Source organism: Lewinella sp. IMCC34183, assembly GCF_003390915.1.
In the GTDB taxonomy this organism is placed as follows: Bacteria; Bacteroidota; Bacteroidia; order Chitinophagales; family Saprospiraceae; genus Neolewinella.
Window position 1 is genome coordinate 173,015 of the sequence record NZ_QMEM01000002.1, and the last position, 230,686, is coordinate 403,700.

General features: G+C 63.5%; 175 protein-coding genes and 2 tRNA genes (1 of these 177 only partly in view). 76 read left to right on the forward strand and 101 right to left on the reverse strand.

Annotation, left to right across the window (positions count from 1 at the left end):
* Both DQG19_RS06010 and DQG19_RS06015 read right to left on the reverse strand, forming a co-directional pair.
* A protein-coding gene (locus tag DQG19_RS06010; RefSeq protein WP_157974354.1) for a PKD domain-containing protein crosses the window boundary here: on the reverse strand, positions 1-9,591 show its 5' portion. It extends 5,913 nt beyond the left edge of the window; only the first 9,591 of its 15,504 coding nucleotides appear in the window; it begins with the start codon at positions 9,589-9,591; its stop codon lies off the left edge, out of view.
* 47 nt (positions 9,592-9,638) lie between these two features.
* Positions 9,639-10,841, reverse strand: coding sequence for a PorP/SprF family type IX secretion system membrane protein (locus tag DQG19_RS06015; RefSeq protein WP_116125337.1), 1,203 nt, complete (start codon positions 10,839-10,841; stop codon positions 9,639-9,641).
* 493 nt (positions 10,842-11,334) lie between these two features.
* Here DQG19_RS06015 and DQG19_RS06020 point away from each other — a divergent pair, with 493 nt between their 5' ends.
* Entirely contained in the window at positions 11,335-12,015 is a 681-nt protein-coding gene (locus tag DQG19_RS06020) for a hypothetical protein (protein WP_116125338.1), read from the forward strand.
* 22 nt (positions 12,016-12,037) lie between these two features.
* Here the strand turns inward: DQG19_RS06020 and mfd are convergent, their stop codons facing one another.
* The 13 genes from mfd to DQG19_RS06085 form a co-directional block, all read right to left on the reverse strand.
* Complete coding sequence (gene mfd, locus DQG19_RS06025) at positions 12,038-15,445, reverse strand: transcription-repair coupling factor (protein ID WP_116125339.1); 3,408 nt, start codon at positions 15,443-15,445, stop codon at positions 12,038-12,040.
* A gap of 184 nt (positions 15,446-15,629) precedes the next feature.
* Complete coding sequence (gene gldN, locus DQG19_RS06030) at positions 15,630-16,565, reverse strand: gliding motility protein GldN (RefSeq protein WP_232826450.1); 936 nt, start codon at positions 16,563-16,565, stop codon at positions 15,630-15,632.
* A 120-nt stretch (positions 16,566-16,685) separates the two neighbouring features.
* Positions 16,686-18,353, reverse strand: a complete 1,668-nt coding sequence (locus DQG19_RS06035; protein ID WP_116125341.1) for a GldM family protein — start codon at positions 18,351-18,353, stop codon at positions 16,686-16,688.
* Positions 18,354-18,418: 65 nt separating this feature from the next.
* Positions 18,419-19,030, reverse strand: a complete 612-nt coding sequence (locus DQG19_RS06040) for a GldL-related protein (protein ID WP_116125342.1) — start codon at positions 19,028-19,030, stop codon at positions 18,419-18,421.
* A 104-nt stretch (positions 19,031-19,134) separates the two neighbouring features.
* The gene (locus tag DQG19_RS06045) at positions 19,135-19,635 is read right to left on the reverse strand and encodes a peptide-methionine (S)-S-oxide reductase (protein WP_116125343.1); all 501 of its coding nucleotides are present in this window, start codon (positions 19,633-19,635) and stop codon (positions 19,135-19,137) included.
* 33 nt (positions 19,636-19,668) lie between these two features.
* Positions 19,669-20,385, reverse strand: a complete 717-nt coding sequence (locus DQG19_RS06050) for a hypothetical protein (protein ID WP_157974355.1) — start codon at positions 20,383-20,385, stop codon at positions 19,669-19,671.
* Between the two features lie 372 nt (positions 20,386-20,757).
* Positions 20,758-21,264 carry a pyridoxamine 5'-phosphate oxidase family protein gene (locus DQG19_RS06055; RefSeq protein ID WP_116125345.1) on the reverse strand — a complete coding sequence of 169 codons (507 nt, stop codon included), beginning with the start codon at positions 21,262-21,264 and terminating at the stop codon, positions 20,758-20,760.
* Positions 21,265-21,403: 139 nt separating this feature from the next.
* Positions 21,404-22,396, reverse strand: a complete 993-nt coding sequence (locus DQG19_RS06060; protein ID WP_157974356.1) for a DUF3089 domain-containing protein — start codon at positions 22,394-22,396, stop codon at positions 21,404-21,406.
* 150 nt (positions 22,397-22,546) lie between these two features.
* Positions 22,547-23,785: a kynureninase gene (gene kynU / locus DQG19_RS06065; RefSeq protein ID WP_116125347.1), complete on the reverse strand. Its 1,239-nt coding sequence runs from the start codon at positions 23,783-23,785 to the stop codon at positions 22,547-22,549.
* A 2-nt stretch (positions 23,786-23,787) separates the two neighbouring features.
* Positions 23,788-25,023, reverse strand: a complete 1,236-nt coding sequence (locus DQG19_RS06070; RefSeq protein ID WP_116125348.1) for an FAD-dependent oxidoreductase — start codon at positions 25,021-25,023, stop codon at positions 23,788-23,790.
* Between the two features lie 51 nt (positions 25,024-25,074).
* Positions 25,075-25,842 carry a glycosyltransferase family 2 protein gene (locus DQG19_RS06075; RefSeq protein WP_116125349.1) on the reverse strand — a complete coding sequence of 256 codons (768 nt, stop codon included), beginning with the start codon at positions 25,840-25,842 and terminating at the stop codon, positions 25,075-25,077.
* Positions 25,842-26,633: a 3'(2'),5'-bisphosphate nucleotidase CysQ gene (cysQ, locus tag DQG19_RS06080; RefSeq protein WP_116125350.1), complete on the reverse strand. Its 792-nt coding sequence runs from the start codon at positions 26,631-26,633 to the stop codon at positions 25,842-25,844. The genes DQG19_RS06075 and cysQ overlap by 1 nt, the downstream gene beginning before the upstream one ends.
* A 56-nt stretch (positions 26,634-26,689) precedes the next feature.
* Positions 26,690-27,532: an alpha/beta hydrolase gene (locus DQG19_RS06085; RefSeq protein WP_116125351.1), complete on the reverse strand. Its 843-nt coding sequence runs from the start codon at positions 27,530-27,532 to the stop codon at positions 26,690-26,692.
* Between the two features lie 60 nt (positions 27,533-27,592).
* Here DQG19_RS06085 and DQG19_RS06090 point away from each other — a divergent pair, with 60 nt between their 5' ends.
* Positions 27,593-28,294, forward strand: coding sequence for an alpha/beta hydrolase-fold protein (locus tag DQG19_RS06090; RefSeq protein WP_116125352.1), 702 nt, complete (start codon positions 27,593-27,595; stop codon positions 28,292-28,294).
* Positions 28,295-28,371: 77 nt separating this feature from the next.
* Here DQG19_RS06090 and DQG19_RS06095 read toward each other — a convergent pair whose 3' ends face one another.
* The gene (locus DQG19_RS06095) at positions 28,372-29,160 is read right to left on the reverse strand and encodes an S-adenosyl-l-methionine hydroxide adenosyltransferase family protein (RefSeq protein ID WP_157974357.1); all 789 of its coding nucleotides are present in this window, start codon (positions 29,158-29,160) and stop codon (positions 28,372-28,374) included.
* A 135-nt stretch (positions 29,161-29,295) separates the two neighbouring features.
* On the opposite strand from DQG19_RS06095, the gene DQG19_RS06100 reads away from it, so the two are divergent.
* Positions 29,296-30,348, forward strand: coding sequence for a hypothetical protein (locus DQG19_RS06100; RefSeq protein ID WP_116125354.1), 1,053 nt, complete (start codon positions 29,296-29,298; stop codon positions 30,346-30,348).
* A gap of 59 nt (positions 30,349-30,407) precedes the next feature.
* Here the strand turns inward: DQG19_RS06100 and DQG19_RS06105 are convergent, their stop codons facing one another.
* Positions 30,408-32,087, reverse strand: a complete 1,680-nt coding sequence (locus DQG19_RS06105) for a T9SS type A sorting domain-containing protein (RefSeq protein WP_116125355.1) — start codon at positions 32,085-32,087, stop codon at positions 30,408-30,410.
* 31 nt (positions 32,088-32,118) lie between these two features.
* On the reverse strand, positions 32,119-34,908 hold the full coding sequence (locus DQG19_RS06110; RefSeq protein ID WP_116125356.1) for a TonB-dependent receptor domain-containing protein: 2,790 nt from the start codon (positions 34,906-34,908) through the stop codon (positions 32,119-32,121).
* A gap of 226 nt (positions 34,909-35,134) precedes the next feature.
* On the opposite strand from DQG19_RS06110, the gene DQG19_RS06115 reads away from it, so the two are divergent.
* Together DQG19_RS06115 and bamA are read left to right on the forward strand one after the other, a co-directional pair.
* Complete coding sequence (locus DQG19_RS06115; protein ID WP_116125357.1) at positions 35,135-35,893, forward strand: isoprenyl transferase; 759 nt, start codon at positions 35,135-35,137, stop codon at positions 35,891-35,893.
* Positions 35,894-35,951: 58 nt separating this feature from the next.
* Positions 35,952-38,504 (forward strand): outer membrane protein assembly factor BamA, encoded by a 2,553-nt coding sequence (gene bamA, locus DQG19_RS06120; RefSeq protein ID WP_116125358.1) that lies wholly within the window; start codon positions 35,952-35,954, stop codon positions 38,502-38,504.
* A gap of 240 nt (positions 38,505-38,744) precedes the next feature.
* Here the strand turns inward: bamA and hppD are convergent, their stop codons facing one another.
* On the reverse strand, positions 38,745-39,872 hold the full coding sequence (gene hppD, locus DQG19_RS06125; RefSeq protein WP_116125359.1) for a 4-hydroxyphenylpyruvate dioxygenase: 1,128 nt from the start codon (positions 39,870-39,872) through the stop codon (positions 38,745-38,747).
* A 216-nt stretch (positions 39,873-40,088) separates the two neighbouring features.
* Between hppD and recO the strand changes: the two genes are divergently transcribed.
* Genes recO through DQG19_RS06140 form a run of 3 tightly spaced genes read left to right on the forward strand, consistent with a single transcriptional unit; the run spans position 40,089 to position 44,352 of the window.
* A complete protein-coding gene (gene recO / locus DQG19_RS06130; RefSeq protein ID WP_116125360.1) occupies positions 40,089-40,823 on the forward strand; it encodes a DNA repair protein RecO in 735 nt (244 codons plus the stop codon).
* Between the two features lie 16 nt (positions 40,824-40,839).
* The gene (gene lnt, locus DQG19_RS06135) at positions 40,840-42,591 is read left to right on the forward strand and encodes an apolipoprotein N-acyltransferase (RefSeq protein ID WP_116125361.1); all 1,752 of its coding nucleotides are present in this window, start codon (positions 40,840-40,842) and stop codon (positions 42,589-42,591) included.
* A 9-nt stretch (positions 42,592-42,600) separates the two neighbouring features.
* Positions 42,601-44,352: a hypothetical protein gene (locus DQG19_RS06140; RefSeq protein WP_116125362.1), complete on the forward strand. Its 1,752-nt coding sequence runs from the start codon at positions 42,601-42,603 to the stop codon at positions 44,350-44,352.
* 8 nt (positions 44,353-44,360) lie between these two features.
* Here DQG19_RS06140 and DQG19_RS06145 read toward each other — a convergent pair whose 3' ends face one another.
* Together DQG19_RS06145 and sppA are read right to left on the reverse strand one after the other, a co-directional pair.
* A complete protein-coding gene (locus DQG19_RS06145) occupies positions 44,361-45,719 on the reverse strand; it encodes a Gfo/Idh/MocA family protein (protein WP_116125363.1) in 1,359 nt (452 codons plus the stop codon).
* A gap of 178 nt (positions 45,720-45,897) precedes the next feature.
* The gene (gene sppA, locus DQG19_RS06150) at positions 45,898-47,679 is read right to left on the reverse strand and encodes a signal peptide peptidase SppA (RefSeq protein ID WP_116125364.1); all 1,782 of its coding nucleotides are present in this window, start codon (positions 47,677-47,679) and stop codon (positions 45,898-45,900) included.
* Positions 47,680-47,807: 128 nt separating this feature from the next.
* On the opposite strand from sppA, the gene DQG19_RS06155 reads away from it, so the two are divergent.
* The gene (locus DQG19_RS06155) at positions 47,808-49,046 is read left to right on the forward strand and encodes an S-adenosylmethionine:tRNA ribosyltransferase-isomerase (protein ID WP_116125365.1); all 1,239 of its coding nucleotides are present in this window, start codon (positions 47,808-47,810) and stop codon (positions 49,044-49,046) included.
* On the opposite strand, the gene DQG19_RS06160 is transcribed toward DQG19_RS06155, so the two are convergent.
* Together DQG19_RS06160 and nhaD are read right to left on the reverse strand one after the other, a co-directional pair.
* A complete protein-coding gene (locus DQG19_RS06160; protein ID WP_116125366.1) occupies positions 49,014-49,400 on the reverse strand; it encodes a lipocalin family protein in 387 nt (128 codons plus the stop codon). The genes DQG19_RS06155 and DQG19_RS06160 overlap by 33 nt on opposite strands.
* Before the next feature lie 9 nt (positions 49,401-49,409).
* The gene (gene nhaD, locus DQG19_RS06165; RefSeq protein ID WP_116125367.1) at positions 49,410-50,846 is read right to left on the reverse strand and encodes a sodium:proton antiporter NhaD; all 1,437 of its coding nucleotides are present in this window, start codon (positions 50,844-50,846) and stop codon (positions 49,410-49,412) included.
* An 87-nt stretch (positions 50,847-50,933) separates the two neighbouring features.
* On the opposite strand from nhaD, the gene DQG19_RS06170 reads away from it, so the two are divergent.
* From DQG19_RS06170 to DQG19_RS06180, 3 genes are all read left to right on the forward strand, one after another.
* The gene (locus tag DQG19_RS06170; RefSeq protein ID WP_116125368.1) at positions 50,934-51,656 is read left to right on the forward strand and encodes a hypothetical protein; all 723 of its coding nucleotides are present in this window, start codon (positions 50,934-50,936) and stop codon (positions 51,654-51,656) included.
* Positions 51,657-51,770: 114 nt separating this feature from the next.
* Positions 51,771-51,842, forward strand: a tRNA-Glu gene (locus DQG19_RS06175).
* A gap of 39 nt (positions 51,843-51,881) precedes the next feature.
* Positions 51,882-51,956, forward strand: a tRNA-Glu gene (locus DQG19_RS06180).
* A 58-nt stretch (positions 51,957-52,014) separates the two neighbouring features.
* On the opposite strand, the gene DQG19_RS06185 is transcribed toward DQG19_RS06180, so the two are convergent.
* On the reverse strand, positions 52,015-52,866 hold the full coding sequence (locus DQG19_RS06185; RefSeq protein WP_157974358.1) for a histidinol-phosphatase: 852 nt from the start codon (positions 52,864-52,866) through the stop codon (positions 52,015-52,017).
* Positions 52,867-53,057: 191 nt separating this feature from the next.
* Between DQG19_RS06185 and DQG19_RS06190 the strand changes: the two genes are divergently transcribed.
* Positions 53,058-54,704: a M43 family zinc metalloprotease gene (locus DQG19_RS06190; RefSeq protein ID WP_157974359.1), complete on the forward strand. Its 1,647-nt coding sequence runs from the start codon at positions 53,058-53,060 to the stop codon at positions 54,702-54,704.
* Positions 54,705-54,785: 81 nt separating this feature from the next.
* Here the strand turns inward: DQG19_RS06190 and DQG19_RS06195 are convergent, their stop codons facing one another.
* Positions 54,786-56,981: a xanthine dehydrogenase family protein molybdopterin-binding subunit gene (locus DQG19_RS06195; protein WP_116125371.1), complete on the reverse strand. Its 2,196-nt coding sequence runs from the start codon at positions 56,979-56,981 to the stop codon at positions 54,786-54,788.
* Between the two features lies 1 nt (position 56,982).
* A complete protein-coding gene (locus DQG19_RS06200; RefSeq protein WP_116125372.1) occupies positions 56,983-57,444 on the reverse strand; it encodes a (2Fe-2S)-binding protein in 462 nt (153 codons plus the stop codon).
* A 105-nt stretch (positions 57,445-57,549) separates the two neighbouring features.
* Between DQG19_RS06200 and DQG19_RS06205 the strand changes: the two genes are divergently transcribed.
* Positions 57,550-58,704, forward strand: coding sequence for a peptidoglycan DD-metalloendopeptidase family protein (locus tag DQG19_RS06205; RefSeq protein ID WP_116125373.1), 1,155 nt, complete (start codon positions 57,550-57,552; stop codon positions 58,702-58,704).
* Positions 58,705-58,863: 159 nt separating this feature from the next.
* Here DQG19_RS06205 and DQG19_RS06210 read toward each other — a convergent pair whose 3' ends face one another.
* The 4 genes from DQG19_RS06210 to DQG19_RS06225 are packed head-to-tail and all read right to left on the reverse strand — an operon-like array spanning position 58,864 to position 64,401.
* Positions 58,864-59,442, reverse strand: a complete 579-nt coding sequence (locus tag DQG19_RS06210) for a Crp/Fnr family transcriptional regulator (protein WP_116125374.1) — start codon at positions 59,440-59,442, stop codon at positions 58,864-58,866.
* A gap of 52 nt (positions 59,443-59,494) precedes the next feature.
* Positions 59,495-60,919, reverse strand: a complete 1,425-nt coding sequence (gene rlmD, locus DQG19_RS06215) for a 23S rRNA (uracil(1939)-C(5))-methyltransferase RlmD (protein ID WP_116125375.1) — start codon at positions 60,917-60,919, stop codon at positions 59,495-59,497.
* 57 nt (positions 60,920-60,976) lie between these two features.
* On the reverse strand, positions 60,977-61,891 hold the full coding sequence (locus DQG19_RS06220; protein ID WP_116125376.1) for a sugar phosphate isomerase/epimerase family protein: 915 nt from the start codon (positions 61,889-61,891) through the stop codon (positions 60,977-60,979).
* 2 nt (positions 61,892-61,893) lie between these two features.
* Positions 61,894-64,401 carry a PIG-L family deacetylase gene (locus DQG19_RS06225; protein WP_116125377.1) on the reverse strand — a complete coding sequence of 836 codons (2,508 nt, stop codon included), beginning with the start codon at positions 64,399-64,401 and terminating at the stop codon, positions 61,894-61,896.
* Positions 64,402-64,459: 58 nt separating this feature from the next.
* On the opposite strand from DQG19_RS06225, the gene DQG19_RS06230 reads away from it, so the two are divergent.
* A complete protein-coding gene (locus tag DQG19_RS06230; RefSeq protein WP_116125378.1) occupies positions 64,460-65,299 on the forward strand; it encodes an alpha/beta hydrolase in 840 nt (279 codons plus the stop codon).
* Here the strand turns inward: DQG19_RS06230 and DQG19_RS06235 are convergent.
* Entirely contained in the window at positions 65,247-66,254 is a 1,008-nt protein-coding gene (locus DQG19_RS06235) for a tetratricopeptide repeat protein (protein WP_198661668.1), read from the reverse strand. The two genes, DQG19_RS06230 and DQG19_RS06235, sit on opposite strands and share 53 nt — an antisense overlap.
* 45 nt (positions 66,255-66,299) lie before the next feature.
* Here DQG19_RS06235 and ftcD point away from each other — a divergent pair, with 45 nt between their 5' ends.
* Positions 66,300-67,307, forward strand: a complete 1,008-nt coding sequence (gene ftcD / locus DQG19_RS06240; RefSeq protein WP_116125380.1) for a glutamate formimidoyltransferase — start codon at positions 66,300-66,302, stop codon at positions 67,305-67,307.
* On the opposite strand, the gene DQG19_RS06245 is transcribed toward ftcD, so the two are convergent.
* Together DQG19_RS06245 and DQG19_RS06250 are read right to left on the reverse strand one after the other, a co-directional pair.
* The gene (locus tag DQG19_RS06245; RefSeq protein ID WP_116125381.1) at positions 67,240-67,734 is read right to left on the reverse strand and encodes a hypothetical protein; all 495 of its coding nucleotides are present in this window, start codon (positions 67,732-67,734) and stop codon (positions 67,240-67,242) included. The two genes, ftcD and DQG19_RS06245, sit on opposite strands and share 68 nt — an antisense overlap.
* An 81-nt stretch (positions 67,735-67,815) precedes the next feature.
* On the reverse strand, positions 67,816-69,243 hold the full coding sequence (locus DQG19_RS06250; protein ID WP_116125382.1) for a T9SS type A sorting domain-containing protein: 1,428 nt from the start codon (positions 69,241-69,243) through the stop codon (positions 67,816-67,818).
* A 158-nt stretch (positions 69,244-69,401) separates the two neighbouring features.
* Here DQG19_RS06250 and DQG19_RS06255 point away from each other — a divergent pair, with 158 nt between their 5' ends.
* A complete protein-coding gene (locus DQG19_RS06255; RefSeq protein WP_116125383.1) occupies positions 69,402-70,544 on the forward strand; it encodes a glycoside hydrolase family 130 protein in 1,143 nt (380 codons plus the stop codon).
* Here DQG19_RS06255 and DQG19_RS06260 read toward each other — a convergent pair.
* Positions 70,541-70,810 (reverse strand): KTSC domain-containing protein, encoded by a 270-nt coding sequence (locus DQG19_RS06260; RefSeq protein ID WP_116125384.1) that lies wholly within the window; start codon positions 70,808-70,810, stop codon positions 70,541-70,543. The genes DQG19_RS06255 and DQG19_RS06260 overlap by 4 nt on opposite strands.
* Positions 70,811-71,082: 272 nt before the next feature.
* Here DQG19_RS06260 and DQG19_RS06265 point away from each other — a divergent pair, with 272 nt between their 5' ends.
* Positions 71,083-71,793 (forward strand): hypothetical protein, encoded by a 711-nt coding sequence (locus DQG19_RS06265; protein ID WP_116125385.1) that lies wholly within the window; start codon positions 71,083-71,085, stop codon positions 71,791-71,793.
* Here the strand turns inward: DQG19_RS06265 and DQG19_RS06270 are convergent.
* The 8 genes from DQG19_RS06270 to DQG19_RS06305 all read right to left on the reverse strand — a co-directional run bounded on the left by DQG19_RS06270 (position 71,780) and on the right by DQG19_RS06305 (position 79,333).
* Complete coding sequence (locus DQG19_RS06270; RefSeq protein WP_116125386.1) at positions 71,780-72,601, reverse strand: DUF4440 domain-containing protein; 822 nt, start codon at positions 72,599-72,601, stop codon at positions 71,780-71,782. The genes DQG19_RS06265 and DQG19_RS06270 overlap by 14 nt on opposite strands.
* Positions 72,602-72,705: 104 nt before the next feature.
* Positions 72,706-73,845, reverse strand: a complete 1,140-nt coding sequence (locus DQG19_RS06275) for a DegT/DnrJ/EryC1/StrS family aminotransferase (RefSeq protein WP_198661669.1) — start codon at positions 73,843-73,845, stop codon at positions 72,706-72,708.
* Between the two features lie 112 nt (positions 73,846-73,957).
* The gene (locus DQG19_RS06280) at positions 73,958-74,857 is read right to left on the reverse strand and encodes a DUF4412 domain-containing protein (protein WP_157974360.1); all 900 of its coding nucleotides are present in this window, start codon (positions 74,855-74,857) and stop codon (positions 73,958-73,960) included.
* A 303-nt stretch (positions 74,858-75,160) separates the two neighbouring features.
* Positions 75,161-76,069 carry a site-specific tyrosine recombinase XerD gene (gene xerD / locus DQG19_RS06285; RefSeq protein WP_116125388.1) on the reverse strand — a complete coding sequence of 303 codons (909 nt, stop codon included), beginning with the start codon at positions 76,067-76,069 and terminating at the stop codon, positions 75,161-75,163.
* An 18-nt stretch (positions 76,070-76,087) separates the two neighbouring features.
* Positions 76,088-76,774 (reverse strand): HAD family hydrolase, encoded by a 687-nt coding sequence (locus DQG19_RS06290; RefSeq protein WP_116125389.1) that lies wholly within the window; start codon positions 76,772-76,774, stop codon positions 76,088-76,090.
* A 270-nt stretch (positions 76,775-77,044) separates the two neighbouring features.
* Complete coding sequence (locus DQG19_RS06295; RefSeq protein ID WP_116125390.1) at positions 77,045-77,800, reverse strand: glycosyltransferase family 2 protein; 756 nt, start codon at positions 77,798-77,800, stop codon at positions 77,045-77,047.
* Between the two features lie 98 nt (positions 77,801-77,898).
* A complete protein-coding gene (locus DQG19_RS06300) occupies positions 77,899-78,642 on the reverse strand; it encodes an SDR family oxidoreductase (protein ID WP_116125391.1) in 744 nt (247 codons plus the stop codon).
* 97 nt (positions 78,643-78,739) lie between these two features.
* Positions 78,740-79,333, reverse strand: coding sequence for a hypothetical protein (locus DQG19_RS06305; RefSeq protein WP_157974361.1), 594 nt, complete (start codon positions 79,331-79,333; stop codon positions 78,740-78,742).
* Positions 79,334-79,410: 77 nt separating this feature from the next.
* On the opposite strand from DQG19_RS06305, the gene mtaB reads away from it, so the two are divergent.
* Together mtaB and DQG19_RS06315 are read left to right on the forward strand one after the other, a co-directional pair.
* Positions 79,411-80,763, forward strand: a complete 1,353-nt coding sequence (mtaB, locus tag DQG19_RS06310; RefSeq protein ID WP_116125393.1) for a tRNA (N(6)-L-threonylcarbamoyladenosine(37)-C(2))-methylthiotransferase MtaB — start codon at positions 79,411-79,413, stop codon at positions 80,761-80,763.
* An 87-nt stretch (positions 80,764-80,850) separates the two neighbouring features.
* Positions 80,851-81,597: a DUF6503 family protein gene (locus DQG19_RS06315; RefSeq protein ID WP_116125394.1), complete on the forward strand. Its 747-nt coding sequence runs from the start codon at positions 80,851-80,853 to the stop codon at positions 81,595-81,597.
* A 1-nt stretch (position 81,598) separates the two neighbouring features.
* On the opposite strand, the gene DQG19_RS06320 is transcribed toward DQG19_RS06315, so the two are convergent.
* The 3 genes from DQG19_RS06320 to DQG19_RS06330 form a co-directional block, all read right to left on the reverse strand.
* On the reverse strand, positions 81,599-82,141 hold the full coding sequence (locus DQG19_RS06320) for a hypothetical protein (RefSeq protein ID WP_116125395.1): 543 nt from the start codon (positions 82,139-82,141) through the stop codon (positions 81,599-81,601).
* 208 nt (positions 82,142-82,349) lie between these two features.
* Complete coding sequence (locus tag DQG19_RS06325; RefSeq protein WP_116125396.1) at positions 82,350-84,617, reverse strand: aconitate hydratase; 2,268 nt, start codon at positions 84,615-84,617, stop codon at positions 82,350-82,352.
* 256 nt (positions 84,618-84,873) lie between these two features.
* A complete protein-coding gene (locus DQG19_RS06330) occupies positions 84,874-85,539 on the reverse strand; it encodes a 4'-phosphopantetheinyl transferase family protein (protein ID WP_116125397.1) in 666 nt (221 codons plus the stop codon).
* Between the two features lie 36 nt (positions 85,540-85,575).
* Here DQG19_RS06330 and DQG19_RS06335 point away from each other — a divergent pair, with 36 nt between their 5' ends.
* Positions 85,576-86,520, forward strand: a complete 945-nt coding sequence (locus tag DQG19_RS06335; RefSeq protein ID WP_116125398.1) for a sulfotransferase — start codon at positions 85,576-85,578, stop codon at positions 86,518-86,520.
* Here the strand turns inward: DQG19_RS06335 and DQG19_RS06340 are convergent.
* Genes DQG19_RS06340 through DQG19_RS06355 form a run of 4 tightly spaced genes read right to left on the reverse strand, consistent with a single transcriptional unit; the run spans position 86,505 to position 96,010 of the window.
* A complete protein-coding gene (locus DQG19_RS06340; protein WP_116125399.1) occupies positions 86,505-87,812 on the reverse strand; it encodes a glycosyltransferase in 1,308 nt (435 codons plus the stop codon). The genes DQG19_RS06335 and DQG19_RS06340 overlap by 16 nt on opposite strands.
* Positions 87,809-90,166: a condensation domain-containing protein gene (locus DQG19_RS06345; protein ID WP_116125400.1), complete on the reverse strand. Its 2,358-nt coding sequence runs from the start codon at positions 90,164-90,166 to the stop codon at positions 87,809-87,811. The genes DQG19_RS06340 and DQG19_RS06345 overlap by 4 nt, the downstream gene beginning before the upstream one ends.
* A 22-nt stretch (positions 90,167-90,188) precedes the next feature.
* Positions 90,189-94,694 carry a non-ribosomal peptide synthetase gene (locus tag DQG19_RS06350; RefSeq protein WP_116125401.1) on the reverse strand — a complete coding sequence of 1,502 codons (4,506 nt, stop codon included), beginning with the start codon at positions 94,692-94,694 and terminating at the stop codon, positions 90,189-90,191.
* 14 nt (positions 94,695-94,708) lie between these two features.
* Positions 94,709-96,010, reverse strand: coding sequence for a HupE/UreJ family protein (locus tag DQG19_RS06355; RefSeq protein WP_116125402.1), 1,302 nt, complete (start codon positions 96,008-96,010; stop codon positions 94,709-94,711).
* Positions 96,011-96,315: 305 nt separating this feature from the next.
* On the opposite strand from DQG19_RS06355, the gene DQG19_RS06360 reads away from it, so the two are divergent.
* The 8 genes from DQG19_RS06360 to DQG19_RS06395 are packed head-to-tail and all read left to right on the forward strand — an operon-like array spanning position 96,316 to position 108,461.
* Complete coding sequence (locus tag DQG19_RS06360) at positions 96,316-97,416, forward strand: ornithine cyclodeaminase family protein (RefSeq protein WP_116125403.1); 1,101 nt, start codon at positions 96,316-96,318, stop codon at positions 97,414-97,416.
* Positions 97,413-98,594 carry an acyl-CoA dehydrogenase family protein gene (locus tag DQG19_RS06365; RefSeq protein ID WP_116125404.1) on the forward strand — a complete coding sequence of 394 codons (1,182 nt, stop codon included), beginning with the start codon at positions 97,413-97,415 and terminating at the stop codon, positions 98,592-98,594. The genes DQG19_RS06360 and DQG19_RS06365 overlap by 4 nt, the downstream gene beginning before the upstream one ends.
* A complete protein-coding gene (locus tag DQG19_RS06370; protein WP_116125405.1) occupies positions 98,591-100,159 on the forward strand; it encodes an amino acid adenylation domain-containing protein in 1,569 nt (522 codons plus the stop codon). The genes DQG19_RS06365 and DQG19_RS06370 overlap by 4 nt, the downstream gene beginning before the upstream one ends.
* A gap of 2 nt (positions 100,160-100,161) precedes the next feature.
* Positions 100,162-100,407, forward strand: coding sequence for an acyl carrier protein (locus DQG19_RS06375; protein WP_116125406.1), 246 nt, complete (start codon positions 100,162-100,164; stop codon positions 100,405-100,407).
* Positions 100,404-104,537 carry a non-ribosomal peptide synthetase gene (locus tag DQG19_RS06380; RefSeq protein ID WP_116125407.1) on the forward strand — a complete coding sequence of 1,378 codons (4,134 nt, stop codon included), beginning with the start codon at positions 100,404-100,406 and terminating at the stop codon, positions 104,535-104,537. Before DQG19_RS06375 ends, DQG19_RS06380 begins: the two co-directional genes overlap by 4 nt.
* Positions 104,538-104,553: 16 nt before the next feature.
* Positions 104,554-106,773 (forward strand): TonB-dependent receptor, encoded by a 2,220-nt coding sequence (locus DQG19_RS06385; protein WP_116125408.1) that lies wholly within the window; start codon positions 104,554-104,556, stop codon positions 106,771-106,773.
* Positions 106,774-106,784: 11 nt separating this feature from the next.
* The gene (locus DQG19_RS06390; RefSeq protein WP_116125409.1) at positions 106,785-107,414 is read left to right on the forward strand and encodes a hypothetical protein; all 630 of its coding nucleotides are present in this window, start codon (positions 106,785-106,787) and stop codon (positions 107,412-107,414) included.
* A 30-nt stretch (positions 107,415-107,444) separates the two neighbouring features.
* A complete protein-coding gene (locus tag DQG19_RS06395) occupies positions 107,445-108,461 on the forward strand; it encodes a glycosyltransferase (RefSeq protein WP_116125410.1) in 1,017 nt (338 codons plus the stop codon).
* A 2-nt stretch (positions 108,462-108,463) separates the two neighbouring features.
* Here DQG19_RS06395 and DQG19_RS06400 read toward each other — a convergent pair whose 3' ends face one another.
* From DQG19_RS06400 to DQG19_RS06410, 3 genes are read right to left on the reverse strand one after another with little or no spacing between them, the layout of a single operon-like run.
* On the reverse strand, positions 108,464-109,936 hold the full coding sequence (locus tag DQG19_RS06400; protein WP_116125411.1) for a helix-turn-helix domain-containing protein: 1,473 nt from the start codon (positions 109,934-109,936) through the stop codon (positions 108,464-108,466).
* 59 nt (positions 109,937-109,995) lie between these two features.
* Positions 109,996-110,592: a hypothetical protein gene (locus DQG19_RS06405; protein ID WP_116125412.1), complete on the reverse strand. Its 597-nt coding sequence runs from the start codon at positions 110,590-110,592 to the stop codon at positions 109,996-109,998.
* A gap of 48 nt (positions 110,593-110,640) precedes the next feature.
* Complete coding sequence (locus tag DQG19_RS06410) at positions 110,641-111,015, reverse strand: hypothetical protein (RefSeq protein WP_116125413.1); 375 nt, start codon at positions 111,013-111,015, stop codon at positions 110,641-110,643.
* Positions 111,016-111,187: 172 nt separating this feature from the next.
* Here DQG19_RS06410 and DQG19_RS06415 point away from each other — a divergent pair, with 172 nt between their 5' ends.
* The 4 genes from DQG19_RS06415 to DQG19_RS06430 all read left to right on the forward strand — a co-directional run bounded on the left by DQG19_RS06415 (position 111,188) and on the right by DQG19_RS06430 (position 114,933).
* Positions 111,188-111,397 carry a hypothetical protein gene (locus DQG19_RS06415; RefSeq protein WP_116125414.1) on the forward strand — a complete coding sequence of 70 codons (210 nt, stop codon included), beginning with the start codon at positions 111,188-111,190 and terminating at the stop codon, positions 111,395-111,397.
* Positions 111,394-111,738 carry a type II toxin-antitoxin system PemK/MazF family toxin gene (locus DQG19_RS06420; RefSeq protein WP_116125415.1) on the forward strand — a complete coding sequence of 115 codons (345 nt, stop codon included), beginning with the start codon at positions 111,394-111,396 and terminating at the stop codon, positions 111,736-111,738. The genes DQG19_RS06415 and DQG19_RS06420 overlap by 4 nt, the downstream gene beginning before the upstream one ends.
* Before the next feature lie 47 nt (positions 111,739-111,785).
* Positions 111,786-113,198, forward strand: coding sequence for a sensor histidine kinase (locus tag DQG19_RS21540; protein ID WP_116125416.1), 1,413 nt, complete (start codon positions 111,786-111,788; stop codon positions 113,196-113,198).
* Positions 113,199-113,259: 61 nt separating this feature from the next.
* Positions 113,260-114,933 (forward strand): FAD-dependent oxidoreductase, encoded by a 1,674-nt coding sequence (locus DQG19_RS06430; RefSeq protein ID WP_116125417.1) that lies wholly within the window; start codon positions 113,260-113,262, stop codon positions 114,931-114,933.
* 4 nt (positions 114,934-114,937) lie between these two features.
* On the opposite strand, the gene DQG19_RS06435 is transcribed toward DQG19_RS06430, so the two are convergent.
* Positions 114,938-115,210, reverse strand: coding sequence for a hypothetical protein (locus DQG19_RS06435; RefSeq protein ID WP_116125418.1), 273 nt, complete (start codon positions 115,208-115,210; stop codon positions 114,938-114,940).
* 94 nt (positions 115,211-115,304) lie between these two features.
* Between DQG19_RS06435 and DQG19_RS06440 the strand changes: the two genes are divergently transcribed.
* Positions 115,305-116,513 (forward strand): bifunctional alpha/beta hydrolase/OsmC family protein, encoded by a 1,209-nt coding sequence (locus DQG19_RS06440; RefSeq protein WP_116125419.1) that lies wholly within the window; start codon positions 115,305-115,307, stop codon positions 116,511-116,513.
* A gap of 3 nt (positions 116,514-116,516) precedes the next feature.
* On the opposite strand, the gene DQG19_RS06445 is transcribed toward DQG19_RS06440, so the two are convergent.
* Together DQG19_RS06445 and DQG19_RS06450 are read right to left on the reverse strand one after the other, a co-directional pair.
* The gene (locus DQG19_RS06445) at positions 116,517-118,265 is read right to left on the reverse strand and encodes a glycoside hydrolase family 9 protein (RefSeq protein ID WP_116125420.1); all 1,749 of its coding nucleotides are present in this window, start codon (positions 118,263-118,265) and stop codon (positions 116,517-116,519) included.
* Positions 118,266-118,360: 95 nt separating this feature from the next.
* Positions 118,361-122,005, reverse strand: a complete 3,645-nt coding sequence (locus DQG19_RS06450) for a T9SS type A sorting domain-containing protein (RefSeq protein ID WP_116125421.1) — start codon at positions 122,003-122,005, stop codon at positions 118,361-118,363.
* Positions 122,006-122,181: 176 nt separating this feature from the next.
* Between DQG19_RS06450 and DQG19_RS06455 the strand changes: the two genes are divergently transcribed.
* The 14 genes from DQG19_RS06455 to DQG19_RS06525 all read left to right on the forward strand — a co-directional run bounded on the left by DQG19_RS06455 (position 122,182) and on the right by DQG19_RS06525 (position 138,845).
* Positions 122,182-122,718 (forward strand): RNA polymerase sigma factor, encoded by a 537-nt coding sequence (locus DQG19_RS06455; RefSeq protein ID WP_116125639.1) that lies wholly within the window; start codon positions 122,182-122,184, stop codon positions 122,716-122,718.
* Positions 122,715-123,992: a hypothetical protein gene (locus tag DQG19_RS06460; RefSeq protein WP_116125422.1), complete on the forward strand. Its 1,278-nt coding sequence runs from the start codon at positions 122,715-122,717 to the stop codon at positions 123,990-123,992. Before DQG19_RS06455 ends, DQG19_RS06460 begins: the two co-directional genes overlap by 4 nt.
* A 242-nt stretch (positions 123,993-124,234) precedes the next feature.
* Positions 124,235-125,398 (forward strand): methylmalonyl-CoA mutase family protein, encoded by a 1,164-nt coding sequence (locus DQG19_RS06465; protein WP_116125423.1) that lies wholly within the window; start codon positions 124,235-124,237, stop codon positions 125,396-125,398.
* Between the two features lie 1,001 nt (positions 125,399-126,399).
* Positions 126,400-127,749, forward strand: coding sequence for an oxygen-independent coproporphyrinogen III oxidase (gene hemN / locus DQG19_RS06475; protein WP_116125425.1), 1,350 nt, complete (start codon positions 126,400-126,402; stop codon positions 127,747-127,749).
* Between the two features lie 3 nt (positions 127,750-127,752).
* Positions 127,753-130,152, forward strand: a complete 2,400-nt coding sequence (locus DQG19_RS06480; RefSeq protein ID WP_116125426.1) for a heavy metal translocating P-type ATPase — start codon at positions 127,753-127,755, stop codon at positions 130,150-130,152.
* Positions 130,153-130,209: 57 nt separating this feature from the next.
* Positions 130,210-130,374: a cbb3-type cytochrome oxidase assembly protein CcoS gene (ccoS, locus tag DQG19_RS06485; RefSeq protein ID WP_116125427.1), complete on the forward strand. Its 165-nt coding sequence runs from the start codon at positions 130,210-130,212 to the stop codon at positions 130,372-130,374.
* A complete protein-coding gene (gene ccoN / locus DQG19_RS06490) occupies positions 130,358-132,523 on the forward strand; it encodes a cytochrome-c oxidase, cbb3-type subunit I (protein ID WP_116125428.1) in 2,166 nt (721 codons plus the stop codon). Before ccoS ends, ccoN begins: the two co-directional genes overlap by 17 nt.
* 8 nt (positions 132,524-132,531) lie before the next feature.
* Positions 132,532-133,548, forward strand: a complete 1,017-nt coding sequence (locus DQG19_RS06495; protein WP_116125429.1) for a c-type cytochrome — start codon at positions 132,532-132,534, stop codon at positions 133,546-133,548.
* Positions 133,545-135,032, forward strand: coding sequence for a 4Fe-4S dicluster domain-containing protein (locus DQG19_RS06500; RefSeq protein ID WP_116125430.1), 1,488 nt, complete (start codon positions 133,545-133,547; stop codon positions 135,030-135,032). The genes DQG19_RS06495 and DQG19_RS06500 overlap by 4 nt, the downstream gene beginning before the upstream one ends.
* Before the next feature lie 6 nt (positions 135,033-135,038).
* Positions 135,039-135,473: a FixH family protein gene (locus DQG19_RS06505; RefSeq protein ID WP_116125431.1), complete on the forward strand. Its 435-nt coding sequence runs from the start codon at positions 135,039-135,041 to the stop codon at positions 135,471-135,473.
* A 3-nt stretch (positions 135,474-135,476) separates the two neighbouring features.
* Positions 135,477-136,163 carry a sulfite exporter TauE/SafE family protein gene (locus DQG19_RS06510; protein ID WP_116125432.1) on the forward strand — a complete coding sequence of 229 codons (687 nt, stop codon included), beginning with the start codon at positions 135,477-135,479 and terminating at the stop codon, positions 136,161-136,163.
* Positions 136,164-136,273: 110 nt separating this feature from the next.
* A complete protein-coding gene (locus tag DQG19_RS06515) occupies positions 136,274-136,504 on the forward strand; it encodes a hypothetical protein (RefSeq protein ID WP_116125433.1) in 231 nt (76 codons plus the stop codon).
* A gap of 108 nt (positions 136,505-136,612) precedes the next feature.
* On the forward strand, positions 136,613-137,803 hold the full coding sequence (locus DQG19_RS06520; RefSeq protein WP_116125434.1) for a PAS domain-containing sensor histidine kinase: 1,191 nt from the start codon (positions 136,613-136,615) through the stop codon (positions 137,801-137,803).
* Positions 137,796-138,845: a response regulator gene (locus DQG19_RS06525; protein WP_116125435.1), complete on the forward strand. Its 1,050-nt coding sequence runs from the start codon at positions 137,796-137,798 to the stop codon at positions 138,843-138,845. Before DQG19_RS06520 ends, DQG19_RS06525 begins: the two co-directional genes overlap by 8 nt.
* Before the next feature lie 13 nt (positions 138,846-138,858).
* On the opposite strand, the gene DQG19_RS06530 is transcribed toward DQG19_RS06525, so the two are convergent.
* The 3 genes from DQG19_RS06530 to DQG19_RS06540 all read right to left on the reverse strand — a co-directional run bounded on the left by DQG19_RS06530 (position 138,859) and on the right by DQG19_RS06540 (position 145,256).
* Positions 138,859-140,955, reverse strand: a complete 2,097-nt coding sequence (locus DQG19_RS06530; RefSeq protein WP_116125436.1) for a RagB/SusD family nutrient uptake outer membrane protein — start codon at positions 140,953-140,955, stop codon at positions 138,859-138,861.
* A gap of 37 nt (positions 140,956-140,992) precedes the next feature.
* Positions 140,993-144,148 (reverse strand): SusC/RagA family TonB-linked outer membrane protein, encoded by a 3,156-nt coding sequence (locus DQG19_RS06535; protein WP_198661670.1) that lies wholly within the window; start codon positions 144,146-144,148, stop codon positions 140,993-140,995.
* Positions 144,149-144,521: 373 nt separating this feature from the next.
* Positions 144,522-145,256 (reverse strand): DNA-binding response regulator, encoded by a 735-nt coding sequence (locus tag DQG19_RS06540; RefSeq protein WP_198661671.1) that lies wholly within the window; start codon positions 145,254-145,256, stop codon positions 144,522-144,524.
* A 960-nt stretch (positions 145,257-146,216) separates the two neighbouring features.
* On the opposite strand from DQG19_RS06540, the gene DQG19_RS06545 reads away from it, so the two are divergent.
* The gene (locus tag DQG19_RS06545) at positions 146,217-147,632 is read left to right on the forward strand and encodes a BNR repeat-containing protein (RefSeq protein WP_116125439.1); all 1,416 of its coding nucleotides are present in this window, start codon (positions 146,217-146,219) and stop codon (positions 147,630-147,632) included.
* A gap of 429 nt (positions 147,633-148,061) precedes the next feature.
* Positions 148,062-148,316 carry a hypothetical protein gene (locus tag DQG19_RS06550; protein ID WP_157974362.1) on the forward strand — a complete coding sequence of 85 codons (255 nt, stop codon included), beginning with the start codon at positions 148,062-148,064 and terminating at the stop codon, positions 148,314-148,316.
* On the opposite strand, the gene DQG19_RS06555 is transcribed toward DQG19_RS06550, so the two are convergent.
* On the reverse strand, positions 148,296-150,548 hold the full coding sequence (locus DQG19_RS06555; RefSeq protein WP_116125441.1) for a xanthine dehydrogenase family protein molybdopterin-binding subunit: 2,253 nt from the start codon (positions 150,546-150,548) through the stop codon (positions 148,296-148,298). The two genes, DQG19_RS06550 and DQG19_RS06555, sit on opposite strands and share 21 nt — an antisense overlap.
* Positions 150,549-150,558: 10 nt before the next feature.
* Positions 150,559-151,035 (reverse strand): (2Fe-2S)-binding protein, encoded by a 477-nt coding sequence (locus tag DQG19_RS06560; protein ID WP_116125442.1) that lies wholly within the window; start codon positions 151,033-151,035, stop codon positions 150,559-150,561.
* Positions 151,036-151,116: 81 nt separating this feature from the next.
* On the opposite strand from DQG19_RS06560, the gene DQG19_RS06565 reads away from it, so the two are divergent.
* The 3 genes from DQG19_RS06565 to DQG19_RS06570 are packed head-to-tail and all read left to right on the forward strand — an operon-like array spanning position 151,117 to position 153,089.
* The gene (locus tag DQG19_RS06565; protein WP_116125443.1) at positions 151,117-152,148 is read left to right on the forward strand and encodes an aldose epimerase family protein; all 1,032 of its coding nucleotides are present in this window, start codon (positions 151,117-151,119) and stop codon (positions 152,146-152,148) included.
* A gap of 16 nt (positions 152,149-152,164) precedes the next feature.
* The gene (locus DQG19_RS21175) at positions 152,165-152,488 is read left to right on the forward strand and encodes a hypothetical protein (RefSeq protein ID WP_198661672.1); all 324 of its coding nucleotides are present in this window, start codon (positions 152,165-152,167) and stop codon (positions 152,486-152,488) included.
* Positions 152,412-153,089, forward strand: coding sequence for a TIGR04283 family arsenosugar biosynthesis glycosyltransferase (locus DQG19_RS06570; protein WP_198661673.1), 678 nt, complete (start codon positions 152,412-152,414; stop codon positions 153,087-153,089). Before DQG19_RS21175 ends, DQG19_RS06570 begins: the two co-directional genes overlap by 77 nt.
* On the opposite strand, the gene treS is transcribed toward DQG19_RS06570, so the two are convergent.
* Together treS and DQG19_RS06580 are read right to left on the reverse strand one after the other, a co-directional pair.
* Positions 153,078-156,365, reverse strand: a complete 3,288-nt coding sequence (gene treS / locus DQG19_RS06575; protein WP_116125445.1) for a maltose alpha-D-glucosyltransferase — start codon at positions 156,363-156,365, stop codon at positions 153,078-153,080. The two genes, DQG19_RS06570 and treS, sit on opposite strands and share 12 nt — an antisense overlap.
* A gap of 95 nt (positions 156,366-156,460) precedes the next feature.
* A complete protein-coding gene (locus tag DQG19_RS06580; protein ID WP_116125446.1) occupies positions 156,461-159,412 on the reverse strand; it encodes an ELWxxDGT repeat protein in 2,952 nt (983 codons plus the stop codon).
* 144 nt (positions 159,413-159,556) lie between these two features.
* Between DQG19_RS06580 and DQG19_RS06585 the strand changes: the two genes are divergently transcribed.
* The 5 genes from DQG19_RS06585 (at position 159,557) to DQG19_RS06605 (ending at position 167,743) form a co-directional block, all read left to right on the forward strand.
* The gene (locus DQG19_RS06585; RefSeq protein ID WP_116125447.1) at positions 159,557-160,225 is read left to right on the forward strand and encodes an NAD-dependent epimerase/dehydratase family protein; all 669 of its coding nucleotides are present in this window, start codon (positions 159,557-159,559) and stop codon (positions 160,223-160,225) included.
* 222 nt (positions 160,226-160,447) lie between these two features.
* A complete protein-coding gene (locus DQG19_RS06590) occupies positions 160,448-162,817 on the forward strand; it encodes a TolC family protein (protein ID WP_198661674.1) in 2,370 nt (789 codons plus the stop codon).
* A 41-nt stretch (positions 162,818-162,858) separates the two neighbouring features.
* The gene (locus DQG19_RS06595) at positions 162,859-163,989 is read left to right on the forward strand and encodes an efflux RND transporter periplasmic adaptor subunit (protein ID WP_116125449.1); all 1,131 of its coding nucleotides are present in this window, start codon (positions 162,859-162,861) and stop codon (positions 163,987-163,989) included.
* 25 nt (positions 163,990-164,014) lie between these two features.
* Positions 164,015-167,176, forward strand: coding sequence for an efflux RND transporter permease subunit (locus tag DQG19_RS06600; RefSeq protein WP_116125450.1), 3,162 nt, complete (start codon positions 164,015-164,017; stop codon positions 167,174-167,176).
* Between the two features lie 57 nt (positions 167,177-167,233).
* Positions 167,234-167,743 carry a GbsR/MarR family transcriptional regulator gene (locus tag DQG19_RS06605; protein ID WP_116125451.1) on the forward strand — a complete coding sequence of 170 codons (510 nt, stop codon included), beginning with the start codon at positions 167,234-167,236 and terminating at the stop codon, positions 167,741-167,743.
* 12 nt (positions 167,744-167,755) lie between these two features.
* Here the strand turns inward: DQG19_RS06605 and DQG19_RS06610 are convergent, their stop codons facing one another.
* Positions 167,756-168,823, reverse strand: coding sequence for an adenylate/guanylate cyclase domain-containing protein (locus tag DQG19_RS06610; RefSeq protein WP_157974363.1), 1,068 nt, complete (start codon positions 168,821-168,823; stop codon positions 167,756-167,758).
* Positions 168,824-168,871: 48 nt separating this feature from the next.
* Positions 168,872-170,308: a polysaccharide biosynthesis C-terminal domain-containing protein gene (locus DQG19_RS06615; protein WP_116125453.1), complete on the reverse strand. Its 1,437-nt coding sequence runs from the start codon at positions 170,306-170,308 to the stop codon at positions 168,872-168,874.
* Between the two features lie 218 nt (positions 170,309-170,526).
* Between DQG19_RS06615 and aroQ the strand changes: the two genes are divergently transcribed.
* Together aroQ and DQG19_RS06625 are read left to right on the forward strand one after the other, a co-directional pair.
* On the forward strand, positions 170,527-170,949 hold the full coding sequence (aroQ, locus tag DQG19_RS06620) for a type II 3-dehydroquinate dehydratase (protein WP_116125454.1): 423 nt from the start codon (positions 170,527-170,529) through the stop codon (positions 170,947-170,949).
* Between the two features lie 53 nt (positions 170,950-171,002).
* Complete coding sequence (locus DQG19_RS06625; protein ID WP_116125455.1) at positions 171,003-171,770, forward strand: Bax inhibitor-1/YccA family protein; 768 nt, start codon at positions 171,003-171,005, stop codon at positions 171,768-171,770.
* 216 nt (positions 171,771-171,986) lie between these two features.
* Here the strand turns inward: DQG19_RS06625 and DQG19_RS06630 are convergent, their stop codons facing one another.
* The 5 genes from DQG19_RS06630 to DQG19_RS06650 form a co-directional block, all read right to left on the reverse strand.
* On the reverse strand, positions 171,987-173,057 hold the full coding sequence (locus DQG19_RS06630; RefSeq protein WP_116125456.1) for a M20/M25/M40 family metallo-hydrolase: 1,071 nt from the start codon (positions 173,055-173,057) through the stop codon (positions 171,987-171,989).
* An 82-nt stretch (positions 173,058-173,139) separates the two neighbouring features.
* Entirely contained in the window at positions 173,140-174,180 is a 1,041-nt protein-coding gene (locus DQG19_RS06635) for a hypothetical protein (protein ID WP_116125457.1), read from the reverse strand.
* Positions 174,181-174,252: 72 nt separating this feature from the next.
* On the reverse strand, positions 174,253-175,323 hold the full coding sequence (locus DQG19_RS06640) for an outer membrane beta-barrel protein (RefSeq protein WP_116125458.1): 1,071 nt from the start codon (positions 175,321-175,323) through the stop codon (positions 174,253-174,255).
* A gap of 149 nt (positions 175,324-175,472) precedes the next feature.
* On the reverse strand, positions 175,473-176,567 hold the full coding sequence (locus DQG19_RS06645; RefSeq protein WP_157974364.1) for a hypothetical protein: 1,095 nt from the start codon (positions 176,565-176,567) through the stop codon (positions 175,473-175,475).
* A 14-nt stretch (positions 176,568-176,581) separates the two neighbouring features.
* Positions 176,582-177,604 carry an outer membrane beta-barrel protein gene (locus DQG19_RS06650; protein WP_157974365.1) on the reverse strand — a complete coding sequence of 341 codons (1,023 nt, stop codon included), beginning with the start codon at positions 177,602-177,604 and terminating at the stop codon, positions 176,582-176,584.
* A 268-nt stretch (positions 177,605-177,872) separates the two neighbouring features.
* Between DQG19_RS06650 and DQG19_RS06655 the strand changes: the two genes are divergently transcribed.
* The gene (locus tag DQG19_RS06655) at positions 177,873-178,118 is read left to right on the forward strand and encodes a hypothetical protein (RefSeq protein ID WP_157974366.1); all 246 of its coding nucleotides are present in this window, start codon (positions 177,873-177,875) and stop codon (positions 178,116-178,118) included.
* A 61-nt stretch (positions 178,119-178,179) separates the two neighbouring features.
* Here DQG19_RS06655 and DQG19_RS06660 read toward each other — a convergent pair whose 3' ends face one another.
* The 5 genes from DQG19_RS06660 to DQG19_RS06680 all read right to left on the reverse strand — a co-directional run bounded on the left by DQG19_RS06660 (position 178,180) and on the right by DQG19_RS06680 (position 185,782).
* Entirely contained in the window at positions 178,180-180,024 is a 1,845-nt protein-coding gene (locus DQG19_RS06660) for a sensor histidine kinase (RefSeq protein WP_116125462.1), read from the reverse strand.
* Positions 180,025-180,035: 11 nt separating this feature from the next.
* The gene (locus DQG19_RS06665; RefSeq protein WP_116125463.1) at positions 180,036-180,776 is read right to left on the reverse strand and encodes a LytR/AlgR family response regulator transcription factor; all 741 of its coding nucleotides are present in this window, start codon (positions 180,774-180,776) and stop codon (positions 180,036-180,038) included.
* 39 nt (positions 180,777-180,815) lie between these two features.
* Positions 180,816-182,483: a DUF885 domain-containing protein gene (locus DQG19_RS06670; protein ID WP_116125464.1), complete on the reverse strand. Its 1,668-nt coding sequence runs from the start codon at positions 182,481-182,483 to the stop codon at positions 180,816-180,818.
* A 71-nt stretch (positions 182,484-182,554) separates the two neighbouring features.
* Complete coding sequence (locus tag DQG19_RS06675; RefSeq protein WP_116125465.1) at positions 182,555-184,372, reverse strand: T9SS type A sorting domain-containing protein; 1,818 nt, start codon at positions 184,370-184,372, stop codon at positions 182,555-182,557.
* A 174-nt stretch (positions 184,373-184,546) separates the two neighbouring features.
* Entirely contained in the window at positions 184,547-185,782 is a 1,236-nt protein-coding gene (locus tag DQG19_RS06680) for a hypothetical protein (protein WP_116125466.1), read from the reverse strand.
* Positions 185,783-186,000: 218 nt separating this feature from the next.
* Between DQG19_RS06680 and DQG19_RS20815 the strand changes: the two genes are divergently transcribed.
* Complete coding sequence (locus DQG19_RS20815) at positions 186,001-186,168, forward strand: hypothetical protein (RefSeq protein ID WP_157974367.1); 168 nt, start codon at positions 186,001-186,003, stop codon at positions 186,166-186,168.
* An 83-nt stretch (positions 186,169-186,251) separates the two neighbouring features.
* Here DQG19_RS20815 and araA read toward each other — a convergent pair whose 3' ends face one another.
* From araA to DQG19_RS06710, 6 genes are all read right to left on the reverse strand, one after another.
* On the reverse strand, positions 186,252-187,691 hold the full coding sequence (araA, locus tag DQG19_RS06685; protein ID WP_232826452.1) for an L-arabinose isomerase: 1,440 nt from the start codon (positions 187,689-187,691) through the stop codon (positions 186,252-186,254).
* A 90-nt stretch (positions 187,692-187,781) separates the two neighbouring features.
* Positions 187,782-188,480, reverse strand: coding sequence for an L-ribulose-5-phosphate 4-epimerase (locus DQG19_RS06690; protein ID WP_116125467.1), 699 nt, complete (start codon positions 188,478-188,480; stop codon positions 187,782-187,784).
* Positions 188,481-188,514: 34 nt separating this feature from the next.
* Entirely contained in the window at positions 188,515-190,257 is a 1,743-nt protein-coding gene (locus DQG19_RS06695) for a ribulokinase (RefSeq protein ID WP_116125468.1), read from the reverse strand.
* A 2-nt stretch (positions 190,258-190,259) separates the two neighbouring features.
* The gene (locus tag DQG19_RS06700; RefSeq protein WP_116125469.1) at positions 190,260-190,952 is read right to left on the reverse strand and encodes an NUDIX hydrolase; all 693 of its coding nucleotides are present in this window, start codon (positions 190,950-190,952) and stop codon (positions 190,260-190,262) included.
* Between the two features lie 193 nt (positions 190,953-191,145).
* Positions 191,146-192,006, reverse strand: a complete 861-nt coding sequence (locus DQG19_RS06705) for a nuclear transport factor 2 family protein (RefSeq protein WP_157974368.1) — start codon at positions 192,004-192,006, stop codon at positions 191,146-191,148.
* A gap of 68 nt (positions 192,007-192,074) precedes the next feature.
* Positions 192,075-192,485: an ester cyclase gene (locus DQG19_RS06710; RefSeq protein ID WP_116125471.1), complete on the reverse strand. Its 411-nt coding sequence runs from the start codon at positions 192,483-192,485 to the stop codon at positions 192,075-192,077.
* A 139-nt stretch (positions 192,486-192,624) separates the two neighbouring features.
* Between DQG19_RS06710 and DQG19_RS06715 the strand changes: the two genes are divergently transcribed.
* From DQG19_RS06715 to DQG19_RS06725, 3 genes are all read left to right on the forward strand, one after another.
* Positions 192,625-192,969: a hypothetical protein gene (locus tag DQG19_RS06715; RefSeq protein ID WP_116125472.1), complete on the forward strand. Its 345-nt coding sequence runs from the start codon at positions 192,625-192,627 to the stop codon at positions 192,967-192,969.
* An 18-nt stretch (positions 192,970-192,987) separates the two neighbouring features.
* Positions 192,988-194,982 carry a thiamine pyrophosphate-dependent enzyme gene (locus tag DQG19_RS06720; RefSeq protein ID WP_116125473.1) on the forward strand — a complete coding sequence of 665 codons (1,995 nt, stop codon included), beginning with the start codon at positions 192,988-192,990 and terminating at the stop codon, positions 194,980-194,982.
* A gap of 67 nt (positions 194,983-195,049) precedes the next feature.
* Positions 195,050-195,454, forward strand: coding sequence for a DUF5606 domain-containing protein (locus DQG19_RS06725; RefSeq protein ID WP_116125474.1), 405 nt, complete (start codon positions 195,050-195,052; stop codon positions 195,452-195,454).
* Positions 195,455-195,471: 17 nt separating this feature from the next.
* On the opposite strand, the gene DQG19_RS06730 is transcribed toward DQG19_RS06725, so the two are convergent.
* Positions 195,472-196,209, reverse strand: a complete 738-nt coding sequence (locus DQG19_RS06730) for a glucosaminidase domain-containing protein (protein WP_116125475.1) — start codon at positions 196,207-196,209, stop codon at positions 195,472-195,474.
* Positions 196,210-196,280: 71 nt separating this feature from the next.
* On the reverse strand, positions 196,281-197,069 hold the full coding sequence (locus DQG19_RS06735; protein WP_157974369.1) for a hypothetical protein: 789 nt from the start codon (positions 197,067-197,069) through the stop codon (positions 196,281-196,283).
* A 92-nt stretch (positions 197,070-197,161) separates the two neighbouring features.
* Between DQG19_RS06735 and DQG19_RS06740 the strand changes: the two genes are divergently transcribed.
* The 4 genes from DQG19_RS06740 to DQG19_RS06755 all read left to right on the forward strand — a co-directional run bounded on the left by DQG19_RS06740 (position 197,162) and on the right by DQG19_RS06755 (position 201,135).
* The gene (locus DQG19_RS06740) at positions 197,162-197,830 is read left to right on the forward strand and encodes a porin family protein (RefSeq protein WP_116125477.1); all 669 of its coding nucleotides are present in this window, start codon (positions 197,162-197,164) and stop codon (positions 197,828-197,830) included.
* Between the two features lie 57 nt (positions 197,831-197,887).
* Positions 197,888-198,223 (forward strand): phosphoribosylpyrophosphate synthetase, encoded by a 336-nt coding sequence (locus tag DQG19_RS06745; RefSeq protein ID WP_198661675.1) that lies wholly within the window; start codon positions 197,888-197,890, stop codon positions 198,221-198,223.
* A gap of 245 nt (positions 198,224-198,468) precedes the next feature.
* Positions 198,469-199,824, forward strand: a complete 1,356-nt coding sequence (locus tag DQG19_RS06750; protein ID WP_116125478.1) for a cryptochrome/photolyase family protein — start codon at positions 198,469-198,471, stop codon at positions 199,822-199,824.
* Between the two features lie 69 nt (positions 199,825-199,893).
* The gene (locus DQG19_RS06755; RefSeq protein ID WP_116125479.1) at positions 199,894-201,135 is read left to right on the forward strand and encodes a hypothetical protein; all 1,242 of its coding nucleotides are present in this window, start codon (positions 199,894-199,896) and stop codon (positions 201,133-201,135) included.
* A gap of 6 nt (positions 201,136-201,141) precedes the next feature.
* Here DQG19_RS06755 and DQG19_RS06760 read toward each other — a convergent pair whose 3' ends face one another.
* From DQG19_RS06760 to DQG19_RS06770, 3 genes are read right to left on the reverse strand one after another with little or no spacing between them, the layout of a single operon-like run.
* Complete coding sequence (locus tag DQG19_RS06760; protein WP_116125480.1) at positions 201,142-201,585, reverse strand: hypothetical protein; 444 nt, start codon at positions 201,583-201,585, stop codon at positions 201,142-201,144.
* Between the two features lie 59 nt (positions 201,586-201,644).
* Positions 201,645-202,250, reverse strand: coding sequence for a lipoprotein signal peptidase (locus DQG19_RS06765; protein ID WP_116125481.1), 606 nt, complete (start codon positions 202,248-202,250; stop codon positions 201,645-201,647).
* Positions 202,251-202,262: 12 nt separating this feature from the next.
* Positions 202,263-202,631: a TraR/DksA family transcriptional regulator gene (locus tag DQG19_RS06770; protein WP_116125482.1), complete on the reverse strand. Its 369-nt coding sequence runs from the start codon at positions 202,629-202,631 to the stop codon at positions 202,263-202,265.
* Between the two features lie 248 nt (positions 202,632-202,879).
* Here DQG19_RS06770 and DQG19_RS06775 point away from each other — a divergent pair, with 248 nt between their 5' ends.
* Positions 202,880-203,344 (forward strand): SRPBCC family protein, encoded by a 465-nt coding sequence (locus DQG19_RS06775; RefSeq protein WP_116125483.1) that lies wholly within the window; start codon positions 202,880-202,882, stop codon positions 203,342-203,344.
* 85 nt (positions 203,345-203,429) lie between these two features.
* Here the strand turns inward: DQG19_RS06775 and DQG19_RS06780 are convergent, their stop codons facing one another.
* Complete coding sequence (locus DQG19_RS06780; protein WP_116125484.1) at positions 203,430-203,789, reverse strand: hypothetical protein; 360 nt, start codon at positions 203,787-203,789, stop codon at positions 203,430-203,432.
* Complete coding sequence (locus DQG19_RS06785; protein ID WP_116125485.1) at positions 203,786-204,487, reverse strand: spermidine synthase; 702 nt, start codon at positions 204,485-204,487, stop codon at positions 203,786-203,788. The genes DQG19_RS06780 and DQG19_RS06785 overlap by 4 nt, the downstream gene beginning before the upstream one ends.
* A 116-nt stretch (positions 204,488-204,603) precedes the next feature.
* On the opposite strand from DQG19_RS06785, the gene odhB reads away from it, so the two are divergent.
* On the forward strand, positions 204,604-205,899 hold the full coding sequence (gene odhB, locus DQG19_RS06790; RefSeq protein WP_116125486.1) for a 2-oxoglutarate dehydrogenase complex dihydrolipoyllysine-residue succinyltransferase: 1,296 nt from the start codon (positions 204,604-204,606) through the stop codon (positions 205,897-205,899).
* Here odhB and DQG19_RS06795 read toward each other — a convergent pair.
* Genes DQG19_RS06795 through DQG19_RS06800 form a run of 3 tightly spaced genes read right to left on the reverse strand, consistent with a single transcriptional unit; the run spans position 205,896 to position 208,274 of the window.
* On the reverse strand, positions 205,896-207,029 hold the full coding sequence (locus DQG19_RS06795; protein WP_157974370.1) for a DUF4097 family beta strand repeat-containing protein: 1,134 nt from the start codon (positions 207,027-207,029) through the stop codon (positions 205,896-205,898). The genes odhB and DQG19_RS06795 overlap by 4 nt on opposite strands.
* On the reverse strand, positions 207,019-207,711 hold the full coding sequence (locus tag DQG19_RS20820) for a hypothetical protein (protein WP_157974371.1): 693 nt from the start codon (positions 207,709-207,711) through the stop codon (positions 207,019-207,021). The genes DQG19_RS06795 and DQG19_RS20820 overlap by 11 nt, the downstream gene beginning before the upstream one ends.
* Positions 207,708-208,274: an RNA polymerase sigma factor gene (locus DQG19_RS06800; protein ID WP_116125488.1), complete on the reverse strand. Its 567-nt coding sequence runs from the start codon at positions 208,272-208,274 to the stop codon at positions 207,708-207,710. Before DQG19_RS06800 ends, DQG19_RS20820 begins: the two co-directional genes overlap by 4 nt.
* Before the next feature lie 298 nt (positions 208,275-208,572).
* Between DQG19_RS06800 and DQG19_RS06805 the strand changes: the two genes are divergently transcribed.
* A complete protein-coding gene (locus tag DQG19_RS06805) occupies positions 208,573-211,377 on the forward strand; it encodes a hypothetical protein (protein ID WP_116125489.1) in 2,805 nt (934 codons plus the stop codon).
* Positions 211,378-212,241: 864 nt separating this feature from the next.
* Here DQG19_RS06805 and rodA read toward each other — a convergent pair.
* The 5 genes from rodA to DQG19_RS06830 all read right to left on the reverse strand — a co-directional run bounded on the left by rodA (position 212,242) and on the right by DQG19_RS06830 (position 219,309).
* Positions 212,242-213,660: a rod shape-determining protein RodA gene (gene rodA, locus DQG19_RS06810; protein ID WP_116125490.1), complete on the reverse strand. Its 1,419-nt coding sequence runs from the start codon at positions 213,658-213,660 to the stop codon at positions 212,242-212,244.
* 7 nt (positions 213,661-213,667) lie between these two features.
* Complete coding sequence (locus tag DQG19_RS06815; RefSeq protein WP_116125491.1) at positions 213,668-214,063, reverse strand: SPOR domain-containing protein; 396 nt, start codon at positions 214,061-214,063, stop codon at positions 213,668-213,670.
* Between the two features lie 12 nt (positions 214,064-214,075).
* Positions 214,076-214,711, reverse strand: a complete 636-nt coding sequence (deoC, locus tag DQG19_RS06820; protein WP_116125492.1) for a deoxyribose-phosphate aldolase — start codon at positions 214,709-214,711, stop codon at positions 214,076-214,078.
* Between the two features lie 90 nt (positions 214,712-214,801).
* Positions 214,802-218,119: a preprotein translocase subunit SecA gene (gene secA / locus DQG19_RS06825; RefSeq protein WP_116125493.1), complete on the reverse strand. Its 3,318-nt coding sequence runs from the start codon at positions 218,117-218,119 to the stop codon at positions 214,802-214,804.
* A 170-nt stretch (positions 218,120-218,289) separates the two neighbouring features.
* The gene (locus DQG19_RS06830) at positions 218,290-219,309 is read right to left on the reverse strand and encodes a phosphotransferase (RefSeq protein ID WP_116125494.1); all 1,020 of its coding nucleotides are present in this window, start codon (positions 219,307-219,309) and stop codon (positions 218,290-218,292) included.
* A 349-nt stretch (positions 219,310-219,658) separates the two neighbouring features.
* On the opposite strand from DQG19_RS06830, the gene DQG19_RS06835 reads away from it, so the two are divergent.
* Genes DQG19_RS06835 through DQG19_RS06845 form a run of 3 tightly spaced genes read left to right on the forward strand, consistent with a single transcriptional unit; the run spans position 219,659 to position 222,845 of the window.
* A complete protein-coding gene (locus DQG19_RS06835) occupies positions 219,659-220,453 on the forward strand; it encodes a hypothetical protein (protein ID WP_116125495.1) in 795 nt (264 codons plus the stop codon).
* On the forward strand, positions 220,450-221,598 hold the full coding sequence (locus DQG19_RS06840) for a thioredoxin family protein (protein ID WP_116125496.1): 1,149 nt from the start codon (positions 220,450-220,452) through the stop codon (positions 221,596-221,598). Before DQG19_RS06835 ends, DQG19_RS06840 begins: the two co-directional genes overlap by 4 nt.
* Positions 221,599-221,615: 17 nt before the next feature.
* Positions 221,616-222,845, forward strand: coding sequence for a T9SS type A sorting domain-containing protein (locus DQG19_RS06845; protein WP_116125497.1), 1,230 nt, complete (start codon positions 221,616-221,618; stop codon positions 222,843-222,845).
* 120 nt (positions 222,846-222,965) lie between these two features.
* On the opposite strand, the gene rny is transcribed toward DQG19_RS06845, so the two are convergent.
* From rny to pheT, 4 genes are read right to left on the reverse strand one after another with little or no spacing between them, the layout of a single operon-like run.
* On the reverse strand, positions 222,966-224,636 hold the full coding sequence (rny, locus tag DQG19_RS06850) for a ribonuclease Y (RefSeq protein ID WP_116125498.1): 1,671 nt from the start codon (positions 224,634-224,636) through the stop codon (positions 222,966-222,968).
* 30 nt (positions 224,637-224,666) lie between these two features.
* Positions 224,667-224,969, reverse strand: coding sequence for a cell division protein ZapA (locus DQG19_RS06855; protein WP_116125499.1), 303 nt, complete (start codon positions 224,967-224,969; stop codon positions 224,667-224,669).
* Between the two features lie 3 nt (positions 224,970-224,972).
* Positions 224,973-225,266 carry a hypothetical protein gene (locus DQG19_RS06860; RefSeq protein ID WP_116125500.1) on the reverse strand — a complete coding sequence of 98 codons (294 nt, stop codon included), beginning with the start codon at positions 225,264-225,266 and terminating at the stop codon, positions 224,973-224,975.
* Positions 225,267-225,294: 28 nt separating this feature from the next.
* Positions 225,295-227,724, reverse strand: coding sequence for a phenylalanine--tRNA ligase subunit beta (gene pheT / locus DQG19_RS06865; RefSeq protein WP_116125501.1), 2,430 nt, complete (start codon positions 227,722-227,724; stop codon positions 225,295-225,297).
* A 146-nt stretch (positions 227,725-227,870) separates the two neighbouring features.
* On the opposite strand from pheT, the gene DQG19_RS06870 reads away from it, so the two are divergent.
* On the forward strand, positions 227,871-228,632 hold the full coding sequence (locus DQG19_RS06870; protein ID WP_116125502.1) for a T9SS type A sorting domain-containing protein: 762 nt from the start codon (positions 227,871-227,873) through the stop codon (positions 228,630-228,632).
* Positions 228,633-228,656: 24 nt separating this feature from the next.
* On the opposite strand, the gene DQG19_RS06875 is transcribed toward DQG19_RS06870, so the two are convergent.
* Together DQG19_RS06875 and pdhA are read right to left on the reverse strand one after the other, a co-directional pair.
* Complete coding sequence (locus DQG19_RS06875) at positions 228,657-229,415, reverse strand: tetratricopeptide repeat protein (protein WP_116125503.1); 759 nt, start codon at positions 229,413-229,415, stop codon at positions 228,657-228,659.
* A gap of 138 nt (positions 229,416-229,553) precedes the next feature.
* Positions 229,554-230,612 (reverse strand): pyruvate dehydrogenase (acetyl-transferring) E1 component subunit alpha, encoded by a 1,059-nt coding sequence (pdhA, locus tag DQG19_RS06880; RefSeq protein ID WP_116125504.1) that lies wholly within the window; start codon positions 230,610-230,612, stop codon positions 229,554-229,556.
* Between the last annotated feature and the right edge of the window lie 74 nt (positions 230,613-230,686).

Genomic DNA, 230,686 nt, shown 5'->3' on the forward strand with positions numbered 1-230,686 from the left:
GGTATCGCGGGTCAGCGTGCCACACTGCGGGTTGCTGACCGACAGGCGTACCGTGTAGTCACCGATGGGCTGAGCACCGGTGAAGGTGAAACTGGCGGGCGAGGTGTTGCTCGTGAAGACGACGTTGTTGGCCGCATCGAGTACCTGGAAGGTGAAGTCGGTGACGTCACCCGCCGAAGTATTCGTAGCGGTGATGGTACCACCCTGACAAACCAGATCCGCATCCAGCGCGAGGCTGGGCTCCAGGGTCTCGAAGAGCTGGAAGGTATCGCGGCTCGTGTCGCTGCCGCAGCTGTTCAGTACCGTTGCTTCGACGGCGTAAATGCCGGCGGGCAGGTTGACCGAAGCAGGCGTGAAGGTCGAGTTGGTGTAGACCACTACCCCACTGGCGTCGGTGATGATCCAACCGATTGAGTCGATAAAGGCCACATCCGATGTGGTCGCAGACAGTTGAACCGTTCCCGGCGAACAATCGTCGGCTACCGGATCGAGTACGATAGTCGGCTCAGCACTCAGACGGATGGTCGTATCGCGGGTCAGCGTACCACACTGCGGGTTGCTGACCGACAGACGTACCGTGTAGTCACCGATGGGCTGAGCACCCGTGAAGGTGAAGCTGGCGGGCGAGGCGTTGCTCGTAAAAATGGTAGCGCCACTTCCGTCTACTACGGTGAAGGTGAAGTCCGTTACGTCACCCGCGGAGGTATTCGTGGCGGTGATGGTACCACCCTGGCATACCAGATCCGTATCCAGCGCGAGGCTGGGCTCCGGCGTCTCGAAGAGCTGGAAGGTATCGCGGCTCGTGTCGCTGCCGCAGCTGTTCAGCACGGTCGCCTCTACGGCGTAGACGCCGGCGGGCAGGTTGACCGAAGCGGGCGTGAAGGTGGAGTTGGTGTAGACGATGGTGCCGGAAGCATCCGTGATTTGCCAGCCGATGCTGTCGATAAAGGCCACATCCGATGTGGTCGCGGACAGCTGTACCGTTCCCGGGGCACAATCGTCGGCTACCGGATCGAGTACAATGGTCGGCTCGGCGCTGAGACGGATGGTGGTGTCGCGGGTCAGCGTGCCACACTGCGGGTTGCTGACCGACAGACGTACCGTGTAGTCACCGATGGGCTGAGCACCGGTGAAGGTGAAGCTGGCGGGCGAGGCGTTGCTGGTGAAAACGACGTTGCTGGTCGCATCGATTACCTGGAAGGTGAAGTCGGTGACGTCACCAGCCGAAGTATTCGTAGCGGTGATGGTACCACCCTGGCAAACCAGGTCCGTATCCAGCGCGAGGCTGGGCTCCGGGGTCTCGAAGAGCTGGAAGGTATCGCGGCTCGTGTCGCTGCCGCAGCTGTTCAGGACCGTTGCTTCGACGGCGTAAATGCCGGCGGGCAGGTTGACGGGGCCGGGCGTGAAGGTCGAGTTGGCGTAGACGATGGTGCCGGAAGCATCCGTGATCTGCCAGCCGATGCTGTCGATGAAGGCCACATCCGATGTGGTTGCGGACAGCTGCACCGTACCCGGCGCACAATTGTCGGCTGCCGGATCAAGCACGATAGTCGGCTCGGCACTCAGACGGATCGTGGTATCGCGGGTCAGCGTACCACACTGCGGGTTGCTGACCGAGAGGCGTACGGTGTAGTCGCCGATGGGCTGAGCACCCGTGAAGGTGAAGCTGGCGGGCGAGACGTTGCTGGTGAAAACGACGTTGCTGGTCGCATCGATTACCTGGAACGTGAAGTCGGTGACGTCACCAGCCGAAATATTCGTAGCGGTGATCGTACCACCCTGGCACACCAGGTCCGTATCCAGCGCCAAACTGGGCTCCGGGGTCTCGAAGAGCTGGAAGGTATCGCGGCTCGTGTCGCTGCCGCAGCTGTTCAGCACGGTGGCCTCGACGGCGTAGGTGCCGGCGGGCAGGTTGACCGAAGCGGGCGTGAAGGTCGAGTTGGTGTAGACCACTACCCCACTGGCGTCGGTAATGCTCCAACCGATCGAGTCGATAAAAGCCACATCCGATGTGGTTGCAGACAGCTGCACCGTACCCGGCGCACAATAGTCGGCTGCCGGATCAAGCACGATAGTCGGCTCGGCGCTCAGGCGGATGGTGGTGTCGCGGGTCAGCGTACCACACTGCGGGTTGCTGACCGACAGACGTACCGTGTAATCGCCGATCGGCTGGGCACCCGTGAAGGTGAGACTTGCGGGCGAGGCGTTGCTCGTGAAAACGACGTTGCTGGTCGCATCGATTACCTGGAAGGTGAAGTCGGTGACGTCACCAGCCGAAGTATTCGTAGCGGTGATGGTACCACCCTGACAAACCAGATCCGCATCCAGCGCGAGGCTGGGTTCGGGCGTCTCGAAGAGCTGGAAGGTATCGCGGCTCGTGTCGCTACCGCAGCTGTTCAGGACCGTTGCTTCGACGGCGTAAATGCCGGCGGGCAGACTAACCGAAGCGGGCGTGAAGGTCGAGTTCGTGTAGACGATGGTGCCGGAAGCATCCGTGATTTGCCAGCCGATGCTGTCGATAAAGGCCACATCCGATGTGGTCGCGGACAGCTGTACCGTTCCCGGGGCACAATCGTCGGCTACGGGATCGAGCACGATGGTAGGCTCGGCGCTCAGGCGGATGGTGGTGTCGCGGGTCAGCGTACCACACTGCGGATTGCTGACCGACAGACGTACCGTGTAGTCGCCGATGGGCTGGGCACCGGAGAAGGTGAAGCTGGCCGGCGAGGTGTTGCTCGTGAAAACGACGTTGCTGGTCGCATCGATTACCTGGAAGGTGAAGTCGGTGACGTCACCAGCCGAAGTATTCGTAGCGGTGATGGTACCACCCTGGCAAACCAGGTCCGTATCCAGCGCGAGGCTGGGCTCCGGCGTCTCGAAGAGCTGGAAGGTATCGCGGCTCGTGTCGCTGCCGCAGCTGTTCAGGACCGTTGCTTCGACGGCGTAAATGCCGGCGGGCAGGTTGACCGAAGCAGGCGTGAAGGTCGAGTTGGTGTAGACCACTACCCCACTGGCGTCGGTGATGATCCAACCGATTGAGTCGATAAAGGCCACATCCGATGTGGTCGCAGACAGTTGTACCGTTCCCGGCGAACAATCGTCGGCTACCGGATCGAGTACGATAGTCGGCTCGGCACTCAGGCGGATGGTCGTATCGCGGGTCAGCGTACCACACTGCGGGTTGCTGACCGAGAGGCGTACCGTGTAATCGCCGATCGGCTGGGCACCCGTGAAGGTGAAGCTGGCGGGCGAGGCGTTGCTCGTAAAAATGGTAGCGCCACTTCCGTCTACTACGGTGAAGGTAAAGTCCGTCACGTCACCAGCCGAAGTATTGGTAGCGGTGATGGTACCACCCTGGCACACCAGGTCCGTATCCAGCGCCAAACTAGGCTCCGGCGTCTCGAAGAGCTGGAAGGTATCGCGGCTCGTGTCGCTACCACAGCTGTTCAGTACCGTTGCTTCGACGGCGTAAATGCCGGCGGGCAGGTTGACCGAAGCAGGCGTGAAGGTCGAGTTGGTGTAGACCACTACCCCACTGGCGTCGGTAATGCTCCAACCGATCGAGTCGATAAAGGCCACATCCGATGTGGTTGCGGACAGCTGCACCGTACCCGGCGCACAATTGTCGGCTACCGGATCAAGCACGATAGTCGGCTCGGCACTCAGACGGATCGTGGTATCGCGGGTCAGCGTACCACACTGCGGGTTGCTGACCGAGAGGCGTACCGTGTAATCGCCGATCGGCTGGGCACCCGTGAAGGTGAGACTTGCGGGCGAGGCGTTGCTCGTGAAAACGACGTTGCTGGTCGCATCGATTACCTGGAAGGTGAAGTCGGTGACGTCACCAGCCGAAGTATTCGTAGCGGTGATGGTACCACCCTGGCAAACCAGGTCCGTATCCAGCGCGAGGCTGGGCTCCGGCGTCTCGAAGAGCTGGAAGGTATCGCGGCTCGTGTCGCTACCGCAGCTGTTCAGGACCGTTGCTTCGACGGCGTAAATGCCGGCGGGCAGGTTGACGGGGCCGGGCGTGAAGGTCGAGTTGGCGTAGACAATGGTGCCGGAAGCATCCGTGATCTGCCAGCCGATGCTGTCGATGAAGGCCACATCCGATGTGGTTGCAGACAGCTGCACCGTACCCGGCGCACAATTGTCGGCTGCCGGATCAAGCACGATAGTCGGCTCGGCACTCAGACGGATCGTGGTATCGCGGGTCAGCGTACCACACTGCGGGTTGCTGACCGACAGACGTACCGTGTAGTCACCGATGGGCTGAGCACCCGTGAAGGTGAAGCTGGCCGGCGAGGCGTTGCTCGTGAAGACGACGATGTTGGTCGCATCAAGTACCTCGAAGGTGAAGTCGGTGATGTCACCCGCGGAGGTGTTCTCAGCCGTGATGGCACCACCAACACATACGAAAGCCGCATCGACCGTAAAGGCAGGCTCCGGCATTTCGTACAACCGGAAAGCAGTGCGGCTGGTATCGACGCCACAGGTGTTACGGACCGCAGCCTCCGCCCGGTACGTACCGACCGGTAGATTAACCGGACCGGGCATGAAGGTGGAATTGCGGTACACCACGGTGCCCGCTGCATCCATAATGCGCCAGTCAATGCCGTCGATAAAGGCCACATCCGATGTGCGGGCCGCCAACTGTACCGTCGTGCGGCCGCAGGCGTCGGCGATCGAATCGAGAACGATCGTCGGCGGCGCGGAAAGGTGCACGATCGTGTCCGTCCGCTCCGTTCCACACTCGGGGTTGCCGACGAAAAGCTGCAGCGTATAGTCTCCGGGAATCCAGTCGTTTTCGAAGGTCAGCACGGCGGGGGAAGACCGCTCCCGCCGAACGATCACGCCGTTGGGGTCGACCAGCTGAAACACGCGGCCGGAAACATCGCCGCCACTGACATCGGTGGCCGTGATCGAGCCTCCCCGGCACACCGTGTCGGCGTTCAGCGCGATAAGGGGCTGGGGTGCCGCAAAGAGCTGAAAGGTGTCGAAGGCTTCGTCGCTACCGCAGCCGTTACGGACACCGGCGCGCACGTGGTAGGTGCCCGGCTCCAGACTGACCGGTGCCGGGTGGAAACTGTCGTGGTCGTACACCAGTACACCGGCGGCGTTGCGGATCTCCCAGCCGATCGAATCGATGAAGGCGGGGGCGGAGGTCTTGCCCGACAGGGTCACCGTGGTCCGCCCACAGGCATCGGCGATCGGGTCCAGCGTGATCGTCGGGGCAACCGTGATCCGGACGGTGGTGTCCCGGATAAGGGTACCACACTCGGGATTGCTCACCGTCATACGTAACGTATAGTCCCCCTCCGGCTGGCTGCCGTCAAACACAAAGGTCGCCGGGGAGACGGAGCGGGTGAATACCGTAGCCCCCGACGCGTCCAGTACATCGAAACTCAGGTCGGACACGTCACCTCCGGAGGTGTTGACCGCCGTGACCGAGCCGCTTTCGCAGACCAGGTCGGTGTCCAGCGTGAAGGCGGGCTCCGGGGTCTCCCACAGCCGGAAGGTGTCGCGGGCGGTGGTTGCTCCGCATTCGTTGGTCACGGTAGCCTCCACCGCGTAGCGGCCCGGCGCCAGGCTGACCGGAGCGGGGGAATAACTGTCGTGGGTGTACACTACCGTACCGGCGGCGTCGGTGATCTGCCAGCCGATCGAATCGATGAAGGCCGGAGCGGAGGTCGTCCCGGAAAGCGTCACCGTGGTCCGGCCACAGCCTTCAACCACCTGGTTAAGTATGATGGTTGGTGTCCGGTTGAAGCGGAGGGTCTGCTCCGTAGTGTCCATCCCGCAGGCAATATTGCCCGCCGCCAGCCGCACCGTATAGGTACCCGGCAATTGCGTCTCGGTAAAGGCAAAGCTGGCCGGGGAAGACGTACTAATGAAGGCTACGGCTCCACTCGGATCGATCACTTCGATCATCAGGCTGCTCACGTCGCCCGTGGAGGTGTTGGTCACCGTAAGTGGCTCCCCAGCGCAAAGCTCGGTAACGCTGAGCGCTACGTCCGCGAACGGTGGTTCAAAGAGTTGAAAGTTGTCGCGCTTGGTGTCCGTTCCGCAGTCGTTCGTGACGGTTACTTCCGCGGTATACCGGCCGGGCGGGAGGCTGACCGAAGCGGGCGAAAAGGTAGTGGCATGAAAGACCACCGTACCATCGGCTTGGGTGATCTGCCAGCCGACTGAGTCAATATCCGATGGGTCGGAAAAGCTTGCCGACAGGGCTACCGAAGTGGTACCGCAGGCATCGGATACCGGGTCGAGGGTGACGGTGGGCGGGGCGCTCAACCAGACCACGGTGTCCTTTACGGTAGGTCCGCAAGCCGGGTTCGTAGCTTCCAGGCGAACGGTATAGGAGCCCGTAGCGTAGCTGTCGTCGAACCCGACGACCACCCGGGCATCGGAGCTGCTGAGCACCTGCGTCCCCGCGGGATCCAGCACCGTTACCGTGAAGGAGGTTACGTCACCGTCAGAGGTGTTCTGGATGATCAGTTCCTCGCCCCGGCAGAGCTGCAGGTCGTTGACGTCAAAATCGGCCCGGGCGGGCGTGTAGATGCGGAAGGTGCGGCGGGCCGTCCGCCCCGTGGGTGCACAGATATTGTAGGCCGTGGCCGTAAACTCGTACAGCCCCGGTGCATCGAGGCGGAAGGGAGCGGCGGTTTCCGGTCCGCGGTAAAGCTCCGCGGCCGGTGTAGCTCCGCCGATACGCGCCAGCGTCCACCGGACCGAATCGATCTCCGCCGCGGGTACGCCGTAGGTGACAGAGGGCAGCAGGTCCAGGTCCTCGCAGGCGTCGGGGATCGTGGCGATCTGCGGCTGGGGGGCCCGGGTGATCGTCACCGTATGGCTCACCTGCTCAAACCCGCAGGTAGCGTTGCCGACCTCCAGGATCAGTACATATGCAGTTGCCGTACCCCCGAAGGTGAAGCGCGGTTCGCGCACGGTGCTGTCGCTGATGGTCACGCCGTCGGGTGAAGCCGTCCACCGGTAGGTAAGGTCCTCACCGGTACTGCTATTCACCGGAACGAGGTCGCCGCCGCGGCAGATGAGGGAATCGATACTGAATTCGGCTACCGGCGGCTCAAGAATGTCAAACCGTACGGTATCGCTGCTGCTGCCGCAGCCTCCGTACACGGTCAGGGTCACCGGCAGGCCGCGGCCGGTACGGTCGACGAATACTTCGCCTGGCTCCCGGTCGGTGGAAGTCGCGGGCGTACTGCCGGCCGGGAAGGTCCAGCGTACCGAATCGATAAAGGGGCCGAAGGTCCCGTAGTCGGCGCGGGGCGTGAAACGGTGATCGGCGCAGTTATTGTCAATGGCGGCGATGGTAGCCTTCGGCGTGGTGACTACCAGGACCGTCGTATCCCACGTGGGGGTATCTGGGCAGACGGGATTGGCTACGGTCACCGCCAAGGTGTAGTTACCCGGCGGGGTCGAAGGGGGGAACGTGAAGGTGGGCGATGCTTCCCCGGAGGTCAGCACTACCTGGCCGGCGGAATTGGTGACCTCCCAGGCATAGGTGTCGATATCACCCCCCGAACGGTCGGTCAGGGTGATGCTGTTGGCGCCGTCGGTACAGACCGTATCCCGGCTCAGGTCGAAGGCGGGATCCGGGGTTTCCAGCACGCGGAACGAGCGACGGGCGGTTTTCCGTTCGCAACGATTGACGGCCGTAAACAGTAAGGTGTAAGTACCCGGCCGGTCGATGGAGACGGGCGGCGCATGCTCCGTGGTTGACAGCAGGGTGGTCGTGGTACCGTCGCTCAGTTCCCACCGGAAGGAGTCCACGCTTTCAAAGGGGATCCCGTAGGTACCCTCCGGCGTGAAACTGGCCGTCTCGCAAAAGGGGCCCGGGTTGCGGATGGAGGGACGCGGGGGAAGCTCGACGTACACATCGATCGTCTGCCGGCTGGTTCCGCAGGCCTCGTTGGTGAGTGTTGCGGTCAGGGTGTACCAGCCTTGGGCCAGGCTATTGGTAAAGGCGATTTGCGGGGTGGCGAGCGAGGAGTCGATGAAGTGGATGGCGGTGTCGGAAGCCTCCCAGAGGTAGGTCAGGTGGGTGCCTTCGCTGTTGTCGATCGGGATGATCGTATCGCCCCGGCACACCGTGTCGGAGGGCAGCATATAATCAGCCACGGGGGGCTCCATCACCTCGAAGGTGTGGGTAAAATCACCGCCACCGCACTTGTTGGAGGTTACGACGGTCATCGTGTGGGTGCCGGGCTCGAAATAGACGGGCGGGGCGTCCGCGCCTACGTAGGTGACCGGTGGCGAGGCGGTGGGGAATTCCCAGCGCGTCGTACTCATGGAGGAATGGCAGGGCAGCTTGCTGAACCCGAAGTCCAGAAACTGCGCACCGCAGTACATGTCTTCTACCTCAATCTCGGCGGCGGGTTTACTGAACACCAGCATCGTGTCGCGGTGCTCGGTACTGCCGCAATCGCTGCTGGCGATCAGGGAGATGATGTAACTGCCCGGTTTGGTGATACGGAATACGGGCTCGCGGCTGTTGCGGTCGGTCCCCGCGGTAAAGAAGGCCTGTCCCTTCCCGTTGTTGCAGTCGCCGCCGTCGTAGCCGACGAACTCCCACAGGTAAGAAACGCCCGCACCACAGGCACCTTCCGCTGTCGTATTGATCGTGCGGAAGGTCTCGTCCTCCTGCTTACAGACGAAGCCCTGCTCGAATTCGAAGTCGGCGACGGGGGGATTATCCACGCACATCGTGGCCCGGTCCGAACTCCGGCAGCCGTACTCGTTCGTATAGGTGTAGGTAGCGGAGTAGGTGCCCGGCGCAGTGGCGGTGAAGCGGCCGTCGGGGGTGACGTTGCTACCGGACCACTGCCCGCTGCCCCCGTCCGAAGCGTCGGGACTGCCGGTAAGCTGCAATTCCAGGTTGGAACAGGCTACGTAGTCGTCACCGGCATTCACCTTCGGTGCCGGTTGCAGGGTCACCAGGATGGTTTCGGTACCCGTACACTCTCCGTTGAGTTCCTTACCGACGACGGTCACCGGGTATTGACCGGGAACGATGTGCCGGAAGATCACGGAGTCCTCCCCCGCCCGGCTCAGGTGGGGACCCGACCATTCGTAGTCCCGCCCGCCCGTGGCGCGGAGTACCAGGTTCTGACCGAGACAGGCGATGGCGGGCTCGGGAGTAATTGCGATCTCCACCGGATCCTTTACGGTGACGGTGAAGCGTTTGGACGCCGAACGGCCGCTGCGGTCGGTGACGGTGAGGGTGTAGGTGCCGGCCATGCTCGGGTCGGCGTTGAAGCGCGTCCATTCCGCGGTGCGGCTGGACCAGCCCCGCGGTCCCCGCCACGAATAGGTGAGGTCACTGGGTGCATCCTCGGTGAAGCGCGCCATTATCTGCCCCCCGTAGCAGACGGGTAAGTTGGAGTTGATCTCTATATCAGGGATGATGGGCAGGGCCGCGGTTGCCGCCCGTTCGCCGCCTGCAACGTGACGCGGTCCGGCGTCGGCGATCGCGTAGGCGCCCCCGGACCAAACGGACGGCGTCGGTGCGGATGTTTGTCCGGACACCAACGTTCCCATAAGCAGCACAACGAGCAGGGTATAGATCCGCATAAACAGGGGTTTCGGGTAGGTAGTAGTTGAAAGCGGTGCGGTAGGTATCAGAAATTCACCGGGCACTGGGCGCCCTTGTAGAGTTCGTTCTTGCGTACCCCGCTGCAGGAGCCGCCAAGCTCGGCCAGCAGGATGCGGCAGTTCATTTCCACGGTACCGAGGGAGGCGGCGGTATTCACGCCGCGGAGGGGGACGTCGTAGGAGAAGCCGAGGATCCAGCCCGTTTCCCGGTCGCGCCAGCGCCGCTTGGTGTCGAGTACCGAGCGTACGTCGATGCCCCACGACAGCACCAGGGCGGTGGAGTTGCGCCCCCCGATCGACGCCCCCGTGTTGGTGGCGGTCGGGTCAGTTCCATTGAATTGGTAAAAGACGCCCGTGTAGTGCCCCTTACCCAGTACGTAGCCCCCTATGGTGAAGAGGTTGAGGGTGCCGTCCAGCTGCCGGTCCCAGCGAAACTGCGGGGCCAAATAAATGGGCGAGTAGTGCTTGGTACCCTTCAGCGAACTCAGCCGGCGGGTCACGCCCAGGTGCAGCGTGGTGCGGCGCGGCAGGGTCACCTCGTCGTTATCGCTGTAGAATGAGATGGCCGGTTGGTTGAGGTTGGAAAGGCTGCCGCCGATGGTGAAGAGCGTATAGTCGTGGAGGCCGTGCTTGATGCTCCCGCGGACCATGGCCCCGGCATTCAGGTTGAAGTAGCGGCCGGCCCGCATGCTCAGGACGTGCGAGCCCCCGATCTGCCCGAGGGCGGGGTCCAGCTGGTAAGAGTAGATGAAGTCGCTCCCGATGATGGAGTTCTGCAGCAGGCTTCCCTGCACCCCCGCCCGCACGTCGAGGCGCGTCAGCCCGCTGTTGATACGCATGCGCGGATCGATCAGGGCGTACTCGAAGGAGCCGGCCAACCCCCCGCCGGCGGTGCGCATCGGGGCGGTACCGGTTTCGTCCTGAAAGAAGGAGGCCGCCGTTCCTAGCGTTACCCGCTCCAGCTTACGCAGACAGGGTATCCGCTGCTCGAGGGTCACGTTGGACGTACGGTAGCCTCCCTTGAGGGGGCCGCTGGAAGCGTCGGGAAGCCCGAACCACTGGTCGCGGTAGTTTATCGTAAGCTGCGTGCCGGGCTCTAGCCCCGAGTAGGCGGGGTTGAGGTACACGCGGTTGGCATAGAACTGGGAAAAGAAGGGGTCCTGGCCCGATAGCTGTATACTTATAATAAGCAGTACGGCCAGCGGAAAACAACGGTAAAGTTTGGCCATAGAAGAAATACTGGTCGCCCCACGGACGAGCCCACGGCTCCATCGCACTGGCGACGGACATACGGTGGCACCCTCCTTGAAAACGATTGAGACACGGTGAAATGGTTAGTCGAAAATCAGCGGCAAAAGCGCGGATCCCGGTAGCGAAAAATTTCGCCGTGCCCGCCCCTACGCCGTGTCGGCGCCGGTTGGGCCCGGGGGCACAAACCACCCATTTTCAGCAACTGAAACGACGTAGGTACCGACAAATTGCGTGGTCATTCTGCGGAAATCAGCTGCCCCGGATCATTGAAGTTGTTCCCTGCAACCGGTTGTAACGTTCTGAATACACGCGCAGCCTGCCCGTCGGGCGCGGGCGCGGGTGCCGGGCCGATGGGTCGGAAAGGCGGCAATACGGGCTTGCGCGGGACCTCCTTTTCCGTTACTTTAGTAGGGTTACCATAAGACACCCAGCCCCAGGGTCGCCATTCCTTTCATCCTCAATACCTGAATTATGGAATTGCGCTTCGTGCCCCTCCTGTGCTGTATACTCCTGTTCTCCTTCGCTCCCCTTTCCGCCCAGGCCGACCTGCCGCCCGGTACCGGTACCTCGCCCCGGCTGGAGTCGGGTGCGGTTCTTCGGTTTCGTTCCCTGCCGGACGGACAGACGGACGGTGGCGCAAGCACTACGTTACTGCGCGGCGAACGTGGCGATGAAGAAGGCCGCTCCATGGCGCTCTCCTTCGAGGAGCCGGATGCCGAGCCGGCCACCGACGATTCCCAGGCGGTCGACTACCTCGTCATCGACACCGGCGAACGGATCCGCCGCAACTGGCTCGAACCCGGCGTCATCTGGGGCGTCCACCACCTGGCGCTCCGCGACAGCGTGGACCGCGGAGCCTTCGAAAGCTTCATTCACCGCTACTGGGCACCTACCCGCGCGGACGCCCTGCCCGACTCCAAGTTGATCTTTCTCAAGGCCCTCACCGGACCACGCGCGGGTGAGTTCAGCTACGTATGGCTGATCGACTCGGAGGAAACCCGCGACTACTACTTCCCCAAGTCCGAAGTCCCGTCGAAGATGTACACCGAATTCGAGAAGGGCTGGTCCTGGATCAACGGCGATGAGCACCTGGGTAAGTTCCTGGCCGCCCCGGAGGACGCCGAATTCACCGACTACGTAGTGATCAAGTAAACCGCTGCCCCCTGCAGCCAGTCTACTGCGCCTTCTCCAGTTCCTTCTCGTTCTTCACCTCGTCCACGCGGTCGGATAGGGCCCGCAGGGTATCCTGTGCCTGGGTCAGGTTAAACACCCGCTCTTTGATGAGGGAAAGCCGGCGGGGGGTCTGCTTGAGGCGCAGCCCCCGCAGCTTGCCCTCCTCGGCGATGATGCCGCTCAGGGCCTTGAAGATGTCTGAATCGTAGTACAGCGACTGGGCGTCCTCCACGAAGAAGCACATCAGCTTGTCGTTCTTCAGGACGACCCGGTCGAATCCGAGTTGCCGGCAGAGCCAGCGAAGCCGGAGCCCGTCGAACAGCTCGCTTACCTCTCCGGGTATGGGTCCGAAGCGGTCCTTCAGGCCGGCCGCGTAGGCCTCCAGCCGCTCCTCGTCCTCGATGTTGTCGAGGTCCTGGTAGAGCCGCAGGCGCTCCTGGGTACTCTCCACGTAGTTGGTGGGGATGTGCATCTCGGTGTCCGTCTCGATGGTCACGTCACGGACGAAGTCACTTCCCTCCGTCATCGTATCGGCAAAGACGTCGCGGAATTCGCCCTGCTTCAGCTCGCGCACCGCTTCCTCCAGGATGCGCTGGTAGGTTTCGTAGCCGATGTCGGCGATGAATCCCGATTGCTCGCCCCCGAGCAGGTTGCCCGCCCCGCGGATGTCGAGGTCCTTCATGGCGATATTGAAGCCGCTACCCAGTTCGCTGAATTCCTCCAGCGTCCGCAGCCGCTTGCGGGCGTCGGGGGTGAGTACGCTCAGTGCCGGTGCGATCAGGTAGCAGTATGCCTTCTTGTTGGACCGCCCTACCCTACCCCGCAACTGGTGCAGGTCGCTGAGGCCGAACTGGTGGGCGTTGTTGATGATGATGGTGTTCGCGTTGGCGATGTCCAGCCCCGTTTCGATGATGTTGGTACATACCAGCACGTCGTACTTGCGGTCGATGAATTCGATCAGGGTCTGCTCGAGTTCCTTCGGGTCCATCTGTCCGTGGGCGACGGCGAACTGCACGTCCGGACTCAGCCGCCGCAGCATGGTGACCATATCCGTGAGGTTCTTCACGCGGTTGTGCACGAAGAACACCTGACCGCCCCGGTACACCTCGTTCTCGATGGCTTCCTTGATGACCTCCTCGTTGAACTGCCGCACCTCCGTATGGATCGGTTGCCGGTTGGGCGGCGGGGTCCGGATGACCGAGAGGTCGCGGGCGTTCATGAGGCTGAATTGCATGGTGCGCGGGATGGGCGTCGCCGTCAGGGTCAGCGTATCCACGTTCACCTGCATGGCGCGGAGTTTCTCCTTGGCCTTCACGCCAAACTTTTGCTCCTCGTCAATGATGAGCAGGCCGAGGTCCTTGAACTCTACCTTTTTGCTGAGGATGGCGTGGGTGCCGATCAGCACGTCAAGCTTGCCCTCCTTGACTTTCTTGAAGATCTCGGTCTTCTGCTTGGCGGAGCGGAAGCGGTTGACGTAGTCCACCTCCACGCCGAACTCCTCGAGCCGCTCCTTGAAGGTGCGGTAGTGCTGCAGGGCCAGGATAGTGGTAGGTACGAGTACGGCCACCTGCTTGCCGTCGGCGGCGGCCTTGAAGGTGGCCCGCAGGGCGATCTCGGTCTTGCCGAAGCCTACGTCGCCGCAGATCAGGCGGTCCATCGGATGGGGCTTCATCATGTCCCCCTTCACGTCGTTGGTCGCCTTCAGCTGGTCGGGGGTATCCTCGTAAATGAAACTCGCCTCCAGTTCATTCTGCAGGTAGCCGTCCGGCGGGAATGCGTGGCCGGGGGTGGCCTGCCGCTTGGCGTAAAGCTTTATCAGCTCGCCCGCCATATCCTTCATCTTCTTCTTGGTGCGCGACTTCAGGTTCTTCCAGTGGTCGCCGCCGATCTTGTCGAGGCGGGGCAGTTGCCCGTCCTTCCCGCTGTACTTCGACAGCTTGTGGAGGGAGTTGATGCCCACGTAGAGGATGTCGTTGTTCTTGTACACCAGCCGTACCGATTCCTGCACCTTACCGTTGATCTCCAGCTTTTCCAAACCGGAGAAGCGCCCCACGCCGTGGTCGATGTGTACCACCAGGTCGCCGGCGGTCAGGTCGCGCAGCAGGCGGAGGTTGAGGGCCTGGTCGCGGGTGAATCCCCGCCGGAGCTTGTAGCGGTGGAAGCGCTCGAAGATCTGGTGGTCGGTATAGCAGGCGGACTCCAGTTCGCTGTCGATGAAGCCGGCGTGGATCGACACGGGGATCGGCTCGAAGCGGACGTCGGCGTTCAGGTCGTTGAAGATCGAGTAAAAACGCTCGATCTGTTTGGGGTTATCGGTAAATATGTAGTTCGTCAGCCCGGAAGAGGTGTTCTCCAGCAAGTTCCGGATGAGCAGCTCGAAGTTCTTGTTGAAGCTGGGTTGCGGCTTGGCGCGGCAGTCGATGGCCTCGTCAATACGGACCGGTTGCTTGTAGTCGCTGAAAAAGACAATGGGCTTATCCTCCACGTCCTGCATCACCTCCCCCGGCCGGATAAAGGCGCGGTCGTCGAAGAGCCGCTTGAGTTCGGCATCGTCGATGAGGGTCAGGTTCTTCCCGAATTCTTCGGCCTTTCGGAAAGCTTCCTCGAGGCGGTCGAGCAGGAGCTGAAAATCCTTCAGCCAGATGGTCGTGTCTTCCGGCAGTACATTGAAGATGCTCGTCTTCTGGTCACGCTCGAACTTGGTGTTGATGTTCGGTACGATACTGACGTAGCTGACCGATTCCTTCGAGAGCTGGTGAAGCGGGTCGAAGGTGCGGATACTTTCCACCTCATCGTCGAAGAGCTCGATCCGGTACGGGTACTCGTTGCCGTAGCTGAAGATATCGATGATGCCCCCCCGGATACTGAACTGCCCCGGCTCGTAGACGAATTCCTCCCGCTTGAAGCCGTACTCGACCAGCACCTCGATGATGGTATCCACGTCGATGTCCTCGCCCTTCGTGATCTCGATGCGGCTGCTGGTGAGCACCTGCGGCGCGACCACCTGTTCAAAAAGGGCTTCCGGGTAGGTCACGACTACTTCTCCCTTGGACTGGCTGTGGGTAAGGTAGTTGATGGTCTCGGTCCGCATCAGCACGTTCGTCGTGTCCAGCACATCGAAGTACAGCGGCCGCCGGAAGCTGTCGGGCAGCAGGCGCACCTCCTTCTTGGGCAGCAGCGCCGCGATCGAATTCTGAATATAGGCGGCTTCCTCCTTATCGGTAGCAACCACGAGGTAGTGGCCACCGGACTTACGGTAGCACCCGGCGACCAGGATGCTTTCCAGGGCTCCGGCGAGTCCGCGGAGTTGTACCCGGGCGGCGGGGCCTTCCCGACGGGTCAGGGAGAGTAGTTTAGCTACGCGCTCACTGTCGGCGTAGTGCTGCACCAATTGCTCGGTAGGATTCAAGAGGTCTGGGGTTTGGGATAAGGAAGTAGGACTAGAGTAACCCGGTTCGTAGGTATCTGGTTCCGCACTTCGGTTTTCGCCAGCGGGTGTCCCTACGCAAACGTGGCAGACCGGATTGCTCCAATCTGCCACGCCTGTCTCGCGGATACTACCCGACTACCGTACTAACGAACTACGGTACTGATTAGTAGCTCCAGAGATCCTGTTCGTAGTTGAAAATCTCCTGCTTGATGCGCTCCGACTCGAGCAGCTGCTCACGGCCGCTGCGCTCGGGACGATCGATCCGTTCGTCGAGTACGTTGCTGGCCTTGGTGATGTAGCTGTTGAAGTAGCGGTATTCGAATACGTCCTGCCAGCTGCGGTTGGCCGCATCGTTCCCGAAAGCAAACGCTTCCTCGTTGGCGAGGAGCTGACGGGCCTCGGGGTAGTACACCCAGAACATCGGGGCTTCAACCGTGCGGGAATCCTCGGTAGGAATGATCTGCATCGGGGCGATACCCAGGATGCGCACCTTCATGGTGCTGCTTTCCTTGTCGAAAAACCACATCTCCTGGATGCGGTACCGCTTGACGGTGGTGGGATCGAAGAAACGCTCCTCCACGACGGGCACCTGCTCGTAGGTCACGGGGTCGGTAACCATGACGGTGTCGAAGCCACCGGCCAGGTTGGCCAGGGAGGGGCCGTCCATCAGCATGCTGAAATTGTCGCCACCGATCGGGTTGAAGACCCGCAGGTCACCCGATTGAGCGGCTTCGAGCAGGATGGTGATGAGGGGCCGTTGGGGGTTGATGAAGGGCAGGTTGATCTTCTCCTGTACGTCGATGACGCGCCAGATGCGCCGCTTCCACATGATATCGGCTTCGCGCAGGTTCTCGTAGGGAAGTACCCGGCGCTCGCGCAGGGTGCTGTTGTCCACGATGTCGTTGAGGGGCGGCTCGAACTCGCCGTCCTGCATCAGGGGATTGTCGTCTCCGGCGCCGGGCAGCGTGAAGGTGCTCGGCTGTTGCTCGGGGGTGGTGGGGGTCTGGGCTGAGGCTACGGCGGATACCGCAAACACAAGCAACAAAACCATCTGATACGCTGCCTTCATGGGGAAGAGGGTGGATTTGAAAATTATCATACGAACGTTCTACCAACGTTGTTCGCGACCGCTGTGGTATACCGATTCACCAAAACGGGCCGCTGACAGGTAGAACCGTCGGCGGCCCGTGCAGGTTGGTCGGTTGGCGGCCGAAAGGAGTTACCGGATCGAGAAGGCCATGGTGCCCAGGTCGCGGGCGGCGGCGTCGCCGGGACACTTGGCCCGGATATTCTTGAAGGTGTAGTTGTCACCCGGCTTGGCACGGCCAATGAGCGAGGCGGCATCTCCCGAGAAAGCTCCTCCGGCATTGGTAGCCTGCAGGACATCCTCGCGGGCGGGGATGTAGACCAGCTGGAAACCGGCGATCTCGCAGCGGGCGTCGAAGTCAAAGTTCTTCAGCTCGGCGAAGAGGCCCCGCTGGGCGCGGAAGGTCGAGTTGGGAATATCGCCGCCCTGCTGACCGCCCATGGTGGGGGTGGGGTCAGGGATAGGCTTCACCCGGAAGGGGAAGGTGCCGAGGGTTTGGCCGTTGGCGGTTACCGTCACGTTGGTCGTGTTGTTACCGGTGGGGCGGACGCCCGTCACTACGTAGCTGGTACCCGAACCGGTGCCGCGAACGGCGTCGCCGAAGCTGACGCGTACGTCGTTGGAGCTGACGCCCGCGGCGGAAACGGTAATGGGGTTTTCAACGCCCATGTAGAAGACGTTCATCTTGTCAGCGGAGACGGCGACGGAGCGCGTGCCTACCTCGTACTGGAAAGAACCTTCCTGCTCGACAACGTCGCCGGTGAGGGGGTTGGTCACCCGTACGAAGGTGTTGATAGTCTTGGGACCCGGCGCACCGCCGGCGACCAGGCTGAAGTCAGCGGTACCGTCGGCCTTGATGGGCAGGTTTTGACCGTTGACGCGGAGCGTGATGTTCTCGGGCTGGAGGGAAGACGAGTAGCTACCTACGGAAACGGTGGCGTTGAGGCGCTCACCGCCGATGACGTAGCTCTTGTCGGCCTGGAAGACGGGGAAGAACTTGTCAAAGACGATCTGCTTACCGCCAGCCATCTGCACGATGTCGTTGACCAGGTTAGCCTCGGAGACCTTGAGGTCCGAGCGGATCTGGGACATCAGGGGCAGTACGGCGGCCAGGGGCATGTGACCGAATTTGTAATCGGCCCAGCTGACCTTCTTATTGTTGGCCTCGCGCCAGGTTTCGTCGTCGATTCCGAAGGGCATGTTCTCGGCTACGCTGGCAATGCGGGCCTGCGCCTCGGTTTCCTCGATCTGCAGCACGTCACCGTGCTCGGTGAGCAGCTTAGTGTAGGCGTCGATAAGATTTTGCCGCGTCTCGATGATGCGCCGCTTCAGTTCTTCACCTTCGCCGGTACCTTCGGCTACCTGACCGTCGGGGCCCTGTACGAGAATACGGGTCGTTACGTCCTTATTCTTCTTACCCTTGGGGGCGAGGACACCGTGGCTTTCGATGTAGTCGCCCTCGATCGTCATTTCGCCGTCGTTGTTACCGGCCACGTCGATAAGGTTGTCCGAAAGCTGGGATACGTAGGTATCGAAGTTAGCGGCCTCCTGGCGGATGGTTTCGATCGTAGGCTGCAGTACACGGTACTCAGCCTTGGAATCGTCCTTCAGCAGCTCGTTGAGGCTCGCGACCGAATCGTCGATCTGCTCGTTTACCGTAGCGATACTGTTCTTATTGCCCTCGTCGAGGGTCTGGAAGGCGTCCATCACCTCGGCGGAGACGTTCAGGGCCAGCAGCGCCATCAATACCAAGTACATGATATTGATCATCAACTGCCGGGGTTCCTTAGGAATTGACATAAAATGGGTTGGTTTGGACCGCCGCGCAGTGGGGCGGTCTAGGGTTTAGAGTAGTGGGATTATTACTAGGCCGTGGGGGCACGCATGGCGCTGATCATGTTGCCGTACACGTTGTTGAGCGTGGTCAGGTTACCGTTCAGCTGCTGCATGTTCTTCTTGTACACCTTGGTCTCGTCGGTCGTAGCGGCGAGGTCGGCCATGGCTTCGTTGAGCTTGGCGTAGAAGTTACCCATCTGCTTGATCTGGGCGGAGGTACCGCTGAAGTCGGCCTCCTGCAGGGCCTTCAGGCTGCTCATGCTCTTGGACATGGTTTGCAGTTCGACCAGCATACCGCCAAGTTGCTCTTCGACAACTTCGCCATTGAGGGCCGCGACCTGCGGGGTAGCAGCTACGGGACCGCCGGGGGTCAGGGGCTGTACGTCGCCGTGGTAGCTGGACAGGCCGGGGTACAGTTTGTCCCAGTAGTAATCGGGCTCGGGACCGAGGATACCGATCAGGAGGAACAGAGCTGCCTCTACGCCTAGGCCCAGCGTGAGCAAGTCGATGGTCGCGCCACCAATGGTGGGCATTTCCCAGGACTGGATCTTATAGAGAGCTCCAAGCATTACGACGGCCGCGCCGACGCCAATGATGAAGTTCTTGATGTACTTAAACGTGGGGGATTTGAAAAAGCCCATAGGAAGAGTATGGATTAGGAATTCGGAGGAGTAATGGGTGGCGAGCCGACAGGGCCCGCTACGCCAGCGGAATTAACGGGGTTTTAACCGTGGGAACCAAGCCCTTATTGCTTATTACTAAAAAAAAGGTCCGGCCGGTCCGCCCGCAATCGTTTCACTTTCGGCGCAATGTACCGCCGGCAGAAGGGACGGTCGGGATCGCGACGGAAGTAGTCCCGGTAAGCGGGAGCGGAGGCACGGAAACCCGCGTACCGTAGTACACGCGTCACCAGGGGTTGATCATAGTCAGCGGCGAGCACGGACAACGCCGTACGGCACCGTTCGGCCTGCCGGTCGTTGAACGCGTACACCGCCGAACGGTACCGCCCCCTGAGGGAGTGGTCACTCGTGGCGGCGTGGGTTTGCAGGTGCACGGCCAGCAGTTCGGCGAGCGATACCCGCTCCGGATCGAAGTGTACGATCACGGCTTCGGAAAACGCGTCGTCGGGTGCCGGGGCGGAAATCCACCCCTGATCGACGTGCGTGACGCCCGCAAGAGATACGAATACCCCCTCCGTGCACCAGTGGCAACCGCCGCCCAAACCGATTCGCCCTTGCGCTGACACACCACTATAACACGTTCACCCCCGAAAGGATGATCAAGCTACCCTCCGCTCACGGCTTTGCCAGATCAATCTCTTACCCTCGTGTCGTACGGCAGACGCGGTACGCCCGAATAGCTGCGACAGGCGCTCTGCATCGTTGGTGTAGCACATGGCCTCGATCAGTAACGCCCGCTCCTCCCGGGTCCACGGCTCGAACGATCGCGGCACTCGCTGCCGGGCCCGCTGCATGTAGGCCGGGAGCCGCGCGGTCTCTTTCTTGAGGCCCAGGCCGGCTACCTCCCGCGCCAGTTCTGCGGCCTTCGTTTCCGTGAGGTGATCGAAGGTCTCGGTGCGGAAGAAGTCTTCGGTTTCCCAGGGCTTTTCCGCGGAGAGGTCCGGGGCGGTTTCCGCAAGCACACGGGTAACTGCCGTCAGGATTACCCGCCGCGGCAGGATGCCCCGGTACTTCCGGTACGCCGGTAATCCACGAAGGCGGGGATCCACGAGGCTGCGACTGCCGATCAGGACCCTGGCGACCTGTTGCGGCGTGGGTGAATACCCGAGGTCGCGCAGATGACGGACCAGCGAGCCCGTTTCCTCCCTGAGTAGGGCGTCCGCATCTTCATCCCGGCACAGATCCCGCAGGGCCCGTGAGAGGATGTCATGTACGGGTGCGTCCGACAGGCAGCTGGCCGCTGTGGTGGGTGATCCGGTGGGCAGTTGGCCGGAGTAAAGGCGATGAAGAAGATGGATGAGTTCAGTACGGTTCACGGTTACGTGGTTTGCGGGTGATTCAATTGCACCGGCAAACTTCCGCGGCATGAGACTGAATAGTCGTCAATTATCCGTTTACTTACGATTATATGCGTTTAGGGACGGGTATGGGGATCAATGGGGTGGCTGTTATTGGCTGGTTTGGTGATTGCCCGGATGTTGATTTGTACCCTGGTTACCGCTTACCGTTGCTTTACTTCATCGCGGTCGGAGACCGCCTTTTACCTGCGCGGTCGGAGACCGCTTTGTACTCTCGCGGTCGGAGACCGCTTTGTACTGCGAAGGGGCCAGACCTCTACGGTCTGGCCCCTTCGTTCAACTGAAGTTCCCGGCTGCAGGGCCTCAGTCTTTTTCATTTATCGGGTCCGGCTACGGGTTCACCTTGCCCTGGACACCATCGTCCATCGTCTTGCCGACTACGACGGAAGCGGCCATCTTGGCGAAGGCTACGACCTTTCCGTGCTGGGTATCCCAATAGTAGCCCTGCCGGGGCTTGAAGTGGATGAGGCTAAGGTTGGGATCCGTGGGTCCTTCCTGGAACCATACCTTGGACATGGGGGACCAAAGCTCTTCCACCTTCTGCCGGTCGTACATGACCACTGCGTCGCCGTAAAGGCTGAGGTACTCCTCTTTGTCCTGGCTGCTGTAAATGATCTGGGCTTCGGGTTTTCGCTGGAGGTCCGCGTTGCGGTCACTGTCCTTGGTGCTAAAGAACCAGATGGAGCCGTCGTCCTCTACCTTCTGGGTAGCCATCGGAGCGGTGGAGAAGGGCTGCGCGTCAAGCTTGGTGCAGAACATGCAGGTGCGGGTATGGTCGGCAATTTCCTTGATCTTGTCAATGGCCTCGCGGCTGAATAAATTTTCGGTCTTGCCCATGGGTCTTTTTCTTTAGTCGAACGTAGGCCCCCGACCACCGGTTCGGGTGGCGCGATACATTGAAAGGCCGGATGTCAACCTACTGGCCCGGCCACCGCGGGTCTGGCGGTCCGCCCGGTGCGGTAACCCAAGCCGCCGATCAACCTTCCACGAACCCCTGCACCCGCGCCCGCGCATTGTTGCGCACGTTGACCCAGAAGAGGTTGTAGTCGGCGATATGGTAGTTCTTGGTGTTGAAAAAGATGTCGCCGAAGAAGCTGGGCTTGTTGGTGAATAGCCCCGCGCCACGGATCTCGGCCCACACCAGTTCAGGTATCGGACCCGCCTTGTACTTGTACAGCACTCCGCCCTCGTTCAGGCTGGCGGGCGCGCGGCCGGTATCGGTGGTCCACGTGAGCGGATTCACCACCGCTACTTCCGGATCGTCGGCACCCGGCGGCACGTCGAAGTCCTCACGGTACGTGCGCCAGGTCACGAAACAACCCGTTTGTCCGGCGCTCTCGCAGACCGGTATGTCGGCGTATCGATCACGCCGGATTGGCATACCCACGAGGTAGGCGGCGACCAGCCGATCGCGTAGGGCCTTACCGGTAAAGCGGTCTTCCAGCAGGCGTTCGGCGTGGAGGGTACCCTGGCTGTGGCCCGCGATGATCACCGGGCGTCCGCGGTTGTAGTGGCGTAGGTAGTGGTCGAAGGCCGCCAGTACGTCGGCGTAGGCCGTATCCAGGGCCCGCTGCTTCACCGCGGCGCCGTCGTCGTTGAAGACGGCCACGTGCGCCTGACGGTAGCGCGGCGCGTAGACCTTGGCCGCGCCGTTGAAGATGCTGGCCTGGTTGAGGATGGTCGACTCGCCGACGTCGGCATTCAGCTTTTCGTCGTCCAGGCTGGCGTTCCACATCCGGTCGTCCTTGCGGGTGTCGGTATAGATCGTAGGATGGATGAAGAATACGTCAGCTTGGGCCGTGGCCTGCATATCCTGCAGGCTGTCGCCCGGCGTACGGTCGGCGTAATCGTCGGTGCTGGGTAGGGCAGCCCAGCTACGGCTGGAGCGGTAGTCGGGAGGGGGCGGAACGGGGAAGCTGCCATCAGAAGGCAGATCGGGAATGGAAGCGCAGGTTGCCAGTGAAAACACCAAATAACCCAACAGGAGGGCTACTGATGCACGCGGGTATCCTGCGAAAGGTAGACGCCAATAAGCGCCAGAATTGCCAGGAGTAGAATGGTCATGTGTCTCTTTGAATAGTTGTCTATACAACCCTGAAATTTTGCAATAGGTTCTCATTTAGTTCAAGTTTGCGCTGAGGGCTTCCTCCAGCAGAGGCACCACGCGGTCCACTTCCTCGCGTGTATTGTAGAGCGGAGCCGGGGCCAACCGGAGGACACCGCCGCCACTGCCGTCCAGGTTATCCTGCCGGTAATCACAGATGAGTCCCCTGGCGGACAAGTCCTTTTCCAGTGTAGGCCGGTGGCCCGGCAGGTAGACCGATACCTGGGCGCCACGCTGTTCGGGATCCTCCCCGGTAAGCAGGCGCACACCCTCTAGTTGCCGGAGATCGGCGTATAGGGCGGCGGTGAGTTCCCGGCTGCGTTGCCGTAGCGCGGTCATTCCGCCCGCCCGCTCAAATAGCGGCAGGCTGGCGAGCAGGGGAGCCATGCCCAGCACGGGGACGGTAGACAACTGCCAGCCCGCGGCCCCCGCGGCGGGGTGAAAGTCCGACTTCATGAGGAAGCGGTCGCTCTCGCGGTGGCCCCACCAGCCGGCAAACCGCGGCAGGTCGGGCCGCTCAGCGTACCGCTCGTGCACGAACAGTCCGCCGGGCGCTCCCGGTCCGCCGTTCAAATACTTGTAGTTGCACCAGGCGGCAAAGTCGCAGTCCCAGTCGTGCAGCGAAAGCGGCACGTTACCGGTGGCGTGCGCCAGGTCGATGCCCACCCGGGCCCCGACGGCACGCCCGGCAGCTACGATACGGCCGAGCTCGAAGAATTGCCCGGTATAGTACTGTACGCCGGACCACAGCACGAGAGCCAGTTCGTCGCCGGCGGCCTCGATAGCGGACAGGATATCCTCCGTTTCGATGGTGGCGGCACCGGGGCGGGGGGCCACCTCGATGAGGTCGCTGGCCGGATCCAGGCCATGGTAGCGGAGCTGCGACTGTACCGCATGCTGGTCGCTGGGGAAGGCGCCGCGCTCCATGATGATCTTGCGGCGTTTCCCCTCCGGGCGGAAGAAAGTCACCATCAGCAGGTGCAGGTTGACCGTCAGGGCGTTGGCGGCCACTACCTCCTCGGGGCGGGCACCTACGATGGCGGCGAGGCCGTCCTGCAGCCGCCGGTGGTAGCCGAGCCACCCGCCTTCGGCGCCTTCCCACCAGCCTTCGACCCCCCGGTCGCGCCAACTGTCGAGTTCCTGCCGCAGCCGGGCCTCGGCGGCGCGGGGTTGCAGGCCGAGACTGTTGCCGCAGAAGTAGAGGTGGGGAGTGCCGTCGGCCCCGGCCGGAAGAAAAAACTCGTCGCGAAGCATGACTAAAGACGTAGTGCCCCTTCGGCGGCCAGGCGTCCGCTACGCAGGGCGGCGTCGAGGGAGCCGTTGAGCTGTTGGTCGCCCGCCAGGAAGACCCGGTCGATCAGGCGGCTGTGGGTAGCATCGTAACGGTAGCCGACCGAATCCAGTTCAGGGAGCGCATGGGGCACGTCGTACCGGCGGATGAAGCTGAGCGCGTCGTTGGGCAGCCGGGTGTGCCGCAGGAGGTCCTGCTCGGCCTGGGCCATCGAATCCGTACCGGGACATTCCTTGAGAGAAACACTGATGAGTGACCCGCCCTGCTGGTGCAGCTTGTAGGTAGGCGCCACCTCGTCGAGTACGCAGAAGGTATTAATGGTACTGGTGGGGTCGGAAACCAGATTGATGAGGCGGTTTTCCTTGAGCCGGCGTGTACTGTAGTAGTACAGGTTGGTGGTCGACTTCCACGCCTGCCGGCCGGCCAGCTGGGGGATCAGGGCGTTCGGGGCGCAGGCCACGATCACGGCGCGGGCGTCGATCGTACTCCCGTCGGCGAGACGGACGGAGCTCCCCTCCACGGCGGCTACCTCGCAGTTCATCCGCAACTCGGTACGTTCGAGCCGCGCGACCAGCTGCCGGGGTATGGCCTCGATGCCTTCGGCCGGCAGTACCGCTTTGCCCTGGGCAAACATCTTGAGTACGAAGCGGAACATCGCCGCCGGGGTAGTGAGCTGCTGCTCCAGGAATATACCGCCGAAGAAGGGTCGGAAGAACCGCTCCACGATCTGCTCGCTGAAACCGTACTCCCACAGGTAGTCCATGGTAGGCTGCTCGTGGTGGCCCTCGAAGCACGCTTCGGGGCTGCTGCGCATCAGCCGCAGGCCGAGCTGCGCCAGCCGCACCTTGTCCTTGAGGGTACCCACCGGGGAGAGGGCGGAGCGAAACAGCTGTGCCGGCTCGCGTAGGGGGTCGGCGAAGCGAAAGTGCTGTTGCCGGGTATGCACGTGGCCGCCGGGGCGGAAGGCCTGCACGCCCAGGGCGTCAAGGTCGAGGTAGCGCTTCACCTCCGGGTACTCGGTCAGTAGCACCTGGAAGCCCCGGTCGAGCCGGAAGCCATCCACCTCGTCGGTGCGCAGCCGCCCCCCCGGGGCATCGCTTTGCTCGAGCAGGAGCGGGCTGTGGCCGGCGGCTTCGAGGGTGAGGGCGGCGGCCAGTCCGGCTACGCCCCCCCCGATGATGACGTATCTGTCTGCGTTCAATTCGGGGCGATTGGTGGTGCAAAGATGCTAAACAAGGCGGACCCTTACCAGTCACTGCCCGGATTTGCGCCGCTCCGCCATCAGGTAAGCGTAGCGCAGGAAGACGCCGTAGGCCAGTACGCCGCTGATCACCAGTCCCTCACGGCCGTCCCGAAAGCCCCCCTGGAAGAGGTAATGCTTGCAGAATCGATAGACTGGCTTGACCAGCAGGTGGTACAGCCCCACCCGGGGGGTGCGGTCGGCGTGATCCTGCGCACTCCAGCGGGCGTAGCGGCGGGTCTTGTCCAGGAAATGGTCCAGGTCCTTAAAGGTATAGTGCAGCAGCCGCCCGCGCAGCCGGCCAACCCGCAAGCCGTCGCGGACGATCTCCTCGTGCACCTGCTTGGCGTCGTAGCGGGCCCGGTCGCGGTGAAAGAACCGCACCACCTTGTCGCCGGCCCAGCCGCTGTGGTAGATGCGGCGGCCCATGAAGTGGTTGTCGCGCCCGATCCAGTAGGCGTCCGCGGCTTCCGGGGCCTCCAGCAGGCCGTCGATCTCCGCGCGCAGCGCGGGGGTCACGATCTCGTCGGCGTCCAACAGCAGCACCCAGGGATGAGCGGCCCGGGCGATGGCCCAGTTCTTCTGCTCCGCGGGGCCCCGGTACGCCCGCTGCACCAGGTGGACGCCGTCGCGCCCGGCCAGGTACTCCGCGGTACCGTCGGTACTGAAGCTGTCCACCACCGTCAGGTCGTCGCTCCACCCCGCCACGGCGTCCAGCGACCGACCGATGATGTCGATCTCGTTAAAAGTGGTGTAGATGATGGACAGCGGCCGGGACATCAGCAGCTCAGCTGCCCCTCGCTCACGTTGCCGTAGGCTACGAAGTGGGGGTTACGGAGCACCTCCTTGTTGTAGACCAGCTCCTTGCCCGTGCCGTCGTCGACCAGACGGCCACCGGCCTCCAGGAGGATGGCGTGGGCCGCGGCCGTGTCCCACTCCATCGTGGGGGCGAGGCGCGGATAGAGGTGGGCCGCGCCCCGCGCCAGTTCGATGATTTTGAGCGAACTGCCGCGGCTAACGATCTCCGGATCGTTCAGCTTGTCCATGAAGGCCTGTGTAGCGTCGTTGAGGTGGCTCCGGCTGGCCACGACCCGCAGGTTGGTGTCCTGTAGGGTAAAGCGTTGGGCGTGGATTTGCCCGGCACCCTCCTGCCAGGCCCCCTTGCCCTGGGCGGCGAAGAACAGCTCATCCTTGACGGGGACGTAAACGGCCCCGAGTACCGGGCGGCCGTTCTCGATCAGGGCGATATTGACGGTGAACTCACCGTTTCGCTTGATGAATTCCTTGGTCCCGTCGAGGGGATCTACCAGCCAGAAGCGGGTATACTGCTGCCGCTCCGCGTAGGGAACGTCTTTTCCCTCTTCAGAAACGATCGGTGCCTGCAGCGTGAGTTCACGAAGGCCGGCCACGATAACGTCGTTGGCGGCTTTGTCGGCCTTGGTCAGCGGACTAGCGTCGTCCTTCGTTTCCACCCCGAAGTCGTCGGTGTCGTAGATCTTCAGAATGGCGGCCCCGGCGCGGCGGGTTACCTGTCCCACTTCGCGGGCCAGCTTGAGGTAGTCTATTTCCATGATACAAAGCTACAGGTTTACGCCGCGATTTACCGGCTACGGACCGGGGAACCTGCCTATCCCTTCACCGCCCACTCCAGGAATTCGATCACCACCTCTCCCCACGTTTCGGGCTCGTGGCGGCCACCGGCCACTTCCACGTAGGTCATATCGTCTCCCGGGGTAAGCCCCTTCTGCTGCAGCAGGGCCATCAGTTGGAGAGTATCGTCGATGGCGTCGATCACGCCGTTGTTATTGCGGTCGGCCGATTCGTCGTCGGTCCCCGCCATGAACCAGAACCGGTTGGTGATCGATTTGCGGCGCGCCCGCGCCACGTAGTCGTGGACGATCCGGTTGGCGTCGGGCAGCTTGGGATCGTAAGCCCGCCCCCGGTACCAGAGCGAACCGCTGAAGACGCCCGCGGTACGGAAAGCCTTGGGATGCCGCCAGGCGATGTCGAAGGCACTCAGTCCCCCCAGGCTGAAACCGGCAATACTGCGGCGATCGGCGCTGTGGTACAGGTTGTTGTGACTTTCCAGCCAGGGCAGCAGCTCTTCGGTGATGAAGCTGGTGTAGGCCGCCGCCAGCTCCCCGTGTCCGGCGTGGTCGCGCCGGCCGGCCGTCCCGTATTCGCGCAGGCGGTCGTTGGCGTACACCCCGACGACCAGCGTGGGCGGAAGGCGCTTTTCGCGGTAGGCCCGCGTGAGGCGGCGCTGCATATCCATCCGCGGCAGGTCCTGCCCGTCGTTGAACACCGCCAGCGAGAGCAGGCGCCACGGCGGCACCGCGGGGCGGTACAACTCGATGCGCACCTGTCGCATGAGGTGCTTGCTGGTCAGCGTATAGCTGCGCTGCAGCAGCCGCTTGCGGCGCGACAGGACGCTGCCGGCCAACTGCCGGAGATAACTGATGGGTTTCACGGTCCAAAGGTAGCGGTATTGCCGCGAGTGAGTACCTTGACGGCCCTCACCCTTCCGTACATGCACGAGACCTACACCGAGTTCTATAGCCACCACCTGGGCCACCACGTCAAGATGCTCACCTTCGGTACGCGGGGCTACCCCGTGGTGATCTTCCCCACCACCCTCGGCAGCTACTTCGAGGCCAAGGACCGCGGCATGATCGAATCCGTCCGCTGGTTCGTCGAGCGCGGCTTCATTCAGGTCTTCTGCCCCGACAGCATCAACGACGCCAGTTGGTACGCCAATATTCACCCCCGCCACCGGCTCGAGCGCCACATCCAGTACGACAAGTTTCTTTACCACGAGTTCGTCCCCCAGATTCGCTGGAACACCGGCAGCGGCCGCATCGCCTGCGCCGGCATCAGTTTCGGGGGCTACAGCGCCACCAACTTCGCCTTCCGCCACCCCGACGTGGTCAGTCACCTCTTCAACCTGAGCGGCGCCTTCGACATCAAGCCCTTCCTGCGCGGCTACTACGACGACAACGCCTACTTCAACAACCCCAGCGACTTCATCGAGGGCGCCAACGACCCCCACCTCTGGGATATGAAGATCGTGCTGGGCACCAGCAACTGGGACATCTGCCTCGATGCCAACCTCAAGTTCTCCGAAAAACTCCGCCGCCGCGGCATCAACCACTGGCTGGACGTCCGCGGCGACATCGAGCACGACTGGCCACTATGGCGGGAGATGTTTCCGCACTACGTGAGTTTGATCTAGGACCTGGGGACTGGGGACGGAGGGATGCGCGTCGTACCATGCGGTCTCCGACCGCGACATGGTGTTGGCGCGTCCGACTAGGTCACACTGAAGAACTCGATCTGCACCATGTCCTCCACGTGGATGCCCAGCAGGGTCGCGGCGCGGCCCAGGTTGACGGCGATCTCGAGGTAGCCATCCGAATTAAAGCGGCAGAGCGGCTCGCCCTCGGGCACGTCGTGATAGCGGAAGCTCAGTCCGTCGAGGGGTGTCATCCGCTTGACGAGCAGCTGGAAGCCCCTGCCCTCCCCTACCGTTTCGAAGAGCTCGCGGGTGATGTTGGTGGTCACGTTGTCAAAGCGGTCGACGAACACCACCGCCCCCCGGATGTAGGTGGGGCCGATCACCGGCTGGAAGGCCAGGCGCTCCGTGTAGCGGGTCGTGGGCAGGCCGATCTCGTGGAAGGGCTTGCGGCGCGTCAGGTGACTGACCGCCCGCGCGTATACCGTGCTCAGGGGCGTGTCGAGGTCGTAATCGTCGAGGACGTAGGTCTGCTCCGGTATCGTTCCGAAGATGAGGGAAAAAATGCCGTTGTCGGGGGCGATGAAGTAGTGCCCCTCGTGGTTCGTCGCCAGGAAACGGCCGCGCGGCTGATAATAGTCGTAGACGCTGAGGAGGTGCACCGTGCCCACGGGAAAATGCGCCCACACCTTATTGAATATGAAGGCGGCGCGGACGATATCATAGGTAGGAATATCGTGGCTGATATCCACCAGCTGCAGGCCGGGCTGGGCGCTGAGGAGTTCCGCCTTCAGCCGGGGAAGGTGAAAGTCCTGGCGACCGAAGTCGGTGGTGAGGGTTAGCAGGGGGAGGGGTGCGGTAGCCACGTACGCGGGTTTCCCGCAAAGTAACCGTACGCGGGGGAATTGCCGGGTGGGTGCAGCCGACCGCCGAACACGCTGCACCCGGCCGGCGGTTATACCACCGGATGATCGTTAGTACCAAATCCGTTAGCTTTCCATATGCCACACCCCTCCCTTTACCTGCTCACCCTGTTCTTGCTGCTCTGCGCCGCACCCGCGTCCGCGCAGGTAGAGATCGAGCAGGGTAACCTCGAAGTGCTCACCGACGACTATCCGGTATACTCCCGCCCCGGCGTGCGCTACCGCAGCCAGAGCCGGGGCGTATCGATCCGCTACGAAACGCAGCCCCAGTTCACCTGGGACGCGGACGGGGCCATCGACGGCGGCGCCCAGACGGTCACCCACCTCGAGCAGTTCACCTTCAAGTTCAAGGTGCCGCTGATGAACAAGCCACAGACCAAGCTGCTGCTCGGCTACGAGTGGGACACCGAGAAGTACTGGTTCCGCAACCCCTACGAAGGGCACGAGCAGGAACAGACCCTCTTCCAACTACTCGACGAGCGCCGCCTCAAGGCGAACAAACTGTCGGCCTACTTCACCCACAGCTGGGACGAGCGCTTCTATTCCTCCGGCCGGGTGCGCATGTCGCTCAACGGCGACTACCAGGGGCTTATCGACTTCGGCAGCATCTACCGTACCTACAGCGCCGCCTTCGTGTACGGCAAGAAGGTGGGCCCCGACGAAGAGTGGGCCATCGGCATCACCTACAGCCACAACGCCGCCCGACAGATCGCGCTGCCCTTCTTCGTGTACAACCGTACCTTCAACGCGCACTGGGGCATCCAGACGGCGCTCCCCGGACAGGCCTACCTGCGCCGCAACGTAGGGCCCCGCCTCGTGAATACCTTCCTGCTCGGGGCCACCTTCGACAGCAAGTATTATGCCCTCAATACCGAGCCGCAGGAGGGCCGCGACTTTTCCTCCCTGGGGCAGTTCTTCCTGCGCAACAACGGGATCCGGGCGATGCTTCAGTACGAGCACAACTTCTTTCCCTGGGTGTGGGCCTTCGCGCAGGGGGGCTATTTCATCCCCTGGCAGACGCGTTTCAACCCGGCCGACGACGTGGACCTGGACCTGAACACCAAGGTGGACGCGCGGCCCTTCTTCCGCGTCGGCATCTTCCTGGCCCCACCGAAGGAACTGATCAAATAAAAAGAACCCCGTCGGCGGTGCCGACGGGGTTCTTTCCTTTGGCGGGATCGCAGGTGCAATTACCGCAGGTAGACTACGTGTGCCGTGGTTCCGGCATCGAGGCGCAGCTGGACGATGTACTCGCCCCGCGGCAGGTTACCCCGGTTCACCCGGTAGGTAGACTGGTCAATGTCGGTGTACTGGGCCACGCGGCGGCCGTGAAGGTCGAACAGGTCGATCTGCCGGATCAGCTGGGTTTCGGCGACGCGTACCGTGAAGCCTTCCGCGCTGGGGTTGGGGAAGACGTCGAGGCCGACGGCCGCATTGGTGATCACGTCCTCCGTACCGGTGCTGAGGTTACCCAGGTCGAGGCCCACGTAAGCGCGGGGGATGAAGACGGCCATCATGGTATCGATGACGCGACGGGCAGCGGCGGGGTCTACGGCATTGGGGTTGACCTGCTTCTCTCCACCAATCGCTACGTCGGCGTTCAGGTCACCGCCGGCGGCGTTGAACTGGGCGATCTCGGCCCGCGCGGCTTCTTCGTTCACCCAGTTGTAGGGGGCACCGAAGCCCTGCGACAGGAAGGGGTACATATTGTCGTGCGACAGTTCGTAGGTCGGCTCGAAGGCCGTCTGCTCGGGACAGGCGGGTGCGGGATCGAGGGTGCGGGTCTGGGATTTGTACGCCTCGTTCCGCACGTTGACGGCCTGGGCCAGCGGACCGTACATCGCGTCCAGCGAGGTACCGTTGACGGCCGCGAGCGCGTCGTTGAGTCCCAGTGTATTGGCCTTTTCGATGATCTGCTCGGTACCGGCCACGCAGCCTACGACCAGGTCGCGGGTAGTGGGGACGATCACGTCGCCGTAGGAGAAGGGTGCGAAAATATCGGCGGGACTGTGGAAGCCGAGTACCATCGGTTCATCGTCCTTGCCCTCCATCCAGTCGATGTCGCCCAGGGCTCCGTTGCTGTTGATGGACATGGCCACGGTACTGTTGTAGCCTACGTGGTTGGGGATGTTGGAGGGGGTATCGGCATCGAACTGGGCGGGCATCAGTCCCTGTGGGTCAGAGTTAACGCCGAGGCTTACGTAAGGCACGTCATTTTCGTCGTAGAAGCGGCCGTCGGCCTCCACCTCCTCGATCCGGTCGAGGAAGGCGTGGGTCATGGAAACGTAGCCGCCGGTACCGAGACCCCAGAACACGATGCGGCTGGTGTCGATCCGGTAGGGGTTGCCTTCCTCGGCTACGGTCTTGCGGAGGTAGCGGGCCAACGCGTGCGCGTCCTGGCCACCGCGGTAGGCGGCCTGTAGCAGGCTACCGGTACGGACGTCCTGGACGGGACTGGCCGGGTTCCAGCCCACGCGGTAGTCGGCGGCGATACCTACGTAGCCGCGTTCGGCTACGCGGTTAACGATCTCCACGACGGCCGAATCCTTACGGGTACCGTAGAGTCCGCGGTTTACGTAGCGGGGAAGAAAGTTGCCGGTAGGGAAGACCACCACCACGGGACGGAGGATGGATTCGTCATCATCCATGGGCTGGTAGACGTCCATTTGCAGGCTGCGGTTGGGCGTGGCATTGGGGTCGCTCGCCCCGGCGCGGAGAAGTTCGAAAACGTCGATATTCTGGCTGTAGGTGTCCATGGTCGGATCTCCTACTGAATAGATCGCATCGATGAACGGCATGTCCTGGGCCCGGAGGCCGGCGGTAGCGGCGATCAGCAGAGCCGCGGTAAACAGGGTAATTGTCTTGTGCATATGAATCGGGTTGAAACAGAGTTTACGTTAGTTAGGGGTTGACCAGGTTGTAGGTCGCGGAGATATAGGCGAGTCGGCCGATGCGCGGACCACCGTAGACCTGGAAAACCTGGTTGTCGAGCAGGTTGCTCGCTCCCACCTTGATGGTGGTTTTGATCTTAGGGAGGGTGAAGTTCACCTGTGCGTCGAGCATGCCGTAGCTCTGGATCGGGCCGGTGAACTGGGGGCTACCCTCGAATAGATAGCTGTCCACCCACTTGTAGTTGACGTTAGCTCCCAGGTCCTGCAGCGCGTAGCCGAAGACGGTGAGGGGGATGTTGCGCCCCGATATTCCAATATTGTACTTGTGCTCGGGGGTATTAAAGGCCGGAATGATGGGGTCGTCGGTTTCCGTATTCAGTACGTTCCAGCTGTAGTTGCCGTTCAGGGAGAAGTAGTCGGCGAAGTAGAAGTTGGAGCCGATACTGAAGCCCTGGGTAGTCACGATGTCCCGCGCGTTGGCCGATACGCGATACGCCTGGGCGTTGGAGATGGCGCCCTGGAAGGTCGCTACGTCAAGGCCGAGATTGTAGCCGATGAAGTCGGTATAGCGGCTGTAGTAGTAGGTCGCGTCCACGTAGAGGTGGTCGCCGATCGTCGAACGCGCGCCCACTTCGAAGGTCCGCACCTTTTCGGGCCGGATCGGGTCGATATCAAAGAAGTCAAACTGGGATACGTCCGGTCGCTGCTGGTTGATCACGTCCACGAAGCTCTCGACGGTCACCAGGTCCTGTACCCCGTTGAGATTGCCCAGGAGGATAGCCCGGCCCACGTTGTAGAACAGGTACTGGTCGTTCAGGGTCGGGTTGCGGATGGCGGAGCTGAAGGAGGCCCGCAGGGTGGTACTCTCCCGTGGCGTATAAACGATGGAGGCCGCCGGGCTGAAGAGCAGATCGAAGTTCTGGTTCTTATCCGCCCGGAGGCTGGCGCTTAGCTTGAAGCGGTTATTCAGGTTCATGGTTCCGCCTCCGTAGAGGCCGAATTCGCTGGTGTTGATGTCACGGCCCATGGTGTCCAGCAGGATCGTCCCGCGGCTGTTGGGCGTGTATTGCCGGAAATTGCCGCCGACCGTGAGGTCGAGGTAGCTCTGCTCGGCGGGTTGCCATACCTGCCGGAACTGCTTTTCCCCGTGCAGGTGGTACAGCGCACTCTTGTCGAAGAACCGCGTCCCCCCCTGCCCGAGGTAGTTGGAGGTGATGCTGTCGAACGCCTGCTGGAAGCGGGGCGTACCCGGCTCGTAGTAGTCCTCGGTACCAAAACCGGAGGCCTGCGCAACGATGTCGCGGGTCTGGTCGTGGAGTTCGGGCAGCAGGGCCTGTACCTCGGGGGTCTGGTAGAAATCCCGCTCCGCCTGCCGCCGCTCGGGTACCGAGCAGCCCGTGCAATCCGGAAAACCCTCCAGGGCCGCGACCTGGGGCTGGGCGAAGCGGATCCACGCGTTACGGTAGTCCGACTGCCACTGCCCGTCGGTCTTGTGCAGATCCTGCAGGCGCAGGGCGGTGAAGTAGGGATCGTAGGTCTGACCGGCGTCCTCGTGGGTCATGTAAGCCCGCAGGAAGAAATTATCGCGGTTGCGCAGCTCTAATTTATGCTGAAAGAACTGGATGCCCTTCAGGCTGTAGCGGTTGTCGCCCTGGTAGACGGTGGTACCGGTGCTGTAGTTGGAGCCGATCAGCAATTCGGTACTCTCCAGGCTGCGCTCCGGGTTGAGCCGGAAGTGAAAGGCTACGCCGGCCTTCAGGTTTTCCGAATCGTAGTCGACCAGGTCCAGTTCCCGGTACCCCGGACGACGGATGGTGCCGAGTCCATTGACGGTCGGGAAGCTGAAGGAGCGGTTGGCCTCGTCGCCGTAGCGGTTAACCGCGTCGTAGCCGCCGGGATTGTCGCGGGTCAGCTCCGTGCCGAATACCGGGTCGTAATTGTCGGCCACCCAGTCGTCGGCGCGAAAGCCGAAGAGGTTGAGTTTGTAGGCCATCCATTCTCGGCCGTCCTTATTGACCAGCGCATCGGCCCAGCGGATGCCGCCTTCCAGCAGGTTTCGCTCGGCGGCCTTTACCTGTACGGAGAGGCCCTGCTGCAGGAAGGGGTCCTTGGTTTCGATGGCGATCACCCCATTGAAGGCATTGGGGCCGTAGAAGGCGGAGGAGGCTCCGACGACGAGATTGACCCGGTTGACGTCGAGTTCCGAGGCCCCGAGGAAGTTGCCCAGGGAGAAGTTGAGCCCGGGGCTCTGGTTGTCCACGCCGTCGATGATCTGGAGGGAGCGGACGGGGTTGGTGCTGTTGAACCCGCGGGTGTTGACGATCTTGAATCCTAGGCTGGCGGCGGTGAGGTCCACGTCCTTGAGGCTGCCGAGGCCGTCGTAGAAGTTGGCCGCGGCCGTCTCCTTGATGGCGATGGCGTCGAGGGTTTCCACCGTGAGGGCGGCCTGTTGCTGTTTTTCACTGATCCTGCGTCCGCGCACCTCTACCACGTCGGTGGTGACGGCGTTGTCGCCGAGGCGCACCACGAGGTCCTGCTCGGGGGTGGTGACTTCGAGTTCGGTGGGGGCAAAACCGATGTAGGAGAATTGAAGAATGACCGGCAGTCCGGTGACGGTGAGTTTCCAGGTACCGTCGAGGTCGGTGACGGTACCCGTGGTGGTGCCCTTGACGAGCACGCTGGCACCGATCAGGGGATCACCGTCGGCGGCACCGATGATGCTGCCGCGCAGTGTGGTTTGTGCGGACAGTGTTCCGCAAAGCGCCACCCAGGCGGCGACGCAGAGATAGCATACCCTCATTGTTGATTGGTCAAGACGAAACTAAAGCAAAAGGGCTGATATCCCGGGGGACACAGCATGATCGAAGATTTCGGGCCGGCCATAGCCAACCCGGACGCTAATTTAGTGAAAATTCGCTAGCCCGGGTCGATTTAACAAGATCGGCACGTCTGCCGACCAACCAATCCGGTGGGGCGGGTAATCGTGGATACCTAACTAAAAACCTTACCTTTGCGCGTCTTTGACTATGCAGGAGCTCAAGCAACAGATCGATAAGGACCGTCTCCCCCACCACGTGGGCGTGATTATGGATGGCAACGGCCGCTGGGCGCAGGGGCAGGGTAAGCCCCGTGTCTTTGGTCACCACAGCGCCGTGGAGGCCGTCCGCGCCACCGTCGAAGCCTGCGCCGAACTGGGCGTGGGCTACCTGACGCTGTATGCCTTCAGTACGGAAAACTGGGACCGGCCGGAGATGGAAGTAGGTGCGCTCATGAAGTTGCTGGTGGACACCATCGGCAGCGAGATGCACATGATGCTCGACAACGGCATTCGCCTGGCGACCATCGGCGATACCGAGGGGCTGCCCGAAGCCACGCGGGACGCCCTCGCCTTCGGAATCGAGCAAACGGCCACCGGCGAAGGAATGACCCTCATCCTCGCCCTGAACTACAGCGGCAAGTGGGACATCGCCCGGGCGGCGCGTCAGCTGGCCCTGGAGGCCGCCAGTGGGCGCATGCGTGCCGACGAGGTGGACGAGGGCGTCCTGGGTGCCCGACTCAGCACCCATGCGTACCCCGATCCCGAGCTCATCATCCGCACCAGTGGCGAGCACCGGCTGAGCAACTTCTTCCTGTGGCAGGCGGCCTACGCGGAATTCTACTTCAGCCCCGTATTTTGGCCGGAGTTCCGCAAACCGGACCTCTACGCCGCCATTGTCGACTTCCAGCAGCGCGAAAGACGATTCGGCAAAACGAGCGAACAATTGAAGCGGGCAACCAACCCCTGAGCGTCAGTATCTATCCTTACCCCCGACGGCCGGCCTTCCGCCGGCAAACTTTTACAGCATGAGATTAAGCTTTATCCTCCTTTGCCTGGCCTGTTTCGGTGGTTGGTCTGCGGCAGTCGCCCAGACCACGACGGACTCGCTGGGCGTGCCGGTCTACGATTACTCCAACCCCCAGGAATACGAAATCGGGGGCATCAAGGTCGAAGGAGCCTACTACGCCGAGGAAAATGCCATCATCGGGGTGACCGGCCTGAGCGTGGGCCAGGAGGTCCGCATTCCCGGCCCCGATATTCCCCGCGCGATCAAAAACCTGTGGCGGCTGCGGCTTTTCACCAACGTATCCATCGAGGAGGAGAAAACCATCGGCGACGTCATCTTCCTGACGGTACGGGTCGAGGAACGGCCCCGTTTTCTGCGCCACAGCTTCACCGGCGCGAAGCAGAGCCGGCACGACGACCTCAATGAGGAGGTCAACAAATTTATCGTCCGCGGCGGCATAGTCACCGAGGACGCCAAGGTCAACGCCGCCGAAGCCATTCGCAATTACTACGTCGAGAAAGGCTACCTAGACGCCACCGTTTCGGTGGAGGAGATTGCCGACACGAGCCGCGCCAACTCCGTCCGCCTGCTCTTCGACGTTAACCGCAACGACCGCGTCAAGATCGCCGAGATCAACTTCGCCGGCAACGAGGAAGTGAAGGACAAGAAGCTGCGCAAGCAGATGAAGGAGACCAACCAGAAAAGCAAGCTTTTCAAAAGCTCCAAGTTTCAGCCTACCGAGTACGAGAACGACAAGGACGCCGTCGTGGCGTACTACAATACCCTCGGCTACCGCGACGCCCGCGTTATCGGCGACAGCATCTACCGCAACGACAAGGGCGACTTGGTCATCGACATCGACATCAACGAGGGCAATCAGTACTACTTCCGCAACATCACCTGGAAGGGCAACTCCATCTACGACGACGAAACCCTCTCCCGCGTGCTGGCCCTCGGCAAGGGCGATATCTACAACGAGGAGGAGCTGCAGACGCGCCTGAGCTTCAGTCAGGACAACGCCGACGTATCGTCCCTCTACATGGACAACGGCTACCTCTTCTTCAACGTCGACCCCATCGAGGTAGCCATCGAGGGCGACTCCATCGACCTGGAGATGCGCATCTTCGAGGGCCCCCAGGCGACCATCGACAAGGTGGTCATCAACGGCAACGACCGGACCCACGAGCACGTCATCCGGCGGGAAGTATTCACCCGGCCCGGACAGAAATTCAGCCGCTCCGACATCATCCGTTCCCAGCGGCAGATCATCGGCCTGGGCTACTTCAACCAGGAGACGCTCGGCATCGAAACCCCCGTTAATCCTGACCGCGGCACGGTAGACATCATCTACACCGTCGAGGAGAAGCCCAGCGACCAGCTCGAGCTCAGCGCGGGCTGGGGGGGCCGGCGGGGCGTCATTGGTACCCTCGGGGTAACCTTCAATAACTTCAGCCTCCGCAACGTCTTCAACCGCGAAGCCTGGCACCCGCTGCCCCAGGGCGACGGCCAACGCCTGAGCCTGCGGGCCCAGACCAACGGCAAGTTCTACCAGAGCTACAACGCCAGCCTCACCGAGCCCTGGCTGGGCGGCAAGCGGCCCACCTCGCTGTCGGTCTCGGCCTTCTACAACAAGTACGATTTCGGCAGCAGCACCCTGCCCAAGAAGCTGATCATCCAGCAGGCCGCCGTGAGCCTCGGCACGCGCCTGCGCTGGCCCGACGATAACTTCGTCTTCCGCACCGGCCTCAACCTGCAAACCCTGAGCCTCGACAACTGGACGGAACTTTTCGTTACCGACAACAACGAGGCCGTCACCACCGGCAACTACAACAACTTCAGCCTCCAATTCTCGCTGTCGCGCAACACCGCCACCGACCCGATCTACCCCAAGCAGGGCTCCAACATCGAGCTGTCGCTACAGGCCACCCCGCCCTACCGCAGCCTGGGCTTCCGCGACGACGCCTCCGACCTGGAGACCGTAGAGGAGCGCTTCCGCTACGTCGAATACCACAAGTGGCGCCTCAACGCCGAGTGGTACACTCCGCTGACCTCCAACAGCAAGCTGGTGCTCAAGACCCAGGCTAAGATCGGCTTCCTCGGTAGCTACGACGACGTGGTGGGCGTGAGCCCCTTCGAGCGCTTCCAGTTGGGGGGCGACGGCGTCAACAACCAGCAGTTCGCCTTCGCCGGCGTCGACATCGTCAGCCTCCGCGGCTACGAGATCGAAGACCTGCCCAATAACTTCGTCACCACCCCCATCGGTGACGACCGAAAGATCGCTACGCCCATCTTCAGCAAGTACACGGTGGAACTGCGGTACCCGCTGTCGCTCAACCCCTCGAGCACGATCTTCGTGCTGGCCTTCGCCCAGGGCGGTAACGCCTGGCGGTCGTCCCGCGACTTCAACCCCTTCGACCTCAAGCGTAGCGTCGGCCTGGGTGCCCGGGTCTTCCTGCCCATGTTCGGCACCCTCGGCTTTGACTGGGGCTACGGCTTCGATAAGGATAAGGCCCGCGCTGAAAACGGCAACCTGAGCACCTTTAATATCGTGCTTGGCTTTGAACCGGAGTAAGGTAGAGGGCTTCGGGCGGTAGAGGACTGTGTCAGTAGAGCTCGCTGCGCTCGCGGTAAAGGACTGCGTCGGTAGAGCGCTTCGCGCAGTAGATTCTTGCTGATTAGGAAACCGATACCCCTTCTACCAACGACCGCAGGGAGTGTCTACCGCGAGCCATAGGCGAGCCTCTACCGCGAGGCAAAGCCGAGCTCTACCAACGACCGCAGGGAGTGTCTACCGCAAGCCAAAGGCCAGCCTCTACAAAGTACCCCGCAGCTCCTGCTCCCGCTCGATGGCCTCGAACAGCGCCTTGAAGTTGCCCTTGCCGAAGCTGGTGGCACCCTTCCGCTGGATGATCTCGTAGAAGACCGTGGGCCGGCTGCCGATGGGGCGGGTGAAGATCTGCAGGAGGTAGCCCTCATCGTCGCGGTCGACCAAAATGCCCAGGTTGCGGAGCGGCTCAACGGACTCGTCGATCTCCCCTACCCGGTCGAGCAGGTCGTCGTAGTAGGTGTCCGGAACGCGCAGGAATTCCACGCCGCGGTCGCGCAGGGCCGTGACGGTCTCGACGATATTGTCGGTGGCCACCGCGATGTGCTGGATCCCCGCACCGCCGTGAAACTCGAGGTACTCCTCGATCTGCGACTTCTTCAGGCCGGGGGCCGGCTCGTTGATGGGGAATTTGATGCGGCCGTTGCCGTTGGACATCACCTTGCTCATCAGGGCGGTGTACTTGGTGCTGATGTCCTTGTCGTCGAAGCTGATGAGCTGCTTGAAGCCCAGTACTTCGGCGTACCAGTTGACCCAGGTATTCATCTGGCCCTCGTCGACGTTGGCGACCATATGGTCCACGTACTTAAGCCCTACGGGACCGGGCCGGTACTCGGGCTCCCAGGCCACAAAGCCGGGAAGGAAAACGCCGTCGTAGGCTTCCCGCTCCACGAATACGTGGACCACGTCGCCGTAGCTCTTCACCGCGGCCCGTACGACGTGTCCGTGGTCGTCCTTCTCTTCCCGGGGCTCGAAGTGCGGCTCGGCGCCCCGCTCCGTGGCGGTTTCGAAGGCGGCGCGGGCGTCGTCGACCCAGAGGGCGACGGTCCGCACGGTATCGCCGTGGCGATCGACGAGCTTACCGATGTCGGTATTCGGCTTGAGTGGGGTGGTGAGTACCAGGCGGATCTTGTCCTGCACCAGTACGTAGGACTCCCGGTCCTTTACGCCGGTAGAGAGCCCGGAATAGGCCAGCGGCTGAAAGCCCATGGCGGTCTGGTAGAAATGGGCGGACTGCCGGGCGTTACCAACGAGCATTTCAAAATAGTCCGTTCCGTTCATCGGGAAGGCATCGGTATTGGTAGTGGTGGCGGGGGCTGAGGCGGTCTGGTTCATGATCTATTTATTTGCTTTGACAACTATTGTTAACGCAAAGGTAGGCCTTGGGGTTGGCGTGGACAAGGTGACATTCGGGTAACGGCACGGTGCGGGGGTCCGGTTCGCGATTTTGCCGCTCCCCATCTTGCGCGTCTCGCTGGCTGCGGTGCTCGCAACGCGCTTGTACCCAGTCCGTGGTACCTTGGTGGGCGTAACCCCTTTACCGCCCCCTCCTTGCTCCTGAAGACCCGCGGCATCATCTTCCGCTCCACCAAGTACGGCGAATCCTCGCTCATCCTCGAAGTCTACACCGAGGAACGGGGCATCCGCAAGTATATCGTAAGCGGAGTCCGCAAGGCCCGCAGCTCCACGCCGGCCAGTAAGCTGCAACTGATGAACCTGGTGAACCTGATCGCCTACGAGCGGCCGGGCAAGGACCTGACCAGACTGAAAGAGGTGCAGCCCGCCCACATCTATACCCGTATCCCCTTCGAGGTCGAGCGCGGCACGGTGGGTCTCTTCATGCTGGAAGTGGCCCGCAACAGCATCCGGGAGGCGGAGGAAAACACCGCCCTGTTCCAGTTTCTCTTCGATGCCTTTGCGTTCCTGGATACCACCTCTGGTCCGATCGCCCTGGTTCACCTACACTTCCTGCTCGAGCTCACGACCTACCTGGGCTTCCTCCCCTCCGGGGATTTCAGTCTGGAGACGCCCCTCTTCGACCTGCGCGAGGGGCAGTTCATCGCGGGCTTTCCCGGCCACACCGAGTACCTCGACGAAAACCGCGCCGGCCTCATGTACCGCATCCTGCATACCGACCGCGCGGCACTGGCCGACATCAAGACCACCCGCGAGGAGCGCTCGGGCCTGCTGACCGACCTCCTCCGCTACTACCGCCACCACATCGAGGGGATGCGCGAGATCAACTCCCTCGGCATCCTGCGCGACGTGATGGCCAGCCGCAAGTAAGCCTATCTTTGCCGCCATGCGCTTCCGCACCCCCATCGCCATCGCCAGCCTGCTCGTGGCCGTCTGTACGGCGGCGTGGATGTACGTCCGGGCCGGCAACCAGGAACTCTGGGGCCACCTGCCCCTGCTGCTCTACCTCGCCACCTGGGCCGGTACCGTGCTATTCGTCAGCCGTACGGCCACCGCACCCGCGCGCCGCCGCCTGTTGCTCTCCTCCGCCAGCGGTGTGATGCTGGGCCTGGGCTTTCCGGGTTACCTGCCGGTTCCTTTCCTGCTGCTCGTGGCCTGGGTGCCCCTGCTGCTCCTGCAGCGTGAGGAACTCCGGACGCGCACGGTCTTCTGGCACGGTCTCAATGCCTTCCTGCTCTACAATATCCTGGCCACCTTCTGGGTGACGAATACCGCCTTCTTTGCCGGACTGTTTGCCGTAGTGGTCAACAGCCTGCTGATGTGCGTGCCCTGGCTGCTGTTCCACTGGACCAGCCGCGTATCGCCGAAGGCGAGCTACCTGTCCCTGATCGCCTTTTGGGTGAGCTTCGAACACCTGCACTACAACTGGTCGCTGAACTGGCCCTGGCTTACGCTGGGCAACGGCTTCGCGCAGTTCCCGAGTCTGGTCCAGTGGTACGAATTTACCGGGGTGCTGGGCGGGTCGGCGTGGATACTGGCGGTCAACTGGCTGGCGCTGCGCTGGTACCTGACGCGCCGCCGCCCGGTGTACCTGATCCTGGCCGTCGCCCTGCCGCCGGCCGCCTCCCTGGTACGGTACTTCACCTATACGCCGCCGCCCGGCGCGGTGATCACGGTCAGCGCGATCCAGCCCAATTTCGAGCCTCACTACGAGAAATTCAGCGAGACGGTGAGCCAGCAGCTGCGCGTGCTGGATGAACTCAGCACCGAGGCCCTCACCGCCGCCGACGGGCCGGTCGACTACCTGCTACTGCCGGAGACCACCTTCAGCCGCGTCGAGGAGACCGACCCGCTGTCCTCCCCCGCCCTCGCCACCTTCGTGCGCGGCCTGCCGCCCGGCCGCGTCCGCCACGTCGTCACGGGCATCGGTGCCGTTTACCGCTTCGCGCCGGGCGAGGCGGTGACCGATGCCGTGCGCTACTACCCGACATCCGACGGCAGCGAGGTGGCCCTGGAAGCCCTGAACGGCGCCGTGCAGATCGATCCCGCGAACGGGGACGTACAGACTTACCGGAAGGGGGTGTTCGTACCCGGCGCCGAGAGCTTTCCCTTCCGGCGGGTGCTGTTCTTCCTGGAGCCCCTGGTCAACAGCCTCGGCGGCAGCGTGGCCGGACTGGGTACCCAAGCCGAGCGCACGCCCTTCACCAGCGGGGAAGCCCGCGTGGCGCCCGTCATCTGCTACGAAAGTGTCTTCGGCGAGTACTTCACCGGCTACGTACGCACGGGGGCCCAGGCGGCCTTCGTGATGACCAACGACGGCTGGTGGGACAATACCGCCGGCCACCGGCAGCACCTCTATATTTCCAGCCTGCGGGCCATCGAGACGCGGCGGGCGGTGGTGCGCTCCGCCAACCTGGGGGCCTGCGCCTTCATCGACCAGCGGGGGCACATCGACAGCCGCACCTACTACGATGAGCGCGGCTTCCTCAACGGCACCCTGCGGCTCAACGACGCGGTCACCCCGTACGTCCGCTTCGGCGACATCGTCTCCCGCGTGGCGGGGCTGCTGGCCGTCATGGCCCTGCTTTCCAACCTGGCCCGTACGCTACGGAGGCGGAGCGGCGCGTTGGAACCCTAGCTCCGGCCTATGCGCACCTACCTCCTCCTACTCCTTTGTTCGCTGCCCCTCTGGGCGGGTACGCAGGTACGGGGCCGGTGGGAACTGCGCGTCCGGGGTACCGATTTCACCTTCAGCGAACGCATCCCTCCCCGCTTCGACGACAGCCTCACGGTGGTGGACTGGCTGGCCGACTGGCGGCAGGAGCAGCTCGAGGGCGCCCGCTGGGAAGCCAGCGTGGACAGCATCTACCCCAGCGGCGCGCGGCAGCTGACGGCCGTAGTCCACCGCGGTCCGGCCTACGCCTGGTCGTCTCTCACCCTGCCCGACGATCCTGAGGTGCAGCGCTGGGCCCGCCGCGCCGGCTTCCGCGACCGCCGCTTCGGCGGGGGCCGCGCCCTGTCGCCCGCCGCCTGGAGCGGCGTACGCGACACCCTCATCGCCCGGGCGGCGGCCGACGGCTACCCCTTTACTTCGGTGGGGCTGACGGACATCGCGTGGCGGGAGCCGGGCGCCCTGGCGGCCCGCGTGGACGTTCGTACCGGCCCCCGCATCCGGGTGGGTGAGGTCCGCGTACCGGAGGGCGTGCGGGTCCGGGGCGTTTTCCTGGAGCGCTACCTCGGCCTGGTACCGGGCGAGCTCTACAGCCAGCGCCGGGTGCGGCGTATGCGCAGCCGCCTTTCCCAGCTCCCCTACGTGGCGGTGGAGGGGGAGCCCACGGTCAGCTTCCGCGATACCCTGGCCTACATCGACCTGCCCCTGCAGCCCCGCCCGGCGAGCCGCTTCGATTTCGTGATCGGGGTATTGCCGAACGGCGGTACCGATGGCAAGCTGCTGCTCACGGGGGAGCTGAACGGCGAGCTGTACAACGGCTTCGGCCAGGGAGAGCGGATCGCGGCCCGCTTCGAACAGCTCCGGCCCCAGACCCAGGAGCTCCAGCTGGCCCTCGACTATCCCTTCCTGTTCGGCTTACCCTTCGGTTTCGAAGGTGAGCTGGACCTCTACCGCCGCGATTCCTCCTTTCTGAACCTGGGCTGGCACGTAGCCGGTACCTACCTGCGCGAAGGAAACGACCGGCTCTCGGCCTTCTGGGAGAACCGCCGCACCATCGTACCGGGGCTGGACAGCGCCCGCGTCGTCAACGGCCAACTGCCGGACACTCTGGGGGTGAGCCGCTCCTTTTTCGGGTTGCAGCTGCGGCGGACGCGCACGGACCGCCGGTTCAGTCCCCGGAACGGCTACGCCATCGACATCAGTGCCGCGGCCGGGTACCGGCGCCTCCGCGACGTGACCTTCACCGGTGAGGTAGCGGACAGTCTCAGGGCCCGGAGCACCCAGTACCAGCTGACGGCGGCCCTGGACTTTTACTTCGACCCCCTGGCCGGCACCGTGGTCTACTTCGGGTTTCGGGGGCAGGCGTTGCTCACCGACCGGCCCGTCCTGACCAACGAGCAGTACCGCATCGGCGGGGCACGCCTGCTGCGGGGCTTCAATGAGCAGCAGATCTTCGCTACCGACTACCAGTTGCTGACCGCCGAATTCCGGCTGCTGCTGGGAGAGCGTGCTTACTTGTTCGCCTTTGCCGACGGGGCCCGCGTCAATCCGCGCAGCGTCGCCCGTCCGGACCTGCCCATCGACTACCCCATCGGCTTCGGGGCGGGCGTGAACTTCGAGACGCGGGCGGGGCTGTTCGGGCTCAGTCTGGCCCTCGGCCGGCGCAGCGGCGAACGCTTCGATGCCGGTGCCCCCAAGGTACACCTGGGGTACATCAGTGTGTTCTAGCCGCCCCCTCAGTAGGCGTCGGTGATCCAGTTGTAGGGTTGCCGGCTGATCCAGCGGCCGCGGGTGAAGTCGGGGAACTCCTGCGGCTGCCCGTTATTGTCGATGGACATCTCCGAAAGGGGCGTCACGGCACTCCAGGCGGCGGCATCGTAGGCATCCATGGGCGGCGCCACGTCCTGCTTGGCGGACTCGACGAAGGCATTCAGCACAAAAAAGTCGATGCCCCCGTGCCCGGCCTCGCTGGCGTAGTCGCCGTATTCCTTCCAGAGCGGGTGGTCGTACTTCTCGAGCCAGGGCTTCATCTCTTCCCAGCCGTGACCGTCGGTCTGTCCTTCCACGTGGATCCGCTGGGTGTGGTAGTCGAAGTCGGCGACCCCCGCCGCCCCCTGCACGCGGAAGTCGAGGGAGTACGGCCGCGGGGTATTCACGTTGTGGGTGACCAGGATGGTCTCCCCGTTAGCCGTGTCGATCGTGGAGGTGATCACGTCGCCCTGCCGGAATTTCACTTTGGCGTTGGGGTGGTCGGCCCCGCCGGTATCCACGATGTACTGGTGCAGACCGACGCCCTTGGTGGCGTGGGAGGTCAGCGACATGAAGCGGTTGCCGCGGTTGATGTCGGCCATCACGGCGATGGGACCCAGCCCGTGGGTGGGGTATACGTCGGCGTTGCGGTGCACGGAATGCTGGGTCCGCCACCGGGCCTCCGAGATGCCGCCCTCCCCGAATTCGGCGCCCTTGCCGTAGGCGGTCTTCCCGTCGTTGAACAGCACGCCCCGCAGGTCGTGCTGGTACCCGCAGCGGAAGTGCAGCAGCTCGCCGAAGACGTTCTGCCGCACCATGTTGAGGACCGCCAGGACGTCCCGGCGGTAGTTCACGTTTTCGAGGATCATCAGGTGGCTGCCGGTTTCCTCGTGGGTGTTGACCAGGTCCCAGCATTCTTCCAAGGTATTGGCCGCGGATACCTCCAGTCCGGTGAACTTGCCCGCCCGCATGGCGTCAACGGCCATGCGCGTGTGCCAGAGCCAGGGGGTGGCGATGACGACGGCGTCGATCTCGGCCAGGTCCAGGAGGTCGCGGTAAGCGTAGTCACCGCCATCAAATACGCGGGGCGCGGGCCGTCCGGCTTCGTCGATCGTTTGCCGTGCCAGCGCGATCCGCGCGGGATCCACGTCGCAGACGGCTACCACGTTCACGTCGTCGCGACGCAGCAGGTTATCCAGGTGGTTGGTGCCGCGGAGGCCCACGCCGATCAGGCCTACGTTGAGTTTATCGGCGGCGGCGGTGGCTCCGAACGACAGGCCCGGGGCCACCAGGACGCCGGTACCCGCCAGTGCGGTGGTTCGCAAAAATTTCCTTCTGTCGGTCATACGGGAGAGGTTTGGGAGTGGCGCGCCGCTGCGGTGCGGGTAGCCGGAGGAAGGCTCGCGGTGAAATATAGGCAGTACGCCCGGAATATTCGCTAACGCACGGCGGGCGGCCGACCACTGGTGCCGCGCCGCCCGCCGGGAACCGGGCGTTGTGGCCCGGAGGAAGATGAGATTCCTATCAGAAGGTCACCACCAGGGGAAGCACCGCCTGGGGCTTCCGTGCGCGGGTGAGGTCCCGTAGCAGCTCGAAGTGCCGGTAGGACTCCTCGCCGAGCTGGTCACGGAGAACGCGGGCGGCCACGCGGTTGTCGTCGTCGCCTTCCCCGATGAGTTCCTCCAGGATCTGTTCCCAGGCCGGCTTGAGGTAAGGGTACTGGGCTACTTCGTAGTCGTCGCTCAGACCGGCAAGTCCGGCCGCGGAGGCGATGGCCTCGTCCAATCCGCCAAGTCGGTCCACCAGGCCCAGCTCGAGCGCGCGGGTACCGGAATACACGCGGCCGCCGGCGATCTCGCGCACCCGCTCGATCGGCAGGTCGCGGCCGTCGGCCACCCGCCCGAGGAAGGTATTGTAGATGGACTGCGTCCGCTGGTTGAGTACCTGCCGCTCGGGGTCACCCATCTCGCGGAAGGGGCTGAAGGCGTTGGAGGCGGCGGTGGTATTTACCGTGTCGAAGCTGATACCGATCTTATCCTCCATGAGCTCCCGCACCACGGGGAAGGTCAGAAATACCCCGATCGAACCGGTGATGGTCGTGGGCTCGGCAAAGACGCTGTCGGCCGCGGCGGAAATGTAGTAGCCCCCGCTGGCGGCGTAGTCGCCCATGCTGACCACCACCGGCTTGCCGGCGGCGCGCACCTTCTCCACGGCGTACCAGATGTTCTCCGAGCTGCTGGCGCTGCCGCCGCCGCTGTTGACCCGCAGGACCACGGCCTTGACATCGTCGTCCTCGGCGAGTTTTTCCAGTTCGTTGACGTACTTGCGGTCGCCGATGCTGCCCAGTCCGCCGTCGCCGTCGACGATGCTGCCCTCGGCGATAAGTACGGCCACCTCGTTGTCGCCGCCGCGCATGCGTTCCAGGCGGGCGGAATAGTAGGTGGACAGATCAATCAGGGTAAGGTTATCGTCGTAGTCGAGGCCCACTTTGTCGTGCAGCAGTTCGTCGATCTCGGTACGGTGGCGGATACCGTCGATCAGTCCGGCGGTCACCGCTTCCTGCTCCTTGTAGCCGGTCATGTTGCCGGCGGCGGCACGCAGGGCGGCGGGCGACACGTTGCGGGCGGCGGCGATGTCGTCGACCATTACGCCGAAGAGGTCATTTAGGAATTCCTTGGTCTGCTCCCGGTTCTCGGGGCTGATCTCGGTGCGGCGCAGGGGCTCGGTGGCGCTCTTGTAATCGCCGGCGTAGAAGATCTCGAACTTAATCCCGGCCTGGTCGAGGGCCTTCTTGAAGAAGGGGATGTCCGCGCCGAGTCCCCGGAAGTCGACCACGCCGAGCGGGCCCATGTAAACCTCGTCGGCCACGCTGCCCAGGTAGTAGGCGCTCTGGGTGTAGTAGGGCGAATAGGCGACGATGAACTTGCCGCTGGCCTTGAAAGCGAGGATAGCCTCCCGGAGGCTACGCAGCGTGGTGAAGGGTACGCCAGTCGGTTCATTTCCCAGGTAGATGCCCTTGATGTCATCATCCTCGGCGGCTTCCTCGAGCGCCCGGATGACGTCGTGCAGGCCCAGCTGCTCCTCTCCCTTGAAGGAGGCGAGCAGGTCGCCCTGCTCTACGTTGCCCGTCAGTTCCGGCAGTCCGTTCAGGTCGATGGTGAGGATGGAGTTCTGGCTGACGGAGGGCTTTTCCTGGGAGGAAGCCGCCATTCCGCCGATAACGGCCGATCCGATCAGCACCAGGGCTACCAGGGCCAGGAGGGTGCCCAGGCAGGAGCCGAGCAAAATTTTAAGAAAATTGGGCATGCCGTACTATTAGAGTTTCCGCAATATGACGCAAAGAACGCATCCTCGTCGGTAACGCCTCCCTCTTTTCGATGAACGGTCGGATTCGCGCGACGGAGATTGCCCTCCACTCCGGTTACCTTTGCGGCATGAGCCCGGACGCCCGCGACCTCCGCATCGAAGCCTACGATTATCCCCTGCCCGACGAACGCATCGCCCGCTACCCCCTGCCCGACCGGGCCCGGGCCCGCCTGCTGGTGTACAAGGCCGGGGACATTAGCGACCGGCACTTTACCGAGCTGCCCGAATTACTTCCGTCCGGCACCCTCCTCATCGGCAACCGCACGCGGGTGATCCACGCGCGGCTGCGCACCTTGCTGCCCGACGGACGCTCCCTGGAACTTTTCTGCCTCGAACCCCTCGCGCCGGGCGACTACGCGCTCTCCCTGGGCAGCCGCGCGCCGGTGACCTGGAAGTGCCTGGTCGGCGGCAACCGGCGCTGGAAATCCGGCCGGATCGAGTGGTCCGTACCGCTGAACGACGATACCGTCACGCTGACCGCGGAGCGCGGCGAGCGCCTCGAAAATGCCTTCAGCATCCGCTTTTCGTGGTCCGGCGGATATAGTTTCGGTGAGATCCTGGAGGCGGCCGGATCGATCCCCCTGCCCCCCTACCTGGGCCGCGCGGCGGAAGCCACGGACCGCGAACGTTACCAGACGGTCTTCGCGGAGCAGGAAGGTTCGGTGGCCGCACCGACCGCGGGCCTGCACTTCACGCCGGACGTGATGGACCGGCTGACCGGTCGGGACATCACCTTCCGCACGCTTACCCTGCACGTCGGGGCGGGAACCTTCAAACCGGTTACCGCGGATACCCTGGGCGGCCACATCATGCACCGCGAGTACTTCAGCGTCACGCGTGACCTGGTCGCGGCGCTTCACGAACAACTGGTTGCCGGCCGGCCGGTGGTCAGCGTGGGCACTACGAGCATGCGCTGCCTGGAGAGCCTGTTCTACTTCGGGGCACGCATCCTGGCGGGCCTGCCGCCCGGGGAAATCCTTGACCAGTGGGTAGCCACCGACGACCGCCTGACGAGAGCAGACACCGCACCTGCGCTCGCCGCCCTCCTGGAGTGGATGGATGCCGGGGGCCACGACGCCTTCACGGGGTACACCCAGTTGCTGCTCACTCCCGCGGCCCGGCCGCGGGTGGTTGACGGCCTCATCACCAATTTCCACCAGCCGCGCTCCACCCTGTTACTGTTGGTGGCGGCCCTGGTCGGAGAGGACTGGCGGCGTATCTACCGCCACGCACTGGAAACCGGCTACCGCTTTCTGAGCTACGGCGACAGCAGTCTACTGTGGCGGCGGGGCGCTGGTGCGGAGTAGGGTCACGAGACGTTCGGCCGTATCGGATCGCATCCGGAGCACCAGGCTGTCCAGCGTGAGGGCTTCCACGGCGACGACGCGCTCGGGGTTGGCGGGCTGGGTGGTGTCTTGGGCGAAGAGGTAGCCGTCGTCGTAGCGCCACGTCCCGGCCTCCTGGTAGCGCAGGGTCGAGGTGAATTTGTAGCGGTTGTCGGGGCGGAAGTCGAAGGTGATCTCGCGGGGATCGAGCCGGAGGCTGTCGCCGTCTTCGGTCACGAGACTACCCTGCCACTCCCCGACGAGCAGGTCGGGCTCCGGCTCACCACAGTGGAGCAGGCAGAGGGCAAGGGCCAGCAGGGGCAGGTAGCGCTTCAAAGGCGGGGATTAGTGGGTCACGCCGATATTAAACAGCGACTCGATGATGATAAAGGCGATGGCCCCGGCCGCGAAGCCCAGGAAGGCCAGGCCGGAAATTTTCTTGAGGTACCAGATGAAGTCGATCCGTTCCATACCCATGGCGGCTACCCCCGCGGCGGAGCCGATGATGAGCATACTGCCGCCGGTACCCGCGCTGTACGCGATGAAGTGCCAGAGGCGGGCGTCGATCGGGTAATTGGCCAGGTCGTACATACCCATGGAGGCGGCGACGAGCGGTACGTTATCGATGATGGCGGAGAGGAAGCCGAGGATGACGATGACGATATCCTCGTTGGGAATGACGGCCCGCAGGGCTTCGGCGACGGCCCGCAGGGCACCTACTCCGTCGACCACTACGGTCTCGAGGGCGGCCACGGCCATCAGGATACCGAGGAAGAAGAGAATGGAGGCCATCTCGATGCGGCTGAGGGCGCGGTGAGCGGAGTAGGCCTCCTTGCGCTCCTCGGTGAAGTCCTCCTCGGGGTGGATGTATTCGGATACCAGCCAGACGACCCCGAGGCTCAGCATCATGCCGAGGTAGGGGGGCAGGTGGGTGATGGTCTTGAAGACGGGAACGAAGACGATCATGCCCAGCCCCAGGAAGAGCATGGTCTTACTGGACAACAGGCGGCCCTTTTCGATGAGTTCCTCGTCGTCGTCCTGCATCATGGCCAGGGTGGTAATCTCGCCCTGGAACGGCTTCATGAAACTGGCCACCGCGAAGGGCAGGACGAAGCAGATGAGGGAGGGCGCGATGAGGAACTCCATCAGGCCGGCGGTACTGACGCGCTTGCCGATCCAGAGCATGGTGGTAGTGACGTCACCGATGGGCGACCAGGCGCCGCCGGCGTTGGCGGCGATGACGATAAGGCAGACATACCAGATGCGCTCCTCGCGGTCGGGGACCAGCTTACGGAGCAGGGTGACCAGCACGATGGTGGCGGTGAGGTTGTCGATGATGGCGGAGAGGATGAAGCCGAGGGCGCCCACGATCCAGAGGAGCCGGCGCTTGCTGCGGGTCTTCACCCACCCTTTCAGGATGTCGAAGCCCCGGTGGAGGTCGACGATCTCTACGATGGTCATGGCACCGATCAGGAAGATCAGGATCTCGGCGGTCTTACCCAAGTGGTGGAGCAGGGCTCCGGTAAAGCCTTCCTCGGCTGCCTCGTGGGCACCGGCGTGGCCAAACTCCATAGCGTCACCGCTGACGCTGTTGAACATATTGAAAACCTCTCCTTCGGTATTGATGATCTCGAGCGATCCGGCGTTGAAGCCCAGGCTGAGGAGTGCCCAGCAGAGCGCTCCCATCAGCAGGGCGGGAACCGTTTTGTCAAGACGAAGAGGATGCTCAAAAACGATTACGATGTAACCGATGACAAAACAGGCTACTACTGCTGCGATCATAGTGATTGGTTTTCGATAGGATGTACTCCTGCTGGCAATTATACGAATAGTACGCAACTACCGGACGTGAAAAACAGTTTGGTAGGCATGAAACCGGAACACGGAACGGACCTTACCCGTCTGCTGCTACTGGGCGGCGTGGCTTTGCTGACCCTGCTGTTGCTGCTGCGGATCTATCCGCCGGCGGCGTTCATGGGCTTCGCGATCGGGGCCACCGTAGGTTTCTTTCTTCTCGGCGAACGGCTTACCGGTTTATTCGGTAAAGGTGGTCGTACGGAGACGGACGAGTCCGATTTCGCACAGCGCGTAGCCGCCCGTCTCGAAGATTGCCGCAACCGCGAGGAAGGTTTCCGCGACGAAGGCGAGCGTATCCTTAAGAGCATCGCTACCCTGCGCGACGACCTGTCCCGCAACCCGACCGCCGCACCCGAAGCGGTCGCCAAGGCCGAAGCCATCATCAAAGAGCTCGAGGCTGAATTCAGCCTCCGGCATGCCAAGGCCAGTTTCTTCGGTGAGTGCGCCACACGCCTCCGGGAATTGCTCGAGCGTCACCGGCTGGTGGAAAGCATGGCCGCCCGCCGGCGGGAGCTGCGGGAACTGCGGCAGACGAATTTCGACGACGAATCGATCGTGGAAGAAACCCGGTTCAGTATCGAGCAGGACACCATTCAGTTGGATACTATCGTGGAACTGAGCAACAGCGCGGCCAACAGCAGCAAGGCAGAGCAGGCCGAAGCGCTCCGCGACCGCCTGGAGCGCCTGCGCAGTACCCTGGGAAAGCAGGATCGCCCCACCGGGGAACAGGCCTGAGGCAAATTTATGCCGAATCCCTTGCGTTTTTCCTCCAGCTACCTATCTTTGCAGTCGCTAACGCCGGAACGCCGGCCGTGCGCCGCAGGATTTACCCCCTGCACTTGAAATTTTGGCCCGTTCGTCTATCGGCTAGGACGCCAGGTTTTCATCCTGGTAAGAGGGGTTCGATTCCCCTACGGGCTACTAATTAGTACGGTAGTGTTGTACTACCATACTACTCCCGGCCCGTTCGTCTATCGGTTAGGACGCCAGGTTTTCATCCTGGTAAGAGGGGTTCGATTCCCCTACGGGCTACCATTTTTGAGTTTGCAGGAACGGCAGCCGCGCGATGCGCGGCTGCCGTTCCTTGTTTGTATCAGTCAAGCACGGGAAGCTCCGTTTCCCCGAAGCCCCCATCCATATATACGGTTACCGCATTCACCCCAAGCTCCCGCAGCAGGCGGTACGCTTCGGCGAACCCTCCACTGACGTGCTCGGGGCGGTGGGCGTCGGAGTTCACCTGGAGCGGGATTCCGCGGGCGTGGGCGCGGGCTACGATCCACGAACTGGGATACATGCCGTTGCCGTCGTTGAGGTAGACGCCCCGCGTGTTGACTTCCATGATGGCACCGGCCCCCTGCAGGGCGTCAAGCGTTTCTTCGACCGCCGCCCGGTACCAGGGAGCGTTCTCGTCCCAGTAGTCGCCGGTGGCGTTGCGCCGCTTGATGCGGTCGAGGTGGGCCACGATATCCGGGGGGTGGGTGACCAGCATCTCCCGGAGCAACGCGTAGTAGCGCTCGACCATCCGCCGGCTGTCTCCCCCGAAGATGGTATCGATTCCCCGGGAGAATACCGGTTCCGGTTGCTGGAAACTCCAGGGCCGACCGTCGGGCAATCGGTCGACGTAGTGTACCGCCCCAACGGTAAAATCGAGTCCGGCCGATCGGATATGGGGGCTGTTCACGTTCATGACATCCGGCAGGAAATCCACTTCCAGGCTTTTGAAGATGCGGATGCGGTCGTGGTATGCGACGCGCAGATTGTCGATCTCGTTACCGTAAGCGGCCAGGTCGGCCAGCGGCATGGAGCCTATGTCTTCCGGCGGAATGGGGGCGTGGTCGCTAAAGGTGTAGGTAGCGAACCCTTCCCGCAGCGCCTGGCGCAGGTAATCTTCGGGTTCGCCTATTCCGTCGCTGTAACGGGTATGGGCGTGGTGGTTGGTGAGCATAGGGGAAAAGGTGAAAGAAGAGAAGTGGTGCCCGCCGTCGTTTGTTTCGACAGCTCGAAATTTGCAGCCCGATAATTGGGCTTGTATTGTGCAATTTGCAATACAAACGCGCAACATAGGGATTTAACAAACACATCCTTCCTAACTTGCGGAACTGTAATCACCTTTTCCCATCCACTCAATTGCCGACTATGCAATTCAGACTTCTACTCTTTTCTTTATTCATTGCCCTTTCCAGCCTCGTTTCCGCCCAGCGCAACTGCGGATCGATGGAGTACCTCGAAGCGCAGATCCTCCAGAATCCCGCCCGCGAGTACCAGCTGCAGCAACTGGAGCGCTTCACCCAGGCTTACGAACCGGGCCTGGAGAAAGCGCTGTCGGGGGGCATACTCACCATCCCCGTGATCGTGCACGTCGTGTACGGAAACAGTACGGAAAACATCTCCGACGCACAGATCGCCAGCCAGATCGCCGTGCTGAACGAGGACTTCCGGCGCCTGAATGCGGACCGGAGCAATACCCCTGCGGACTTTACCGGCGTAGCCGCCGATACCGAAATCGAGTTTTGCCTCACACAGACCATCCGCAAGAGCACGACACGCGCCAGCTTCGGTACCAACGATGCGGTGAAGAGCGCCAGCACCGGCGGCTCGGACGCCGTGACGCCCCGGCAAGCCCTTAACGTGTGGATCTGCGAGATCGGCGGTGGTATCCTCGGTTATGCCCAGTTCCCGGGCGGCAGTGCCGCCACGGACGGTGTCGTTCTCGACTACCGCTACGTGGGTACCACGGGTACCGCTACCGCTCCCTTTAACCTCGGCCGCACGGCCACCCACGAGGTTGGCCACTGGCTGAACCTCCGCCACATTTGGGGCGACGGGGGCTGTAGCGTCGATGATTTCGTGAATGACACCCCCCTCGCCGGCGCCCCGAACTATACCGGAGGTGCCTGTACCTACCCAGGCCCCAACAGCTGTGCTCCCCGCGGCAAGAAAGGCTCCGGTGACGACCTGCCCGACATGTTCCAAAATTACATGGACTACTCGGACGATGGCTGCATGAACCTTTTCACCATCGGCCAGAAGGACCGCATGTGGGCCGCGATCAATGCCGCACGCCCGGAATTGCTATCCTCGGCCTGCGACGGCACTCCCCCGACCACGCCGCAGGAAATCTGTGATAACGGCATCGACGACGACGGCGATGGCCTTACCGACTGCGAGGATCCCGATTGCTCCGGCACCACCGCCTGTGCTCCCCCGGCCGGCGACTGCGTTGCGCCTACCGGACTGACCAGCCGCACCGGCAAGGGCGGCCGCGAACTGACGATGTCGTGGAGCGCCGCCCCCGACGCGCTGAGCTACTATGTCGAGATTCTGACCGGCGGGTCCGTATACGCCTCCGGTACGATCAGCGGAACCAGTGCATCGGTCAACGTGAGCAAAGGCGCCTCCTACACCTGGCGCGTACGCTCGAACTGTGCAAACGGGGCCGTTTCGGACTTTGCCGAGACTACGGTCACCGCCCGCCGCGTCGCTAACACGACTGCCCAGGAGCTGGGGGTATTCCCCAATCCCACCGACCGCGGTACCGTGACCGTAACCTGGGACCTCGATCCCGCCGCTTCGCTCTCCACGAGCCCGGTAGTTGCCGCCGCCGCACCCCAGCAGATCCGCGTGGAACTGCGCGACCTGACGGGCCGTGTCCTGCGCCAGCTGAATGTAGCGGATGTCGGACAGGCACCCCTCGACGTATCCGACCTCAGCGCCGGGGTGTACCTCATTCAGGTCAGCGACCAGGATGGATATACCGTGAGCACGAAGTTCGTGAAGCTCTGAGCCGGCGTTACGCGCCCCAACTAAAAAGCCCGGTGGTGCAGCTGCACCACCGGGCTTTCTGTTTCCGGAAGGATGAGCGGGCTAACCGCGCAATTCCCGTGGCTTGGCGAAAGGCTGATCGTAGACCCGCTCTCCGGTTAGCCGGTAGATCGCATTGGCCAAGCCGCCGATGACGGGGGGCAGGGAGGGCTCGCCAAGGCCGGTCGGGGCAATGTCGTTCTCTACGAAATGCGTGTGAATAGCCCGCGGCGCCTCGATATGTCGAATGAGGCGGTAATTGTCGAAGTTTTGCTGGTCGGGCTTACCGTCGGTGAAGGTCACCGCTCCGTAGAGAGCGTGTCCGACCCCGTCGATGATGCCCCCTTCCACCTGGTTGTGGGCGCCTTCGGGGTTCACGACGATGCCGCAGTCGACGGCGCAGTGCACCTCGGTGACGCGCGGCTCGCCATCGACCAGGCTGGCCTCGACTACCTGGGCGACGTAGGAATTGTGGCAGTAGTAGGCTGCCACGCCCCGGGCGTCGTCGCCGGTGCTCCAGCCCGATTTGTCGCGCACGAGTTCGAGTACACCGGCGTAGCGCTCGGCATCGTAGTCGTTGTTCTCCCCGACGGGATCCGACGCGGCGCGCGCGAAGAGTTCCAGGCGGAAATCGATCGGGTCCTTGCCGGCGGCCTCCGCTACTTCGTCGAGAAAGGATTGCTCGGCGCCGGCAATGAAGTTGGAGCGGGGGGCCCGCCAGGCGCCAGTCGATACATTCGATTCCTGGGTAAGGTTCTCGGCCAGGTAGTTGTCGACGGTACCGGCCGGGAAGCGATTGGCGAACACGGGGCTTTCCCCGGCACCGGTACCACGGACGTGGAAGCCGATGAGCTTGCCGTCCTCGTCCAGCGCGGCGCGGTAGCGGACCAGATATTCGGGGCGGTAGGTACCCTGCGTCATGTCGTCTTCGCGCGTATAGACCAGTTTCACGGGTACACCGGCGGCCCGGCTGATCAGGGCGGCCTCCACGCCGAAGTTGCCGTAGAGTCGCCGTCCGAATCCGCCGCCCATGCGGCTCATCATGATGCTGACCTTGTCCTCGGGCATGTCGAGCAGGGCGCTGACGGACTTCCGCAGGAACTCGGGCGTCTGGATCGGCCCGACCAGTTCGGCCCGATCATCGCGCACGTCGGCGAAGAAGTTCATGGGCTCCATGGTGTTGTGGGGCAGGAAAGGCGCGGAGTAGATCCGGTCGACCACGGTCGCGGCCCGGGCGAAGGCGGCCTCCGGGTCACCGTCGCGGCGAGCCTCCTCGGCCTTGCCCTCCAGGAGGAGTTCCTGCAGGCGCTCGCGCTGCATGGGCGATGATTCGGGGGCGCTGTCCTCTTCCCACTCGAGGGCGAGTTTTGTCTTGGCCTGGAAGACCTGCCAGGTGTCGTCGCCGACTACGGCAACCAGGTTGGGGAAAGCGTTGACGTCGGACCACTGGAGCTCTACGCCCTCGGGAGCGGCGTTGATGGTATACACGCCCTGGATACCGGGCATCCCGCGAACGGCGCTGTCGTCGACCGACTTAAGCTTGAGCCCGAAGGCGGGCGGGTGCACGATGGCGGCGTACTTCATCCCCTCACGCTGGATGTCGAGGCCGTACAGTGGCCGGCCGGTGACGATCTTGGTGGCGTCCACGTTCTTCGTAGCGACGCCTACAATGCTGAAGTCGGCATTCTGCTTGAGCGTCACTTCTTCGGGTAGGGGGAGCGTAGCGGCCAGGGAGGCGACCTCACCGTATCCGAGGGAGCGGTCGCTGCCGTCGTGGTAGATCATCCCACGTTCGGTGCGGAGCTCCGCGGGATCCACTTCGAGCTGTTGCGCCGCGGCCTGCAGGAGCAGGTAGCGGGCGGTGGCCCCCGTCTTGCGCAGGGGTTCCCAGCCGTGGCGGATGGACTGGCTGCCGCCGGCGATCTGCCGTTCGAAGTTATCGGTATCGAGGCCGGCCTGCTCCACGATGACGTTGTTCCAGTCCACGTCGAGCTCCTCGGCCACGATCATGGGCATGGCGGTTTTGACGTTCTGTCCGATCTCGGGGTTGGGCGACATGATGGTCACTACGCCGTTTTCGCCGATCTTCAGAAAGGCGTTGACGGCGACCCACTCTTCGGGCATGACGAGTTCGGGGCGTGCCTTGCGGGCCTTATCGCTTTCGCAGGAGGTCAGCCAGCTGAAGCCTAGCAGCAGGCCGCCGCCCGTAGCGGCCGATACCTTGAGGAAAGAACGGCGGGAAGTAGTTTGCTGGGACATGCTAGCTTAGTTTTTCGGCGGCGCTCTTTACGGCGGCGTGGATACGGGTATAGGTTCCGCAGCGGCAGATGTTGCCGCTCATACCGGAGCGGATCTCGTCGTCGCCCGGATTCGGGATACCGTTGAGGAGGGAGGCGGCGCTCATGATCTGACCGGCTTGGCAGTAGCCGCATTGCGGCACGTCGTGTTCGAGCCAGGCGAGCTGGACGGGGTGGTCGCCATCGGCGCTGAGGCCTTCGATGGTCGTGATGGGCTCGTCGCGCAGCTTGCCGACCGGCAGGGAACAGGAGCGGACAGCGGCGCCGTCGAGGTGGACGGTACAGGCACCGCAGGCGCCGATGCCGCAGCCGTACTTGGTACCTACCAGTCCCAGTTTGTCCCGGAGGATCCAGAGCAGCGGCATGTCGGGATCGGCCTCTACGGTGCGGGACTGACCATTAACGGTCAGGGTATAAGTTGCCATGTTTAACACGTTGATTTCACTAAAGATAAGAAAATTGCCTCCCCGTCGGGCTGTTAACACGCCAAGGTAATCCCGGGGCAGGCCCGACGCGTTTTTTTGTCACCTATGTCACCCCGTAAACACCAAACCCGTTCCCTCTGGCGGCTGCTGATTCCCCTGCTCGTCATCGGCCTTTACGTGGGCGGTGGCTGCTCGGAACTGCGCGATCGCCTGCGTGCCTGGGTGGACCAGACCTTCGGGGAAGTGACGCCGCGGCAGGCCTACCGCTGGCACAGCCCCTTCGGCGAGAACGTGATGGCACGGTGGGATACCTCGTACGCACGGGCGCTACGGGACACCCTGACCGTCTCGCTTCCGCACCGCGAGGAGTTCGGTACCGACACGGCGGTGCAGTTTTCCGCCCAGTCACTGCACCTGCGCCTCCCGCCCGGCAGGGAACTGGTCGTGCAGTCGCTCGACACTACCGGTCCGCGACCCTTCGGCGAACTCTACCACCTGGGCGAGGGGCCGCCCGATCGGCTGGGCGCCTGGGATACGCTGACGGGGGTACTGGTCTACGAAGCTCACGAAGCCGGGGGAGAGGATTTGCTTTTCCTGCTCCAGCGGCGGCCGCTTGACTCGTTGCCGTATTCGGTGGCCCTATACACGCGACCGCTACTGGCGTTTCCGGTGGCCGGCGGTGACGCGGGCAGTATCCGCAGTTTCTGGGGCGACCGCCGCGACGGTGGCCGCCGCCGGCACGAGGGCAACGACATCTTCGCCCCGCGGGGCACGCCGCTGGTGGCCGTTACCGACGGACGGGTCGGACGCGTGCGCAACGGTGGCCTGGGGGGCAAAACAATCTGGTTGCGCGATGACGAACGACGACTGAATTATTACTACGCTCACCTCGACAGTCAGCTCGTACGGTCGGGGCAGCGGGTAAGCCGGGGCGATACGATCGGCTGGGTCGGCAATACCGGTAACGCCCGTACTACCCCACCCCATCTCCACTTCGGGATTTATGCTAACGGCGCCCGCGACCCCTATCCATACCTACGGCCCGGAGACGCCACGCCGGCCCGCCCACGCGAACGGCCGGGACAAATCATGGAGGTCCCGCAGCGGGGCGTTCATTACCTGCGACGCACGCCCCAGCGGGACGGGGAGGTACTTCGGCAACTGGAGGGAGGCGAGAAAATCCGTGACCTGGCAACGACCGGTGCCTTTCACCGGGTACACACACGGATCGGAGAAACGGGCTACGTAAATTTTGACTAAAAAAATTACGCCCGCCTTCGCAGATGGAGGGCGGGCGTACAAGTCTAAAACCGAGATTTGTTCAAAGTGTCAAAATGTAGCCTATAAAATCTAACACAAGAACGGGTTTATTCCCGGTCTTCGCATTCACATCGGTTAAATTGTTGCTGATTAACCGAATTATTTTAAAGAATTTTTGATGCGACTCAGCGATTGCGGCCGTACACCTATATAATTTGCTACGATCCCCGCCGGAATACTGTCGGCGAGATCCGGGTACCGCTCCCTAAAAAAAAGATACCGCTCCGTAGCTTTCAGGGGTAACATGAGTGATTTCTCCTGCATCATGTCGATCAGGCGGCGGATGATAATTTCCTGCATGACGATCCGGGTGCTCTCCTTTTGGCGGGCACTGCGGATGAATTGCTGATCGATCAGGAGGACCTGGGCCCCGCCGATGACCTCACAGGTATAATTGGACAGGTCGTTGAAGATCGTCGCCTGAATGCAACCCACAAAGTTGCCGGCACCCGTGATGTACCGGGTGGAAAGTTCTCCATCCTCGTCGGTGACGTACAGGCGTAGGTAGCCGGACAGCACGAAGACGACCGGCGGCAGCGCGTCCTCTTCAGCGAAAATAATGGCTTTGTTGGGGTACGCACGGGGCCGCAGGTTGGCGGCAAAATTTTCGGCGCCTTCCCTGGATATGCCATTGTCAAGGAGTGTCTGCTTGATCGAGCGGAGTCTGTCGAAATTCATAGGGAGTACTCCTGATGAATGCTGGGCAGGAGGAATGACATATATACTTCCCTTACAAGTTACGGAGGGTTAGGGAAACCACGTTCTCCACGTGGCTGGTGTGCGGGAACATGTCCACCGGACGGGCCTGCCGGACGCGGTACTTTTCGTCCAGCAGGGCCAAGTCACGGGCCTGGGTAGCCGGGTTGCAGCTCACGTATACGATGCGCGGAACCTCCATTTTCAGTAGCATCTGCACCACTTTCGGATGCATTCCCGCCCGGGGCGGGTCGGTGATCAGGACATCGGGGCGACCGTGTGTTTCGGCAAAGTCGGCGGTCAGGATATCCTCCACCTGCCCGGCGTAAAAGGTCGCGTTGGTAACATCATTTAGCTTGGCATTTTCCCGGGCATCGTCGATGGCCGCCGGGATCTCCTCGATACCGACCACCTGCCGGCAGCGGTCGGCCACGTACAGCGCGATCGACCCCAGGCCGGTGTAGAGATCATAGACGTTCTCCTGCCCGGTCAGTCCGGCAAACTCACGCGCGATGGCGTAGAGCCGCTCCGCCTGCCGGGTATTGGTCTGAAAGAAGGACTTCGGTCCGATCCGGAAGGCTACGTGGTCGAGCCGCTCCGTGATGGTCGGGGTGCCGGCATAGTGGACCATCTCGAGGTCCATCAGGTACTCGTTGACCTTGGGGTTGATACAGTAGTACAGGCTGGTAATTTCCGCGCCGAAGCGGTCCAGCGCCGCGTCGAGGAAGCGGGTGATGATTTCCCGCTCGTCGGCGTAGAAGGCGACGACCAACATGCACTCTCCCGTGGTGGTGGTACGTACCATCAACTGCCGCAGGAGGCCGTGGCGCTCCCGCATGTCGTAAAAAGGTATATCCAGCTCGGTCGCCAGGGCGCGGAGGCCATTGCGCAGTTCGTTGCTGGGGCCGTGCTGCAGGTGGCACTTCTCGATCTGGATCAGCTTGTCGTAGGCACCGGCCCGGTGAAAGCCGATCACGGGTACTTCGTTGTCGATGTCGGTGCCGATCTCTTCGGTGGTGAGCCAGCGGCGGTTGGCGCAGCCGAATTCGAGCTTATTCCGGTAGAAGCGGGTTTCCTCGCTGCCGAGGATCGGCTGCCACTCCTCCACCTCCACCTTGCCGATGCGCCGAAAGGCATCGCGTACGATGCGCTCCTTCTCCCGCAACTGCCCGGCGTAGGCGAAGTGCTGCCACTTACAGCCCCCGCACACCCCGAAGTGCTGGCAGAATGGCTCCACCCGCTCGGCCGAGCGCTGGTGAAACGTCAGCGGAGCAGCGAACAGCACCTTCTTTTTCTTCCGGAAGGGGCGTACGTCCACGACGTCGCCGGGCGCCACGTCCTCCACGAAGACGGTCATCCCCTCTTCCGTTTTACCCACGCAAAAGCCCTTGTCGGCCAGCCCGGTAATGGTGACGTTATCGATACGTGCGGGAAAACGGTTCTTTCTGCGGCGGGCCATAGGGAAGGGTTAGGGCCGGCGAAGGTAAGCCGGTCGACGACATTGGCCCGTGGGGCATCAGACGATGAATTGCCGCAGGTAATCGTGGCTCTGCTGCAGGGACCGCAAGCGAAGGTCCAGAGACCCCTCGTAGGCGCGGTCCTCCACCTCAACGCAGACGGGGCCGTCGTACCCTGCATCGGTGAGGTATCCGAAAAAACGCCCCCAGTCTACGTCCCCCATGCCCGGAAGTTTGGGCGTGTGCCACAGCGCGGGGTGGGCAAAAACCCCGTGGCGGTCGAGTCGGTCACGGTCGATGCGCAGGTCCTTGGCGTGTACGTGGACCAGGCGGTCGGAGTAGTCCCGCAGGGGCTTCGTGTAGTCCATCTGCATGAGGATGGGGTGGCTGGGATCGTAGTTCAGCCCCCAGGCGTCGCTCGGAATGTCCTCCCACATCCGTTCCCAGATGGCGGGGCTCACGGCGAGGTTATTGCCGCCGGGCCACTCGTCGGCGGTAAAGCGCATGGGGCAGTTCTCGATCCCGATCCGAACCTCCTCGCGTTCGGCGTGCGCGACCAGCGGCCGCCAGGTTTCGAGAAAGTCACCCCACTGGGCTTCGATGGTCCGGTTGTGGTCCCGCCCGACAAAGGTCGTCACGGTAGATATCCCTAGAGCGGCGCTGGCGTCGATCAGGTCGTGAAGGTGGGCGACGGCCGCCGCCCGGGAATCCGCGTCACCGCCGAGTGGATTGGGGTAATAGCCCAGCGAGGAGATGGATACTCCGTAACGCTCTTGCAGGTCTTTTATCTGCTGCAGCCCCGCGGCATCAAGTTTGGACACGTCCACGTGGGTGACGCCCGCGTAGCGGCGCTCGGCCTTGCCGGGTGGCCAGCACATGACCTCTACGCAGTCGTACCCGATCTCGGCGGCGGTGCGTAACACTTCCTCCAGGGAATGATCGGGCAGGATGGCGGTGACGAAGCCTAATTGCATACTTACTTGGTTTGGCCGAGGGCAACCAAGTTAGCAAACAGCCGGTAAGCGCCGGGGACACCGGCCGGCAGTTCGCGGAAGAAGCTGTAGCCGGTATAGACGAAGTGCCCGTCTCCGTACGCTGCGATCAGCAGGCCACCGTCATGGTCCTTCTCGCCGGGGTCGTGGCTGCTGAGTAAGGCCGTGTACTCCGGGGCCCACTCGTCGGGGAAGTACAATCCCCGCTCCTGTACCCAGCCGTCGAAGTCGGCGGCCGTGATCTTGTTGGGAAAGTTGAGGGCGGGATGATCGGGTGCGAGGATCTTCACCGGAGCGTCTTCCACCGTGACGCGGTCGCGGCTGAGTTGCAAGGGATAGGGGCCGAGTTCGTCGTCACCGATCTTGAGGCGGTGGCTCGTATTGTACTGTACCACCAGGGTACCGCCACCGCGCACGTACTCGAGCAGCCGCGGCTGGTAGACGGGCATCCGGTCCACGGTATTGTAGGCGCGGACGCCTACCACGATGGCGTCGTACTGGCTCAGATCACCGATCGAGGCCGCGGCGTCGTCGAGCAGGGTGACGTTGAGGCCGATGGCCGCCAGCGCTTCGGGAATAGCATCGCCCGCCCCCGGCAGGTAACCAATGTTCCGCCCGGCGGTGGAAAGCTTTACCCGGGCGACGGCAGCGCCCCCGTCAAGGGTAGCCAGCTGCGTGGGAATGTGGGCGTGATTGATCGTCACGAGGCGACGATCGTAGGTGCGGCCGTCCATTTCCAGTTTCGGCGTGATGCGGGCCTGGGACTGTCCGCTCGACGGTTGCAGGTCGAAGCTGTAGAAGCGTTCCTGGCCGGCACGGTCGAGGGATACCTCCTGTTCGGCGGGGCTCACTTCCCAGCCGTCGGGGACCTCCAGCCTGAGGGTGCCTTCCACACGGTCGATGGCCGCCGTCACTTTCACCGTTACCGGCCGGGTGCCGTCGGAGGTGAACAGATAGCTCGACTCGCCCACCTCGACGAAGGCGGGGGGCAGGACCTCGAAGGGCTGAAATTGCTCTCCGGCCACGGGATCGGTGTAGTGGTAGCGGACGGGAACGTCGACGGTCATCTCCACGCCGGCCACCTCGAGGGGTACGGTGGCGACAACCGGATCGGCGGACTCCGGAAGGCCGCGCAGTTGCTGGTCGGCTACGGTGTACATACCCAGTTTCCAGTCCTCCGCCAGCCAGTATGGGCCGCTGTCGGGAGCATCGGAGGGGATCACGTACCGGATCGTATCCCGCAGGGGAACGCCGGCGGTGAGGGAAGTGCCCTGTGGGGGGTAGGCTACCCAGGGATCGCGTGACGCGTGCACCGAAATCTGCTTGACGGAGACGGGTACCTCGCTGCGGTTGGCCAGCTCGAGGTAGGTGGTCAGGGTATCCCCCGGGGTCGCGAAGGGGGCCGACACCGCGGCTTCCACGTACAGGCCGAGGGCCCCGACGATGACGTCGTCGATTTCGGCCAGTTTTCTGGTTTTCCAGTAGGATTCGGGCAGGCGCTCCACCTGCTGGCGCACACCAACCAAGGCGGGTACTGAAGCGGACGGGTCACTAAAATCGAAGTTGCGCTCCACGTCGCGCAGCGCAGTCGCGACGGCCGCGCCGCCTTCCAGCCTACCCCACCCCAGATTAATATTGGCAAAGGGGTCGCCGTCCGCATCGTTGTCGTCGCCCTTCAGCAACTCGAGCTGTTCGGTGGCGCGGTCGCGGCTACCGGCGCTGCCGAAGCCCTGGCTCTTGTGCTGGCTGCGGCTGCGGGCGGCGATCTCCGCAATGCTTTCTCCCAGTACCGGAAGGTATTCGTTGACGTCTACGCGGATCAGCTTGGTGCTGTCGGCGTGCTCCGGCAGTTCGCGGCCGCCCCAGCTGTAGGCGTTCCAGTAGAGGCGCTTCGGCTGCCAGGTATCCACGTATTCGAGCTGTTCGGGAAAGGCGGCGGGGTCGCCGGCCAGGTCGAAGGCTTCCATGCCGATGAGGGCCGAGGCGGTGTGGTGGCCGTGGGTGGATCCGGGGTCGCGGGGATCGAAGCGGAGGATCATCACGTCGGGACGCCACTTGCGGATCACCCACACGGCATCGGCGAGGACGGCGTCCTTGTCCCAGATGGTGAAAGTCTCGTCGGGGTGCTTCGAGTAGCCGAAATCATTGGCCCGGCTGAAGAACTGGCTGCCGCCATCGATGCGGCGGGCGGCCAGCAGCTCCTGGGTTCGGGTAAGGCCGAGCAACTCACTGATGTCGGGGGCGATCAGGTTCTGGCCGCCGTCGCCGCGGGTAAGGCTCAGGTAGGCGGTCTCCACCTTTTCCACGTTCGCCAGATAGGCGATCATGCGCGTATTTTCGTCGTCGGGGTGGGCGGCAATGTATAGCGCCGAGCCCAGCACACCGAGCTTCTGGATAGCCGCGTGCAACTCGCCGGAGGTGGGCCGGTCGGGAGCCTGGGCGGTAAGGGGGTGCAGCAACAGCAGGGCGGCAATGGCAAGTAGTAGTCTCACGCGGCGGGGTGGGTTAAGTACTAAAACAATAAAGACAGCGTACCGGTAAAAGTAGTTGATGCTCGATCACATATGTAGAATGCTCAGCGACGGACGTGGCCTTCCGTCGTACTGGCGCCACAGCGCCGCGCGCCGGCAGGCCATGAACTGCGTCCTTACCCGCCACGCGTACGGCCCCCACCGGCGACAGTACTTGCTGCTCCTGGAGCCGCCGGGTACGCAGCCGGGTGAAGCACTGCCCTGGGCCTTCTACTTCCACGGCGGCGGCTGGGCCTTCGGCACGCCGGAGGCCTTTTCCGTAGCGGGCCGCCCGTGGCTGGCCGCCGGCTTCCGCGTGGTCCTGCCCAGTTTCCGGCGGCCACCGGTTTACGGACTTCCGGATATCGTTCACGACTGCCGCAACGCGCTGGCGGCTACCGCCCGGCTGGCCCGCGCTACCGGCCGCCCACTTTCCCGCCCCCACATCGGCGGGATCAGCTCCGGCGGCCACCTGGCGGCCCTGCTGGCCCTTCACCCCGACTGGTGGGCGCAGGCCGGCTGGCCCGGCCCGCCCGACCATGCGCTGCTCTGCGCTGCGCCTTCGGACCTGCGCCTGCTCTCCCCGAGCTGGCTCTTCGGCCGCTACGCAGCCCAGTGTCCGGCCCGCTGCTTCGACGTTGCCGATCACTGCCGGTGGCTACTGCTGCACGGTACCCGTGACGGCCTGGTCGATTACGCCCACGCCGAGCAGTTCTTGCAACGGCTCCGGGATTCCGGCGCCGATGCCCGCCTGCTGACCATCCCGGGCGGGGGGCACCTGGACGCCGGCCGCTGGACGTACAACGATGCGGACCCCTACGCGAAGGCTATTGCGGACTTTGTCCGTTCAGCCGGGCCAGGGCTTCCTGCGGCAGGGTAAAGTCGGGGGCCAGCCGCAGGGCGGTATCGTAATCCCGCCGTGCCGCCGCCTCGTCGCCGAGCAGCTCGCTGGCGAGGCCCCGGTAGAAGTAGGCGCGGATGTGGATCGGGTCGTTCTTGATCACGATGTTGAATTCCCCGTACGCCCGCTGTACGCTGTCCAGCTCCATCAGCAGCAGGCCGGCGTTGTAGTTGCCGGCCACGTACTGCCGGTCGATGAAGCTGGCCCGCCGGTATTCCTCGATCGCGCGCGACAGGTCGCCCCGGTCACGGTAGTAGTCGGCGCGGGCGTGCCGGGCGATGACGTCGTCGGGGTCGATGCTCACGGCCGTGTCGAAGTACTCAAGCGCCCGGGGATCGCCCTGGGCGGCACGCAGTTCGCCCTGGAGCAGGTAGGCGTCGGTCATGTCCGGATCGATCTGGGTGGCCTCCTCCGCCGCGTTCAGCGCGCGTACCGTGTCGCCCGTCTCCACGAAGACCTGGCTCAGGAGGTAGTAGGCCTCCGGGTTGCGGGGGTCGAGCCGCACGGCCTGGTTGAGGCTGGCGATGGCGTCGTCGTATTGCTTGAGGATGAGGCGGGTTTCGGCCAGGCGCAGCTGCGTCTCCAGGCGGTCGGGGTCCAGGGCGGCGGCCCGCTCCAGGGTGCGGAGGGCCAGGCGGCTGCGGTAGTAATCCAGGTAGACGTCGGACAGGGCGTAGTAGTACTCCACCCGGGTGCTGTCGAGCATCAGGGCACTCGTCAGGTCGGCGATCGCCGCGTCGTAGTTCTCCAGGTCGTAGTACATCGTAGCGCGCTGGCGGTAGAGATCCGGGTTGCCCGGATCGCCGGCGATGGCCGTGGTCAGGTTGTCGATGGCGGGGTCGCCCGAACTGGCCGGGGCGGGGTCCTCCGCGGGGGTCGCGGGGCCACAGGCGAACAGGCCGAGCACCAGCAGGGAGAAGCAGTAACGCAACATTGGTTTTCTTTGTAGACGCATAACGTCACAGCTTTCAACATTACTATGTCCGCCTCCCTGCCCTTGGTCGAATGCGTGGTGAACGTCAGCGAAGGCCGCGACCCAGACACCCTTGCCGCCCTGGCGCTCGCCATTGCGGCGGTCCCGGGTTGCTATCTCCTGCACACCGATACGGGGGCGGGCGCGCACCGTACGGTCTTCACCTTCGCGGGTTCACCCGATGCGGTATTTGCCGCCGCCCGACGCGTATACGAAGTCGCCCACGCCCGCATCGACATGCGGCACCACCGGGGCACGCATCCGCGGCTGGGCGCGGTAGACGTATGCCCCTTCGTACCCATCTCCGGAGTATCGACGGAAGAAATAAAGGCGCAAGCGCAGGTGCTAGGTCAGTGGGTGGCCGAGCGTTTCGGCCTGCCGGTATACCTGTACGCGGAGAGTGCCGCCGGACCGGCGCGGGCCAACCTGGCCGACGTCCGCCGCGGCGAGTTCGAGGGCCTCGCCGCCAGGATGGAGCAGCCGGGCTGGCGGCCGGACTTCGGTCCCGCTATTCCCCATCCCACCCTCGGCGCTACGGTCATTGGCGTACGGCCCTTCCTGATTGCCTGGAACATTAACCTGTCTGCGGAAGCCACCTTACCCCAGGCCCGTAAACTGGCCGCCCGCCTCCGCGGTAGCGGGGCGGGCGGACGGGCCGGGTTGTTTCCCGGCCTCAAGGCCATCGGCTGGTTCATCGAAGAGTACGGCCGCTGCCAGATAAGTTGTAACGTGGTGGACCCGGCCCGTACGCCCCTGGCCCGGGTGTATCTCACCGCGGTGGGGCTGGCCCGGGAAATGGAACTCAGCATTACCGGTTCCGAGCTTATCGGGTTGGTACCCGCACCGCACCTGCGCGCCGCCGCCCGGGGATTCTGCCTGAACCCGGACTACGCCGCGGAGATGGAAACGGCCGTAGCCGTCCTTGGTCTAGACGATCTCGGTCCGTTCAACTGGCCTGAGCGGGTGTTGGAAGAGCGATATCGTGCCGCTGTGCAAACAGGTCGTCAGACGTGATAAAGTAGGTACGCCCGTCGCGCATCCGAACGCAGAGGCCACGTCGGCCACCAAAGTCGATGCAGCGAAAATCGGAAGTAGGATCGGCCAGGGCACCCGACCAGCGGGCCGAAGGGGCTACCTCCACGAAGGAGCAGTCTTCCATCTCGGACTTGCGCAGCTTCACCTTTCTGCCGATGAGGCCTTTGGTCTTCAGCTTCAGGTACTTTTTGCTCACTTTGATACGGAGCCGAGTAGCGTATACGCTGTACCAGCCTAGCGCCAACAGGCCGGCGATGAGGCCGGTGATAAGAAAGTCGTAGAGGGTCACCCCATTGGAGAAGGTGACTACGGTGCGGTAGAAGACAAGGAGGGAAAGCAGCGAGAGGAGGGCGATAAAGCCGGGGTTGCGAAAGCGCTGCTCTTCTTTATAGGCAGTAACGGGCATAGCGAGAGCGTCTGTTGAATAATGAAAACGCTTTGCCTTAAATTTTAGTTTACTTCGAGTTTACATTAGATTAACATTGGGCTACTTTTTCACGATTCTTGCCTGATTACCGCCCCACTGGGCAATATATACCCCGGCGGGAAGCCGGGAAACGTCCAGTTTGGCCAAAGTGCCCGTAACGGTCAGGGAGACCGAGCGGTTCATGTCACGCCCCTGCATATCGAAAATGCGGGGCTGATCGGCAGGTTCGGCCGCGGCCCGGAGGGTAAGCTCGTCGCTTACCGGGTTGGGAAAGGTCGTCAGTGCCTCGGGAGCGGCGGCATCCCAGTGCGCGGTAGCCACGGTGGAAAAAGACTCGGTGCCGTCGAAATCTACCTGAGCGATGCGGTAGATGTTGTCTCCGGCGCGGGGCTGCGCATCGTAAAAACTAAAAGAGGCAGCACGGTCGCTATCCCCGTTACCAGCTACTTCACCGAGGTCGGTCCACTGTCCGTCGGGCGCGGCCCGTTCCACCCGGAAGTAATCGTTGTCGCGCTCGGCAGCCACGCTCCAGCGGAGCCGGATGCCGTCATCGTCCGGGGTGGCGGTGAATCCCGCCCACTCCACCGGCAGCGTGGCGGAAACCACCTGTAACGCAATGGCATTGGTACTCACCGTGATGCAGCGTTCGTTTCCGTTCTCATCCGTGCGTATACCGGAGGTAGTCTGGGAAACGAAGGTGGCGGGGTCGAGAGCGTCGTCGTAATCGATGCCCCGTACCGTATAGTCACCCTCCACAAGGCCGGTAAAGTCCCCCGCTGCCGACTGCCGTAAAATCACGTCGCCCCCGGCGGGCAGCGCGAGATAGGTGTAGGCCCGGCCCGGCGCCAGTTCACTTTCGGAGAACAGCCGCGGACTGTCCTGAATGGTAAAGCTCACCCGGTAGGGTTTCGGATCGGTGATGGCGGGAATGCTGGGCAGGATGACCAGCTTGTATACCTGCCCGCCGACTACGTCGAGCGTGATGGAGGGACGAAGCTTGCCGGTAATGGTAGCCGTGGACGCCAGCCAGTTGAAGCAGTTGTTGACCGCTGGATCAAACGAATCCCGAAAGATGGAGAGCGTCACCAAAGGCGCGACCTCCCGGTAGGTGAAGGTGACCGGCCCGCTGGTCAGCGGAACGAACGTGAGAACGTCAAACGGGAGGTTGTTGCGGCCTGCGGAGAAGGCGAGGCAGGTTTCCACCGCTTCGTTGCCCCGGCTATCGTCGGCGCGGTAGGAAAATGCGCTGCTTTCGTCGGTGGCGTCCAGCACGTCGCTGAAGGGACGGACGTATTGCTCGCCGTTGACAAAGTACAGACCGAGATCGAGGGAGCCAGCAGCCTGACTTACGTCCACGGTAAGCAGGCCAGTATCCGGACCGATCAGGCTGGCACGCTCGATGCACGCTGAGGGCTGCCCGAAAAGTAATGTGCAGGCAAAAACAAGTAAGGCCGTCGCCGGCCAGCGGAGGGAATGGGTGTAGGTCATAGTGTTAGTTTGGTGAACGAGCGCCCGCGTCACACGTTCACACCCCTCGTGTTAACAGGGTCGTGTTTCACAGATACCGCTAGCAATTACCGCCTGGCGGACCTGTATCTTCCCATTTTGTTGGCCTTATTCACATTCCCCTGCTAACCGTGCATGTTATGTCGATCTACCTACCTACCTTTTTAGCGCTACTCGGCTTGCTGGCCGGCACCGGGTGTCGCCCCACCGGTACACCCGCGACTACGGCGACAGCAGCTTTGCCTACCGAGGGGCCCTGGCTCACGGGCTTTGAGAAACCCGCTACTAACCCGATTCTTACAGCCGACAGCAGCTACCGCTTCCGCGATCCCCGCAGCGGCGGGGTGGTCCGGTGGCAACGGGCGGACGTTTTTAATCCCGGAGCGGTAGTGCGGGGCGACAGCGTTTACCTCTTTTTCCGGGCGGAAGACGACCCGAGTGCCATCCTGGGGGGCCGGACCAGTCGCATAGGCCTCGCCGCCAGCGCGGACGGCATTCACTTTACCCGCCGCCCGGAGCCCGTATTGTACCCCGGTACGGACAATAACCGGGCGTTCGAGGATCCGGGCGGCTGCGAAGACCCCCGCGTGGTGGCCCTGGCGGACGGTCGCTTCCTCATGCTGTACACCGCCTGGAACCAGGAGGTGGCCCGGCTCTGTTCGGCCACTTCCACCGACCTGGAAACCTGGACCAAGCACGGCCCCGTCTTTCAGGAGGCCTACGGAGGGAAATTTCATGACACTTGGTCGAAGTCGGGTTCGGTAGTATGCCGGCTGACCGATGCCGGAGAGCTGGAAGCCACCCGCATCAACGGCAAGTACTGGATGTACTGGGGCGACGCCGTGGTGGGCCTGGCCCACAGCGACGATCTGCTGGACTGGACGCCGGTCCTGAATGCCGACAGTACACTGCTCGATCCCCTGCCCCGCCGGCGCGGATACTTTGACAGTGGACTGAGTGAGCCCGGCCCACCCGCCCTGCTGACCGACGCGGGCATCCTGGTGCTCTACAACGGCAAAAACTCGGAGGTCGAGAGCGAGCGGTACCGGGGTGCGGGGCCGGGGGCCTACTGCGGCGGCCAGGCGCTGTTCAGCGCCGCGGACCCGACGGTGCTGCTGCAGCGAATGGAAGAACCCTTCATCTGCCCCTCCCTGCCCCACGAGGTGAGCGGGCAGTACGCCTCGGGAACCACCTTCATCGAAGGTCTGGTGTACTTCCGGGATAAGTGGTTCCTCTATTATGGGACCGCGGATTCGATGGTGGGCGTAGCCGTACGCGACTAGGCCGCCTCGGCCGTCTGGGCGCTGGTAGCCTTCTCGCCCTCGGAGATGCGGGCGGCGGCGTACTTCTTGAAGATGTGGCGCTGCATATAGCGACCAATGCTGGCCACCGCACGCAGCCGCTGCCAGTGCTCCGAGGGTACCCCGAAGTAGGCGTACACCGCCCCGTTGTTCCGGAACTTTACGAACAGTGTATTGGCCGCCCGTAGGTAGCCCATCTCGGAGAGCATCTGGGATTTGACCTTTTGCATGACGATCGGAAGTGCCATAAGGGGGTGAATTACAAGTTCTTAGTGCCTATATCTAACACCCAGGGAGCTTGGATGGTTGTTAGTTTAAAACTTTTTGTTTGTTTTTAACTGGCTTATGCAATGCCCAACGGGGGCGTGAGACGTCCGGCGGCGGCGGACTGGAAGGTCACTGCCCCGCCCCCACGCAGAGCGAAAGCGATTATGTTCACTCAAATTTCACTTTTTTTAATTTTTTGGCGCGTTGACCAAGCGGGTGGTTACCTTTACCTCACCTCTTATATGTCTTCCTCATGAAGTATCAAACCGTACCCATCTTCCCCTATTATTACGGGAGTGGGTCAAGTGCCGAAAGCGCGGTTGCCCTGTTGGGCGTGCATAGCAGCATCGTCGACTACTTGTTTAACCGGTTTTGCCTGGAGGAAGTCCGGCAGTCGCTGGTAGATCTCGGCCTGCCGGGTGGGTTCCGGGATTTCGGCAGGGTAAGCGACCGGGTCGATATAATGTCCGGTGAGCGTAATTTCTATCTGGACCGGGGAACGCCGGAGGAGCGATTACTCTTCACCGCCCAGCTCACCGTAAAGGGAGCCGTGGACAGGCAACGGGAAATGTACTGCATCAAGGTATCCACCCCTAAGGCAGTACTGGCCCCCTCGACAACCCAACCTGGCGGTAGAACCATAGCGCTTTCGGCTCCGGAACACCGGCAGTTTGCCGAAGCTCAGGCCGCGCTGACGGCGCAGAACATATCCATCTTCCTCCTATGGAAAGAGGGCGAAAAGCTTCACGTTGGGGCAAGGTCGTCGGCGTACGCGCTCACGGAAGCTAACATCCAGCAAATTCAGGATTTCCTCCAATCTGCCCTCGGCGGAAAGGCTGCGAAAGTGCATCCCCTTCAGCACTGCGGGGTGGGTAAATCCCATCCCACCATTACGCTCCCGGAAAGCCGCTTAGGGTCAGTGACGGGCAGTGAGGCTTCCGGGTTCCGGGCTACCGGCTCGTAAGCCGCGTGAAGGAAAGGGACAACAGTTTCCACTCGCCGTCCTGCCGCTTGTAGACTTCGGGCACCTCGAAGGGGTTGACCACCTCGTGGCCGCCCACGACCGCCGTGAGGGTGATGTCGTTGAGGAGTACGGCGGTATCGTCCACCACGCTGACGGAGGCATCGTGGATCTCCGCGTGCTTGTAGTGGATCCCGCCGCTGCGGATCACCTCCACCTCGCGATCCTTTCCCCAGCTGCCGCCCATGTGCACGAATCTGGCCCGCTCGTGGAACAGCCCGGCGAGTCGGTCGGCGTCCCGATCGGCCATCCACTGCCACTTGTCGCGGGACAGGCGCAGCAGTTCGTCTTCTACGCTTGCTTGCACATCGATGGCCGCGTACTCCACCTGCGGTACGGGCTCCCTCCATTCGGTGGGGGCATTACCGGTGATGGCCAGGTAGACCACCCCCTCCCCTTGCGTGGCTCCGTGCCAGTGCTCGACGCCGGGGGTGCACTGCACGATGTCGCCCTTACGCACCACGCGCACGGGCTGGTCCCGCTCCTGGTAGTAGCCCACTCCGGCCGTGATGACGAGTTGCTGGCCGGCGGGGTGCAGGTGCCAGTCGAGCTTAGCGCCCGGCGCGGAGGTGGCTACCGCCAGGTGATAATTGTACTGTTGCGTGGTATCGGTCGGTAGGTAAAGCCAAATGTCACCGGTGTGGTGTACGTTCTCGGCTTTGACTCCCCGGGGGAACAGGCTCTGCTCCTGCGCCCCGGCGCCGGAATGCAACACGGCGCACAACAGAAGGGAAAGGGTTATTCGGACCATATCGGATAGTTGCGGTGATGGTTGGTTTTGGGTAGTCGAGCACCAGCGGGGAATGGCCGGCCCCAATACGAATCAACTGGGCATCCGGCAGGATGTCAGGCCCCCTAAAAAAAGCTCCGTACCCGCTCGCAAATGTAGCCGAGCGACTCCTCGTCCAGCTCACTGTGCATGGGCAGGGAAATGACCTCTTTGCAGAGTAGGTCGGTGATGGGCAGGAAGTCGATCGCGTTGGCCGCCGTACCCCGGAAGGCACCCTGGTCGTAGAGGGGCACGGGGTAGTAGATCATGCTGGGCACGCCACCTTCCTGCAGGTGGTGCTGGAGGGCGCCGCGGCGGTCGCCGTCGATGCGCAGGGTATACTGGTGGTACACGTGGGTACTGGCCGGCAGGCGGGCGGGGGTCAGCAGGCCGTCGAGGCCCGACAGTGCCGCGTCGTAGTAGCCCGCGGCTCGCCGGCGGCGCTCGTTGTAGGCGTCCAGGCGGCCCAGTTTACAGTTGAGGATCGCGGCCTGTACGGAGTCCAGGCGGCTGTTGACGCCCACCACGTCGTGGTAGTAGCGACGGCTTTGCCCGTGGTTGGCTACGGAGCGCAGGCGTTCGGCGAGCCGGTCGTCGTCGGTGTTGATGGCGCCGCCGTCGCCGTAGGCTCCCAGGTTCTTGCTGGGGTAGAAGCTGGTGCATCCGACATCGCCCAGGGTACCGGTCCGGCTCACGCGGCCATCGGAAAAGGTATACTCCGCACCGATGGCCTGGGCGTTGTCCTCGACGATGTGCAGCCCGTGGGCCTTCGCCAGTCGGACGATCGGTTCCATATCGCAGCTCTGCCCGAACAGGTGGACGGGCACGATGGCCTTCGTACGTTCCGTGATCGCCGGCTCGATCTGTTCGGCGGTGAGGTTGAAGGTGAAGGGGTCCACGTCGACCATCACCGGGCTGAGGCCCAGCAGGGCGATTACCTCCGCGGAGGCCACGTAGGTGAAGGCGGGTACGATCACCTCGTCGCCCGGCTTCAGGTCCAGGGCCATCATGGCGATTTGCAGGGCATCGGTACCGTTGCCGCAGGGGACCACGTGTTTGCACCGGAGAAAGGCCTCTAGTCCGGCCTGGAAGTCCCGCGTAGCCGGCCCGTTGATGAAGGCGCCGCTGCGGATCACCTCCATGACCGCCGCGTCGACCTCCTCCTGCATGGCTTCGTACTGGGTCCTGAGTTCGACCATTTGGATGGGGGCGGGCGGGGTGGGCATGTCTGGGATTTCGGGCAAAGGTAGTGTAGTACGGTAGTACGGTAGTCCTCTAGCGCAGGACATCGGATGCGGCTGACGTAAGGAAGCCTCAACCGATGTCCGTAGCGGGGAGTCAGAACCCCATATCCTGAATTTCCACATTTCCGGTGTCGAAGAGGCTGCGATCGACATTGCCGTCGGTACGGATGTCGGTGATGTGCATTTCGTACGTGGTATTGCCGTCTATGATGGTGGACTGGATAGGAAAGCCGTTGGCAATGTCTGTCAGGCCGGGGGGCATCGCCGCAGCATTCTGGCCGGTGCCGCCCATCATACGGGCTACGGAACTGAATACCTTCGGGCCGTTCAGGGGTACATCCTGGGTGATCCACGAGCGGGTGGTGGTATGCTCCTTGGTATTTTCCACGATCACGAGTTCGCAGGCGTAGCCGTCGATCGTACGCCGCTCCCCGGTGCGCTCGACCGTGAGGTGGTCAAGAAGATCATCCTTAGCCGCGTCGATCATCCGGCCCATCCGGGGCATCCGCATCCGGTAGCCCTTAGTGCGGCCTCTTTCGTCGGTGGTGATCATTGTCGTCTTCCCGGTCTGGGTGTCAAAGATCATTTGGGCGGTACCCGATCCCCCGTCGCCGGCGGTGATCATGGCGATCTTATCGCGGGTATTACCCAGGCGAATGCTCGTGTGCTCCTCGCGGTTGCGTTTCTTCTCCGTCATGTTCATGGTGAAGCTGAAGGACTGCTCATTCTCGAAGGGTTCAAACTCCCCGCCGCCGCCGAGTATACCGATGACGGAGTTGGTCGCTTCGCGCTCTCGCCCGGTTGTTACGGTATCCGCAGCTGCGGTATCCTGGGGATCCTCCTTCTTTTTACTGAAGAGGGAGGTGAAGACCTTGTCGACCTCCTGATCGATCCTGCGGTCGATTCGCTCGTTGGCCCGGCGCTCGGTGCGTTTTTTGGCGCGCTTCACGGTACCCTGGGCGGAGAGCGGCGCGACCAGGCAAAAAGTCAACACGAGAAGTATTAAGGTGGGGTAATTCATTGTGGTAGCTACTGGTTCTACCGTTTTATTCTCCACAGACCCACAACGTTACACTACGGGTCACCCTGATGCTGCCTCAAGACCGCTTTCGTACCGAACTTTCGATCCGATTCAGCGGTTTTTACCGTAAGTAGTGTATGTACATTAATCACCCCAATTGAACGTCATGAAACACTCAGCAGAACTCCGCGGGGACTTCGCCCGCATCCTCTTCCTCGCCTTTCTTACTCTGGTTTTCCTGTCGCTGTTCTTCATTCCAAGCATCGCCAAGTTATTCTAGTTCCGATTGGCGGGATGATAGGACAGTATCGTCTCCCGCAGAAAGTCGGTATCGAGGTGCGTATAGATCTCAGTAGTCAATATTGACTCGTGACCCAGCATCTCCTGCACCGCCCGCAGGTCCGCCCCCCCCTCTATTAAGTGGGTGGCAAAAGAATGCCGAAAGGTATGTGGACTGACCCGCTTCTCTATCCCCGCCTCCGCAGCGTACTTCTTGACCGCCGTAAATACCGATACCCGACTCAGCCCGCTGCCCCGCCGGTTGAGGAATACCACGTTCTCGTCTTTGATGAGCGGCAACGCATGGCGCACGTGCGCGAGGTAGATCTCCAAGTGCCGGACCGCATCCGGTCCCATAGGTACGATCCGCTCCTTATTCCCCTTTCCCGTTACCCGCACGAACTGCTGTTGGAGGTACAGGTCCGACAGCCGTAGTCCCGTAGCTTCACTCACCCGTAACCCGCAGGCGTAGAGGGTCTCCAGCAGGGCGCGGTCCCGCAGCCCGTGATCGGTACTCAGGTCAATCGCACCCAGCAGGGCCCGCACTTCTTCGTAGGTGAGCACTTCGGGAATTTTGCGCCCGAGCTTGGGCGCGCGGAGCAGTTCGGTCGGGTCGGTGTCCAGCACCCGCTCGTCCACCAGAAAGGCGAAAAAGGACTTGAGCGCGGATACCAGTCTTGCCTGCGACCGCGCCGCCAGTCCCAATTCGGCCAGGTGCCGCAGGAATCCGTCGAGGTGCAATCGCTCGATCCCCCGGGGCCCCAGGGACCAGCCGCGCAATTCCAGGTAGGCGGGCAGCTTCTCCAGGTCACTGCGGTAAGCGGTAAGCGTGTGTACGCTATAGCCACGGGTCAGCTTCAGGTAAGCCTCGAAGGCACGGAAATGGGGGGTCCAGGGATTCTGCATACGGCAAGCGGCGCGGATTCACTGCGCCAGGAGAAATCCGCCTTCGGGTTGCCGCTCGACGGTGAGCCCCCTAAAATCTTCCCGGAAGGCGGCCACGTTCAGTTCCGCAAACTCTTCTCGCTCGTGGGTGGTCGTCAGCACCACTACAGGACAGCCCGCGTTGTTGGCGGCCCGGGCACCGGTGACGCTGTCCTCGAAAATGAGGCAGTCCTCCAGCGGGACGCTGATGCCGTCCGCGGCCTGCCGGAACACCTCCGGATCGGGCTTCCCGTTGGTGACCATGCCCGAATGCACCACGTGGCCGAGCATCGACCGGATGTCGAGGGCGTCGATCACGAAAAAGGCATTTTCTTCCGGTCCGGCCGTGCCGATGGCCATGGGCACGTCAAGGGCGTAAGCCTGTTTGATGAAGTCCAGCGCGCCGGATACGGTATTGGCCGCCAGGTCAGGAGCGAAAATTTCGCGGTAGGCCTCCTCCTTCTCCCGGGAGATGCGCAGGCGCTCGTCCGGACTGAAGCGATCCCCAAACAGCCGCTCCAGGATTTCGGTATTCACCCCGTGGATTTCGGCCTTGACACGATCGAGGGTATAGTCGAGCCCGAGGTCGCCCAGCTTCCGCTGCCAGGCCCGGTGGTGGACCATCATGTTGTCAACCAACGTACCGTCGAGATCGAAGAGAATGCCTTTGAAGGGAATGGGGGTCATGGGGATTTACAATTTACGAGCGACAAAGTACCACTTACAATTGCTCGCCGGGCATGCGCCGGCAAAACCTAGTACCAGTTGACACGGACTAAGTTCATCCCGCTGATGGTTTGCCACTCCCACGGAAAACAAGAGCGTTCCCTCCCCCGTCAGCCAGAAGGATGCGGGGCAAAGTCACGCGAGCCGGAAGCTTGTGGGCCAGAGCCGTGCGGGCCGAAGTCGTGCGGGCCAAATTGTACTTAGTAGATGGTAACTCGTAAATGGTAAATCCTACCCCTCTCCCTTCCGCCGAAAAATAGCGGGATCCACCAGTCCCCACCGCGCCAGCCGGTGTTCCAGCGACACGCGCAGCACCCCCAGCCCATACTTGCTGGAGCGGAGGAAATTGATGCTGCTGGCCTCCTCGAAATATTTGGTGGGGCAGGTGACCTCGGCGATGTCGAAGCGGTGGTAGATGATCTGGGAGAGCATCTCGTTGTCGAAGACGAAGTCGTCGTCGTTGGCGTTGAAGTCGATCGTCTCCAGTACCTCGCGGCTGAAGGCCCGGTAACCGGTGTGGTACTCGCTCAGCTTGTAGTTGACCAGCAGGTTCTGGGCGGCCGTGAGGAAGCGGTTGGCGACGTACTTGTAGAGCGGCATGCCCCCCCGCAGGGCCCCCATGCCGAGGATGCGCGACGCCAGCACCACGGGGTAGAGGTCTTCCCCGATGATGTTGCACATGGTGGGGATGAGCTTGGGCGTGTACTGGTAGTCGGGGTGGACCATGATGACGATGTCCGCGCCGATCTCCAGCGCCTTGTTGTAGAGGCTCTTCTGGTTGCCGCCGTAGCCCCGGTTGCGGGGGTGGGTGATGACGTGGTCGACGCCGAGTTGCCGGGCCAGCGCACTGGTCTCATCCCGGCTCGCGTCGTCGCAGAGGATCACCTCGTCAACGAGGTCACGGGGTACCTCGCGGTAGGTCCGTTCCAGGGTGAGGGCGGCGTTGTAGGCCGGCATGACCACGACTACCTTTTTGTCCTTGTACATCGTCCACAAAAGTAGCTATTCGCCACCGCCCGGCACGACGAAGGGCTTCCCCGTGGTGGAGAAGCCCTTCGGTTCGGGGTCTGTGTGGCCGGGGGTGACTATCCCTGCGTCGTGGGGCGCACCTGCAGCTCGTTGATGTGTACGCCATCCGGCTGGGTGATGGTGTAGTGGATGGCGTTGGCGATATCTTCGCTGTCGAGCATTTCGATGTTGTCGAAGAATCCCTTCAGGTCCTCCATGAGTTCCTTGTCGGTGATCGTTTCGGTCAGTTCCGTTTCCACGGCTCCGGGTTCGATACAGGTGACGCGGATGTTGTGCTTGGGGGCCAGCTCCTGGCGGAGGCCATCGCTGAGGGCGCGTACGGCGAACTTGGTGGCGGAATACACCGCCGAGCCGGCCATTACTTCCCGCCCGGCTACGCTGGAGATATTGATGATGTGGCCGCTTTTGCGCTCGGTCATATCGGGCAGCACCTCGGCCAGGCAGAGGAGGACACCCTTGAGGTTGACGTCGACCATGGTCATCCACTCGTCTACGTGCAGGTTCTTCATGTAGCTGAGGGGCATGAGGCCGGCGTTGTTGACGAGAATGTCGACGGGGCCGAAGTTGCTCTTGGCCTGCTTGACCAGATTCTTGACGGCATCGCGGTCGGTGACGTCGGTTTCGACGACGAGGGCCTTTCCTCCGGCCTTCTCAATGTCGCTCTTCAATTCCTCCAACCGCTCGGTGCGGCGGGCGGCGAGAACGACATAGGCGCCGTCTGCGGCCAGTTTCTTGGCGGTGGCTTCTCCGATGCCGCTGCTGGCGCCGGTAATGATGGCGGTTTTTCCTGAAAGATTCATATGATGGTTTTCTTGGTGCAACTGGCCCGGACGGCCCCTTGTTGAGAGAATTCGCGGATTGTGATCCCGCGATGACGGTCGGGCCGGCCTGGTATGCCTAGATATCTACCGTATCGCCGCGGCTATAGTCCACAATGGTAATTTCACGAATGGTTGCCTGCCCGTTGACGGAGGCGGGGTTCACCTCGCCGGCCGGTCCTGCCACCCCCGACAGGAGGAAGGCGTACGGTCCCGCATAGGCATAGGCCCGGCTCTCGATTTCGGAGACCTGCACGGTAAGTTCCGGATAGGCAATAAGCAATTTGCCAAAGCCGTCGCCCACCCGGAGTCCGGAAGCCGTAACCGGCACATCCGATGTGATCACGATATCGCCGATCAGCGTGGAATCGGCTACGGAAGGCAGTACGTAGCCCAGCCGTTCGCCGTCTTCGTCCCGGATGTAGTGGACGTCATAGTCACCCTCTCCGTTACGTAGGATACCGGCTTCCAGGCGGTCGGGGTGGTCGGCGAGGGGATGACCGGCGGACAGGCCGAAGAAACCGCTGCCGCGGATGGTGTAGGCGTCGGCGTCCCGATGGGGCTCCGTACCGGCCGCCACAATGGGGTCGCCGGCGGACCGGTCGCCCGCCGTACCGCTCTCCCCGCAGGCAAGCAGGGCGAGCAACGTGACCAGCATCAGCAACTTAGGCATGGTTCGGCGCGTTTGACTACCCCTCTAACCCGCCGGCGGGGGCGGTGTTTATCCGTCGCCCGCCGTAATTTTGCGCCATGTCCACCATCGGTACCGTTTCCTTCTATACCCTCGGTTGCAAGCTGAACTACAGCGAAACCTCCGCCATCGGCCGCCAGTTCGAGGCCGCGGGCTACCGCGAGGTACCCTTCACGGAGGGGGCCGACGTGGTCGTCATCAATACCTGCTCGGTCACCGAGTTTGCCGACCGCAAGTGCCGCAACGTCGTCCGACGGGCCCTGGGCGGGAACGCAGGTGCAAAGGTGGTGGTCGTCGGCTGCTACGCCCAGCTCAAACCGGAAGAGATCGCCGACATCGAGGGCGTGGACCTGGTGCTGGGCGCCGCCGAGAAGTTCCGGATCCTGGATTACATCGACGGCATCACCGGGGGGGCGGGCAAGGGCATGGTCCGGGCCGGGGAGGTAAAGGAGGCCGACACCTTCGTTTCTTCCTTCAGCTTCGGGGATCGCACGCGGTCCTTCCTGAAGGTACAGGACGGCTGCAGCTACAACTGTAGCTTTTGCACCATCCCCCTGGCGCGGGGGGCCAGCCGCAGCAGCACGGTGGAGCAGATCGTCAGCGACGCCGAGGCCATCGCGGCGCGGGGGGTGAAGGAGATCGTCCTGACCGGTGTCAACATCGGCGACTTCGGCAACGGTACCCAGGTGATCGAGGACAAGAGGCCGCGGAAGGAGGCCCTCTTCGTGGACCTGGCGCGCGCCCTCGACGGCGTTGAGGGGATCAACCGCTTCCGCATTTCCAGCATCGAGCCCAACCTCTGCACCGATGAGGTGATCGACTTCGTGGCTGGCAGCCGCCGCTTCGCGCCCCACTTCCATATGCCCCTGCAGAGCGGCAACAACAAGCAACTGGCCCAGATGCGACGCCGCTACCGCCGCGAGCTGTACGCCGAGCGGGTTGACCACATCCGGCGGGTGATGCCCCACGCCTGCATCGGCGTGGACCTCATCGTCGGCTTCCCCGGCGAGACGGAAGCGGACTTTTTGGAGACCTACCGTTTCGTGCAGGAGCTGGACGTCACCTATTTCCACGTATTCACCTACAGTGAGCGGGCCAATACCCCCGCCGCCGAGATGGAGGGCGCCGTGCCGCTCGCCGAGCGGCGGCGGCGCAACAAGATGCTGGGCACCCTCAGCGAGAAGAAGCGCCGCGCCTTCTACGCCCGCCACCGCGGGGAAACCCGCCCCGTTCTCCTGGAGCGGGGAAAGGAGGATGGCCTGCTGCACGGTTTTACGGATAACTACATCAAAGTCGAGTTTCCCGCCGATGATGCCTGGATCAACCACCTGGTCGACCTGGAGCTGGCCGGCGAGGTGCGCGGTGCCGGCAACGGCATGGTACTGGAGGGCCGTGCCCTGGTGGAGCAGTAGATATGCTGCCGGAAACGTAACTTAGGTCACCCCTACCCCACATCCGGAACCGGTCGCGGGTGGGAGCAATGACCAGTCGTGCAAACCATGAAACACCTGCTTTTCCTGCTTTTCGCCGGCACCTGCGTGCCCGCCCACCTGTACGCTCAGGATGCCGGGGGCCTCATCGACGCGGTCATCGAAGCCGTGGGGGGCTCCGAGGGCCTGCACCGCCTGGAGGACGTACAGTACGAGTACCGCCGCTCCGATGGCAGCAGCAGCCTGGAGCGCTACCGCTTCAACCAGGAGATCAGCTACGGCCGCAGCCGCGACGAGGCCGGTCACGTGCGGGAAGAATACTACAACGGGCACACCACTACCCTGCTGGTCGACGGCCAGCTGGTGACCGACCCCGCCGAGAAAGAGAAGGCCCGGTTCCACCGGAAGACCAACTTCTACTGGTTGGCCATGATGCACAAACTGAAGGACCCCGGTACGGTGCACCGCTACGCCGGCACCGACACGCTGGAGGGTACGGTTTACCACCTGGTAGATGTCACCTTCGAGGAGGGCGTAGGGGAAGCCAGGGACCGGTACCGCCTGTACATCAACTCCAAAACCAAACTGGTCGACCGCTTCCTCTATACGGTAGAGGCCATGAACCGGATGACCCCGACCCTGATGGAGGTGGACTACAAGCGGGTCGCGGAGGGCGTGCGGCTGCCCGTGGAGAGTCGCAGCCACCCGGCACGGGACTGGTCGGGCACCCTTACCGCCAACGGGGAATGGCGCGTCAGCCGGCGCGACAAGTTCCGCTTCCATAATGGCTTTACGCCGGAAACGATTCGACAGTAAACTAGCGTAGGAGCTGGATCAGGTACTCGCCCTGGGTGCGCAGGGTGATGCCGAAATCGGGGTCTGATTCGGTGACATCCATCCGGGTGACCAGGCCCACCTGCTCGCTCCGCACGAAGTCGAGGATCGTACACTCCTGGGGATTGACGAAGTATCCGTTTCCGTTCTTGTTTTCCATCCCGGATAGTATCAGCTTTTCGTTGCGGTAGGACCAGGTTCCCGAGCCGATGCCGGATTCTTGACGTACCTGACGGTCATCGTCGGTGACGATCGTTACGGTGTAGGAGCCCGTAGAGGTCCACTGCCCGTCGTCGTAAAGAATGATCTGCAGATCGCTGTTGGAAATGGAACTACTACCCTGGTCGCGGATGGGCGTACCGGAGGCGTCACCCGTCACGTTGAAGTCGCCGCTTAGTTCCGCGATGGTCCAACTGCCTACGAAATCCGCTTCGGTGATGGTGAGGTCTTCGGCACCGCCGTCGACACAGGACGTAAGCCCGAGAAGAAGGCAAAACAATAGCAAACGGGTAAAGTACTGGTACATACGCTATGAATTAGGCGCGAACGATCCGGCAGGGATCATATAGTAGAAGGAGGTATACTTGTTCCAGTGTTCGTTACGACGTGCTAGACGTGCTAAAAGCTACCAGCATAACAAGGTTTTCCCGGTAAGTGGTGTGCACCGACCAAAAAAAATCCCCCCGTCGCACGGGTGCGGCGGGGGAATCTGTCGGTCAGTCCGCAACGTAACCTTAGGCGGTGAGTTCCTGGCGGATCTTGTTCAGGGCGCTACCGGCGCTCACCCAGTCGATCTGGGCCTGGTTGTAGGTATGGGCTACCTCGAAGGTATCGGAAGTTCCGTCCGCGTGGTCGAGCTTGACCGTAAGGTTGCGGCCGGGGGCCATGGCGGCGAAGTCGGTGAGGCTCACCTTGTCGTCCTGCCGGACCTTCTCGTAATCGTCGGGGTTCACGAAGGTCAGGGCCAGCATGCCCTGCTTCTTGAGGTTGGTTTCGTGGATCCGGGCGAAGCTCTTCACCAGTACGGCGTGGACGCCCAGGAAGCGGGGCTCCATGGCGGCGTGCTCGCGGCTGGATCCTTCTCCGTAGTTCTCCTCACCGACTACGATCTGACCGATGCCGTTATCGCGGTAGGTAGTAGCACTGTCGGGGACGGCCATGTACTCGTCGGTGACGTAGTTGATCACCTCGTTGGTCTTCTCGTTGTAGGCGTTGATGGCGCCGATGAGGCAGTTCTGCGAGATGTTCTCCAGGTGACCGCGGTAGGTGAGCCAGGGGCCGGCCATCGAGATGTGGTCCGTGGTACACTTGCCCTTGGCCTTGATGAGGACGCGCATGTCCTGCACCTGATCCGACTGGATCGGCTTGAAGGGGTCGAGGAGCTGCAGGCGATCGCTGCTGGGGTCGACCTTCACCTCGATACCACTGCCGTCTTCGGCGGGGTCCTGGTAGCCGGCATCTCCGACATCGAAGCCTTTGGGGGGCAGCTCCACGCCGGTGGGTGGGTCAAGGCGTACTTCTTCGCCCCGCTCGTTGGTCAGCGTGTCGGTCAGCGGGTTGAACTTCATGCTACCGCTGATGGCCATGGCCGTGACGATCTCGGGGCTGGCCACGAAACCGCGCGTCTGCGGGTTGCCATCGTTGCGCTTGGCAAAGTTGCGGTTGAAGCTGGTGAGGATCGAGTTGGCGCGCTCGGGATCGTCTGTATGGCGGGCCCACTGGCCGATACAGGGGCCGCAGGCGTTGGCGAGCACTACGCCGCCGATCTCCTCGAAGGTATCAAGGATACCGTCGCGCTGTACCGTAAAGCGGATCTGCTCGGAGCCGGGGGTGACGGTGAATTCACTCTTCACCTTCAGTCCCTTCTGCTTGGCCTGCCGGGCGAGGCTGGCGGCGCGGTCGAGGTCCTCGTAGCTGGAGTTGGTGCAGCTGCCGATGAGGCCTACTTCGAGGACGGGGGGGAACTCGAACTTGTCTACGGCGGCGGCGAACTCGCTGATCGGGAAGGCGCGGTCCGGGGTATAGGGGCCGTTGATGTGCGGCTCCAGGGTACTCAGGTCGATCTCGATCACGCGATCGAAGTACTTTTCGGGGTTGGCGTAGCACTCATCGTCGCCGGTGAGGTGCTCGGCGATGCCGTCGGCCAGCTCGGCGACCTCGGTGCGGTCGGTGGCCTTCAGGTAGCGGCTCATGGCCTCGTCGTAGCCGAAAGTGGAGGTGGTGGCCCCGATCTCGGCACCCATGTTACAGATTGTACCCTTACCGGTACAGCTGAGGTTTCGGGCACCCTCGCCGAAGTACTCGACGATGGCTCCGGTACCGCCCTTGACGGTCAGGATACCGGCTACCTTCAGGATGACGTCCTTGGAGCTCGTCCAGCCGCTGAGCTTGCCGGTCAGCTTCACGCCGATCACCTTGGGCATCTTGAGCTCCCAGGGCATACCGGCCATCACGTCGACGGCGTCGGCACCACCCACGCCGATGGCAACCATACCGAGGCCGCCCGCATTGGGGGTGTGGCTATCGGTGCCGATCATCATACCGCCGGGGAAGGCGTAGTTCTCCAGTACGATCTGGTGGATAATACCGGCACCGGGCTTCCAGAAGCCGAGGCCGTACTTGTCGGAAACGGTGGAGAGAAAATCATAGACCTCCCGGTTCTGATCGTTGGCGCGGGCCAGGTCCTCGTCGGCCCCGTCCTCGGCCAGGATCAGGTGGTCACAGTGTACGGTAGAGGGAACGGCGACGTTGTCGCGGCCGGCCATCATAAACTGGAGCAGGGCCATCTGGGCGGTAGCGTCCTGCATAGCCACGCGGTCGGGCTGGAAGAATACATAATCCTTGCCGCGGCCGTACTGCCGCAGGGGGCTCTCGGGGTGTAGGTGGGTGTAGAGGATCTTTTCGGTAAGGGTCAGTGGTTTACCCAGTTTCTCACGCGCCTCGGCTACTTTGCCGGGTAGGTCCGCGTAGACTTTTTTGATCAGATCAATATCAAATGCCATAGTCAGCTGTGGTTTTTAGATTGGACTTCGTCGCTTTATTCATTGGGTTAACACCTTACCCCGGGAAAAAGTGAACAAATGTATGCGGATTCACCGACTAGTACATGGGGCAGCCGCAGTTGCCGGCGCGGCAACCGGCCAGCAGGAGGATGCAGATCAGTAGCAAAAAGTATATCGGGCGCACGTAGAGCGGTTTTCCGGCAATTTAAGGCATCCGGCGGGGACCGCGGGTGCCGGAAAAGGCTCGGGGCCAGGGTCAACCGGCTTCGAAGACAGCGGCCGCCTCTTCCCATCCTATCCGTATCACTTCCGGCTCGCCTTCCCCCCCGGACAGGTGGCCGGCGAACCCCTCCGGCAGCGTGAGTTGCCGCACCGGAAATTCTTTTCCGTCGATACTAATGGATTCTCCCCGGCAATCGATGAGGCTCGGGTCCAGGTAGAAGCCGCGTCCGTCCGCCTTCATGACCGCCTCCTTACGTGTCCAGAAGCGATAAAATTCCTCGCGGGGATTTTCCAGTCCGGTGAGGTAGGTATACTCCTCCGGGGTGAATACCCTGCGAAACTCGCGAAGGTCGATCTCCCCTACCCGCTCCACGTCAACGCCCACCCGGCCACACGCCCGGGCGGCCGCGCAGGCGACCAGGCCTTCGGTGTGCGAGATGTTGAAGTCGAACTGCGCCAAGCCGGGAAAATAGGGACGCCGGTAATCGTCGACGGCCAGTTCACCCAGGTCCGGGACCTCCCCCAGCACCCGCCTGCTGCACGTTCCCAGTAGCAGCCGGCCCAGCACCGATGCCTGCCGGTCCTGCCAGCGGCGGTATCTCTTCAGGGCGGTCCGCGACTCCGGCGGGAGCATCCCGAGCGTACGTTCCCAGAATACTTCGGGCCAACGGGACCCGTTTTCGCAGAGGGCTACGATCATGATCAACAAGGTAGCCACTCAGTATCTTTACCGACCATGCGCATTACCAGCGAGCAGACCTTTAACCATCCGGATTTTCTCGTGGTCGGTGCCGCCAAGAGTGGTACCACCAGTCTGCACCGCTACCTTACCCAGCATCCGCAGCTCTACCTGCCCGACGTGAAGGAAACCTGGTTTTACCATTCCTACGACAACCCCAACCAGTCGATCCATACCCTTCATCCCGGCCTCCTCCCCAGGAACCTGCCGGCGTACCTCGCCCTCTTCGAAGACGCAAGCCCGCAGCAACGCTGTGGGGAGATCACGCCGTCTTACCTGCAGTTCCCCGTGCGTACCATCCGCAATATTCAACGTTTCCATCCGCGATGGCAGGACCTGAGGATCGTGATGATTCTCCGCGAACCGATCGAAAAGCTCCTGTCCCACTACCAGTACGTGCACCGGAGAAACCTGGACCCGGAAGGACTAAATCTCTATGATTCCCTGAAGCGGGAACCGGAAAGGCGGGCCGACCCTGCGATGCCCACCGATGTTTTCTATCTGCAGAACAGCCTCTACGCCGTTGCCGTAGAGGCCTACCAGACCGCTTTCGAGCACGTCAGGATCTATCTTTACGATGACTTCAAAGCCGACCCCAATGCGGTACTCCACGATCTCCAGGGCTTTCTGGGCGTGGACCCGATAGCCCTGGAAACCACCAAATCCTATAATCGCTCCAGCCCACGCCGCCTGAGCCGCCATCCGTTGCTGGCTCAGGCCACCCGGCAGCTTCGCCCCCTTAAGCAAGTTCTCCCCCGCCCCCTGATCGACCGCCTCAAAGCGCTCACCACCCGGCCCGAGGGGATTGACCCGCGTGCGATAGCATTCCTGAAGCCGCTCGCGCGGGCGGACGTTCTCCGGTTGGAAAAGCTGTTGGACCGCGACCTCGGCCACTGGCTACGCCGCTACGAAACCGAAGGCTACTATCAGCCGGCCGACTGAGCCTGGGATGCGAGACAGGCCTCAACCACGGACACCAAGCGATCACGTACCGCCCCATCACGGGCCAGGTCGCGGTAGCGCGCCACCTTGCGCCGCAGTTCCGTCAACGTAAGCGCCTGCTCGATGCGGCCGGCTACGGCTTCCGGAGAATCGTCCCGCTCGCCCACCACCGCCAGGCCGTGGTAGCGCAGCCGGGCCGTGCAGCCGGGTTGGTCGTGCTTTCCTCCGGAATAGATCACCATGGGCACACCAAGGAATACGCACTCGTTGATGGTGCCGATCCCCGCGTGGTTGATACAGCAATCAACCCGGGTCAGCAAAGCGGTTTGCGGTACCCAGTCAAAATGGGCAACGTTTTCATTTTCCGTCACCGTTGGAAAATCGTTCTTGCCGCCCCCCGTCAGAATCAGAAACCAGTCCGGCCGGGAACGTACCGCCGCGGCAAAGAGCGTCGCCCGGTCCTGCCCCCCAGCCTGCATGGTGGTGGCGCTTGCGTAAATAATTTTTTTTCCCGCTGACCGGGCACCATCCACCATGGTCCGGAGGCGTCCGTCCACCATTTGCCAGTCCATCGCCCGGACCATCGGTCCCACGTAGTGGGTGTACCCCGGCACCGGGTAGGGAAAATCCATCTCCCGCAGCACGAAATGAAGGATAGGTACCTGCCGAAAGGTGATAGGCGGAGGCCAACCGGCCACGGTCAGCTTGTCGCTGTCGAACCCCGCCCGCCGCGCCTGATCCAGTAGTATGGACCTGCGATCCTGCCAGCCGGCCCACCCGCTCCACTGTCGTAGACCCGGCCCGTGCCCGGATGCCTTCGCTTCGGCCGCTCCGGGCGGCCGGTCGACGGTTAGCGGCGGCATGTGTTCCATAAAAACGTTCTGAAACCAGGGACTTACTAAAAGATAGGGCACGCCGGCAGCGTGGGTGGTCAAGACATACTCGTGCAACTCCAGGTCGACCAGGACGATGTCCGGGCGGATACGGGCCAGCAGATCCCGGTAGGGTGCCTGCGCTAGTGCCTGGATAGCCTGGTGGCGGTAGCCTGAAAAACCAACGGTGCCCGCTACGAGACGAATGACGGGGTGCAGACGGGCCAGTTTCGGCACGAGCCGGCGTTGCCGGGCAGGCAAGGCGTGAAATTCCTCGATGTGGGGGCCCAGCTTATTTTTCACCTGCAGGGGTGAGGCGTAATGCACCGTGTGCCCCGCCTTGCTCAGTCGACGGGCGGCTTCATCGGTTGCGTGCAACAGGCCCGTCAGGCCGGAAGCGACGATGAGGACCGTGCTCACACCCGCTGCTTGTCAAGGTACGCTTCGATCCGCCCCACCACCTCGGATACGTAGGGCGGGTCAAGCACGGTACGGTGCCCCGCCTCCGTATCCACCACTTCCAGCCGCTCGCCGATGTGCTTCTCCCACCGCTCCATGAAGGTGTCCACGTCGGGGCGCAGCCGGAAATCCCGGCTGCGGAAGAGCAGGATCCCGTGGGGGTACTGCGGCCACGTGTAGTCATAGAATGCCATCCGCAGGTCGTACTTGAGCCGGTCGGCCAGCACGGCGTTGCGCCGGGTCGGGGTGTCGGCCGCGGGCAGCCAGTCGTGGATGAACTGGTTAGTCGCCCGCCGGTACTTGCCCCGCCGCAGCAGCGCCAGGTACCACAGCGCGGACCCCGGTCGGCGAAAGGTGTACGGGCTCGCGACGTGCCTGCCCTCCGAGGGTCCGGTATCGATCGCTACGATCACGGGCGGTTGGCGGCCCGCGGCGATCAGTTGCCGGCCCATTTCCAGGCAAACGGCCGCGCTGTAGCAGTAGGAGATCAGGATGAGGGGGTCCTCGGTCCAGACCGTGGCGATCTCTTCCAGGTACCGGCTGGCCATTTCCGGGATGGACAAGGCCGCCTCTTCCCCTACGTTATCGACCGCGGCCTGCAGGGCGTACATGGGCCGGTCCCGGTCGAGCACCTCACTCATGGGCTGGTACATCAGCACGTGCCCCAGTCCCCCGTGGAAGCAGAAGACCGGGGCCTTTTTGCCCCCGGACCGCAGTGGGACAAGGTGCTGCCAGTCGGGGCCCGCCCCCCCGCCGTCCACCTGCCCGGCGAGTTGCCGGATGGTGCGGTGGGTCAGCAATAAACTGGGGGGAAGCCGCTTGCCGGTCGTTTCCTCGATCCGGGAGAACATGCGGATCGCCTGCAGCGACGTACCGCCCAGTTCAAAGAAGTCCGCGTTGACCCCGATGGGGGACCGGCCGAGTAGTTTCTCCCAGATATCACGCAACGTAAGCTGGCTCGGGTTGCCTGGCGGCTCGTAGGCCGCGGTACCGGATGCTTGTCCCCTGGGAAGCTCCGGCCGTACCGGCGGATCGCTCTGTTCCAGCAAGTCACGGCCCTGGGCTACCGACCCGATCAGCCGTTGCAGCTCCTCCAACACCCACCGCGCCGTTTCCCCGCCAATGGCTGCTGCGTAGCGAACGAAGATCGTCCAGTTACCCCGCGGCAGCACCGTCACCGTCAGCGGAAAGTTGGAGGTAAGCCCCCCTTCCAGGATTTCTGCCTCCACGCCCCCGCCGGCCAGTTCCTCCCAGGGGTAGTTCTGGACGATCAGGAGGCTGTCGTAGGGCATCCGTCCGTCGGCCCAGGGGGTCCAGGCGCCTATCTGCTCGGGGCTGACGTACTGATGGGCGGAGTCGCGGCCATTCTGCCGGTGCATCTCCGCCACGGCTTCCCGCCAGGATCCTTCCGCGGGCGTACGTTTGGGAAGGACACCGGCGTACATGCCTACGCCATCCATCAGCCCCGGCACTTCCGCGGGCCGCCCGCTCACGGTGGTGCCGAAACAGACGGTGTCCTGCTCCACGAGCCGACCGAGTATCCGGCCGTACAGGTACTGCAGGGCGGCGGTCGGGGTGGCGCGCAGCTCGCGGCAGGCACGCTCGAAGGTATTCGCTACGCCGGGCTCCAGCTCCCCCGATAATTCTTCCCGCGTACCAGTGTCCCCCCCCACGGTGGTCGGTCCGGGCAGGTGGCTAAGCTTGTCCGTCCAGTATGCCGCGTCGGCGCTTCCGTCGCGCCCGGCGAGCCACCGCAGGTAGTGGGATTCCGGGGCCGGAGCCGGCAGGTCCGCGGTCCCCCCTTCCACTTCGGCGCGGTAGATCGCCATCAGGTCACGCAGTACGACCCCGCTCGACCAGCCATCCAGCAGGATGTGGTGAACGGTCCATAGGACTAGGTGATGGTCTTCACTCAACCGGATCAGCCGGAAACGCGTGCTCGGTGCGGCAGTCAGGTCGATACCCTGCCGGCGGTCCGTCTCGCGCAGGTCCCGCATCCGTTGGGTGACATCCTCCCGCTGTGCGTCCGACCAGTCCACCGTTTCCAGCTGCAGGTCTGCGTGCGGGTGGACTACCCAGACCGGCTTCGAGACCTTTTTCCAGTGTACCGTGGCCCGCAGCGCGGCGTGCCGGCCCTGCACCTGCGTCAGCGCCCGGCGAAAGGCCGCCCCGTCCAGCGGTCCGGTCAGTCGCAGGGTAGTCTGCACCAGGCCCTCGTCCCGGGCTGGATCGGTCAGGTGATGGAAGAGCATGGCCTTCTGCATTTCCCGCAGGGGGTGTACCGCTTCGATCTTGGGTTGACTTACCGTATTCATTTGCTATCTGTTTGCCGCTGCGTCACAGCCCAAGTTCGTCCATGAGCCCTTCCAGGTCGTCTTCACTGATTCCCGCGTCCGGAAAATCGGAAGCGGTCAGCCGGCGTCCATCCCGCTCCAGGCAATGGGCGACAATCGCGCGGATCTCCTCCTCCATTTTCTTCAGCAGGCGGGCCACCGTGGCGGGACGGTGCAGTTCCGTCGAGAACGACCAGTCGATCCGCAGCGCTCCGTCCGCTACGCTCACGTTGAGCTCCCACGTCCGGTTGACTTCGCCCTCGGGGGCCCGGAGCCCGTCGGTCAGGAAAGCGACCGATGTATACGGATCCTGCCTGGGGGCCGCCGTGGCCCCCAGGTAGTTGAAGTAGATGCCCGCGTCGCCGGTCAGCTCGTTAGCCCCCTGCAGGTACCGCAGTACCCCGTAGCCGACACCCTGCTGCGGCAGCGCCCGCAACCGGTCCTTGACGTCGACAATCGAGGTTTCCGGGGATTCCGGGTCCCGCAGGTCGAAGCGGAGCGGAAAGGAGGCGGTCAGCCAGCCCACCGTCCCGGAAAAGTCCAGCCCGGCAGCGCCCGGGATCCGGCCGTATCGTTCGAGGTTGAGGCAGTATCCGTCGCCACCGGGGTGTTCCCCGGCCAGCGTGCGCAGCAGGGCCGTCAGGATCAGTTCCTCGGGTTTGGTACCGTAGGCTTCGTTGGCCGCCGTGAGCAAGCTGCTGGTCACGGATCCGTCTACGCTGCCCGTCAGGGTGTGAATACTCTCCTGACGCACCGGCAGGCTCCCCGGCAGCTCCGTGGGGAGCGGTGACCCCTGCTGCCGGGCCCAGTATTCGAGCTCGGCACCAAAACGGTCCTGCTCGGCCCACTCCCGGGTCTGCTGTGTCCACCGGTGATAGGTTGCCGGGCCCGCGGGATGCGGTGAACCGTTCAATTCCGCGGCAAATTCGGCAAACAACTGGTGCCACGACACCACGTCCACCACCAGGTGGTGCGCCCAGAGGATCACGGTGTCGTCCGCTTGGAAGTGGTACACCCGAAAGAGGGGATCCCGCGCGAGGTCTACTCCCCGCTGCTCGCGTTCCAGCCACTCCGCCAATGGGTCAGGCAGCTTGTCCAGCGCGTAGTACCTGGGGGCCTCACCGGCGGGTCGGATCAGGGCGGTCCACCCCTCCTCTCCCCGCGAAAACTGCTGCCGTAATCCTTCGTGCCGGGCCTCCAGTCGGGCCGCCGCACGGGCGACTGCCGTGGCGTCCGCGGCCTCCGGTGTCAGCGTGATCCGCCAGGCGTGATTCCAGTAGTAGGGGGCTACCGTATGCTCGGAGAAGAACCACCGCTGTATCGGGGTGAGACCGACCGGACCGGAGTAGGCTTCCCGCGGAGCGACCTCCCCGCCCGTACTGCGGGCTACCCGCGCCAGTTCGCGCACGCTCTGGTGATCGAAGATGGCGGTGGCTTCGAACTCGATCCCCGCCGCCCGGGCCCGCGACAGCAACTGTATACTCGTCACGGAATCACCGCCGAGGGCGAAGAAGCTGTCCCTGACGCCCGCCGATGCGTCGCCCAGCAATTCACGGAAAATGGACAGTAGCCGCTCCTCCGTTTCGTTTTCCGGATGGGCGTCCGCAGCGTCACGTAGCGTCGGGGAAGGCCCCGCTGCCGGCAGGCGCCCAGTATCCACCTTTCCGTTCGGCAACCGGGGCATCTCGCCCAGTAGTCTGATCCGGGCCGGCACCATATAGGCTGGCAAGTCCTCCCCGAAGGTGGTGCGGATCCGCTGGGCATTCAGTGCTTCGTCACCGACGGCGTAGGCGATCAGCCGGCGACCCGCTCCGTCGAGGATCACCTCCGCCTCGCGCACCCCTGGGTAGGACAGGAGACGCTGGCGGATGGACTCCAGTTCGATCCGGTACCCCCGTACCTTCACCTGCCGGTCTTTCCGCCCGAGGAACAGCAGGGCGCCGTCCGCCCGCCACTGCCCGAGATCACCGGTTCGGTATATGCGCTCCGTACGGCCGTCCGGTAATTGCAGGGTACCGAATTTCGTGGCCGTGAGTTGCGGCGCATCGTGGTATCCTTCGGTCAGGCCGGCGCCCGCTACGCATATCTCTCCCACGGCACCGTCGGGTACCAGCCCGTAGCGGTCGTCGGTCAGATAGATCCGGTAGCCGGGTACGGCCCGCCCGACGGGTACGCGGCCATCCGCGGCATCGGCAGGCTGCAACGCGCAGGCGGTACACCACACCGTGGTTTCCGTAGGCCCGTACTCGTTGAACAGCCGTACCCCGGGCAGGGTAGCGTGGTGGTGGCGTACGAGGTCGGCCGTACACGCCTCCCCGGCCACGATCACCGTATGCAGGTCGGTCAGATCGTCCCGGCGGGCCGTGTCGAGCAAGGCCCGGTAGAGGGTCGGCAACATGAGCGTGTGGGTGACTCCGTAGCGGTGAATGGTCCTCCCCAGTTCGACCATGTCCTGCTCCGCCCGCTCCCGGGCGATCAGCAGGGTACCGCCGCCCGTAAGCGTCCAGAACAACCCGACCACCGAGGAATCGAAGGAGAAAGAGGAGAGCAACAAAAAGGTCGTGGGCGGGTCTCCGTACACCTGCTCCCGGGCGGCGGTGCTGTGGTACAGGTTGCGGTGACTGACCCGCACCCCCTTCGGCGTTCCGCTGCTGCCGGAGGTGTAGATGAGATAAGCCGGCAGATCAGGATCGTCCGGCAGCGGACCCGCAGGAAGGGGCGCACCGGCGGAGTCGGCAGGCGAGAGGAATTCTACCTCTCCCAGTTGTGCATCCGGTTCGCCGTCCGTGATTACGATCCGCGCTCCGGCATCCGCGACCATAAAGGCGAGGCGGCGTACCGGGTACGCCGGGTCCAGGGGCAGGTAGGCGGCTCCCAGTAGCCAGCAGGCGTATACGGCAATCGGAAAGTCACCCGTGCGCCCGAGGTGCAAGCCGACGACCTCGCCGGGCCGTACGCCCCGCCGCTTCAGTTCTCCGGCCAGGCGGCGGGCTCGATCGTCCAGGGATGCGTAGGTCACGGTATCGCCTCCGGTCCGCACCGCCGTGGCCTGCGGCCGTTCCCGGATGGCGGCCGCGATACCGGCGGCCACGGTAGGGGGCTGCTGTGCAACGCGGTCGGGCGGCGCGGCGAGCCGTTCAATGGCCTCGGGAGCCAGCAGGGTCAGCTGATCCAGGGCCGCGTCCGGCTGTTCGCTGACCGTTGACAGGATCGCTTCCAGCTGGTTTACCATACGGTACACGTGATCCCGGGTAAACAGGTCGGTGGCGTATTCGAATACCACCGTCAGGTCGTCTTCCGCTTCGGCCACGTAAAGGGTAAGGTCGAACTTGGTAACGCCCAGGTCCAGCATGCGGTGCGTCCACCTGAGGTCGCCGGCGAAGGGGGGCGGTGGCTCCACCTTGTGGGTAATGAGCATGGCCTGGAAAAGTGGATTCGCTCCCCGTACCCGTTCGGGGTTAACGGCCCGGACGATGCGGTCAAAGGGGGCCTGCTTGTGCTGAAATGCGGCCAGCAACACCTCGCCGGCCTGCTGGAGCAATTCCGTAAAGGTGGCGGCCCGGTCGGTATGCCCCCGGAGCACGACCGTCTCGTTGAAGAACCCGATCAGGTGCTCGGTGTCCTGCCGGTCGCGGGTCGTGATGGGGGTTCCCACGAGCAGGTCCTCCTGCCCGGTCTGGCGGGTCAGCAACAACCAGTAGGCGGCCAGGAAGTACGTGAAGGTCGTGATGCCCCGTTCGCGGCACTGCCGGCGGATCCGGCTGGCGAGCGCGGCGGGCAGGCGATGTTCCAGGAACTGTCCGCGAAAAGATTGCTGCGCGGGGCGCACGTGGTCCGTCGGCAGGTCCAGCAGCGCGGGGGCGTCCGCCAGTTGCTCCGCCCAGTAGGCGAGCGCTCCGGCGTTGTCGGCCCCACGCTGACGGACCGCAAAGGGACCGTACTGTAGCGGAAGGGGAGGCAGGTGCGCAGCGGATCCTCCGTCGTAGAGCCGGACCACTTCTTCCCGCAGCCGGGCCATGGAGGCCTTGTCGGTGACGATGTGGTGCATCACGATCAGCAGCACGTGGTGGCGCGCATCGCGCCGCCACAGGACCACCCGCACTAGGGGGCCCCGTTCCAGGTCGAAGGGCGCCCGGGACCGGCTGAGTAACGCTTCGTCGGTGAGTGGACGGCCGGCCAGGTCGATCGCCTCGTAGGCGTAGTCGGGGGTAGGCCGGGAACGCTGCCGTACCGTTCCCGCCGCGTCGGTGAAGAATACCGAGCGTAGGATCTCGTGACGCTCGACGACCGTCGTGAGGGCCTGCCGCAGCCGTTCCGCATCGAGGTCGCCGTGCAGGTCGTAGGCTTCGGCGTAGTTGTAAAAGGGATTGTCGGGATATAATTCGGCCAGCGACCAGAGGCGGGCCTGTCCGTAACTCAGGGGATAGTCACCGACGGCAGCCTCCGGCGACTCGGTAGCCGGGGTTGGTTTTCGGTTGCGCCAACGCTGCAGCAGAGATAATTTACTCATGGGTTGAACGTACGTTAGCCGAGGAGTTGCCGGATGAGGGTCACCACGGGTATGTCGACGTCAAAGAAGCGCTCGATGAACCAGTACAGTGCGATCACGATCAGCAGCACCGAACCACCGATCAGCAGGTAGCGGTAAAAAGCCGTTCGGCGCAGGAGGTAAAGCACCGGAAAGAGCAATAGGATGATGAGCACTTGCGCCAGCTCGACGCCGAGGTTGAAGCCGAGCAGCGACAGGGTCATGAATTCATTCTGCAGCCCCACCTCCCTCAGCACGCTGGCGAAGCCGAAGCCGTGAAAGAGGCCGAACACAAACGCGATGATCACCCCGTCGTTATGGAACAGCGGCCGCAGGTTGTGCGCGGCGGCCAGCGCGATGGAAAGGGCGATCAGGGATTCCACCAGGTAGCCGGGCAGCTCCACCAGCCCGAGCGCGGACAGGCTAAGCGTGATCGTGTGGGCAATGGTGAAGAAGGTGACAATCTTGAGTACGTAGAAAAGGGCCGGCTTGAAGCGGTCTACGGGCTGCCAGATACTGCCCGCCCAGGCGGAGCTACCGCCCAACGCGACCGAGCCGGCCGCCCCGACCGCAGCCCGCGGCTCGCGCCGCGTGACCACCGCCGGCAAGAGGAGGGCGATGAGGAAGAGGATGTGGTCCAGGCCGATGTAGATGTGGTACATGCCGCTGACGGTCATGGCGCGAAATCCCTTCCAGACTGAGGTATCGCTCAGGTCCAGTTCCTTGGGTCCCGCGTCCCCCGGACCGAACCGCAGGCTGATCTGCGCCTCGTTGTTGTGCACGCCGGCCAGCCAGTTGTACTGCACCAGGGCGAAGGTGCGGTGGGTTTCGTCCACGTCGAAAATGGGATTGAACCGCACGTCCAGTTTGACGGGCACCTCCCCCATATTGCCAAGGATGAAATCTTGGGCGATCACGTGCCCGTCGCGGATGGCAAAAGTTTTCACCTGGTCGGTCCAGCTCACCGGATGGTTGCCGTAGCGGGAATCCACGGCGAAGCGCTCGTCCAGGTACGCGCGGATGCGCGGCAGGTAGGGTGCCAGCTCTTCCTTGGTGATGCCCCGGGCAAGGTCAAGGTCCAGCGCTTCATTCAGGTCGTCGGTAGTGACCTGGATCGTTCCGTTGATGGAGTCCTGCAGTACCCGGAAGTAGACGTAGCTCTGGTTGGCGACGTGGGCCCGGGCGGTGTGCGGCACCAGCAGCGCGGCCCCGAAAAGCACCGCGATCGCCAGTGTGAAACAGGTTCCCGGGGCGGGGCGAAATTTTCTTAGTAGTGAGTCAAAAATCAATGTGTACATCGGTGAGTTTGTAAGCGCAGTACCCGCTAGTATACGACCGGGGAAGGGAATCAGATTTTCCCGTTCTGAAAAACCGCGGGGGCAATGACTAAATAGCGGCCAACACAATCGGTTTACAAGTTAGCTTCCAGGCCCCGCAGCGGACGCCCGTTCGTTCCCCCAAAACCAACTACCTTATTCACCGTTAAAACCATCATCGAGCGACAGGAAAAACCGCCGACGCATATTTAACGAATGTTAGTTCGGACCAACTGACACTCACACCCGCTCCCCGGCGAGCCGGAAACATACACTATCAGGATTTGATGCTCACCTCTTCCGCAACACTTGTGCTCTCCAGCGACGCTGTCGAAGCCACCGTCCGCCATCATGGACTGGATCAAACGCTGGCGCTGCTGGTCGACCGCCTCGAGGAGGCTATGGTCCGCCATGACTCCGCGCGGACCGTTACGCCCGCCCGCAGCGGCTTCAATTACGAACGTCCCCACCCGGGGCTCGTGGAGTGGATGCCCATCCACGAGCTCGGCCGCGACATCACCATCAAGGTAGTCGGTTACCACCCCAAAAACCCCGCTACCTTCGGACTGCCGACCATCGTGTCCACGATCTCGGCCTACGATACGGCCACCGGCCACCTGAGCTGCCTCATGGATGGCGTGCTGCCCACGGCTCTGCGCACCGCCGCCGCTACGGTGATCGCCACCCGTCGCTTCGCCCGCCCCGACAGTCGCACCCTGGGGCTCATCGGCTGCGGCGCGCAGGCGGTGGCCCACGTGCACGCCCTTTCCCGCTACTACGATTTCGACCGCATCCTGGTCCACGACGTCTCCGAGCCGGCGGCCCGTAGCCTCCGCGAACGCTGCGCCGCCTTCGGCGCCGCGCAACCGGAAGTGTGCGACCCGGCCGAGATCCTGCGGGAGTCGGACATCCTGCTGACCGCCACCTCCGTGGACGTCGGCGGGGGTCCGCTCTTCGGCGACCTGCCGCACCGGCCCCACCTCCACGTGAATGCGATCGGCTCCGACTTTCCCGGCAAGACGGAGCTCCCGCTCTCCCTGCTGCGCCGGGCGTACGTCTGCCCGGACTTCCGGCCGCAGGCGGTGATCGAGGGCGAGTGCCAGCGGCTCCAACCGGAAGAGATCGGCGACGATATCGTGGCCGTCTGTCAGGACCCCAAGGCCTACGCCCACCTCCGCAATCGGCTTACGGTATACGACTCCACCGGCTGGTCGTTGCAGGACCAGGTGGCCCTGCGCCTCTTCGCCGAGCTGGCCGGTGAGCTGGGCCTCGGGGAGTACCTCGAGATCGAGAATACGGGCGGCGCCGCCAACAACCCCTACGAATTTCTGGGAGCGGACATCGCCCCGGTGCCCGTCCTGACCGTCGAAACCACCCGGCCCGCATGAAGAACCGTCACGAAGCCCCCATCAACTTTACGCTCCCCCAGGCCTACCTCGACTACAAGCAGGAAGTGATCGACTTCGCCCGCCGCGCGTTCGGCGACGATGACGTGATCGCCCGCGACGCCGCCGGCACCTTCAACCGGGAGGCCTGGAAAACGTGCGCCGACTTCGGCATCCAGGCCCTGGCCGCCCCGGCCGCCTACGGCGGACAGCGGGAGGAGATCGACGTCTTCCGCTCCGTGGTCGCGATGGAGGGACTGGGCTACGCCTGCCACGACACCGGCCTGGTGCTCGGCCTCAACGCCCAGATGTGGGCGGTGCAGGTGACCATCAGCCTATTCGGTACCGAGGCGCAGAAGGCGAAGTACCTGCCGCGGCTCGTCCGGGGCGAGATCATCGGCTGCCACGCCCTGACCGAAGCCGAAAGCGGCTCCGACGTATTCACGCTGCAGACCACCGCCGAGCGCGTGGCGGGGGGCTACCGCCTTAACGGCGGCAAGCGGCTCGTGACCCTGGCCCCCGTCGCGGACCTCGCCGTGGTCTTTGCCAATACCGCGCCGGAGCGCGGCAAGTGGGGCATCACGGCCTTCCTCGTCGATCGCGACACCCCGGGCTACACCGCGAGCCCCAACCGCAAGAAGATGGGCCTGCGCACGGCGCCCTTCGGGGAAATTACTTTCGAGGACTGCTTCGTGCCCGAAGAAAACCGCATCGGCAAGGAAGGCAGCGGCTTCAGCATCTGCAACCATTCGCTGGAGTACGACCGCTGCTGTATCCTGTCCGGCAAGCTCGGCACCATGCAGCGGCAGCTGGAGGAGGCCGTAACATTCGCCCGGCAGCGTAAGCAGTTCGGCAAATCCATCGGCGAATTCCAGTCGGTTTCCAACCGGATCGCCGACATGCGGATGCGCATCGAGATCTCGCGGCTGCTCCTCTACCGCCTGGCCTCACTGAAGCTGAACGGACAGCCCACCATGGCCGAATCGAGCATGCTGAAGCTCTACCTGAGCGAGGCCTTCGTGGAATCCAGCCTGGACGCCATCCGCATCGGCGGGGGCAACGCCTACCTCACTGACTTCGGTACCGAGCGCGACCTCCGCGACGCCGTCGGCGGCGTGCTGTACGCGGGCACCTCCGACATCCACCGCAACATCATCGCCCAATTCAGCGGCTTGGCATGACGGATTATCTCCTCTTTCACGCCGTCGACCGGCACGCTTCCGCCTCCCCGGATCGCCCCGCCTTCCGCTGCGGCGGACGGTCGCTCACCTACGCCGCCTTCGCCGAGCGCACCAACCGACTGGCCAACCTGCTCCTGCAGCGGGGCGTCCGCCGCGGCGACCGCATCGGCATCTACTTGCCGCGTTCGCTGGAATCGGCGGTCGCCGTCCACGGTATCCTGAAGGCCGGCGCCGCCTACGTGCCCCTCGACCCGGAGGCACCCGTAGCCCGGACCCGTCAGCTGATCCAGGATTGCGGCATCCGGGTACTGATCCTTGCACCTGCGCTCCGCCGCAACTTCCCCGCCCTGCTGGCCGCTCCCTCGCCCGTCACCCTGGCCCTGGGAGCCGAAACCGAGCACGCCGAGAGCCTGTCCTGGGAGGCGCTGGACACCGTACCCGCCACCGCCCCCGGCCTGCGGCTGCTCGGCGGCGACCTCGCCTACGTGATGTACACCAGCGGCTCGACCGGGGCCCCGAAGGGCATCATGCATACCCACGCGTCCGGACTGGCGTATGCCCGCCTGTCGGCCGACCTCTACGGCGTGCGGCCCGACGACGTGATCGGCAACCACTGCGCCCTCCACTACGACATCTCGACCTTCGGCTACTTTACCGGCCCCCGGGCCGGCGCGACCACCGAGATCGTGACCGACGCCCACACCAAATTCCCGACGAGCCTGCTCAAGCTGATCGAGGAGGCCGGAATTACGATCTGGTACAGCGTGCCGCTGGCGCTGCTGCAGCTGCTCCGCTCCCCCACCCTCGCCGACCGGGACCTCTCGGCCCTGCGGTGGGTACTTTTCGGCGGGGAAGTGTTCGCCCCGCGCCACCTCCGCACCCTGATGGAGCACGCCCCGAATGCCCGGGCCAGCAACGTCTACGGACCGGCGGAAGTGAACCAGTGCACCTACTACCACCTGGATACGCCCCCGGCGGACGACGAGCCCCTGCCCCTTGGCGAGGTCTGGCCGGACACCGAATCCTTAATCCTCGACGCCGACGACCGGGAGGTCGGGCCCGGTACCGTCGGTGAGCTGCTCATCCGCAGCGCCACCCGCATGCGCGGGTACTGGGCCCGGCCCGACCTGACCGTGCGGGGCCTCTACCACCGCGAACGCATCCCCGGCAACCGGGAAACCTTTTACCGGACCGGGGATATGGTCTACGCGGGCGACGACGGCCTGCTGCGCTTCGTCGGCCGCAAGGACCGGCAGGTGAAGGTCCGCGGGCACCGCGTGGAACTGGAGGAAGTGGAAGCCGTGCTCGCCGCCCTCACCGGCGTGGGCGAGGCGGCCGTGTACGCCCGCGACGTCGGCGACAACGAACGGACCATCGAGGCCCTGGTGGTCCCCGAACCCGGACACGCGGCCGATCCAGCGGCGTGGATCGCCGCCATGGCCGACCAGCTGCCCCCCCATACCGTACCCGCACGCATCGACCTCGTCGACGCGCTGCCCCGCAACGATGCGGGAAAGATCGACCGCCTGGCCATCCGGGCCGCGGTGGCCAAAAGCCTTACCTGACCATGCAAGAACGCATCCTCACCTACATCAAGACCGAACTGCTGGCCGGAGAGCCGGCCGACCTGACCGCCCAGGACGACCTGCTGGGTAGCGGCCTCATCAGCTCCATGGCCGTGTTCCGGCTCATCGCCTTCCTCGAAGAAACCTTCCAGGTGCGCATCCCGCCCGAGGAGATGACCATCGATCACTTCATGACGGTCGACGCCATGACCGCCTTCGTGCGGGATCGCCAAGCCGCGGGCGTATGAGTCCCACCGCCCTGACCCCCGCGCAGCTGGCGCTCTGGACCGGGCAGCAGCTCGCCCCCGATTCGCCACAGTATAACTGCGCGTTCACCTTCAACCTGCGCGGCCCGCTCGACGTGGACCGCTTCCGGGCGAGCTTCCGTGCGCTGGTGGCCGAGTGCGACACCATGCGTACCGTGTTTCGGTCCCGGAACGGAGCGCCGCAGCAGCACGTGCTCCCCGACCTGCCGGGCGAACTGCGGGTGACGGACGGGCCGGCCTCCGTCCGCGAGCTCGAAGCGTGGCTCGAAACCCGTAGCGCCCGTGTCTTCGACCTGGAGGACGGTTGTGTAGATGCCGTACTGCTGCACCTGGGTACCGACCACCACCTCTTCTTCCTGAACCAGCATCACCTGATCGTTGACGCCTGGGGCGTAAGCGTGCAGTATACCCGCCTGGCGGAACTGTACGCAACGGGCGGGAACGCGGGTGCGGAGGAGACCAATCAACTGCCCTCCTTTTCGGCTTACCGCCGCGAGCTTGCGAAGGAGCAGCTGCTTCCCGACTACTGGGCCGACCGGCCCGCCGCCGCCCCGCCCCGCCTGGTGGGCCGGACCAACGCGGCGGGCAATTCCCGGTCGCCCCGGATCCGGATCGACCTGGGACCGGAGCGCATGGAGGCCCTGGACCGCCTGGCCGCCCGCCCCGACGTGCGGCACTTTACGCGGGACATGACCCGGTTCACCCTGCTGTCCACCGTATTAACGGCCTTCGTCCACCGTATCTCCGGCGCCGGGGACGTCACCCTCGGCACCCCCGCCGCCAACCGGACCACCCCCGCCGAGCGGCGGCTGCCGGCCCAGGTGATCGAGATGCTGCCCCTGTACGGGACGGTGGCTCCCGACGACACCTTCCTTTCGCTGCTCGGCCGGCAGCGCACCGCAGCCAATGCGTTCCTGGCCGCGGCCCGTCCCGGGGTGGTGCGCCCGGAACTCTCCGCCTCCTTCAACGTCGTGCTGAACTTCATCACGGCCACCTTCGGCGATTTCTCCCCCGCCGTAGCGTGCCGTACCCGCTGGCGCTCGCCCGGCCACGCCGACCCGGGCCACCACCTGCGGCTGCAGGTTCACGACCTTGATCGGAGCGGCCGGCTGACGCTGGAATTCGACCTGAATACGGCGGTGTTCGCGGACGCGGATCACCAGCGCGTACCCGCTCAGTTTCTACGGCTGCTCGACGCGATGACGTCCAACCCCGAACAGGGTATCGCGACCGCCGATCTACTGGGCGACGACGGGCGGGCGCGGCTCCTGGCTGCGGGGCGGGGCAAGGCATCCCCCCTGGCTTACCGATCCGTGCTGGAGATGATCGCCGAACAAGTGGCCCGCACCCCCGACCAGCCCGCCGTGGAAGGCCCCGGCGGCACGCTGACCTACGCGGAGCTCGACGCCCGCTCCGCCCGCCTGGCCGGCTTTCTCGGCGGCCGCCTCCGGACACCGGGCGGGATCGTGGGCCTCTTCCTGCCGCGTTCGGCTGACCTTCTCGTGGCCCTCCTCGCCTGCTGGCGGGCGGGACACACCTACGTGCCCCTGCCCACCGACGTGCCCGACGGCCGCCTGGAGCACATCCTGAAAGAGACGGACTGCGCCCTGGTCCTCACCGACGCCGCCCGGTTTCCGCGGGTGGAGGCGTACCGGGTATCGGCGGTGCTGCTGGACAGCGACGCGCAGCTGCTCGAGCGCACGCCACCCGTAGCGGGACTCCCGGCGGACTACCCCGCCCCGGCCTACGTCATGTACACCTCCGGCAGTACCGGTGCCCCCAAGGGGGTGGAGATCGGCCACCGCGCCCTGGCCGGCTACGTGGACTACGCCCGGCGGCGCTACGTGCGGTCCCCGGCACCGGCCTTTCCGCTCTTCACCACCATCGGCTTCGACCTGACGGTCACCTCGCTACTGACGCCGCTGACCTGCGGCGGTCGGGTGATCGTGTATCCCGAGCCCGCCCCCGGCACGCCCGACCTGGCCGTGGTGCAGGTGATGGACGACGACCGCTGCGACGTGGTCAAGCTGACGCCCTCCCACCTGGCCCTGTTGCGGGGACGCGACTACCGCGGCGCGCGGCTCCGCACCCTCATCGTGGGGGGCGAACAGTTCACCGCCGACCTGGCGCGGGAGGTGCGCGAGAACTTCCCCGCAGCTACGGACATCATCAACGAATACGGACCGACCGAGGCCACGGTAGGGTGCATCGAGACGAGCTATACCGGAGCGGGTGACGTGCACGGGGCCGTCCCGATCGGCCGCCCCGTCGACAACAGCGAGGCCCTGCTGTTGGACGACCGGGGGCAGCTCGTCCCCGACGGTATGACCGGTGAGCTGTACCTCGGCGGGCCCAACCTGGCCGACGGCTACCGGGGCCGCGCCGAGCTCACCGCCGAGCGGTTTGTCGACCACCCCTACCGGGCCGGGGAACGCCTGTACCGAACCGGCGACCGCGCCCGCCGCAATGTTACCGGAGACCTGGAATTCCTGGGCCGTGCCGACCGGCAGACCAAATGGCGGGGGTACCGCATCGAGCTCGACGGCATCGAGCAGGTGCTGGCCAGTCAGCCGGGGGTGCGGGCGGCGGCGGTGGACCTCATCGACCCCTCCGCCTGGGGGCGTACGCCGGTCGACCACTACTGTACCAACTGCGGGTTGCCGGCCAACTACCCCAGTGCGTCCTTCGACGAAGCCGGTGTCTGCCAGCTCTGTCGCGGCTTTGAGGACTACGCGGAGAAGGCGCGGGCCTACTTCCGCACCCTGAACGACTTCCAGGCCATCTTCGCCGACCGGCCGAGCCAACGGGGCGCCGAGTACGACTGTATCATGCTGCTGAGCGGGGGCAAGGACAGCACCTATGCCCTCGGACAGCTGGTGGAAATGGGGCTCAAGGTACTGGCCTTCACCCTCGACAACGGCTACATTTCCGAGCAGGCCCTGGACAACATCCGCCGCGTGGCCGACGACCTGGGCGTCGACGTACACTTCGGCCGGACGCCGGCGATGAACGAGATCTTCGTCGACAGCCTCCAGCGGCACTGCAACGTGTGCAACGGCTGCTTCAAGACGATCTATACCCTCAGCACCCAGGTGGCCCTGGAAAAGAAAATCCCCTACATCGTCACCGGGCTGTCGCGGGGGCAGTTCTTCGAGACGCGGCTCACCGAGGAGCTGTTCTGGGACGGCGGGGACGGCCCCGCGGACATCGACCGGGCGATCCTCGAGGCCCGCAAGGTGTACCACCGCGCCGACGACGCCGTAAAGAAGCTGCTGGATACCTCGGCCTTTGCCACCGACGAGGTCTTCGAGCGGGTACAGTTCCTGGACTTTTACCGCTACACCGACGCCACGCTGGACGAGATGTACGCCTACCTCGACGACCGGCTGCCCTGGGTGCGCCCCACGGACACCGGGCGGTCCACCAATTGCCTGATCAACCAGGTGGGGATCTTCGTCCACAAGAAGGAAAAGGGCTACAACAACTACGCCTTTCCCTACAGCTGGGACGTACGCATCGGCCACAAGGAGCGGGAGGCCGCCCTGGAGGAAATCAACGAGGAAGTCGACGTACCGGCCGTACAACGCATCATGGCCGAGATCGGCTACCGCAGCCCGTCGGAGCAGTACGACCGGCGACAACTGGTGGCCTACTACGTCGGCGCGGAAGGGACCACGCCCGCCGAACTGCGGGCCGGGATGGCGCGGCTGCTGCCCGACTACAGCCTGCCGCAACTGTTCGTCCCGCTCAACGAACTGCCGCTCACCCCCGCCGGGAAGGTGGACCGCACGGCCCTCGCGGGCCTGGGCGGCGTGCCGGAAGCGGAGAACACCGCCTACGAGGCCCCCGTCGGGGAGATCGAGGAACTGCTGGCCGAGATCTGGTCCGGCGTGCTGAGCCAGGAGCGGATCGGCCGCCACGAGAAATTCCTGGACCTCGGGGGACACAGCCTCACCGCCATTCGGCTGTCGGCCCGGATTTCCGAGGCCTTCGACATCCAGTTTCCGCTGCATCGCGTATTTGAGTACGCCACGATTGCCCTCCAGGGGGAATACCTGGAACAGACGCTTCTGCGTTTGCTGTCCGAGGCAGAACGTAACGACATCTCCTAGTCTGAACTCTCCATATATGTCTGATAGATTTACCCTTTTCCTCCTTCTTTGCATTTGCTCAATTGCCCTATCGGCCCAGGAGGTGAAGGGGCGGGTACTCACCGCCGACCGCAGCCCGGTCATCGGCGCCTACGTCATCCACCTCAACTCCGAGCACCACACCCACACCAACGAGCTAGGCAACTTCTCGCTCGAGGGGGTGGAGACCGGCGACAGCCTGCAGATCACCTACCTGGGGTACCGGACGCAGGTCGTGGCCGTGCCGCGTACCGGCGACGATCTGACCGTGCAGCTGCGGGAGAGCTTCTTCGACCTGGACGCCATCACGGTGCGGCCGAACCTGCGGTCCCTCAACGTGACCACCGACATCGACGCCCGCCTGCGGCCCGTCAACTCCGCCCAGGACGTACTGCGTCGCGTGCCCGGCATGGTGATCGGCCAGCACGCCGGCGGCGGCAAGGCCGAGCAGATCTTCCTGCGGGGCTTCGACATCGACCACGGCACCGACGTGGCGATCTCCGTGGAGGGCATGCCGGTCAACATGGTCAGTCACGCCCACGGGCAGGGCTACGCCGACCTCCACTTCATCATTCCGGAGGCCATCGAGAAGATCGACTACGGCAAGGGGCCCTACTACGCCGATCAGGGCAACTTCGCCACCGCCGGCTACGTCGATTTCGACCTGAAGGAGAAACTCGACGGCTCGCTCATCACCGCCGAGGCCGGCTCCTTCAATACCCTGCGCGCCGTGGGGCTCTTCGACCTGCTTGACGCCCCGAGCAGCAGCGCTTACCTGGCTACGGAGTACATCCTCACCGACGGGCCCTTCGTCTCCAGCCAGCACTTCAACCGCCTCAACCTGATGGGCCGCTACACAACCGAACTGGCCAGCGGCAGTAAGCTCTCCCTCCTCGCCAGCCACTTCGAGAGCAAGTGGGACGCCTCCGGGCAGATCCCCGTCCGGGCCGTGGAGGACGGTACCATCGGACGCTTCGGCGCCATCGACGATACCGAGGGCGGCTACACCGGCCGCAGCAACCTGGCCGGCGAATTCCTGCGCGTAGTGGACCGCAATACCTTCGTAAAGACCAATGCCTACTACAGCCGCTACGATTTCGAGCTGTTCTCCAACTTCACCTTCTTCCTGGAAGACCCCGTCAATGGCGACCAGATCCGGCAGCACGAGGACCGCGAGCTGTTCGGCTTCAAGTCCGAGTTGCAGCACGGCTTCCGGACCAGCGGCGGCGAGGGAAGCCTCAAGGCGGGCCTGGGCCTCCGCTACGACAACAGCGACGACGTGGAGTTGAGCCGCACCCGCAACCGACAGGAGCTGCTGGAGCGGCTGCAGTTCGGGGACATCGACGAGACCAACCTCTTCGCCTACGTCGGGGCCGACCTGGAATACGGCAACCTGCTCATCAACCCGGCGGTCCGGGTAGACCACTTTGTGTTCAACTACGTCGATAAACTCCAGCCCACCTACGACCGGCAGGAGCAGCGCAAATCGGCCGTGAGCCCCAAGCTGAACTTCCTCTACACCGTCAACGATCAGACCCAGCTCTTTCTCAAGACGGGCATCGGTTTCCACGCCAACGACACGCGCGTCGTACTCGACCAGGGTGCCGACGCCATCCTGCCGGCCGCCTACGGCGCCGACCTGGGGGGCATCTTCCGGCCAAGCCGCCGCCTGTTCCTGAACGCCGCGCTCTGGTACCTCTACCTGGAGCAGGAGTTTGTATACGTCGGTGACGCCGGCATCGTGGAGCCCAGCGGCGAGACCCGCCGCCTGGGTATCGACTTCGGGGCCCGGTACCAGATCACCGACTGGCTCTTCGCCGACGCCGACGTGAACTACGCCCTGGCCCGCAGCATCGGGGAGCCGGAGGGTGCCAACTACATCCCGCTGGCCCCCGACCTGACCAGCACCGGCGGACTCAACGTCCTGGAGGATCGGCTCTCCGGCGGCATTCGCTACCGCTTCGTCAACGACCGCCCCGCCAACGAGGATAACTCCATCGTGGCCGACGGCTACTTCATCCTGGACGCCAACGTGAACTACACCTTCGGCCCGCTGTCCGTAGGCCTCGTACTCGAAAACCTCCTCGACGCGGAGTGGAACGAAACCCAGTTCGCCACGGAGTCGCGCCTGCGCAACGAGGCGAACCCCGTGGAGGAAATCCACTTTACGCCCGGTACCCCCCGCTTCGTACGCGGCGTGGTGCGGTACCGCTTCTGATCCCTTACCGTATGCGCTTCATCCTGTTGTTCACGCTTTTCCTGCCGCTGCGGGCCACCGTCTCCGCCCAGGCGCCCTTCGAGGGAACCATCGTCTACGATTTTACCTTCCGCGACCGGACCGGGCAAATGACCGACGAGCAGGCCCGCACCTTTCTTGGAACGGAGCAGACCTACCGCATCCGGGGGGGCAGCTACGCCAGCCAGCTGGACGGGCTCGTAGGGATGACCGTGGTGTACCAGGGCGGCGACAGCCTCTTTACCTACTTCCTCAATGCTCCCCAGGTGCTGTACAACGTGGTGACGGTAGCGGACGACTCCCTCATCAGCTACACGATCGAGGAGGATGTAGCCGAGATCGCCGGCGTGCCTTGCGACCTGCTCACGATTCTGTCCCGGGCCGGCACCACCCGATACTACTACAGTACGGACTACCCGGCCGACGCGCGGCTGTTTGCCCGCCACCGCTTCGGCTGGTGGTCGCTCTGTACCGAGCTCACCGGCTCCCTGCCCCTGAAGACCGTCACGGATCTGGAGCACTTGTACACCGAAGGGACGGCGCGAATCATCCGCGCCGAACCCGTCAACGACGCGGCCTTTGCGGTCCCCGACCGGCCGCGGGTAGCGGCACCGACGGAGTAAGGCTATCTTGCTCGGAAACTAATCCAAGCCGTGCCCCAACGCCCCGCCGACCGCCGTCATACCTTGCTCGCCGTGCTGGACTGGGGCCTCGGCCACGCCAGTCGTAGCCTGGCCCTGGCCCGCCGGCTGGAGGCGGAGGGCGACCGAATCAGCTGGGCCAGCAGCGGCCCGGCCGCGGAGATGCTGCGCCGCGAACTGCCCGGGACCACGGTACACGAATTGCCCGCCTACCGCGTGACCTACGCCAGCAAACGCATGGCCTGGAACGTGGCCCGGCAGGCGTGGCGCTGGCAACGGACGCTGCGGGCCGAGAAAAAGGCCACCGCCGTCCTGGTAGAGCAACTGGGCATCGACCGCATCGTTTCCGATAGCCGCTTCGGTTGCCATCACCCGGCGGTACCCTCCGTGTTCCTTACCCACCAGCTTCACCCCATCACCCACTTTGCACCCGCGTCCGCGGCTTACCGCCTGCAGCTCGGGCGGTTCGACGAGTACTGGGTGCCCGACGATCCGGGGCACGATCGCCTGAGCGGGAAGCTGTCCGACCCGGCCGGCTACGATAACGTCCGCTTCATCGGCCCGCTGCCCCACCTGGCGCCCGCTTCGGGGGGCGACCCCAGTGCCCTGCTGGCCCTGCTGTCCGGCCCCGAACCCATGCGTACCCGCCTGGAAGAGATTCTGCTGCCCCAGCTTGACGCCCTGCCCTACCCCGTCAAGGTCGTCCGCGGCCTGCCCAGCGACGCCGTCCCACCGGCGACCGGCCACGCCTACGAGATCCGCAACTTCGCCGATACCGCTACGCTGTCACCCCTGCTCACCGCCGCCCGCTTCGTGGTGGCCCGGCCGGGCTATTCCACGCTGATGGACCTGCGCGCGCTCAATAAAAAGGCCATCCTGATACCTACGCCGGGACAGACGGAGCAGGCCTACCTCGCACAGCGTGCCCAACTGCAGGGCTGGGCCGTAGCCGTGATGGACCAGGACAAGCTGCACCTCAAGGAATCCCTCGAGCGGCTGGCCGGCGAGCGGCTATTGCGCGATTACTGACGTCAGCCCAGCCGGCCCAGGGCATCCCGCATCGCCCGCTGCCGGTCGCGGGCGGCCACCACGGTGGGGGCCGCCGCCCGTACGCGACAGTCCTCGATCGGACAGCGCTCACAGGTGGTATTCACCGTGACCCGGGGGATGGCGGGGTCGTCGACGAAGGCGATCTCGCGGTGCAGGGCGTCGTTGATGAGCAGCCCCAGGGTGACGCTGACGTTCTTACCCGGTTCGGGATAATCGGTGCGGGCCAGGGTCAGGCAGAGGTACTCGTCGTCCGTACCGTAATAGTGGCTGCGTTGGGCGTCGATGCGCAGGTCGTCGCCGGCCGGCTCGCCCATCTCCTGCAGCAGGCTGATACTGACCCAGCGGCGGCAGTAGTGCTCGAGCAGGCCGTTTTCGTGGGGGTGGTGGCGGCGACTCAGGTGAAGCTCCTTATCGATCACGAAGTCGTCGGTGCCCCGGTCGTGAGCGAACCGCAGGAAGAACAGTTCGCGCAACCCGATGAATTGGGGGATGACGTTCGTCAGGCGGTGGTAGAACATCTCCGGCGTGGCGTTAAATCGCCGCATCAGGTCGAGGAAGGCGGCGGCGCCCCACCGTTCCCGCCGGAAGAATTCGCGTAAGGCATCGGTAAACGGCCCCAGGGGCAGGTGCAGGGCCACGCTGAAGTAGGTAGCCTTGCTGTGGTTCAGCACCTCATCGAAGACCCGCCCGCGAAGGATGCTGCTGGTATTGGCGCGCTCCTTGAGCTTGAGGTAGTTGAAGGCGATCTCCTTGCCAAACTGGAAGCTGCGCTGCACCGGCGTGAGCTTGCCGTTGAGGAGAAGCTGCCCGGAGTCCGGCACGTACACGGACCGGAGGCTCTGCAGGGCGGGCTCGCCGTCCAGCCCTCCCGGAACGATAGTGTAGCGGTAGCGATCCTGCAGAAGTTCGGCGAGGATCCGGGGCGGCAGCGGCCGTACGCCGGGCAGGTTGAATTGCTCGGCAAAGCTTTCCACTGCCCGCTCCAGCTCCGGAAAATAGTTGGCATTGAGTTCCAGGTAGGACCGCAACGCGGCGAAGTAGAAATTTTCTTCCCGGAGGGCGTAGCTGCGGCTGATCTCGAGCAACGTACTGATGAACGCCCCAACCTGCAGGGGCGCGGCCGCGATGATCTCGGCTACCTTACTCAGTTCGATACCGAAGAGTTCCAGCGGCAGCTCGTTGAGGAAGTTGGACTGCAGCAGGCGACTTACGGGTGCCAGTTCGCGCCCCAGGTCGCCGTCGGTCAGTTCGGCGGTGGTGGTACCGAGGGCGGCGGCCAGCTGGCCGACCTTGTCGTGCTTCGGAAACTTCTTTCCCTTTTCGATCTCGTTCAGGTACGAAAGCGAAATGCCCGTCAGCTTGGACAGCTGGTCGAAACTGAAGCCCCGCTGTAGCCGAAGTTGCTTGACCTTCAGGCCGAAGATGATGCGCTCGTTCGCGGTCTTTACACTCATTGCGGCCAATTTACGTCGGACGCCGCGAAATTTCGCCGCACCGGCGTACCCGCCTTACCCTACTTCCATTCGAGGGTTTCGATGATCCGGAAGATGTCCTCCTTCACGTAGGCCGTTACCGGGGCCAGGGAATCGGGATTGACCTGTGTCTCGAAGTACAGCGCCCCCCGCAGGAAGTGGCGGGTGGTATCCGTGAGGAAAAACTGAAAGGGGCTGGCGGCGGGACCGGCAATGTCGAACGCCACGCCGTGGACGTCGGCGTCCGCGCGGTGCACGACAATCTCCTCGATGTCGCTCGCGCGCTGGTTGTGTACCCCGACGAGCTGAAAAGCTTCGTCGCGAAGCTCTTCCCACTGGGCGTAGGAGGTAACGGGATAGTAGCTGAAGTGGATCTTGCCGTTGAGGGCGGGGGCCAGGTCCAGATTGAACCAGCAGGAATCGGCCGGGGCCTCGTCGAAAAAGCTGGTCTCCCGCACGACTTCGGCGGACGCCGGCCGCTCGAAGGTGAACGGACAGTAGCTGGCCCCCAGGGGCGCGTAGGCGCGGGGCGGATAGTCCACGCGGGGATAGGAGCGGGGTTTCGGAACGGGGGGTACGTCGTCGCCGCAGGCGGTAAGGCCCACGAAAAAGAGGCTACAGAGCAGAAGGAATCGCATGCGACCCTAACGCCTGTAACCTCTCCAGGGATTGCCGTACCGGCGGGATTACTTCCAGTCGCTGCACATGACACCGTTGGCGGTCTTCAGGATGACCTGGCGGCGCAGGACGTCTTCCTTCTCCACGGACAGTACGAATCGGCCCTCGGGCAGGTCGTCCAGGATCAGGTTAATGCAGTATCCGTTGTGCTTGTTGACGATATCCCGAAAGTAGACCGCGCCGGTGGACAAGCTGCTGAGTTTGACTTTTGTCCGGGTCTGCTCCAGGTTGGCGAGTGTAAGCATCAGGGCGTTGTCGCCGAGGGAGCTGCGGGTGATCAGGGGGTTGACCGCGGTGGCTAACGCAGGCATTGGCGCGGGCACGGAAGCGGAGAGAGGGGCAGCCACCAGGGCGATAAGCAGGGAAAAGAGCAAGGGTTTCATAGCGAAGGAATTGCGGGTTAGTGATTGTAACTGAGGTCGTTACCGTTAATGACGACAAGGTGCGGGGGGCGTTGCACCTTTGCCAACTTTTCCCGATGAGCCAGGGCGGAATGTCGACGAAACCGGCCGCCGGGCCACCGCACTTCCCGGCCCCCGCTCCTGTTAGGGAGGCATGAACCCCTCGTTACCCGACCTTCCGGACCTGACCCGGGACGAAAAACTGCACCTGCTGGAGCAGTTGCTCAATGGCCTGGCCCGCGACGGCGTGATCTCGAACGCGACCCTGATGACCGTTGCCACCGACGTAATGGAACTGGATTACCGGAACGACGACGACCTGCTCTGCTTTCAGTGCCTTGACAACGAATCCCCCCACGAATGAAGCGCGGCGAAATCTGGCTGATCAATCTCGACCCCACCGTCGGTGCCGAGATTTCCAAGCGCCGACCGGCACTGATCGTCAGCGCCGACGACGTGGGCCGCCTCCCGCTCCGGCTGGTGGCTCCGATAACCAACTGGAAGGATCACTACCGGCTGGTGCCCTGGATGATCCGCCTGCCCAGCGATGCGACGACCGGCCTTGACAAGGACAGCAGCGCCGACTGCTTCCAGACCCGCAGCATCAGCGAAAAGCGGATGATCCAGAAGATCGGCGAGGCCACTCCGGATCAGGTGGACCGTGCCGTACACGGGCTGACCGTGGTGCTGGGCCTCGACCACTGATCTCCGCCCACGACGGCACCCCCGTGCCCACTAAAATCTTACCCCACGTGAAGGACCTAACGAAAACCTCCGACTTACTCGCGCAACTCCGGGAATTCGACATCTTCCAGGACGTCGAGGACTCCGCCCTGCAGTGGCTGATCGAGAAATCGGACTACGTACTCTACCCGAAGGACGACCACATCTTCCGCGCCGGCGAACGCGCCGACCACATGCAGGTGTTGTTGCGCGGCGAATACGTCATCCGTCGCGAAAGCAACGGACGCCGTCAGGACCTGGGTATGTGGAAGGCACCCACCGTAGGGGGCGTCCTACCCTTCAGCCGCATGGTGGAAACGCAGGCCGAGGGGATCTGCCTCCGTGATACCTACGTGCTGCTGCTGCACCGCGACTGCTTCGTGGAGATGGTCAATACCAGCTACGCCCTAACCCAGGCTTTGGTGACGGTGATGACCAACCGGGTTCGCGACTTTCAGCAGATGCGCCTGATGGACGAGAAGTTACTGGCCCTGGGCAAGATGAGCGCCGGCCTCGCCCACGAGCTTAATAATCCAGCCTCGGCCATTCTCCGCAGCAGCCAGGAGCTGCACCGCCACCTCGTACAAACCCCGGAACGCTTCAAGGCGGTGATCACCATGCAGGTCGCCGAAGAAGCGGTCGACCGGCTTAATACCATCCTGTTCGACCGCGTCCGGGAGGCACCCGGGGAACCCGAGCTGAGCCTGATGGAAAGCGAGGACCTGTACGATGACATATGCGACTGGCTCACCCAGCGGGAAGTCAGTGACCGCGATTGCCTGGTGGATACCTTCGTGGACTGGCACTTTCGCCCCGAATACCTCGACGAGATCGCGGCCGTCATCCCCGACGCGGCACTATCTCCCGTGCTGCAGTGGGTAGAAACCAACCTGACCACCGAGGCCCTGGTTACCGAGATTCAGGCCGCCAGCGGGCGCATCTCCGACCTGGTGCGCTCCATCAAAACCTACAGCCACATGGACCAGGATCCCAGCCTGGAAATGGTGGACATTCACGAAGGCCTCCGCTCGACGGTCACCATGCTGAAGCACGTACTGAAGAAGAAAAACGTGCGCATCGTCAAGGAACTGGGGAGCGACATTCCCAAAGTAAAGGCCCTGGCCGGTGAACTCAATCAGGTATGGACCAATTTGCTGAGCAACGCCCTGGATGCGATGCCCGAGCGGGACGGCCGCCTCACATTGCGCACCTTCACCGAGCGCGACTGCGTCTGCGTGGAGGTGGAGGACAACGGGCCCGGTATACCGGAAGATATCCAGAGCCGCATTTTCGAACCCTTCTTCACTACCAAGGGCATCGGTGAGGGAACGGGCATGGGGCTGGACATCGTGCGACGCGTCATCGACCACCACAACGGCATGGTGAAGGTCGAGAGCGAACCGGGCCGGACGGTGTTCCGCGTGTGCTTCCCCGTCGAATAGTCTTTTTCGCGCCTGCCGTGTTGCATGCCCCCCCTTCCCTCGTTTTTTATCCCTACTCCCCATGGCCAGAGACCGTAAACCCATTATCCTGTCGGTCGACGACGACCAGCAGGTACTCCGCTCCCTTAAACGCGACCTGCGCAACCAGTACCAGGCCGACTACCGCATCGTCAGCACGACCAAGCCCGCCGAGGCCCTGGAAGCCGTGGAAGACCTGAAGCGGAAAGGAGAAACCATCGCGATGTTCCTGTCCGACCAGCGCATGCCGGAAATGCTCGGCGTAGAGTTCCTGGAGCGGGCCCGGCCGCACTACCCGGCCGCGAAGCGCGTCCTGCTGACCGCGTACAGCGATACCGACGCGGCCATCAAGGCCATCAACGACGTACAACTGGACTACTACCTGCTCAAGCCGTGGGACCCGCCGGAGGAAAAGCTATACCCCGTGATCGGCGAGCTGCTGGAGGACTGGAAACTCACCCACCGCCCGGCGTTCCAGGGTATCCGCGTGATCGGCTACCAGTACTCGCCCAAGTCGCACAACGTCAAGGACTGGCTGGCGGCCAACCTCCTCCCCTACGAGTGGGTCGATGCCCGCAGCGAGAAGGGGGAAGAGCTGGTAAAGCTTCACCACTGCAAGGTCGTGGAGCTACCGCTCGTCCTTCTGGAGGACGGCACCGCCCTTAGCGACCCCGCCCTGGACGACCTGGCCGAAGCCCTCGGCATGAGCGCCACGGTACAGGAGGACCTCTACGACGTGGTCATCATCGGTTCCGGTCCGTCCGGTATGGCGGCGGCGGTCTACGGCGGATCGGAGGGACTGAAGACCCTGGTCATCGAAAAGCGGGCCCCCGGCGGACAGGCCGGGAGCAGCAGCCGGATCGAGAACTACCTCGGCTTCCCCAGTGGCCTCTCCGGCTCCGAACTGACCCGGCGGGCCATGGCCCAGACGCTCCGGTTCGGCGTGGAAGTGGTATCGCCGCGCGAGGTGACCAACATCGAGATCCGCGACAACTACAAGATCCTTACGCTCGACGATGACAGCCAGGTGAAGACCAAGACCGTCATCCTCACCACGGGGGTCCAGTACCGGATGCTCGAGGCCGAGGGGGCCGACCGCTTCAACGGGGCGGGCGTATACTACGGAGCGGCCATCACGGAAGCCAAAGCCTGCGAGAACCAGAACGTATTCGTCGTGGGCGGCGGCAACAGCGCCGGGCAGGGCGCCGTGTACCTGTCCAAATTCGCGCGTCACGTAACCATCCTCATCCGCAAACCCGACCTCACCAGCAGCATGTCGAGCTACCTCATCGACCAGATCGACGAGATCGAGAACATTACGGTGCAGGGGTACCGGGAGGTGATCAAGGTGTGCGGCGACGACGACCACCTCCAACGCCTGGTACTGCAGAACCTGGAGGACGACAGTACCTACGAAATAGACGCAGACGCCCTGTTCATCTTCATCGGCGCGCGGCCCCGTACCGAGTGGCTGGAGGCCGGACAGATCATGACCGACAAGCGCGGTTTCGTGATCACCGGCCGGGATCTGCTCGCCTCCCCCAGCCGCCGCAAGGGGTGGTCGCTGGAGCGCAACCCCTTCCTGCTGGAAACCTGCCAGCCGGGCATCTTCGCCGCCGGCGACGTGCGCAGCGGAGCCATGAACCGCGTGGCCTCCGCCGTGGGCGAAGGTGCCATGGCCATCAAGTTCGTCCACGAATACCTCTCCGAGTTTTAGGCGCTTACTTGGTCACGGCTTCCCAGATCGCGTAGAGCGCCAACAGCAGCTTGAGCAGCAGCGATACCGCTTCCAACCAGGGCTTCTTGCGGGCGAGCTTGTCGGTCTTCTCGGTCGGAGTAAGCGGATACGTGACGATCACCACGATGATGTCGCGCAGCCGGTCCCGGTCGTCGTCGGGCGGCGTATCCGACCTGCGGTCGGGATTCGGTACATTTCGCCGGTCGGGACGCTGGACGCCGCTGCCGGTTGGGTTCTTGGTGTTATGGGCTGACATGCTTTGAAATTGAGACGAATGATTCCCTCTAGCGGCCTGACAAAAATAGTTGTTTTTTATCTCTTAACAAACATTTTGTTTTAAACAAACAGCCTTGAACGCCCGTAAAGTTTCCTTCCTCAACGCTTCCGGCCAGGAACTCTCCGCCCGCCTGGAGCTCCCCGTCAACCGCCATCCGTACGCCTTCGCGGTCTTCGCCCACTGCTTTACCTGCGGACAGACGCTCACCGCTATTCACAACATCTGCCGGGAGCTCAACCTCCAGGGTATCGGGGTGCTGCGCTTTGACTTTACCGGCATCGGGGAAAGCGAGGGCGACTTCGTGGACACCACCTTCACCACCAACATCACCGACCTGGAGGCCGCCGCGGACTATCTCGCCGAGCACCACCTCGCCCCCGCCCTGCTGGTCGGGCACAGTCTCGGCGGAGCGGCGGTACTCTGCGCGGCGCCGCGGATCCCCTCCGTCCGCGCGGTGGCCACCATCGGCGCGCCCTTCTCGCCCGACCACGTGGCCCAACACTTTCAGGAGGAACTGGAAACGATCACCGCGGAGGGCGACGCTACCGTCTCCATCGGCGGCCGGCCCTTCCGGATCGCCCGGCAGTTCGTCGAAGACCTCGGCAACCACCAACTCGACCGCCGCATCCGCGATATGGAGGCCGCCCTGCTGATCCTGCACTCCCCGCAGGACCGCACCGTCTCCATCGACGAGGCTGCCAAGCTGTACACCGCCGCCCGCCACCCAAAGAGCTTCGTAAGCCTCGACGGTGCCGACCACCTGCTCTCGGACGCCGACGACAGCCACTACGCCGGCCAGGTGATCGCCGGCTGGTCGCGCCGCTACCTGCCCGTACCCGAAGCCTCCCCCCTGCGCAGCGAGCACAACGTGGCCGTACGCCTCGCCGGTGAGGGATACACCACCGAGGTGATGGTCCGCCAGCACCACCTGACCGCCGACGAACCGGTAAAGGTGGGGGGCAACGACTTCGGCCCCGGTCCCTACGAGCTCGTCAGTGCGGGCCTGGGTGCCTGTACCGCCATGACCATCCAGATGTACGCCCGCCGCAAAAAGTGGCCCGTAGAGGAAGTGGAGGTCCACCTTAACCACAAGAAAGATTACACCACCGACCTGCTCGAATCCGACGACAAGCACTCCAAGATCGATCAGTTTGAGCGGGTCATCGCGATCCGGGGTGAGCTTACCGACGAGCAGCGCGAACGGCTGCTGGAGATCGCCGACCGCTGCCCCGTCCACCGCACGCTGCACGAAACGGTGGAAGTGACCACCCGATTGAAGTAAGTCCTACCGTGCGAGTGGGTAGGCCCCCAAAAAGCCGGCCACGTAGGTGAAGGGGGCGTTCCAGTTCAGGCAGATCTCGTTGCTGGCATAGCTGGGGGTCTGGTCCGCCCAACTCTGCATGGGCGCGGCACCGGGCTTGTACCGGGTGTCCTCGCGGTCCTGCTGGCCGGTGTTGGGGCCACCGGACAGGAGGCCGGGCACGGGGGCGTCGATCCCGTCGGCGGCACTCTGCCGGTGATGAATGTACTGCGGGGAGCGGGTGCCGAAGCCGGTGAGGTAGCATACGCCGTTGGGATTGTGCCCCAGTACGTAATTCATACAGTCACGCATCGCGGCCACGTATTCCGGCCGCGGGTGTTGCCGGTGGGCCGCGGCAATGAGCATCGCGTCGTTCATCACGTCGGAGTTACTGCCCCAGCGGAATTGTTGTAGTGGCTGGTAATAGGCCGTGCGGTCGATCGCCTGTACGAGGCTGTCGGCCAGGGTTTCGACGAGGCCGTCGAGGCGCGACAGGTACTCCCGCGGCACGCGCTCCGGATGCCGCAGTAAGGTAAAAGCGGCCAGGTTGGCCATATAGCCGTTCCAGCCGGTTCCCGCCCGAACGTTTGGTGGCCGGGCCTGGAGGTCGTTGTAGAACTCCTGTTCGCCCGTGGTCGCGAAGAGCTCGGCCGCCGCCCAGGCGCGTTCGTCGTCCGCGTTGCTATCGCCGTACTCCCCGGTACTAACATCGTCGGGATTACGGAAAAAGGCATCGGGGTGCGCCAGGCCCCACTGCCACGCCCGGCGGGCGGCGGCGAGCAGGCGGTCGGCGTAGGCCGCGTCGTAGGCGCGGTAGACGCGCGCCGCCTGGGCCGTGGCGCCGGCGAAGTCGAAGGTCGCGGTTACGCTCTTACCTACCGCGTAGCGGGGCTCGGTCGCCTCCTCGGGCATTACCATGCCGGCGAAGTTCAGGGTGGTAAGCTTATGGTAGAGCCCGCCGTCGTCGTCCTGCATGGTCAGCATCCAATCCAGTTCGTACTTCACCTCGTCGAGGTAATCGCTCTTGCCGTTACCGCTTTCCGGGATATTTAGGCTGCCGTCGGGAGCGGGATCACCCACGTCTTCGTACAGCGCCAGCAGCTGACCTACGGGGAACGCTCCGTTGACGATGTATTTATTGAAATCACCGGCGTCGTACCAGCCGCCCGGACTGCTGAAGGTGCCACCGGTATGGCCGCTGGAGGAGTGGTAGCGCGCCAGCGTGTCGGGGTGGCCGGCGGCACGGGCGTAGGCACCGGCGTGGCGCTCCGGCAGCGATTGGCCGGCGCGCTGGTAGTACAGTCCCCGCAGCGAGCCGATGAAGGCGGGGTGGAGGACGTCTTCCGCCACGCGAAAGGCCGGCGAGTAGCCCACGTCGGGAATAAAGATGCGGTAGGTACCCACCGGCAGGGGGTCGGCCGTGGCGGTCTGGGCCATGACGCCCGCCAGGGTGGTCCAGTCGAGGGTATCGGACAGCCGCCCTTCCACCAGGGTCGTATCACCGGTGCTGTCGGTCACGTAGTACACCGTCCGCGGCTGGAAGTCTACGGGGCGGGCGGGCGCGCTGGTGTCGGCAAACGTGAAGCGCACGGGCTGATCGGGGTAGTAGCCTACCTGATTGAGCTGGATCTGCGGGGTCGTCAGGTCGGCGAATGCGGGGCGATCGTCCTCGGTTTGGCAGGCCAGCAGGTGCAGCGCGATAAGGCAGCCTGCGAGTAAATTGGGTAGCGACACGGGGTGGGCGTTTTCGGGGTAAGATACTGTCGGGAAGCCCGACGGATCAACTGGCTACCACCGCTCCACCACCCCCGCTCCGGTATCCGGTGCTACTACCGCTGAACAGCCACCCGGACGGTCGCCACCCCGCCGCCCGCGGCGGTGACCGTGAGCAGATAGATACCCGGGGCAAGGCCCCCGGAGTCGAGCGTTGTGCGCCGGCCGTTCAGGGTCCACTCGCGCACCGCCCGGCCGTCCACGGCGCTGAGCCGGGCGGTAAGGGCCTGCGCCAGGTACGGCTCCCAGGCCGGGCCCGACAGCGTCAGGACGGTAGCCGCCGTGGCCGGGTTCGGGGCCAGGCCCAGGTCGAGGACCTCCCGGCGGTGGGGTAAAAGCGCCGTGGTGGAGGTATCCGCCCGCACCATGGTATTCAGTACGGTATTCGTGATGATGGGTGGGTTGTAGTCGAAGTAGATGGCCGCCCGGTTGGTGATCTCGTCGTTGTTGACCACGTCCTCGCGGGGGCGCAGGCTGTAGGTGACGAAGCCCTGGCTGGCCGGTGGGTTGGTCATGCTGTCGACGAGCATGATCTCGGCAAAGCGGAAGGCCAGGGCGCGGGTGCTGTCCTCCAGCTCCACGCTGACCCCGTGGCTGGCCGAGAGCAGGAAGAAAGAGGACAGGTCCAGCTCCGTATCCAGGGTGTCGCGCAGCACGACCAGGTAGGCCGTATCGTTGCCGGTGTTCTGGAAGCGGATGGTGTAGGTCAGGTCGGGCGAGCCCTTGAGGAAGCCCTGCTGCTTGACGCCGGGGGGGCTGACTTGCTTGTCGTTGGGGTCGTAGCTGCAGCGGACCTCGGCGTACTGCTGTGCCTCGAGCGTTCGCACCTCACTACCGGCCCGGTGATCGAAGGCGGCAGTGAGCTCCACGGTCAGCGGCAGTACGTCCACGCCGGGCGCCCGGACCATCAGGGGCAGCACGAGGTCCTCGCCGGGAAGCAGGGCGTCGGTTCGGTAGTAGCTGCGCCCTCCCGCCACGGAGTCGGGCGGGGTGATCACGTCCAGCCCCGGGTTGGTGGCCAGCGAGATGTAAGACGGAGGCACGACCTGGTTGCCCGTGTTCTCCAGGGTGATCCACACCGGCACGTCGGTGTTGCACCGCATGCGGCCTACTGTGAGGCCAAACTCCGCCCGGTGGACGGCCGAGGTAGGAACGGCGGCGAAGATATTACGGCGGGCCTTGGCCCGAATCCCCAGTGTCGCGTCAATGGCGTCGGGCCGGATCTTCCAGAGGGGGCCGGCCTCTGCGGTCAGTTTGGTTTCCCCTGCTCCTGTAGTGTACAGGGTGGTCCAGCCGTCCGCATCGTCCCGCCGCACGCTGATGGGGAAATCGCGGAAGGCATAGTTTATGCCGGGCAGCAGGGGCTCGTCCGCTTCCCGGCTGTTGTTCCCGTTGGCGTCGTAGTAGGTGGCGATGCGGTAGCTGGCGTCGCGCTCCAGGTTGGTGAGGTAGTACAGCCCGTCCTCGTGGAAGAGCAGGTCCGTATCTCCGTCACCGTCCACGTCGGCCAGCGTGTGCATTTCCAGCGATACGACGGAGTCTCCGCTGCTGGTGGGAAGCGTGCCGGGCGTAAAGGTCCGTTCCCACCCTTTCCCCGGCTCAAACCCGACCTCCATGCGCCCCGTCTCACCAGTGTAGAGCAACTCGTCGCGACCGTCGTGGTCCAGGTCGAGGGCCCTCCAGGCGGCTCGGTAGCCATCTAGGTAGGTAGTTGTATTGCGTCGGTGGGTGTCAAACTCACCGGCGTGGTAGCCCGTAACGATGGTGTATTCCGTGCCGGCGGAAAGGGTAGCCAGGTCGGTGTAGCCGTCACCGTTCAGGTCCCCCACGGTAAAGTACATGGAGCTCCCGAAGGTCCGCTCCTGCATGGGCAGGGCAACGGGATCGACGAATTCACCCGCCACGGGATCGAAGCGCAGGTAGACCGGCGGCAGGCCATGTCGCACGATCACCAGGTCCGCATGCCCGTCGTGGTTCAGGTCCGGCACGGCGATCTCCCCGGTATTTTGCCAGGTAGTACCTGCGGGAAAGATATCGAGGCACTGCTCCCGGTCGGGGTGGCCGTCTCCGTCCGCGTGGTAAAATACCCGCACCGTGCATCCATCGTCGTAGCGATCGTTGACTACCGTTACGGGAAAGCGATCGGGCAGGTCCAGCGTACGGTCGTAGGCGCTGTGGGAATCGTTCAGCGTGTATTCCGGCACCCGCTCTTCGCGGTACGCACCGGGTCGACCGCCGGAGAACGCCCCCAGTACCAGCGGCCTTTCTTGTCCGTGCATGTCAAGCTGAAACACGAAGTCCGGGTACCCGTCCCGGTTAAAATCCGCCCGCACGGTGTGGTCCACATCGGCGTAATTCGGGTGCTGGAACAATGCCGGGTCCGCGCGGAAAACGGGGCGCACGGTGTACCACGTCCGGTCATCGGGCACCTCGGGGCTGATGCGGTAAACGGCGGCGGGGTAGGTTTCGTACGGTGGCGCTAGGTACGTCGCATAGGCTCCGGGGCGGACCGGCTCGACGGCGAGTTGGCTGAGGTCCGCGGGGTACCATACCGGGCCGAGCTCAGCGGTTCCGGCCACGTAGTCGTCCAGATCGACACGCCCCGGCAGGTGGCCCAGGTCGGGAAAGGTGGTCCTGACGAGTAGTTCCCGGATGCCGGACGCGCTCTCTGCGATCATAAAATTGTTGCGCAGGTGTACTTCCCCCGACACCGTTCGGGCTTCCTGCAGTTCGCCGTCCACCACCGGCAGGATGACCAGCTTGCCATTGTCCGCAAACAGCAGGTCTCCCTGCCCGTCGCCGGTCACGTCGGTTACCCTGATCCCGTAGGTATCGTAGGGGATGACGATGGAATCGTAGCCGACCGGCAACTGCCGGCGGACCAGCACGCTGTCGCGGAACGTCGTGGTCGGGTCGACGCGCCCGTCCCCGTCGAGGTCGAAGGGCGGGTGCAGCCAGCCCCGGAAACTGAACAGGTTCACCGGAGGGTTGACCCCGCCGTCCGTCCGTCCCGCGAACGAGTAATAGCGCAGGGTATCCGGGGCATAGTCGGCACCTTCGACCGCATAGACGAGATCCTTCACCCCGTCGCCATCGGCATCGGCCAGGTAACCGTCCATATTGTCGTGGTCGCGGCCGAACGTAGTGATATGTGCCGAAGGGCCGAAGCCCCCGGGGATACCCAGAATGTAGCGGATAGCTCCGTCGGAGGTATACACGATGTCCTGCCGACCGTCGCCGTTGATGTCGCCGAAGCGGGCCGGGTCGCTGTTCCCCGATCGGATTCCTTCATATGACACCACGCGGGTGCGCCACTCCAGTCCGTCGCCGCTCACGTTCTCCGCGTAGAACAGCTGCGGGTCCTCGCGGAAATTGCCGTAAATATGGTAGAGGATATCGAGGTCGCCGTCGTCGTCCACGTCTTCCGTCGTCAGGCTGTTGACACCGCCCGCGGTGGGGATGACGCGGGGCATACGGATCACGCCGTCGGCGGTATTGGGTACCCAGCTCAGTACGCCCCCGACCACGTGGGCGGTATTGCCCAGCAGGTAATCCGAACGCCCGTCGCCGTTCAGGTCGCCGGTCGCGACCACGTCGCTGTGGTACGGGAGTACCGGCAGCCCAACCGGTTCGAGGACTTCGGCGAACTGGGCGGACAGGACCACGGGCAGCAGTAAGAGTAGCGGTAGAAGTAGGCGCATCTAGGGAGGTTCGTAAGCGATAGGGCGATACACTAAAGATAACGCCGTCGACCGCGTACCCTGCCCCATGATGATGGGTCTTAACATCGCCCGGTCGGCAAAGCCGCCTACCGGGGCCACGTTTCGGCTGCGCGGGGTGTCTTATCTTTAAACCACGAGGCTTCCCAATGCTGAGCATGAAGGAAAAGGAAATGATCGAAGGGTCCCTGCGGGACGACGAGCGGTGCCAGCGCGCCCTCTTCGAGCGGTACGCTCCCCTCCTCATGGGGGTATGCCAACGCTACTGCCGTACCCAGGCGGAGGCCGAGGACGTGCTGCAGGACACCTTCGTGCGCCTCTACGCCAAACTGCACACCTACGGCTTCCAGGGCTCCTTCGCGGGCTGGGCACGGCGGCTGTGCGTAAACGTGGCCCTCAAGACCTACCAGCGCAAGCGCTTCGCCCTCGAACAGACCGGCCTCGACAACGTACCCGAACACGGCGGGGCACCGACGGCCTACGCCGACCTGGGGGAGAAGGAATTGCTGGCCCTCATCCAACAACTGCCCGACGGCTACCGCATCGTATTCAACCTCTACGCCATCGAAGGGTACAGCCACAAGGAGATTGGCGAGAAGCTGGGCATCCAGGAGGCGAGCTCCCGCAGCCAGCTCCTAAAGGCCCGGAAAGTACTGCAGCAGCAGATCGAACGCCGCCAACGCATCGCCATATGAATCACCTCGACGAACTGTTTCGCGGGGGGCTGGGCGACCGCAAGCCCGAAGTGCCCGCCGATCTCTGGAACAAGATTGCCGCCCGGAAGGGAGAGGTACCCGAAGGCGATGCCCTCGACCGCCTCTTCGCCGACAAACTCGCCCACAGGCAGGCTGCCATACCCGCTAACCTGTGGGACCGGATCGTGGCCGCCCGCCACCCGGTGCGGGGTCGCTACGCATCCGCCCTACTGTTGCTGCTGCTCGCGGCGCTTGCCTGGTCCACGATCGATCCGGCGCCCCGCAGGGGTAATGCTACCGTGGCGGTACCGCAGGTGCAGGGTTCCTTCCCGATCATTGCGCATACGGGCTTCGTCACCCCTATGCGCAGCACGCCCCCGACCGATGTCCTGAACCCAAGCGCCCTACCCCCGCAGGCCGGCCCGGCACCCGCGCCGGCCGCCGAAGCAGCGTCCCGCAATGAATCCGTGGTGCTCTTCGACGACCGTACCCCCTCCGATGTGCCGCCGCCCGCGACCTGGACCGCGGCTCCCGCCCCATTCGTTACCCCGGCCATACCCGGTAAAGCCTTCGGCGTGGCGGCCGGCACCTTCGTGCCCGCTCCCCCACCAGTAATGGCCGATCATTCCTTTACCGCCCGGGGTTCCCGTCGCCCGCAGGGAGAAGTGCTGCTTGGAGCCATGTACGCCCACCAGCGTTTCAGTCTGCGTGAGGATGCGAACCGCAGCCTGCGCGACGCCCGCGAGGTGAGCGAGTTTCCCCAACTGAGCTTCCAGGTGAGCGCCCGCGTACACTACCGCCTGACCGAGCGGCTGAGCCTCCTCAGCGGCCTGACCTACGCCAGGATCCGTAACCAGCTCGAGTACGAAACCAAGCAGGGCGGGGTAGCTACCCTCGTACGCAGCACCAACCGCCTGCAGCTGCTGGAGGTACCGGTACTGGCCGGACTGCGACTGTCGGGCGGGCGCCTGCGGCTGACGCTCAATGCCGGACCCGTGATCAACGCCTACAGCAGCGTGCGCGGCAGCTACCTGCACCCCGACTGGGCCCTGCCCCTGGACCTGCGGGACGGCGGCGGCTACCGCAGCAGCGTGGGCCTGGGCTGGACGGCCTCGCTGACCACCACGTACAAACTCGGCGCGGCCGGAACGACACGCCTCCTCCTGGAACCCTTCTTTAAGACGTACCCCCGCTCCTTCACCCGGCCGGATGCCCCGCTGGGCGAGCACTACTGGACGGCCGGGCTGCAACTGGGACTGCGGCGCTCCTTCTAGGCGTCTTTATTGGACTCCGTCAACCGCCACACGCTTGGACTAAACTTACTCAGGTCATTACCTAAAGCGGTAATGCCAGCGTCGGCCTCCTACGTGGGGCGCGGCTACTCGCTTCGGTGAAGACGGCACTTGTTGACCGGGGCGGCGGCGTCCGTCAGGGTGCAGTGGATGAATCACCAGGGGCACCGGGGCGGTTCGTTGCATTTCCTTTGTACTTTTAGCACACAACCAAGCTAAGCTGTATGCCCGTTGACGCGTCCGCTCCCTCGTTTCCCCCCTCCGATAAGGCCGACTGGCTCGACCGGGTATCCGACGAACTGAAGGGCGACCTGAGCCAGCTCGACACCGAGGTAAACGAACGTATCCGTCTTTCCCCGCTCTATACCGCCGAAGAGGTAACGGCCCGCCCGCCCCTGTCGCGCGCCGCCGGCTGGGAAATCGGCGCCTACCTGGACACGGGCGACAGTGACGTCATCCACGCCTCCGCCCTGCACGCGCTGGAGCAGGGGGCCGAGGCCCTGCTGTTCCGGCTCTTCCACCAACCGGGGCCCGGGGAGATCACGGAACTGCTACGGGACATCCGCCTGGACTTCGTTTCGCTCCACTGCTCGCTGCGCTATCCCGGCCAGGACCCCGCGGAGCTCTTCCGCGACCTGGTCAAGTACCTGCGGCGGGAGGGCTACGACCTGACGAAGATCCGCGGCTCCGTTGACTTCGACCCCCTGCTCGACTGGAGTGAGCCGCCCTTCCCGCCGCTGATCCGGTTGCTGGACTTTGTGAGCCAGTGGATGCCCGACTTCAAGGTGCTGCAGGTCAACGCCGCGGGCTTCAACAACGGTCCGGGCTCCGCCGACAGCGAATTGGCGCTGGCCATCGCCAAGGGAGCCGAGTACCTGCAGCAGGTGCGCGACCTGGGCTATCCCGCCGAGACCGTCAACGACCACCTGCAGTTCGCCTTCACGGTGGGGACCAGCTACTACGTCGACATCGCCAAGCTGCGCGCCCTGCGGATCCTGTGGGCCAACGTGCTGCGCGGCTTCGGCATTGAGGACGCACCACCCACCACCATCGCGGCCCATACCGACCTCGCCACCCTGACCGCCGACCGCGACCACAACCTGCTGAAGCTCACCACCCAGGCCCTCTCGGCCGTGACGGGCGGTGCCGATCAGCTGTTCCTTTCGCCGGCCGAGGGCGCCGATCAGCCGGCTACCCCCTTCGGTCACCGGATGGCCCTCAACGTGCAGCACTTGCTCCGGCTCGAAGCCGGACTAGACCAGTACGCCGACCCCGCCGCCGGAAGCTACTACCTCGAAAAGCTCACCGAGGAACTCGTGAACAGCGCCTGGGAGCGCTTCCGGGCGATTGAGGAGCAGGGAGGGTTCGGGGTAGCGAGTGAGGTGTAACAGTACATATGCAGCGGTGCTATGGAGCCAAGCAGCTACCGCCCCTACCCCGGTACAATCGGCCGTCACGGATAGGCTGCGATGCCGTCGCGCATATCTCCGATATTGTCTTTACAACCCTCCCGCGGGTATTCCGGCAATATAAAAGAGTAGGTAACGCTATGCTTTAGTTGCCCCGCGTGATGACTGGAAATACTATTTATGTCGGTATACGTAAATCTCTATCAGATTAATACCTGGATTCATTCCGCTGGTACCTGTCAATGAAATATTGAATAGCCGCGATATCAAAAGAATCCACGCTGGCCAATACGGTGTCCGTCTAACGTCCATGATTTAAACTCCCGTGGAGAAGCGTCTGTTTCAGATCGAATGATCGGTCGTAGAAGCCCGTGGTGTCAGCTAGCTTGTTGTGCGGGTGACAGTCGGAACACAGGTAGGAGAATAACTGTCTCCCTATTATAAGCCTGTCTCCTGTATCCGTTGCCTGCTTGTATAACTCGCTGTCGGTTACGACCAGGTCCACTACCTGGTCGTTTTCCGTGATCACGTAATAACCTGTATCGCCTCCCGCAACTGTTGAATTACCAACGGAGTGATCATTTGCCCCGCGTGGCGGGGAGCATGCGAATTGACATACGCTCAATACGATCAGAATTGCCTTAATAAGGTATATCATATTGCTCGTCATATGATTTTATCAATATAGGGGAAATACCACTCCACGAGGTGAAGCCCTCCGTTTGCTTCGGCCGGTTCAAGGTAGTACCCCTGCACTCCGTAAAAAGCTACGAATTGCCGACGGACAGCTCGTTAATAATCTACGGACAGGCAGGCCGAAGACACCGTGCATACGCTCGGGGACGCCCCGGCCCCCGCGACGGCTGCTGCCGCAAGTATGCACGGGACCGGCCCCTATGACATTAATCACCGGACGGACGGTCGTTCGTCATTGCCCCGCCGGGCGACGGGCCGCACCTTTGGCCAAAACCACCGCCCCTATGCACCTGATCGAGAAGTACAACCGGCCCGTGCCCCGCTATACCAGTTACCCGACGGTTCCCTACTGGCAACCGGCCCCGCCCCCGGAGCCGGAGTGGCTCGCGGCGGTCGACCGGCGGCTCGCTACGTCGCGCGCCATCAGCCTGTACGTCCACCTGCCCTTCTGCGAACGGCTCTGTACTTACTGCGGCTGCAACAAGCGCATCACCCGCAACCACGGCGTGGAGCAGCCCTACGTCGATGCGGTCCTGGCCGAACTGGCGATCTACGTCCGCCGATTGGGCACGCGGCCGCAGTTGCGGGAGCTACACCTCGGCGGCGGGACGCCAACCTTCTTTTCGGCCGGGGAACTGGGCCGGCTGGTCGACGGGATCCTGGAGCAGGTAGACATCGCGGACACCTACAGTTTCGGCTTTGAGGCCCATCCCAACAGTACCGGGGAGAATCAGTTGGCGGTACTGGCCGCCCGCGGGTTTCACCGCATCAGCGTGGGCGTGCAGGATTTCAACCCTACTATCCTGTCGCTCATCAACCGCCGGCAGACGGAATCGGACGTGCTCCGTACCGTCGGGGAAGCCCGGGCGGCGGGCTTTACTTCTCTGAATTTCGACCTGATCTACGGGCTGCCACGCCAGCGGACGGACGACATCGTGCGCAGCGTCGAGTGGGTAAAGCGGCTGCGTCCGGACCGCATCGCCTTCTACGGCTACGCCCACGTACCGTGGCACAGTCCCGGCCAGCGCGCGTACTCGGAAGCCGACCTGCCGGTGGGGGCCGCGAAGCAGGCACTCCACGCTACCGGGCGTCGCCTGCTGGAAGCGGCGGGCTATACCGACATCGGGCTGGACCACTTCGCGCTCCCGGACGATGAACTCGCGCGCGCCCACGCCGGCGGCACCCTGCACCGCAACTTCATGGGTTACACCACGGCCAACACGCCGGTGACGCTGGCCCTGGGCTGCTCGGGCATCAGCGACAGTTGGGATACCTACGTCCAGAACGAGAAAGGAGTGGAGGCTTACCAGCGGGCTGTGCTACTGGAGGACCGCCTGCCCATCAGCCGGGGCCACCGGCTCACGGAGGCCGACCAGCTCGTCCGCCGCCACATCCTGAACCTGATGTGCCGCGGCTTCACGGAGTGGGGCGGCGGGGCGCAGCGTTGCCCGGCCATCGACCGGGCCATCCTGCACTGGAACGCCATGGCACTGGATGGCCTCGTACGCCGGGCCCCCTACCGGGTGGAAGTGACGGAGGCGGGTGCGCCCTTCCTGCGCAACGTATGCCTGCCCCTGGACGACTACTACTGGCAACGGCAGCCGGACGGTCAGGTCTTCAGTCAGGCCATCTGATCCGTGTCCGCTCCCCCCTGTCCCCCACCCGGCTGCGCGCACTGCGGCGACCCCTGCCCCGGGCCTGCGGAGCGCCCCGGCGACCTGCCGTTCTGCTGCGCGGGCTGCCGTACCGTGTACGGGCTGCTGCACGACCACGGGTTGCAGCAATTCTACCAGCTCGCCGAGAACCCGGGCCGCAGCCAGCGGGAAACGCCCGCCGGAGACTACGGCTGGCTTACCGAGGAACGGCTGGCGGCCCGCCTGGCGCGCTACCGCGACGCCGAGCGTTGGGTGGTTGAACTGGAATTGCCCGCCATCCACTGCATGTCCTGCGTCTGGCTGCTCGAGCAGCTGCCCACCCTGGCGGCCGGGGTACGGGAATGCCGCGTCGACGTGACCCGAAAGCTGGCGACCCTTGATTTCCACCCGCGGCAAACCAATCTGCACGAGCTGGCGGAGCTACTGGCACGCCTGGGCTACCCGCCGGTACTGCGTCCGGCCGGTTCGGCGGACGACCAACGGACGGCCAGCAACCGCCCGCTGCTGTACCGCGTCGGGGTGGCCGGATTTTGCTTCGGCAACATCATGCTGCTGAGCTTCCCGGAGTACCTCGGTATCCACGCCGACCACGACGGGGCGGGGTTCGGGCGGGCGCTGGGCCTGCTGATGCTCGTGCTGAGCCTGCCCGTGGTGGGCTACGCCGGCGCCGGTTTCCTGCGCGATGCCTGGCGGGGGCTGCGGAAGCGGCGGTATACCCTGGACTTTTCCATTGCCCTGGGAATGGTTGCACTCTTCGGCCGATCGGCCTACGAGATTTTATCGGGTACCGGCGCCGGGTACCTGGACAGCCTGGCCGGACTGGTATTCTTTCTGCTCGTCGGACGCTGGTTCCAGTCTTATACCTTCGGGCGGCTGTCCTTTGACCGGGACCACCGGGACTATTTCCCGATCGGGGCGTACCGGGAAGGGGCGGACGGTGCACTTACCCCGGTTGACTGCGGCGAACTTGCCGTCAACGATCACCTGCTGGTGCGGCCGGGGCAGGTCGTACCGGTGGACGGCGTACTGCGCGACGGGCAGCCGGAGGTACGGATCGACTATAGCTTCGTGACCGGGGAGTCGCGCCCGCGGGCCGCGGTGGCCGGGGCCGAAGTATTTGCCGGTGGGCGGGCCACGACGCGGGCGCTACGGCTGCGGGTGACGCGCCCGGCGAGCAGTAGTTATCTCCTGCGGCTGTGGCAGGGGCAGCACGAACGGAGCGCACCGGCCGTGACCCCGCCGCAGCGCTTGGTCCGGTACTTCACGTGGGCCATCCTTACGCTGGCGGCGGGCACCCTGGCCTACTGGTACCCTACGGCTCCCGGCTTGGCGTACCGGTCCGCTACCGCCGTACTGATCATTGCCTGCCCCTGTGCGCTGGCCCTGGCCGCCCCCTTCGCGTACGGGACCCTACAGCGGCTCCTGGGGCGCGCGGGGTGTTACCTGCGCGATCCTGCGGTGATTCTCCGCCTGGCCACGGCGGACGCCTTTGTGTTTGACAAAACCGGCACCCTGGTGGCCCCGGGAGCGGCGAGCGTACTGGAGCTGGATAGTACCTCCCCCGGCGGGGGAGTGATCCTGGCCATGGCCCGGCAGTCGACCCATCCGGTAAGTCAGGCCCTGGTAGCCGCCCTCACGGATCGCGGGGTGGCGCCGACGGTCGTCCCCGCCGTTACCGAGCGAGCGGGTCGGGGCCTTGAACTTGAGTACGGGGGCCGGACGTACCGGGTGGGCGGAGCGGCCTTTTGCAGAGTACCGGACCGCGGCGCCGGCACCTATGCCGCCGTAGACAAGCGGATTATTCTGTGCCTGCGGGCGGCCCCGGCGGAACTGCGGCCGGGGGCGGGAATGGCGCTGCGCGCGCTGGCGGCGCGGGGGCGGGTGTACCTGCTTTCCGGCGACGCGCCGCCGCCGGACGACTACTGGTCTACCTGGTTTCCGGACGGTGACGCCCGCTTCGCGCTGTCGCCCTTCGAAAAGGCCGGCTTCGTGGACGCCTTGCGGGAGGGGGGCCACCTGGTAGTGATGATCGGTGACGGGCTGAACGACGCGGGAGCCCTGCGGCGCGCCGACGTGGGCCTGGCGGTCAGTGAGGACACGGCGGCCTTCAGTCCGGCCAGCGACGGAATCCTGGCCGCTACGCGGCTCGGTAGTCTACCCGGCATCCTGCGCGCCGCCGCCCGGATGAGGTACGTAACGGCCGTTGCCTACGGTTTTGCCGCGCTGTATAACGTAGTGGGGCTATCGTTTGCGGTGAGCGGTACGTTGAGCCCGGTGGTGGCGGCCATCCTCATGCCCCTGAGCTCGCTGACGGTGGTGAGCATCGCATGCGCCGGAGGCTGGATGGCGTACCGCCGTGATATATGTCACCGGGGGGCGTGACCGTAGTCATTCGCGGGGCGGCCGGGCGGGGGGAACTTGCAGCCGCAATCACTCGCCATGACCATCATCCTCCTCATTATCCTGCTCAGCCTGCTCGTCGCGGGGGGCTTCCTGCTGGCCTTCTTCTGGGCCGTGGGTACGGGACAGTACGACGATGACGTCACGCCTGCGCTGCGCATCCTTTTCGACCCTGAATCATCCGACGATGACCCAGCTGCATAAATCGCCGCCCACCGCCGGGCTGGAACACTTCACGTACGACAACCGGATCGTCAAGTACTTCGCCTACGCCACTTCCCTGTGGGGATTGGTGGGTATGAGCGTGGGGCTGCTGGCGGCCCTGCAGATGGTCTTTCCCGCGCTGAACATTACAGCCGAAACCACCTTTGGCCGGATCCGTCCGCTGCACACTAACGCGGCCATCTTCGCTTTCGTGGGCAACGGCATCTTCATGGGGGTATACTACAGCCTGCAGCGGCTGCTCAAAACGCGGATGTTCTCGGGCACGCTGAGCTACCTCCATTTCTACGGCTGGCAGGCCATCATCCTGGCCGCGGCCCTCACGCTGCCGCTGGGTATTACGACGAGCAAGGAGTACGCCGAATTGGAGTGGCCCATCGACATCGGCATCGCACTGGTGTGGATCCTGTTCGGGATTAACCTCTTCGGCACCATCGCCCGGCGGCGGGAGCGGCACCTGTACGTGGCCATCTGGTTTTACATCGCCACCTGGGTAACGGTCACCGTGCTGCACATAGGGAACAGCCTGGAACTGCCGGTCAGCCTCTGGAAGAGCTACCCCCTCTTCGCCGGTGTGCAGGACGCGCTGGTGCAGTGGTGGTACGGCCACAACGCGGTCGCCTTCTTCCTGACCACGCCGTACCTGGGCCTGATGTACTATTTCCTGCCGAAAGCCGCCAACCGGCCGGTATTCAGCTACCGGCTGTCGATCATCCACTTCTGGGCGCTGATCTTCATTTACATCTGGGCGGGACCGCACCACCTGCTCTACACCAGCCTGCCGGACTGGGCACAGAGCCTGGGCACGGTCTTCAGCATCATGCTGATCGCGCCGAGCTGGGGCGGCATGCTCAACGGGTTGCTGACGCTGCGCGGAGCCTGGGACAAGGTCCGGGAAGACCCGGTACTCAAGATGATGGTCGTGGCGGTGACGGCCTACGGCATGGCGACCCTGGAAGGACCGCTGCTGTCGCTGCGCAGCGTGAACGCCATCAGCCACTACACCGACTGGACGGTGGGCCACGTACACGTCGGCACGCTGGGCTGGAACGGCATGCTCACCTTCGGTGTCCTGTACTTCATTCTGCCGCGCATCTTCCGGACCCCGCTGTACAGTCGTCGCCTGGCGAACGTCCACTTCTGGATGGCCACCCTCGGGGTGATCTTCTACGCCGTGCCGCTGTACTGGGCCGGCTGGACGCAGAGCGCCATGTGGAAACAGTTCCTCCCGGAGGGTATCCTCCAGTACGGGAACTTCCTGGAGACGGTCGACGCCATCCTGCCCCTGTACGCCCTGCGGGCCTTTGGCGGATCGATCTACCTGGCCGGGGTGGTGCTGATGGTCTACAACCTCGTCCGCACGGTGCGGCGGGGGAAGCTGGTCGCTAACGAAGCCGCCGCCGCCCCGCCGCTGAGCGACAGCCCTGCCGGCCACCGCGGGGAATACTGGCACCGCTGGATCGAGCGCCGGCCCGTACAGCTGTTGGTGGGTGCGACCATCGTGGTCCTTATCGGCGGGCTGGCGGAGATCTTCCCCATGGTCATGGTTGAAAGCAACGTACCCCGGATCGCGGCCGTCCAACCGTATACGCCACTGGAACTCGAGGGCCGCGACCTCTACATCCGTGAGGGCTGCAACAACTGCCACAGCCAGATGGTACGCCCCTTCCGCTCCGAGACCGCCCGCTATGGCCCCTACTCGATGTCGGGCGAGTTCATCTATGACCGGCCTCACCTGTGGGGCAGCAAGCGCACCGGCCCAGACCTGCACCGCGTGGGCGGCAAATACCTCGACAGCTGGCACTTCGAGCACCTGATGGACCCGCAACGCACGAGCCCGGGCAGTATCATGCCCCCCTACCCCTGGCTACTGGACCGGAAGCTGGACGTGACCGACCTGCCGGCCAAGATCCGGACCCTGCAGCGCCTCGGTACGCCCTACCCGGCCCGCTACGACCGGCGGGCCCTGGAAGACCTGCGCCGGCAGGCGCGCGACGTCGCGGACGGCCTGCGCGAAAGCGGCGTCGACGATCCGGAACTGGCCGAAAAGGAGATCGTGGCCATCATCGCCTATCTCCAGCGGCTCGGCACGGATATCCAGCCCGAATCCCAAGGAACCCCCCAAAACTAGCCCTCCCCATGGCAAAGTACCTCCTGCAGGACGCCGGCGTCAACTGGCTGGCCATCCTGGCGCTGCTCACCTTCACAGCGGTGTTCGCCCTCGCCCTCGTACTCGTGCTGTTCCGCCGCAAGGGCAGCTACCGTGAGGTGGAGCGACAGCCGCTGCGCGACAGCTACTACCTGCTCCTCCTGGCCCCCGCCCCCACCCCGGCGTACCCGGGCCCGCTCGGCGGGCTTACGGAGTTGCAGCAGGTCGCGGCCTTCGTGATGCTTATCGTCTTCCTGCTTGGCTGCTGGTCGCTGATCGACCTGTGTTTCCAGCTCATGGCCCGGCAGCGGGCCCGCCTGATCCGGCAGCACCGGCCGGCCTTGCTCCGGCACGTGGAACTAGAGCAACTGGAGCCGGCACGCGCCTGGTGGCAGCGACTGTACGAGCGGCTGACGGACGCGGTACCCATCGAAGAGGAGGCGGCCATCGTACTCGACCACGAATACGACGGGGTACGCGAACTGGACAATAACCTCCCCCCCTGGTGGAAGGGATTGTTCTACGCGACGGTGGCCTTCGCGCCCCTGTACCTCTACTACGCGGAATTTTCGGACTTCGCCGTCAGCAACGCGGAGGCCTACGCCACGGAGATGACGCTGGCCGAGGCCCAGGTACAGGCCTACCTGGCCACCCAGGAAAATACCATCGACGAAAGCAACGTGATGCTACTGGAGGAAGCCAACGCCATCTCTGCCGGGCAGCGGGTCTTTCAAGCCAAGTGCGCGCCCTGTCACGGCAAGGCCGGGGAGGGGGGCATCGGCCCGAATCTTACCGACCGCTACTGGCTCCACGGGGGTGCCCTTACCGACGTTTTCCGCACCATCAAGAATGGCGTGCCGGATAAGGGCATGATCGCCTGGAAGAACGAGTTGCGCCCCCGCGACATTCAGGAGGTCGCTTCCTATATCCTCAGCCTGCAGGGTACCGACCCGCCCAACGGCAAGGAGCCGCAGGGAGATCTCTTCACCGCCCAGACCTTCAAATGAGCACGCATCACCCTTCCGAAAACTTCCGCGACGCGATCGCTACCGTCGACGAAAGCGGCCAGCGGCGGTGGGTCTACGCCCGCCAGCCCTCCGGCCGCTTTTACCAGTGGCGCACCCGCCTCAGCTACCTGCTGCTCCTGCTGCTTTTCGGGCTGCCGTGGGTACGGCTTGGCGGCGAGCCGCTGTTCCTTTTCAATGTCTTGGAACGTCGCTTCATCCTCTTCGGACTGCCGTTCACGCCGCAGGACTTCCACCTGTTCGCCATCCTGATGATCACCGCGATGGTGTTCATTGTCCTGTTCACGGTGGTGTTCGGCCGGTTGTTCTGCGGCTGGGTATGTCCGCAGACCATCTTCCTGGAGATGGTATTCCGCAAGATCGAGTACTGGACAGAGGGCGACGCCAACGCCCAGAAGCGGCTGGCAAAGGCTCCGTGGACGGCGGCCAAGGTGCGCAAGAAGGTGCAGAAGCATAGCCTGTTCCTGCTGGTTTCAGCCCTCATCGGCCACACCTTTCTGGCTTACGTGATCGGGACCGACGCGGTCCTAGCCACCGTACGGCAGTCGCCGCTCGACGCGCCGGGTGGCTTCCTTGCCATCGTGCTCTTCACCGGAGTCTTTTACGCCGTATTCGCCTACCTGCGGGAGCAGGTGTGCGTAGCCATTTGTCCCTACGGCCGCCTGCAGGGGGTGCTGCTCGACGACGACAGCACCAACGTGATCTACGACTACGAACGGGGTGAGCCGCGCGGGAAGATCGACCGCGGCCGGCCCAAGCGCACCTCCTGCACCAGCTGTGCCGACTGCCGGGCCGGCGGGGGAGCCTGCGGCGACCGCATCCTGGACCGTATCGAGGCCAGCCTGCCCGCCCCGCCCCCGGGCGACTGTGTCGACTGCGGCCTCTGCGTACAGGTGTGCCCGACGGGCATCGATATCCGCAACGGAATTCAGATGGAGTGCATCAACTGCACAGCGTGCATCGACGCCTGCGACACGGTGATGGACAAGATCGACCGGCCACGCGGCCTTATCCGCTACGATAGCGAGCGGGGGGTACGCGAGCGGCGGCGGAAGCTGGCCACCCCGCGGGTGATGGCCTATTCCGGCGTGCTGCTGGCCCTGATCGCCCTCAACGTGGTCCTGTTCAGTCAGCGTACTGGCGTCGACGTCATCCTGCTCCGCGCCCCCGGCCAACTCTATCACACCCCGGCGGACGGTACGGTCACCAACCTGTACACCTACCAGATCGTCAACAAAACCAGCCGCCCGCTGCCCGTCACCTTTACGGTGCCGGCGGAGGTGGGTGCCGACGTTCGCCTGATCGGGGGCGCGCCCGTAGCGGCACCCGGTGAGGTCAGCGAGGGTGCCCTCTTCCTCGTGGTGGCCGCCGGGGATCGCCCGTACCCCGACGAGATACCACTGCGGGTCTCCTACGGCGACGACACCTACGTGGTGACCACTTCCTTCCTTCACCCTGCCAACTGATCCACCATGAAACTGCACTGGGGACACGGGATCGCGCTGTTCTACCTCTTCTTCGTCGGCGTACTCGCCCTCGCCGTCGTACAGAGCACCCGCTTCGACAACAGCCTCGTAACGGAAGACTATTACCTGCGCGACATCCATTACCAGCAGGAGTACGAGCGGCGCAGCAACAGCCGGCAGCGGGGCACCCCCCTGGAGGTACAGCGGGACGGCCAGGCCGTACGGCTGCGATTCCCCGCGGGCACCGGCCCGGCCAGCGGCACCGTACTGCTGTACCGGCCGAGCACGGCCCGCCACGACCGCCGGGTACGCGTCCACCTGGACCCCGGGGGGAGCATGGCGCTGCCCACCGGCGGGCTGCCCCGCGGGCGCTACGTAGCCATCGTGGAATGGTCGGCGGACGGCACCGACTACTACGACGAACTGAACCTCGATCTGTAACCCATGCTGTCCACCCTCTTCACCGCCTTTAGCCTGGGGCTCTTCGGCAGCCTGCACTGCGCCGGCATGTGCGGGCCGCTGATGTGGGCCGCCGGGGGCGACTGGCGTGGGGTGATGGCCTACCAGGCGGGCCGGCTGCTCACCTACGCCCTGCTGGGGGGGCTACTCGGGGGACTCGGGGTGGGCCTGCAGCTGCTCCACCTTCAGGCTACCTTCTCCCTGCTCTGCGGGGCATTACTCGTAGCGCTGGCGATCGGCCGGTCGGACCCCGCCGGCTGGCTGAGCCGCCACGTTCCCCTGTACGTGCGCTGGCAGCTGGCGCTCCGCCACCGCTGGGCCGGGTGGGTGCGTGGTGGTGGTCCCGGTGCCCGCTTCGGCCTGGGGTGCTGCAACGGGTTACTGCCCTGCGGCCTGGTCTACCTGGCGGTGATCGGCGCGGCCCAGACAACCGGTGCCGCGGCGGGTGCCGCCTTTATGCTGGCCTTCGGAGCGGGCACCCTCCCCCTGTTAGTGGGGTTGCTGCTGACGGGTCGCCGGCTACTGGGCCGCTGGTCCGCCGCCCTGCTGCGTTACACGCCGCTGGTGGTGGGGCTCTGCGGACTCTGGCTTCTCTGGCGAGGGTGGCAGGCGGAGATACCGGTGGACCTGCTCCGCTTTCGGGACCTGGCCTTTCCACCAATGTGCCAGTAACGGGCGCGGACGCAGGTACCGGTGATCAGGATCACCGACGGGCATGACGGGCATCAGCGGCGCGGGGCGGCGGCGGCCGCACCTTTGTAGTGCAACAAAAACACACCGCCATGCGCTTCTACGCAATAACCTTCGACAAAGTCGTCATCCGCTTTTACCTCATGATGGCCGTGGTCCTCATCGGCATGTTCAGCGGCTACTACGCCATCGCCCTGCTTGCCCTGCCGCTCTTCCTCAGCGCGATTCTGGGTATTCAGTTCGGCTCCGCGCCCGCCAAGAAGAAAGCTACCCCGGTGATTTCGCTGCCCGCCACGCAGCCTCGCAAAGACAAAGTAGCCTAGACACCCGCTTCCAATCGTTGATATATCTGGACCGGCCGCTTCCGCCCAACGCGGGGCGGCCGTTCGTTGTCCGCGTATCTTGCCCCCCTCACTAACCCAAATCCTTCTATGACCGATGACGCCGCACGGCGGCTGCGCGCCCTCTTCGAAATGGCTACGGACGGCATCATAACGATGGACGTCCGCGGGCGGATCGAGAACGTGAACCCGGCGGCGGGACGGCTCTTCGGCTACCACCCGGACGAACTGCGGGGCCGCAAGGTCAACGTGCTCATGACCACCAAAGACCGGGAGCACCACGATGGCTACCTGCACCGCTACCAGACCACCGGTGAAGCCCATATCATCGGTATCGGCCGCGAGGTATGGGGCCGGCGGCGCGACGGGACGGAATTCCCGCTCCGCCTGGCCGTCAGTGAGGCACAGCTGAAAGAAGGAACCCTCTACACGGGCATCCTGCACGACCTCACCGACTACCACCGTGCCCGTGAACGGGTAGAGGAGCTCAACCGCGACCTGGAGCGCAAGGTTGCCGACCGCACCGCCGAGCTCAGTGCCCGGGAAGGGGAACTGGAGCGCGCACTGGGTAAGGAACGGGAGCTGAACGAGCTCAAAAGCCGGTTCCTGAGCATGGCCAGTCATGAGTTCAAAACCCCGCTGAGCACGGTCCTCAGTTCCGTCGAGCTCATCGGCCTATACCCGGAGACTGACCAGCAACCCAACCGGGAGCGGCACATCGACCGGATCAAGGAGTCGGTCCGGCAACTGACCGAGGTACTCAACGACTTCCTCTACCTCAGCCAGCTCGAACAGGGAGCGGTAAGCGTAAACCGGGAACCGACCGACGTGCGCGCGCTCATCAGTACCGCCATCGAGGGCAGCGAGGGACAGCTGCGCCCCGGACAGTACGTACAGATGGAGGTAGCGGACGAGGTCAGTACCATGACGACGGACCCGAAGCTGCTGCGCCACGTGCTGCTCAATCTGCTTTCCAACGCCGCCAAGTACTCGGCGGAGGGGGCGGAGGTACGTGTCGACGTAGCGCCGGCGGCGACCGACCGCCTGTCGATCCGCGTAACGGACCACGGGATCGGGATCCCGGCCGCGGACCAGGTGCACCTGTTCGACCGCTTCTTCCGGGCCGGCAACGTGGAGAACATCAAGGGGACGGGCCTGGGCCTCAACATCGTGCAGCACTACGTGGACCTGCTCGGCGGAACCATTTCATTCACCAGCACGGAGGGCGCGGGCTCCACCTTCACCGTCGACCTTCCCCAACACCTACCCGAGCGTGGCTGAGCAACATATTCTGATCATCGAGGACAACGCGGAGGTACGCGAGAACCTGGCGGAAATACTGACACTGTCCGGCTTCCGCACCACCACCGCCGCTGACGGCATCGCGGGGGTAAAGCTGGCCCAGCAGGAATCGTTCGATCTGATTCTCTGCGACGTAATGATGCCCGAACTGGACGGATACGGTGTTCTGGACCTGCTGGCCGAACGCGAAACCACGGCCGGCATTCCCTTTATCTTCATTACCGCCCGCTCCGAAAAGGAGGACGTGCGCCGGGGCATGAACCTGGGTGCCGATGACTACATCACCAAGCCCTTCTACAAGGACGAGCTGCTACAGGTGATCCGCACGCGGCTGCGCAAGGCAGCCCGGCGCAAGCCCGCGGCAGGCCCCGCCCCTACGGTACACCTCAGCGATCCCGAACGGGGGCTGGCCCACCTGCGGACGGTCTTCGAGCGGGACGGGCAGAGCCGCGAATACGGAGCCGGAGCCACGATCGTGGGAGCCGATGACTATCCCCATTTTGTGTACCGGGTAGAATCCGGGCAGGTACACCTCAGCCGTACCCACCCGTACGGCCGCGACTACATCGTAGCGGTACTCGACACCGGCGAATACTTCGGTATTCCCGCCGTACTGGAGCGAAGCGTCAGTCCGTACACCGCCCGCCCCGCCACCGGAGGAGCAACCTGCCGCCTGCTGCCGGCGGACCGGCTCCGGGAGCTGATCGCCAGCGACCGGACCGTCACCGAGGGGCTTATGCACCTGATGGCGCGGCGGGTAGCCCGGCAGAACGACCGGCTGGTGCTCCAGGCCTACGACAGTGTACGCCGTCGGACCGCTCTGGTCCTCTGCGATCTACAGGAGCGGCAGCCGGGGCAGCCCCTCGAGCTCGCCCGTGAAGAACTTGCCCAGATGGTCGGCACCACCAAGGAGAGCGCCATCCGGGCCCTGGCCGATTTTCGGCGCGACGGTTTGCTGGAAACCGAGGGGCGCCGCATCGTACTCCTGGACCCGGAGGGGCTACGCAACCTATTAGTGTAGGCGTGGCCCGGGGCTAGTACCCGGGGTTCTGCCAGTCGGCTTTCTGCTCCTCGCTCAGGTTGGTACCATCCTCGTTGAGGAGTCCGTCGAGGAAGGCCTGGGGGATGGGCCGCAGTTCGTGCTTGTTCTCCTGAATGGCGTAGGCTTCGGGATTGAAAGCCCGGGCGCGTTGGATGAGGGTACCCGTTCTAGACAGGGTTTCCCAGCGCTGCCACTCGCCCAGCAACTCGCGGGTGCGTTCGTTGAGGATGAAGTGCAGGGCGCGTTCGTAGGGGGTGGATACCCCGAGCGCCTGCAGTACGGCCTCGTCTTCGGCCGGCAGGTTATCCGGGAAGGAGGTCAGCGTCAGGTCGGAGGCGGCCGTAGTTACCTCGAGGTCAGGGTTCGAGAGGTAATACGTATTCATGTTCAGGTTGGAGTTGACGTAGTTGTCCATGGCCGACCCGGTATTCAGCGAATTGTTCTCGAAAGCAACGGAGCCGTCGATGTAGTAGGAGCGGTTTTCGCCTTCCTTCCACTCAGCGCGTTCGCGGATGACGTTGATGTCGTCCATGGCCGGTCCGTAATTGCCCTGCCGCGCGTAGCACTCGGCCCGCAACAGGTAGGTTTCGGCCAGGCGAGCCATAGTGACATCGCGGTGCGCGTCGCCCTTCTCCGCGAAGCGCGATCCGTCGTCGGTCTTGTTGATACCCGCGAAAAAGTTGGAAATGGGGGTAGACTTGAAGTCGGGGGATACGTACTCGCCGTTCTGGTACAGGACCAGGGAGTTGGGGACGAACTGTCCGACGGTATTGGTCAGGGAACCGGAGGTTGGTGTTTGCCGCATTCCATACTCCCACGCCGGCAGGCGGCCGGCGTCGTCTTGCCAGTTCGGGTCCTGCACCGAAGCACCGAAGGTGTAATTGTCGTAGGTATTGTCGTCCTCGGTGTTGAGGATCATCACGATGCCGGGATCGCCCAGTTCCAGGTTCGCCTCCGGGTCGACGATGTTGTTGATGCCGTAGACGGTCTTGAAGGTCTTCCACATACGGGAATCGTTGACGTGGTCGAAGACGGCGTAGGTGTACTCGGTGGGACGGCAGCGCTGGAAGTCCATGCCACCGATCCAGACACCCCTTCTTACCCAGCCGCCGGAGAAGTTGGAAAACTGCGGGGTAAAGTAGTTGTAGGTCCGGTTACCGAAGCGACCGGAGGTGGATTCGTCGGCATTGTGCCCGGCGGCCATGAGGATTTCGTCCAGCTGCTCGGCTTCGCTGTCGACACCGGTCCAGTTGGCGTACAGGTCGCGGTATTCGTCGGTCAGCGCCCGGGCGCCGATGGCGTAGGTACAGACTTCGATGGCTTCCGCCAGATCCTGGTCGATGTAGGGAGCGTTCCACTCACTGTTCCGCTCCGACGCCCGGAACAGCAGGGCCTTGGCCAGGAAGTGGGCGGCAGTGGCTTTCGTCCAGGTGATGCCCTTACCATAGGTGAAGTCCTCTCCTTCGAAGTTATCGTAGGCATTGCGCAGGTCGGAAATCACCTGTGCCCAGCACTCCTCCTCGGTGGCGCGGGTAAAGTTCCGGACTACGCCGGTAGCCGGCTCAAGCTGGAGAACGACGCCACCGTACTGGGCGGTGAGTCGGTAGTAATTGTACCCGCGCAGGAAGTAGGCATGGGCCAGCGACCGCTTGCGGATCACCTCGTCGTCGATCAATTCGGCGTTGGCGATGATGATGTTGGCCGAGGCGATACCGTAGTACAGCTGGTCCCAGAGGGAGGCCGGAGAAGTAGCGTTGTTGTTGGCCGCGCCGGTCGCCGGGCTGGCGCCGATCGGCCCCAGTCGGTTGTCGTAGGTGTTCCACATCTCGTTGGTGAGATCATTGGCGTTCGTGAACTCGTCGGTACCGTACAGCGTCAGTCCGTAGGCCCATTCGTAGCCGAAATGCCACCGGAGGTTACCGTAGAGGGAGATGGCCAGGTCCTCGAGTCCCTGGGCCGTCTCGAAGTACTGGGTGGAATAGGCGGTCGTCAGTTCCTCGTCAAGAAAATCGTCGGAACAGGAGGGTAACAGCAGGGCGACGGCGACCAGGGCCTTCGTCCCGAATTGCATGATGGAAGTAGCTTTCATAATATTTTTTATTTGCACCGGGTGATCGATTGGTGGACTAGATGCCCACGTTCAGGCCGACTACGAAGCTGCGGTTGAAGATGGTACTGTTCACGTCAAAGTCGTACCAGTCGTTGGCCTGGTAAATGCTGCCGGGGTTGAGGGCCTGGATGTAGATCTTCAGGTTGTCGATACCGTAGCGGGCACCGAGTTCGGTAGGTACGTTGTACCCCAGGTTGATGTAGCGGATCTTGACGAAGCCGGCCCGGTTGATGCCAAGGAGTCCGGAGAAGTCATCCTGGGAACCGGAGGTCGCCTGTCCGAGGATAGGCTTCTGGAATTCGGCCCCCGGGTTGTCCGGCGTCCAATAATCCAACTCGCGCTGGTTGCTGTGGGCGGTCAGGGCCTGTCCACCCAGGTTGCTGTTGTATCCGAGGCGGGAGTACAGGAAGATACCGAGTTCAATGCCCTTGTATCCGAAGGTGTTCGTCCAGCCCAGCGTCCAGCGCGGGGCGGTATTGCCGAGCAGAATCCGGTCGGCGATGGTCATTTCGTAATCTCCGTTGAGGTCGCGGGGCCGGACGTTGCCGGGGGAAAAGTCGTAGCCATTCTCGTTCCACCGGTCGATCTCGGCCAGGTCCTCGGGCGTGTCCTGCCATAGTCCCAGGTTATCGAAGCCGTAGATCACGCCGATCGGCTCACCGATGAACCAGCCGTTGTCGACCATGTCGTTGCGGCCGTAGGCCAACTCCTCGATCCGGTCCTTTTGCCAGGCGCCGTTGAAGTTGGTTTCCCAGAAAAAGCTGGTACCCGACTGGATGGGAACGCCCGTGATGCTCAGCTCGACCCCCCGGTTCGACGTGCGGCCGATGTTGGCAATGGTGGAGGGGAAGCCGGTCAGGGTAGGAATGTTGACCGAAAGCAGCAGGTCTTCGGTGCTGGATACGTAAGCATCGAGGCTACCGAAAATCCGGTTGCGGATCAGGCCGAAGTCCAGGCCGACGTTGTACTGGGAGGTTTTCTCCCAGCCCAGGTTGGGGTTGGCCAGGCTCAGCTGGTTGCGGCTGTAGTAGGGTTCGTTGGTTGTGTAGCCGATCTGGTTGCCGATACCGTTGAAGGGAAGGAAGATGGAGCGGATGTCACCGATGGTTGCGTAGGGGCTTACCGCCGAGTTACCGGTTTGGCCGAACCCCACCCGAAGCTTCAGCTCGGTGACCTGATCCGAGTCCGTCAGGAAGTCCTCGTTCTTGATCTTCCAGGCCAGGGCGACGGAGGGGAAGAAGTCCCACTTGTTCCCCTCGCCGAGCTGGGAGGCACCGTCCCAGCGGCCCGATACGGTGAGGAGGTAGCGGTTGTCGAAGCCGTAGTTCATGCGCACCATGTACGAGTTCAATTGCCGCTCGTTGAGGCCCGATCCTAGGCCGATGCTGTTCTGGGGATCGGTGATATCCAGGACGCCAAAGGCATTCCAGCGCATGGATGCAAGGGGAATGTTATTGCCGCTGAGCGACATGTTCTCGATATTCCACTTAGAGGCGGTCTGCAGCAGCGTCAGGCCCACATCGTGTAGTCCCCCCAGGGTCTTGTTGTAGAAGATCATGTTGTCCAGCGTCCAGGAGAAGTCCCGCCGGTTGTTAAGCCGGGCGAAACTGGCACCCTCTGAGCCGTCCGAGTTGATCTTGTGAGCGGAAGTTCCGTCGATGTACACCCCTTCCCGGCCGTACCGGAAATCGGGTCCGAACCGGAACTGATACCGCAGCCCTTCCAGTGGCGCGAACATCTCCCCGAAATCGAAGGTAGCCGACAGGCTGGCCAGGGCGCGCAGGGTTTCGGACAGCTGGGTGCTCCGGTTCCATTCGTCTACGATGGTGTAGATGGTACTTTCTCCGCCGGGGTTGATGATGGGGTTGCCGGCCTCGTCGTAGGGGACGGCCATATTATAGATCGAACTGGCCGCCCCGTAAATGGCGTTGGGCACGGAGTTGCTCCGCCCGCCAAGGGTGGAGAAGCCATAATCCTGCTCGCTATACGATACGTTGAGGGTACCGTCCATGCTGAACCAGGGGATGGGAGTGATGTCGGCACTCAGTTTGGTGGTATAGCGCTCGTAAAACTGTCCCCGCTGCGTTCCCTTATTGCTGAGGTAGCCGAACGAGCCGTAGGCCCGCATTTTGTCGGTGCCCCCGCTGGCGGCCAGGGTGTGTTCGGTAGCCACGCCCGTCCGGGTTACGAGATCGGTCCAGTCGGTGTTCTGAACGAGGTTGGGGTTGAAGGTTCCGCTTTCCCACCCCCGCAATACGTTATCGCGGGTGGCTTGCCCGTCCAGGGCGCTGTCAAAAATGATCGCGTCGTTCTCGCGGGTCGGATCATCGGGATGGGCGTAGGTATCCGGATCGAGGTTATAGGCGGCCCACCGGCGGAACCGGATAAATTCTTCGGCGCTCATCGAGGGCGCCCGGTCCACAATTTCGGAAGTGGTCAGCGTGCCGTAGTAGCTGAGCTGAAACCGCCCGCTCTGGCCCTGCTTGGTGGTCACGATCACCACGCCATTGGCTCCCCGGGAACCGTAGATGGCCGTAGCGGAAGCGTCCTTCAGTACGCTGATGGACTCAATATCGCGGGGGTTCAGCGTTTCGATGGCCGATTCGGACAACAGCGGAATACCGTCGACCACGAAGAGCGGGGAGTTGCTGGCCGTAAGGGAACGGTTGCCCCGAATGCGGATAGAACCGACCTCGCCGGGGCGCTGATTGCTGGTGATATCTACACCGGCGGCCTTTCCCTGCAGGGCTTCGAAGGCATTATTGACGGGCTGCGTCATCAGCTCCTCCGCCTGCACACTGGTCACGGAGCCCGTAACGTCGGATTTTCTCTGAGTCTGGTAACCAACTACAACCACCTCATCCAGGATCGCCGCATCGGTTTCGAGGACTACGTCGTAGGTCGAACGGGAATCGACGGTCACCTCGGAAGGGGCGTATCCGGCGTAGCTGAAGACCAGCACGGCGCCGGTGTCCACGTTAAGTGAGAAGTTACCGTCGAAGTCCGTCTGGGTACCGCGCGACGTACCCTTGACCAGTACACTGGCGCCGGGCAGGGTGACGCCCGTATTGTCGGCTACCGTTCCCGTAACGGTCTTGGACTGGGCGGCGGCGGTGAGGGAGAACAATAAGAGGGGCAGCCAAAGCAGGCAGGCACGTACGGGCAGTTTCATAATCGAGCTTTTCAACATTGAGCGTAAAATCCGAGCGCCTGGCCTGACTGCTTTCGCCGACCGGTTCGCTTCCGGCCGAAAATTACCCGTGGTCACCTCACCGTGAGTTATCCGAGCCTGCCAATCCTTATCTTATACTGCATTACAATTTTTCAACTATATAATGTAGGCCATAAGGGCTGTACGGTAACATCATATATTATCATACGCTGATGGGGAGAGGCTCACAGAAGCGCCCGCGCCGGGGGGCGGGGTGAGACTACCATCCGGGGATGCGGCATCACGGACACGCTTCGTGCCGTACCGGGACGTTTGACGGAGCCAGGGAAGGTTACCCCGGGGGGGCTACGTACCGGGCGTGCCGGGAAGTGGGTTAAAGTCTGCTGCGGTAGCGGGACGGGCTGCAGCCGTAGTACTTGCGGAAGGCCCGCGAAAAGTTGGAGGCTTCGGTGAAGCCGACGCGGCCGGCTACCTCAGAAATATTGAGTTGCCAGTCGCCCAGCAGCTCCCCCGCCGTTTCCATACGGACGCGGTTAATGAATTCCGAGACCGTGCTGCCGGAGGTTTCGTTCAGCTTGCGGTAGAGCTGACGGGGACTGATACCGAGGTGCTCGGCCAGCAGTTCCGGGTTGAATTTGGTGTTGCCCAAGTGCGCCTCGATGACCCGGGTGACGCTGTTGCTGAAACAGAGGTCGAGCTCGCGCCGCGCCGGCTTCTCCCCGGTGGGCGCTTTCTGCTCCCGTATCCGGGCCTGCAGCGCCAGGCGATTGGCGATGATGCTGCCGATCTGTGCTTTGAGGACGCTGATGCTGACGGGTTTGGAAAAGTAAGCATCGGCCCCCGAACTAAGGCCGGCCACCCGGTCCTGATCATCGCTTCGGGTGGTGAAGAAAATCACGGGAATATGGCAGGTCCTGCTGTCTTGCCGGATCCGTTTACACATTTCGATTCCGTCCATCCCCGGAATGACCACGTCGGAAATGATCAGGTCGGGAATTTCCCGCAGGGCGGTGCTCAGCCCGTCGTTACCGTTGTCCTCGGAAAGAATACGGTACTCGCTGCCGAGTCCCGCACGCAGATAGTGCTGGCGGTCGCCGTTATTTTCCACGATCAGGATCGTGGAGGCGGAAGGGACCCCGCCGGGACCTCCGGGCCAGGGTCCGGACCACGACGGGGAGGTTTCCGCACGAAGATCCTGCGTCCGGCATTTCGTGCTTCCCGTCCGAATCCGCCGTTGCGGCTCTCCTGCTGACCGGTGCACTATCCCGCCTCCCGCCGGTCGCAGAGGACTGAGCGGCGTACGGGGAGGGAGAAGATGGGAGCGTTGGGTATTGGTAGAAGTTTTCATAAGGCTTATGGTGATGGCACCCACCGTCAGCAGCTCGGTTTACGCTGTCTCCCCCCCCGCTTCTGGAGAGGCCCGGACCAAAAACTGGATGCATGTGAGCACAACCATCCGGCAATAGCAACCGATTGCAATTTTACAGCTGACGCGGGTTAGTGCATGATCGAGTGTTAAAATAGGCGAATAAATCCGCGGCTGTCCTGCCAGCGGTAATGAAGGAAAAAGGCGGCGGCTAAGGTCGCGGTGACCCACTGCCGTGCCGAAAGGCCCGTCGACACCACCGAATATATACTCACGTTTTCCGTACGTGATCCGGAATGCCGGAGTTATTACGCTGACATGTACCCGCGCGGGTCGGGCACCCATCTGGTGGTGAGGTCAGTCGGACGGTGCCGGTCCTGGCGGCTCCGCCGGCCTTTCACGGACAAAATATACGGAGCCCGATGATAAGTCCCCTACGCCGGGACCAAAAATGTCGGCAAGCGTCAAAAAGCCGAAGCGTAGAAGTACCCGACGACCCCGCCCCGCGGGGGGGGGGGTCAGGCTTACGGTATCGGAACCTTGTTGCCTTACCTCGGGGAAGCCCCGTTGCGAAAGGGTTGGCGCAGAAAGATTGCGTCGGCCCGGGAAGCTAGTGGTGCGTGCCTAAGGGGGAGCGGCCGGGGCCAGTATCTTTGCACCCGCGCACCGCCGCCCCGAGAGCCCCTATATAACCGCGTTATCATGACTACCCTTCCCGCCGCCTTCCGTTTGAGTACCTGCCTACCGCGGTGGGACGGCCCCCTCCTGTTGCTCGTACTGCTTACCCTGGCCAGTTGCGGCATACGCCGCGGAGGTGCGGAAGACGGGCGGAGCAAAGAAGCCCCGCTGGCGGCTACTCCCGGAATCAAACAGCGCATCACCGTAGACTCCGTACCAGCGGCCTTCCCCGTTAACTTCAGCCAGGACGTGGCCGGCAACCACCATTATATTGCTTACTACGACGTCGACCACAACTTCAGCATCGCTTACCGGACCCTCGACGAAAAGGTTTTTCATAAGACCGTGCTGGATTCCCGGGTCGGCTGGGACAGTCACAACTACACGGAACTCATCGTGGACCGTGCCGGCTACATCCACGTGAGCGGCAATATGCACATCGACTCCCTGTTCTACTGGCGCTCCGTACGCCCCTACGACGCTTCCGCCTTTACGGCGATCCACTATATGACCGGAGAGCAGGAGGTACGCACCACCTATCCGCACTTCCTGCAGACCGAAGAAAACGGGCTGCTTTTCCATTACCGGTACGGGGGGAGCGGCAACGGCTACGAAGTATACAATCAGTGGCAGCCCGAAACCAAGACCTGGACGCGCTTCCTGCAGCAACCACTCATTGACGGGGAAGGGCTGCGCAACGCCTACATGCAGGGGCCGTTTTACGAAAAAGACGGCAACTACCACCTGTACTGGGTATGGCGGGAAACGCCGGACTGCGCCACCAATCACACCTTCAGCTACGCACGCAGCCCGGACCTAAAGCACTGGGAAAGCGCCGGCGGCACCCCCGTCGCCTTCCCCATTACCTTCGGAGCGGAGGCCCTCTACGTCGACCCCTCGGACACCACCTACGGCACCGGGATGCTGAACGGCGTACAGGCGCATACCCTCGACACCAACAACCGGATCGTGCTGTGCAACATGAAGTACGACGCCGCCGGGAACTCCCAGCTGTACGCCTACCGGCCGGAAGCCGGGGGGCACTGGCTGGAGCGGCAGGTCACCGACTGGGACTACCGCTTCCAGTTTTCGGGCTGGGGGTCGATTCTCTTCGAGATTCAGCTGAAGGGAATGCGGACCGACCCGGAAACCGGACGGATAATTGTAGCCTACGATCACGTACGCTACGGGGAGGGGGAGATCGTGCTCGATCCGGAAACCCTCACTCCCCTGTCCGTCAGGCCCTACGCGCCCCCCTATCCTTCGGAACTGGAAACGGTGACTACCGCGGGAACGTTTCCGAAGCCGGTGGTCGTGAATATTAACCAAGACGACAAATTCATTCTTCGCTGGGAAACCCTGGGCGAGAACAACGACCGGGTGCCGGAGCCGCCCTATCCGGATGGAGCTATACTGGAGTTCATCGAACTGGAAGAGTAGGGGCAGGTACGCATCGTACGGACGTAGGGTAAGCAGGTCCGTGAATTCCGCAGGGTCAGGGGCCCGGCGGGAACGAAACGGGGTACCGCGTGAAGCGCTGGCACGTCAATCCAGACGGGATGGCCAGCTACACCTCAAGACGGCTCCTTGAGGCTATTGATGCCACGTCGTGCTTATGCTCCCGCATAAACGTCAGGGCAGGTCGGGGGGGTGAGTGTTCAGTGCGTGCGCTCCCCGGCCACCCCGGGCTGAATACGCGGCCCGACGGTGGGTAACGGACGCTGTACGACATATCGTAAAAGCCCATTGCTCCCCAAATTGCCCGTTTGAACTTCATACATTGCAGTTCTGCCCGTCAACTGGCTTGCCGACTGTGCCGATGTGGGGAAAAATTGCCCGGCCGGTGTGCCCAGGCCGACAATCTGCTCCATGTTTACTTCCTCCCTTGCCATTGTGAGTTACGCGATCGTCGATCAGCGTCTGGAACTGTTGACGGTCATCCAGGGCTTCGAGCCCGTAGGGCAGTCGATGGATGAATTCGTCGAGGATTTCGGCGAGCGGTTCGCCTTGGCTGGGGACGACAGCTTTGGCTACCTGCTGGTCACCAAAAACGACGAGGGCACGCTCGTAGACTACTTTACCCGCAAGCGACTGAACGTTCGCCTACCGCCCTTGGCTCCGTAGCTTTTCTGCGGTCAGCGGCAGCTCCCGCAGCCGTTGGCCCGTAGCCCGGTATACCGCGTTAGCGATTGCCGCGGCGGTGGGGCCCTGCGCGGCCTCCCCCGCGCCCAGTGGCGCCTCGGTGGGTCGGTCGATGAGTAGCACCTCCACTTCCGGCACCTCCGGGAAGCGCAGGATGGGGTACGATTCCCAGTCGAGGCTGGTGACACCCCCACCCTCCCAGGTGACCCGCTCGAGCAGCGTCCAGCTGGCCGACTGGATCATGCCCCCTTCGGTCTGGTTCCTGAGGCCGTCGGGGTTGATGACCTGACCGGCGTCGATGGCGCCCACCAGCCGCAGGACCCGCAGCCGCTCCCCCGCCGGGTCGTAGGCGATCTCGGCCGCAACGGCGCAGTAGGCGGCCTCGTTTTTGTAGCGGGCGAGGGCGATCCCCCACGCACCTCCCTCCCCGGTGGATCCCGGCCAGTCTACTTGACGCGCCACCGCTTCGAGCACGGCCCGCGCCCGTTCGTCGGAGAGGTGCTTGAGCCGGAAGGCGACCGGGTCCTCGCCCGCCTGCTCCGCCAGCTCGTCCATGAAGGATTCGATGGCAAAGATGTTCCCGTAGGCCCCCAGGCTACGCAGGGCCGAGACCCGCAGGGGCCCCTCGATGCGGTGGGCCTCAATGTGCAGGTCGGGGATCCGGTAGATCGGCTGGCTGTTGCGGTACCCCCCGCCGAGGTAGCCCTCTGTGGGGGGCTCGGGGCCGCCCTCCAGGTACTGTGCGGCGAGGAGCTCCGCCGCATCCCCGCCCGGCCGGTGGCTGTGTACGTCGGTCCACAGCCGGGTTTCCCAGACCGAGATGCGGTTGTTGCCGTCGAGTGCCCCCCGCAACTGCAGGCGCATCGCCGAGCCGTAGGGTTCCCAGGCGTGCTCGTCCTCGCGCATCCACTGTACCCGCACCGGCCGGTCCGGCAGCGCCACGGCCAGCCGGGCGGCGTCGGCCGCGGCATCGTCCGCCCCGTTGTGTCCGTAGCAGCCGGCACCACGTACCCCGATCACCCGGATATCCGCCGGCGGGAGCTCCAGCATGGCGGCTACCGAAGCGCGCAGGGGATAGACGCCCTGGGAGTGGGTCCAGATCGTCAGCTGCCCGTCGCGGTAGGCCGCGACCGCGCAGGAGGGGCCGATGGAGCCGTGCATCTGGTAGGGGCGGGTGTAGGTAGCCTCCACGGTCGCAAGCACTTGCCGGAATTTTTGTTCGAGCCCGGCTACCGAGGCGACGACTTCGGTACCCGTTGCCCGGCCGGGCATGGCGCTGAACAGCTCGGCCTGGGCCGGCAGCGGCGCGGGGCGGTCCCAGACCGCACGCTGCCGCAACAGCTGCCACGCCTGGATCGCCTGGTACTCGCCCTCCGCCAGCACCGCCAGAAAGCTGCCGTCGCGCACCAACCCGATCACGCCGGGCATGGCCCGCACCTCGGCTTCGGGGACTGACCGCAGGGCAGCCCCGTATACCGGCGGGCGCACGACCCGCGCGTGCACTATACCCGGCAGCCGGAGGTTTTGCACGTAGTCGTCCGCTCCCTTCGCTCCGGTGACCATGGTGACAATTTCGGGGCGGGGACGCGGGTGCCCTACCACCTGGTAATCGGCGGGCTTTTTCTGGGGGGCATCCGCTGCCACCCTGGCGGTCAGTTGTTCACCGGCCACCAGGTCGCCGTAGGTGACGGACGCGTCACGGTCCGGCCCCGTGATCACGCCCCCGGCCACCGAAAGCAAGCCGGTGGCCACGCCCAGGCGGTCCGCCGCCCGTTCGAGCAGCAGCATCCGCGCCGTGGCAGCGGCCCGGCGGATGGCCCGCCCGCTGCCCTCGATCGAAGCGCTGCCGGCGGTGTAGCTCTCGTTCGGGGTGAGGCCGGTATCGGCCATGACGATCTTCACGGCGTCCAGGGCGAGGTCGAGCTCCTCGGCGGCGATCTGTCGCAGGGCGACGAGGATCCCCTGCCCGATGGCGATCTTGCCGGTGAATACGGTCACGGAGGAGTCCGGATGAATGCGGAGCCAGGCGTCGACCCGCTCGTCGTCCAGTGGCGGACCGCCGGGTGCTGCCCCGGCCCCGGTGCCGGAGGCCCGCGCTTCGCCCGCGCAGCCGGACAGCCCCAGCAGGCTGAATCCGATGGACAGGTAGCCTGCCCGCCGCAAGAAGTCGCGGCGGTCGCAGGTGGCTAGGGGGGTCGGGGAGCGTGGATCCATGGGGCGGGCCTTATTCGGTGGTGGGGGTGGTTTCGGCTGCGCGTGCTACGGCCCGGACGATGCGGGAGTGGGTACCGCAGCGGCAGAGCACGCGCTCCAGCGCCGCGCTGATCTCGGCCCGCGTGGGGGAAGGGTTCTCGTCCAGCAGGGCTTTGGCACAAAGGATGGCGCCGTTGAGGCAGTACCCGCACTGCGCCGCCTGCACTTCCACGAAGGCGCGCTGCAGCGGGTGGAGGCGATCGGGAGTACCGAGGGACTCCAGCGTTTCGATTTCCCGCTCCGCTGCCTGCCGGACCGTCAGGACGCAGGAAGGCTGGGCCGCGCCGTCGAGTAGTACCATGCACGCACCGCACTGCTGCACGCCACAACCGTACTTCGGTCCGTTGAGCTCCAGCGCGTTGCGCAGGAAATAGAGCAGGGGCATTTCGGGATCCAGCTGCGCCGTGTGAGATTGGCCGTTTACCCGCAACGTAATAGATTGTGACATATTTACACAACGGAGGAAGGGCAACCGGGTTTTCGCGCCGCCCCCTACCTTAGCCAGCCACCAATTCCAGTATCCCGCACCATGCCATCCGTAGAAAAGACCCCCTGGGGCGACGCCCCCGAAGGCCCCGTCTCCCGTTTTACCCTCACCAATACGGCGGGGGATACCGTCAGTATCCTCAACTACGGAGGCATCGTACAGTCGATCGTCGTCGGGGGAAAAGAAATGGTTCTGGGTTGCGACGAGCTGGCCGGCTACCTCGCCCCCAACCCCGGCTACGGGGCCATCATCGGCCGGTACGCCAACCGGATAGCGGACGCCCGCTTTACCCTGCAGGGGGTTTCCTACTCCCTGGTACCAAACGAGAATGGCAACCAGCTGCACGGGGGGCCGGAGGGCTTCGCGGGCAAATTATGGTCGCCCGAGCCCTTTACCGAGGACGCCGCCGCGGGAGTACACCTCCACCTCCGGAGCCCCGACGGGGATATGGGCTACCCCGGCACCCTCGACGTGATGGTAACCTATACCTGGAACGATGCGTCGGAGCTACGCATCGACTACCGGGCCACTTCCGACAAGGATACCGTGCTTAACCTGACCAACCATACCTACTTCAACCTGGGCGACGAGCCTACCGTACTCGGACATTTGCTCCGGATCGATGCCGATCGCTTCACGCCGGTTGATGCCCAGGGGATTCCCACGGGCGAGTTGTTGCCGGTGGCGGACACGCCCTTCGACTTCCGTACCGCCAAGCGGATCGGGCGCGACATCGATGCCAAGCATCCACAGGTGCGCGGTGCCAATGGGTTCGACCACAATTTCGCGGTGACAAATTACGACGGCACCCTGCGCGAGGTGGCCCTCGTGACCGAGCCCGACTCCGGGCGCCGGCTGCGGACACTCACGACCGAGCCGGGCGTACAACTGTTCACTACCACCTTCCCCACCGGCAAGTACCGGATGCGCGGCGACGCACCCACCCCCACCTACGGCGGCATCTGTCTGGAAACCCAGCACTTCCCCGATGCGCCCAATCAGGACAACTTCACGACACCGGTGCTGAAAGTCGGCGAAACCTTCAACTCAACGACGATCTACCGCTTTGAATAGGCAATAGCTACTACCTATGACCCGCGAGCTCAAACACGTCGTCGTATACGGAGCCTTCGGTCTCCTGCTGGGCGCCAAGATCGTTGAGGTGCTGCTCACCCGTACCGACACCGGCATCATGGACTGGTGGCTGCTGCTCGTCGGGCTCGGCGCGGCGATCGTGCATTACCTACCCACTTCCGAAAAACAGACCCCCGCCGCGGATGATCCTCGCCAAGCAGCCCCCGAGCCCGACGCGGAAGAGCCAGAGACCCTCGTGCTCCGTGATTATCCCGACCTGGAACGAGGCGGCTACCCTGGCCACCACCCTGCGGCACCTGACGGCAACCGCCGTTCCTGACGCCGACCTGGAACTCATCGTGGCCGACGGGGGAAGTAGCGACGAAACCCGCGACATCGCGCGCCGCTGCGGCGCCAAGGTAATCCCCTGCACCCGCGGCCGCGCCCCCCAGATGAACGCGGGCGCACGCGCGGCCCGCGGCGAATTCCTGTATTTCCTCCACGCCGACACGCTGCCGCCCGCGGACTGGTACGCGCGGCTTACCGCCGATCCCCACGGGCTACCGGCCTGCTTCCGCCTGCGGTTTGGGGGGCAGGAACGGCTACCCTGGCTGCGGGTGTACAGCTACTTTACACGCTTCGATATCGATGCCTTCCGCTTCGGTGATCAGTCGCTGTGGGTACGCCGCGCGGATTTCCGGGCCGTCGGGGGTTACCCCGATGACTGGCAGCTGCTCGAAGACAACTACCTCGTACGCCGACTCCGGCGCCACCGGGGCGGCTTCCGCATCGTGGCGGCCAGCGTGACCACCAGCCCGCGCAAGTATCTGCGGCACGGTTTCGTGTACACCCAGCTTGTGTATACCCTGCTGTATACCCTTTACCGCCTCGGGGCGGGGCAGCCGCGACTGGCGCGGCTGTACCGGCGGTTACTCCAGTAGCTCCAGCAATCCGCGCAGCGGCACGGCGGCCTGCTGGTGACGGTAGTTGAGGTCGTAGCGAAGCTCCTGCAGGGCTTTCTCGATGCGGAAGGTATCCAGCAGCACCTCCAGGTCGCGCTCGTCGGCGGGCAGCAGACGGGTACCCTCGGTGGCCTTGCGATAGGCGGTGAGGTATTCCGCGCAGAGGTAATGGTTGGCGGTACGGAGCCACTCGGCCAGTTCCTGGCGGTTGTCGGCGCGCAGGCCGGCGTAGTCTTCCTCGTACACCAGTCCGGCGGCGTAGGCGATACTCCGCATCATATTCGCCAGGTCCTTGGCGGGACTGCGGCGGAGGCGGCGCTGGCTGTAGCTGCGGTCGGGGTCACCGTCGAAGTTCTGGATCATGAACTTGTCTTCGCTGATGATCAGCTGTTCGAGCGTGAAGTCGCCGTGGATACGAATCTTGTCCGATTCGATCTTGTGGTCGTAGATCTGCTTGAGCTTCTTGTGCAGGGCGGGTTCCTGACTCATCAGTTCTTGGGCCAGGGCGGCGGTGTCCTCATCGAGCTGGTCAATGACCTGCCGGAGGAGGTCGAAGGTGGCCCGTACGTCGCCCTTCAGGCCGGCGTACACGCTGCGTTGGTAGTGGAGGGAGAGGGGCTCGCGGCGGAACCCGGCCTCGTCTACGTCGGCAAGCACGGTATGGTAGGCGGCAGTGGCGCGGCCGAGCTCGGCCAGTTTGATCACGAAGCTGGGGCCCAGGATGTCCTGGATCGTCTGCGGCATATCCTTGTACACGACCTTGTCGGTGACGTGCACGTCTTCCGGCAACTTGGATTCCTCGTCGCCACTGCCGAGCGTGAGCCGGTTGGTAATTTTCTCGGAGAAGCGGCGCAGGTTGTTGAGCACGTACTCCCAGGCATTGCCCTCACTGTCGCGGCGCTCCTCGAAGATGGCCAGGGTAGCGTTGAGCCGCTGGGTGGGCGTGAAGTGAAGGGTACCCAGTACGGTGGGTGCCGAGCTGTAGCTGCGGCGGTTCAGCATGTGCTTCACCTCCAGGTCGGGCACGTCGTTGCCGTCGACGCGGCGGTAGTATTTGATGTTGTAGTCACGGCTCTGGAGGGTCATGTACTCGGTGCCGGAGTGGATCATGTTGGCATCCTGGTGACTGGCGGAGGCCATGCTCTCCTTGGCGAGGAAGCGGAAGTCCTTCATCTCGCCGTACTCCTGGAGGCCGCTGATGAGACCGCGGCGGTAGTCCTGGTCGTACAGGGCATCGATGAGTACTACCCGGCGGTCGCCGTTATCGATGATCGCCAGTACCTCCTCCCGGGTTTTGTAGTCGACCTCCTCGCGGAAGTTGTGGAAGGCCAGCGGCAGCTGCAGCAACTCGGGCAGGCCCTCCAGAAAGGTCACCTCGAGGAGCAGCCAGGCAAAGTGCCGCTCGGGGGTGGCCTGCATGCGGTAATCGTAGATCTTTACCTGGTCAAGCTGGTTGGCCCGGGCGCCCATCCAGGGGGCGGCCTGGAGGTAATTGGGCAGCACGCTGTGCTCCAGGGTGCGCAGGTTAGACTTGGTGAAGAAGTCCTTCAGCTGCTCCACCGCCAGGGTCGGGCGGCTGAGTTCGCGGTTGTCCACCTTGGTGGCGGAGCTGCTCTCCACCTCCAGCCAGTAGTAGCCGTGACCGGACAGCGTCACCTGGTAGAGGTCGCGGCTCACGTCGTTGAAGTAGGTGCGGCCGAAGGCCTCGCGCACCTTGCTGCCGGCGTAGTCGCTCAGGTCGAGCTTCACGGCCTGGGGGTGGCGGCTCAGGTTCACGATCACGACCACGTGCTCCTCGCCGAAGCTGCGCACGAAGGCCAGGATGCGGCCGTTGTCGGGCTTGAGCCATGTGATCTTGCCGCGGCCGAAGACCTTGAAGGACTTGCGCTTGGAGAGTAGTTTCTTGGTCCAGTTGAGCAGGCTGTTGGGGTTCTGCTGCTGCCGCCGCACGTTCACCCAGCGGTAGCTGTACTCGGTATCGCGGATTACGGGAAGGTACAGGCTGTGGGGGTTGGCCTCGCTGAAGCCGGCGTTCTCATTATTGTTCCACTGCATGGGGGTGCGTACACCGTCGCGGTCGCCCAGGTAGTAGTTATCGCCCATGCCGATCTCGTCGCCGTAGTAGAGCACGGGAGTACCGGGCAGGCTCATCAGCAGCACGTTGAGCAGCTCGATCTTGTTGCGGTCGTTATCCATCAGCGGCGCCAGGCGGCGGCGGATGCCCAGGTTGATGCGGGCGGTGCGGTCGCTGGCGTAGACGTTGTACATGAAATCGCGCTCCTCGTCGGTTACCATCTCGAGCGTCAGCTCGTCGTGGTTGCGCAGGAAGGTGGCCCACTGGCAATTCTCGGGGATCTCCGGCGTTTGGTCGAAAATGTCCGTGATCGGGTGGCGGTCCTCCATCTTGATGCTCATGTACATGCGCGGCATGAGCGGGAAGTGGTAGTTCATGTGGCACTCGTCACCGTCGCCGAAGTAGCTGGCACTCTCCTCGGGCCACATATTGGCCTCGGCCAGGAAGAGCACGTTGTCGTAGTTGGTATCGACGTGGGTGCGCAGCTTCTTCAGGAATTCGTGGGTCTCAGGCAGGTTCTCGCCGTTGGTACCCTCGCGTTCGAAGAGGTAGGGGATGGCGTCGAGGCGGAAGCCGTCGATGCCCATGCTCATCCAGTAGTCCAGGATCTTGAAGATCTCCTCCTGCACCAGCGGGCTGTCGTAGTTGAGGTCGGGCTGGTGGTGGAAGAAGCGGTGCCAGTAGTACTGCTTGGCGACGGGGTCCCACGTCCAGTTGCTGGTCTCCGTATCGGTGAAGATGATGCGTACGTCCGGCCACTTGTCGTCAGTGTCGCTCCAGACGTAGTAGTCCCGCTCGGGGCTGCCGGCCGGGGCGCGGCGGGCGCGCTGGAACCACTCGTGCTGGTCGGAGGTGTGGTTGATGACCAGCTCCGTGATCACCTGCAGGCCGCGGGCGTGGGCGGCATCGAGAAAGCGCTTGAAGTCTTCCAGGTTCCCGTAGGTGGGACTGACGTTGTAATAATCGGAGATATCGTATCCGTCGTCGCGCAACGGACTTGGGTAGAACGGCAGCGTCCAGATGGCGGTGACGCCCAGCTCTTCCAGGTAATCGAGCTTCTGCTCCAGGCCGGCAAAGTCGCCGATTCCGTCGCCATTAGCGTCAAAGAAACCTTTGATGTTCAGTTCGTAAATGATGGCATCTTTATACCATAGGGGCTCGCGGCGGTACGTCTTAGTCATAGGGTGCAATGTAGCTTTTACGGCGTAGGGTAAAAGAACGGCGCAGCCGGGAATTTGTGCGGGACTTTTTGCGGGACCGCAGGTGCAGGGGGGATTTAGCGGGCGATGATCACACTCTGGCGTGCGGCACTCCCGCCGGTCAGGCGCAGCCGCAAAAAATAGGTGCCGGGCGGCAGATCGGATACGTCCAGCCGGAACCGGGGCGCGGCACTGCGCTGGTCTCGCAGCCGGTGGCCCGCCGCGTCGAACAGCTCGATGCGCTGGAGCGCAAGGCCGTCGCGGCTCTCCACGACCAGGCACTCGGCGACGGGGTTGGGGTATACCTGCACCGTGGCCACGGGTGCCCGCGGAGCATCGATTCCCGTCGTGGTCGTGGAAAGGAAGTACAGTTGAAACGCCGCGTCAGCGGCGGGCTGCGCCAGGAAGTACAGCCCGGCGGGGGTCGCCAGGAAGTCGTAGGGCATCGATCCGCCCGCCCCGGGGTTGATGTCGGTCCGCCGCGTTACCGTGTCGGACCCGTCCAGCGCCAGGGCGTAGACTTCCGTTCCCGCCTCGCCCCGCGCCCGGAAGTAGAGGTAGTCAGCGGTGGCGTATAGCTCGGCGGGATCGCTGAATTCGGCACCGGGCCGCAGGTCCGCGACCAACGCGGTACCGGCCGCGGTACCGTCCGTCCGCCACAGTTCCGTGCCGTGCACACCATCGTTTGCCGCGAAGTAGACGTGCTCGCCCACCCGCAGGGCCTCATTTCCGACACGGACGTCCGCCAGGAGGGAGATCGTGCCGGCCGCGGCGTCCGCTACGTACCACCCGCGGTCGCGGCCACCGTCGTAGGTCGACACCAACAGCTTGTCGCCCAACTGGATCACCCGGTCCAGCTCGTCGGGGGCCGTGCCGGCGGGAAACGGGAGAACGACCGGTTCACCGGCGGCGGCCGTACCGTACAACAGGCTGGCCGCCCCGCCCCGCCGGAAATCCAGCGCGAAGTAGCCGCTGCCGTCCAGGCTCAGCAGGCGTTGCCCGCGCGGCAGATCGAAGGCGTACCGCAACTGGCCACCGGGATCGAAGGAGGTGACGGCCGTGCCGCTGAGGGTGGTTTCGGTGACGGCGAGGTAGTCGCCTAGCCGCCGGGCTTCCGGAATACCTTCCGATACGGCAAGTTCGCGCCGGGTAGCCGTTTCGCCGGATACGGTGTAATCGTAGACCGTGGATGCATCCGTTCCGGCCTCCACCAGTACGCCGGACTCCACCAGGCCAAAGCGGTCGTCGATCAGCAAGCCCTCCCCGGTTGCCGCATCCTGCAGGGGCACGAGCGCCCCGTCCCGCACTACATAAGCCCGATACTGCCCCACCGAGAAATCGTACGCCGTGAACAGGTCCACCCCGAACAGGTGGCCGGCGTATTCGGGAGACTCCAGATCACCCGGACGCGTACCCGCCAGGGGGCTCACGGTACCGCTGCCCGCTTCGTAGCGGTACAGGTCGGAGTCGGCGCCCGCGCGCAATGCGGTAAACAGGATGCTCCCATCGGGCTGGGCGCCGAGGACGGCGTAGGCACCGGTTTCCCGGAACCCGCCCCCCAGGGGACCGACGGGCCGGGCGGTAGCGGCATCGTCTTCCAGGAGCAGGGGCGTAGCGTAGCGCTGGGCGGAAGAGCCGGCGGGCGTAGTCCCCAGGTAAATGAGGTCGTCGCCACGTAGGTCGGCACTGACGTTGTAACGCCCGAAGAGACTGGCCCGGTGATTGGTGAAGGTATCGACGACGCCCGTCGCCTGCTGGTAGCGGTAGAGGCGGTTATCCCCGTCGCGGGGCGTGAGGTAGATGACGTCCTCTCCTACATGTAGCTTCATGGCCGAGGAGCCCGGCGACAACCGGAAGTAAGGATCCCGGTACCGCCCCCGGATGTCGTAGCCCAGCAGGCCCGGTCCGCCAAACAGGCTCCCACCGAAGAGCAGGGTATTGCCGATGAGCTGCACGTCGATACGTGCGCTGGGCTCCCTGGATGACGTGAGGGTGGTGAAGGCCGTGGGGGATTGGGCACGAACCTCGTGCAGCAGGTACCCGTCCGGACCACCGGCCACGTGGATGTACAGGCGGTCGGCCGTCGCCGCGAAGGAGATTTCCTCCTCGAAGTAATCTTCGAGCGAGATATCCAGCACGCCCGGCAATTCGGCAATCCGTCCCCGCTCCTCGTCGATCCGGTACACCTCGGCGCGGTCCGCACGCAGGCCGCGCCCGCCGAGGTAGAACCCACCGGCGAAGTAAGCGATGCGGCCCTCGCCTCCGAACTGGGAGTAGAGGGTAGCCCGGTCAAGCTCCTCCCCCGGCGCAACGGCGACCTCGGTCAGGCTGCCGTCCGGCCGGTACAGGTAGTAGGTGCGGAAAGCGGCCACCGGCTGGTCCGGGGCCTGGGCGCCCAGGAGCAACGCCCCGCCGCCGGCGGTCAGGGTGACCGGATTTTCCCCCAGCGTACCGTCGTTCAGTACGGCTAGTTCTTCCACGCGCTCGGTGCCGGCGGGCGTCCCGTCGGTCGTCCACAGCTCGGTGTAGTAGGACGTGAGTTCCCCGCTGCCGTCCAGGCCGTAGGGCCGTCCCCGGACCAGGAAATAGTACGCCCCGTCGAACGCGACAAGCTCGGTCAGGGGTGTACCCGCGAGTTCCGTTAGCTGGACGACACGCGTACCGTCAATACGGTAAATTTCGTAGCCCGTCGAGAAGCTGTAGGAAGTGGCAAACAACTGGCCGTCGAGGGTCTGAAAGGCGCCGGAGTAGCGCGACGGGATGTAGCCGCCGGTGAACTCGCTGTCGTCGGCCAGGGGTACCAATGCACCACTCTCGGTATCCAGCAGGGCAAACCGGCCCACCCCTTCCGCACCGTCGGATCGGTTGGCGGTATAAACCAGGTTATTGTGTACGAAGACCTGCTGGACATAGCTGTCGGCGACCAACTGTTCACCGAAGTCGGTCAGTCGCTCGGCGGACTGCGCCGTGAGGCGGGGGGCATAACAGAGGACAAGGCTCAGCAAGCCGAGGGTCGGTAAGTATTTCACGAGAGGTAGTTGAAAAGCTTATGGGCCGTTGGCAAAGAACGATAAAGATAGGAACGGCCCCGGGATCAGCCTAATTGCCACGCAGGTAAGCGGTTAGGTAGTTATAGTGCTGGCGTAGGTACCTTGTCCGGATACCTTTCCTATATGGACTCGTTTTCCCTCATCCTCACCGGATCCAGTGGTATGGTCGGCCGGGCCGTACTGCTGGAGTGCCTCGCCCACCCCGCGGTCACCCGCGTACTGCTCGTCAACCGCCACCCCGTCGACCTGCGGCACCCGAAACTCTCCGAGGTTCTCCACGCCGATTTCTCCGACGTGGAGCCCATCCGCGACCGCCTCGCGGGCTACGACGCCTGCTTTTTCTGCGCGGGCGTATCCTCCGTCGGTAAGGATGAGGCGGAATATACCCGCCTGACTTACGACCTGGTCACCGGCTTCGCGCGCACCCTCCGGGCCGTGAACCCGGAGCTGGTATTCACCTACGTCTCGGGCATGGGTACCGATGCCGGCGGCCGGCAAATGTGGGCCCGGGTAAAGGGCCGGACGGAGGAGGCCCTGCTCGGGATGGGATTTCGGGACGCCTATATGTTCCGCCTCGGGCTTATGCTCCCCGAGCGCAAACTGCCCATGCAGACAAAGTGGGTCGGGGCTCTGTACGGCCTGCTGCGCCCGGTTTTTCCCCTGCTTCGCCGGTTCAGCTGGTCGGTGTCGGACCGACAGCTCGGGCGCGCCATGATCAATTGCGTGCAGCACCCCCGACCCCGGAAGGTGCTGGAAAGCGCCGACATCGGCCGCCTCGGAGACGGGGCGTGATCCGCCGACCGGAAAAAAATTTCACCCGACCAAATCCGAAAAAAATTCGGCCGCCCCGCGGAAGTACACCGCTCAGAGCACACCTCATCCATGGGACCCGAAGAACCTTTCGCACGAAGAGCATCCGGCGAATACAGATAGTTTTGTACAAACGTTTTAGTTCGGTAATTACAGAACTAAATGGGAAGTGCGTTCGTTTTCATTCCTCATCCAGCACGAATTATGTCCTTCCTTTCCCCCTCTACCACGTACGCACCACGCCCGGCGGGAGTATCGCTCCTCCGTCTTGCGCTGCTGCTGGGTGTCCTTTTCCTGTCCACGATCGCCCGCGCTCAGTCGCCCCTTCGCGTTGCGCTTCTGTCGGACGCCTCCACCCCCGCCGGGGCCAGTCTCGACAGCCTGATCAGCGAGGAGCTGCGGACCCTGTTGGGTACCCGCTTCGACCTGTCCATCGAGTCCCGCTCCTTCGGTACGGCGGGCGACTCCGCGATCACCCGGGCGTACCGCGAAGCCGACGTCGTGATCGGCACCGGCATCGCCAGCAGCCAGGCACTGCTCGATCGCGGCGATTACCCCAAGCCCACCATTGCCGCGATCGTCGTGGACCCCACTGCGCCCCGGGACTCGGTCGGCAGCGGGGTACCCAACCTGACGTACGTGCGTTCGCCCTTCAACATTGAGCGCGACCTCGACACCCTGGCCCGGCTCCGCGACTACGGACAACTGACCGTGGTAACCACCGAAAACTTTCGCGAGCCGCTGTCCCGCCAGCTGGCCGGCTACCGGGGCGCCGAGGTGACCGTGATCGCCGCCCGGCCGACCGCGGCGGCTACGGAGGCGCTCATACCCGCCGGCACCGAAGCGGTCTACTTCACCCCCGTCACCGACGTGCTGCCCCACGACCAGGCCGCCGAACTGCTGCAGGCGCTCAACGACGGCGGGGTGGCCACGATGAGCCTGCTCGACTATCCCCTGCTTGAGCTCGGGGTACTGGCAGCCTACTCCTCCGAGGAGAACCTCAGCCGCCTGCCACGCCGCGTGGCCCTCGACGTGCTGCGGATTACCGACGGGATCGATCCCGCCACCTTCTCCACCGGGATTGAAGACTACAACCAGAGCCTCATCATTAACATGGCCGCCGCGCGCGCCTCGGGCATTTACCCCTCCTTCGAACTGATGCGCCGCTCAGTCCTGCTCAACCCCGTGGCCGTCGAGTCCGGTCCCGTCCTCACCCTGGAGGGCGCTATCGTCGAAGGACTGGCCCGCAACCTGGGCTACCGCATCGACGAGTACGAGGTGGCGCTCGCCCGTACCGACGTGGACGTGGCGCAGGCCGACCTCCTGCCGCAGGTGGGCCTGGGTACGTCACTGACCATGCTCGACCCACAAACGACGGCTTCGAGTTTCGGTCTGCAGGGCCGGTACAACTGGACGGGAGCGGCGACCCTCAGCCAGGTCATCCTTTCCGAGCCGGTCTTCGCCAACGTGGCCATCCAGCGGCTGCTGGCCGAGGGGCAGGAAGCGGCCCTGGAGGCCAGCCAGCTCGACGTCGTGCTTGACGTGAGCACCGCCTACCTCAACGTGCTGCAGAGCAAGGAATTTCTACGCCTCCAGAACGAGAACCTCAACATGACGCGCGCCAACTACGACCTGGCGGTCAACCAGCGGGAACTGGGCGCGGCGGCCGCCACCGACGTCTACCGCTGGGAAAGCGAGCTTTCCCTGGGCTCCATCAACGTCAACGACGCCGAAGCCCAGCTGGCCCAGGCGCGCTACCAGCTCAACCAGTTACTCGACCACGACATCAACGCAGATTTCCGCCTGCCGCCCTTTACCGGCCAGGACTCCCTGCTCGGGGTGATCGGCCAGACCCTGTTGCCGGTGCTCAATACACCCCGCGACATCGAGCGGCTCGCCGACTTCCTGGCCGACGAGGCCCGGCGCAACCTGCCCAGCCTGCGGCAGCTCGACCTGGCCATCGCCGCCCAGGAGCGGCAGACTAAGGCCCGCCGGCGGGCCTACTATATGCCCCAGATCGCCGTCGACGGGCAGTTCGGCTACCGCATCGGCAACTACGCCACCACGGCACTGCCCCCCGAGTTCAACTTCGACTTCGCGGCGGCCGACCGGCCCCGGGGTACCTACACCGTCGCAGTGGGTGCCAATATCCCCATCTTTCAGGGGGGGCTGCGACGCGCCCAGCTCGAACAGGCTAAACTGACGGCCCTGCAGACCACCGCCCAGCGGGAGAATACGGAGAACCAGCTCGTACAGCGGCTGTACTCCAGTGTCGAGACCCTCGTAGCCAGTTACCGCAACCTGCGCCTGGCGCGGGAAGCGGCCACTACTTCGGAGCGCAACTTTGCCATTATCGAAGATCTCTACCGCAGCGGCGCGGCCAACGTGACCTCACTGATCGACGCCCAGAACGTGGTACTGCAGTCGCGCGTCAACGCCACCAATCTCGGCTACCAGTTCGTAGCCGACTTCCTCACCGTCCAACGGGCCACCGGCAGCTACCAGTTCCTGGCCGAGCCCGGCGAGCAGACCGAATTTCTCCAACGCTTCCTCTCCTTCCGCAACGACCAATAGCCGTGCCCCTTCTACCCTACTCCACCCCGAATCGCACTCCGATGAAAAACCTCCTTTACTTCAGCCTCCTGTTGCTGCTCGCCGCCTGTGGCGGAGCGGAAGAAAAAGCGCCCGTGGAAACGCCCGTCCGGGCGGTACGGGCCGACCGCGTCACCCTCGACGACGGCACCAGCAGCCAGGTCTTCAACGGCGTGGCCGAGGCGGCCGGTCGTACGCCCCTGTCGTTCCGCGTGGCCGGTACCGTCCGCGCCCTGCCGGTCGACCTGGGCCAGCGTGTGCAACGCGGCCAGCTGATCGCCACCCTCGACCCCGCCGACCTGCAGGTACAGCAGTCCCAGGCCAACGCCCAGCGGCAGGCCAGCCAGGCCCAGCTGGAAAGCGCCGAAACCCAGCTCATCGCCGCCCGCGCGGCCTACGAGCGTACCTCCCGCCTCTACGAGAACAACAGCGTCTCGCTGAGCCAATTCGAGCAGGTGCGCAGCGAATTCCAGAGCGCCCGGGCCCAGGTGGAAGCCGCCCGCAGCCAGCTCGAAGCCAGCGGTGCCCAGGCCCGGGCCGCCGGCAACCAGGTAGCCTACACCCGCCTGACCGCCCCCTTCTCCGGCGTGATCACCGAAAAGCACGTCGAGGAAAACGAATTCGCCGGCTCCGGCCAGTCCATCGTCACCCTCAGTACCGAGGAAAATCCCGAAGTGGAAGTGAGCGTCCCCGAAGACTTCGTAGGACGCCTCGCCTCCGGCCAGCGGGTGGAGATCTCCTTCTCCTCCATCCCCGGCCGTGACTTCACCGGTACCATCTCCGAAGTGGCCTACGCCGCCGCCGGCTCCCCCAGCTACCCCGTCACCATTACCGTGAACGACGAGACCGAGGCCATCCGGCCGGGCATGGCCGCCACGGTCCGCTTCGCGTTCGGCGAGCAGGCCGGCGGCGACAGCCTCATCGTGGCCCCCACCGCCTCCGTATCCGAAGGCCCCGACGGCCGCTACGTCTTCCGGCTTGAAGCCGGTGACCGCGCCGACCAGTACGTGGCGCGCCGCGTGCCCGTCACGGTGGGCGACTACACCACTTCCGGTTTCATCGTCCGCAACGGCCTGCGCCCCGGCGACCTGGTGGCCACGGCCGGCCTCAAGCAGCTGATCGACGGCATGCCGGTCCGCCTCCTGACCCAGTAATCCTTACCCGACCAACTCCCCCAAGATGAATATCTCCAAACTAGCCATCGAAAACAACCGGGTAACGATCCTGGTGGTCCTCATGGTGGCCGTCCTCGGCCTGGTGGGCTACAACAGCCTGAGCCGCAACGCCATGCCACGCTTCACGATCCGCGTGGCCTCGGTCGTGTCTTCCTTCCCCGGCGCCAGTCCCGAGCGCATCGAGGAACTCATCACCGAGCGTATCGAACGCGTCGCCCAGGAGCTGCCCGAGGTGAAGGAGATCACCAGCGAAAGCCGCACCGGCCTCAGCATCGTCAACGTGGAGCTCGACCCCAGCGTCCGCGCGGAAAACATGCAGCCCGTCTGGGATCGCCTGCGCCGCAAGATCGACGTGATCCGGCCCGAATTGCCCGAGGGCCTGCGCAGCATCGAGGTGAAGGACGAGGACATCGGGGTGGAGTACGGTATTCAAGTCGGCCTCACCGGCCCGGGCTACTCCCTCAGCGAGCTCGAGGACGCCGCCGAGGATATCCGCGACAACCTGGTCACCCTGCCCGACGCCGCCGAGGTGGAAATCACCGGTATGCGGCAGGAGCAAATCTTCGTAGAGTTCGACAACGCCCGCCTGGCCCGCTACGGGCTGTCTGCCAATCAGCTGCAGCAGACCATCTCCGCCACCAACATCGTCTTCGCCGGCGGCGACGTCATGCTCGGCGACCAGCGGATCGTGCTCGAGCCAAGCGGCAACTTCGAAAGCCTCGACGACCTCGCCAACACCGTCGTCAACCTCGGCAACGAGCAGACCGCCAAGCTGGGTGAGATCGCCACGATCTCCCGCGGCTACGCCACCCCGGCCGAGCGCCTCGTGCGCCTGGGCGGCGAGCAGGGACTGGTGGTGGCCGTGGCCGTCCGCGAGGGCGCCAACCTGGTGGAGCTGGGCGAGGACATCAACCGCCGCCTGGAGGTCTTCAATCAGACGCTGCCCGTCGGCATGGAAGCCCGGCGGATCGCCAGCCAGGATACCTTCGTCCAGGCCAGCGTCACCAACTTCGTCTCCAACGTAGTACAGTCCGTAGCCATCGTACTGGCCGTCATGTTCCTCTTCCTGGGCTGGCGTACCGGCCTGGTAGTGGCCAGCCTCATCCCCCTGGCCATCGTGATGACGCTAATGCTGATGAACGTCTTCGACGTCGGCCTCAACAAGGTGACCCTGGCCGCCCTCATCATGGCCCTCGGTATGCTGGTCGACAACGCCATCGTGATCTCCGAGTCGATGATGGTGGGCATGGAAGACGGGCTTTCCCCCAGGAAGGCCGCCTACCAGGCGACCTCCGAGCTCGCCATCCCCCTGCTGATCTCCTCGCTGACGACCTCGGCGGCCTTCCTGGCCTTCTTCCTGGCCGAGAATACCATGGGCGAGATCATGGGCAACCTCTTCATCGTCATCTCCTTCGCGCTAATCAGCAGCTGGATCCTGGCCATGACGGTGGTCACCATGCTCGGCGTGGCCCTCATCCGGGTCAAGCAACGGGGCGGGGACGCAGGTGCAGTGGACGATCCCGAGGCTGCAACCGCTCCCGAAGCGGAAGCCGCCCCCGAGAAACGCAACATCTTCGAGCGCCTCAACGCACACTACGGCGGCCTGATCTACTGGTCGCTGAAGCACCCCTGGACCGTACTGGTTTCCGTGGTCGTGCTGTTCTTCTTCAGCCTGTCGCTCTTCGGCCGGCTGCCGTTCATCTTCTTCCCCGACAGCGACCGCAACCTCATCACCATGAATATCGAGCTGCCGCAGGGCACCGACATTCAGCGGACCACCGAGGTGGTCGAGGGCATGGAAGCCTACATCAACGCCGAGCTGCTGACGGACGACCCGGAGGCCAACGGTATCGCCAGCTACACCAGCTTCGTGGGCGAGGGCCCCAAGAGCTACGACCTCGGCTACCAGCCCGGGGAGGCCAACAGCGGCTACGCCCACGTACTGCTGAATACCACCCGCTTCGAGGCCAACAACCTGATGATCGAGCGGCTGGAGAACTACGGCCGGGAGCAGTTTCCCGACGCCGACATCAGCGTCAGCCCGCTCTCCGGCGGCGGCGGAGCCGCCGCCGACGTGGAGGTACGCATCAGCGGCCCGAGCGCCGACGAGCTCTTCCGCATCAGCGACAACGTGAAGGCAGAACTCTACCAGATCCCGATCGCCACGAACATCACCGACGACTGGGGCCCGAAAAGCAAAAAGGTGGTCGTAAACATCGACCCCGATAAGGCCAGCGCCGCCGGCGTGACCAATCAGGACATCGCCGTCTCCCTGCGGACCAACGTCAGCGGCTACACCGCCGGCAGCTACCGCGAGGGCGACGAGTCCATCCCCATCGTCATGCGCGGCCGCGGCGCCGAAAACTACCAGGTCGAGGACCTGGAGGGCCTGAACGTATTTGCCCAGGGTAGCGGTAAGAACGTCCCGCTGGCCCAGGTCGCCGACGTCGACGTCGACTGGCAGTACGCCAAGATCAACCACCACGACCTCGTCCGCACGCTGGCCGTACGGGCCGACGCCGTCCTGGGTTATACGGCCACCGACGTGACCCGTCAGCTGACGCCGCGCCTGGACTCCCTATCGGCGCAGTGGCCCGCCGGCTACACCTACGAGCTCGGAGGCGAATCGGAACGCAGCCGCGAGGCCATGGGTGCCGTGGCCGCCAAGCTGCCCCTCGCGGGATTCATCATCGTACTGCTGCTGATGCTGCAGTTCAACAGCTTCCGCAAAACGGGTATCGTACTGGCGACCATCCCCCTCGGCATCATCGGCGTTATCCTGGGGCTGCTGCTCTTCCAAAGCTACTTCGGCTTCATGGGCTTCCTGGGCGTCATCTCCCTGGCCGGCATCCTGATTAACAACGCGATCGTGCTCATCGACCGCATCGAGATCGAGGAGCGGGCCGGCAAGACGGAGTTCCGCGCCATCGTCGACGCCTGCCAGCAGCGCTTCCGCCCGATTCTGCTCACGACCTTCACCACGGCCCTGGGCCTCATCCCGCTCTACCTGGGCGGCGGACTGATCTGGGAGCCGATGGCCATCGCCATTATGGTCGGCCTGCTGTTCGGTACGGTGATCACGCTGATCTTCGTCCCCGTTACCTACAAGCTGCTGTTCGGCATCCGCGAACGCCGCCGGCCCGAACCGGAAGCGGATTTCGTCTGACCCCATCCACCCCGCACCCGCGGCCCCGCCGCTATCTTTACGCCCAATCCGCACGTCATGCAGAATTCCTCTCCCGAAAGCCCCGCTAACACCCCCATTCCCGACATCAAACGGCGGGTGGAGGAGATCGGTGTTTTTTTCGAGCAGACCTCGCTGACGCCCACGGAGGCCCGGGTCTTCGCCCTGCTGCTGCTGGCCGACCCGCCCGAGATGGAGTTTTTCGCCATCCAGGAGTTTCTGCAGGCCAGCAAGAGCACCATCAGCAATGCTATCCGGCGGCTGATGGACGAGGGGCGTATCGACTACATCACCAAACCCGGCGACCGCAAGCGGTACTTCCGCGTCAGCGGCGAGAAGTGGCTGGGACAGATGCGGGAAGGGCTCGCCAAGCTGGGCCCCTTCATCCGCACCATGAATAAGGTGATCGAACTGCGGCAGGGCACCGGCAGCTCGGAATTCAACCAGGAACTGGAGGAGATCAAGGACTACTTCCTTTTTCTGAAGGAAGAGTTGCCCATCCTTCAGGAAAAGTGGGACGAACGCAAGCGGGCACAGCAGGCGGAATGAGGCCGTGGCGCCTCACACCGGCAAGCTGCGGGGGCGCACGCCGATGACCGGCAGGCTTTTCCGTTTGCCGGTCAGCTCAACCGGGGGATACGCGTGAAGGATATAGTCGGGCCCGAGATCGAGACGTTCCGCGAGGGCCGGGGAGATCAGCAGCTGCTCGTCCAGCTCGTTACACTTGCTCTGGATGCGGGCCGTGGTATTGAGCACGTCGCCGTGGTAGGCCAGCTCACGCTTGACCAGCCCGACCTCCGCGACGGTGGTGCGGCCGATATGGGCGGCGGCCTTGAAAACGGGGTGCAGCCCGTAGGCCCGCTGGTAGTGCCCCGACCGGCGCGCCAGGATACGCCCGAACTCGAAAAAGGCCGCTATACAGTTGTTATCGCGTAGCCCGGGATCCGGTTTCCAGCACAGGATGACCTCGTCGCCGACGTACTGGTAGATTTCCGCCCGGTGGTGGAGGACGGCATCGGTCACGTCGGCAAAGCAATCCTGGATCAGCTGCGAAAAGGCCAGGTGGCCCAGCCGTTCGGCAATGGGCGTGCTGTCGCGCATATCGATGAACAGGAAGATGCGCTCCTCCTCCCGCGGCCGGTGGTATTTCCCGAGCAACATGTTGGACAGGATACCCGGCCCCAGCTTCTGGACCATCCGCTCGAAGAGCGTTATGATGATGCTTACCACGGTGAAGTACAGCAGGACCAGCAGCATCAACTTACTCGTGAGTATCCTCAGGAAGGTGACCCCGTCCCGAACCTCCCCGTTGATGCGCGGGTAGAGGTAGGTGGCTACGGCGATGAGCAGCACCACGAGCAGGAGATTCAGCACCGACTTCAGTGCCAGCCACGGCATGAACCGCAGGCGCCGGAACTCCTTGCGATTCAGTAGCAGTTCGATCAGGAAGTAGCCGGTGCCGACCACGACGCCCAGCGAAAAGTCGAGCCAGGGCTCGATGAGCGCCTCCGGATCAAAATTCGGCCGCTCGGGCCAGCCGTAGTGGCGGATGATACCGAAGAGAAAGATCGCCGTCCACCAGGTGACAATCAGCTGCAACCAATAGACGACCTTGTTTCTGCTCATCATTGCCATGTACATACAAGGTAGTCTTTCCCCGGCGGCGCGACCGCCACCCTAGCGCTCACGGAGCAGTTGCCGCAGCTCCCCCAGGTCCACCAGCCGAAAGAGGAACAGCAGCCCCGCCCCGGCACCGAGGACCAGCAGAAACTGCACGACCCAGTCGACATACAGGAAGCCGGACGCCAGTACCGGCAGAATCAGCAGTAGCCCCGCCAGCACGAACAGCCGCAGCCAGTTCACCGCAGCGACCGGGAGCACCAGCCACCGATGCGCCAATCCGGCCTGCAACAGGGCAATGACGGTCTGTGTCGCCAGCGTCACCGCCGCGGCGCCGGGCGCCCCGTAGCGCGGCAGCGCCCAGAGGTTACCGCAGAGATTCAGCGCGATGCCCGCCAGGAATACGTAGTTCATCCGCCCGATGTAGCCCGTGGCGGATAGCAGTGCCCCGTAGGCGTAGTTGAGGCACTGGGCCACGAAGGTGAGGGACAGAAAAAACAGAATCGTGGCCGTACGCGGCTCCGCGAAGTCGTACAGGAGGTACACGATCGGGCGGGCGTAGGCCGCTACGGCGATACCGACCACCAGTCCGCCCCCGACCAGCAACTGCACGCTGAACCGCAGCAGGTCGGTCAGGGACTCTCCCCGGGCGTGCAGCCGGGCGTACATGGGCAGCAGCAGTCCCGCCAGCAGCCAGCCTACGGTATTTACGGCGTCGAGCAGGCGGTAGCCGGCAGCGTAGTGGCCGGCGGCGGCGGCCCCGTCCGGCAGTAACCGCTCGATCATCACCGCGTCCGTACGCGTATAGGCCGCCTGCAGCAGGATAGCGATGGCGAAGGGGGCGCCCCCGCGCAGCAACAGCAACAGGGTACGCCGGCTGAACCGGGGCCGCAATCGCTCCAGTCCGTCCCGGAGCGCGTAGCCCAGCCCCGCCGCCGTGACTCCCCAGCACAGCACCTGCGCCCCGGCGAACAGCCCGATACTCAGCCGTTCCGGCGCGAACAGCAGTACCCCACCGACCAGGGCGATCATCAGCAGCTTGTCCAGGATACTGAAGGTGCTGTCCAGCGCGTAGCGCCCCAGCCCCGCCAGCCCCGACCGCAGGTAGAGGACCAGGCTGTTGAGCAGTTGCCCGCAGCCGATCAGCAGCAGCAGGCCGAGCTCGTAACTACGGTACCCGATCCATACTCCCGCCCCGAGCAGGACAAGGAGATATACGCCACTGAGTACCGTCTTCAGGGCTAGGAAATACGGAAAGTACTTGGCCAGCAGGTGCCGGTGCCCGCTCAGGGTACGGCTGTTGTACAGCTGCAACCCCCCATCGGCGATCACCTGCAGGATCATCCCCAGCCCCAGCAACGAGAAATACAGCCCGTAGTCCGCCTCCGGCAGCACGTTCTGCACCGTACGCTCGATGCCAAACAAGTACACGCCCTTCACGATCAGGTTCAGGACCAGCACCAGGACGGCATTGCGGAAGAAGGAGGCTAGCATTCGTGGTACAATAGTAGTTTAGTCTGGTGGTCTTTTACTACTGGAGTCGGGTAGTGCCGCCGTCAGCCCATCAATCCCTGGTCCATCAATCCCTCCGTCCATCAGTCCATCAACCCCTAGCCCCCTTCCCCCTTAACCCCTAACTCCCTACCTTTCCCACTCACCCACCGGAATGCGGCCCGACTACCGTACTGCCCCCGGTACCACCGTACTACCCCATGTTGCGCGTAATGATCATCAACGGACCGAACCTCAACCTGCTCGGCAAGCGGCAGCCGGAGATCTACGGGGAAGACACCTTCGACGACTTCATGCTGCACCTGAAGGGCAAATTCGTGGATTCCGATGTGGAGCTAAACTACTACCAGAGCAACCACGAGGGGGAACTGCTCGACAAGCTGCACGAGATCGGCTACGACTACGACGGCATCGTGCTGAACGCGGGTGCCTATACCCATACGAGCGTGGCCCTGGCGGACGCGATAGCGGCCATCGAGACGCCCGTCATCGAAGTGCACATCAGCAACGTCCACAAGCGGGAGGCCTTCCGGCACCACAGTTACCTGTCGCCGCACTGTGAAGGGGTGATCGTAGGCTTCGGCCTGCGGGGCTACGAGCTGGCGGTGCAGTATTTTGTTTAGGGTGCAACGACTTGTGTCGTCAGACGTTTTATTTACTAACTAATCCTTGATACATGTCCCTATCCGATCGCTTTAGCAAATCCAGCAACCCCCTCCTGAGCGAGGAGCGCCTGGCCAAAGCGTCCGCGCGCCCGCTCGACGGCGGGTTCATCCAGCGTGCCGAAGACAACATCATGACCGTCGACGGCGCCGTCAATAAGACCTTCCTACTGGGCGTACTGCTCTTGGCCACCGCCGTGTACTCCTTCTTCTTTCCCAGCCAGCTGTTCGTTTGGGGCGGTGCTCTCGGTGGCCTGGCCCTCGTCTTCGTCATGGCCTTCAAGCCCAAGCTCTCGGGTACCCTGGCGCCCATATATGCCTTGCTTGAGGGCCTTTTCGTCGGCTCGGTCACGGCGATCTACGCGGCCGGCTTCGGGGTCGGCATGGTCTTCAATGCCATCCTGGCCACCATCGCCCTGCTGTTCATGATGCTCTTCATCTACAAAGCGGGCATCATCACCGTCAACAACAAGTTCCGCTCCGGCGTGATGATGGCTACCGGGGCCATCTTCGTGGTGTACCTCATCAATATGGGACTGAGCTTTTTCGGGATGAACATCCCTTTCCTCCACTCCGGCGGAATGCTCGGTATCGGCATCAGCCTCGTCATCATCGGCGTAGCTACCCTCAACCTGCTGCTCGACTTCGATAACATCGAGCGCGGTGCCGCCATGCAGTCGCCCAAATACATGGAGTGGTTCTGTGCCATGGGCCTCATCGTGACGCTGGTATGGCTGTACCTCGAGATCCTGCGCCTGCTGTCGGTCATGAGCCGCGACTAAGCCGCCGGTAGCAACGCTATGGAAAAGCAACAGGGGAAAACGGACGTGTCCGTTTTCCCCTGTTTGCTATACAGCCGAGTTGATTCAGTGAGTATAAAGTGAGGCTGTTGTATTCATCATCAAAACCACAAGGGTAACGGCCGGGGGGTACGGTGCGCTGCCCGGCGGAGAAAAAATAATAACACTTTTTTAATATCTGTTCTCCCCCCCCTCCGATCAGCCGGCCGGCGCCGCCGCCGCGAGCAGGTCGAGGTACGTGCGGATGCCCGCTTCGATCTCCCGGATGTAGATGTACTCATCGGCCGTATGGCTGCGGGCGCTGTCGCCGGGTCCGAGCTTGAGGGTAGGAAAGGTCATCAGCGCCTGGTCGCTCAGCGTCGGCGATCCGTACGTGGCCGCCTGCGGGCGGACGGCGCGGGCGGCGCGGACGAGGAAGTGATCCTCGCCGATACCGCTGGACTGCAACCGCAGGCTCCGGGGCGTAAGCGTAGCGTGTCGGCATACGCCGCGCAGCTCCGCTACCGCTTCCTCGTTCGTGTAGGCTTCGTTGACGCGCAGGTCGACTACAAAACTGCAGCGATCCGGTACCACGTTGTGCTGAGTACCGGCGGAAATGACCGTCACCGCGGCGCTGGTCGGACCGAGCCGCTCGCTGGGCCGGGCAAAGTCGTGATCGCGGATGGCGGCGATGTCGTCGACCGCCAGGTACAGGGCATTGACGCCCTCCTTGCGGGCGGCGTGGCCGCTCTTTCCCCGGGTTTCTCCGTCGATAACCACCAATCCCCGTTCGGCCACGGCCAGATCGAGCAGGGTGGGTTCCCCGACGATGCCGCAGTCGATCCGCGGTAGCCGGGGCAGCAGGGCGGCAATGCCGTTGGGGCCGCTGATCTCCTCCTCCGCCGTCGCCGCGAATACCAGGTTAACGGACAGGTCCGGGTCGTTCTCGAGCTCGACGAAGGCGGCGAGCAGACTCACCAGCGCCCCGCCGGCGTCGTTGCTGCCCAGCCCGTACAGTTTGCCGTCGATCACCTCGGCCAGGTAGGGGTCGCGGGTGTAGCCGGCGGCGGGCTTCACGGTATCATGGTGGCTGTTGAGCAGGACGGTGGACCGGCCCTCCACCCAGTGGCGGCTGCGCGTCCATACGTTGTTCAGGTGGCGCTCCGGCCGCAGCCCCCGCTCGTACAGGAAGGAGCTCAGGATGGCCGCCGTAGCTTCCTCCTCCCGGCTCAGGGAGGGCGTGGCGATCAGTTGCTGCAGTAATTCGGTGTAGTCGCGGTACTTCCCCATAGGTTTGCTTGCTCCGGCGTTCGGATCGCAAGGTAGCACGTACGGTGCAAGGGCGGCGGTGCGCAGGTGCGGAGAAACGCCGTTAAAGGACGATCCGGAACCCGAAATTAACCCCCGGCACCCAGCGCTCGTTGGTCAGGTCATAGCGGAGTTGCGGGCCCGCCTCCACGGCCAGCCAGGCATTGAGCAGGTACATGGCGCCGGCACCAGCCGTCACGTAGGTGAAGCTGCCGGGGAAGTAATCGATGCCCGCGTTGCTGTCCAGGCTTTCCCACAACCGGCCGGCGCCCGCCTCTCCGTAGGCCACCAGGCGGTGGCCGGTGGTGAGCAGGTAGCGCAGCCCGGCGCCGAGGTGGAGCTCCCGGAAGCGAACGTAGCGCTCCCCGTCTCCGTCACGGAACTGGTAGGACTCATAACTCCCCCCGTAACCCGCCACCGCGGCGACGGCCAGCCGGCGGGTTAGGAAGAAATGGGCACCGGTACGCGCCGTGAGGCGCCGGGTATTCTCGGTAAGGGTGGCCGAGGCAAGTTGTCCGCCAAGCAGCAGCGTACCCCGCCGGAAACGAACGACGGGAGTCGTGTCGGCCGCCCCATACCGCAGCCGGAGTTCCAGCCGCGCGCCCAGTTGCAGGGAATTGGCGCCCTCCGCCACGGTGTAGCCGGCGTAGGGCGTGAGCCGGGCCCCGCCGCCCACGGGAAGCTGTACACCGGCCGATACCGTGGCGCTGCCAAAGGCGGTGAGGTCCGTTCCGTCGTAGTCTACCCCCGACTGCAGTTGTCCGAAGGCACCCGGGGCGGCGGCATTAAGGAAGTAGTACCGGACGAAGGGGTGCAGGGAAAAGGCCCGCAGCCCGTACTCGCCACTGAGAATGGAGGCCCGCACCTGTCCGCCGACCAACAGACCGTCCAGCAGGGCCACACCGAAGCCGCCGCCCGCCTGCAGCACGGTCCGCTCGACGTCGGTACGCCGGTAGAGCGACAGGCCGGCCCCCGCCTCCGGGACGGGCTGGGGCGAGCGGAAGTCCGCGGCGTGATCAAAGAGGATCAGCCGGTCGCCGCGCTGCAGTTGAGCGTGGACGGTACCTACGGACAGCAGAAAAAAGAGGAGTAGAAGCTTGCGCATGGGATGCCTTGAATTAAAGGGTTAGCATCCCTTTATCTTCTCCCCGCCCCCGCCGTTACACCGTGGGAAGAGTTACAGCTTGAAACTTACCCCGAAGCTCATACCGAGTGACACTCCCGACCGGTTCCCTATGGCGTAGCGCTCATGCCTGTAGCGGAGTTCCGGGGTGATTTCCAGGCCGATGTTGTCGCGCACGAAAAGGTGGGCACCCACCCGCCCGAGCAATCCTAGCTCACTGTAACTGTCGGTATCGGGAGTAAACGGGGACTTGTCACTACGCCGTCCGTAGGTTCCCCCGGCTTCCAGGAACCAGAGCAGGTGCCGCTCCTGGTTGAGGTAATAACGTGCGCTGAGGCCGCCGCCGATCTGGGTTTGCCGGTAGACATTATCCCCCGACGGAGCGTTGAAGTCGGAGGTGAACCGGCTCTGCTGCAGCGTCAGTCCCGCGCCCACGGCAAAGCGGGGACTAAGGAAGTAATGTCCCCCCCCGGAAAGGACACCGGCGTAATAGTTGCGCTGCAGGGACAGTGACGCGAGCTGCCCCCCCAGCAGGAGATCGCCCGCCGCAAAACTGCCGGTGGCCCGTTCGTCCGGACGGTTGTTGCGGCCGAGTAGCAGGTCGATGCCGAAGGTGGCCGCCAGCCGGTTTGCGCCGGGGCCTACGGTGTAGGTGAGCTCCGGCGTCAGCAGTACGTTCGTCGCTACCGGAAACTGTACGCCTGCGCGAAGGGGCACGTAATCGGAAGTATTGAACCCTTCGGAGCCAAGCCCGAGGGCGGTGCTCGCCTCACCAAACAGTAACAGGTTGGGCCGGTTGATCAGGTAGTACCGCAGATAGGGGCTCAGCGCCACGGCGGCATCGAACCCACCGGACGATGTCCCGCCCACGCTCACGCCCGCGCCAGCGACCCAGCGGGGATGCAGGACGTACCCGTAGGTAGCCGAAACATATCCGAGCCCCCCCTCCCAGCGCGTATCGTAGAATATCGTGCCGAATTCGCCGGTATCGTATACATCTACCCCGTTAACGCCGGAGACTTCACCCGGGGAAGCGATCGTGAGCAGGCGGTCCCCACGTTGGAGCTGGGCCGGCAGGGTGGCCGCGATCAGGAGGAAAAACAAAAAGAGGTAGGTGTGCTTCATCGCGGGGTTAAATTGTATAGGGTTCCCAACCAAGATAATCCTTACCCTGCTCTCCGCAGGTGTTGGTGCCCTCCTTAACGTATGGATAACCGACTCTGGAAGTAGTACCCGGCGCAGCGTACCGGAAAGGCCCGCCGCCACGCCGTGATCTAGAGCATCACCCGGAATCCGAAATTGACGGCGAAGCGGGTCCGTCCATAGAACGCATCTTCCTTCAGGCCATAGCGGAACTGGGGAGCGGCCTCCAGGGCTATGTTCTTCCGGATGAAGTACTGTGCCCCGCCGCCCGCGGCCAGGTACCCCATCGACGAGCGGTCCTTTTGCGCAACGAGGCGTTGAGTGGCCGTACCGAAATTCTCCCACACGGGACGGCTCTGCCAGTTAACCGCGTACCCGGCCCCGGCATCCAGGAACCATACCAGGCGCCGCGGGGCGCTCAGGTAGTAACGTGCGCTACCGCCGATGTCTACGTTGCCCCCGTGCTGGGACTGGAGACCTTCCGGATCCGAGTTTTGCAGCGCATAGCGTACCCCACCGACGCCAAGCTGTACCCCCGCCGCCAACCGGTCGGTAAGAAAGTACTGTCCCCCGACGCTCAGACCACCCTGGATCCGCCCGTCGCGGGCGGCGAGGGAAACGGACTGTCCACCCAGGGTAATGGTCCCTTTCCCGAAGTTACCGGTGATCGCTTCGTCGGTCGTGCCCGGGTGCAGGAGCAGTTGGAGGCCGGCACCGAGGGTTACTTCGTTATCTCCTTTTTGTGCGGCGTAGGCGATCGTGGGGGTGAGAAACAGACCGGCAGCGATGGGCAGTTGTAGACCGGTTTGCAAGGTCAGTTGCTCAAGGACGCTTGATCCCCCGGCGTTTCCGCCGTAGTCGCTGAACCGGGTGCCCACCTGCCCGAAAACGCCGAGGCCGGGTCGGTTTACCACGTAGTAGCGGGCGAAGGGATCTAAGCGATAATTGCTGAAGATACCCCCGGCGTGCCCTACGCCGACGTTGATGTCCGCCCCCACTACCAAGCGGTCGAGCAGCGCGTAGCCATAGCTGAATCCCAGGTCCAGATCAACCTGGGTCTCATCGCTCGCGGAATAGTTGTACGCGCTCAATCCGCCTACGGAAGCCGAGTTGGGAGGTACGAGCCCACCCGCCCCGGGGATAATCAACTGATCGCCCCGCTGTATCTGGGCGACCCCGACGAAGCCCATGGAGAGAAATAGAATAAGGAGTAAGGACTTTTTCATGGATAGCAGGGTTTTCACAGGTTGAAACGAAGTCCGAGATTAAGTCCAGCTCCCAGCTTCTCGGTTCTGAAGTCGTACTTCAGCAGCGGAGCCACCTCCAGCGAGATCCGCTCGCGCACGAAAATCTGGGCACCCCCCCCGACGGAGGCCGAAGTTGTGCCGAAGGAAAACGCGTCCGCACCCTGGGTTTTCTGCCGCTGCCAGGCGCGGCCAACGCCTCCTTCCACGAACCACAGGGTGTGTGCTTCATTGTTCAGGTAATACCGGGCACTGGCTCCCAGCGTCAGGTTGGAGGAATGGATAAATTGGTCCGTCATGGTATTCTGTACTGTAAAGTGGTTGCCCCCCAAGGTTACCCCGGCCGCGAGGCGGTCGCTGAGGAAGTAGTGGCCACCCACGCTCAAACCCGCCGAGGTGAAATTGCTCCGCCGGCCGATACCGATGGATTCCGCGCCGAGCATCAGTTGTCCCTTCCGCAGACTGCCGATGGCCTTTTCCGCTCCGTCCCGCTCCCGCAGCTGAATCTCCAGGCGTGCTCCGGCGCCCAGGTTATTCTCACCTTCCATGGCCGTATAACTCAGGTTGGGGGTAAAGAAGACGTCCGATTGGAGCGGGATCTGCAAACCGGCGGAGAGGTTTAGCTGATCGAAGGCAGTAAAATTCTCGCCAGCTTTTCCAAGTCTACTTCCGACCTCGCCGAATACCCGTAGTTTTTCCCGGTTAAGGAAATAGTAGCGGAGGAAGGGCGACAGGCTGAGGAAGCTCTGCCCCCCCTCCATCAGGTAGAAATCGCCGTAAAGGGCGGTACCCACCATGACTCGATCCAGCACGGCGTGACCGTAGGAAGCGGCAAACCGCACGGTAGAGAAGTCGTCACCCGCGTCGTACCCCGCGCTCGCGCCCGCGGCTGGGGAGGGGGTGGGAAAGGTATAACTACCGGTCGGACTGCTGAAGATCAGGCGATCGCCGCGCTGCAGCTGGGCCGTGGCCGAAACGGAAAACAGCAAGAGTACGAGGAGGGTAAAGATGTGTTTCATGGAAGAGGGTTCAGGGCTGATCGATGAACCGGAAGTGGTTCGTACGGGGCTAACTGGTGGATAAATGTACTTGCCCGGAATATGACTTTTAGTTACCGGATCATTAAATATTGACCGGTGCTTCCCCACCATTTTATCCGCGATACGCCCGGTTTCAGGTACTAAATTTTGGTCCCCTGCCCACAACCCGGAAACTTTACTGTTATAGTGCTTTACAAGGCACCCGCGGCCCCGCCCGCGCGCCATTCATCCACCCAAACCACTTACCATGATGAAGTTCCTACTTACTGCCGTCTTTGCGATCGCCCTGTTCGCCTGTGACGATGCCAACACGACCGCCGCCGACGTACCCGCCGCCGTCACCGACGCCTTCAACTCCGCCTACCCCGGCGCCACTAATGTGGAGTGGGAAATGGACGACGACATCTACGAGGTGGAGTTCGACATGAACGGCGAGGAAATGGAAGCCGAGTTCTCCTCCACCGGCGAGATGCTGGAGATCGACGAGGACTAGTCCCACCCTACCCAAATGAATTGCCCAGCGGCGCGCCCTCACCCGGCGCGCCGTTCTGGTTTCAGAACGTCACCTCCGTACGGAAGGACGGCTTCCGCTGCTCCAGCAATCGCCCGCCAAGCTGCTGGGTGAGCATGCCGACCAGGCGGCTGCCGAAACCCGTGCCGCCCCCCGGCGCGCCGCCGCCCGCCCCGGTATCTTCGACCACCAACCGGGTGCGCCCCGCCGTGCGGTGGAGCGCTACCGTGATCAAGCCCTCCGCCGCGCCCGGGAAGGCATACTTGATGGAATTGGTGACGAGCTCGTTAACGATGAGGCCCAGGGGCACGGCCGTGTCCACGTCCATCTCCAGCGGCGGGACGTCGATCCGCAACTCGATGCGGTCCTCCACCCCGTAGGTCTGTACGAGGCCGCGGGTGAGGTGGGTAAGGTAAGCGCGCATTTCGATGGAGGAGAGCTCCCGCCCCTGGTACAGGCGCTGGTGCAGCAGGCCCATCGTGGCTACGCGTCGCTGGCTGGAGAGCATGGCGCGACGGGCGACGGGGTCCTCAAGGGTCGCCGACTGCAGTTCGAGGAGGCTGCTGATCACTTCCAGATTGTTCTTCACGCGGTGGTGGATCTCCTTGACCAGCAGTTCGTTCTCCGCGTTGCGCTTTTCCAGGAGAGCGTTCTTGCGGCGGTTGTGTCGCAGGCCGAACAGCAGGCCCGCCGCTCCGAGCAGGAGCAAGCCCGCGATCCCCAGCGTCAGCTGCTGGTTATGGCGCTGCTCGGCTAGCCGGTCCGCCTGCTGCCCGATGAGCGCATCCTTCTCTTCGATCGCGTAGCGCACGCGCAGCTCGCTGCGGAGGGAGGCGAGGCGCTCCTCCGTACGGGCCCGGTACACGGCCGTGGCCAGATTAAGGTAATGCATGGCGCTGTCGGGTTGCCCGAGCTGGGCGTAGCTTTCGGAAAGGGCACGGGCGTAGCCTTCCAGCAGGTTGGATTCGACCCGCAGTTCGCGAAGCCGCTCGACGCCCGCCCGGAGGTAAATGACGGCCCGGGCGTGGTCTCCCTGTCGGTGGTAGGCCAGTCCGATCTCGGGTTTCCAGTCGTCCGTCTCGCCGGGCCGTTCGTAGACGTCCTCCACCAGGGCCAGCACCCGAAAGAGGAGTTCAAGGGCCCGCTCCGTCTGCCCGGCGGCCGAGTAGGCCGAGGCGAGGGTTTCCAGGCGGCGGGCGTAGTCGAGGCCGGCGGCGCGGCGGTTTACCGCATCGTCGATGGACATGAGTCGCTCACCGGCGGCGACGGCCGAGTCCGGCCGACCGATCTGAAGGTAATAGCTGACCCGTTCGGCCTCCAGCTGCCGCACCTGTGCGGCAGTGGTGGCGAGCCGTGCGGCCCGGTCCAGAAAGCCCGCCGCCCGGTCCGGGTCATCCAGGGTACGGTAGAGATTGGCCAGGTTGACGAGGGTACGCGTTTTCGCCCCCGGATCCGGCGTCGCATCGAAGTAGCGTACCGCCGCGAGCAGGGCTACCTCCGCCGGACGGTACCGCCGGGCCGCCGCCAGGTCGTTGCCGTAGATATGGTATGACTGGGCGATGGCGGCCGTGTCCGTCGTCTCCAGAATGTAGGCCACCCGCAGCGAATCGTAGTGCAGGAAGCTGTCCGGCAACTCGGAGGTGTAGCTGTAGAAGTGCCAGTCGGCCGCCAGGGCATGGGCGCGTGACAGGCGTGCCGGGTCGCCCGCGGCGCGGGCCCGGCGCAGCACCTCCCAGACGGCGGCGTGAGCGTCCGTTTCCGTATGTTCTTCTGTCATTTCCGCTACCTGCCGCTCCGCGCGACTCAGCAGCGTATCGAGGGAGGGGGGCGATTGCCCAGGCAGGTCCGCCAGCAACAGTAGTAAGCCTAACGCGAGAAGGTGCCGCATATCGCCCTGGATTACCGGATGAGGTTGATCCGCCGCAGCAGTTCTTCCCGCCGGTTCCTGCTGACCGGGAGCGATCGTTTCCCCACCACTACGTGGGTGTCGGCTACGGCTTCCACCCTTCTCAGGTTGAGGATGTAGGAGCGGTGGACCCGCAGGAAATCTTTCCCCTGAAGTTGCTTCTCCACGGTCCCCAGCGGTACGGAAAGGAGGTACTCTCCCGTGGTGGTGTGGATACGCGCGTAGGCGCGTTCGGCCTCGACGTAGCGCACGTCCGCGAGGTACACCTTGGTGAGCCGTCCGCGGTCGCGGATGAAGATGCGGTCGTCGAGTACGCCCCCCTCCGCCGGCTCGGGGGCCGGGGCGGGTGGTGCGGTATGGAGGCCGTCTACGGCGAGCGTGATGGCGCGGTACAGTTCTTCTTTCTGGTAGGGCTTGCTGAGGAAAGCGCGGGGATGGGTAGTACGCGCCCGCTCGAAGCTGGCGGCATCGGAGTTGGCGGTCAGGAAAACGGTGGGCACCTGCAGCCCGGCGGCGAGCAGGGCGCGGGCGGTTTCCACGCCGTCGAGCGCGCCCCGCAGGTTGATGTCGAGCAGCAGGACGTCCGGCGGGGTCGCACGGCAGAAGGCCACGGCCTCTTCGCCGCGGGGCAGGATACCGGCCACGGAGTAACCGAGCTGCTCGAGGTGTAGGCTGATTTTGGCGGCAATGATCATTTCATCCTCGACGACGAGGACGGAAACCGGGGTATTCATAAAGGAATGTCTCGTAATCAGAACGATACGACCGCCGGTTCAGCGTGCATTTTGGATCCAGTTTTCCACCATCTCCTCCAGCAGGCCCATCGTCACGGCACCGCGGCTCAGGATCAGGCTATGGAAGGCGGCCAAGTCGAAGTCGTCGCCGAGGGCTTCCTCGGCCCGCTGCCGCAGGGACCGGATCTTCAGCTCCCCCATCTTGTACGAAACGGCCTGCCCCGGCCATCCGATGTAGCGGTCGACCTCGGTGTTGACCTCGTGGAGCGACAGCGCCGTATTCTCGGTCATGAACTGCACGGCCCGCTCCCGCGACCAACCGTAGTAGTGGATGCCCGGGTCGACCACGAGGCGGCAAGCCCGCCACATTTCGTAGGTGAGGCGGCCGAAGCGGTCGTAGGGCGTTTCGTACATCCCCGCTTCCTCGCCGAGGTACTCGGCGTAGAGCGCCCAGCCCTCGCCGAAGGCCGAGAGGTAGAGGCCCCGCCGGAAGTCCGACAGCTCGTCGAGCTCCGCCGACAGCATCATCTGGGTGTGGTGGCCCGGTACGCCCTCGTGCAGCGCCAGGGCCGTGAGGGTATAGTAAGGCCGACTGGGCAGGTCATAGGTATTTACCCAGAACGCTCCGGCGCGCCGTTGGCGGTAGCTGCCCGGGCTGTACCGGCCGCCGGTGTAATTAGGTGCCAAGGCGGCCGGCACCGGTGCTACCGTCAGCGGCATCCGCGGCAGCCGGTCGAAGTACCGCGGCAGCAGGGCCTCCATCCGCTTGGTGATCCAGGCCGCCCGCTCCAGCAGGTCCTCGGGTGATTGCGGATAAAACTGAGGATCGGTACGGAGGAAGGCCAGAAAGTCCGCGAAAGAACCCGTGAATCCGGTCTCCGCCATTACCTCCTCCATCTCGGCCCGGATTCGGGCCACCTCCCGCTGGCCGGTAGCAAAAACCTCCTCCGGCGTTACCTCGTCCGTGGTGAAGTAGCGTACGCGCTGGGCGTAGTAATCCTTGCCGTCGGTGATGGACCCGATGCCCAGGTCCGGGGACAGAGCGGGCAGGTAGTCCGTGCGCAGAAAGTCGCCCAGTGCGCGGTAGGCGGGGTACACGGCGGCTTCGATCAGCGAATCCACCCGCTCCATCCCCGCCGGATAGTCGGCCACCGGCTGATGAAAGATGCTGGCTTCCACGGGTTCGGCCACCGTGCGGTCTACGAGGTCGGCCACCAGCGTCACCACCCGTGGCGGGTTGGTCTTGCCGTCCTCCAGGCCGCGAGCCATGGCGGCTTGCTGGGCGCGGAAGTAGTCGGGCAGTGTCTCCAGTTCGTGCATATACCGCGCCAGCTGGTCGGGCGTACGCACGCGCCGGTTGCCGAAGCGGTACACGATGCCCGCCAGGAAGCCCCCCTCGGCGTCGAGCGGGAAGCGGTGATCGCCGAAATCCAGCCGGTACACCTGGTCGTCGAGCACAAAGGCCAGCAGGTCGGCGTCGGCCCGCTCCGCATTGGGCAGGTCGCGCAGCCCGTCCAGCCGGTCGCGGAAGCCGCGCAGGCGATCGGCCCGGGCGGAAAGTTCTTGCTCACCGGCAATGCCCCAGACGTCGGTACTGTCGTAGGGGTCGTAATCGCGGTAGTCGGCCAGCAACTGCCGCAGGGCGGCCGTATCGGACTGGGCCGCAAGGGCAACGGGCAAAAGGAAGCAGAGCAGAACGGTACGCATCGCAATCGGTTGAAGGCAAAAGGTACGGCGCGGACGCGAGTGCGGGGCCTAATCTGCGGGGCCGTTCACCCTTACCGGACCACGAGGCGGGCCGTGGCCGGTGCCCCCTCGAGCAGGAACTCGGCAGCGTAGATACCCGGTGGCACCCGCCCCAGGTCCACCGTCATAACGCCATCCGCCGCGGGTGTCAGCGTGCCCGTGGCTACGGCGCGGCCGGATACGTCGGTGACCCGGTAGGGCACCGGCGCTGCAGTCTCCAGATACACCCTGAAGTGTCCGGTAGCGGACGGGTTGGGGGCAATCCGCGGCGCGGCCGTTACGGGCAGGTTTTCCCTGACGCGGGTCACCGCGCCGCAGCCGGGGTCGGTCGTCAGCGTGAGCAGTAAACCGAGGGAGTCCTTGCCGGGATTGTGTACCACCGGTTGCTCCGCACCCGGCACCGGGCCGAACCCACCCGCCAGGGGCAGCCGTACGGTACCCAGCAGGCCGTAGCCCCGGCAGTCGCCCCGGCCGCCCGCGGCGAGGTGCATCGCGGGGCGGTACCGGCTGTTCTCCTCCCCCTCCGTACCGGCGAGGGCGTGGGCGAAGTTGAGGTTGAGGTCGGCGTCGTAACCCGCCACGAAGGTGCGGTAGCGGTAGTCGTCGTTCCCGCTCAGGACGGTCTCGGCGGTCGGAGAGGGGTCGAAGTCCACATTCTTGCCCCCCAGGAAGCCCGACAGGTAGAGCGTGCCATCGTCGAGGAGGCGGTGATCGTAGAAGTATTCGAAGGCGTCGGCGGGGTCGCGATCCTCCAGCAGGACCGCGCGCAGCAGTGTTCCCTTCCGGGAATACTTGGCGAGGAAGAGGTCCGGATCACCATAGTCCACCGGCACCTCCAGGTAATGGGTTTCCGGGCCGGGGGCAACCTCCGTCGTCGCGAAGATGCTGCCGGTCAGGTACACGTTGCCCGCCGCGTCGCCGTCGATGAAATCCGGATAGGGGTGGACCCCCGGAAAGGCATGGGCAAAATTGACGGTCTGGTCACTGGCATAGGCGATCAGCAGACAGCGGGTCGAGTCGGCGGTCCCGTCCACGTAATATTCCTTCCCCTCGGTGGGGTCCAGGTCCCGGCCCTCGTCCTGCGGCTGGAAGGTACCCAGTACGTAAAAGTCACCGCTACTGGACGCCCCCAGTACGTAGGGCGACCGGATCGTGCGGAATCCGAAACGGTAGTTTCCGTCGCGGTCGTAGGAAAGGATGATGGCGCTGTTGCCGTCGGGCCGCAGCTCCCCGGGCCCGGGGTCGTAATCGTGGTCAGGGGTATTGTAGACGACCAGGTAGCTGTTGCCGGCCCCATCGGTAGCAAACAGGCGGTAGTCCACCAGTTCGTACTTCGGCGCCGCATAGTAGGGCAGATCCAGGGCGAAGCGCAGTTCCCCGGCCGCCGTATAGGAGGCAACGAAGGTGCGGTCCGTATCCGGGTCCGGACTGCTCAGGCGGTACACCGCCGCGGAGGGATCGAAGTCGGCCGACCCGTGGAAAGTACCCTGCACGTAGATGTTTCCCTCCGCATCGGTATCCACGTAGTAGGCCTGCACGAAGGCGTCGCTGCGCTCGGCGTCACCGATGAGGAAGGAGAAATTCCGCTTGCCGTCGGGGGCATAGGAGGCCAGGTAGGCGGCGTAGCCCGCCTTCTTTTTTGGGTAGGCCAGGCGCGTTACGCCGGGCCCGGGGTCCAAGTCTACCGAGGTAGTGTCCGCCAGGAATACCTCCCCGAAAAGGACCCGGTCGCCGGCCGGGGTCATGACCATATCGGCGCGGTAGCTGACGTCGGATACGGGCAGTACGAAGGTCGACTGGGCAAAGGCCACCCCGGGCAGGAGAAGGAAGAACAGGTACGGGTACTTCATAGGCGGGATTCCGATGTCGGTAACGCCATGGTGCTCACCGCATTTTCTCACCCCGCCTTTTTGACAGTACGCATTAGGATGCGGTTTTTTACAAGACAGGCTCCTTTCCTGCCGCCGGTCGCCCGGCGCGGCGGTCCGCTACCGGCTGGTCCGGATGGGCGAGCTGCCGTGCACTCACTCCACGGTAACGGTAGCTACCCACTGCCTTTGGTCGGGGGTGGTCGCCAGTACCCGGTAGGTACCCGCGGACAGGACGAGCGCCCGCGGGTCGCCCGGGGAGGTTTCCACGATGTCGCGGGGCACCGTCCTGCCGAGGTCGTCGCCCGGCCGGTACGCCTGCAGCAGGTAGGGCCCTGCCCCCCCGATATCCGCACAGTCCAGGTACACGGCGCGGCGGCCGGAGCCGAACCGGTAGTCGGGCCGGCCGTGGCGGTAGGTGGTCCGGGGGTGGAAAACGTGGTAATCAAACCAGTGCGCGTCGTAGCCGTACTGCCAGGGTTCGCCGCGGGCATCGATGTACACCACCGGTTCCTCCGGATCGGCGTAACGGTAGGCGGATTCCTCCTGGCTGGTATCCGCCCGCTCGCGGTAGGCCGTCTGGTCGATGGTCAGGGGGTCGAGGCCGGTGCTGTCGGCCAGTCGCTGGGCCATGGCGCGCCCCCAGTTGCCCCCGATGGTGCCCTCGGCGGCGTGGTCGTAGCCTGCGTGGAGCAGGAGCTTGCCTTCCGGGTGCTCCTTCCGGTAGGCAACGATATTCGCCGTTTGCCCGGCTTCCCGCTGCGCCGGTTCCCGCCCCGGTACGTAGGGGTCTTCGTAGGCGAATACGCGGAAGCCCAGGTCGCGTGCTTCCTGCACCATGGCTGCGAATTCCGGTTCCTGCAGGTAGAAGCCGGCGCGGACCGTGGGGTAAGCGTGGGCCGCCAGGGATGAATCGGCACCGGCCCAGTTGGTCAGTGCCTCCAGCCCGAGGTGGCGGTACCCGCGGTCGTACAGTCCCGCAAGCAGCGAGCGGGTGAAGGTGCGGTGGCGCGGATCGTGGTGTACCTCGTTGACGATCACGATTTCGTGGTCCTCCGCCGCCCGCAGCAGTTGGGGTAACGCAGGGGTGCTTCGGTAGTGGTCGCGGAAGTGCGCGTACCGGGCGGTATCCCGCAACGGGGCGGGTTCTCCGGCCTCCAGCGCCCGCCGGGCCTCCTCCACCGCGCCGACAAACAGCAGCAGGTTGCCGACCATGCCGGGGTGGTAGCCCTCCCGGGAGGTATCCACGATGGTCGCCCGGTGCAGATAAGCATTCCCCGGGGGCGGATACTCCACGGAGACCGTATCGAATTCAGGAGACAGGTACCGGGTCGACACCTGGGCCGAGAGCCCCGCGGTGAAGAATAAGAACAGGAGCGTAAGGTTGCGCATGACCCCAAGGTAACCCGCGCCGGCCGGTAAGGGGGTGTGCCCGCCGCAGCACGAATCGACCGGCTGGATAGACCTGCGCCACCCGAAGACCAACCGCCGTAGCGGGCGCTGTTAAATTTCCCGTCGCCCGGCGCTACGGGGCGGGTCGGGCGTTTCGGGGAACGGGATTACCGGGACTATCGGTCATTCCGTGCTTACTATGACCAAATCCAACCTACATGCTGCTTTCCCTACGCACCCTTGCCAACCGCGCCGTTTCCTCCGACGACACTCCCCTCCCCCAGCCCGCGGACGACTGGGATATGGAGGACAATTCCGCAGAGCTCGATGAGGTTGATCCGGACGATGAGGACTACCCGCCCGCAGACACGGACGATGAGGACTGACGCAGGCCTTAAAGTGGCACTACCGAAGGTGGCGGGTTACGGCCGGGATGTTACCGGTATACGGCGCCCTACGCTGCGGGGGCTTACGCGATCACGAGGCTTTCCACGCCGTTCATTACTGCGTAGTCCTTCAGCTGCTGGACGCTGAGGTTCTGGCTGTAGCAGGTATGGTGGGCGCCTCCCGCGTGGATCCAGGCGGCTACGCCGTCGGCCATGTTGGGATGCACCTGCCAGAGTACGCGGGCGACGGGCAGCTTGGGCAGGTCGCCGCCGGGAGCGACGGCCGTGACCGGATTGATGAGCAGGCGGAAGCGGTCACCCATATCGACGAGGGAAGCGTTGAGGGCCTCGCCCGCACCGGCCGTGAAGACGAGGCGGCAGGGGTCGGCCTTCCCGCCGATTCCCAGGGGGTGACACTCGATCCGGGGCTTGTCGCCTGCGATACTGGGGCAAATCTCGAGCATGTGACTGCCCAGGACCGCCTCGTTGCCGGGCTCGAAGTGGTAGGTGTAATCCTCCATGAAGCTGTTTCCACCCTCCAGTCCGGTGGCCATCACCTTCATGGTCCGCACCAGGGCGGCCGTCTTCCAGTCGCCCTCGCCGCCGAAGCCGTAGCCCTCGGCCATCAGCCGCTGCACGGCGAGGCCCGGGAGCTGCCGCATGCCGGTGAGGTTCTCGAAGGTATCGGTGAAGGCCGTAAAGCCGCCTTCTTCGAGGAACGCCTTCATACCCAGTTCGATGCGGGCGCTGTAGCGGAGATTGGGGTAGCGGTCGCCGTTGGGTAGCAGGTTGTCGGCAATGGTGTAGTGCTCGCGGTAGACGTCGATCAGATCGTCGATCGACTTGTCCTCCACGGCGTCGAGCCGGTCGACGAGGTCACCCATACCGTAGCCGTTGACGCTGTATCCTAGGGTGATCTGGGCGGCCACCTTATCCCCCTCGGTGACGGCTACCTGTCGCATATTGTCTCCGAAGCGGGCCACCTTCATGTTGAGGTCGGCATCGCGGGCCAGGGCCACGCGGCTCCAGTCGGCCAGTTGCTGCTGCACCGGCGCGGCCGCCCAGTGGCCTACGATTACCTTGCGGCGTACACCGAGGCGCGTACAGATGTGCCCGAACTCCCGGCCGCCGTGGGCGCTCTGGTGGAGGTTCATGTAGTCCATGTCGATGTTCGCGTAGGGGATGTCGCGCAGGAACTGGGTGTGCAGGTGGCACAGGGGCTTGTGCAGGACGCTGAGGCCGCGGATCCACATTTTGGCCGGGGAGAAGGTGTGCATCCAGCAGATGACTCCGATACAGTTGTCGTCGGTTTCGACCACGCGCAGCTGCCGGTAGATTTCGTCGGGGGTAGTCAGGACCGGCTTCCACTCGATGCGCACGGGCAGTCCCGCGATGCCGTTGAGCGCCTCGGCTACCTGCCGGCTGTCGTCGGCTACCTGCCGCAGGGTTTCCTCGCCGTAGAGGTGCTGGCTACCGGTGAGGAAATAGAGGGTTTTTTCGGTTGCCGTAATTGAGTTACTCAAGGGGAATGGATTGTTCGTTTGGAATGATGGGGGGGGGTAGCGGGTAGCTTGCAGGGGGTAGCGGCTAGTACGGGTGCTACCCCCTACAGGCTACTTCTCCTGTCCGTAGTAGGCTTCTTTGCCGTGCTTGCGCTGCCAGTGCTTCTGCACCAGGCTGTCCTTGAGCTTTGGGGCAGCGGGGTTGATCTGTCGCGCGAGGTAGGCCATCCGGGCTACTTCTTCGCAGACGGCGGCATTGTATACAGCCTTGTCGGCGGTCTTCCCCCAGGTAAAGGGGGCGTGATTGCCTACGAGGATCATCTCAACCTCCGTAGGGTCGAGTTCCAGTTGGCGGAAGTAATCGATGATCTGCCAGCCGGTTTCGTGCTCGTAGTTACCGGCGATCTTGTCGTCGGCCATCGGGGGGGCACAGGGGATGTCGACCGTAAGGTGGTCGGCGTGGGTGGTGCCCATGATGGGTATGCCGGTTTGGGCCTGCGCCCAGGCGGTAGCGTAGGTGGAATGGGTGTGCACGATGCCACCGATGCCCTCCCACTGCTTGTAGAGCAGGGCGTGGGTCTTGGTGTCGCTGCTCGGTCGCTTGTCTCCTTCCAGCACGTTGTTGTCGAAATCCAGCACCACCATATCCTCCGGTCGGAGCTCCTCGTAGGGCACGCCGCTGGGCTTGATGGCGAATACACCGCGTTCGCGGTCGACGGCGCTGGCGTTGCCGAAGGTGAAGAGCACCAGGCCCAGCTCGGGCAGGCGCATGTTGGCGCGGTAAGCGTCCAGTTTGATCTTGTTGTACATGGTCACGGTGACTGTTCCCGACGCGTGCGGGGGATTACTTGATGGCTCCTTCCGGCATGGCCCGCTCGTGGGGTTGCGCCGGGGCGGCGTCCTCGCGGCGGCCGTGGGTAATGCGCTCCACCTGCTCGCCGAGTTCGAGGTAGCGCTGGTAGAGTCCCTCGTAGACGGCCGCGCGGTCGGCGTCGGGGGCGTATTCGGCGTCGAAGCCGCCGCCCATCTTCGCCATCGCGGCGGACACGTCCGGGTAGACCCCGGCGCTTACGGCCGCGAACATAGCGGCCCCCAAGGCACAGGTCTGCTCCGAGCGGGCTACCTGAATGGGACGGTTCATAACATCAGCCATAGTCTGCATGACAAAGGGCGACTTCTTGGCTACGCCGCCGAGTCCGATAAGTCCTTCGACCGGGATTCCCTCCTCGATGAAGCGCTCGACAATCCGGCGCGCGCCGAAGCAGGTAGCCTCTACGAGGGCCCGGAAGACCCGGGGCGCGTCGGAACCCAGGTTGAGTCCGGTGATCGCGCCCTTCAGCGCCTGGTCGGCATCGGGCGTCCGCCGGCCGTTGAACCAGTCGAGGGCCAGCACGTCGGTACTGATGGGCAGGGCCGCGGCGGCGTCGCTCAATTTAGGGATGATGGCCGAGCGGGTGTCCGCGATCAGCCGGTCGCGGGTGGCGGCGTCGATGGCATCGGACGTAGCCAATATATTCTCCAACGGCCAGGCGACCAGGCGGGCGAACCAGGCGAAGACGTCACCGAAGGCAGACTGCCCGGCCTCGAGTCCCAGCATACCCGGAATAACGGAGCCGTCAACCTGTCCGCAGATACCACGCACGCTCTGTCCCGCGGACACGGCATCCTGCGGGGCCACCAGGATATCACAGGTCGACGTTCCCATCACCTTCGATAGGTAGAAGGGCCGGATCTCGCCACCGACGGCACCCATATGGGCGTCGAAGGCCCCCACGGAAACGGGGATGCCGGCCGGGAGTCCGAGGCGTTCGGCCCAGTCGGCTGCCAGGGCACCGGCCACTTCGTCGGAGGTATAGGTTTCGGTAAAGAGGCGGTCGCGCAAGCCCGCCAGGCGGGAGTCCAGACCGGTCAGGAAGGACTCGGGCGGAAGCCCGCCCCATTCGGGGTGCCAAAGGGCCTTGTGACCCGCGGCGCAGCGGCTGCGCTTCATCTTGGCGACGTCGTCTCCACCACTCAGCAGGAAAGGTACCCAGTCGCAGTGCTCGACCCAGGAGTGAGCGGCGTCGGCCACCGCCTGGTCCTCGCGGAGTACATGCAGTAGCTTGGCCCAGAACCATTCCGAGGAGTAGATGCCGCCTTCGTATATGCTGTAATCGGTTTCGGCGGCCCGGCAGGCGCGGTTGATCTCGGCGGCCTCTTCCAGGGCGGTGTGATCCTTCCAGAGGATGAACATCGCGTTGGGGTTCTCCGCAAATTCCGGCAACAGGGCCAGGGGAGTACCCGAGGCATCCACGGCGACGGGCGTAGAGCCAGTGGTATCCACCGCCAGGGCGACAACCCGGTCGCCGGCACCGGCGGGGGCCTCGGCGAGCGCATCGCGGACCGCCCTGGTCATGCTTTCCGTATAGTCGAGCGGGTGCTGCCGAAAGCGATTATTGGCAGCATCGCAGTATGCACCCTCCTTCCAGCGGGGATAGTAGGCAACCCCGGTGGCGGCTTCTTCCCCGGTGCGGGTGTCTACCAGTAAAGCGCGGACGGAGTCCGACCCGAAGTCGATCCCGATTGTGTAGGAAGCGGAAGATTGCATGATTACGGTTTAAGCAGAAAGTCGGCGCCATTACGCTTGGCCATGGCGTAGCCTTCGGAAACAAATTGGTAGTACCAAGCCCCTTTCCGGGAATTGGTGGTGTCTTTTTCGTTGAGTCGCTGGAGGTAGTCCATCTTACGCAGCCTCCGCCGGAAATTGCCAGCGTCGATGGGCGTTCCGAAGATCGCTTCGTACAGCCACTGCAGCTGGGTAAGGGTGAATTTCTCCGGCAGCAATTCAAACCCTACGGGCTCGTGCGTCGCGCGGTGGCGCAGCCGCCGCAGCGCCGCCTTCACCATATCGGAGTGATCGAAGATGAGCGGCGGTATTTCGTTGAGGGGCACCCAGTGCGCGGCGTAGTCGGCGGAGAGCTGCGGCTGCACGTTCTCCTGGTTGATCAGGGCGTAGTACCCCACGGAGACGGTCCGCTCCCCTTCGTCGCGGTTGACCTCTCCAAAGGCCCTGAACTGCTCCAGGTAGACCTGGTCGAGCCCGGTCAGCTCCCGGAGTACGCGGGCCGCGGCGTCATCCAGCGATTCGGATTCCCGCAGAAAGCCACCCATCAGTGACCACTCGCCGCGCCGGGGTTCGAAATCACGGCGAATCAACAGGAGGTTAAGCTGGCCTTCGTAAAAACCGAAAATGATACAATCGACGGCCACGAGAACCTTCTCCTGCTTGTCATACGCCTTCATAACTACAAATGTATGTTTTAATTGTCACCAGGACAATTAGACGCGCCAATATTCCTGCCGAAAGGCAAGACAAGGCACAGCCTCAGAATACAGCCACCAATGGCGGGAATTCCGGCGCTGGCGCCCCGAATATCGGAATAATGCCGCTAGGAGGGAAGTATTGAGTCGGGGAACCTTCGTTACCCCCCCCCGGCTACTCTCCCGCAACGGCTTGCCGGACGGCCTCCATCTGGTCGTTGGGGATGGTCAGGCTCAGGGTGTAGTGCGCGATCTTCCACTGCCCCGCCGCGTCGCGGGTGGCTACTCCCGTTCCCCGGCACGCCCCCATCCAGGTATCGAGTAACTCGTCCCACCAAGCTACGTCATCGTGCGCGTCGTAAAATACGTGGCGCTCGGTGGCGGTGAAGTCCCAGGCTTTTCCGGCGGCGAAATAGGGCCCGGCAAAGGCAAGGAACTGCTCCTTGTTCCAGTGTTCCCCCGGGTCGGTGCCGATGAAGATGGCGTCGCCGGTCATCAGGTCGAAATAGGCTGCGCTGTCCGCCCGCGCCGCCGCCCGGTGCCAGGCGGTGGCCAACGCGTCGATCCGGCGGGGCACAGGGAGGGTGTCCACCTCGGTACAGCCCTCCGTGCGCCGCGTATCGACGATATTGAGAATACGCCAGGATGGGTCGGTACCGTCGCGGACCAGCTGGAACGCATTGGTTCCACAGTGGTGTACCTCTCCCTTGAGCACGAAGGTGTAGGGCGTCCAGGCGGTAGCCAGCCCGGCGTCGGTCCGCAACTGGGTATAGTGAAGTTGCTCGTCGAGGTCACCGGCCTGCGCGGCCGCGACGCCGGCGAGCCAGGCGCCGATGTCGCCCTGCTGCACCCCCTGCCCGCCGGCCGCCGTTGCGCTCACCGAGTGCAGGGTAGCGGCGGGGTGAAAGAGGGCGCCCATGCCCGTGGTATCCCCCCGCCGCATGCCGTCAAACAGGCGGGTGAGGGTCTCGGCGGGTCCGGACTGTGCGACGAGGCCCGGGGAGAGGAGAAGTAGGAAGATGAGCGGTCGAAGCATGCGGATCCGGTTGTTCTGACAAGAATACGGATTTTCCCGCGTCATCGGCCGCCCACCGGGCTCCGCGCCTAGGAAGGAATCTTCTCGGCTCCGATCTGCTTGAGGATGCCGAGCTCGTCCGAGCTGCCCCAGCGTTCTTTGAGCTTACCCTCTTCGAAGCGGCCGATCTGCAGGCCGGTTACGCTGAAGGAATTGTTTGTAGGGGCGACTCCCATGAACTCACCGCGGTGGGTACCGGACACGGTATAGGCGAAGGATACGTTGTCCGCGTCCGTCACCATGTGATCCACGTCCAGTTTCAGGTCGGGAAAGGCGTTGCGCATCATGGTGAAGAAGTCGATGAAGCCCTGGGGGCCGGGGCCCTGCATGGGGGCGGGGTCGTGGTCGGTGACATCGGCGGCTACTACGTCGCGGATCATTTCAAGCTTACCGGTATTTACGGCTTCGCCAAATTTCTTCTGGGCATCTACATTAGTCATGGTCTAATCTGTTTTATACTATGGATAGCGTTACCGGCCGCCGTTGTTCGAGCGGCCGTCCGCTGCACCGGGTTGTTAAGGCCCCCGTAAATCGCCCTACGCTCGCAGCCCGATCGTTTTCACCGGGAAGCCTACGCCCATGACCAGGAAGTACATCACCTGCCCCAACTGTCACGAAAACACCGCTTTCCGGACCTCCGCTACCGATCGGGTCGACCTGGAGCGCGACCGCGGGGAATACTTTCCGGTGGCCTGCCGCCACTGCCTGCGGCCGCGTACGGCGCACGTCAACGACGTGAACGCCGCGCCGCATCCGGCAATCACGGCCGCCGGGGGCGCGGCGGGGGTGGCCGCCATCGCCGCCCTGTGGCAACTCGGCTTCATCGCCTACGCGGCGGGGGCCCTTCCGGTGATCGTGTACCGGGCCCAGGTGTCCGCCGCGGCAACCTTCAACGGGTATAAGCTGCCGATCAGCAAGCGCTAGGATCCATACCTTGCGGGCATGACCGCCCCCTCCGCACCCCTGTCCTATACGGGCTACGCCCTGGACGACGCTACCCTCCTCAGGTTGTACGAACACCTCCTGCGGCCCCGCCTCATCGAGGAGAAGATGCTCCGGCAGCTTCGCGGCGGCGTCATCTCCAAGTGGTTCTCGGGCATCGGACAGGAAGCGATCAGCGTAGGCTGTACCCTGGCCCTGGAGCCCGACGAGTACATCTTCACGATGCACCGCAACCTGGGCGTCTTCACCAGCCGCGGGGTCGATCTGGAGCGGCTCTTCGCCCAGTGGCAGGGAAAGGCCGCCGGCTTCAGCAAGGGGCGCGACCGTAGCTTCCACTTCGGCAGTTCCGCCCACCGTATCGTAGGGATGATCAGTCACCTCGGCCCCCAGCTTGCCCTCGCCACCGGTACGGCGCTGTGGCACCGGATGCGCGGGGAACCCCGGGTCAGCCTGGCCTTCACCGGCGACGGCGGCACCAGCGAGGGCGACTTTCACGAGGCCCTCAACATCGCGGCCGTCTGGAAGCTGCCGGTCCTATTCGTCATCGAGAATAACGGCTACGGCCTTTCGACCCCCGTCAGCGAGCAGTACGCCTGCGACAGCCTGGCCGACCGCGGCGTGGGCTACGGCATGCGGTCGCTGAGCATCGACGGCAACAATATCCTGGAGGTATACACTACCCTGCGCGACCTCGCCGCCGAGCTGCGGGAACATCCCGAGCCCGTCCTGATTGAGTGCCGCACCTTCCGGGTCCGGGGCCACGAGGAGGCCAGCGGCGTGAAGTACGTCCCCCCGGAACTGATCGAGGCCTGGACCGCGCGCGACCCCGTCTCGACCTTCGCCTCCTACCTCCGGGAGCTCGGCCTGCTCGACGACGCGCGTCAGCAATCGCTGGAAACCGACATTCGCCAGGAGATCGAATCGGCCCTCGCCGCGGCGGGCGCCCTACCACCGGTGGAAGCCCGGACGGACCTGGAACTCGCCGACCGCTTTGCACCCGCGGCCCCGCCGGTAGGCGAGGGAACGGGAGAAGTAACCGACCTGCGCTTCGTAGACGCCATCAGCGACGGGCTGCGGGAAGCGATGCAGGCCTACCCGGACCTGGTGCTGATGGGACAGGACATCGCCGGATACGGGGGCGTATTCAAGATCACCGAGGGCTTCGTCGAGGCATTCGGCAGCGACCGCGTGCGCAACACCCCCCTCTGCGAAAGCGGGGTCATCGGTGCCGCCCTGGGCTACGCGCTGGCCGGCGGCAAGGCACTGGTGGAGATGCAGTTCGGCGACTTCGTCAGTTGTGGCTTCAACCAGATCGTTAACAACCTGGCCAAGCTGCACTACCGGTGGGGGCAGCACGCCGACGTGGTCGTACGCCTGCCCGTAGGCGGGGGAGTCGGTGCCGGCCCCTTCCACAGCCAGACGATGGAGAGCTGGTTCACCTCGGTAAGCGGGCTGAAGATCGTTTACCCCAGCACGCCGGCCGACGCCAAGGGCTTGCTGATCGCGGCCCTGGCCGACCCCAACCCCGTGCTCTACTTCGAGCACAAGGGGCTGTACCGCTCGCTGACGGGCCCGGTGGAGGCGGGCTTCACGCCGGTAGAGATCGGGCGGGCGCGCACCGCCCGCGCCGGCAACGCCCTGAGCATCATCACCTACGGAGCCGGCGTGCACTGGGCCCTGGAGGCCGCCGAAGCCCTGGAAGCGGACGCCGAGATCGTCGACCTGCGTACGCTGGCGCCGCTGGACTACGCCGCCATCCGCGCCACCGTCGCACGCACCAGCCGCGTGCTGGTCGTGCACGAAGCATCACTAACCGGTGGCTTCGGGGGGGAACTGGCCGCCTGGATCGGCGAGCACTGCTTCGAGCTGCTCGACGCCCCCGTGCGCCGGGTGGCCAGCCTCGACACGCCCGTACCCTTCGCGGGGGCGCTGGAGACCAACTACCTGCCGCGGGAGCGGCTGGCGGAGGCCATTCGGTCGCTGCTGGCGTACTGACCGGCGATCCGCAGCGCGGAGTTGTCGCCTACCCACTACCTTCGCCGCCACAATACGACTGCTACCTATGAAGTTTGCTAAAATCATCGCCGTCTCCGGTCTTCCCGGCCTCTACAACGTTGTCACCGAACGCAAGGGCGGCATTATCGTAGAGCACCTGGCCACGGAAAAGCGGCACTTTGCTCCGGCCCGCAAGCACCAATTCGCCCCGCTGGAGAGTATGGCGGTGTACACCGAGGACGGTGATGCGGAACCCCTGCGCAAGGTCTTCGGCCGGATGCAGGAACAGCAGGAGGACAATCCCGCCCCCGCCGCCAGCGCCCCCAACGAGCAACTCTTCGACTACCTGGAAGACGTGCTGCCTACCTACGACAAGGACCGCGTACACGCCAGCGACATCAAGCGCCTGCTGAAGTGGTACCACTTCCTGCTGGAGAACAAACTCTTCGAAGGGCTGGACGAGGAGGAATAACCCCCGCCCCCTTAGCGTTAGTCAAACCGGAAAAGCTGAAAGCGGTCGATCGTCCGCTGGAGCTCGGAGGCCAGGTTCCCGTTCGCGTTGAACCCCAGTTCCTGCATCCCTGCGGCCCACCGGTGGTAGTCGCGCGGACCGAACTGCGCCAACTGGGCGTAGGGGCCGCTGCTGAGGTATAGGCTGAAATCCCGGAAAGAGGTCCAGGCCGTCTCGTAACTCCGTATACAGTCGCCGGCCGCGCGGCCCGTGGGTCCGGCCCAGTCGCTACCGCAGCCCAGGCCGAAGTAATTGTTGGCTTCCCGCGCGCCGGCCGCCTGCCCGGCCCGGCTGTACAGCAGACCGGTAGCCAGCGTAATGCTCACCGGGATACCGAACTTCTCCTGCTCGGCCTCGGCCACGTGCCGGAACCGGGTAACGAAAGCGTCGACCTCCCCCGACGACCGAAGGGAAAGTTCCTCGAACCGATCGGGAGTGGCCGAACCGAAAAAATTGAACCGGGAGAAAAACCCGCCCGCCTCGGCCACCGACGGCCGCGATTCCGACATCAGCAGTGGCTCCTCGGTGTCGACCACTGGCGCGGGCGCCAGACCGTCGGGATTAGCAGCGGGCAAGGCGTCCGGCCCCGGATGGCCCAGACGGACGTTGAAATCGATCTGCTTCTGGGAGAAGAGCAGGAGGGCACAGCCGATCAGGCCAATACGGAGCCAGTGCCGGCCGGCGAAGGCCGTCAGGCGGGTGAGTAAAACTTTCATTTTTTGCAACCTTTATTCGAAACGTATGCTGCAAAGTTAGTTGGTCCACTCGTTTAAAACAAATTGTTTGTTTAGTTTTTTTCTTCAAACGCCGTGGCGCGTAATTCCCGGGCCGTGGGCCCGACACTGAGGAACCCCTTCGGCCCGGCCAGTATACGCTGCGCGGCCGAAAGCGTCTCCGGCAGCGGCCCTACCGGTGCGACCTGCCGCAGTTCCGGGCTCCACAGCCACGTTTCCCGATCGGGGCCGATCCCCAGTAGCCGTGGGGCGTTCCAGGAGAGTCGCGCGGTTGGCGGCACGGCCACCCAATGCCGGAATTGACCGTAATTGGTGAATACGGCCAGCCGGCCCTCCCCGGCGAAGTAGAGCATGACGGCGTTGCGGTCTACGAAAATGGCATCGGGCGCCGACGCCAGCCCGAGCTCCAGCCGCAAATTGTTGGTTTGTTGGTTTATGCGGCCCTCCGCGTCGAGACGCACGAGCCGGTAGTTCCAGCTATCGAACACCCACATCCCGTCGTCGTAGCTCCGGGCGATGGCCCCCGGCTGCTGCAGGAGTTCGTTGGCGAACAGATCGATGCGGTCCAGCTCGCTCAGCGTACGGTCCAGCACGACCACGGTGCCGTACTCGCGGTAGTACACCAGGATCTGGAAGGGGTTGGTGACGTCGATGTAGTCGGGGCTGCCCAGGCTGCTGTCGTACCAACTGTAGTCCGTATCGCCCAGCCGGTTGGCGGTGACGAAGCGGTCGTCGGCAAGGAGGTAATAGGGTTTGCCGACGGGGTCCAGGAAGAAGTCGACCACCTGGGCCGGCAGCCGGGAGCCGGGCCACGCGAGCAGCAAAAGGAGTATCCAGCGCACGATCATACGTCAATAACGCGCTTTCTGTCGGTTATGGCGTCCTCCGGTGCCGCTCCGCCGGCTTACCTTCGTCGCCGACGCTCCCTTTCCCCATGTTTGCCACCGCCCGCCTCTTCCTGCTTGTCCTGCTGCCGTGCTTCCTGTCCGCCCAGGCCGACACCCTGGTACTCGGTGACACAACCGATTACCGCCGGCTGCAGCTGGGCGTCACCGGCGGACCGAGCTTTCACGAGGTGGATTTCACGCCCGGCGTCACCAAGGTCACGTATGAGGGCTACAACTACGGCGTAGCCCTGCGCTACTTCGACAAGCAACTGGTCGGCTTCCAGGCCGAGGTCACCTACAACCACACCGGCTGGCGGGAAGATTTCGGCGACGCCGGTATCTACGAGCGGCAGACCGACTACGCCGAAGTGCTCATCCTCACCCAGTTCAGCGTAGGCCGCGGTGCGGTACAGCCGATGTTGCAGGCCGGTCCCTATATAGCGGTCCCCCTCTCCGAACAGGAAACCCTGCCCCCCGGCTACGACCCCGAGCTCCAGCCCTTTAACACCTACTACGGCCGCCCCCTCCCCTTTCGTATCAATTACGGACTGCTCGCCGGCCTGGGCCTCAACGTAGAGCTCGGCCCCCTGACCGTTCAGCTCGACGGGCGCTACCGCCAGGGCTTCAGCAACCTCATCCGGCCGGGGGAGAGCCAGGCCGCCACGAGCATCCGCCGCGGCTACGGGGGCCACGTCTCCCTGTTTTACGCCCTGTGAAAAACGAACCGGCGGGGGGCGGGTACGCTTATACCTGCATAACCTACCTCACGACACGTGCCCATCATCCAAGACAACCCCTACGAAAGCCTCAGCTACGCCATTGAAGACCTCAAGGGTAAGGGCTACACCGCCGATTTCAACCAGAAGGAGGAATACCTCGAGTGTAAAGACAATCAGCAGCACTATTCCCCCGAAGACTTCACCATCACCCACGCATACCGCTTCGAAGGCATGAGCAGCGCGGGCGACAACTCCGTCCTCTACGGCATCGAAGCCGGCGACGGCACCAAGGGCCTGCTCGTGGACGCTTACGGCGCCTACGCCGACAGCCTCTCCGAGGACATGATCGAGAAATTCCGGGTGGAGTACGAGGACCCTGACGAAGTTTAATAGTACCGTGGTACCGTAATCGAGTAGTACCGTAGTTACCGGCATTCTACCCTGCCTCGCGGTGCTGCCTTACTCCGCAATTCTTAAGCGCGGCGGTGCGCGGGTGCCATGGTTCTTTTGTCCGGCAAGGCATTGGGTATCTCCTCCTACCGGACGCTTGGTGGCCGGAGCTTACTTCCTGCCCAGGACTATTCGCTTACCGGATCGGCAAGCTGCCGTGATAATTTGCTACCGCACTCCCTCCTATGACTTTATTTTGGCACCGCAGAGACCTACGCATCAGTGACAACGCGGGCCTCTACTATGCCCTGAAGCAGGGAGGTCCGGTGCAGCCGGTATTCATCTTCGACGCCGCGATCCTGGGGAAGCTTCCCTCGCGGGCCGACGCGCGGGTGGAGTTTATCCAGCGCAACGTGGCCGAACTCGACGCGGCCTACCGTACGCACGGCAGTTGTCTGCTCACTTACTATGGTGATCCGGTGGCTATCTGGAAGAGCCTGCGGGACGAGTTCCGCCCCACCGCGGTGTTTACCAACCGCGACTACGAGCCCTACGCCCGGACGCGCGACGACGCCGTCCGGGAGATCCTGGAAGAGCAGGATATTCCCCTCCACGACCATAAGGACCACGTCATCTTCGAAAGCGATGAGATCCAAAAGAAGGCCGGGGGGCCCTATACCGTGTATACGCCCTACATGCGTACCTGGCGCAGCACCCTTGATGCCCGCCTCTCCACCCACGACGGCAAGCCGGTCAGTTTTTACCTCAAGCCCTACCCTACCGAGTCCTACGCCGGCCGGCTCCGGCAGGTAGCCGATCCGCCCCCGGTCGTTCGGCTGGAAGACATGGGGTTTGAGGCCACCGACGTACCGCTTCCTCCGCCCGCCGCCCCGCTCCCCGTCCTGGAGCAGTACGACCGACAGCGCGATTATCCGGCCACGGAGGGCACCACCCGCTGGGGCGTACACCTGCGCCACGGGACGGTAAGCGTGCGCGAAAAGGCCCGCCGGGCCCTGGCCACCAACGCTACCCTGCTCAACGAACTGATCTGGCGCGACTTCTACTCCAACATCCTGCAGTCGTTCCCCCACGTGGCGCACCGCAGCTACCGCCCGGCGTACGATACGATCCCCTGGATCAACGACGAGCAGCAGTTCGAACGATGGTGCGCGGGTGAGACGGGCGTGCCCATAGTCGACGCCGGCATGCGGCAGCTCAACGCCACCGGGTTCATGCACAACCGCGTGCGCATGATCGTAGCCAGCTACCTGACCAAGCATCTGCTCATCGACTGGCGCTGGGGCGAAAGCTACTTCGCCGACAAGTTGCTCGACTACGAATTGGCCAGCAACAACGGCGGCTGGCAGTGGGCCGCCGGTAGCGGGGTGGATGCTCAGCCCTATTTCCGTATATTTAATTTCGAGAGCCAGCAGCGGAAGTTCGATCCCGAGTACCGCTACGTCCGTCGCTGGGTCCCCGAGTACGGCACATCCGGATACCCCGATAAGCCACTCGTCGAACACAAGTTCGGCCGCGATCGGGCGTTAGCTACCTATAAAACGGCCCTGGTGGCGGCAAGAGCGGGCTCGGTGGCCCTCTAAATGGGGTTATCATGGGGTTGGGCAACTGCCACCTTAGTATATATTTTCGCGTTTTTAACTACCCGGCTAATGAGATTTCTCCTGACCTACGCCACGTTGGCGCTTGCAATGCTTTTAAGTACAGCAAGTTACGGTCAGAAACGGCTGAATCTTTTTACCGAGTGTGACTGCAACCGGACGCTGCTCAAACAGGAACTCGACTACGTCAACCACACGATCGACCCCGTCAGCGCCCAGGTCAACCTCTTCATCGTCACCAATTACCTCAGCAATGGTGGCCGCGTCTACGACCTGCAGTTCAAGGGGCAGCAGGAACTGGCCGGCAACAGCCTGAACTTCAAGGTGTCCACCACCGCCGTCATGACCGGCCTGGAGCGCGACGAGTACCTCAACAAGCGCATCGAACTCGGACTGGCCGGCTTCCTGGCCGGCACCGACTACGCCAACCTCGTGGACATTACCGCCCAGGCACCCCCCGAACCGGAACCGACGGATACCCCGGAAGACGAAGACTCCGGAGACAACTGGAACAACTGGATCTTCGAAACCAGCGCCAGCTTCAGCGCCAATACCGAAAGCCAGCGTAGCAAGAGCGAGTTTCGACTAGGCTTCGACGCCGACCGCACCACCCCCGACTGGCGACTGAGCTTCAGCCCGAATTTCTTCTACCGGGTAGAAAATATCACCCAGTCGGACGGCAAGGAAGTAACCTCCGTACGGCGCGACCAGTGGTTCAACGGCCGCGTGGTCAAGAGTATCGGCAACCACTGGTCGGTGGGCTTCTTCCCCGGCGCCAATTCCTCCACCTACAGCAACATCGATCTCGGCATCTCCATACTGCCGGCCATCGAATACAATATCTACGACTACAACCAGGTCCCGTTCAAGGAATTTACCATCGCCTACCGGCTGGGCTGGGTATACAACCGATACACCGAACAGACGATCTTTTTGAAGACGGAGGAAAGCCTGGCCCGGCAGAGCCTCGACGTGAACCTGCGCCTCCGGCAACGGTGGGGGTCGGTCTTCGCGGGGATCTCGGCGGGCAACTACCTGAACGACCTTTCGAAGAACCGCCTGTCGCTCGACGCCCGCGCCGACGTGCGCCTGATCAAGGGCCTGTCCTTTCGCGTCAGCGGCGGCTACAACATCATCAACGACCAGATCAGCCTGCCCGCCGGTGAGATCAGCGACACTGACCTGCTCCTAGGACAAGTCCAACTGGCAACCAACTATAGTGCCGACGTCAGCTTCGGGTTCAGTTACACCTTCGGCTCGCTCTACAACAACGTGATCAATACCCGCCTCTAGCGCGGTTTACGAGAAGTTCACCGCACCCGCGAACTCCCGCCGGAACGTATCGAACTGCTTGCGGGACGTGAGGAAGCGCAGGTTGCGCCCGAAGGTACCGGGTCCGCGCAGGCGTACCGTAGCCAGCTTGAAGAAGAGAAAGCGATTCTCGGTGATTTCCTCCACGTCCTCCACGAGGTGGTAGCGGGCGGTGCGGAAGTAGTTGCTGACGTAGAGGTATTCTCCGTTGGTTTCCACCCGCTTCAGTGGCCACAGGGCCAGCCAGAAGGTACCCACCCCCATCAGCAGGAGAAACACTACGCCGTACCGCAACGACTGCAGCGGTATGCCGCCGAAGTAGTGCTCCGGCGCGAACCAGGCTACCAGGGTGACCCCGACCATGATGGTGGTCCAGAACACCGGCAGGAACAACTTGAGAAACAGCGTGAGGTTGGAGGAAAGTCGGAGCAAGGGTAACGGTTTCGGGCCGCAAAGGTACGGGTAGGCACCGGTACGGGGGGCCGCTCAACTCACTTACGTACGTAATAGTACAGTAATAGCAGTACGACGCCGGCCGTGATGGCCACGTCCGCCACGTTGAAGATGGGCCGGAAAAACAGAAAGGACTGCCCGCCCACCAGGGGGAAGCCGTCCGGGTACACCCCGTACACCAGGGGAAAGTAGAGCATATCTACCACCCGCCCGTAAAAGAGCGACTCGTAGCCGCCCTCGGCCGGCAGAAAGGTCGCGGCCCCACCGTGCGGGCTCGAGGCCGAAAAGAGTACGCCGTAGAATACGCTATCGATGATGTTGCCCAGGGCACCGGCCTCGATGCAGGCAAAGGCTGCCAACAGCAGCCGGGGGGCCTGCTGCCGGATCAGGCTGGCGAGGTAGTAGCCCAGCAGCAGGACGGCCAGGATGCGGAACACGGTAAGCCCCAGTTTTCCCAGGCGGCCGCCCAGGCTGAGGCCGAAGGCCATACCGTTGTTCTCTACGAAATGGATGAGGGCCCGGTCGCTGCCGAGGATTCCGAACTCCTCGCCGTAGGACATATTGGTCTTGACCCAGACTTTAAGGGCCTGGTCGAGCAGTAGCACCGCAAGGATGATGAGGAATACGAGGGCCTTACGGTTCATGACCCCGTAAAGCTACCTATTTTGCTTGGCGTGGATGCTGAGCGTGGTGTGGGGTACGATCCGCAGGCGGTCGGCGCTGATCAGCTCACCGGTCATGCGGCAGATGCCGTAAACCTTGTTCTGGATGCGCAGCAGGGCGTTCTCCAGGTGCTGGATGAGCTGCTGCTGCCGGTTGGCGAGGCGGTGAAGCTCTTCGTTGGCGCTGGTACTGGTGCCGTCGTCGAGTCCGCGGAGCTTGCTGTCATCGCTGTTGGCCTGCTCGGTGAGCTGGTCCAGGTAGAACTGCAGTTGCTTACGGGCGTCGGCCAGTTTAGCATCGATGATGAGCTTGAATTCAGCGAGCTCTTGGTCGCTGTAACGGGTTTGGATTTGTGCTTGCATGAGTATCCGAGAGTAAGAGTGCGATGTGTGAATGATGTATCCGAGCAAAGGCAAAACGCAATACGCCCACAAATATACCGCTAAATCGATATACCCCTCAATCTTCGCTGTTAAATTATCCGTAACGAACATAATGTGGGGGCACCGTTCGGGAGCTTATATTTCCTTCTGCTCGGCCGCGCAACCTTTCTTTCCCGCCCCGCTTTAGTGGATAGATTCTTCACCCGCTTACGCCCTAATTCCCTCCCGTGACCCCCCGCCGCCTCGAGTACACCACGGTCGTTCCCCGCCCCCTGCCGGAGGTGTGGGACTTCTTCAGCCGCCCCGAAAACTTGGAAAAGCTTACCCCGCCCGACGTTCGTTTCGACATCCGCTCGCCCGTCTCCGGCGTGGAGATGTACGCGGGCATGATTGTCCAGTACCGCGTGACCCCCTTCCCGGGCTTCACCACGGACTGGGTCACCGAGATCACTCACATCTCCCCCCATACCTACTTCATTGACGACCAACGCGTTGGCCCCTTCGCGCTCTGGCACCACCAGCACCACTTCCGCGCCCTCTCCGACCAGCGTACGGAAATGCACGACATTCTCCACTACCAGGCTCCCCTCGGCCCCCTCGGCAGCATCGCCCATCGCCTTTTTGTGAAGCGGCAGGTAGAGGGGATCTTCTTGGCTCGGGAGGAGGCTATTGCTCGGATTTTTGGTGTGTAGTCTTGTAGTACTGTAGTCGGGTAGATAGCTTGTAGCATGTAGTTTGTAGGCTACCTACTCCTATCAGCGAGCGCAGCGAGCGGGACTACTCCACGTATTCTTTCCGCTTGATCAGCAGCACCCACTCCCCTTCCTCGACCCGGTAGCCGTAGTCGTAGCAAAAATGGTAGAGGATGCCGCTCCGCGAGGTGTACTCATTGGTGAAATAGCGGAACTTGAAGCCCCGGTCGATCATGCGGTCGCGGCGCACGTTGGCCTTTCCGTCCGGGTTGAGCTCGGCCAGGACGTTGCGGTTGTGGCGCAGGATGTTGTTGATGGAGCGCTGAAAGGCTTGCTCTTCGGCCCGGGCGCGGTTGTGGTGGCCGGCCCGGCACGGCGCGGAACAGAATTTCTTATCGGACCGCCCGGTGAATTCTTCCCCGCACTCTGGACAGATACGCTTCATTCCGGCAAAGTAAGAAATTGCGCATCGTTGACCAGCAGGTAGTTGCCACCCGTGTCGTACAGTCGGGGGGCGGGGAACGCGGGTGCAAAGATCTCCTCGTAGTAGCGGCGGGCCGCGGTTCGGTCCGGAATGCTTGACGCCAGGCGGTTGTAGATCAGGGCGCCGCCCGGGAGCAGGCGTTCCTGTAGCAGCTCCACGAATCCCCGCACGTCCAGGTGGCCCGGCACGACCGCATCCTGGAACACGTCCACGCAGATCAGGTCGTACTGCCGCGCATCGACTTCCAGGAAGGCCACGGCGTCGGCCTCCACTACTTCCACCGGGGAGGCCAGGGCGGGCAGGCTGTAGTCGCTAGCCAGCTCGATGATGACCGGGTCGATCTCCACGGTCACGTAGGAATAGCTCAGGCCCACGTGCTTCTCCAGCAGCTCCGGTATGCTGCCCAGGCCCAGCCCCAACACGAGCACGGAGGCCCGCTCCGGCAGCCGGTCGAAATCGAAGACCTCGAAAATTTTCCGGAAATTGAGGTAGTAGTCTCCGAAGCTGTAGATCGCATCTTCCGCCACCAGTTGCAGGCGGCCGTGCACCAGGCACACCTCCAGGTAAGCGTTGTAGTCGGAGGCCGTGACCTCGAGCGACTGCTCCCACAGGTAGCTGAGCCAGTACCGGTAACGGGGAATGGTAGAAGGACGCGACATCGGGGCAAAAATACCAACACCGTCGCCGTTGACAACCAAAACTTCCGCCGTGAACTACCTTTGGGCGCTCAACCGCAGCCTATCCGCCGCGTTAATCCACGAAAGTCCGCCTACGTATGAGTATCGTCGAAATGAAAGTCCCGGTCATCGGGGAATCCGTCACCGAAGTCACCCTCTCCGAATGGCTGAAGGGAGACGGTGACTTCGTCGAGCTCGACGAACCCATCTGTGAGTTCGAGTCGGACAAGGCCACCCTGGAATTTCCCGCCGAGGCTTCCGGCAAGCTTATCTACGTGGCCAGCGAGGGCGATGACCTGAAGATCGGCGCCCTGGTCGCCAAGATCGACACCAGCGTCTCCGAGGAAGCGGACGACGCCCCGGCCGAGCCCAAAACGGAAGCCCCCGCAGCCGAAGCCCCGGCCGAAAAGCCCGCCGCGTCCGCGGCCCCCGCCGACGCGACCTACGCCACCGGCACCCCGAGCCCGGCCGCCGGCAAGATCCTCCGCGAAAAGGACATCGACCCCTCCACCGTGAACGGTTCCGGCCGCGACGGACGCATCACGAAAGAGGATGCCCAGTCCGCTACCAAGTCCGCCCCGGCTAAAGAAACTTCCCCCGCACCCGCGGCCCCGCCCAGCGCGGCGACCAAGGTGACCGGCACCAGTGACAAAACGGCCGCCTCTTCGGCCGGACAGGCCAGCTTCTCCCGCGCGACCCGCAACGAGAAGATGAGCCGCATGCGCCGCACCATCGCCAGCCGGCTGGTGAGCGCCAAGAACGAAACGGCGATGCTCACGACCTTCAACGAGGTCGACCTGAGCGCCGTAATGGACCTGCGCAAGCGCGTCCAGGAGAAGTTCGTCGAGAAATTCGGTGTCAAGCTCGGCTTCATGTCCCTCTTCGCCAAGGCCTGCGCCCAGGTGCTGATGGAGATGCCCGACGTGAACGCCCAAATCAGCGACGACGAAAAGGAGCTTACCTATCACGACTACGTAGACATCAGCTTCGCCGTATCGACGCCCACCGGGCTCGTCGTTCCCCCCATCCATAATATCGAGTCGCTGTCGTTCGCCGACATCGAGAAGAAGCTCAAGGAACTGGCCGCCAAGGCCCGCGACAACAAGCTGAGCATCGAAGAGATGACCGGCGGCACCTTCACGATCACCAACGGGGGCGTCTTCGGCAGCATGATGAGTACGCCCATCATCAACAAGCCGCAGTCGGCCATCCTGGGTATGCACAACATCATCGAACGGCCCGTGGCGGTCAACGGTGAGGTGGTCGTGCGGCCCATGATGTACATCGCCCTGAGCTACGATCACCGCGTCATCGACGGCAGCAGCTCCGTAACCTTCCTGGTGAAGGTCAAGGAGCTGCTGGAGAATCCGACGCTGCTGCTGATGGGTATCTAGTAGATTTCGATATCGCCGTAGGAGGTAGCGATGGTAATCGTGCCGCTGCCACTACCCGCCCGTTTGCCCTTCACGAATTCCGTCATGCCGTCCTTGCCGGTATTCCGTGAGGTCATGCGGTCGGTGGGGATGTCGATGTCGCCGTAGCGGGCGCTCAGGTCTACGGTATAGCCGGCGTCCGCGTCGACGCCGATCTGGACGTCGGAGTAGGATACCTCCACGTTCACCCGCTGGAAGCCGGCGGCCAGGCGGTCCACTTCCAGGTCGCCGTAATTGCCCCGGACTTCGAGGACGCGCAGTACGGTTCCCAGGTTAAAGTCCGTGTAGCTGCCCGAGAGGTAAGCCTCGCCGACTTCGCCGACGCTCAGGTCGTTGTAGTTTCCTTCCAGGCGGACCGAGGTGGCCTTTTCCACCTCCACCTCCTCGTAGCCCACGTCGAGGCGCAGGTCTCCGACGGCGCCAAACCGCACGTCGCTGTAGCGGCCGTCGTAGCTCATGTTGCCGGCGTTGCGCACCGTACCCTCGCTGTAGCGGAACTTCACCGTGCTCTCGTTGCCCAACCGCTCAATGCGGGCGGAGCCGTAGCTGATGTCTACTTCGCTGCGGGCGTCGAGGCGGCCGGCAACCAGGTCGCCGTAGCCTACGTCAAGCCGGGTGGTTCCCGACAGGTTGGGGAGCTCTACGTCGCAGTAGCGGGCATCGACCTGCAGCTTCACGGTAGCGGGCATATTGACGGTGTAGTAAACCTTGAAGTCATTGACGTCGTCGCTGGAGAGGATATAGGTCCACCAGCTGCCGCGCTTGCGGGTCGATTCTATGGAGGTTACCCCCGAAACCCGGTCGCCGCCGCCGGTCAGCGATACGTTCACCCGCTTCAGCACGTCCTGGAACTCGGACTCGCTGCCGGCCTCAACGCGAATAAGCACGTCGATCCTTACCCGGGGCTGGTTCCAGGTGTTGACCTTGATCTCGCCGTAGCGATTGTCGAGCTGGACACTGCCGTTTGCGGAAATGGCGAAGGTCTCGGACAGTTTCTTCTCGTAGATACCGGTCGGATCCGCGTTGGCGGTAACGGTAGCGGAGAAAAGCAGGAAAAGGAGAGTAGAAAGATATATAGCGTTAGATTTCATTGTCGTCGGAATTGGCTGGGACCTGGCCGGTCCCGGTAGGGTTGGGGTTGGGGAAGTGCTGCTGGATCCTGAGCAGGATGTCGAGCTTGGTCCGGTAGGTCGAGATGAGCTGGTTGACCAGCACGTGGCGTTGGGAGGCCGGAACCTTGAGTAATTCGCTGCGGATTTCCCGGGTGGCATCGTCGATCTTTGCGAGATCCCTGCGCAGCTGGGGATCGTCGTTTACCTGGGTCACCTTGGTGAGCTCACTGGCGATCCGTTGCCGGTAGAACCGTTCGGCCTCGGCGAGTTCGGGGTTCATTCGTTCGAGCTGAGCGATGGCCTGCTCCTCCCGGCCGGCGCGGAATCCGGCGCGGTTGCCGGAGGTGTAGGCGACGAACAGGAGCAGGAAGGTGGCCGCCACGCCCATGAGGTAGCCGAGGATGCGCCGGCGGGAACGCCGCAGGGGCTTCACGGTGCCGCGAGCGGGCCCTAGGAGCTCGTGGGCCAGCCGCGGCGGCGGGGTGGCAGTGTCGAAGGCCTCGCGGTGCTTGACAATGAATTCGGCCAGGGGGTCGGCGTCGTCCGCCTCCGTGTCGGGCAGGGTGGATTCGATGCGATCCCAGAGGGCGTCGGGGGGGGTGTCCCCGTCAAATTCCTCGCGGTGATCGCGCAGGTACTGTTCGAGCTTATCGGGGTTCATGACGGTTTATTTTCGGTTAAAATCTGGGCCAGGCGCTTGCGTGCCCGGCTGTACTGTGATTTGCTCGTGCCGCTGCTGATGCCCAGTATCTCCGCGATCTCCTCGTGGTCGTATCCCTCAAAGAGGTAGAGCGTGAGCACCACGCGATAGCCTTCGCTGAGCTGGTGGACGGCCTGCTTGATGCGGGCCACGGTGTAGGGCTGCTCGTCGGCGGGGGCGGCAGTATCCTCGTCCGCCGCCGCGTCGTGGCGGGCGGGGTCCAGGTCGGTGGTCAGCAGCCGCCGTTTCTTCAGGTGATCGATACAGCGGTTGACGACCACACGCTTGATCCAGGCGCTGATGGACGCTTCGAAATTGAAGGTATCGATCTTGGAAAAGATGTGGACGAACGCGACTTGCAAGACGTCTTCGGCGTCGTGACTGTGCCTGAGCATTCTCAGGCAAAGGTTATACATCGGCTTGGCGTAGTGGCCGTACAGGGCGCGTTGCGCCGTACGGTCCTTACGCTGGCATCCGAGTACGATCTCGCGGTGAGTATCGCGGTAATCGGCAGCGGTGGTCATAGTCTTCAGGCTTGGGTGAGCTCCCACGGTTAGTGTTCATTTACTGATAAGGACGAGTCAACCTACTAAGGGTTGCACCCGTACCCGACAATAAACGGGGTCACCCAAAGTGACCTTTCGACCCGGTCACCGTCAGGAACACACCCCGGTCCAGGGGGCGGGAACGTACACTAGAATTCGTTCATCGTCAATAACCGGGTGTTTACGTCCCAATCGGTTACTCTGCCACGGAAAACGTGAACAATTGTCAACGAAATTGACATAAGAAAGCAACCACAACGAATTAAATATTAAGAATATGCGCAACTCACTACTTTTCCTAACCCTGCTCCTGATGGCAAGTGCCGCTCAGGCGCAAGTCAGGGGCGTAAGCTACACGATAGCTCCGTCAGCAAGTTACAACTGGTTCGGCAGCGACTCCGGACTGGACGACGCCTTTATGTTCGGCGGACGTCTCGGCTTTGGCTTCGGGGAGTTCGTGGAGCTCCGCGCCACGTACCTGCAGACGATCGATCAGCAGACCAACTTTGCCGGCCTGGGTATCGACATTGATTCCACCTTTGCCAACCAGGGCGTCGACTTGCGTCGGTACGGTGCCGAACTGAAACTTAACGTCGGTCGCGGTACCCTCCTCCCGTATTTGTTGCTGGGCGGTGGTATACAGGATACCCAGCGCGAAGGTCTCGAGCGGGCGGAAAACATCTTCGGTACGGTCGGTTTCGGCCTGACCCTCAGTGCCGCCGACCGCTACACTTTCGGCGTGGAAGGCAAGTACATCGCGTACTCCGGCAATACCGTCCGCAACCTCTTCGACGAGGTGGAACGGCAGGCCAACAACCTCGACCTGGATAACTTCAGCGCCGACCAGATCGGTACCTACAGCGTAGCCGCTAACCTCCAGTTCTACCTTGGCGGACGGCGTCCCGGCCAGCTGAGCGACATCGACCAGAAGTACCTGGAAAACTTCCAGGGTGGCCTTACCGGTCTGTCCCTCCCCATCGAGGTAGGGCTGGCCCAGGTGGACTGGGATAACTCCCTTCCCTACCGCGACGCTTACTTCGCGGGCGGTACTGCCGGCTTCAGCTTTGGGCCCCTTATCAGCCTCCGTGGATTCTACTACCAGGGCATGACCGACGACGAGATCAACTTCGATTTCGACGATATCGCCCTGTACGGAGGTGATTTCCGCTTTAACCTTAGCCAGGCCTCTTCCGGCATCGTTCCCTACCTCAGCGTGGGTGGTGGCTACATCGACCTGGCTTCCGGCTACAACGACGACCGGGAGGAAGGCGACCCCATCGCTTCCAGCCAGGGTTTCGCCTCGGGTGGAGGTGGAATCAACCTCAAGTTCGGCGAGCGCGTCAAGCTTAACGGCGGTGTTCGCTTCATGCTCACCAGTGGTTCCGATCTGGAAGACCTGAACAGCACCGAGCAGCTTACCACCAGTACCATGTACAACGCCGGCCTCGGCTTTACCCTGGGTGGCAACAACCGCAACAACCCCGACGTGGTCCGTCAGTCGACCCTGGAAGATCGCCTCAAGGATCAGCAGAACGAGTTCGACCGCCGCGCCGACAGCATCCGCACCGAGAACCAGCTCGAGCTAGCCGAACTGCGTAACCGCTACCAGGACACCATCGCCCGCCTCGACCAGGAACTCATCGACGCGCTTGACGCCGGTGACGTGGAAACCGCGGCCGAGATCAAGGAGGAGCAGGCAGAAGCCCGCGCGATCGTTGACGAAGTGACCTCCCGCCAGAATGAACTGGCCGTACGCGGCACCCAGGAAGATTTCAACCGCAAGCAGGTAGAACGTGCCGAGATCGACGCCGCCCTCGGCCGTCAGCCCCGGCAGGTAACCCCCATGCAGTCGGGTGTATCGCCCAGTGGTGACGAGAGCATGATCGTACTCCGCTCCGAGCAGATAGACCGCCTGATCGACGCCGTCGGCAATCGCAGTGGCAACACCGGATCCTCTCCCGACCTGCGCAGCGAGCAGATCTCCGAGATCAACCGCCGCATCGAACGGATGGAAGACCGCCTCTACTACGGACAGTCCAACCCCAACATGCGCAGCAACGCGAGCAACATGTCGGAGGAAGACCGCCTGCGCCAACTCGAGCAGCGCATCGAATCCCTGCAGAACAATGGCTCCGCTAACCAGCGCACCGGCAACAATACCAACGACGATGCGCAACAGCGGATCAATGAACTGGAACGCCAGCTTCGGCAGCGCGAGCAGAACGGATCGTACGACAACACCTCGGGTACCTCCGAGGAGCGGATCAACGAACTGGAGCGGCGCCTGATCGACCGAATCGACAACGTTCGTGACAACAACACCAGCGAGAACCGCCAGGATATGCTCCGCGACATGACCGACTACCAGAGCGAGATGATGCGGGAAATCCGTGATCTCCAGAGCGAACTCGACGATGCCAACCGCGAAGTGGCCCGCCTGCGCCTGGCCGAAAGCGAGGCCAACAGCCGCCTGGACCTCGAACGCGACCGGCTGCGCGCCGAGCGCCGGGAGGCCCGCCGGGAAGCCAACGCCGAGACGGTAACGTACACGGACTCGATGGGTAACGTGATCAGCCGCCCCGGCACCGTGAGCCTGGAAGACATCAGCGTCAATACCGGCGGTGTCTACCTCGCCGACGATAACACCGAAGGCTTCTTCTCCAACTTCACGTACACCGGTATGTCGGGTACCGCCGGCTTCAACTTCGGCGACGCCACAGGTCTCGGACTGGGCCTGCGCTGGCACTACAAACTCGGCCCCGACCAGCGCGCCGAGTTCATGCCCGAAGCCTACTTCGGCATCGGCAGCCCCACTACCTTCGGTATCTTCGGTAACCTGGTGTATCCCATCATTACCGAGCGTTCCGAGTCTACCGGCCTGATTCCCTACGCTGGTATCGGTATCGGTGCCCTGCAGATCAAGGACAGCGAAAACAGCGACCAGCTGAACTTCCGTCCCGCCATCAACCTGCTGATCGGTTCCTACCTGCCCGTCGGCAACGGCCGGGTCTTTGTAGACTTCTCGACCCGAAATTTCTTCAGCGTCAACCAGCTTACGGGCGGTTACCGCTTCAACTTCTAGTACGACTATCTAACTACCGTAATTTGAGATCCCCCGTAGGCCTGGTGCTTGCGGGGGATTTTCTTTGGGGGGGTGGTGTGGTTGCGGGTTTTGGGTTGCGGGTTACGGGATTGGTGGGGGATGGTTGCGGGCACTGGATTTGGGTGCTGGGTGCTGGTTAGCGGAGGTCATCGGATGCGAGCCGAGCAAAGCAAGGCCTCATCCGATGCCCGAAGCGGCGTTACGGGTTGGGAGTTAGCGGAGGTCATCGGATGCGAGCCGAGCAAAGCAAGGCCTCATCCGATGCCCGAAGCGGCGTTACGGGTTGGGAGTTAGCGGAGGTCATCGGATGCGAGCCGAGCAAAGCGAGGCCTCATCCGATGACCGAAGTGGGGGTGAGGGTTGTCGGGTTGCGGGTTAGCGGAGGTCATCGGATGCGAGCCGAGCGAAGTAAGGCCTCATCCGATGCTCGGAGCGGGGGTGAGGGTTGTCGGGTTGTCGGGTTACGGGTTAGCAAAGGTCACCGAAGGCGAGCCGAGCAAAGCAAGGCCTCATCCGATGCCCGGAGTAACTGGACGATCCCCTCGCCGCGGATCGACCGGCAGGCACTGCCAACAACCGTAATGGGCGAACGCGTAAGCAAGTCCGCACCGACTTGGGCCCGGTCCAGCTGACCGCTAGCCGGGAACTGGCCGAGACCTACGGCGCCCGCTGCACCGGTCACTGTACGACGTAGTTACCCTCGGCATATTTTACAAAGAACGACTAACTAAAAACCCAGCCACCGTTCATTAACACTGCCCATTGCATAAGCCCTGGCCCGCCCGGCCTGATAACCAGTCCAACCAGCAACCAGCAACCAGCAACCAGAGAACCAGCAACCAATCAAACCTCCCCCCGGTGCTTATCGAGCTTAAGCAGCACGGCCAGCATCATGGTGAAACTGAGCAGGGAAGATCCGCCCTTCGAGATAAAGGGCAGCGGAATTCCGATAACGGGGATCAGCCCCATGGTCATGCCGATGTTTACCAGAAAGTGGACCAGCAGGATACCCACGACCCCGTAGGCGTAGGCGCGGGTGAAGGTGCGGCGCTGCCGCTCCGCGATCACGGTAACGCGCCAGAGCAGGGCAAAAAACAGAATGATGAGGGTGCCCGTACCCAGGAAGCCCTGCTCCTCCCCCACTGCGGAAAAGATGAAATCGGTCATCTGCTCCGGGACGTAGTCGAAGCGGGTCATGGTACCCTGCTGCAGGCCCCGCCCGGTGACGCCGCCCGCCGCGATGGCCAGCTTGGACTGTAGCAGGTTGTAGTACGATCCACGAGGATCGGCGTCCTCCGGGTGAAGCCAGACCATCACGCGCTCGTGCTGGTGGGCGGGAAGCAACTGGTTGGTATACATGTAGTTGCTCGCAAAGGTGAGCAGCAGCCCCCACAACATGAAGGCCAGGCTTACCCCCACCAGCCGGACGTTCCGCTGCATGAGGTGATACACGGTCATCGCCAGCAGAAGGGCAGCCAGGGCCCCCACGGTCAGCGAACCATAGCCGTTTTGGATCCCGAAATAAGCCGCCGCACCCGCGGCCACCGCCCCCGCGCCCCACAGGGCCGTCCGCCGGGGCAGGGATACCGCGAACAGCAGGAGGCACAGCGCGATCAGGGTGACGAGCAGGGCCTGGAAGCTGAACATGATACCCAGTACCACCATCAGCGCCGTGAAACCGCCAAGGATGAAGATCAGGGGGTTGAGCCCTTCCCGATACATGACCAACAGAAAGCCGGTGAACACGAGGGTGGACCCCATATCGGGCTGCCCAAGGATGACGATGGCGGGGACCAGCCAGATGATGCAGGCGTAGGCGACGGCCCGCAGGCTGTCAAGCTTGCCACTGTACTGACTCATGAACGCGGCCATGGCCAGACAGGTACCGAACTTGGCCGTTTCGCTGGGCTGAAAGGTGAGACCCGCGATGCTGAACCACGAACGCGCGCCGTTGATCTCCTTGCCCGCCACGAGCACGAGCAGTAGCGACAGGACAGTGACGATATAGATGGGATAGGCCCCCATCACCCACACCTTGCGGTCGATCAGGTAGTTGGTGACGATCCACGCCAGGGCGGAAATACAAACCCAGATGAACTGCTTGCCGACCGGAGAACCCAGACGGCCCAGCAGGCTGATGTCGTACCCATCCGGCGGGGCCCCCACGGAATTGATCATCAGCAGCCCCGTGAACACCAGAAAGATGTACAGGATAATGGTGGTGACGTCCGTCCGGGCCCGCTTCAGCGCGATTCTGGCCATAAGCTAATTAGTACATCTCGAGCAATTCGCGCTCATCCACTTCGGCCTTGACCAGGTATACGCCCTCGTACTCGCGGCTCAGCCGCTGCTTCAGGCGCTCGGCCTCCTGCCGCGTGAAGAAGGCACCCGCCCGCAGTTTGTAGTAGGGCTTGTTGTGTACCCAGTCCAGGGAAATACTGGGGTACTTCGCCTTGAACTCCCGCTCGGTAGTTTCCAGCATCTGCCGGTCGGTAGTGGCGAGCAACTGCACGCGCCACCCTTCGATCTTGTCCCGGGTCTCGTTGACGTCGGAGAAGATGTTCAGCACGCGGTCCACATCGGGATCGGCCGTGACGATGAAGTTGCGCTGCGCCGATACGGCAGTGGCCGTAAGCAGGGCGAGCAGGCTGAACAGGATGCGCATGGCGGAGGGTATTTATTCAATAATAGCGAGACCGGAGGAGGTACCGAGCCGGTCGGCACCGGCGGCCACCAGGGCCTCGGCCTCGGCGTTAGTACGGATACCCCCGCTGGCCTTGATCTTGATTTCCGGATGTAAGTTAGCGCGGAGGAAGCGAACCTGCTCCGGCGTCGCACCGCCCTGTACGCCCGAGCTGGTCTTCACGAAGTCCGGCCGCACGCCATTGCAGATCTCGACGAGGCGCCGGGCCTCCTCATCGGTTAGAACGCCCACTTCGAGGATCATCTTGCACACTTTGCCCTTTAACCGGACGGTAGTGGCCATTTGCTCGATTTCGGTCTTGACGTAGTTCCAGTCCCCGGACTTGACGGCTGCCAGGTTAATGACGATGTCCAGCTCGTCGGCCCCTTCCTCAATGCAGCGGCGTGCTTCGGCTACCTTGATGGCGGTTTCGGAGTAGCCGTAGGGAAAGCCCACTACGGTAGCGAGTCGGACCGTCGTCTCGTGCAGCTCCGTACGGGCCCGCGATACGAAGTAGGGCGGAATGCAGACCGCGCGAAACTGGTGGGTGACCGCTTCCGCGCAGAGCCGCTTGATGTCGCTGGTGGTGGCCTGGGGGCTCAGGAAGGTGTGGTCGATAATCGTGTTCAATCCGGTGGGGTCTGGTGTAGAAAGCCGTCTGATAGCGGGCCACGAATATACGGCTCCCGGTGCGCATCTAGGCGCCCGGGAGCCGACAGCTTACCGTCCGTGACAGTGTTTGAACTTCTTACCGCTGCCACAGGGGCAGGGATCGTTGCGTCCGATCTTGGCCGAATCGCGTTGGAACGTTTCCACTTTTTCGGGCTGACTGGCTGCCTCGGCGGCCTGCCGCGCGGCAGCGGCGGCAGGTTCCGGCTCGGAGCTCCGGTTGACCTGGGTCGGCGCGGTCACTACGCGACGCGGGGCGCGGGCCTCCTGAATGTCGGTAGGCTGCGCGATCACCAGGTCGCCCTTGGCCAGGTAGCTCGTGGTCTTTTCGTTGATGCGGCTGATGAGTTCCTCGAAAAGCTTGTAGGACTCCATCTTGTACACCACCAGCGGATCCTTTTGCTCGAAGGACGCCATGTTGGTCGAGGTCTTCAGCTCGTCCATCGTCCGCAGGTGCTCCTTCCAGTTCTCGTCGATGATGGCCAGGGTGACGGCTTTCTCGATGTCCGACTTGATACTCCTGCCGTCGGTATCGAGGGCCCGCACGATGTCGGCCGTGATCTGCAGCGGATGGGTACTGCCGTCCGTGAACGGAATGATGATACGGCGGTAGCGGCCCGGCTGCTCTTCGTTCACCTTGCGGATGTGGGGCATCACGCGCTCGACGAGGAGGTCCATCTTGCTCTCGTAAAAATTGCGGAATTCGATCAGCAGGCGATCCGCCAGGTCGTTGACGTCGCCCTTCTTCCATTCCATCTCCTGGATCTCGGATTCGAAGCCCAGCAGCCGCTGGGTAGCCAGGCGGAAGGTTTCGTAGGTGCCGCCCTGCTTGTGGGCGTAAACGATATCGTCGATGAGTCCCTCGAAGGAGTTGTTGAGGTCCAGGCTCAAACGCTGTCCGCTCAGGGCGTTGTCGCGCTTGCGGTAGATCGCCTCCCGCTGGATGTTCATTACGTCATCGTACTCGAGCAGGCGCTTGCGGATACCGAAGTTGTTCTCCTCTACCTTCTTCTGGGCGTTCTCGATCGACTTGGTCACGATGCCCGCCTGGATGACGTCGCCTTCCTTGTGGCCGGCGCGGTCCATCCACTTGGCGATCCGCTCGCTCTGGAAGTAGCGCATCAGCTTGTCTTCGAGGCTGACGTAGAAGAGGCTCGAACCGGGGTCGCCCTGGCGTCCGGCACGACCGCGGAGCTGCCGGTCTACGCGGCGGCTGTCGTGGCGCTCGGTACCGACGATGGCGAGGCCGCCCGCCTGCTTCACCTGATCGTTGATTTTGATGTCCGTACCCCGGCCGGCCATGTTGGTGGCGATGGTCACCTTGCCGGGCCGTCCGGCTTCGGCGACGATGTCGGCCTCCCGCTGGTGCTGCTTGGCGTTCAGTACGTTGTGGTCGATGCCGCGCAGTTGCAACATCCGGCTCAGTTTCTCGCTGATGTCCACGGCGGTGGTACCCACCAGCACGGGGCGCCCGGCGTTGCTCAGCTCGACGATGTCGTCGATCACGGCGTTGAATTTCTCGCGGTCTGTCTTGTATATCTTGTCGTTGCGGTCGTCGCGCTGGATCGGCCGGTTGGTCGGGATGACCACGACGTCCAGCTTGTAGATCTCCCAGAACTCGCCGGCCTCGGTCTCGGCCGTACCCGTCATGCCGCACAGCTTGTGGTACATCCGGAAGTAGTTCTGCAGGGTCACGGTGGCGTAGGTCTGGGTCAGCTCGCCCACCTTTACGTTCTCCTTGGCTTCCAGCGCCTGGTGCAGTCCGTCGGAGTAGCGGCGGCCTTCCATCATACGGCCGGTCTGCTCGTCCACGATCTTGACCTGTCCGTCCATGACCACGTATTCGCTGTCGCGCTCGAAGAGCGCGTAGGCCTTCAGCAGCTGGCTGATGGCGTGGAGGCGCTTGGACTTCACGCCGAAGTCCTGGGCCAGCTTGTTCTTGGCCAGCGCCTTCTCTTCCTTATCCAGGTCGGAGCGGTTGTCCACCTCGGCCATACTGGTGGCCAGGTCGTTGAGAATGAAGAAGTTGGGATCCTCGTTGTACTTGCTCAGGTACTCGGTACCGAAGTCGGTAAGGTCCACCTGCCGGTTCTTCTCGTCGATGGTGAAGTACAACTCCCGGTCTACCTCCGGCATCCGTTTGTTGTTCTCGGACATGTAGGTGTTCTCGGCCTTCTGCAGCATGACGCGTACGCCCTCCTGGCTGAGGAACTTGATGAGCGGGCGGCTCTTGGGGAAGGCCCGGTAGGCCCGGTAGAGGGCCAGTCCCGCTTCGCCCTCTTCGGGGCCCACGTAACCTTCCTTGAACAGTCGCTTGGCTTCGGTGAGAAACTTGTTGGCCGTCTTGTGCTGCTGGGCGATGAGGCGCTCGATGGCCGGCTTCAGTTCGAGGTAGTCCTGGTCATCGGCGTTGTTGGTCACCGGACCGGAGATGATGAGGGGCGTCCGCGCATCGTCGATCAGCACGGAGTCCACCTCGTCGATCATGGCGAAGTGGTGGTGCTTCTGCACCTTGTCGGCGGTGGCCCGCACCATGTTGTCGCGCAGGTAGTCGAAGCCGAATTCGTTGTTGGTCCCGTAGGTGATGTCGGCGGCGTAGGCCTTCACCCGCTCCGGGCTGTGGGGACGGTACAGGTCGATGCAGTCGATACTCAGCTGGAGAAACTGCATGACGGGTCCGATCCACTCGGCGTCCCGCTGGGCGAGGTAGTTGTTTACGGTCACCACGTGTACCCCGCGACCGCTGAGGCCGTTCAGGTAGGCCGGCAGGGTAGCGACGAGCGTTTTACCCTCACCGGTCTGCATCTCCGCGATCTTGCCGTCGTGGAGCACCTGCCCGCCGATCAGCTGCACGTCGTAGTGGATCATGTTCCACTCGATCTCGCCGCCGGCGGCCATCCAGGTGTTGCTGTAGGTTGCCTGCCCGGATTCGTCGATCGTGATGTAGTCCTTCACGGCCGCGAGTTCTCGGTCGGCGTCGGTAGCCGTAACGGTCAGCGGGCCCTCGGTAAAGCGGCGGGCCGCTTCCTTGACCGTGGCGAAGGCGGCCGGAAGGATCTCCTTCAGGACTACTTCCAGCTCCTCGTTCCGCTGGTCGCTGAGGCGGTCCACCTCCTGGTAAATATCGTCCTTGCGGCGAAAGTCGGCCTCGGCCTCGGCTTCCGTGCGGAGGCGCTTGATCTCGGCATCGATATCGGAGAGGTACTCGCTGATGCGCGTACGGAACGCATCGGTACGCTGCCGCAGTTCGTCGTTCGATAGCGCCGCCAGGCCCCCGTAAATCTCATTAATCTCATCGACGACGGGCTGGTAGGCCGCCACGTCTCGGTCCTGCTTGGAACCGAACAATTTTTTTAGGGCCTCGAACATAAGTGTAGCTTTTTTCTGGTTGGTTGGGCGGGTACGCGGGTGCAGGGTGGGTCACGCCACGCAAAGATACCCCGGCAGCGCCCCGTGATGCCGCGAAATCCGCGCCAAAGGGACACATGCGACATTCTGTCACGGACTTTACTAACGGCCTGACAGTGAAGCCGGTTGAATCAGATCAGGGCCGACCGCGCCCGTTCCAGCAATTGTCGCCGTTCGTCCAGGGTCAGCGACACCTGCAACTGCGCGATGCCGATCAGACGGCGAATGATCTCCACGTAGGAGAACCGGCGGGCGAGCTCCGTATCGTAGCCCGGCGGCTTGGCGTAGTCGGTTTCCAGCTGCCGGATCCGCTTCGGCGGTGTCCGGCTGAGGAGTAGGTGCGCCATCAGTACGCCAATATCATACTCGGCCCGCCCCAGGTGAGCGAACTCCGTGTCGATCACGTAGATACGCTCCTCCGCGTTCAGGAAGCTCCCGGGGTAAAAGTCGCCGTGCAACAGGGTGGGCCCGTCCGCCAGGTAGATCTCACCGAGTTTCCCGGCGGCTTCCCGCAGGCGGGCGTCGTGCTGCAGGGGACGGGCCACTTCGGCCAATCCGGGATAGATGGCGTCCAGCGGGAATCCATTATCCGGCCGGAAGGGCAGATCGAAGATATGCGCGTGGTTGAGCGTCTTCAGCGGCCGGTTGTCCACGAAGTCGTCGACCTTCAAGGCGTGCAGCCGGCCGGCGAACCGCAGCAGGGTGGCCAGTTGCCGGCGGGTGAAGCCCTCGCCCTCCTGGTAGACCGTCGACAGGTCGTTGGCCAGGCCGAGGTCCTCCAGCACCAGTACGTAGTGGTCCGGGTCGGCCCGTAGCAGTTCCGGCATGTGGCCGGCCAGGAAATGGTCGCCGCGGGTCGCGTGGTAAAAGCCACGTTCTACCATGATGCGCTCGATGGGTGCGTCCAGAACGGGAAAACGGGCCACCCAGGGCCGGCTCTGTTTTACGATGAACTGCCGCCGGTTGGTGGTCACGCGCAGGGTCACGTTCATATTTCCCTCCCCCGCCACTTCGGTCGATAGTACCCGCTCCTCCGGAATCAAAAAGCTGCTTGCCGCGAGATACTCCTGCAGCTGACGGGGATCCTCGGCGGTCAGGTACCGCGCACCGGCCGTCTCGCGCCTCCACCGTTGCTGTAGATCATCCGCCATTCCGCAATGATAAGGCGCGACGCCGAACTTGTTTCACCACCGACCCCCCCAAAAAAAGAGCCCCGGTGAAAACACCGGGACTCCCGAAACAGGTTGCAAAAAAGGAAAGGAGGACGCCAATGCCCTCCTCCCGTAAATACTCACTCAAAACATGTTAGTTCGTGGCCTCCCGTACCGCAGCGAGCGGTCGGAAGGCATCTATCACTGCTGCTTTACGTCCCGACAAAAATACGTCTTTTCGCGCTTTTTAACAAGCAAAAAGATTAAATTATTCATCAATTTGCCTTAATGTAACCAATATGATTACGTATCATCTATATCTGTCTCCTCTTCTACAATTCTGTACGGTTTGAGTGCTTCCCGGCTTCCGCCCACTGTCGCAATCCTGGGTACGGGGTGGCTGGGCCTCCCCCTCCTGACGGACCTGGCCGGTGACCACGCCATCCGGGGGTCCTGCCGCTCCCCGTCCGGGGCAGAGGCCATCCGGGCGGCGGGCGGGCAACCGTACGACATCGACCTCCCCGCGGCCGCAGGTGAGCTGCCGGCCTTCCTGGACGGTGCCGATACCCTCGTGATCACCCTCCCTCCGGGCGGGCGCACGCATGGGGAACGCACAACGGAGTACTACCTTTCCGCGCTGGCCCCGCTGGCTCCTTTCCTTCGGAACGGCCTGCACGTCCTGTACACGAGCAGCACGGGGGTATACGGTAACGCGGTAACGGGTACGGTGACCGAGACTACACCCGTCGCTCCGGATACCGCATCCTCGCGGGCCACGGTGGCGGCGGAACGGTGGCTCCGGGAGCACGCACCCTCCCTGGCGATCCTGCGGTTGGGGGGCTTGTTCGGTCCCGGCCGCGACCCGATCGACTTTTTTCGGCGGCGGGAAGCCATCCCGGAGGCCGATGCACCCGTTAACCTAATTGGGCAGCAGCGGGCCGTTGCGGCCCTGCGTTTCGTTATTACCCGCCGCGTAACGGGTATCTTTAACCTTTGCGCGGCCGACCATCCCAGCAAGCGGGAGTTCTACGGCGACCGCTACCGGGCCGCCGGCCGGCCTCCCAAGCCCTTTCTTCCCGGCGGCGGCGCCGGTAAGCGTATTGACTCCACCAAATTCCGCCTTCTCGGCGGACCAGAATTATGAAGCACCTCTTCTTCCTATTCCTCCTGCCCGCCTTCGTGGCCGCTCAGGACGGCGGTATATCCTTCACCGAACAGCCCTTCGATGCCCTGCTTGCCCAGGCGAAGGCGGAGGACAAACTGATCTTCATCGACGCCTACACCACCTGGTGCGGCCCCTGCAAGATGATGACCGCGAAGGTATTTCCCGACTCCGCCGTCGGTGCGGTCTACAACGAGCGCTTCATCAACGCCAAGTTCGACATGGAGAAGGGGGAAGGCCCCGGCTTGGCCGCCCGCTACGACGTAGCCGCCTATCCCACCTACCTCTTCGTTAACGGCGACGGCAACCTCGTCCACAAGGGTCTCGGTTATATCCCCAAGCCCGCCCTGCTCGAACTCGCCGACGTGGCCGTCTCCGACCGCAGCCTGGGCGCTCTCGAAGCCCGCTTCGACGCCGGCGAGCGCGACCCGGAGTTCCTGCAAAACTTTGCCATGGCCCTCACGAACGCCATGGACGAGTCGCGCGCCGACCGCGTCGTTTCCGAATACCTCACGGGGCAGGAAGACTGGTCCACCCCCGCCAACCTCCAGCTGCTCCTGGCCAGTCCGGGCGGCATCGGAGACCCACGGATGGACTACCTGATCGAGCACGCCGCGGAGATCGAAGCGGCCCTGGGTGCCGGCTCCGCCACCTCCACCATCCAGCGCGCCCTGGTAAATACCTACCACCGCGAGCACCGCAAGCGTAGCCTGGTGGCCCCCGACAATATCCGCGAATACTACGAAACCGAAGCCGGTCCCCTCTGGCAGCAGCTGCACTCCTCCTATGCTCTCATGTACTACGAGCGCAAGGGTGACATGAAGCACTACCTGCCGCTGGCCATGGACCACTACTCCCGCTACCCTTCGGAGGACTATACCGAGCTCAACGGCGTAGCCTGGGCCTTCTTCGAGAACAGCGACGACCCCGCCCAGCTGGCGAAGGCTGTCGAGTGGGCGGAAAGATCGGTGGAACTCCACCCCTACTACCCCAACCTGGATACCCTGGCCTGGCTCTACCACAAGACGGGCCAGCAGGAAAAAGCCGAAGCCGCCGCCCACCGGGCCATCGAGTACGCCAAGGCCGACGACCTCGATTACAGCGATACCCAGAAGATTTTCCAATAGCCCGCCAACCCCTCCCTATGCGTTTCACCCTCCTACTGTTACTGCTCGGCGCCGTAGCCCGGGCCCAGGTACCGCTCGACACCGCGGGAAGAATCATTACCTGCGAAACCCGCGACACCGCCTTCGGTGCCTTCATGCCCCCCCGGGCCAGCATCGTTGACGGCAGCGCCGATATCACCACTACGTTCGACCTCATCTTCGCGGAAAGCGTGCCGGAAGAGGCCCGTAACAGCATGCAATTCGCGGCGGACATCTGGGGCAGCTACCTGCAGTCGAACGTGCCCGTCCGGGTGGAAGTCGACTGGCGCGACGAGGACGATGACCGCCTGCTGGCCAGCGCGGGTCCCGCTACCTTCTACCGCGGCTTCGTCGGCGGCGTCAACCGCAGCACCTGGTACCCGGTAGCGCTGGCGGAAGCCATACAGGGCGATACGCTGAACAGCCCGGACGATGCCGATATCTTCGTCGTCGTCAACAGCACCGCCAACTGGAACTACAGCACCGACGGGCGGGTACCGCGTAACCGCATCGACCTGGCCACTGTCTTCCTGCACGAACTGGGCCACGGTCTGGGCTTCCTCAGCAGCATCGACAGCACCACCGACACCACCGTCACGATCGGACTCGACGGGCTCTTCGTCATTTACGACCTCTTCCTGGAAACTCCCCCCGGCCGCTCCCTGGTCGACGCCGCGGAGTTCGAGAATCCCTCTCCCGAATTACTGGCCGCCGTCATCGACCGGCTGGACTTCGCCGGAGAAAGTGCCATGGCCAAGAACGGCGGGGAATTGGTCCCCCTGTTCGCGCCGGAAACCTTCGACGTGGGCAGCAGCGTTAGTCACCTCGACGAGCAAGCATACCGGACCGGCACGCAGAACGCCCTCATGACACCCTCCCTGGCGGCGGGCGAGGCCATCCACGACCCCGGCCCCGTGACCCTGGGTATCCTCTACGATCTGGGGTGGCCCCTGCGCTTTGACCTCACTTCTACCTCCGAAGTTTACGCCGGACAGCTGGGCATCTACCCCAACCCGGCGGCGGGCAGCTTCCGGCTCTCCCTGGCGGAAGTGCATACCCCCACCGTGGCCATCCTCTACGGCCCGGATGGCCGCGAAGCCTTCCGTCAGGACATTAGCGGGCAGTACGGCGAGGCCCGGGTATCGGTGGACAAACTGCCCCCCGGGCTGTACACGCTCTTCGTCCCGGACGGTGACCGGGCGTTCAGTGGCCGTGTTGTCGTCAGATAAACACAGCAAACGGGCGGGCGATTGCGGCCCTCTACGAAGCAAGAAGGCCACCCGATCGTATCGGGTGGCCTTCTTGCTTCGTGGCTGGTTGTTCAGGATTTGTGGTCCCGGCGGATCGTCCTAGCGGGCGAAAGCCACGGCGCGGGTCTCCCGGATCACCATCACCTTGATCTGGCCGGGGTACTGCATCGTTTCCTGAATTTCCTGACTGATCTTGAAGCTCAGCTCGTTGGCGTGCTGGTCGCTCACCTTCTCGGCTTCCACCATTACCCGAAGCTCGCGGCCGGCCTGCATGGCAAAGGCCGAGCTTACGCCCTCGTTCTTCTTGGCGATCTCCTCCAGTTCCTTGATACGGTTGATGTAGCCTTCCAGGATCTCCCGCCGCGCACCGGGCCGGGCGCCACTGATGGCGTCACAGGCCTGCACGATGGGCGAGATGATGTTATTCATTTCGATCTCGTCGTGGTGGGCGCCGATGGCGTTGACCACAATGGGGTTCTCGTTCAGCTTCTCCGCCATTTGCATGCCGTAGAGCGCGTGGCTCAGTTCGCTGTCCTCGTCGGCGACCTTGCCGATATCGTGGAGCAGGCCGGCGCGCTTGGCCAGTTTCACCTGCTTTTTATTGAGTCCCATTTCGGCGGCCATGACGGCGCAGAGGTGGGCGGTCTCGACGCTGTGCTTGAGCAGGTTCTGTCCGTAGCTGCTGCGGTAGCGCATGCGGCCAACCATGCGGATCAGGTCGGCGGGCAGGCCGTGAATGTCGAGTTCAATGACGGTCTTCTGGCCGATCTCCTTGATCCCGGCCTCGAGTTCCTTGCGGGTCTTGTTGACGACTTCCTCGATGCGGGCGGGGTGGATGCGGCCGTCGCTTACGAGCCGCTTGAGCGACAGGCGGGCGACTTCGCGGCGGATGGGGTCGAAACTGGAGATCACGATCGTTTCCGGGGTATCGTCCACGACCAGTTCAGCACCGGTGGCGGCCTCGATGGCACGAATGTTACGACCCTCGCGGCCAATGATCTGGCCCTTGACGTTATCGTTGTCGAGACTGAAGACCGACACGGTGTTTTCGATCGTCATTTCAGCACACATGCGCTGGATGGTGTTGATGACCACCTTACGGGCGTCCTTGGCGGCGTCCTCCCGGGCTTCCTCCAGCAGCTCGCGGCGCAGGCTGAGGGCGTCGTTCTCTGACTTGGCCCGCACGTCCTCCAGCAGGCGTTGCTTGGCGTCGGCCTGGCTCAGGCCGGCGATACGTTCGAGCTCGGCGGAGAAGCGTTCGTGCTGGTGGTCGAGTTCTTCCTGCTTCTCGCGGGTGCGGTCGATCTCCTCGGACAGGAGCTGCTTGCGCGCTTCGATCTCTTCTTCCCGCTTTTTGAGTCCTTCCTTGGCGGTGAGTACCTCGTCGAGCTCGGCCTTGAAGCCGGCGCGCTCCTCCTTCATGCTGGCCTGCTCCTCCTTGAGTGCTTCGCGCTTTTCGCGCAGTTCGACGAGCTCCTCGGCTTTCTCTTGCTTGAACTCCTCCTTGTAGCGGGCGAATTTTTCGCGGCTCTCGGCGATCTTTTCCTTTTTGAAGGCTTCCTGCTTTTCCTTGTACTCGGCAAAGGTTTTCTCGGCCCGGAGTTCGGCGTCGGCCTGGACCTTTTCGGCCTTCAGGCGGGCTTCGGCCAGCAGTTTTTCTGCCTCCTGCTGGTGGGACTGGTCCTGCTCCTTGGCCTTGCCGCCAAAGATGAAGTAGGCGATGGTGCCGCCTACGATGAGCCCGATAACGAGCCCGATGATGATATCCATGATCTGTATATGTTGAAGTTGTGAAGCTCGCTAGAGCATCCCCTCAACCAAGTCATTCAGTTTGGCCAGGCGTTCGCTCAGGGCGGCATCGCTGCCGCTGTCGGCCTGGTCCCGCGCGCTACGCAATTCGCTGGCGTAGGTAAGCAGGGTCATTACGAGACAGTCCTGCTTGTCGCGGTCGCGGTAGCGGATCTGGAAGTCGTTGAAGCGGTCGTTGATCTCCTTGACCAGCGCCCGCAGGCCCTCCTCCTCGGCCTCCCCGACGCGGATGGGATAGGGGCGGCCCGCAATGACCACGCTGATCGGCTTATTATCCTGGGCGTTATCTGCCATGACTTAGTTACGGTGAAGCCAGTCCAGGCAACGGTCGATCTCCTGGAGGCAAAATTCGATGGCCTCCCGTTGCTCGGCGTTGTCGGCCGGCGGGCTCCCGGCGGCCGGTGCGGGTCGCTGGGTCTGCGCTAGCTTGTCCTTCAGCGTGCTCACGACCCCGAGTTGGTGGTCGAGTTCGCGCTTCAGGGTTTCGTTTTCGGCAAGTACCGCCTCGTGCTGCGCCCGCTGGCGCTCCACTTTGGCGGCAAGTTGCCGAAGTTTTATTTCTAGTCCGTCAATTTGGGTTGCCGGGTTCATAGTGAATTAGTTGGGGTAAAGGTAACCATTACCGTCGAACCTCCGCGCCCAACTGCTTGGCGAGCACGGCCTCCACGGCGCGCATCGCCTTGTCCACCTCCTGATCCTTCAGGGTGCGTTCGCCGCTCTCCAGCAGGAAGCTTACCGCGTAGCTCTTCTTGTCCGCCCCCAGCTGCTCGGCGTTCTGGTACACGTCGAACAGGTTGATCTCCGTGATGAGCTGCTTGCCCGCCTTGCCCGCCAACCGCTCGATGTCGGCGAAGGCCACGGTGCGGTCCACCACCAGTGCCAGGTCGCGCCGGACGGTAGGGTATTTCCCCGGGGTAACGACCGCCGTGGCCTTGCGGGGCAACACGCGCAGCAAATTGTCCCAGTTGAAGTCGGCGTAGAATACCCCGGCCTTTACCGCCGCCGTCTCCAGCTTTGCACCCGCGACCGCGCCGAAGTCCACGAGCTCCAGCGGGCCCTTGTGGTACCGCAGGCCGTAGGCGTAGTCGTCCGCCGGGGCGGCCTCCGCCGTACGGTAGTTATCGATTCCCAGGCGTTGCAACACGAGCTCCACCGCCGCCTTGAGCGTGTAGAATCCCGCCCGGCTCCCCTCGCCTTCGGTGTGCCACGATTCGGGCTCCCGACGGCCGGTGAGGGTCAGGGTGAGGTGGTTGACCTCCCGATAGCGGCCGCCGCCGAGGTGGTAACTGCGGCCAAACTCGAAGAGGCGCAGGTCGCGCTGGCTGAAATTCAGGTTGTGGCGCACGGCGTCCAGCGCGCTGAAGAGCAGGTCGGGCCGCAGGATGTCCAGGTGTACGTTGCTCGTATTGTTGATGCCCACCAGGTCCTCCCGTTCGGGGTAGTAGCGGCGCTCGGTCAGGCTTACCGCCATCATCTCGTAAAAGCCGTTGGCCGCCAGCAGGTCGCCGATGCGTTCGCGCAGGGCGTTGGGGTCCGGATCGGGCGCTACGACCATGGCCGTCGTGATGGTCTCCGGCTCGGGTACGTTGTTGAAGCCGTATACCCGCAGGATCTCCTCGATGACGTCCACTTCCCGGGTTACGTCCACCTTGTTGGTGGGTACGGCTACGGTGAAGGCCGTGTCGGTTTCGCCGGTGACCTCCATGGCCATGCTCTGCAGGATATTGTGGATGGTGTCGCGGCCCAGGGCCACGCCGATGAGGTCGTCGACCCGCTGGTAGCGTACCTCCACCTCCCGCGGCTGCACGGGTTCGGGGTAGAGGTCCAGCAACTGGCTGGTGACGGTGCCGCCGGCCAGTTCCTGCAGCAGCAGGGCGGCCCGCTGCAGGGCGTAGACGACGATGTTGGGGTCGCTGCCCTTCTCGAAGATGCGCGCCGCGTCGGTCCGCAGGTTGTAGCGCATGCTGCTGCGGCGCACGGTACCGGGGTCGAAGTGGGCCGATTCCAGGAAGACGCGGGTGGTCGTCTCGGTCACGCCGCTGCCGGCGCCACCGAACACTCCGGCAATGCAGAGGGGCCGGTCGTTGGCGTCGCAGATCATCAGGTCGTCGGACGAAAGCTTGCGCTCCACCCCGTCGAGGGTGGTGAACGGGCTGCCCCCCGGCAGTTTTTTGACCACGATCGCGCCGCCGTCAATCTTGTCCAAGTCGAAGGCATGCAGGGGCTGCCCCAGTTCGTGCAGGACGTAGTTGGTGACGTCCACGACGTTATTGATGGGCCGTACCCCCACGGCATTGAGCCGGGCGCGTAGCCAGTCGGGGCTGGGGGCCACCGTCAGGTTATCGATCACCAGGCCGGCGTAGCGCGGGGCCTGGGTGGGATCGGGCACGCGGGCGGAGAACGCGGGTGCGGTGCCGGCGGAAAAGGCGGTCACGTCGGGCTGGCGTACGCTTACCTCCTTTCCTTCCCCTACGCTAAGCGCGGCGGCCAGGTCAAAAGCTACCCCGAGGTGGTTGGTCGCGTCGGAGCGGTTGGGCGTCAGGCCGATCTCGTAGACGTGGTCCGATTCCAGGTTGAACACCTCTGCGGCGGGGGTGCCGGGGGTATAGGCCTGGTCAAGAACGAGAATGCCGGCGTGGCTGGCGCCGAGTCCGAGCTCGTCCTCGGCGCAGATCATGCCCTCGCTGACTTCTCCGCGAATCTTGCCCTTCTTGATGGTGAGCGGCTCGCCACCGGTGGGGTACAGGGTCGTGCCCACCGTAGCGACCGGCACGTACTGCCCCTCCGCCACGTTCGGGGCGCCGCAGACAATGGAAACCGGCGCGTCACGACCGATGTCGACGCTGGTGAGCGAGAGCCGGTCGGCGCCCGGGTGCTTGCCGCAGGTGAGTACGTGGCCCACCACTACGCCTTCCAGGCCTCCCGGGACGGACTCTACCTTTTCCATGCCCTCTACTTCCAGGCCGGTGCCCGTCAGCACCTCACCGATGCGGGCCGGGGGCAGGTCAATGTCGAGGTATTCCTTGAGCCAGTTGAGCGATACTTTCATAGGCTGCAAAGGTAGCGAAGTAATTAAATGTTAAACTGTTGGGGCGGGGTGACAAAAGCTGCGGTGCCTCATTAATATTGTCAGTACACCTAACCTTGCGCACGTAACTCCGTTCATGCCTCTAGACCGGTCTACCCCACCCCCGAATGAAAGCACTCTTACTCGTCCTCACCTGCCTGGCCTGTTTCTCGCCGCTTCCGGCGCAGGGCAGCGGCGTGTTGCGGGTGGAACCGGCGCAGGTGACCAAGGAAATTCTGGTCGACAATCTTGAAGAGGAATTCGAAGACGTCACTTCCCTGGTCGTCACTAATAATTCCGGACGTACCGTTCAGCTGGCCCGCGAGACCGTATCCCGCCGGCAGCCCCGTGCGTGGACGTACCGTTCCCTCGACCAGAGCAGCCGCGCTACTCCCTACGTGCTTACCGCCGACGAGCAACAGAACGGCCGGCGCGTGACGCTGGGCCCCGGACAGTCCGCCACCTTTTACGTCGCGGTGCGGCCGGACGGCGTGGCCGGTACGGGAGTGCTCGATATACGGTTTACCGACGTCACCTTCCCGGGTACCGTCCTCGGTAGCGCCACCATAGAAACCCGGGTGGCCCAGCAGACGGATCCCTCGGTCGCCCCGCCCGCAACCGAGGTCAGGTCTTTCCCGACGGCGGTGCGGCTCTACCCCAATCCGGCGGCCGAAAAATTTTTCGTGGAAGCGCCGCGCGGTACGCGTATCGGGCGGGTGGAAGTCACCAACACCCTGGGCCGGCAATTGCGCAGCTTCAAAGGGGAGGCCGGAGCCGAGGGTTACGACATCGAGAACTTGCCCGACGGACTCTACCTCATTTCGATCTACGACGACAGCGGTAAGAAGGTTAAGACCCTGCGATTGCTCCACCGGGAGTTCGGGGCCTGACCCTCATCAAACGATAATCAACGATTATCCCTGGCTTTCCAGCGCGGCGATATACTTATCGGCCTGGGCGGCTTCGGTGCTATTGGCGTAGTCGGACTTCAGCCGGCGGAACGCCTCGAGGGCTTCCTGGTCACGGCCCTGCTGACGCAGCAGCAGACCGAGCTTATTCAGGTAGTACCCGCCGGTCACGAAGTTCTTTCCGGAAGCATCGACTGCCTCGCGGTAGGAATCGACGGCATCGTCGAGGTTACCGAGCTCGCTCTGCAGGTCACCCATTACGCCCATTTTCATGGCGGGCAACAGTTCGCCTTCGGCATCGAAATCTTGCAAGTAATCCAGGGCGGCCTCGTACTGTCCGAGGTTGAGGTAGCTCACGGCGGCGTAGTAGTTGGCCAGGTTACCGGCAGCGGTATTCGAGTACTCGTCTGCGATGTCGAGGAATCCGGGGTACCCCTGTCCGGGATTGGTGAGGGCGAGGCTGAAACTGTCCTGCTCGAACTGGTACTGGGCCTGCTGCATCTGCTCGGCGGCGGTGCGCTCGGCGGGCCGCTGGATGAAGGTCTGGTAGAGCAGGGCACCTGCCACGATTGCGATCAGGGCGACAACGCCGATAATCAGGGGTTTGCGGTTGCGTTCGAAGAAGTCACGCCCCTGATCGCCGACCTCGACGACGTTTACCAGGGTGTCATCCTCCTCGATCCGGATCTGTTCTTCATCGCCGGTGCGGCGACCGCCACGGGGCGTGCCGGTCGGGCGGCGTCCAATGTTATTCTTTCTTGCCATAATAGTCTAAGTACTGCCCGCGACGCCGTACGCCGCTGAAAAAGTGGCGCAAAGATACGGTACTCCGGAGGAATACCACGGGGTAGTCAGCCGACAAGTTGTCGGGCCGTCAACGGGTACGATCGCAACGGACCGCGGTTAGGTGAGGAAGGGGTAAGGCTGGGAGTAGTTATCGGCGTACAGATCCGCTCCGTCGGGGTACGGGCTGTCGGCGGCAAACTGCGCGGCCTCGGCGATCTCCTTCTTGATGCTGTCCTTGATCTCCTTGATCTCCGCTTCGGTGGCGATGCCGTTATCCACGATCATCTTCTCGGTCACCTTGACGGGGTCGCGATCCTGGTAGGTCTTCACCTCGTCCTTCTCGCGGTAGCGGGCGGGGTCCGATACGGAGTGGCCCTTGTAGCGGTAGGTCTTGATCTCGAGGTAATAGGGTCCTTTACCGGAGCGGATATGCTCCGCGGCGCGGGAAACGGCCTCGTGTACGGCCTCCGGGCTCATGCCGTCGACGCTTTCACTGGGCATGTCGAAGCTCTCGCCCAGCTTGCTGAGGTCGGTGACGTTGCTTGTCCGCGCGACGCTGGTACCCATGGCGTAGCCATTGTTCTCGCAGATGTAGAGCGCGGGCACCTTCCACGTCATGGCCATGTTCCAGCTTTCCCAGAGCGCACCCTGGCGGGCGGCACCGTCGCCGAACATAACGACGCACAGGTTATTGGTCTTTTTGTACTTCTCCGCGAAGGCGATACCGGTACCGATGGGGATCTGGGCACCAACGATGCCGTTGCCCCCGAAGTATTTGTTCTCGCGGCTGAAGAAGTGCATGGATCCACCTTTCCCCTTCACCACGCCGGTCGCTTTGCCGTAGAGTTCGGCCATAGCGGCCTTGGGCTCTACGCCGCGACCGATGGCCGTACCGTGCTGCCGGTAGGCGGTCACGATGCCATCCTCTTTGGTGATAGCGCTTTCGATACCGGCGGCTACGGCCTCCTGGCCGATGTAGACGTGGCAGAACCCACGGACGTCCTGCTGCCCGTAGGCCATCAGGGCCCGCTCCTCGAAGCGGCGAATCCGCAGCATGAGGGTGTACCAGTCGAGGTACTGCTCCTTGCTGTACTTCTGTTCTTTAGCTACACCATTCTTCTTAGCGGTCGTAGTTGGGGCCGTTGTATCGGCAGTCTTTTTTTGCGCTGTATCCATACTCAGTTAGCGAATTTTCGCTTGTTGCGGGAGGTTTACCTTCTAAATATAGCTCACGCCGGGTTATCCCGGGG

Coding starts and splice junctions, on each gene's coding strand:
- DQG19_RS06315 (WP_116125394.1), top strand. CDS start 80,851: ATGAAACACCTGCTTTTCCTGCTTTTCGCCGGCACCTGCGTGCCCGCC.
- ftcD (WP_116125380.1), top strand. CDS start 66,300: ATGTCCGCCTCCCTGCCCTTGGTCGAATGCGTGGTGAACGTCAGCGAA.
- DQG19_RS06410 (WP_116125413.1), bottom strand. CDS start 111,015: ATGAAACCCTTGCTCTTTTCCCTGCTTATCGCCCTGGTGGCTGCCCCT.
- DQG19_RS06380 (WP_116125407.1), top strand. CDS start 100,404: ATGAGTCCCACCGCCCTGACCCCCGCGCAGCTGGCGCTCTGGACCGGG.
- DQG19_RS06335 (WP_116125398.1), top strand. CDS start 85,576: ATGCGCATTACCAGCGAGCAGACCTTTAACCATCCGGATTTTCTCGTG.
- DQG19_RS06265 (WP_116125385.1), top strand. CDS start 71,083: ATGAAGTATCAAACCGTACCCATCTTCCCCTATTATTACGGGAGTGGG.
- DQG19_RS06385 (WP_116125408.1), top strand. CDS start 104,554: ATGTCTGATAGATTTACCCTTTTCCTCCTTCTTTGCATTTGCTCAATT.
- lnt (WP_116125361.1), top strand. CDS start 40,840: ATGCGCTTCCGCACCCCCATCGCCATCGCCAGCCTGCTCGTGGCCGTC.
- ccoS (WP_116125427.1), top strand. CDS start 130,210: ATGACCATCATCCTCCTCATTATCCTGCTCAGCCTGCTCGTCGCGGGG.
- DQG19_RS06430 (WP_116125417.1), top strand. CDS start 113,260: ATGGCCAGAGACCGTAAACCCATTATCCTGTCGGTCGACGACGACCAG.
- DQG19_RS06100 (WP_116125354.1), top strand. CDS start 29,296: ATGCCACACCCCTCCCTTTACCTGCTCACCCTGTTCTTGCTGCTCTGC.
- DQG19_RS06185 (WP_157974358.1), bottom strand. CDS start 52,866: ATGCTCACCAACCACCACGCCCATACCCGTTACAGCGACGGAATAGGC.
- DQG19_RS06630 (WP_116125456.1), bottom strand. CDS start 173,057: ATGGGGAAGTACCGCGACTACACCGAATTACTGCAGCAACTGATCGCC.
- DQG19_RS06785 (WP_116125485.1), bottom strand. CDS start 204,487: ATGTCGCGTCCTTCTACCATTCCCCGTTACCGGTACTGGCTCAGCTAC.
- DQG19_RS06550 (WP_157974362.1), top strand. CDS start 148,062: ATGTTTACTTCCTCCCTTGCCATTGTGAGTTACGCGATCGTCGATCAG.
- DQG19_RS06270 (WP_116125386.1), bottom strand. CDS start 72,601: ATGGTCCGAATAACCCTTTCCCTTCTGTTGTGCGCCGTGTTGCATTCC.
- DQG19_RS06035 (WP_116125341.1), bottom strand. CDS start 18,353: ATGTCAATTCCTAAGGAACCCCGGCAGTTGATGATCAATATCATGTAC.
- DQG19_RS06305 (WP_157974361.1), bottom strand. CDS start 79,333: ATGCCTAAGTTGCTGATGCTGGTCACGTTGCTCGCCCTGCTTGCCTGC.
- DQG19_RS06500 (WP_116125430.1), top strand. CDS start 133,545: ATGAGCACGCATCACCCTTCCGAAAACTTCCGCGACGCGATCGCTACC.
- DQG19_RS06560 (WP_116125442.1), bottom strand. CDS start 151,035: ATGTCACAATCTATTACGTTGCGGGTAAACGGCCAATCTCACACGGCG.
- DQG19_RS06625 (WP_116125455.1), top strand. CDS start 171,003: ATGTCCCTATCCGATCGCTTTAGCAAATCCAGCAACCCCCTCCTGAGC.
- DQG19_RS06840 (WP_116125496.1), top strand. CDS start 220,450: ATGAAGCACCTCTTCTTCCTATTCCTCCTGCCCGCCTTCGTGGCCGCT.
- DQG19_RS06565 (WP_116125443.1), top strand. CDS start 151,117: ATGCCATCCGTAGAAAAGACCCCCTGGGGCGACGCCCCCGAAGGCCCC.
- DQG19_RS06210 (WP_116125374.1), bottom strand. CDS start 59,442: ATGAATTTCGACAGACTCCGCTCGATCAAGCAGACACTCCTTGACAAT.
- gldN (WP_232826450.1), bottom strand. CDS start 16,565: ATGATAATTTTCAAATCCACCCTCTTCCCCATGAAGGCAGCGTATCAG.
- DQG19_RS06505 (WP_116125431.1), top strand. CDS start 135,039: ATGAAACTGCACTGGGGACACGGGATCGCGCTGTTCTACCTCTTCTTC.
- DQG19_RS06115 (WP_116125357.1), top strand. CDS start 35,135: ATGCAGGAGCTCAAGCAACAGATCGATAAGGACCGTCTCCCCCACCAC.
- DQG19_RS06710 (WP_116125471.1), bottom strand. CDS start 192,485: ATGACTAATGTAGATGCCCAGAAGAAATTTGGCGAAGCCGTAAATACC.
- DQG19_RS06275 (WP_198661669.1), bottom strand. CDS start 73,845: ATGCCCACCCCGCCCGCCCCCATCCAAATGGTCGAACTCAGGACCCAG.
- DQG19_RS06815 (WP_116125491.1), bottom strand. CDS start 214,063: ATGCGCATCCTGTTCAGCCTGCTCGCCCTGCTTACGGCCACTGCCGTA.
- DQG19_RS06390 (WP_116125409.1), top strand. CDS start 106,785: ATGCGCTTCATCCTGTTGTTCACGCTTTTCCTGCCGCTGCGGGCCACC.
- DQG19_RS06415 (WP_116125414.1), top strand. CDS start 111,188: ATGAACCCCTCGTTACCCGACCTTCCGGACCTGACCCGGGACGAAAAA.
- DQG19_RS06780 (WP_116125484.1), bottom strand. CDS start 203,789: ATGAAGCGTATCTGTCCAGAGTGCGGGGAAGAATTCACCGGGCGGTCC.
- sppA (WP_116125364.1), bottom strand. CDS start 47,679: ATGCCCAATTTTCTTAAAATTTTGCTCGGCTCCTGCCTGGGCACCCTC.
- DQG19_RS06645 (WP_157974364.1), bottom strand. CDS start 176,567: ATGAAAAAGTCCTTACTCCTTATTCTATTTCTCTCCATGGGCTTCGTC.
- DQG19_RS06555 (WP_116125441.1), bottom strand. CDS start 150,548: ATGGATCCACGCTCCCCGACCCCCCTAGCCACCTGCGACCGCCGCGAC.
- hemN (WP_116125425.1), top strand. CDS start 126,400: ATGCACCTGATCGAGAAGTACAACCGGCCCGTGCCCCGCTATACCAGT.
- DQG19_RS06345 (WP_116125400.1), bottom strand. CDS start 90,166: ATGAATACGGTAAGTCAACCCAAGATCGAAGCGGTACACCCCCTGCGG.
- rny (WP_116125498.1), bottom strand. CDS start 224,636: ATGGATATCATCATCGGGCTCGTTATCGGGCTCATCGTAGGCGGCACC.
- DQG19_RS06460 (WP_116125422.1), top strand. CDS start 122,715: ATGAATCACCTCGACGAACTGTTTCGCGGGGGGCTGGGCGACCGCAAG.
- DQG19_RS06370 (WP_116125405.1), top strand. CDS start 98,591: ATGACGGATTATCTCCTCTTTCACGCCGTCGACCGGCACGCTTCCGCC.
- DQG19_RS06245 (WP_116125381.1), bottom strand. CDS start 67,734: ATGCCCGTTACTGCCTATAAAGAAGAGCAGCGCTTTCGCAACCCCGGC.
- DQG19_RS06860 (WP_116125500.1), bottom strand. CDS start 225,266: ATGAACCCGGCAACCCAAATTGACGGACTAGAAATAAAACTTCGGCAA.
- DQG19_RS06600 (WP_116125450.1), top strand. CDS start 164,015: ATGAATATCTCCAAACTAGCCATCGAAAACAACCGGGTAACGATCCTG.
- DQG19_RS06420 (WP_116125415.1), top strand. CDS start 111,394: ATGAAGCGCGGCGAAATCTGGCTGATCAATCTCGACCCCACCGTCGGT.
- DQG19_RS06805 (WP_116125489.1), top strand. CDS start 208,573: ATGCGCAACTCACTACTTTTCCTAACCCTGCTCCTGATGGCAAGTGCC.
- DQG19_RS06845 (WP_116125497.1), top strand. CDS start 221,616: ATGCGTTTCACCCTCCTACTGTTACTGCTCGGCGCCGTAGCCCGGGCC.
- DQG19_RS06220 (WP_116125376.1), bottom strand. CDS start 61,891: ATGCAATTAGGCTTCGTCACCGCCATCCTGCCCGATCATTCCCTGGAG.
- DQG19_RS06615 (WP_116125453.1), bottom strand. CDS start 170,308: ATGCTAGCCTCCTTCTTCCGCAATGCCGTCCTGGTGCTGGTCCTGAAC.
- nhaD (WP_116125367.1), bottom strand. CDS start 50,846: ATGATCGCAGCAGTAGTAGCCTGTTTTGTCATCGGTTACATCGTAATC.
- DQG19_RS06435 (WP_116125418.1), bottom strand. CDS start 115,210: ATGTCAGCCCATAACACCAAGAACCCAACCGGCAGCGGCGTCCAGCGT.
- DQG19_RS06535 (WP_198661670.1), bottom strand. CDS start 144,148: ATGAAACTGCCCGTACGTGCCTGCCTGCTTTGGCTGCCCCTCTTATTG.
- DQG19_RS06040 (WP_116125342.1), bottom strand. CDS start 19,030: ATGGGCTTTTTCAAATCCCCCACGTTTAAGTACATCAAGAACTTCATC.
- DQG19_RS06200 (WP_116125372.1), bottom strand. CDS start 57,444: ATGGCAACTTATACCCTGACCGTTAATGGTCAGTCCCGCACCGTAGAG.
- DQG19_RS06730 (WP_116125475.1), bottom strand. CDS start 196,209: ATGAAAGTTTTACTCACCCGCCTGACGGCCTTCGCCGGCCGGCACTGG.
- DQG19_RS06545 (WP_116125439.1), top strand. CDS start 146,217: ATGACTACCCTTCCCGCCGCCTTCCGTTTGAGTACCTGCCTACCGCGG.
- DQG19_RS06650 (WP_157974365.1), bottom strand. CDS start 177,604: ATGAAACACATCTTTACCCTCCTCGTACTCTTGCTGTTTTCCGTTTCG.
- DQG19_RS06405 (WP_116125412.1), bottom strand. CDS start 110,592: ATGCGATTCCTTCTGCTCTGTAGCCTCTTTTTCGTGGGCCTTACCGCC.
- DQG19_RS20820 (WP_157974371.1), bottom strand. CDS start 207,711: ATGAACCCCGATAAGCTCGAACAGTACCTGCGCGATCACCGCGAGGAA.
- DQG19_RS06510 (WP_116125432.1), top strand. CDS start 135,477: ATGCTGTCCACCCTCTTCACCGCCTTTAGCCTGGGGCTCTTCGGCAGC.
- DQG19_RS06455 (WP_116125639.1), top strand. CDS start 122,182: ATGAAGGAAAAGGAAATGATCGAAGGGTCCCTGCGGGACGACGAGCGG.
- DQG19_RS06020 (WP_116125338.1), top strand. CDS start 11,335: ATGGAATTGCGCTTCGTGCCCCTCCTGTGCTGTATACTCCTGTTCTCC.
- DQG19_RS06695 (WP_116125468.1), bottom strand. CDS start 190,257: ATGCAATCTTCCGCTTCCTACACAATCGGGATCGACTTCGGGTCGGAC.
- DQG19_RS06875 (WP_116125503.1), bottom strand. CDS start 229,415: ATGGCAAGAAAGAATAACATTGGACGCCGCCCGACCGGCACGCCCCGT.
- rlmD (WP_116125375.1), bottom strand. CDS start 60,919: ATGGCCCGCCGCAGAAAGAACCGTTTTCCCGCACGTATCGATAACGTC.
- DQG19_RS06230 (WP_116125378.1), top strand. CDS start 64,460: ATGCTCGATCACATATGTAGAATGCTCAGCGACGGACGTGGCCTTCCG.
- cysQ (WP_116125350.1), bottom strand. CDS start 26,633: ATGGAAATAGACTACCTCAAGCTGGCCCGCGAAGTGGGACAGGTAACC.
- DQG19_RS06795 (WP_157974370.1), bottom strand. CDS start 207,029: ATGAAATCTAACGCTATATATCTTTCTACTCTCCTTTTCCTGCTTTTC.
- DQG19_RS06680 (WP_116125466.1), bottom strand. CDS start 185,782: ATGCGCAACCTTACGCTCCTGTTCTTATTCTTCACCGCGGGGCTCTCG.
- DQG19_RS06355 (WP_116125402.1), bottom strand. CDS start 96,010: ATGTACACATTGATTTTTGACTCACTACTAAGAAAATTTCGCCCCGCC.
- DQG19_RS21175 (WP_198661672.1), top strand. CDS start 152,165: ATGACCCGCGAGCTCAAACACGTCGTCGTATACGGAGCCTTCGGTCTC.
- odhB (WP_116125486.1), top strand. CDS start 204,604: ATGAGTATCGTCGAAATGAAAGTCCCGGTCATCGGGGAATCCGTCACC.
- DQG19_RS06195 (WP_116125371.1), bottom strand. CDS start 56,981: ATGTCCCAGCAAACTACTTCCCGCCGTTCTTTCCTCAAGGTATCGGCC.
- DQG19_RS06520 (WP_116125434.1), top strand. CDS start 136,613: ATGACCGATGACGCCGCACGGCGGCTGCGCGCCCTCTTCGAAATGGCT.
- mtaB (WP_116125393.1), top strand. CDS start 79,411: ATGTCCACCATCGGTACCGTTTCCTTCTATACCCTCGGTTGCAAGCTG.
- DQG19_RS06330 (WP_116125397.1), bottom strand. CDS start 85,539: ATGATCGTAGCCCTCTGCGAAAACGGGTCCCGTTGGCCCGAAGTATTC.
- bamA (WP_116125358.1), top strand. CDS start 35,952: ATGAGATTAAGCTTTATCCTCCTTTGCCTGGCCTGTTTCGGTGGTTGG.
- DQG19_RS06690 (WP_116125467.1), bottom strand. CDS start 188,480: ATGTACAACAAGATCAAACTGGACGCTTACCGCGCCAACATGCGCCTG.
- DQG19_RS06725 (WP_116125474.1), top strand. CDS start 195,050: ATGAAGTTTGCTAAAATCATCGCCGTCTCCGGTCTTCCCGGCCTCTAC.
- DQG19_RS06255 (WP_116125383.1), top strand. CDS start 69,402: ATGTCGATCTACCTACCTACCTTTTTAGCGCTACTCGGCTTGCTGGCC.
- DQG19_RS06610 (WP_157974363.1), bottom strand. CDS start 168,823: ATGATGAGCAGAAACAAGGTCGTCTATTGGTTGCAGCTGATTGTCACC.
- DQG19_RS06670 (WP_116125464.1), bottom strand. CDS start 182,483: ATGCGTACCGTTCTGCTCTGCTTCCTTTTGCCCGTTGCCCTTGCGGCC.
- DQG19_RS06595 (WP_116125449.1), top strand. CDS start 162,859: ATGAAAAACCTCCTTTACTTCAGCCTCCTGTTGCTGCTCGCCGCCTGT.
- DQG19_RS06075 (WP_116125349.1), bottom strand. CDS start 25,842: ATGTCCCGGCCGCTGTCCATCATCTACACCACTTTTAACGAGATCGAC.
- DQG19_RS06290 (WP_116125389.1), bottom strand. CDS start 76,774: ATGACCCCCATTCCCTTCAAAGGCATTCTCTTCGATCTCGACGGTACG.
- DQG19_RS06170 (WP_116125368.1), top strand. CDS start 50,934: ATGAAACCGGAACACGGAACGGACCTTACCCGTCTGCTGCTACTGGGC.
- DQG19_RS06655 (WP_157974366.1), top strand. CDS start 177,873: ATGATGAAGTTCCTACTTACTGCCGTCTTTGCGATCGCCCTGTTCGCC.
- DQG19_RS06870 (WP_116125502.1), top strand. CDS start 227,871: ATGAAAGCACTCTTACTCGTCCTCACCTGCCTGGCCTGTTTCTCGCCG.
- DQG19_RS06585 (WP_116125447.1), top strand. CDS start 159,557: ATGGACTCGTTTTCCCTCATCCTCACCGGATCCAGTGGTATGGTCGGC.
- DQG19_RS06660 (WP_116125462.1), bottom strand. CDS start 180,024: ATGCGGCACCTTCTCGCGTTAGGCTTACTACTGTTGCTGGCGGACCTG.
- DQG19_RS06635 (WP_116125457.1), bottom strand. CDS start 174,180: ATGCGCAAGCTTCTACTCCTCTTTTTTCTGCTGTCCGTAGGTACCGTC.
- DQG19_RS06350 (WP_116125401.1), bottom strand. CDS start 94,694: ATGAGTAAATTATCTCTGCTGCAGCGTTGGCGCAACCGAAAACCAACC.
- DQG19_RS06705 (WP_157974368.1), bottom strand. CDS start 192,006: ATGCTTCGACCGCTCATCTTCCTACTTCTCCTCTCCCCGGGCCTCGTC.
- DQG19_RS06055 (WP_116125345.1), bottom strand. CDS start 21,264: ATGGGCAAGACCGAAAATTTATTCAGCCGCGAGGCCATTGACAAGATC.
- DQG19_RS06740 (WP_116125477.1), top strand. CDS start 197,162: ATGTTTGCCACCGCCCGCCTCTTCCTGCTTGTCCTGCTGCCGTGCTTC.
- DQG19_RS06300 (WP_116125391.1), bottom strand. CDS start 78,642: ATGAATCTTTCAGGAAAAACCGCCATCATTACCGGCGCCAGCAGCGGC.
- pdhA (WP_116125504.1), bottom strand. CDS start 230,612: ATGGATACAGCGCAAAAAAAGACTGCCGATACAACGGCCCCAACTACG.
- DQG19_RS06675 (WP_116125465.1), bottom strand. CDS start 184,372: ATGAAGTACCCGTACCTGTTCTTCCTTCTCCTGCCCGGGGTGGCCTTT.
- hppD (WP_116125359.1), bottom strand. CDS start 39,872: ATGAACCAGACCGCCTCAGCCCCCGCCACCACTACCAATACCGATGCC.
- DQG19_RS06235 (WP_198661668.1), bottom strand. CDS start 66,254: ATGTTGCGTTACTGCTTCTCCCTGCTGGTGCTCGGCCTGTTCGCCTGT.
- DQG19_RS06365 (WP_116125404.1), top strand. CDS start 97,413: ATGAAGAACCGTCACGAAGCCCCCATCAACTTTACGCTCCCCCAGGCC.
- DQG19_RS06105 (WP_116125355.1), bottom strand. CDS start 32,087: ATGCACAAGACAATTACCCTGTTTACCGCGGCTCTGCTGATCGCCGCT.
- DQG19_RS06720 (WP_116125473.1), top strand. CDS start 192,988: ATGACCGCCCCCTCCGCACCCCTGTCCTATACGGGCTACGCCCTGGAC.
- DQG19_RS06325 (WP_116125396.1), bottom strand. CDS start 84,617: ATGGCATTTGATATTGATCTGATCAAAAAAGTCTACGCGGACCTACCC.
- aroQ (WP_116125454.1), top strand. CDS start 170,527: ATGTTGCGCGTAATGATCATCAACGGACCGAACCTCAACCTGCTCGGC.
- xerD (WP_116125388.1), bottom strand. CDS start 76,069: ATGCAGAATCCCTGGACCCCCCATTTCCGTGCCTTCGAGGCTTACCTG.
- DQG19_RS06605 (WP_116125451.1), top strand. CDS start 167,234: ATGCAGAATTCCTCTCCCGAAAGCCCCGCTAACACCCCCATTCCCGAC.
- ccoN (WP_116125428.1), top strand. CDS start 130,358: ATGACCCAGCTGCATAAATCGCCGCCCACCGCCGGGCTGGAACACTTC.
- DQG19_RS06250 (WP_116125382.1), bottom strand. CDS start 69,243: ATGACCTACACCCATTCCCTCCGCTGGCCGGCGACGGCCTTACTTGTT.
- treS (WP_116125445.1), bottom strand. CDS start 156,365: ATGACTAAGACGTACCGCCGCGAGCCCCTATGGTATAAAGATGCCATC.
- secA (WP_116125493.1), bottom strand. CDS start 218,119: ATGTTCGAGGCCCTAAAAAAATTGTTCGGTTCCAAGCAGGACCGAGAC.
- DQG19_RS06515 (WP_116125433.1), top strand. CDS start 136,274: ATGCGCTTCTACGCAATAACCTTCGACAAAGTCGTCATCCGCTTTTAC.
- DQG19_RS06190 (WP_157974359.1), top strand. CDS start 53,058: ATGCAATTCAGACTTCTACTCTTTTCTTTATTCATTGCCCTTTCCAGC.
- DQG19_RS06205 (WP_116125373.1), top strand. CDS start 57,550: ATGTCACCCCGTAAACACCAAACCCGTTCCCTCTGGCGGCTGCTGATT.
- DQG19_RS06530 (WP_116125436.1), bottom strand. CDS start 140,955: ATGAAAGCTACTTCCATCATGCAATTCGGGACGAAGGCCCTGGTCGCC.
- DQG19_RS06715 (WP_116125472.1), top strand. CDS start 192,625: ATGACCAGGAAGTACATCACCTGCCCCAACTGTCACGAAAACACCGCT.
- DQG19_RS06465 (WP_116125423.1), top strand. CDS start 124,235: ATGCCCGTTGACGCGTCCGCTCCCTCGTTTCCCCCCTCCGATAAGGCC.
- DQG19_RS06765 (WP_116125481.1), bottom strand. CDS start 202,250: ATGAACCGTAAGGCCCTCGTATTCCTCATCATCCTTGCGGTGCTACTG.
- DQG19_RS06140 (WP_116125362.1), top strand. CDS start 42,601: ATGCGCACCTACCTCCTCCTACTCCTTTGTTCGCTGCCCCTCTGGGCG.
- DQG19_RS06450 (WP_116125421.1), bottom strand. CDS start 122,005: ATGCGCCTACTTCTACCGCTACTCTTACTGCTGCCCGTGGTCCTGTCC.
- DQG19_RS06260 (WP_116125384.1), bottom strand. CDS start 70,810: ATGGCACTTCCGATCGTCATGCAAAAGGTCAAATCCCAGATGCTCTCC.
- DQG19_RS06495 (WP_116125429.1), top strand. CDS start 132,532: ATGGCAAAGTACCTCCTGCAGGACGCCGGCGTCAACTGGCTGGCCATC.
- pheT (WP_116125501.1), bottom strand. CDS start 227,724: ATGAAAGTATCGCTCAACTGGCTCAAGGAATACCTCGACATTGACCTG.
- DQG19_RS06750 (WP_116125478.1), top strand. CDS start 198,469: ATGACTTTATTTTGGCACCGCAGAGACCTACGCATCAGTGACAACGCG.
- DQG19_RS06360 (WP_116125403.1), top strand. CDS start 96,316: ATGCTCACCTCTTCCGCAACACTTGTGCTCTCCAGCGACGCTGTCGAA.
- DQG19_RS06155 (WP_116125365.1), top strand. CDS start 47,808: ATGAGCCCGGACGCCCGCGACCTCCGCATCGAAGCCTACGATTATCCC.
- DQG19_RS06320 (WP_116125395.1), bottom strand. CDS start 82,141: ATGTACCAGTACTTTACCCGTTTGCTATTGTTTTGCCTTCTTCTCGGG.
- DQG19_RS06400 (WP_116125411.1), bottom strand. CDS start 109,936: ATGAGTGTAAAGACCGCGAACGAGCGCATCATCTTCGGCCTGAAGGTC.
- DQG19_RS06800 (WP_116125488.1), bottom strand. CDS start 208,274: ATGACCACCGCTGCCGATTACCGCGATACTCACCGCGAGATCGTACTC.
- rodA (WP_116125490.1), bottom strand. CDS start 213,660: ATGGCCAGAATCGCGCTGAAGCGGGCCCGGACGGACGTCACCACCATT.
- DQG19_RS06375 (WP_116125406.1), top strand. CDS start 100,162: ATGCAAGAACGCATCCTCACCTACATCAAGACCGAACTGCTGGCCGGA.
- DQG19_RS06770 (WP_116125482.1), bottom strand. CDS start 202,631: ATGCAAGCACAAATCCAAACCCGTTACAGCGACCAAGAGCTCGCTGAA.
- DQG19_RS06590 (WP_198661674.1), top strand. CDS start 160,448: ATGTCCTTCCTTTCCCCCTCTACCACGTACGCACCACGCCCGGCGGGA.
- DQG19_RS06640 (WP_116125458.1), bottom strand. CDS start 175,323: ATGAAGCACACCTACCTCTTTTTGTTTTTCCTCCTGATCGCGGCCACC.
- DQG19_RS06755 (WP_116125479.1), top strand. CDS start 199,894: ATGAGATTTCTCCTGACCTACGCCACGTTGGCGCTTGCAATGCTTTTA.
- DQG19_RS06090 (WP_116125352.1), top strand. CDS start 27,593: ATGCACGAGACCTACACCGAGTTCTATAGCCACCACCTGGGCCACCAC.
- DQG19_RS20815 (WP_157974367.1), top strand. CDS start 186,001: ATGCTGCTTTCCCTACGCACCCTTGCCAACCGCGCCGTTTCCTCCGAC.
- DQG19_RS06830 (WP_116125494.1), bottom strand. CDS start 219,309: ATGGCGGATGATCTACAGCAACGGTGGAGGCGCGAGACGGCCGGTGCG.
- DQG19_RS06145 (WP_116125363.1), bottom strand. CDS start 45,719: ATGACCGACAGAAGGAAATTTTTGCGAACCACCGCACTGGCGGGTACC.
- DQG19_RS06665 (WP_116125463.1), bottom strand. CDS start 180,776: ATGAATACCCCGGTTTCCGTCCTCGTCGTCGAGGATGAAATGATCATT.
- DQG19_RS06015 (WP_116125337.1), bottom strand. CDS start 10,841: ATGGCCAAACTTTACCGTTGTTTTCCGCTGGCCGTACTGCTTATTATA.
- DQG19_RS06295 (WP_116125390.1), bottom strand. CDS start 77,800: ATGTACAAGGACAAAAAGGTAGTCGTGGTCATGCCGGCCTACAACGCC.
- DQG19_RS06110 (WP_116125356.1), bottom strand. CDS start 34,908: ATGAGGGTATGCTATCTCTGCGTCGCCGCCTGGGTGGCGCTTTGCGGA.
- DQG19_RS06855 (WP_116125499.1), bottom strand. CDS start 224,969: ATGGCAGATAACGCCCAGGATAATAAGCCGATCAGCGTGGTCATTGCG.
- kynU (WP_116125347.1), bottom strand. CDS start 23,785: ATGCTTCGCGACGAGTTTTTTCTTCCGGCCGGGGCCGACGGCACTCCC.
- DQG19_RS06700 (WP_116125469.1), bottom strand. CDS start 190,952: ATGAAGGCGTATGACAAGCAGGAGAAGGTTCTCGTGGCCGTCGATTGT.